Source organism: Roseateles sp. P1_C6, from assembly GCF_056406315.1.
In genome coordinates, this window is record NZ_JBFUAK010000011.1 from 57,672 (window position 1) to 284,732 (window position 227,061).

Consider the following 227,061-nt stretch of genomic DNA (forward strand, 5'->3'; position numbering starts at 1 on the left):
ACGCCGGAAGGCCAGGAGATCGCGGCCAAGAACTACTACCGCCCGCGTGACGCCAAGGTCGCGGCCAAGTACGCCAAGCAGTTCGCGCCAGTCAAGCTGTTCACCATCGACGAGCTGTTTGGCACCTGGCGCCAGGCGCAGAAGGCGCACTTCGACGACGGCGGCGTGTTCGACCAGATCTACTCGCCCGGAGCGAAGTAACCCGATGACTGACCGGAACCGCTAGATGTGAAGTCTTGTTGCTCCGGTCATCCCGGGCTCGACATCGGGCGTTGAGCGGCCTCATCATGAGGCCGCCATGAGAAGAAACCTCGCGCTCTGTACCGCTCTCGTCCTGGGCCTGCTGGGCTGCGCGACCGCGCCCACGACGGCACCCTCCGTGCACGGCACGGCCCAGGACACCCTCTGGTTGGACCGTCTCACCTGGGGCGCCAGCAGTACCGACCTGGCCGCGGTCCGTTCCCAGGGCCGCACCGCGTGGCTGGACGCTCAGCTCAGCCCGCGCAACCCAGCCCCGCTGCCCGAAGCCGCGCAGGCGCAGATCCAGGCCCTGGCCATCAGCCAGACCGAGCTGCTGCCGCTGGTGCAGCGCATGGAGGCCCAGCGCAAGGCCGCCGATGCGCTGACCGATGACACGGCCAAGGCGGCCGCCCAGAAGGACTACCAACAGGCCCTGACCAAGCTGGCCCGCGAGGCCTCGGCCCGGCAGCTGCTGCAGGCCCTGTACTCGCCCAACCAGGTGCAGGAGCAGCTGAGCTGGTTCTGGTTCAACCACTTCAACGTCCACCAGTTCAAGAACAACCTGCGCGTGATGGTGGGCGACTACGAGCAGGGGCTCCGGGAGCGGGCCCTGGGCAGGTTCCGTGACCTGCTGGGCTACACGGCCCACCACCCGGCCATGCTGCGCTACCTCGACAACGAGCAGAACGCCGCCAACCGCATCAACGAGAACTACGCGCGCGAGCTGCTGGAGCTGCACACGCTGGGCGTGGGCGGCGGCTACAGCCAGCGCGACGTGCAGGAGCTGGCCCGCGTGCTGACGGGCCTGGGGCTCAACCTGACCGACAACAAGCCCAAGCTCAAGCCCGCGCAGGAGACGCAGTACCGCCGCGCCGGTCTGATGGAGTTCAACCCCGCACGGCATGACTTCGGCGACAAGCAGCTGCTGGGCATCACCATCAAGGGCCAGGGCGAGGCCGAGCTGGACCAGGTGCTGGACCTGCTCGCCAAGCACCCCAGCACCGCGCGCTTCGTGTCGCGCAGGCTCGCGCAGTATTTCGTCGCCGACGAGCCGCCCCCCGCCCTCGTCGAACGCATGGCCGAGCGCTGGCAGCAGAGCGACGGCCGTATCGCCGAGGTGTTGCGCGCCATGGTCGGCTCGCCCGAGTTCGAGGCGTCGCTGGGCCGCAAGTTCAAGGACCCGACGCACTACGTCGTCTCCGCCGTGCGGCTCGCCTATGCCGACAAGGTTGTGCTGAACACCGCGCCGATGATCGGCTGGCTGTACCGCCTGGGCCAGGCGCCCTACAACCGCCAGACGCCGGACGGCTATCCGCTGGACGAGAGCGCCTGGGCCGGGCCGGGCCAGATGACGACGCGCTTCGAGATCGCCCGCGCCATCGGCAGCGGCAGCGCGGGCCTGTTCAAGGTCGAGGGCGAACCCAAGGACCGCCCCGCCTTCCCGCAGCTGGCTCACCCGCTGTACTACGACGGCATTGCGCCGCGCCTGGCCGCGGCGACCCAGCAGACGCTGAAGGACGCTAGCTCGCCGCAGGAATGGAACACCTACCTGCTCGCCTCCCCCGACTTCATGCACAGGTGACCCGATGAAACGCCGCAACCTGCTCCAACTCGGCCTGGCTGGCCTCGGTACGGCCGCCCTGCCGACCCGCCTCTGGGCCGCGTCGCCCGACGCGCCGCGCCTGCTCGTCGTCTTCCTGCGCGGCGCCTATGACGCGGCCAACCTGCTGGTGCCGACGACGTCGTCGTTCTACTACGAGGCGCGCCCCAACATCGCGATCGCGAAGGCCACGGCATTGCCGCTGGACGACAGCTGGGGCCTGGCGCCCGCCATGGCCGACAGCATCCACCCGCTGTGGCTCAAGGGCCAGGCGGCCTTCGTGCCGTTCGCGGGCACCAACGACGCGTCGCGCAGCCACTTCGAGACGCAGGACCACATCGAGCTGGGCCAGGCCGATGAAGGCAGCCGCGACTTCCGCAGCGGCTTCATGAATCGGCTGGCCGGCGTGCTGGGCGCCGCAGGCGTGACCAGTTCGCGCCTGGAGGCCATGGCCTTCACCGACCAGGTGCCGCTGATCCTGCGCGGCAACCTGCCGGTGGCCAACCAGGCGTTGCGCGACCTGGGCAAGCCCGCCATCAGCGGGGCCCAGGCGCAGGCGATTGCCGGCATGTATGCCGGCACGCGGCTGGCCGGCACGGTCAGTGGCGGCTTCGAGGTGCGCGACGAGATCTCACGCGAGATGGCCGGCGAGATGGAAGCAGCCAGCCGCGGCGCCATCGCCGCCAAGGGTTTTGCGCTGGAGGCACGCCGCATCGCCCGCCTGATGCGCGAGCGCGTCACGCTGGGCTTCATCGATGTGGGCGGCTGGGACACGCACGTGGGCGAAGGCGGTGCCACCGGCCAGCTGGCCACCAAGCTGGGCGAGCTGGGCCGCGGCCTGGCGCTGTTTGCCGACGAGATGGGGCCGCAGTGGAACAACACCGTGGTGGTGGTGGTCAGCGAGTTCGGCCGCACCTTCCGCGAGAACGGCAACCGCGGCACCGACCATGGCCACGGCAGCGCCTACTGGGTGCTGGGCGGCGGCGTGAAGGGCGGGCGCATCGCGGGCGAACAGGTGGAGGTCAAGGCCGCCACGCTGTTCCAGAACCGCGACTACCCGGTGCTGAACGAGTACCGCGCCCTGCTGGGCGGCCTGTTCAGGCGCATGTACGGCCTGAGCGACGCGCAACTGGCCACCGTCTTCCCCGGTGCCAGCGCGCGCGATCTGGGCCTGGCTTAGCGGGCCAGACGATTGGCGACTGCCTTGATGCGCTCGCCGAAGACCCGGGCCGTCGCGAAGTCCCCCGCCACCATCTCGGCGGGCGAGGCATCGCTGGGCGACGTCGTCATCAGGCCGCTGAACGACGCGACATAGTTGATGTCGTCACGCGTCGAGCTCTTCTTGTTCGACGGCATCACGCCGGTGCCAACCCACAGCATGGAGTGCTGCTGGCTCAGCGTGAACAGGTAGTGCAGCGTCGACAGCTTGTCGCCGTTCATCGACGCGCTGTTCGTGAAACCGGCGGCCAGCTTGTCCTTCCAGCCCTGCGTGAACCAGACCTTGCTGGACGCATCGGCGAACTTCTTGAACTGCCAGCTCACGGTGCCCATGTAGGTCGGGCTGCCGAAGATGATGGCGTCCGCGTCGGCCAGCGCCGCCCAGTCGGCGTCGCTGACGTTGCCCTCGGCGTCGATGGCGATGAGCTGCGCGCCCGCGCTCTCGGCGACGGTCTCGGCGACGCGCTTGGTGTGGCCGTAGCCGGAGTGGTAGACGACAACGATCTTGCTCATGGAGAACTTTCTCTGTGGTGGGGGTGGGAAGAAATCAGGCGGCCAGGTCGAAGACCAGCACCTCGGCATCATGACCGGCCGTCAACGCGAGGCGCGATGTTTCGCGAATCTGCAAGGCATCACCGGTTGTCAGGTCTTGTCCATTCACGCTAAGCGCGCCGCGCACGACGTGCACATACGCGAGGCGGCCCGGGGCCAGTTCCAGTTCCGCGCTCTCGTTGCCATCGAACAGCCCGGCATACAGGCGCGCGTCGGCGTGGATGGTCACCGATCCATCGGCGCCGTCATTGGCCGCGACGAGGCGCAGCTTGCCGCGCTTGGAGTCGGCGTCGAAGTGCTTCTGCTCATAGCTCGGCGCGATGCCGCGCGCATCCGGCTGGATCCAGATCTGCAGGAAATGCGTCGTCTGGTCCTTCGCGTGGTTGAACTCGCTGTGCATGACGCCCGTACCGGCGCTCATGCGCTGCACGTCACCGGGGCGGATGACGCCGGCGTTCGCGCCACCCACTTCGCCATTGCCCATGCTGTCCTTGTGCGCCAGCTCACCCGAGAGCACATAGCTGATGATCTCCATGTCGCGATGGCCGTGCGTGCCGAAGCCCTTGCCGGCGGCCACCTTGTCCTCGTTGATGACACGCAGCGCCCCGAAGCCCATGCGGGCCGGGTCGTAGTAGTCGGCGAAGGAGAAGCTGTGGAAGGACTTCAGCCAGCCATGGTCGGCGTAGCCGCGGTCGGAGGACTTGATCAGTTGCAGCATTTGGAACCCCTTTCGTTGTCAGTGAAGTCAATGTAGGAGCGGGGGCCATCGGCATCGGTGAGCGCTCTCCGAGGCACCGTTCAAATAGACTGAACGCATGTCGACCTCCCATGACAAGCGCCGCGCGCTGACCCCCGAAGCGCTGTCCATGATGGACACCATCGCCCGCACCGGCAGCTTTGCGGCCGCCGCCCGCGAGATGGGCCGCGTGCCGTCGGCGCTGACCTACTCCGTGCGCCAGCTCGAGGACGCACTGGACGTGCTGCTGTTCGACCGCAGCTCGCGTCAGGCGGTGCTGACGTCCGCCGGCCAGGAGCTGCTCGTCGAAGGCCGGCGGTTGCTGCAGGAGCTGGACGCCGTGGCCAACCGCGTGCGCCGCATCGCCACGGGCTGGGAGAGCGAACTGACCATCGCCGTCGACGACGCCATCGCCCGCCGGGCGCTGTTCGACCTGATGGAGGCCTTCTACGCCGAGAAGACCGACAACGGCGCCCCGCCGCCGACGCGGCTGAAGCTGCGCGTGGAGGTGCTGGCCGGCACCTGGGAGGCCTTGCTGCATGGCCAGGCCGACCTCGCCATCGGCGTGCCGGCGCAGATGCAGAGCAGCCACGTCCACTGCGAACTGGGGGGCGAGCTGGAGTTCGCCTTCTGCGTCGCGCCCCACCACCCGCTGGCGCAGGTGCCCGAGCCGCTGACCACCAGCCAGATCGCCGAACACCGCATCATTGCCGTCGCCGACAGCGCGAGGCTGCTCGCGCCGCTCACGGTCGGCGTGCTGCCCGGCCAGGACGTGCTGACTGTGCCGTCGCTGGCCACCAAGCTCGAAGCGCTGCTGCGCGGCCTGGGCTGCGGCTCGCTGCCGGTGCCCATGGTGCGCCGGCACATTGACGCCGGCCGCCTGGTGCGCAAGACCACTTACGAAGGCCGGCGTACCGGGCTGATGCACTACGCCTGGCGCGACACGGGCCAGGCGCCGGGCAAGGCGCTGGCCTGGTGGATCGCGAAGCTGCGCGGTCCAGCCACGCAGCAGGCGCTGCTCGAACAACACGAAGGCCTGCTGCTCTAGGAGAAGCTGTGAACAGGCCCTGCACGCCCGCTCATCCCGCCGCAGCGTCGCGCCTGTGCGTTGCAAATGCTCGCCATGGCTCAAGCCATGCCTGCGCTTTGCACCTTGATGCGCTTGGCCGCGACGGTCTGCTCGGACGCGCCGGATCTACCCGCAGCTGCTGATGTACCGCGGCCGCTTCGCCCCCTCGCCCACCGGCCCGCTGCACGCCGGGTCGCTGGTCGCGGCGCTGGCCAGCTGGCTGGACGCCCGCGCCCACGGCGGCCAGTGGCTGGGGCGCATCGAGGACGTTGACGGCCCGCGCTGCCCGCCGGGGACAGACCAGATCATCCTGGGCCAGCTGGCCGCGCTGGGCCTGCATACCGACGAGCCGCCTGTCTGGCAGTCGCGCCGCGGCGATCTCTACCAGGCGGCGCTGGACCGGCTCATCGCCTCGGGCCACGCCTACGGCTGCGCCTGCACGCGCGCCGAGATCGCGGCCGCCGCGGGGCCAAGACCCAAGCACGGCGAGCTGATCTACCCCGGCACCTGCCGCCACGGCACGCACGGCCGGCCGGTGCGCGCCTGGCGTTTTCGCGTCGAAGGCCGCATCGACTGGCAGGATCGGCGCCTGGGTGAGCAGACGCAGGACCTCGAAGCCGAGGTCGGCGACTTCGTGCTGAAACGCGCCGACGGCCTGTGGGCCTACCAGCTCGCGGTCGTCGTCGACGATGCCGAGCAAGGCATCACCGACATCGTGCGCGGTGAGGACTTGGCGGACAACACACCGCGCCAGATGGCCCTGCAACAAGCCCTGGGCCTGCCCACGCCACGCTACCTGCACACGCCCCTGGTGCTGGCGGCGGACGGGCACAAGCTGTCCAAGCAGAACGGGGCGGCGGCACTCGATCTGGGCGACCCGGTCGCCAGGTTACGTGAGGCGGCTTCACTGCTGGGGCTGCCGCCGGAGCAGGGCCAGCAGACAACCAGCGACGTGCTGGCCGCAGCGGTAGCGCGATGGATGCTTGCCCACCGGGAACATTCGACCGTCAGGGATTGAGTCGGGATCACAACCAGGCGCCCACGGCGCGGACGCCGTCTTCAGTCCATCGGTCTATTGCTTGGCGATGATCTTCACCGTCAGCCGTTCGAACTCCATCAGCGCCTCGTCGCTGATTGGGCGAGACATCACAGCGCGACGTTCGGCGCGAAGCGCCTGCAACGAGGCCAAACTGGTACCCGTGCCGGCGGGCGGCCTGCGGGCCAGCAACTCGGCGGCGTACGCACGACTCTCCCCCGAACCGGATGCATAGCGAGCAAGCGCCTCCCTGGCACCAGGCGTTGCAGCACACCAAAGCGCCAGAAGAATGCTGCGTTGCGAGTTCGGTGATGTTTCGGAGTCAAGCCGACCGATGAGGTCATCGACGAAAAGCGTTTCCTCCATCGGGAAAAGCATGTAAATCAGCGAATAGTTCTGACCGAGTTTCAACGCGTGTTGCGGGATGAAGGCTGTGAACTCGGGGTCAGCCAAGATTCGAAACGCGGCCGCTTTGGTGTTGTGCCCCTTGCTCGCAAGCCACTGCGTGGTTGTCAGGTAGTCGGTGGGCTGAATGCCGCGAAGATCAGCACGAGGAATCGAGCGCGCAGCCAGGGCCAAGTCCTCGGAAGCGGTGGACAGCGACAGCAAGAGCTTGCTCGCGTCGTAATAGAAGAAGGTGGACATCGAGGAATCAGTCAGCAATCGACGCAGCAGTGGCAGCGCAGTCTGCGGATCGGCTTTCGCTGCGGCCCAGAAACGGTCCAGCTCAGCGGACTTAGCTTCCATCTCCTGGCCTTTGAGCGTATGCGGCTCAAAGCTGTACAGCTGCACGACGTTTGCGAGGAGCGCTGCTTCTGGTTCGGAGGCCAATGCTGTCTGGCCGACGGCTGCGGCGCTGACCATCGCAAAGGTGACAAAGCGTTGCAGCAGCGGCTTCATTGCGCCGAGGTTAGCCGATCGCATCGAGACGCCACCTCGCCGCGCACGCCAGCCCGGCGACAATCCCGCGCTTTCCCACCTCAAGGATTCCCCATGAACACCACGCCCAGCGGCCTGCAATATGAAGACAGCGTCGCCGGCGACGGCAAGCAAGCCCAAGCCGGCCAGGACGTCACCGTGCACTACACCGGCTGGCTTTGGGTCGACAACGCCAAGACGACCAAGTTCGACTCCAGCCTGGACCGCGGCGATCCGTTCGAGTTCGAGCTGGGCGCAGGCATGGTCATCAAGGGCTGGGATGAAGGCGTGCAGGGCATGAAGATCGGCGGCAAGCGCACGCTGATCATCCCCGCGGGCCTGGGCTACGGTGCGCGAGGCGCGGGCGGCGTCATCCCGCCGAACGCGACGCTGTGCTTCGAGGTCGAGCTGCTGGGCGTGGCTGGCGGCCCGGAGCATGTCGAGCTGAACCTGCACACGACGTCCAGCGGCCTGCAGTACGAGGACCGCGTCGTGGGCGACGGCGCCGAGGCCGCCAAGGGCCAGCGCGTGTCGGTGCACTACACCGGCTGGCTCTACAAGGACGGCATGAAGGGCAAGAAGTTCGACTCCAGCAAGGACCGCGGCCAGCCGTTCAAGTTCCGATTGGGTGGCGGCGAAGTCATCCAGGGCTGGGATGAAGGCGTGCAAGGCATGAAGGTCGGCGGCACGCGCATGCTGGTGCTGCCGCCGGAGCTGGGCTATGGCGCTCACGGTGCGGGCGGCGTCATCCCGCCGAACGCGACGCTGCTGTTCGAGGTGGATCTGCTAGCCGTCTGAGGCTTTCGCCGAACCACTTTTGGGTGACGGCGGCGCTGCTGACAAGCGGCTGTCATTCGCCCATGCTGTGATCCAACGTGTCCACGCAGCCAGATCACACCATGTCGATTGACCAACGCCGCTTCCCCCGCGTCGAGTTCTTCCTCGTACCGGCCGAGCATGAGCAACTGCCGGTCTGGGTCATCAAGCCCGAGGGCCTGGCCGAAGCGCGTGGCGGCGTCGTCGTCAACCTCAGCGAGGCGGGGCTGCAAATCCTCGCCTCCGCCGAGCCGCCGCTGGACGCTCAACACTACGAGCTGCGCCTGCTGCTGGGCGAGGACGAGGGCGTGCCGCTGTTCAGTGCCTCGGTGCGCCGCGTCTGGACGCGACCGCTGAGCCGCATCGTGCAGCTGGGCGGCTTCGAGTTCGACACGGCCAACTCCGAGGCCGAGGAGTTCCTGCTCGCGCAGACCGCGCAGATCACGGCCCGCAAATGGGTACGCTGCGTGCTGGTGGAGCGGATGACGGCTCTGGCCTGAGGCCGAGGGGCGCCCAGGGGGCGTCAGTCGATGGCCGGGTACTCGCCCAGGCCGTCCGGCCACGGCGTCAGGATCTCGAAGCCGTCGGCCGTCACGGTCACCATGTGCTCCCACTGCGCCGACAGCGAGTGGTCGCGCGTGACGACCGTCCAGCCGTCGTTGAGCTCGCGAATGCCGGCGGCGCCCGCGTTGATCATGGGCTCGATCGTGAAGATCATGCCCTCCTGCAGCTTCAGGCCTTCGCCGGGGCGGCCGAAGTGGTTGACGTGCGGATCGTCGTGATAGACGTCGCCGATGCCATGGCCACCGTACTCGCGCACCACGGTGAAGCCGGCCGCATGCGCGACCTTCTGGATGGCATGGCCCACGTCGCCCAGCGTCGCGCCCGGGCGCACCTGGCGGATGCCGGCGCGCAAGGCCTCGTAGGTCGTCGTCACCAGCCGACGCGCCAGCACATTGGCCTCGCCGACGATGAACATGCGGCTGCTGTCGCCGAACCAGCCGTCCTTGGTCAGCGTCACGTCCACATTGACGATGTCGCCCTTCTTCAGCCGCTTGTCCTTGGACGGGATGCCGTGGCAGACGACGTGGTTGGGCGAAATGCAGGCCGTCTTCGGGTAACCGTGATAGCCGACGTTGGACGGAATGCACTTCAGCGTATTGACGATGTAGTCGTGGCAGAGATCGTCCAGCTCCTCGGTCGTCACACCGGGCACGACATGCGGCTTCAGCATGGCCAGCACCTCGGCGATGAGATGCCCGGCCTCACGGGCCTTGGCCACCTCGGCGGGCGTGCGCAGCTTGAGGCTCTTCATGCCCGCGCTCCCTTGGCTTTGACAGGTTGCTGAGCCCAGCCGGCCAGGCGCGCCAGGTCCAGCCCACCTTCCTGCTCGGCGCGGATCAGCAGCTGGCAGATCTCGCTGTGACTCAGCTGCGGGTGCAGCTCGGCCAGCATGCCGATGCGCATCCAGTGCTCGGCCTGGGCGTTGATGGAACGCGACAAGGCCTGGCTCGCAACGCGCAGGCTCTCGTGCATCGGGTCGGAGATTTTGACGATTCCCATGTCGCGACTATATACGATTCGTATACGAAACGTATATCACTCGGACTTGGGCACCACCACCGCTTCGTAGGCGCTGAGGAACTCGGGCGGCATGCGCTTGGGCTTGCCGCTGCTGATCTCGATGCAGACCAGCAGCCAGCGGCCGCGCACCAGCGTCACGCCGTCAATGGCGCGCCGCAGCTGGAAGCGCCGCTCCATCGTCAGCTTGCCATCGCTGGCCGTCAGCCAGGTGCCCAGCACCAGCGCTTCGCCCTCGAACGAGGGCAGCAGGTATTCGTAGTGCCCCTCGCGGATGGCCATCGCGCGGTCCAGGCGGCGATAGTCGTCCAGCGACAGGCCCAGCGCCTCGGAGTGCGCCCAGCCGGCCTGCTCGCACCACTGCACGTAGACGGCGTTGTTGGTGTGGGCCAGCCCGTCGATGTCGCTCGGCTGGGGCGTCAGCGCCAGCGTGAACGGTGACGGGTAGTCCCAGTCATTCATACACGGAGACTTCGGGCCGGCGGGCCAGCACCGCGATCGGCGGCGCCCAGCGCTCGCCGCGCGGCTTCTTGCTCGTCACCAGCGTGATCTCGCTGGGCTCGAACACCTCGACGTTGTGCGTGATCGGCGTCGTCAGCAGGTACTGAGCACGTGTCGAACGCAGAAAGTGGCCGACGAGCTGGATGTTGCGCACGTCCAGGTGGGCGAAGGGCTCGTCGATGAAGACGAAGCCGCCGGGCGTCTCGTCGTCCTTCATCAGGCCCACCAGCAGGATCAGGCTCTTCAGCACCTGCTGGCCCCCCGAGGCCTCGCCGTCGTTCAGCCCGACCTCGCCCTTGCCGTCGAAGTTGAACTTGACCTGCAGTCCCGCTTGGGCGAGCACGGTGTCGTCGTTGTCCAGGTGCGGCAGCACGGCCTCGGCGGTGACGCCGGCCAGCTCACCCAGCTCGGCGACGTTCTTCTTGTAGCGGCGCACGGTGGCGCGCATCACGTCGATGTAGCGCTCGCGGGCGTTGAAGGCGGCGATGCGGGCCAGCTCGTTGCTGGCGCGGCGGTCGCTGAGCTGGGTGTCCTGCTCGTGCACTTGCGCGGCCATGCGCGCATGGCGGTCGACGACGCTGGCGTCGACTTCCCAGTGGCCGCCTTGCAGTTCCTGGTCCACGTGATGGGCGCGGATCTCGGCTTGGCGGGCGTTTTCGAACTCGTCGCGCAGCGCGGCCAGCGCGATGGGCGTGACCCAGGACTTGGGGAACTGGCTTTTCTGCGTGCGGGACTGCCGCGATGCCGCACGCAGCGCGTCGCGCTTGGCCTCGTGCTCACGAAGGCGGCCCGAAGCCGAGCCCTCGCCGTCGCGCAGCGCGATCTGCGCGGCTTCATAAGCCTGCTCGCTGCGCGTGGAGTCGCGCACGACGCGGTCGTGCTCGGTGTCGAGCTGGCTCATGCGCGTGGATGCCTCGGCGCGCGCCTGGCGCAGCACGGGCAGGCGGGCGCGGGCTTCGGCGAACTCGTCCGACCTCTCCGAAAGCTCCTGCGCCGCCTTGTGGCCCACGGCCGCTCGCTGCACGTCCTTGAACTGGCGTTCGACCTCGGCCTGCGCCTTGGCGATGCGGCTCAGCTCGCCGTCCCAGCGGGACAGCTCGGCCTCCAGCGCGGCGCGGCGCGAGTCGACGGCCGAGGCGCCGAACTGGTGGTCACGCGGCTCGACGAAGACACTGCGGCCGCCGCGGCCGTCGCGGTAGTAGGCGTCGGTCGTGATCCATTCGCCGCCGGCCTTCGCGCCCTCTTCCGTCGACGTGACGCAGCGGATACCGCCCAGCTGGCGCACCAGCCAGGTCGGCAACGGCGCGCTGACGTTCAGCGCAGCCAGCAGCGAGCCGGCCGGCGCCTGGCCCGCGGCCTGCGTGTCGGCGACGACGTAATGGCGATAGCGCTGCTTGGCCGCAATGTCGAAGGCGCGGCCCTCGTCGCTGCGGTGCTTCAGCACGACGACCCAGCGCGACGGGCGCAATAAGCCTTCGGCGGCGGCACGCCAGGTCTCGTCGGCGATGTCGATGCTGTCGGCCACCAGGTGGTGGGCAATGCCGGCATCGTCCAGTGCGCGCTTCATCGGCGCGACCTCGGGCGGCGGCGGGGGCAGGCGCTTGCCACTCAGCTCCCCCAGGGCGGTCTGTGCACGGGCGGCCTTGTCGCTGGCGCGGGTGTAGTCGGCGCGCAGGCGCTCGCGTTCACCGGCCAGCTCCTGCATGCGCGCGGTCAGCGCGGCGGCGTCGGCCTCCACGTCGGCCAGCGCCTTCAGCTCGTCCTCACGCTTGACCAGCGCCTCGGCCGGCCGCTCGGCTTCGCGCGCCGAGTCGAACGCGGCGCGAGCTTCACGGCGTTCGCCGTCGAGTGCCTTCAATCGTTCTTTCGCAGCTTCCTGCGCCGTGAACAGGCCGTGCAGCGCCGCGCGCTTCTCGGTCAGCGCCTTCACGTCGCCCGACGCGAACAGGCGTTGGCGGTGCAGCTCGCGGGCGTCGCGGGTGATGCGCTCGCGCGCCTCGCTCCAGCGCAGCACGGGCAGCACCTCGGTGGCCAGGCGCTCGCGCTCCTGGATCTTCAGCTGGTACTGGCGGTGGCTGTTGACGCGGTTGGCCAGGTCACTGAGCTGCGCCTGCGTGTGCGCCAGCTCGGCACCGGCCTGCTCCACTTCCTTGCCCAGCTGCTGCTGGTGGCTGCGCGCCTGCTCGTAGCGGTCCAGCACCTCCTGGTCGCCGAACACCTCGAACACCAGGCGCAGCAGCTCCTTCGCACTCAGCTCGCAGAGCCGGTCGGTCTGGCCTTGTTCCAACGCCAGCACGCGGCCGATGGCGCGCGTGAGACCGGCGGCTTCCAGCCGCTTCTTCCACGCCTCGATGCCCAGCCAGTCGCGGTCACCGCGCTCGGCGAGCTGCTCGATCTCGTGCACACCGTCGAGGATCACGTAGCGGCGCACCCAGTCGCCGCCATGGCGCTCGATGCGGCAGGCCAGCGTCACCTGGTCGGCGTACAGCAGCGACGACGCGAACGGCCGGCTGCTGTTCTGGCGGCTGCGTGGCCGGTTATCGACGAGTGCGCGCAGCCAGGCCGTCTCGGCATTGGCGTGGCGAGCGTAGGTCTTGTACGTGCGGCCACCGGAGCACTCCAGGCCCAGCAGCGTGCGCATCGCGTCCAGCAGCGTGGTCTTGCCCGAGCCGTTGGGGCCGGCGATGGTGATGATGGCGCCGTCCAGCGGCAGCGTGACGCGCTGGCAGTAGTCCCAGTGCAGCAGTTCAAGCGATTGCAGGTGGAACATCAGTCGTCGATGTGTTGTTGTTCTTCTTCACGCGGCAGCGTGTGGCCGGCGCGCATGAGCACGTCGCCCAGCGCGCCGTCCAGGATGCGCGGCGCCAGCAGGTCGTAGTCGATCAGCAGGTCCAAGAGCGGCCCTTCGGCGATGTCCTCGCCACGGCGCGTGACGAAGCCGTGGCGCTCCAGCAGCTTTAGGTTGGTGTCCAACCGCAGCTTCTTGCCGAGCTGGTCGCCGAAGTCCGCCAGCAGGCTGCGGTAGCTGATCAGCGGCGCGACGCTGGCGGCCTGGGGCAGCGGCTTGTCGGCGGCGAACATCTCGCCCTGGCCCGCGTGGATGGCATCACTGCGGGCCACCTGCCGTTGCCGCTTGGGCAACACGATCAGCGACCACAGCACGACCAGCAACGCCACACCGTCGCGCGGCAGGTCCAGGTTGTTGTTCGCGGCCAGGCCCATCTCGCCGAACACGGCGCTCTCGGCCGGGCGCACCAGCGCCACGGCGATGTGGTCGGCATGCACGTTGTCCACCACCTTGAGCCCGACGGCCGCGAGGCGTTGGCCCAGCAGCGTCCACAGCTCGGTGTCGATCAGCGCGCGGCGCACCAGCGGGTGGCTGCGCGGCAGCCAGCGCCGGGCCAGCAGTTGCGCCGCCAGTTGGGCAGCGTCGTCGAGAGGTTGGCTCATGAATCGTTCGCTTCAGGAATCAGGGCGCCGCGGCTCATCCATTTGACGAACTCGTCGTCGACGGGACCTTGCTCGGCAGACCAGCGCACGCTCCACGGCTGGCGGGCCATGTCGCCGGTGGCGCCTTTCAGGTGGCGGGCCTGCGCATCGCCCAGCAGCGGCAGCAGCTGGGCGCGGTAGGCGGCGCGGGCGTAGCTGCCGCCCAGCACCGCGGGCGCCAGGTCGCGCTCACTGGCGCCAGCCGCAGCCCAGGCGGTCAGCAAGGCCTGCATCTGGTCCATGTCGGGCGGCAACTGCATGACGGCCAGTTCGCCGGTGGGCGCGGCCTGGCCTTGCGGCAGCGCGGCGACCTCGGCGGGCTTGGGTCGGTCACGCTCGAACTCGGCCTCGGCGGTGTCGACCAGGTCTTGCTGCGCGACCAGCACCGGGTGCACCGGCCGCTCCCAGGCGCCGTGAATCAGCGCAGCCAGGTCGCCCTGGCTCTGCAGCCAGCGGCGCACGTCGGTCGTCGTGATGCCGGTGGAGCCCAGCGTCACGCGCTGGCGGTCGGCCTGCTGCAGCGCACGGTTGAACTGGCTGGCCATCGCCAACAGCCGCGCCTGCGCCAGGCCCAGCTCGCGGGCCAGGCGCTCCAGGCGTGCGTCGCCGGCTGCTTCGGCCTGCGCAATGATGGCGCCCAGCGCCTCGCCGGCGCGGTCCACCAGCGTCAGCGCCTTCTCGAACCGCGTGCGCGCGCGGCGCAGCGCGAACTCGCTGCCGCTGGCAATGGCGTCGGCGAATTCGTCGTACAGCCTTGAGAGCTGCGCCAGCAAGTGCTGCAGCTGCGCCGGCTGCAGCGTGCCCAGTTGATGGGCACCGGCCACGCCGGCCAGCAGCGAGGCCAGGTCGCCGTCGGGCGCCTGCTCCTGCGTCAGCGGCTGCAGCAGGCCCACGACCTGCTGGGCCAGCGGCGTGACGGCATAGGTCTGCGCGGTCGCGTCCCAGGCCAGCAGATCGGCCTCGCGGAAGCGCTTGAGCACGCTGTCCAGCGCCTCGTCGCGCAGCACATGAAACGCCTGGTTCAGCGCCTCGCGCGTCAGCCGCGACTCGCGCAGCGCCATCAGCTCGAAGAACACCCAGAGGCGCAACCGCGTCAGCGCCGCCGAGCCCTGGAACAGCGCCCGCAGCGCCGCCTGCAGTGCATCCTGGCGCTCCAGCTGCCACCACAGCAGCGCATCGGCCGGCGCGGTGCCATCGCGGAAGTAGTCTTCCACGCGCAGGGCGTCGTCGCTCTCGGGCAGGGAAGTGGGCAGCGGTGTCGGTTGGGACATGGGGCGCGGATTATCGTCGGCGGCATTCAGCCGGTTTGAGCGATGCCGGCGGACCGCTTGAACCCCGGATCGGCGACGCCTGCCTAAGCTGTAGCCATCATGAGACAGCCCACCTTCTTCCTCTCCCACGGCGGCGGCCCCTGGCCGTTCATGGACGGCGACTACCGCCGGGCGCATGCCAAGCTGGAAGCGTCGTTGCAGGCGCTGCCGGCGACGTTGCCGGAAAAACCCAAGGCCATCCTGATGATTTCGGCGCACTGGGAGGAAGCCGCCTTCACGGTGATGACGTCGCCGGCCCCGGGCATGCTGTACGACTACGGCGGCTTCCCGGCGCACACCTACGAGGTGGTCTACCCGGCACCGGGCGACCCGGTGCTGGCCGAGCGCGTGGTGTCGCTGATCGAGGCTGCCGGCCTGCCCGCAGCGCGCGACGACAAGCGCGGCTACGACCACGGCGCGTTCTGCACGCTGGTGCCGATGTATCCGGACGCCGACGTACCGGTGGTGCAGCTGTCGCTCAAGCGCGGCTTGAGTCCGGCGGAGCACCTGGCGCTGGGCCGTGCACTCGCCCCCTTGCGGGATGAAGGCGTGTTGATCCTCGGCAGCGGCTTTAGCTTTCACAACCTGCGCCTGTACGGCGCCCAGGGCCGCGAACCGTCGGTGCAGTTTGACGGCTGGCTGCAGGCCGCCCTGCCCTCGGCCGACGGCCGCGCCGAGCGGCTGCAGGCCTGGTCGCGGGCACCGTCTGCCCGCCTGGCCCACCCCCGCGAGGAGCATCTGCTGCCGCTGATGGTCGCCGCCGGCGCCGCCGAGGGCGACGCCGCGAGCAGCAGCTATCACGAGACCGAGTTCATGGGTGGCGTCACCGCCTCCAGCTTCAGGTTCGGCTGAAGCGACGCCCTGCCGGCTGGCTCAGACCTGGTGGGCGGCGACGATGCGGCGCTCGCCAATCAGGAAGGCATCCGCCACCAGCTGGAAGGGCCGCCAGTCGACCTCGCTCCGGCCGGCCGCGCACAGATCGGCGAAACGCGCGTAGAGCCCCGGGTACTCGCCTTCCATCGCCGGACGGTCGACCACCAGTTGGCCGTCGATCTCCAGCGCGCTGCCACCGCGGGACAGGCGTGCACGGCCGGTCGTGCTGAACAGTTCGATGTCCCAGGCTTCCTCACCCTTGTGGCGGAAATCGAATTCGGCGTCGACGCTGACGCCAGCTTCGGTGCGCAGGTCCAGTCGGGCTGCGACGGGCGCCTGCTGGTTCTCGGGGAAGTCCAGCACGGCCTTGTGCACGCAAGCCTCCGCAGACATCACTTCGGTCAGGATCGACAGCGCGTTGATGCCAGGATCGAACACCCCCAGGCCACCTGCGTCCCAGAGCCATTGCTGGCCTGGGTGCCACTTGTGCACGTCTTCCTTCCAGCGGATGGTGCCGCCGGTCAGCATGGATTGGCGCGCCCAGTCGCGGGCTGCGGCCACGCCGCCGGCGAAGCGCGAATGCCAGGTCTGGAACAGCGTGCGGCCGTGCTTCGCGGCTTCGTCCTGCAGCAGCGCGATCTCGCGCGTCGTCGCTGCCGGCGGCTTCTCCAGCATGACGTGCTTGCCGGCGCGCAACCCCGCCAGCGCGGCCTTGAAATGGGCCTGCGGCGGCGTGCAGATGGAGATGGCATCCAGCTCGGGCACGGCGGCCAGCAGGGCCTCCACGCTGGTGAAGCTGGCCACGCCGTCCACGCTGGCATTGCGACTGGCCGTGGCCACCAGTTCGAAGCGCGGGTCGGCCGCGATGGCCGGAATGTGTTGGTCGCGGGCGATCTTGCCGATGCCCACCAGGCCCAATTTCAATGACATGCAGTTCTCGGGAATAGGTGCCGCGGGCGATGCACGCGGCCTTCATTGTCGGACGGGCCGGGGCCCGCCGAAGATTTCACCCGAGCGGGCCGCGGCAAAGACGCCCCGGCCCAACACACTCACGTTGATGATTGAAGTGGCGAAGCCACCCGAACGCGCTCAGCCCTGGCCAGGCCAGAGCAGCCAGTCCAGCTCCGCGGGCTTGGCCGCCGCCAGCGGCTTCAGCAGCGGCTGCTCGGCCTGCGTGACCCAGCGGGCCATCGTCAGCACGGGCAGCAGCTTGTCGACCTCCGGCCGCGGCTCGGTGGGCGTGGCGTAGGGCCAGGCGCCCAGGTTCAGCGCCGCCTTCTGGATGAAGGCGATGGACTGCCGCAGGTGCCGGTCGCGCCAGAGGTCGCTGCCTTGCGCGCGACCGTACTGGGCCAGCCGCGTGGCCGCTTCCAGGTTGAACGCGGTGTAGTGGAAGGGCCGCGTCCGCCCCAGCTCGTGCGGCATGCGGCCATCGGCCTCGATCTGCGGCGCAAAGCGCCGATCCACGACGCTGGCCAGCCGCTTGCGCGCGCCGTCCACGTCGCCGACGAACAGCAGGTAGTTCACCAACTGGGCGTCGAAGAACATGCCATGGTTGTTCTTGGCGGCGTCTTCCTCCAGCGCGATGGGGCTGGTCTGCATCCATTGCGTGAAATCGGTGAACCACTGGCGCAGTGCGGCCAGGTCGGTGTCGCTCAACGCGCCATGCGCGTTCAGCAGCAACGCAGCATCGATGACCATCCACAGGTTGCGCGTGTCGATCAGCCCCTCTGCCCGCCCTTCGACGATGCCGGGGATGCCCTGGGCGAAGCGCAGGTGCGGCTGCATGGCCGTGGCTGGCGCGAGGAACCAGTGCTTCAGCGCAGCCACGGCCTTCTCGGCATGGGCCTCCGACGCGCCGAAGTGGTGGGCCAGCGCCAGGTCCAGCACATCGCGGCCGAAGGCCTGCATGCGGTCGGCGTCCAGCGCGTCGCCGGCCACCTCGGGGTTGCGCTGGCCGTCACGGCGGATGTAGGGCAGGCCGTTAGGCGTGGCGGGGTTGGGCCACCAGTAGGGGCCCATGCTCATGTAGTCGTTGCGTGAGCCCGAGGGCGGCAGCAGCTTCTTGTCGACGACGCTGCGCAGCGGCGTCTGCAGGGCCTTGGCCGCGCGGGCGAGCAGCGCGGCATGAGCGGCGGAGAGCTGGGCATCGCCGGCAGCAAGGCGGCGACGCGTCTCGTCGAGCGCGGCGCGATGCAGCGTCAACAACGGCGCCTCAACGGGCATCGCGTGGACCTGACGGGCAAGCAAGCCGAGCAGCAGGGCGCGCCGCTTCATGCGGCCTCCTGGCGCAGGCCGCTGTGCGTGTCGAAGAAGTGCAGTCGGTCACGCTGGGCCGACACGCTGACGCGGTCGCCGCTGTGCAGCCCCGGCCGGTCAGCCACATTGATGACCAGCGGCCCGGTCGCGCTCTGCAGGTTGAGCTGCGACTGCGCACCCATGAACTCGACGGACTCCACCGTGCAGTCGAAGACGGCGGCGGCATCCGGTGCGCGGCCCAGTTGCAGATGCTCGGGGCGGACGCCCAGCTGCAGGCGCGTCGCGTCCAGAGACGGTGCCAGCCCCGCCGGCAGCGCGCAGAAGTTCATCGCCGGCGAGCCGATGAAGCCGGCCACGAAGCGGTTGGCCGGCCGGTCGTAGAGCTCGACCGGGCTGCCGGCCTGCTCGACGCGGCCATCGCGCAGCACGACGATGGTGTCGCCCATGGTCATCGCCTCGACCTGGTCGTGGGTCACGTAGACCGACGTCGTGCGCAGCCGCGCATGCAGCGCGCGGATCTCCTGGCGCACGGCGCTGCGCAGCGCGGCGTCGAGGTTGGACAGCGGTTCGTCGAACAGGAAGGCCGCCGGCTCACGCACCATGGCGCGCCCCATGGCCACGCGCTGGCGCTGGCCGCCCGACAGCGCTGCCGGCTTGCGCGCCATCAACGGCTCCAGGCTCAGCATGCGCGCGACCTCGTCGACGCGGCGGCGGATCTCGTCCGCCGGCCGCTTCATCAGCTTGAGACCGAAGCCCATGTTCTCGCGCACCGTCATCTGCGGGTACAGCGCGTAGCTCTGGAAGACCATGGCGATGTCGCGCGCTTTGGGCGGCTCGTGCGTCACGTCGCGGCCGGCGATGTGCAGCTGGCCGCTGGTGACCTCCTCCAGCCCCGCGATCATGCGCAGCAGCGTGGACTTGCCCGAGCCGCTGGGGCCGACGAGCACGCAGAACTCGCCGTCGGCGATGGACAGGGACACGTCACGGATGACGTCGGTCTGGGCGAAGCGTTTGCCGACGCCCTTCAATTCAATGGCAGCCACGTGACTCAGCCTTTCACGGCACCGGCCAGCAGGCCGCGGTTGAAGGATTTCTGCAGGCCCAGGTAGACGAGGATGCTGGGCAGCATGGCGATGACGCTGATGGCGATGAAGACGGCGGGCTTCATCGTCTCGTCGGCACGCACGGTGGCCAGCGCGACGGGCAGCGTGTAGAGGGCCTCGTCGTTGGTGACGAGCAGCGGCAGCAGGTACTGGTCCCAGATCATGATGAAACCGAACACCGCGGCGCTGCCGAGTGCTGGCTTGCACAGCGGCAGGATGACGTGCCAGAAGATCTGCCAGTCGCTGGCGCCGTCGACACGCGCGGCCTCCTCCAGGTCGGCCGGAATCGCGCGCATGAATTCACTCAGCATGAAGATGGAAAAGCCCCAGCCGACAACCGGCAGGATCATGCCCAGGTGGGTGTCGTGCAGGCTGGCGCCCACCAGCGGCAGCTTGCCCAGCACGATGAACAGCGGAATGGCGATGACCTCGTCGGGCAGCATCATGGTCGACAGGATCAGGAAGCTGACGGCCGCCAGGCCCCGAAAGCGCTTGCGCGCCAGCGCATAGGCCGCGAAGGCGCTGACCGACAGCTGCAACACGGTGCCGAACAGCACGACGACGAGGGAGTTCAGCAGATAGCGCCAGACCTTGGCCTCCACCCAGGCGTAGCGGAAGTTCTCCAGCGTAGGCTGCTCGGGCCACCACAACAGCCGGCCCGGCGCGATGGTGACGCCGGAGAAGGCCGTCATCAGGAAGGCCCAGAACGGCCCGGCGAAGACGACCAGCACGAGGCCGTAGAGCAGTACGCGCGGCGCGAGCGACAGCAGGGGATGTTTCATCGGCGGCGGCGCCAGGCGAGGTAGACGGCGGTGAGGGCCGCGGTGAAGAGGAAGAGCAGCGTCGACGCGGCGGCAGCGAAGCCGTAGTCCAGCTCCTGGAAGCCCTGCTTGTAGATCTGCGTCATGACGACCTCGGTGCTGCCGGCGGGGCCGCCGCCGGTCGTCGCATAGACCTCGGTGAAGACGCGAAAGCCGCGGATGAAGCCCAGCGTGCAGATGACGGTGATGGCCGGCGCGAGGCCCGGCAGCGTCACGGCCGTGAAGCGCTGCCAGGCGTTGGCGCCGTCGACGGCGGCCGCGTCGTACAACTCGCTGTTGATGCCGGCCAGGCCGGCCACGAAGATGACGGTGTCGTAAGGCACATGCTTCCAGACATGCATGCCCATCAGCGCGGCCAGCGCCTGCGACGGGTCGGCCCAGAAACCTTGCGGGCCTATGCCGACGAGGCCCAGCCCCGCGTTGATGAGGCCGTCCGGCGTGGGCGCGTAGAGGATGCGCCAGACCTCGGCGGCCACGGCGGCGCTGGTCACCGCGGGCAGGAACATCGCCGTGCGGATGAAGCGCATGTGCCGCGCCGTGCCCTGCAAGGCCTGGGCCAGCAGCAGCGCGATGGAGGCCGACAGCAGCACGGTGACGAAGACGTAGAGCAGCGTCCGGCCGGCGGCGTCGCGCAGCGCCGCATCGGTCAGCGCGCGCTCGAAGTTATGCCAGCCGACAAACGTGTCCGTGCCGCCGAAGCCGACTTTGTGAAAGCTCATCACCAGGCCCTTGGCCATGGGGATGAACTTGAACCAGGTGAAGACCAGCAGCGCCGGCGCCAAGAAGAGCCAGGGCGTGAAACGGGAGAAGTTGCGGCGCGGTGTCATTGCGCCTCCTGGCGGGCAAGTTCGGCATTGACGCGGACGTTCAACGCGCGCAGCTCCCCGGGGATGTCCTGGCTGCAGCGGGCCAGGATGGCATTGAAACCGTCGGCCGCCAGCTGCTGCAGCCGCGACCAGTTGCGCACCTGCGGCAACGGGTGGCCATGCTGCTGGTACTCCTGCGCGACCATGGCCCAGCGCGGGTCGCCATGGGCCTGGGCGGCGTCGACACGGCGGTTGACCGGCAGGCGCACGACGGGCAGGCCGCCGCTCGGCGGCTGCGTGCCGAGCGTCTGGCCCTCCGGCGAGATCAGGAACTCGATGAACTGCCTGGCCTGCCCGGGCTGGTGCGTGCTGCGCGCGATGAACGCCAGCTCGCCGCCGGCCAGGCTGGCGCGATGCCCCGTGGGGCCCGCGGGCACCGGCACGACCTCGTAGCGGTCCCGTCCCGGCTCCTTGTCGAACAGGGCGATGTGATACGGCCCCGACAGATAGATGCCGGCCTGGCCCGAGCTGAAGACCTTGTTGGTGTCCTGCGTCGTCGCGTTGATGGCATTGGGCTGCACGCTGCGGTCCTCGCAGACCAGGCGGCGGAACAGGCCCAGCGTGGCGACGGCAGCCGGCTCGTCCAGCGCGCCGCGCGGCCTGCCGTCAGGCCCGGAGCGCAGGAACTCGCCACCGGCCTGGAACAGGAAGGAACTCAGGTACCAGGCCGCATAGCCGCGCGCCGTGCCGCCAGGGAAGGCCAGGCCATAGGTGTCGCGGCGGCCGTTGCCGTCGGGGTCGCGCTCGGTGAAGGCGCGTGACAGCTGGGCCAGGTCCTCCCAGGTGCGCGGCACCGGCAGGCCGAGCTTCTCGCGCCAGTCGCGGCGGATGAAGAGCACATGCGTCTGCACCGAGATCGGCACGCCATAGGTCTTGCCGTCGGGCAGCGTGGCGGCGCGCCAGGCGCTGTCCAGCAGGTCTTGGGCACCGGCGACGCGGCTGCGGTCGATCTCGGCGGCCACGCCCATGTTGACGAGCTGACCCGCCGTGCCCAGCTCGTTGACGATGACATCGGGCATGCGCCCGCCCACGGCGGCGCGTGCCAGGCGCTGCTCGAAATCGTTCAGCGCATTGAAGTACTCGACGCGGATGCCGGTCTGCTTCGTGAAGGCGGCGGCGATGGCGTCATAGGTCTTGCGGCCGTCCTTGGAAGAGCGCGTCCACACACGCAAGGGCTCGTCGGGCGGCGCGCATTGCGCCGCCATCGGCAGCAAGGCCAATGACAACGCAATCAAAGTAAAGCGGTTAACCATTTCATCATTGTTGCCTCAGCCACCGGTCAAGTAAACAGCCAAATGTCTAGCGAAAACCCTGCCAACAAAGGCATAGGACCACCTTCCATTTTCAAAAGAGCTCACTATCATTGAGTTAAACGCTTCACTTAAATGATCAAACAACGACTCCCCACCCTCCGCGATGTGGCCGCCGCCGCCGGCGTCTCCGTGGCCACGGTCTCCAAGTTCTGCAGTGGTGGCCAGCGCTTCTCGCCAGCCGTCGAGGCCGGCATCCAGCAGGCCATCGACAGCCTCGGCTACCGCACCAACCACATGGCCCGCTCGATCGCGACGGGCCGCAGTGGCACGGTCGGTCTGGTCGTGCTGGATCTCGGCAACCCGCACTTCACCGGCATCGTCAAGGGTGCCAGCCGCGTCGCCCAGGCCAGCGACTACAGCCTGGCCTTCGTCGACACGGCCGAGAGCAAGGCGCCGGAGCGCCATCTCGTCGAGACGCTGTCGCGGCGCGTCGACGGCCTGGTCGTCAGCTCACGGCTGGCCGATGAATCCATCGAATGGCTGAACGCGCTGGGCAAGCCGGTCGTCTTCTTCGGTCGCTACGGGCACCCGGGCGTGCACAGCGTGGGCGCCGACGGTTACCTGGCCGGTCTGATGATCGGCCGCCACCTGATGACGCTGCAGCACAAGCGCGTGGCCTACGTGGGCTTCCCGTCGTCGCGCTGGAACGCGGAACGCATCCGCGGCCTCAGCGACGCGCTGGCCGAGGCCGGCCGGACGCTGCAGATGCTGGATGTGGATGCGCCCTCCCCCGAGGCCGGTGAGGCGGCGGCGTCCCGCCTGCTGCTGGGCGGCGAGCGGCCCGACGCCATCGTCACCTACAACGACCTGATCGCGCTGGGTCTGATGAACGAGGCGCGCGCGCTGGGGGTGGACCTCCCGCGCGACGTCTCCATCGCCAGCTTCGACGACATCGCCTACGGCCGCTACACCAGCCCGTCGCTGACCTCGGTGGCGATGAACAGCGAGCAGATGGGCGAGGTGGCCATGCAGCGGCTGCTGCAGCTCATCAATGACGAGCTGGAGCACCCCTTCGACGAAGTGCTCGCGCCGCGCCTGGTCGTGCGCGAGTCCACGTGCCGGCGAGCGCCATGACCGCTCGACACCAATCAGGCGGCGGCTTTGGTCGAGCCCCGCACGACGAGCCGCGGCGTCAAGTCGTGCGCCTTGGCCGGCGGCTCCTCGCCGTCGATGGTGGCCACGAGGTTGCGCATCGCCCACTCGCCCAGCAGGTCGGCATGCAGCTCGACGCTGGTCAGCGGCGGGCTCAGGAAGCGGCCGAACGGCATGTTCTCGATGCCGGCGACCGACACGTCCTGCGGCACGGCCAGGCCCAAATGGCGGGCTTCGGAAATCAGGCCCATGGCGATGAGGTCGTTGCACGTCGCGATCGCCTGCGGGCGCTTCTGGCCCAGCAGCAGGCTGGACGCCAGCCGCGCACCGTCCTCGGCGGTCGGGTTCACCACCTGGTGCACGGCCAGCTCGACGCCCGCCGCCTGCAGCGAACGCGTCATGCCCAGCAGCCGCTCGGCATTGCCGGGCTGGGCATCGCAGGCGATGTAGGCGATGTCGCGGTGGCCCAGGCTCAGCAAATAACGGCCCAGCATGGCCGCGGCCTGCTCGTCGCCGCTCGGCGCCTCGAACGGCTCGCTCGCGCGGCCCAGGTCCACGAAGGGCCGGCCGTAGCTGGCCAGCAGCTTGCGCGCGGCGGCCGGCAGCGCGGCCGCCAGCACGATGCCGTCCACCTGCATGCCGGTCACGCGGGCCAGCTCGCGCTCGGGCGACTCGCTCTGCAGCAGGTCGACGAACAGCAGGTCGTAGCCCAGCGCCGTGGCCGCGCGGCTCGCGCCCTTGATGACGGCCGCGGTGTAGGGGTTCTCCACGCCGTAGACGAGTGCCGCGATGGCGCCCGAGCGGCCCGTGACCATGCTGCGTGCCGCCAGGTTGGAGCGGTAGCCCACCTGCTCGACAGCCGCGGCGATGCGGCCTTCGACGGCGGCCGTGAAGCGCTGCTTGCCGTTGACGTACTTGGACACCGCCGCCGTCGACACCCCGGCCAGCTCGGCGACATCGCGCAGGGTGGCTGGGGACTTGGTGGAGGACACGATGGGCTTGTGGGCGGCGCTGGATTGGCGCGAATTCTCTACCAACGCCGGTGCGATCGGAGCCAGCATGCCAGCTGATCGCTACGAGCCGCCGCTCAAGGCCATGCCGCTGAACGCGTTGGTGCGCCAGCACCTGCTGCCGCAGCTGGCCCACTACTTCAAGCTGCTGGATGCCGACGGCGCGGACACGCGCTTCAACGGCGCGCCGGTGTTCGGCCAGGGCGATGTGTTCCTGCCCGGCAAGGTCGCCATCGGCCTGGCCCACCTGCTGACGCTGACGCCGCGCGACGACGCCGCCTTCGCGGGCTATCTCGCCGGCAGCCGGCGCCTGATGGCCCTCATCAGCCAGATGCCCGTCGAGAGCTGGGGCATCTACTACGCGCTGATGGCACTGAACCGGCTGCGCAAGGCCGGCCTGCTGGACTCGGCCATCGACGCCGACAGCGTGGCGCGACTGCGCGCGCGGCTGGACTGGCGCGTCTTCGTCGACGCCAAGACGCTGCGGCTGAAGGCGCTGCCCACCAACTACTACGGCGTCGCCTTCGGCATCGCGCGGCTGCGCATGCTGTTGGGGTGGGAGGACGCCAGCGCCAGCGAGGCGTTGCTGGCCAAGACGCTGGACCACTACGAGCGCTACTCCGGCGAGTTCGGCTTCTCCGACGAGACCGAGGGCGAGGGTCGCTTCGATCGCTACAGCATCCTGCTCGCCGCCGAGTTCTGCGAGCGCTTCATCGAGACCGAGCTGCCTGTCACGCCTCGGCTCAAGCGCCTGCTCGCGCAGTCCGCCAAGCTGGCGCTGCAATGCGCCAACACGGCGGGCGACGGCTTCGGCTTCGGCCGCAGCATCGGCCCCTACGGCGACACCGCCGTCGTCGAGATCCTGGCCACGGCCGCCTGCCTGGGCGTGCTGGGCGACGAGGAGCGCCGCTACGCCTACGCCCACTGCGTGCGCGCCGCAGCCAAGTACGTGGACTTCTGGTTCGACCCGGTGCTGCACTCGGTCAACCTGTGGAAGGGCGGCCGCAGCACCGACGGCTATCGCGGCCCGCATCGCATGCTGGGCGAAAACTTCTCCATCATTCACCAGCTGCTGTCCACCAGCGAGCTGTTGACCGAGGCCGGCCTGGCAGACCTGGCCCCGCCGCCGGACCTGGGCGACTGGCTGGCGCGCACGCAGCCCGGCTTCACGCTGAACTGGTTCGCCCGCGGCACCTACGACCGCGCACTGGCCGTGCGCCGCGACCGTGGCCTCGCCTTCACGCTGCCGCTCATCAACGGCGGCACGGGCCAGCACGACAACGCGCCCTACTACCCCATCCCGTTCTCGCCGCGCGTCATCGAGGGCCGGGCCGAGAGCGGCGCCGCCCACCCGCAGCTCTTGTTCAAGCTGGTGCTGGCCGACGGCAGCGTGCTGCTGCCCACGTCCTTCATCCAGGAGCTGCGCAGCTGGCAGGACGGCGACGAGCACGTGGTGAGCTATCGCCAGCCCGGCCTCAACCTCGTCGGCGCCAAGCAGCCCAGGCTGGACACGCGCGTCTCGCTGTTCACCGAGTACCGCTTCGGCCCCGGCCGCATCAGCCGCCGCGACGTGCTCACGCCCACCGCCACCGTGCAGGTCGCGTCGCTGAGCCTGGCGTTCGCCTGCTTCTCGTCGGGCGCGCGGCCCGAGGGCTCGGCCGTCGACTTCGACGCCGGCACCGTCACTCGCTTCGAGGCCGAAGGCTTCGAGCGCCTGGCCATCCAGGAGCCGGCCGCCGACGCGCTGCGCCCGCTGACCAGCGGCCCGGCCCGCACGCACCTTCAGTTCTCGGGCACGGCCACGCAGATGGCCGCCCCGCTTTCCCTCCGGTGGACGCTGAGCTACCGGTAGACCACCCACGCCAATCAATAAAACGGAGACAACAAATGCACAGGATCAAAGCCAGCCCCTTGACCCCCATCGCCGCCGCGCTGCTCGGCCTTCTGGCGCCGGCAGCGCAGGCGCAGGAGGCGGCCAAGAGCGAGAAGAACCAGCTGGAGCGCGTGGAGGTCACGGCCAACAAGCGCGTGGAGAAGCTGGAAGCCGTGCCGCTGGCCATCTCGGTGTTCACCGCCGAACGGCTGGAGCGCAGCAACGTGCGCTCGCTGGAGGACGTCATCGAGCTGACGCCGGCCCTGAGCGTCACCTACGGCACGACACCGGCCAACAACGGCCTGAACATGCGCGGCATCGGCACGTCGTCCATCGGCATCGGCGTCGAGTCCGACGTGTCGGTCATCATCGACGACATCCCCATGGGCGCCCAGTTCATGGCCTTCAAGGACCTGGCCGACGTGCAGCGCGTCGAGGTGCTGAAGGGCCCGCAAAGCACCTTGTTCGGCAAGAGCGCCATCGCCGGCGCCCTGCTGATCACGACCAAGCCCATCGGCAGCGCCATCCGCGGCGACGCCAGCACCCTCATCACCAACGACGGCGAGAAGCGGCTGCGCTTCTCGGTGGGCGGCGAGATCGCGCCCAAGCTCGGCATGCGCATCGCGGCTGCCGCCAGCGAGTTCGACGGCAACCTGAACAACCTGTCCACCGGCAAGAAGGTCAACGGCAGCAAGGACCGCACCTTGATGATGAAGCTGGCCTGGCACCCGACGGAGGACATCGACGTCGAGTTCACGCCCACCTACAACAAGACCCGCAACGACTGCTGCACCTTCGCGCTGACCAGCTTCGGCACCAACAACCAGCTGGCCGGCTATCAGAACGGCGTCGCCGCCCTGCCGGCCACGACGCTGCTGGCCGGCATCACGCCCGGCCCCACCAACCGGGACATCCGCATGGATTCGCCCACGGGCATCGAGTCCGAGATCAAGGGCGCGGCCCTGCGCATCAACTGGGCCATGCCCAATGGCATGACGCTGACGTCGATCACGTCCGCCCAGCGCTACACGGCCAACGACTACCGCGACCAGGACTTCACCGACGTCCACACGCTGCTGTACTACCCGATCACCGCGGGCAAGTCCACCCAGGGCCGCGACGCGGGTTACGTGCAGTACGGCACCTACCTGATCGACTCCAAGACGCAGGAGCTGCGCCTCACGTCGGCGGACGAAGGCAACTTCCGCTACGTGGCCGGCCTCTGGTGGGCCAGCAACGCCATCGACCGCACCTTCGTGCGCGGCTTCGACGGCATCGCGCTGTCCACGCCCATCGCCTACTTTGGCGACACCTCCAACCGCAACACCGCCCTGTTCGGCCAGGCCACGTGGGAGTTCACGCCCGGCTACACGCTCGTCGCCGGCCTGCGCCAGAACCGCCAGGTCTCGGGCTACTCGCTCACCCTCGGCAACCCGCCGCCCGCCACGTTTACGCCGACGGCCACCTACACCAGCCGCGGCAACAAGGAAGACTCCACGACCGGCAAGCTCAGCCTGCAGCACCAGTTCACGCCCGGGCTGATGGGCTACGTGATGACGTCGACCGGCTACAAGGGCAAGGCCTACGACATCACCAGCGGCCTGACCGCCGCAACGGCCGCCCAGCAGCCGGTGCCTTCCGAATCGGCCCGCCACTGGGAGCTGGGCGCCAAGGGCAACTTCTTCGGCAACCGCCTGACGGTCAACCTCGCCGTCTTCAACACCAAGTTCAGGGACTACCAGCAGAACTCCGGCGGCTACCTGCCCGGCACGACGACTTATGTGACGCGCCTGAGCAGCATCGGCGGCGTGCAGACGCGCGGCGTGGAGCTGGACGTGGCGGCCCTGGTCACGCCCAACTTCATCGTCAACGCCGACGTGGCCTACACCAAGGCCACCGTGTCCGACTGGCCCAACGCGCCCTGCTACAACGTGGCGGGCTCGCCCAACGGCGGCTTCAACCTCGAGTGCGTGCGCAACAACCCTGCCTACGGCGGCCAGAACACGCAGGACGTGACGGGCGGCACCATGCCCAACGCGCCGAAGTGGAAGCTGGGCATGTCCGGCCGCTACGACGTCGCGCTGCCGGACGGCCCCTTCAACCTGTTCTTCAGCGGCAACCTGCGCCGCCGCACCGGCGTGCTGACCAACATCAACCAGGATCCGACGCTGGCCGCGCCGGCCATCACCGTCGTCAACGTCGGCTTCGGCGTGAAGGACAAGGGCGGCAACTACCAGCTGGGCTTCTACGTCAACAACCTGTTCGACCGCCACTACGCCAACACCGGCTACAGCGGCCTGGGCACCTGGCGCGTGAACCCCGTCAACAGCGGCGCCTCGTACGCGCACACGACGTGGACGCCGGCCCGCGACGCCTTCAGCTACATGGCTGTCCGGCTGGACGTGAAGTTCTGACCATGAACGCCGGCGTCTCGGATCTCTTCGACCTCGGCGGCCGCACGGCCGTGGTCACCGGCTGCAACACCGGCCTGGGCCGCGCGATGGCCCTGGGCCTGGCCCAGGGCGGCGCCGACATCGTCGGCATCAACCGCTCCGACCCTGGTGGCCTGGGCGACGAGGTGGCGGCCCTGGGCCGGCGCTATGTCGACCTGCGCACCGACCTGGGCAAACGGCCCGACGCGCAGGGCCTGATCGAGGAAGCCACGGGCCTGAACGGCCGCATCGACATCCTCGTCAACAACGCCGGCGTCATCCGCCGCCGCGCCGCCATCGACTTCAGCGAAAGCGACTGGGACGACGTGATGGCGGTCAACCTCGGTGCCGTCTTCAAGCTCTCGCAGGCGGCGGCGCGGCGCTTCGTGGCCCAGGGAGGCGGCGGCAAGATCATCAACGTCGCGTCCATGCTGTCGTTCCAGGGCGGCATCCGCGTGCCGTCGTACACGGCCAGCAAGAGCGGCGTGCTGGGGCTCACGCGCGCGCTGGCCAACGAGTGGGCGGCACTGGGCATCAACGTCAACGCCATCGCGCCGGGCTACATGAGCACCAACAACACGGCCGAGCTGCGTGCCGACGCCGAGCGCAACGACGCCATCCTCGCGCGCATCCCCGCCGGCCGATGGGGTGCGCCGGCCGACCTGCGCGGTGCCATCGTCTTCCTGGCCTCGCACGCGTCCGACTACGTGCACGGCCACACGCTGGCCGTCGACGGTGGCTGGCTGGCGCGCTGACCGCGAACTGCCGGCGCCCGGCCCGCGCTGGCGCGGCCCGGCCGACAAGAACAGCATCGCGGCCGTCCACCACGTCTTCGCGCTGCTCAACGCCGTGGCCGACTGCCGCGGCGCCCTGACCTGGCAACTGGCCGCGCAGGCCGAGCTGTCGCCCCGGGTGGCCGAACGCGTGCTGCGCACGGCCGCCGGCCTGGGCTACCTGCACGCGGACGGCGATGCCTGGACGCTGACGGCACGCGTCTTCGAGCTCGGCGCCCGGGCGCTGCGCAGCCCGGACCTGCTCACCGTCGCCGAACCCGCCATGCGCGCACTGGCCGACGCGACGGGCGAGCTGGTGCAACTGGGCCTGCGCGACGGCGGCAACATCATCCACGTGCACCGCGCCGAGTCGCGCGACGCACTGGGGCTGTCAACGCCGTTCGGGTACCGCGAGCCGCTGCGGCAGTGCGCCCTCGGCCTGGCCGTGCTGGCCTGGGATGCGACGCCCGGCCCGGACGCCGAACTGCAAGCCATCCGCGCGCAGGGCTACAGCGTGTTGCGCCTGCCGCACCTGTGCAGCGTCGCCATGCCCCTCTTCGACCACCACGACGAGGCCATCGCCGGCCTGGCCCTGCACGTGCCGGCCAGCCGGCTGCGGGGCGACACTCTCGCCACACTGGCACCGCGCCTGCGCGCCGCCGTCAATGCGATCTCGCTGGGCCTGGGCTGCACCCACCTGCCCGCGAATCGTCAAGCGGCTGCGTGAAGCGGCGCGGCGGCGTCCGCGACACTGGTGCCCTGCCCCCCAGCCGTTGACCACGACATGACCCAAGCCCTCATCGAACGACTCACCGCCTGCCATCGCAGCGGCGCCAGGCTGAACGCCGCCGACTGGATCGACACCGTGCGCGACGAAGCCGATGCCTATGCCGTGCAGGAGGGCGTGGCCGCGGCGCTGGGCTGGCCGCTGGACCGCTGGAAGTCCGGCGGCGCGAGTGCGCAGGGGCCGTTCAGCCATTCGCCGGTGAACCCGGTCAACAGCACGGCGCCGCTGGGCGTCGAGGCCGAGGTGGCGCTGCGCATCGGCCCGGATGGCGCCGCCGACGCGATGTGCATCGCCGTCGAGCTGGTCGCCTCGCGCTGGGCGGAAGGCCTGGCGGCACCCGCGCTGCTGCGCATGGCCGATCACCAGTCCAACGCCGGGCTGCTGCTGGGCCCCTGGCAGCCGTTCAAGGCGCTGGACTGGGCCCAGCTCGAATGGCGCCTGGCCATCGCCGGCCAGCCGGACATCGTGCGGCGCGGCGGGCATTCGCTGGCCGACCCGGCGGGCGTGCTGCCGGCCTGGCTGAAGCACGCCACCCGCCACGGCCGCGCGCTGCCGGCCGGCACCGTCGTGACGACGGGTGCCTGGGGTGGGTTGCATCCCACAACCGGTGTCGCCCACGGCACGCTGAGCATCGACGGCCTGGGCGAGTTCGCGTTCTAGAAAAACCGCTGCATCGCCCACTCGCGCAGCGGCGTGAACAGCAGCGCAAAGCCCAGCACGTTCAGCACCACCATCAGCCAGAAGAGACGGCGAAAGGCCGGCTTGGCGCTCTTGTGGCGCAGCAGCTCCTGCGCGAGCAGCGCGCCCGGCCAGCCGCACAGCAGCGCCAGGCCGTGCAGCGTGTTCTCGGCCACGCGCCAGCCACCGCGCTGGGCGGCGCGCTTGTCCAGCGCGTAGGTGATGAAGGTCGCCATGCTCATCGCCGAATAGGCGCCCCAGGCCGCGTTCGGCAAACCCCACAGCAGGTGGCAGCCCAGCACGAAGACGGCGAAGGCCGGGATCAGCAGCACGACGCGACCGTGGTCGCGGGCCGTCGGGATGGGCGGCATCGGGCGCGGCGCCAGGCTCTGCACGTCCAGCGCCCGGCGTTTGCCCTGGTTGTCCTGGCCTTCGCGGTAACTCAGTCGCTCGCCGACGAAGGGCCTGTGGGGTCGCAAGCCGAATGCCTTGATGTGGACGAAGACCTTGGGCCCGCCGCCATCGGGCGTGATGAAGCCATAGCCCTTGGCGTCGTCCCACTGGGTCAGCACGCCCTTCATCGCACGGTGTCCGTCAGGTTGGCCTTCAACGCCGCGATGGCGTGGCGGACCTTGGCCGGCTGGGCGTCGCGCTGCGGCGTCAGCGCCCACACGGGCAGCTCGGGCAGCGCGAGTTCGGTGTCCAGCCGCAGCAGGCGGCCGGCGGCGACGGCGTCGAGCACGTCCTCGTCACCCAGCGCCGCCACGCCCAGCCCGGCCTCGCACAGCTGCTGCAGCGTCAGCTGGTTGTTGCTGGTGTAGCGCGGCTGCACGCTGAACTCGCTGCCGGGCAGTCGGCGGGCCTGGTCGGTGCCGTCCTGCAGCATCAGCCAGTCGGCCGCATGAAGCGCCTCCAGCGTAGCCGGCACGCCGCGCTGGGCCAGGTAGGCCGGCGCCGCATACAGGCTGGTGTGCAGCGTGCCGATGCGCTGGGCCACCCACTGGCTGTCCGGCAGGCGACCGAAGCGCACGGCCAGGTCGATGCGGTGCTCGACGAGATCGGTGAGGCCGTCTTCCACCTGCAGGTGCAAGCGCAGGCCCGGGTGGGCCGCCAGCAGCGACGCGAGCGCCGGGCCGATGCGGCGGCCAAAGCCCACCGTCATGGCGATGCGCAGCTCACCCTCGGGCGCATCGCGCAGCTGCAGCAGTTGCGCCTGCGCCGCTTCAGCCGCGGCCACCATGGCCGCGCAGCCGGCGTGGAAGCGCTCGCCGGCCGGCGTCAGGCTGAGCTTGCGCGTGGAGCGGTGCAGCAGCGTCACGCCCATGTCCTTTTCCAGCGCCCTGACCTGCTGGCTGACGGCCGAGGTGCTGGTGCGCAACTGCCGCGCGGCGGCGGCAAAGCTGCCGTGGCGCACGACGGCGGCCAGGACGGCCATGCGTTTGAGTTGGTCGAGCATGAAGTTTTTCTAAACAGTTCTGGCGATCAAGGCCGTCTTATCAAGGCATTGTGAAGCAAGAACAATGACTCAATCGCAACCTGACAGATGGAACAGACCATGAAGATCGCCCTGATCGGTGCCACCGGCTTTGTCGGCAAGGCCGTGCTGGAAGAACTGCTGAACCGTGACCACCAGGTCCGCGCGCTGCAACGCGACGTGGCCAAGCTGGCCGCCCGCCCCGGGCTGGACGTGCGCGCCGTGGACGTGCTGGCCGGTGGGGAGCTGGCGGCCGAGCTGGCCGGCGTGGACGCCGTCGTCAGCGCCTTCAACGCCGGCTGGGGCAACCCCAACCTGCACGACGACTTCCTGCTTGGCAGCGACGCCATCGCCGACGCGGCGCGCGCGGCCGGCGTACGCCTGCTCGTCGTCGGCGGCGCAGGCAGCCTGTTCATCGCGCCGGGCCAGCAGCTGGTCGATTCGCCAGCCTTCCCCGCCGAATGGAAGTCGGGCGCGCTGGCCGCCCGTGAGGTGCTGAACCGCCTGCGCGCCGACAAGACCGGCCTGGACTGGACCTTCGTGTCGCCCGCCATGCACCTGGCGCCGGGCGCGCGCACCGGCCAGTTCCGCCTCGGTGGCGAGGAGCCGGTGTTCGACGCCCAGGGCGAGAGCCACCTCAGCGTGGCCGACCTGGCCGTGGCCATCGTCAACGAGCTGGAAGCGCCGCAGCACCGCCGCGGCCGCTTCACCGCGGGTTACTGAACCGCCGGCGAGATTCGATACATCAGCACGCCATGCGGCGCCACGGTGCCGCCATGGCGCCCGCTGACGCCCTTGGCCTTCTTGCCGGACCACAGGTCATGCACATCGGCCTTGAGCTTGGCGGGCAGGTCCAGCTGCTCCCAGCCGACGGCCATGTCGGCCGGCTTGTCGCCGCGGTTGAACAGCACGGCGGCGCGGTCACCGCCCGCCAGCGTGCGCACCCAGATCTCCAGGTCGCCCTGGCGCCAGATGCGGCGGCCCTGGCGACCGAGCGGGTCCTGGTCGACCTTGATGACCTCCGCGTTGGTCAGGATGCGCCGCGTGTCGGCGTCCATCTTGGCCATGTCGTTGCCGGCGATCAGCGGCGCGGCCAGCATGGCCCAGATCGAGAAGTGGCTCTCGTACTCGGTCGTCGTCATGCCGCCGTTGCCGACTTCCAGCATGTCGGGGTCGTTCCAGCCGTTGGGCGCCGCGTCGGCCCACAGGTCGGCGTTCATGTCGATGATGTCCAGCAGGCCGTGCGACCACTCCTTCTTGCCCTTCCAGGCGTCCCAGATGTCGCCCGTCGTGCGCCACAGGTGACCGATGGGCGCGGCCCAGCGGCCGGGTTGGCTGGAGCCCCATTCGCAGATGGACAGCACGATGTCGCGGCCCGACTCGCGCAGCGCCTTGGCCATGATGGTGTAGGCCGCCTCGGGGTTGCGCGGGCCGGTGTAGCACCAGTCGTACTTCAGCCAGTCCACGCCCCATTTGGCGTACTGCCGCGCGTCCTGGAATTCATGGCCCGCGCTGCCGGGCCGGCCGCCGCAGGTCAGCGCGCCGGCGTCGGAGTAGAGGCCGAACTTCAGGCCCTTGCTATGCACGTAGTCGGCCAGCGCCTTGATGCCCGACGGGAAGCGCTCGGGGTCGGCCTGGATGTTGCCGTCGGCGTCGCGGCTCTTCTGCCAGCAGTCATCGATGACGATGTAGGTGTAGCCGGCGGCCTTCATGCCGGAGGCCACCATCGCGTCGGCCTGTTCGCGGATCAATTTCTCGCTGACGTTGCAGGCGAACTTGTTCCACGAGTTCCAGCCCATGGGCGGCGTGGGCGCGAGCTTTGGCTTGGCGGCGTCGAGCTTGAGCGTTTCATGGGGGGCTGCCTGGGCGTACAACGCCAGGCAGGTCGACAAGGCCAGCAGCGCGCGGCCCGGCCAGGTGGCAGTCATGGCGAACTCCTCAGACGGTGCCGCGGCGAGCTTCCAGCTCGGCGCGGATCTCATGCATGCGCTTCTCCGTCAGGAAGTAGCGCGAGACGATGTACAGCGCGACCAGCAGGCCGCAGATCGGGATGCCGGACAGGAAGATGCGGATCAGCAGCAGTGCATCCTCGCCCTGCACCGGCAGCTTGGCGTTGAAGCCGGTGAACATCAGCACCCAGCCCGACGCGCCGTTGCCCAGGGCCAGACCCACCTTGGAAATCCACGAGCCGCAGGCCGCGAACGAGCCCTCGCGGCGCTGGCCGCTGCCGAGTTCGTCGTGGTCGATGATGTCGGCCATGGCCGAGCCGTAGATGGTCCAGAAGCCCGCGCCGATGAAGGCCACGCCGCCGCTGGCGAACAGCTGCAGCCAGGGCAGCTGCGGGTTGTAGAAGAACCAGTCCCCGATGAAGGCCACGATGCCCAGCACCAGCACCGTCATCAGCGCGTTGCGCTTGCCCCAGTGCCTGGCCACCCAGCCGGCGAAGACGATGCCGACCAGGCCGCACACGAGGCCGGCCATGCCCATCAGGGAGTTCCACTTCGTGGCCTCCACGACGTTGCCGCCGCAGACGTAATAGACCGTCGCGTAGTAGCCCAGCAGGCCCACCATGGACGTCGCCATGTTGTAGGCCAGCATGGTGCCCAGCATCTGGCGGAAGGGCTTGTTCTTCAACGTGCGGTACAGCGTGTCCTTGAAGGGCACGCGCTGCCTGCCGCGCGCGACGACGCTCTCGTAGTAGCGCTCGCGCGTCAGCAGGAAGATGGCGACGGAGACGGCCACCATGATGCCGCCGAGGATGGCGGTGTAGACCTGGGCGCCCAGCAGGATGTCGGGCTTGCCGCTCGCGTCGTTGAAAAAGGCCAGCGTCGTGAACTGCGCGGCCACGAACATCGCCAGCTCGGGGAGCTTCTGGATCGCGTTCTTCCACGACATGACGCGCGTGCGCTCGTGGTAGTCGGGCGTCATCTCCGCGCCCAGGCTGTTCCAGGGCATGTTGAAGCAGCTCATGACCGGCACGTACAGGCAGGTCGACACCAGCATGAAGACGAAGTACTCGCTGTCCGTCCAGCCACGGCCCACCGCGAACATCAGCGGCAACCCGATGCCGGCCAGCACGCCGCCGACCAGGATGAAGGGCCGCCGGCGCCCCCAGCGCGTGCGGGTGTTGTCGGACAGCCAGCCGAACAGCGCGTCCGAGGCGGCATCGACCGCGATCTTCAGGAAGATGACCGTCGAGATCAGCCCCGGCGCCACGCCCAGGAAGACGTTGAAGACGTGGAAGGCCAGCGACTGGTAGAGCCAGTGGCCCCACATGTCCAGGAAGGAGCCCAGGCCGAAGCCGATCTTCTGCGGCACGGGCACACGGTCGCGCGCGGATGCCGGGGCCGGCGTGGCCGCGGGGGCGCTGGCAGCACCAGGCATCAAAGGCGCGGCGGCCCCTTCTGGATCGGCAATCACCACTGTCTCCTTCGCCGCCTGCAAGACGCGGCGGCGTTTTTAGTAAACAGCGAGATTTTCGTTCGACGAACGAACCAACGAGAAGCGGTGCAAACACCTAGGCGGCCGCGCCGCCGCGCGCAGCGGGTCAGCCCGCCGCGGTCGCCGGGCGCCGGGCGCGCGCCTTGACGGGCACCGCCTCGGCGGCGGGCAGCACCGAGCTTTCGCGCACGACCAGCTCTACCGGCAGCGAGGCCTCGGTCGGCGCGGTCTCGCCCTCGATCAGCGCGCGCGCGGCCAGATGGCCCAGCGCCTCCTTGTCCATCTTCACCGTCGACAGCGGCGGCTTGCTGCGCGCCGCGTCCTCGATGTCGTCGTAGCCGATGAAGCGGATGTCCTCGGGCACGCGCAGGCCCAGCTCGTGGCACAGGTCCATCGCGTGCAGCGCGGTCGAGTCGTTATAGGCAAAGATGGCGTCCGGCGGCTGCGGCAAAGCCAGCAGGCGGCGCAGCGCGTCGCGGCCGGCGTCGCGGTATTCCAGCGCCGGGTCCAGCGTGACCTCGTAGTCGGGGTCGAACAAGCGGCCGGCCTCGAACAGCGCGCGCCGAAAGCCCTTGGCCCGCAGCGACACCGAGTAGTGGATGAGCGGGCCGAAGATGGCCGCCACGCGCTGCGCGCCACCATCCAGCAGATGCTTGGTGGCCAGCCAAGCGCCCAGCAGGTTGTCGTCGTTGACGCAGCGCACGCCGGGGTAGAAATGGTCCACCAGCACCAGCGGCAGCTCGCAGCGGCGGATGGCCTCCATGGCCTCGGGGTCGAAGTAGCCCGCGCCCAGCAGCGCGTCGGACTCGTGCCGGCGCACCTGGCCGGCCACGTCATCGCCGGCCACCACGGACATGATGCTCAGCGGCACGCCGGCCTCGCGGCAGGCCGTCTCGGCGCCATGCAGCACATAGGAATAGAAGGGGTTGTTGGCCAGCGAGCCGATGCTGCGGCTGTACAGGAACAGGATGCGGCGCGGCTTGCCGGTGCGCAGCTTGGCCGTGTCATAGCCCAGCCGCTGCGCCACCGCCAGCACCTCGGCGCGGGTCTCTTCCGACAGCCCGGGCTGGCCCTTCAGCGCCCGCGACACCGTCCCGATGGACACCCCGGCGGCCTGGGCCAGCTCGCGAATCGTCACGCCACGCTTCTCGGCCATCACCCCAGCTCCCGCGTCTGTTTAGCACCGCTCATGAAAAGGATTGTGGCATTGGCGGGCAGACCTGCTGGAACACCCTGATAACCGCCATTGTTCACTAAACACGTTATGTTGCTTAGAATATTTTCATGTCCCCTGCCGTCATCGCCGTCCTCGGCGAAGCCCTGATCGACGAGTTCCACGACGGCCCGGTGGCCGGCGGTGCGCCGTTCAACGTCGCGCGTTCACTGGCGGCGCTGGGCGTGCCGGCGCTGTTCATCAGCCGCATCGGCGCCGACGACGACAACGGCCGCCTCGTGCTGCAGAGCGCCAGGCGCTACGAACTGGCGGACCAAGGCATCCAGCGCGACGCCGGCCATGCGACCGGCCGCGTCAGCGTGCATGAGTCGCCGGGCGGCGGCCACAGCTTCGAGATCCACGGCGACGCGGCCTGGGACCATCTGGATGCCGGGCTCGGCCGTGAGGCGCTGGCTGCCGTGCCGGCGTCGGTCATCTATTTCGGCAGCCTGGCGCAGCGCCATCCGGCGTCTCGCGCGGCGCTGCGCGCCCTCGTCAAGCCCTTCGCCGGCCTGCGCCTGCTGGACCTGAACCTGCGCCCCGGCACGGACACGCCGCAGCTGGCCGCCGAGTCGCTGATGCTGGCCGACTGGGTCAAGGTCAACGACGACGAACTGGCGCGGTTGGCCGGCTGGTTTGCCGACGCGACGGCCCATGAGGCGGCGCAGATCGCCGCGCTGATGGACCGTTTTGCACTGCAGCGCCTGGTGCTGACCCGTGGCGCGGAAGGCTGGCGCTTCTACGGCCCCGGCGGCGAGTTGCTGGCCCATGGCGCGGGCCTGCTGCAGCCGCGGCTGGTCGACACGGTCGGCGCGGGCGACGCCTTCACCGCGCTGCTGCTGGCCGGCCTGGCGCTGCAGCGCGAGCTGCCGGCCACGCTGGCGCTGGCCAACCGCTACGCGGCCTTCATCTGCGGCCTGCGCGGGCCGCTGCCCACCCATCCCCAAGCCCTCGCCGCCTGGCGCGACGCGCTGCAAGCGCTGCCGCCCTCCTCCCCCTGATCCCGCTCCGGACTGCCCGCCCCATGGACCTGACCCCACCGCCCACCCTCCGCCCCTCGCTGGCCGACCTCGTCGCCCCGCCGGCCGGCTCGCCCATGCACCGACGCGACTTCCTGTTCGGTGCCGGCACGTCGTCGTACCAGATCGAGGGCGCGGTGCACGAGGACGGCCGGCTCGAGTCCATCTGGGACCGCTTCAGCGCGACGCCCGGCAAGGTGCTGCGCGGCGAGAACGGCGACGTGGCCTGCGACCACTACCACCGCTTCGAGCAAGACCTGGACATCCTGAAGCGGCTGGGCGTCGACGCCTACCGCTTCTCCATCGCGTGGCCGCGCGTCATGAACGAGGCCGGCCAGCCCAACAGCCGCGGCATCGATTTCTACAAGCGCCTGCTGGATGGCTTGAGCGAGCGCGGCATCCGCGCCTTCGTGACGCTGTACCACTGGGACCTGCCCCAGCACCTGGAAGACAAGGGCGGCTGGCTGAACCGCGAGACGGCCTACCGCTTCGCGGATTACGCCGACCTGATGAGCCGCGAGCTGGGTGGCCGCGGCGTGGCCGCCTGGACCACGCACAACGAGCCCTGGTGCTCGGCCTACCTGGGCTATGGCGACGGCCACCACGCGCCGGGCCTCAAATCCAACCGCTGGGCCGCCCAGGCCATGCACCACCTGCTGCTGGGCCACGGCCTGGCCTTGCCGATCCTGCGCGCCAACGACCCGACGGCGCTGCACGGCATCGTCGCCAACTGTGCGCCGGGCTACGCCGACAGCGACACGGCCGCGGACCGCGACGCGGCGGCGCTCTTCGAGACCTACCAGAACCGCTGGGTGCTGGACCCGCTGCTCAAGGGCGAATACCCGGCCGACCTGTGGCGGCTGTGGAAGGGCTGCGAGCCGCTGGTGCTGCCCGGCGACATGGACCTCATCAAGCAGCCCATCGACTACCTGGGCATCAACTTCTACAGCCGTGCCGTGCTGCGCTCCAAGGGCCCGGACACCATCGACTGGGTGCGCCACCCCGACGTCGAGCGCACGACGATGGACTGGGAGGTCTACCCGCAGGGCCTCCAGGATCTCTTCGAGGCCTTCAAGCGCGACTACCCCAACCTGCCGCCGCTCTACATCACCGAAAACGGCATGTCGAGCGACGACAAGATCAGCGCCGGCGAGGTCGACGATCTGCAACGCCAGGCCTACATCAAGGCTCATTTCGCGGCCTGTTCGCGGGCCATGGAAAACGGCGTCGACGTGCGCGGCTACTTCATCTGGTCGCTGCTGGACAACTTCGAGTGGGCCTTCGGCTACGAGCGCCGCTTCGGCCTCGTGCATGTGGACTTCGACACCCAGCAGCGCACGCTCAAGCGCAGCGCGCTGGCCTATGCCGACTTCCTGCGCGAGCGCGCTGCGGGATAGCGCCCATGCGCCGGGCGGAGCGCGTCCCTAGACTCGCGCCAAAGACACGGGGACAGTGAATGGAGAACTCGGCGAAGCCGCTGCAGCGGGTCGTGATCGTGGGCGGCGGCGCCGCGGGCTGGATGTCAGCCGCGGCCTTGAGCGCGGTACTGAAGGCCCCCTACGAGATACGCCTCATCGAGTCCGACGAGATCGGCATCATCGGCGTCGGCGAGGCGACCATCCCGCCCATCCGCGTCTTCAACGGCCTGGCCAAGCTCGACGAGGCCGAGTTCCTGAAGGCCACGCAAGGCACCTTCAAGCTCGGCATCGAATTCGTCAACTGGGGCCGGCGCGGCGAGCGCTACATCCATGGCTTCGGCGGCATCGGCCGCGAGACCTTGTGGCCGGTGGACTTCTGGCAGTACTGGCTGCGCATGCGCGCCCTGGGCCGAGCGTTGCCGCTGGACGCGTACGCGTTGTCCAACATGGCCGCCAAGGCGAACCGCTTCATGCTGCCCCAGCCGGAGATGAAGAACTCGCCGCTGGCCAGCATCGGCTACGCCTACCACTTCGACGCGTCGCTGTACGCCAAGTTCCTGCGCCGCGTCAGCGAGTCACGCGGCGTGCGGCGCACGGAGGGCAAGGTCGTCGACGTGCTGCTGCACGCGGAGCCTGGGCCGACCCAGGGCCATGTGCGCGCCGTGCGCATGGAAGGCGGCGAGCTGGTCGAAGGCGACCTCTTCCTCGACTGCTCGGGCTTCCAGGCGCTGCTGATCGAGAAGGCCTTGCACACCGGCCACGAGGACTGGAGTCACTGGCTGCCCTGCGACCGCGCCGTCGCCGTGCCCAGCGAATCGACCGGGCCGCTGCTGCCCTACACACGTTCCACGGCGCACCGCGCCGGCTGGCAGTGGCGCATCCCGCTGCAGCACCGCGTCGGCAACGGCCATGTCTATGCCAGCCAGCACGTCAGCGACGACGAGGCCGCCGACACGCTGCTGAAGCACCTCGACGGCAAGCCGCTGGCCGACCCGCGCCTCATCAAGTTCCGCACCGGCATGCGCAAGCAGGCCTGGCAGCGCAACGTCGTCGCCATCGGCCTGGCGGCCGGCTTCGTCGAGCCGCTGGAGTCCACGGCGCTGCACCTGGTGCAGATGGGCGTGGCCAAGCTGATCGAGTACTTCCCGCACCGCGGCTTCAATGCGCTGGAGATCGCCGAGTACAACCGCCAGAGCCGCTTCCGCTACGAGTCGGTGCGCGACTTCATCATCCTGCACTACCACCTGAACCAGCGCGACGACTCGGCGTTCTGGCAGGTCTGCGCGGCCATGGACATTCCCGCGTCGCTGCGTCGCCGCATGGACCTCTACGCCGCCAGCGGCCGGCTGATCTACGAGGAGGGCGACCTCTTCCGCGAGCCCAGCTGGCTGGAGGTCATGGAAGGCCAGAACCTGCGCTCCAAGGGCTGGCTGGCGCTGACCGAGCTGCAGAACGCCGACGACACGGCGAACTACATGAAGGGCATCTCCGACACCATCGCGCAATGCGTGGCCGTCATGCCCGACCACGCGGAGTTCGTCAGGCGCTACTGCGCCAGCCCTGGCTTGGCCTAAACGCCCCGTCGGCACGCGCGCCGGCCACATTTTGAAACGATGTGGCAACCAGTTAGGGCTTACCCTGGCGGAGTGTCAGGAATTGTGTGCCCATGGAGTTTTCAGAGCTGTTCACGCAAAGCGCGCGCGACGTGCTGCCGCACGCCCGAAGGAAAGGTCTTGCCGTCCATTTCGACTGTCGCGGGCCGCGCCTGGAGCTTCATGATCCTGGGCCATACCTGAGGGCGGGCATCCACCGCATCATGCTCGGCATCGTCGACTGCTTCGAGTCCGGCGATGTCATGTTCAGCGCGGAAGTCGATGCGCCGGTCTTCGGACGCAGCAGCATCGTCATCCACGCCGCCGGCACCGGGTCGTACCGGCCGAGGGACGCCGTCGGCGTGCTGCAGCGTCTGCATCTGGTGTCAGAGGATGCCGATCCTGACCAAGGCCTTGTGCCGCATGCGCAAGGCCTGTGTCCGGCCACCAGCGGCTCGGTCCAGTTCGTCGACGCCGGGCAGAACGGCCTCGTGATTTCCCTGAGCGGCGACGTGGCGGCGGAAGAACCCCCGTTCGAACACACGCCCGACGCAGGCAGCACCATGGCATGGCTGGTCAGCGCGCTGCCGGGCGCATTGGACTCGGTCGAGATCAGTTTGCGCCAGCTGGGCTGGCAGGTCATGTCGTTCGAGCGGACGGAAGACGCAGCAGCGGCAATGTCAGCCGGCTCGGCGCCGCTGCTGATGATCGTTGCCGAGCACGACGGCGAGGAGCTGCCCCTGCTCGAACAGATCGCGCAGGCCTTTCCCAGCCTCCGGGCGGTACTGGCCGTGGTGTCCGGCTCCGACTCCTTGCGCCTGCGGCGCCGCTGCCCGGTCGACATCCGGGTGCTGCCGCTCAGCCCGCGGGAGTTGGCGCACTTCACCGCCCACGTCGACACCCGCACGTCGACAGCCCTGTCGCGGCTGACATCGCCCGCGCCCCTGTATGCGCAGGAAAGCCGGCGCGTCCTCGTCGTCGACGACAACGTTGTGAACCAGATCGTGGCGCGTGGTCAACTCGAAGCGCTGGGGTACCAGGTGGCGGTCGCCGGTGATGGCATCGAAGCGCTCGACTCGTGCTGCGACGCGCCACCGGACATGGTGCTGATGGACGTGGACATGCCGGTCATGGATGGGCTGGAAGCCAGCGAACACCTGAGGTCCTTGCAACGCGTGGGCACATTGCCCCCGTTCCCCATCGTGGCGGCCACCGCCGGCGATACCGTGCTGCGGCGCAACGCCTGCCTCAGTGCCGGCATGGATGGCTACCTCAGCAAGCCCATGAACCTGGAAACACTGGCCGACGAACTGCACCGGGTGCTGCCGGGGCGGCCCGTTTCCATGGAGGGCTGAGCCCCCGGGTCGCGACGTCGGAGCGACCGGCGCACTCGTTGGTGGCGCTGGCAGTCCTCGCCCGACGTCTGGTCGGGCGATGATCGTGACAGAACGTCACACGGCGAAGGGGTCGCCCCGGCGCACGGCATGGGCGGCGGGTCAGCAGGAGCACCGCTCGCGCACATGAAAAAGGCCCCGCGGTTGCGCCACGGGGCCTTGCGATCTGCGTGCGCGGGCAAGCCCGCCAGTCACTCAGAAGCTGTACTGCATGTTCACCGTGTAGCGGCGCCCCGACGTGAAGTAGTTGTGCCCCAGCATGCCGATGTGCTGCTGCATGAACTGCTTGTAGGTCTTGTTGGTGATGTTCTGCGCCTCGAAGCCCACCGACAGGCCGCTGTCGAACTTGTAGTGCAGGCCGGCATCAAGCTGGCCGTAGTTGTCGGCCCACAGCGGCAGGCCCAGCGGGATGCCCACGTCGTGCTGGTTGTAGGTGGCGCTCGCCGGGTTGGTGTCCAGCACATTGGTCTGGTTCGGGCCGGTGTTGTCGGAATTCAGCGCCACGCCGTACAGATACTTGCCGCGCCAGCTGTAAGCCAGCCGTGCCGAGATCGGGCCACGGTCATACAGCAGCGAGATGTTGAACGTGTTCTTCGACAGGTTGGGCAGCGGCACGTCGCCAAAGGCGCGGCCATCGGTGTCGCAGCCGTTGATGTACAGGTTCAGGTTGTCCTGCCCCGCACCCGCCGAGCAGTAGGCCGAGTACACCGAGTTGTAGCGCTTCATCTTGCTGTCGACGAAGGTGTAGTTCGCCTGCAGCCCCAGGCCTTGCAGCAAATCGGGCAGCCCGTCGAAGTACTGCTGGTAGGCGATCTCCAGGCCGCGGGCATGGCCCTTGGCGCCGTTGACCGGACCGTTCAGCACGAAGGTCACGTCCTTGCCGTTGTTGTCCTTGACGACGTAGTTGAAGGCCTGGTTGACGATGATGTCCTTCAGGCTCTTGTTGAACGCCGCCACCGTCAGCGAGCCGTTCTTGGCGAAGTACCACTCGGCCGTCAGGTCCTCCTGCGTCGACTTGATCGGCGTCAGCATCGGGTTGCCTGATGCGGTGCCGGTGTAGCTGACCTTCTTCACGTTGGGCGGCACGGCCTGCTGGTCCAGCTCGATGCTCTGCGTCATCGGCAGGTAGGCCTGCATCTGGTTGAACTGCGGCCGTGCGATGGCCTTGGCGATCGCGAAGCGGAACTGCAGGTCCGGCGCGGCCTTGTAGCGCATGTTCAGGCTGGGCAGCACATCGGTGAAGTTGTTGCTGAAGGTCTGCGCCTTCGCAAACGGCGTCAGCGGCGCAACGGGCACGCCGGTCGCGTTGGCGGGCACGGTCGCGGCCTGCAGCGTCGTGTAGCCGTCGGCCTCGTTCTTGGTGCGCACGACACGCAGGCCGACGTTGCCGTCCACCGGGAAGCCCACTTCCTCGAAGGAGAAGCGCAGCTGCGAGTACAGCGCCGTGGTCGTTTCCTTTTGCGTGTTGCGGCCCTGCGGGTCGGTGCCGAAGGAGGTGGGGTTCCACTCCAGGCCGCCCTGGATGCTGTGCCACTGGTCGCAGCCGGTCTGGCCCGCGCCCATCCAGTCAGGCTTGAAAGCCTTGCACTGGTCCAGGTAGAGCTGGTGCAGCTTGACGTAGCTGTTGGGCCAGTCCATCGCGACGGACTGCGCCGGGAAGTAGAGCCCCGGCATGTTGTACTTGCCACCAAAGAAGCCGGCGTAGTTGTTCTTGAACGTCGGGATGTCGGTCTTGTTGACCCAGGCCAGGTCGCCGATGTTCCAGCCCTGCTGCCAGGCGTGGGTGATGGACGCCCAGTTGTAGCTGGGGTTGCTGTTGATGGTCTCGGCATCGCGCTGGGCGATGCGCACGCCCACGCGCAGGTCGTTCAGGATGGGGTGGTCCTTGAAGACGTAGCGCGCGTCGCCCTTCCAGGCTTTCTGCGTGCCCTTGCCCTTGTCCAGGTGGTCCATCATCATGGACCAGTAGTACTTGGACGGGTCGTTCAGCGTCGCCAGGTCGCTCGCGTCGAAGGCCAGGCGCGGCAGCGTGCCGGTCAGGTCGACGGTCTCCTTGGGCAGTTGCACCGCGGCGCCCACGGTCGAGTCGAAGTTGTTGGTCCGGGACTTGATGTACTGGAAATCCGAGGTCAGCGTCAGCTGCTCGTTGACCTTGCCGGCAATCTTCCAGGACAGCTCGTCGGTCTTGGACGCGCGCTTGGAGAAGCGGGTCTGGTTCTCGACCTCGATGCCCTGGTAGGTGCCGTCGCCGTTCGCCTTGCCGGTCAGCACGCCCTTCTGCAGCACGCCCGCCGAGTCATAGGTGCCCGACAGCACGTTGACGTCATACGGGTTGGTCTGGGCGATGACGTTGAACTCGTTCCAGTCGAAGTTGTACTTGGAGCGGAAGAAGCTCAGCGAGCTTTCGACGTCGCCCTTCTTCCACTGCAGCGCGCCGTACAAGCCGTCGCGGGTGCGCTCGTAGGACTGCTGGCGCCAGCCCATGTCGCGCGGGTTCCACTGCTTGGACGTGGCGTTGGCGATGTAGTACGGGTCGACGACCATGCCGTCGGTGCGGGCCGAGCTCAGCGAATGCGCGATGTCGATCAGCGCGCCGATCTTGCCGATGGGCGTGTCCCAGGTGTTGGACAGCAGGCCCGACACGCTGGGCTTGTTCTTGCCGTTCAGCGAGTTGTGCGTGATGTTGCCGGACAGCGAGGCCTTGAAGCCATTGAAGTCGAACGGCATGGCCGTGCGCAGGTTCACCAGGCCGCCGATGGCGCCCTCGATCTGCTCGGCCGACGGGTTCTTGTAGACGTCCACGCCGGACATCAGCTCGGGCGGCACGTCCTCGAAGCCCAGCGTGCGGCCCTGGTTGGCGCTGAAGGTCTCGCGGCCGTTCAGCGTCGAGCTGACATAGGTCAGACCGCGGATGACGACGCCCGAGCCTTCGGCCGAGAAGTGCACCGGGTCGTTGGACGCCGACACGCGGTCCATGGCCACGCCCACGACGCGCTGCAGCACTTCGGTCACCGAGCGGTCCGGCAGCTTGCCGATCTCCTCCGCGACGACCGAGTCGACGATCTCGTCCGACTCCTGTTTGAGCTTCTGCGCATTCGCGAGCGCCGCGCGCCGCCCCGACACGACCACGGTCTCCAGGGCCTGGGGGGGTTTGGCCGCCGCAGGGGTGGCTGCCGGCGCGGGCGCAGGCGTGTTCTGTGCCATCACCGGTGCCGCCGCCCAGACCATGGCCTGGACTGCCGCCAGCGACAGCGTTGTCCGCTTGAAATGTCTCATCCTCTTTGCTCCTCTTTGGTGGGAAACATCCAGCCCTTGCGGGCCTCGTGTCGGTCCTGCTGGCTTCAGGCGCCGCAGGTATTTGGTAACGCTAACAATCTTTGCCCCGCCCAGCATTGGGACTATCAGGGATAGGGCATACACGCATGTTTAGTGGCATCAACCTCCTCTACTGGCCAGGTCGATCTGCCATGCCGGCAGGTCCAGCGCGACCGCTTGAATTTCGTTTGGTAGCGCTATCCTTGATTGAACGACGTACTCGGTACCAGGCATCAGGTCCATGAAGTTGTCCGCCAAAGCCACGCCCTGGTGCCGCAGCCACAAGCCCTTCACGGGCCGGTCGGAGCTCAGGCGCAACGCCTGGCCGTGTGGCTCGATGGCCACGCGCGCGCCGGCCAATGAATGGAACTTGAAAGGTTCCGTCCAGGCGCAGTCGCGCGCCAGCTCGCGGCCCTGTGCGTCGCGGGCGCAAACCTCGGCGACGACGGGCTCGTCAGTCGCCGGCAGCGGCAGCGTCGTCTCCACGCTGGACGATGCCGGCACCTGCTGGTCAGCCGAGCTGTCGGCCAGCGAGCGCCCGTCCATCGTGAACAGCCGCAATTGCAGGCGCACGGCACAGCCCGCGGCCGTACCGTTCATGACGGCCAGCCTCGCCTGGCCCGCTTCCAGCCGCACGGCCACGGCCATGGCGCTGAGCGCGCGGCGCACCGCGTGCCAGGCCGGCTTGACGGTGCCAGCCGAATCGATCAGCGCCCAGCTGGTCACGGGCCAGCAGTCGTTGAGCTGCCACACCAGCGCCCCGCCGACGGCGCGCGCACCCGGCTGCTGCCAACGGCGGCGGAAGTCCTGGTAGGCCACGCGCATGGCCTCGGCCTGCACGAACTGCGTCGCGTAGACATGCTCGGCCAGCGTCGGGCCCACGCGCAGGTTGTCGGCGAGGTACACGGCCAGGCGTCGGTGCCCGTCGGGGCCGCTGGCCGACCCGGCCTTGTTGTGCCATTGCACCGTGCGGCTCTCAGGGAAGCGCTCGGCCTCGGGCAGCACCGACTCGAACAGCACCAGCGACGGATGCGACTGCATGCCGAACTCGCTGACGAAACGCGCCTGCACGTCGCCGTAGCGCTGGTAGGGCAGCATCTGCTGGTGCCAGACCTCCCAGCTGTGGCGATCGCCGATGGTGGTGTCGGAGGACTTGGCGTCGCTGCCCGGCGTGAACGGGCTGCCGGGCCAGTAGACGCGGTCGGGGTCCAGCGCCGCGCAGACCTGGGGCAGCAGGCCCTCGTAGATGGCGCGCGCCTCGAAGCGCTCGGCCGGCACGCCGGGGCCGGCCAGGCCCACGGACTCCGCCAGCATGTAGTCCTCGTTGTTGCCGCACCAGAGCGCCAGGCACGCGTGGTGGCGCAGCCGCTTCACCTGGCCTTCAGCCTCGGCGCGAACGCTGGCGAGGAAGCCTTCATGCGCGGGGTACAGGCCGCAGGCGAACATGAAGTCCTGCCAGACCAGCAGGCCCAGTTCGTCGCAGGCCTCGTAGAAGGCCTCGTGCTCGTAGATGCCGCCGCCCCAGACGCGCAGCATGTTCATGTTCGCGTCGGCCGCCTGCGCGACGCGCTCGCGGTAGCGCGCCGGCGTGATGCGCTCCAGCAGGCTGTCGTCGGGGATCCAGTTCGCGCCGCCGGCAAACATCTCCTGGCCGTTGACCTCGAAATGAAAGCTGCTGCCCGCCTCGCCCTGCACCGGCGCCTGCAGCAGGCGCAGCGTGCGCAGGCCCGTGCGGCAGCGGTCTTCGGCCAGCACGCGGTCGCCGTCCAGCAGCCGCGCCACCAGCGTGTACAGCGGCTGCTCGCCCAGGCCGCGCGGCCACCACAGGCGGGCGTCGGCCACGTCGAGCACGGCCTGAGCCGAATCGGCCGGCACCGTGCGCCGGGCCACGCTGCGGCCCTCGGGGTCCAGCAGCTCGAAGACACAGTGCAGGCCCACCGCGGCGCCGTCGACCTGCGCCGCCACCCGCAGCGTCGCCCGCCGTCCGGCCACGTCCACGGCGCTGCGCACCTGCAGGCTGTCGATGCGCGCCGCCCAGCTGTGCCGGCGCACCGGCCGCCATGGGCCGCTGACGAGCAGCTCCGGGCCCCAGTCCCAACCAAAGTGGTACTGCGCCTTGCGGGCATGCAGCCGCGCGCTGTCGCCGTTCCACAGCTGGCGCTTGCCGTGCATCGCCTCGGCCTCGCGGGCGCGGGCCAGCGGCGGGTCGAAGCGCAGCAGCAGCTCGTTGCGACCCGGCCGCAGGTGCTGGCGCACGTCCACGCGCCGCGGCACGAACATGTTGTCGGCCGCGAGCAGCTGCACGCCGTTCAGCCAGACCGTGCAATAGGTGTCCAGGCCCTCGAAGACCAGGTCCTCGTGCGGTGCATGTTCGCCAGCCACGTCAAAGCCCAGCCGCCAGGCCCAGCTGCGCTCGCCGACCCAGCGCAGCTCGGCCTCGTTGCGGCCGTAGAACGGGTCGGGCACGCGCGCTGCGGCCAGCAGCGCGCCATGCGCGGAGCCCGGCACCGCGGCGGGCAGCCAGGCATCTGCGGCCAAGGCGGCCAGCGCGGCAGGGCCTGCGCCATGCGGCGCTTCGGCCAGCTGCCAGCCCTCATGAAGATCGATCAGGCGTTCGGAGATCACTGCGTTCCGGGTCCTCGCGGCTGCCGCCAAGGCAATCGCTAAACATTAACTTGTTGCGCATTCTGTTTCTCCACGCGAACGCCGGCGATCAGGGATAGCACCGATGAAAACAGACGGAATGTCGCTATTGCGCCCGTCTTCGATCCGCGGATAATCAGATCGTTTACTAAACATTGCATGCGTTCGACGCACCAGCCGACGCCGTGAGCCGCACGCCCTTCCCAGTCATCCTTTCGCTCTGCCTCGCCGCCGGCTGCGCACCGGCACTGGCCGCCAAGCTGGTCGTCTGGATGGTGGGCGACGACAAGACACCGCGCGTCATGCAGCCGGCCGTCGAGGCCTACCGCGCGGCGCATCCCGACGTGGCCATCGAGGTGCGCGACGTGCCCTGGGCCGACGCGATGACCAAGTACTCCGCCGCGCTGGCCAGCCAGCGCGGGCCGGACCTGATCACCGGCAGCACTTCCTACGCCATCGTGCTGGGCGCCAAGGGCGCGCTGGTGGACTTGAACCAGGCCGCGCCCGACCTCACCCGCCTGCTGGCGCAGCATGCCAACCCCGGCGCGCTGCGCGCCATTCGCCGCGCCGACGGTGCGCTGCACGGCGCGCCCTTCGACATGCATGTGCAGCTGCAGTACTACCGCAGCGATCTGGCTGCCGCGGCGCCCACAGACTGGGCCGGCTTCCTGGCCACCGCCCGCACGCTGCGCACCCAGGGCCACGGTTTTGCGCAGCAATGGGGCAACACCAGCTGGCTGGGCTTCTACCCCTACCTGCGCCAGTCCGGCGGCGCGGTCTACGACGACAGCTGCAAGCGCGCCGTCGTCGACAGCCCCGAGGCCGTGCGCGCGCTGACCTACTACGCCGCCCTCTACCGCGAGCTGAAGGCGCCCACCGACGGCTGGCCCGACGCCGACGGCGGGCTGGAGAGCGGCGCCTATGCGCTGATGCAGTCCGGCACCTGGCTGCTGTCGCGCATGGACATGACGCACAAGGGCCTGGTCGGCAAATGGGCCGCTGCGCCGCTGCCCGTGGGGCCGACAGGCAAGCGCACGGCCATCCTGGGCGGCACGGTGCTGGCCATCACGCGCTTCTCACCCAACCGCGCGCTCGCGCTGGACTTCATGCGCAGCCTCTACCAGCCCGACATCACGCGCCGCATGGCCGAGGCGGCGCTGGCCTACGGCGGCATGTGGCTGCCTTCGGGCCGGCAGGACGTCATCGCCACGCTGCCCTTGCCCTTTCGACAGGCCTTGCTGGACCAGCTTGCCGACGCCGAAGGCCCGCCACCCTGCCCCGCCTGGCTGCGCCAGGACTACCTGCTGACCCGCGCCGTGCAGCGCGTGGTGCTGGCCGGTGGCGACCCGCAGGCCGAGCTGAGCCGCGCGGCCGCCGTCATGAACCGAGCGCTGGCGGTGCAGCGATGAACTGGCGCCGCCATGGCCGCGACATGTTGCTGGTCGCGCCCTTCTTCGCGCTGTTCGCGCTGTTCGGCGTCTGGCCCGTGCTCCGCTCGGCGTGGCTGAGCTTCACCGACTATCACGCCACCGAGGAACCGGTATGGGTCGGCACGCGCAACTACGCCGAGCTGTTCGCCGACGAACGCTTCTGGCAGGCGCTCGCCAACACCGTCACCTACATGGCCTCGGTGTCCATCATCGCGGTGATGCTGGGCCTGCTGCTGGCGCTGAGCTTCGGCAGCAACTCACGGCTGCACCAATGGGTGCGCGTGGCCTTCTTCCTGCCCGCGGTGGCCGGCGGCGTCGGTGCCATCTCGGCGTGGAAATGGCTGGCCAACTCCGAGGCCTATGGCTTGTTCAACAGCCTGCGCGCGGCAATGGGCCTGGAGCCCGCGCGCTTCCTGGGCGACCCGGCGTGGACGATGCCGGTGCTGGTGCTGGTGGGCGTGTGGTCGGTGCTGGGCTACAACCTGGTCATCTTTGTGGCCGGCCTGCGCGCCATTCCGCGAGACCTCTACCAGGCCGCCGAACTGGACGGCGCGTCGCGCTGGCAGCAGCTGCTGCACATCACGCTGCCCAACCTGCGCCCCACGCTGGTCTACGTCAGCGTGACCGGCATGATCGCCAGCTTCCAGGTCTTCTACGAACCCTATCTGCTGTTCGGCGCCGTCGAGACGCTGGGCGGCCCGCTGGACTCGGCGCTGATGCTGGTCACCTATCTGTTCGACCGCGGCTTTCGCCATCTCGACCTGGGCCTGGCCTCCGCCGCGGCCTGGGTGCTGACCACCCTCCTGTTCGGCCTGACCTGGCTGAACCTGCGTCTGATCGGAGGCTCGCGGTGAGGCGCGCCAGCCGCTGGCTGCAACTCGCCCGCGCGCCGCTGTGGCTGCTGCTGCCAGCCATGCTGCTGCCCTACTACTGGATGGCCATCGGCGCGTTCAAGACCGTGGGCGAGCTGCTGCGCCAGCCGCCCACGCTGATGCCGCACGCGCCCACGGGACGCAACTTCTTCAACCCCGACTGGGCCGGCACGACGGCCGACCCCGAGCGGCTGGCCGGCATCCTGCAGATCCAGGTCGAGGGCCATGGCTTCCTGCGCTTCTACGCCAACAGCTTGGCTGTCACCGTGGTCGTCACGGTCGTCAGCCTGCTGGCCGCATCGCTGGTCGCCTTCGTGCTGACCAAGCGCCCCTTCCCGGGCAGCCGCTGGCTGTTCCGCGCGCTGCTGCTGTCCATGATGCTGCCGTGGGAGGTCACCATCGTGCCCAACTTCGTCACCGTGGCGCAGCTGGGCTGGATCAACAGCTACGCCGCGCTGCTGGTGCCAGGCCTGGCCAAGGCGTTTGTCGTCTTCTACTTCCGCCAGGCCATGCTGAGCGTGCCCGATGAGCTGGTGAATGCGGCGACGCTGGACGGCGCCGGCACGCTGCGCATCTGGTGGAGCGTGGTGCTGCCGATGCTGCGGCCGGCGCTGGCGGCCATCGCCATCCCGGTCGCGGTCAGCGAGTGGAACAACTTCCTGTGGCCGCTGCTGGTCGTGAACGACGCCGCCACGCTGACACTGCCCCTGCAGCTGGGCAAGATGGCCGGCGACCTGAGCTTCAACCCGCAGGCCGCGGCCGTGCTGATGGCGGGCTCGCTGCTCGCATCGCTGCCGGCCATCGTGCTGTTCCTGGTCTTCCAGCGCCAGTTCGTCGCGGGTCTGCAGGCGGGTGCCACCAAGGGTTGAGAGATGAATGGGTTGAAAGGATTTGCGTTGGCTCTGTCATTGATGCTGCCGGCGACCGGACATGCGGACGCGCGGCTGCAGGCCGTCATGCAGCGCATCGCCGCCGGCGAGGCGGTCACCGTCGCGACGATAGGCGGCTCCATCACGACCGGCTACGCCGCCCAGCCACCGCGCGAGAAAGGCTGGGCCGCGCTGCTGGCCCAGGCCCTGGGCCCGCGCGTGAAGCTGGTCAACGCCGGCGTCAGCGGCACGGACTCGGCCGCCGGCGTGCAGCGCCTGCAGGCGCAGGTGCTGGATGCACAACCCGACCTCGTCATCGTCGAGTTCGGCGTCAACGACCAGTGGCTGGACCCCGCCGTGCGTGCCAGCAGCTATGAGGCCATGCTGCGCCGCCTGCTGGCCGCGAAGAAGCCGCCCGCCGTCGTCGTGCTGGGCCTGACGCAGCAAGGCAACCAGGCGCGCGACGCGGTGGACGTCCAGCTGAAACTGGCCACGTACTACGGCCTGACGGCGCTGGACTTCGGCCGCTGGATGCAGGCGCGCGTGGACGCCGGCACGGACCGCTGGGCCGCGCTGTACGACGAGCCCGTGCATCCCAACGCCACCGGCCATCAGCGCATCGCGCAGGCGCTGCTCGAGACGCTGCGTGCCGCCACGCCGGGGCCGGCCACCGCCCTGCCCGCGCCGTTGTACGGCCGCGCACACGAGTTCACGCGGCTGCTGATGGGCGACACGCTCAAGCCCTACCAGCAGCGTGGCTTCGCGCGCGGCGGCGAAGTGCACCCCGAGTGGACCGGCCAGACGCCCGGTTGGGTGACCCAGGCCGATGACGCCGAGGCGCACTTCCTCGTCTGGGGCCGGGAGGTCGCCGTCTTCCATGCCGAAAGTGCGCTCTACCGCAACCTGGAAGCCTGGGTGGACGACGGCCCCGTCGTCACGCTGCGTGGCCAAGTGCCAGAGCGGCGCGGCTACCTCGGCTGGCACTACACGGTCGTGGGCCGGGATCTTGAGCCCGGCGCCCACCTGCTGCATGTGCGCGTGAAGCGCGACGAATGGGCCGGCAGCGGCCGCCCGGCCAGCCTGCTGGCCATCATGTCCGCCGGCATCTTCCCGCCCGAACTGCACCCCAGCGACTTCGTGCGCGAAGCCGCGACGGGCCCGCTGATCGCCGCCGACGATCCGCGGCTGCGGTGGGTCGGCCGCATCGCCGACCTGCCCGGTGCGGCCAAGCTGCTGGCCTGGAGCGGCAGCGAGCTGCGCGCGCGCTTCACCGGCGAGCAGATCTCGCTGCGCCTGGCGCCGTCACGCGGCGGCATCAACCATTTCACCGTCGAGGTGGATGGCCGCCGCCACGCGCTGACACTGCGCGGCGACGGGCCGGCGGACTGGCGGCTGGCGCTGCCGGCCGGCGAGCACGAGTTGCGCCTCGTCAAGCGCACGGAGGCGTCGCAAGCCGAGGCCATCTTCCTGGGCCTGCGCCTGGCCGACGGCGGCCGGCTGCTGGCCCCGCCGCCGCCGCGCCCGCTGAAGCTGGTGTTCTACGGCGACTCCATCACCGCCGGCGCCTGCAATGGTGACATCGCCGAGGACCAGTACGCCGACCTGTCCACGCACGACGGCACGCGGGCCTATGGCGCGCTGACGGCGCAGCGCCTGGGCGCGGACTACGTCGGCATCGCCGTCAGCGGCATCGGCATCACGGCCACCTGGGACCAGCTGCTGATGCCGCAGGTCTGGAACCGCTACGCGCCGCGGCTGGACGCGGCCGTCGCGCCGCCCGATGCCCGCGCGCCCGACGTGGTGTTCGTCAACCTCGGCCAGAACGACCACGGCTTCCCCGCGTCCACGGGGCGATCGATCGCGCCGGACTTCGGCCCGCGCTACCTCGCCTTCGTGCGCGAGCTGCGCGCGCGCTATCCCGACGCAAGGCTGGTGCTGCTGGCCGGCGGCATGACGGCGTGGAAGGAGCAACCGGCCATCCCGCGCGCCTTGAATGCGTCCGTCGCCACGCTGCGCGCCGAGGGCGACGCCAAGGTCTGGACCTACACCTTCCAGGCCTTCTCGTATGCCCACCCGCGCATTGATGTGCACGCGCAGATGGCCGACGAGCTGACGCGCCTCCTGAAAGACGAGGTACTGAAATGAAGTCGCTTCCCGACATGCGCACGCCCACAGCGCTGTGGGCCCACATGCGCCACACGCTGGCCTTCTACGCGCCGCGCGTCCGAGACCCCAGCGGTGGCTGCTTCCAGTTCTTCAAGGACGACGGCACGGTCTATGACCGCCGCAGCCGCCACCTGGTCAGCAGCACCCGCTTCGTCTTCAACCATGCGCTGGCCTGGCGCTGGTTCGGCGGACCGGTGAGCGATGTGGCCCATGCGCTGGCCTTTGTGCGCGACGTGCATGCGCAGCCGCAAGGCGGCTACGCGTGGCTGCTGGACTGGCACGACGGCCACGCGACGGTGCTGGACGGCACCAACCACTGCTACGGCCTGGCCTTCGTGCTGCTGGCCCATGCGCACGCGGCCGAGGCCGGCGTGGCGGGCGCGCGCGAAGGCATGGCCGCGACCTTCGCTCTGATGGAACAGCGATTCTGGGAAGCCGCCCACAGCCTGTATGCCGACGAGGCGACACCGGACTGGCAAACAGGCTCTTACCGCGGGCAGAACGCCAACATGCACGCCTGCGAAGCGATGCTGGCCGCACACGCGGCCAGCGGCGAGGCCCGCTACCTGGACCGCGCGTTGCAGCTGGCGACGTCCATCACGCAACGCCAGGCGGCCCTTGCCGGTGGCCTGGTCTGGGAACACTACAAGACCGACTGGACGCCCGACTGGGACTACAACCGCGACGACAAGACCAACATCTTCCGGCCCTGGGGCTTCCAGACCGGCCATCTGACCGAGTGGGCCAAGCTGCTGCTGATGCTGGAGCGGCGCCTGGGTGCGACCGCGCCAGATTGGCTCTACCCCACGGCGCGCCACTTCTTCGACACGGCCGTGCGCCACGGCTGGGACGAGGGCCACGGCGGCCTGGTCTACGGCTTCGCCCCCGGCGGCGAGGTCTGCGACGCGGACAAGTATTTCTGGGTGCAAGCCGAAAGCCTGGCCGCCGCCGCCTGGCTGGCCGTTCGTTCCGGCGATGAGGCGTACTGGGCCTGGTACGACCGCATCTGGGCCTACGCCTGGCAGCACTTCGTCGACCACGAGCACGGCGCCTGGTACCGCATCCTGGGCCCGGCCAACCAGAAGCTGACCGACGAGAAGAGCCCCGCCGGCAAGACGGATTACCACACCATGGGCGCCTGCCAGGACGTGCTCGCCGCGCTCGGCGCGCAGCCGCCCGCCAAGGACGCCGCATGAAGAAGCCCCTGCTCGCCGCCGCACTGCTGCTGGCCGCCACCGCCCACGCCGCCCCGCTCGAATGGCGCGGCATCAGCCTGTCCAGCGCCGAATGGGGCGAGAAGCTGCCCTTCCCCGGCATCTACGGCAAGGACTTCGTCTACCCCAGCGTCGCCAGCACGGCCTATTACCAGGCCAAGGGCATGAACCTGATGCGCATCGCGTTCCGTTGGGAGCGCCTGCAGCCCACGCTGAACGGCGAGTTCGACGCAACGGAGCTGGCCCGCCTGCGCGAGTTCGTCGACGGCACGACGGCGCACGGCCTGCACGTGCTGCTGGACCCGCACAACTACGCCGCCTACAAGGAGGTGCACGTCGGCAAGCCCGAGGTTCCCATCGCCGCGTTCGCCGACTTCTGGCGCCGCCTGGCACTGCAGTTCAAGGGCGACCCCAAGGTGCAGTTCGGCCTCGTCAACGAGCCACGCAACATGCCCACCGAGACCTGGGGCCAGGCCGCCCAGGCCGCCGTGGACGCCATCCGCGCCACCGGCGCGGCCAACCTCATCACCGTGCCCGGCAATGGCTACACGGGCGCCTGGAGCTGGTTCGAAAGCACTTGGTACGGCACGCCCAATGCGCAGGTCATGGGCAAGGTCCGCGACCCGCTGGACAACATGCTGTTCGAAGTGCACCAGTACTTCGACAAGGACGGCTCCGGCACGAATGCCGAATGCGTCAGCCCCGAGATCGGCGTCGAGCGCCTGCAGCGCTTCACCGCCTGGCTGAAGGCCAACAAGCGGCGTGCGCTGCTGGGTGAGATCGGCGGCGGCGCCAACGCCGTCTGCGAGCAGGCCGTGCGCGGCGCGCTGCTGCACCTGCAGGCCAACGCCGACGTCTGGGCGGGCTGGCTGTGGTGGGCCGGCGGGCCGACCTGGGGCGACTATTTCCTGTCGCTCGAGCCCGACGCCAGCGGCCGCGACAAGCCGCAGATGCGCTGGCTCCAGCCTTTCCTGCGCGAGGACCGCTGAGCGTCAGCCCAGCTGCAGTTCCAGCTCTCGGGGCGACAGCGCCTGCAGGAAGTCCCGGGCATCGAAGGCCTGGCCCAGCGCCAGCGCGCCGCTGCGCTGGAAGGTCGGCTGCAGCATGCGCTGCGCCGCCTCCACGACCAGCGGCGCCGACACCGCGTAGATATCCTGGCCGCGGGCAACGGCACGCCTGGCACCCGCGCCCTCGCCGGCCTGGACGACCACCTCGAAGCGCTGCGCGGACCGGCCTTGCGCATCGCTGGCCGCTGGCGGCGGCGTCGTCGTGTCACGGATCTCCTGCAGCGACGACAGCGTCAGCCAGGAGCGCAGGTTCTGCACGCCCAGGTGGCGGGCGATGGTGATGATTTCGCTGAAGGGCAGCTCGACCATGGTCTGCACGCCATGCCCGGCGCCGAAGGCCCAGTCGCGCTGGGCCGCGGGCATCGCCATGCGCACGATCTGGCCGTCCTGCAAGACGACACGCGGCACCTGGTTGCGCTCGCCGGTCTTGCGCGTGCCCTCGGTGGGCCACCAGTGGTCCAGCGCGATCGCGACGCTCAGGTCGGCCACCGGGCCGGTGCCGGCCAGGGCGGTCGCCAGCAGGTCGGCCAGTCCGCCGTAGAAGCCTGCGGCGGGAATCACCGCCACGCCGGCCTCACGGGCCGGCGCGTCGAAGCGCTCGAAGACGTCCTGCGCGCTGGCCTGTTCGGCCGTCACGTCGATGTAGCCGCAGCCGGCCCGCAGCGCCGCCTCGATGAGCGGTGCGGCGGTGTCCAGGAAGGGCCCGGCGCAATTGATGACCACGCCGCAGCCCGCCAGCGCTTCGGTCAGCGCGGCCGCGTCGTGCACCGCCGCCGCGCGACCCGGCACGCCGGCCGGCAGGCGCGACGCATCCCGCCCTAGGGCCACGACCTTCAAGCCGCGCCGCAACGCCTCGTTGACGACGAAGCGCCCGGTGTGCCCGCCCGCGCCGTACACGGTGACCGCCTTGTCCAAATCCTTGCCCATGATCATCCTTTTGAAACGAGACAGACCTGTCTGTTCTTTGAACGATACAGAATGGTCTGTATCGTGTCAACATCCGTTTCGACCCGAATGACCATGCCGACCACAACCGCCCCACCCGAAACCACCGATGTGCGCGAGCGCATCCTCAGCGTCGCCTCCGGGCTGTTCTACAAGAACGGCGTGCGCGCCGTGGGCGTCGATCTCATCATTGACCAGGCCGGCGTCGCCAAGAGCAGCCTGTACCGCCACTTCCGCACCAAGGACGACCTCATCGTCGCGTTCCTGGAGCGCGAGGACGTGGACTTCTGGGGAACCTGGGACCGGGTCGCCGCGGAGAACGCCGGCGATGGCCGCGCCGAGCTGGAAGCGCACATGCGCTGGATCGGTGAACGCCTGGGCCGCGCCAACTACCGCGGCTGCCCGCAGATCAACGTGGCCGCCGAGTTCGCCGAGCAGGACCACCCGGCACGGCAGGTGGCGCAGACCCACATGCTGGCACTGCGCGCCCGGCTGGCCGCCATCGCCGGCCGGCTTGGCGTGCGCGAACCGGATGTCCTCGCGGCCCAGCTGGCCTTGCTCGTCAACGGCGCTTTCGTCAGCGCCGGGCTGCTGGCACCAGAGGAGGCCACGGGCGTGCTGCTGGCGTCGCTGCGGGCGCTGGTCGAGGCCGCGCCAGCCACACGGGCATAAAAAAAGCGGGCCAGAGGCCCGCCTTCATCGGTTCAGCAGCTCAGCGACCGAAGCCGCCCTTGCGCGGGCCGGGGCCACCAGGGCCGCGGCGATCACCGCCGAAGGACGGGCGATCACCGCCACCAAAGCTGGGCTTGCCGCCGAACGCGGGCTTGGCGCCGGCGTTGAAGGGGCGGTCGCCACGCGGCGCGAAGCCACGGTCGTCACGCGGAGCAAAGCTGCGCTCCTCGCGCGGCTGGAAGCCACGGTCGGCGCGCGGCGCGAAACCACGATCGTCGCGGGGCTGGAAGCCGCGGTCTTCACGCGGCGCAAAGCCACGCTCGTCACCGCGGGGCTGGAAGCCTTCGGGACGCGGCTGGAAGCCACGGTCATCGCGCGGCGCAAAGCCACGGTCTTGCTGGCCGAAGGGCTTGCCGCCGCCATGCTGCGGACGGTCGTCACGGCGGAACGGCTTGTTGCCGAAGCCAGGGCGGCCGCCGAAGTTGCCACGCGGGCCACGGTCGTCGAACGAACAAGCCGGGCGCGGCGGGAAGATGCGCGGCTCTTGCGTCTTGGGCTCCAGGCCGGCGATCTGCTGCACAGGGATGGTCTGGGTCGTGAACTGCTGGATGCGGCGGATCATGGACACGTCGTCGCGCAGGCCCAGCGTGATCGCGAGGCCTTGGCGGCCGGCGCGGCCGGTACGGCCGATGCGGTGCACGTAGTCCTCGGCCTTCATCGGCAGGCCGTAGTTGATGACGTGGCTGATGGTCGGCACGTCGATGCCGCGGGCGGCGACGTCAGTGGCGACCAGCACCTTCAGGTCACCGCGACGCAGGCCCATCAGCACGCGGTTGCGCTTGCCTTGCGGCATGGCGCCGTGCAGCGGGGCGACGGCGTGGCCGATCTCGGCCAGACGCTCGGCCAGCCAGTCGGCGTCGCGCTGCGTGCTGGTGAAGACGACGGCCTGGTCCAGTTCCGGCTGGGCCAGGATGGCTTCCAGCAGCTGGTCCTTGTGGTGGGGGTTGTCGGCCCAGTGCAGGCGCTGCTCGATGTTCTCGTGCGTGTCGGTGTGCGACGCCACTTCGATGCGCTGCGGGTCCTTCAGCAGGTTCTGCGCCAGGCGGCCGACGTGGCCGGCGAACGTGGCGCTGAACATCACCGTCTGGCGCTCGGCCGGGGTGTTGCTGGCGATCATCGTGATGTCGTCGATGAAGCCCATGTCCAGCATGCGGTCGGCTTCGTCCAGCACCAGCATCTCGACATTGCTCAGCACGCACTTGCCGGACTGGATGTGGTCGATCAGGCGACCGGGGGTCGCGATCAGGATGTCCAGCGGGCCCATCAGCTGGCGGATCTGCAGCGGGTAGGGCATGCCGCCCAGCACCGTCGCGACCTTCAGGCCCGGGATGAAGCGACCATAGGTCTGCGCGGCCTTGGCGACCTGCATGGCCAGCTCACGGGTGGGCGCCAGCACCAGGATCTTGGGGCCGTAGATCTTGCCCTTCTCACGGCGGGTGTTGTCAGCACCGCGGGCGGCGAGGATCTTCTCCAGCGCGGGCAGGATGAAGGCGGCGGTCTTGCCGGAGCCGGTGCGCGCCGAGACCATCAGGTCCTTGTTGGCGATGGCGGCGGGGATGGCCAAGCCTTGCACGTCGGTGGCGTTCTCGTAGCCGGAATCTTTCACGGCCTTCAGCACCACTTCGCTCAGGCCCAGGGTATCGAAACTCATGTCGTTCTTTCAGTCAAAGCCCGTCCATGCCGCCCGAAATTCAATGAGGGCAGACACGCGGGCGCTGAACAGTTCATGCCGTTCAGCAGTCAAAGTCGCTGGGAGAAAGCTCGTGTCGGGCGGCTCGGGCTGCAGCTTGCAGTCGGGTGCGGCACGGGGGAACAGTCAAAGCGACGGCTTCATCGCCGCCGACCGATCCACGAGGGGTGTTCGAGAAGCCGTATGAACTACGGGCCGAACGAGGTCAGAGGAGACGTACGAAGCTCGGGGTCAACCGAGCGAAGCTGCGACTGTAGCATGGATCAGGGTTTTCACCAAATCCCCCGGCTCACGGGGCGCGCAGTTCGGCAAGCTGGGCGTTCCCGCGTCGGCAGACTGGCCCGCGCGGCCATCACGACGGATGCGCGCGCTGCGTCAGCTGGGCACCTAACCAGCCGCGCAGGCTGTTGACGAAGGCCAAGCCTTCGGCGCGGCCCAGATCTTCGCGAACGAGACGCGCCTCCCTGATGCGGCCTTGAGCCAGCAGCTCGGCGCGCAGCACGCCCGGCAGCAGGCCGGCGGCCAATGGCGGCGTCAACCACTGGCCGTCGATCTGCACGGCCAGGTTGCCAAAGCTGCACTCGGTCAGCTCGCCGGCCTCGTTCCACAGGATGACGTCGAAGGCCTCAGCCGGCTTCGCGAAGCCGGCGTACAGCTCGCGGCGGGTGGTCTTGTGGGCCAGGAACTCGGCGCCCGCGCCGCGCGTGGCGATGGGCCGGTCCGCCAGCGCCAGCAGCACCGGCTCGGGCGTGGCCGTGAAGGCGGTCAGCGTGTGCAGGAGGCGCCCTTCGGCGTCGCAGGTCAGGCGCAGGCGCCAGCTGCCGTCGGGCTGGGCAGCAGCCACGGCCTGCAGGTAGGCGCGCGCCTCGGTGAGCGAGAAGCGCAGGCCGAAGTGGCGAGCCGTGCGCTGCATGCGGGCCAGGTGGGCGTCGGCGCGCAGCGCGACGCCGTCCTGCAGCCGCAGCGTCTCCAGCGCCTCGACAGGCGCCTCGGCACGCGCCAGGAAGCGCGCCTTCGCCCGCCATTCGGCAATCTCGGCGGCCGGCTCGCTGTCCAGCGTGATGGCGCTGCCGATGCCGCAGGTCAGCGCGGCGTCATGGCGCTCGACGGTGCGGATGGGCACGTTGAACGTGGCGATGCCGCCCGGCTGGATCAGGCCCAGCGCGCCGCAGTACCAGCCGCGCGCCGCAGGCTCCAGCTCACGGATGATCTGCATCGCCCGGACCTTGGGCGCGCCGGTGACGGAGCCGCAGGGGAACAGCGCCGCGAAGGCGTCGGCCAGCGTCAGCCCTGGGCGGCTGACGGCCGTGACGGTGGACGTCATCTGCCAGACGGTGGGCAGCGCATGCAGTTCGAACAGGCGTGGCACCCGCACCGTGCCCAGTTGCGCGACGCGGCTCAGGTCGTTGCGCAGCAGGTCCACGATCATCAGGTTCTCGGCGCGCTCCTTCTCGCTGGTGCGCAGATGGGCTTGCGCCGCCTCGTCGTCGACCCGGTCGCGGCCGCGCGGCGCGGTGCCCTTCATCGGCTGGGCGGCCAGCAGCCAGCTGGCCTTGGCGCCGGGCACGGGGCGCCAGTCGAAGAACAGTTCCGGCGACACGCTGGCCGCGCCCGCCTCGCGCAGGAACAGGCTGAAGCCGCCGGGCTGGCTGGCATGCAGCGCGAGGAAGAGTTGTTCGGTATCCAGCGCGCCCACCGCGGCGCGCAGCCGCGTCGTCAGATTGACCTGGTAGCAGTCACCGTCGCGGATGTAGTCGCGGATGCGCTCGATGGCGGCTGTTGCGTCAGGCTCTGCGTCCTGCCAGCCCAGTGCGCCGGTGTGAGCGGGCTCGCCCTCCGGCCAGGGCTCGGGCGCCGTGTCGTAGACGGCGAACTCGGCCAGCGGCGCGGCGGCGGCATGCGTTGCCAGCGCGGCGTCGAAAGCGGCGGCAGCTTCGTAGCGCAGGCCGCCCAGCACCCAGGCGCCGGCCCGCGCGGCGGCTTCGGCGTCGGCGATGACGGCGCGGACGTCGGCCAGCCGCAGCGCCCGCAGCCAGCGCGCGGGCGGCACGGACCAGGCACCGCGCAGGCGCTCGCCGTCCTCGCGGGCCAGCGGGTGGCGGGGGAAGTCAAAGGCAGCGTGCAGCACGCGGCGTCGTCAGAGCGGCGTCAACGCATCCAGCGGCTCGCAGGCCTCGTCGCGGCCGACGTCGGGCTGCACGCAGAGGGCGAAAGCCTTGCCCTTGAGCGTGCGCATGGCCCACTCGCCGGTCTTCAGGCCCAGCCATTCGATCTGCAGCTCGGTCGCCGGCGCGTCCAGGCGCGGCGCATCGATGACGCGCACGCCGCAGCGGCCGGTGTCCGACTTCTGGCAGTGGATGCTGAGCTTGCTGCCCGACAACGTGTAGGCCACGGTCCAGTTGCGCCGGTAGTCGCCGCTGCGCAGCACCTTCTGGATCAGCCGGGGGGAAGCGCTGGGGCTGGCAGGCTCCTGGGCGGCCACCGCACCGAGCGCCACCAGCGCCGACAACAGGACAAGGCGCTTCATCATCAAGCCAGGTTCAGGAAGTTCGTCCGGTAATGGATCAACTCGTCGATGGACTCGTGGATGTCGGCCAGCGCCGTGTGAGCCTGGGCCTTCTTGAAGCCTTCCAGCGCCGACGGCTTCCAGCGCTTGGCCAGTTCCTTCAGCGTGGACACGTCCAGGTTGCGATAGTGGAAGAAGCTTTCCAGCTCCGGCATGTAATTGGCGAGGAAGCGGCGGTCCTGGCAGATGCTGTTGCCGGCCATGGGGCTCTTGCCCTTGGGCACGTACTGCTTCAGGAAGGCGATGGTCTGGGCGACGGCGTCGGCCTCGCTGATGGTGGAGGCCTTCACGCGGTCGATGAGGCCGCTGCGGCCATGGGTACCCTTGTTCCAGGCGTCCATCGCGTCCAGCGTCTCGTCGCTCTGGTGCACGGCGAAGACCGGGCCTTCGACACGCACGGTCAGCTGGGCGTCGGTGACGACGACGGCGATCTCGATGATGCGGTCGGTGTCCGGGTACAGGCCGGTCATCTCGAGGTCGATCCAGATCAGGTTGCTCTCGTGGAGCGCAAGGGTGTCGGCCATGGCAGGGCTTTCGGTTCTATGGGCAAAGGCGCGGAATTCTCGCAGCCTAAACTTGAGGCCTATGTCCCCCACGATGTTGTCCCTTGCTTTCGCGGTCGCGCTGGCCGCTTCGCTGCTCGTCAAATTCTGGCTGTCCACGCGCCAGATCCGCCATGTCGCCGCCCACCGCGGCCAGGTGCCGGCGGCGTTTGCCGGCAGCGTGACGCTGTCGGCGCACCAGAAGGCCGCCGACTACACAGTAGCCCGCAGCCGCTTCGGCCTGCTGGCCCTGGCCTTCAACGCCGCCGTGCTGCTGGGCTGGACGCTGCTGGGCGGTCTGAACGCGCTGAACGGCTGGGTGCTGGAGGCCAGCCGGTCGCTGCCGGAAGGCTGGCAGGGCATGGGTTACCAGTTGGGCCTGGTCGCCGTCTTCGTGCTGATCGGTTCGCTGCTGGACCTGCCCTGGGAGCTGTGGTCGACCTTCCGCATCGAGCAGGCCTTCGGCTTCAACCGCACGACGCTGAAGCTCTACGTGGCCGATGCGCTGAAGGCGCTGGGCGTCGGCGTGCTGCTGGGCCTGCCCATCGTCGCGCTGATCCTGTGGCTGATGGGCGCCGCCGGGCCACTGTGGTGGCTGTGGGCCTGGGGCGCGTGGATGGGCTTCCAGCTGCTGGTCATGGTGCTGTATCCCACCGTCATCGCGCCGCTGTTCAACAAGTTCGAGCCGCTGACCGATGCCGCGCTGAAGGAGCGCGTCGAGAAGCTGATGGCCCGCTGCGGCTTTGCGGCCAAGGGCTTGTTCGTCATGGATGGCAGCCGGCGCTCGGCGCATGGCAATGCCTACTTCAGCGGCTTCGGCCCGGCCAAGCGCGTGGTCTTCTTCGACACGCTGCTGACCAAGCTGGACGGCGGTGAGGTGGAGGCCGTGCTGGCGCATGAGCTGGGCCATTTCAAGCACAAGCACATCACCAAGCGCATCGCCTTGACGTTCGCGCTGAGCCTGGCCGGCTTTGCGCTGCTGGGCTGGCTGGCGCAGCAGCCGGCCTTCTATCTGGGCCTGGGCGTGCAGCCGTCGCTGGGCGCGCCCAACGACGCGTTGGCGCTGCTGCTGTTCCTGCTCGCCGGCCCGGTGTTCGGTTTCTTCGTCACGCCGCTGGCCAGCCACTTCTCGCGCCGCGACGAGTTCCAGGCCGACGCCTATGCCCGCGCGCAGGCCAGCGGTGCCGACCTGTCATCGGCGCTGCTGAAACTGCACGAAGACAACGCCGGCACGCTGACGCCCGACCCGGTCTACGCCCGCTTCTATTACTCACACCCACCCGCTGCCGAACGGCTCGCAGCGCTCGCCTCATGAACGACCTGCTGCTTGCCCAATGCGACCCCAAGGCGCCCTTGATGGACGCCGACACCCGCGCCCGCGTGCTGGCCGCCCTGCCCGGCTGGCTGCCCGACCCCGAGAACAAGCTGATCGGGCGGCGCTTCGGCTTCAAGAATTTCTACCAGACCATGGCCTTCGTCGACGCGGTCGCCGAGATCGCGCATGCGCAGGACCATCACCCCGAGATGCTGGTCAGCTATGACGCCTGCACCATCAGCTACTCGACGCACTCGCGCGGCGGGCTGACGCTCAACGACGCGATCTGCGCGGCACAGGTGAGCGCCTTGCCCGAAGCGACCGGCGAATGAAGCGGGCCGAGCGCTGGGCCGCTCCCAAGCCGGCACGCATCCCCTTGGGGGATCGGTCTATGTACTCATCGAGCGAGGGGCTCCAGTGAGCAAATTCCAGGCGCTGGACCTGGGACTTGTCGTGCGCGGCCATGGCCGGCACTACATCGTCGAAGACTCGGACGGCAAGCGCTTCGTGTGCCACCCGCGCGGCAAGAAGAGCGAGGCGGTCGTCGGAGACCAGGTGCGCTTTGCCGATTCGGGCGATGAGGGCGTCATCGAGGCGGTGGAGCCGCGGCGCAACCTGCTGTTCCGCCAGGACGAGTGGAAGACCAAGAGCTTCGCGGCCAATCTGGATCAGCTCCTCGTGCTGGTCGCTGTGGAGCCGGTGTTCAGCGAATCGCAGCTGACACGCTCGCTGATCGCCGCCGAGTCCGCCGGCATCCGAATGGCCATCGCGCTGAACAAGACCGACCTGCCCGGCACCGACACCGCCCGCGAGCGCTTGGCGCCCTACCGCGCGATGGGACTGAAGATGTTCGAGGTTGCGCTGAAGGCCGACCGCGAGGGCTCGCGCGCGACGCTGGACCCGTGGCTGGCCGGCCAGCGCACCTTCGTGCTGGGCCCCAGCGGCACGGGCAAGAGCACGCTGATCAACCTGCTCGTGAAGGATGCGCAGGCCCAGGTCGGCGAGATTTCGCAGGCGCTGAACTCGGGCCGGCACACGACCACCACCACGCAGTGGTACTGGACCGACGAGACGCGCACGACGGCGCTGATCGATTCGCCCGGTTTCCAGGAATTCGGCCTGCGCCAGATCGACGCGGCCGAGCTGTGGCGCTACATGCCCGACCTGCGCGAGCACGCCAACTGCCGCTTCCATAACTGTTCACATATTCACGAACCCGACTGCGGCGTGCGCAAAGCGGTCGAACAGGGCTTGATCAGCGCGGGCCGATACCGCATATATGGCGAGATTCTCGAAGAACTCCAACGCAAGACCTGGTGAAGACCGCCTGCCTGACCCTGTGCGCCGCAGCCCTGCTCGCGGCCTGTGCCACCCCCACGACCCCGCCGCCACCTTCCGCTGAGGGCTGGCAGCCGCTGGCCTTGCCGGGCAAGAAGCCCACCGTCTACCACTGGACCGAGAAGGACGGACGCCCCGCGCTGGAGGCCTCGTCCGAGCGTTCCGCCAGCATCTGGCGCAAGCGCGTGGCGCCCTCGCCGGACAGCGTCGGCGAGGTCAGCTTCTCGTGGTGGGCCCAGGGCCTCATCCCCAATGCCAGCGTGGCCGACATCGACCGCGAGGACGCGGTGGCCCGCGTCATCTTCGGCTTCGGCGGCGACATCGGCCAACTGCCGCTGCGCACCCGCATGAAGTTCGAGCTGGCCCAGGCACTGACCGGCGAGGTGCCGCCCTACGCGACGCTGATGTACGTCTGGGACAGCAAGCTGCCGATCGGCACCGTCGTCATCAACCCGCGCAGCGACCGCATCCGCAAGATCGTGGTCGACTCCGGTCCCAGCGAACTGCATCGCTGGCGCGACCACAGGCGCGACCTGGCGGCCGACTTTCGCCGTGCCTTCGGCGAAGAGCCCGGCCCGCTGATCTCCATGGCCGTCATGACCGACAGCGACAACAGCCGCGCGTCGGCGCGGACCTGGTACGGTCCGGTCGAGTTGAAGTAGTCAGCGCTGCGGCGGTGGCTGCAGCGGCAGGGGCGGCGCGTCCTTGATCTCACGCGCCTCGATGTCCACGACATCGTCGGCCGCCGGGGCCGGCGGGCGCCGGTGCGCCCAGGGGTTCTTGTTCATGCGGAACTGGACATTGGGCTTGCGGCCGGTCAACAGGCTGCCGATCAGGATGACGGCGAAGGCGAGCACGGCAAACAGGAACAGCCCCAGGCCGATGACGGCTCCGGCGACGAGGATCAGGACGCGGATCAGGAAACGGAACAGGCGCATGGCCTGAATTCTGAACCTGCTCAACCGCGCCCGACAAAAGGCATGTTCGTCGCCATCACCGTCATGGTCTGCACATTGGCCGACAGCGGCAGGCCGGCCATGTAGACGACGGCGCGGGCGACGTCTTCGACGTCCATGCGCGGCTCGACGGCGATCTGGCCGTTGGCCTGGGGCACGCCACGCAGCATCCTCTCCGTCATGTCGGTCGCCGCATTGCCGATGTCGATCTGGCCAGCCGCAATGTCGAAGGCACGGCCATCCAGGCTCAGCGCCTTGGTCAGGCCCGTGATCGCATGCTTGGTCGATGTGTAGGGCGCCGAGAACGGCCGCGGCGCGTGGGCCGAGATGGAGCCGTTGTTGATGATGCGGCCGCCACGCGGGTCTTGCACCTTCATCAGTGCAAAGGCCGCGCGGGCGCACAGGAAGCTGCCGGTCAGGTTGGTGTCGACCACCGCGCGCCATTGCGCCACCGTCAGCTCGTCGATAGGCACCGGCGGCGCACCGATGCCGGCGTTGTTGAACAGCAGGTCCAGCCGGCCGAAGCGCTCGCGCAACCGTGCGAAGGCAGCGTCGACCTGGCCCTCATCGGCGACGTCGGCGGGCAGGTGCAGCGCGTCGGCCAGGGTTTCGCGCAGTGCCGCCTCGCGGCGCCCCATCAACGCGAGTGTCCAGCCCTCGGCGGCCAGCGCCCTCGCCACGGCGCGGCCGATGCCGGAACCGGCGCCGGTGACGAGGGCAACCTTCATCAGTTGCCCACCGGGGTGACCAGCGTGCGTTGCACCCAGCCGCTGAAGTTGGCGGAGTCGACCTTGACGAAGCCGTCCTTGACCTCGCCGGTGGCAACCAGCTCGTCGCTGCGGTTCAGCGTCGCGAGGACCTTGCTGTCGCGCGACGGCGAGGCATAGGCCTTCACGTTGGAGATCTTGGGCGCCAGCATCTGGCCGGCATTGATGGGCGCGCCGGCCTGGGTCGACGCGGCCGCGTTGGCGTCGCCGGAGGCGCTGCCGCTGCGCACCAGGCTGGGCTGGTCACGGATGGTGATGACGATCTTGTTGTAGTTGTCCAGGAAGCTGGCAGCGATGAGCTTGCCCTCGGCCGTGCTGGTGTAGCCGCCCATGCCGCCCACCGCGCCGCCGCCAAAGCCCCAGCCGCCGATGGAGAAGTCGGTCTTGCTGGCCTTGCCCTCGGCGGCCGCGACCTGGATGCTGGAGCGCACGTCCGCGATGAGCAGGCTGGTGGAGGCGTCCTTGAACTTCAGGCCGCCGGCGATGGCGCCGATGACGCCCAGCTTGCCGCCCAGGAAACCGCCCAGGCCGCCGCTGGTGTTGGCACCGACCTGCACATTGGGCGTCATGACGAAGTCGGCCGCCTGCATCTGGCCCTTGCCGACGTTGGACTCCTGGCGCATCTCGCCGGCGGCGGCCAGCGAGCGCTCCTGCTGCAGGTTCTGCATGGCCTGGCCGCGCTCGACGACGTCGAAGCAGCCGGACTGCTGCACCATCATGCGCAGCAGCGCCGACGGCGAGCCCAGGCCGTACTGGGAGATGTGGTTCCAGCCGTGCTGCGGCTCGGCCACGGCCAGCACGCCCAGCTTCTTGGGGCATTTCTCGACGTTAGAGCCGGCGTCCTGCGCCTGCGCGCTCAGGGTGGTCGCCAGGCTGGCCAGCATCAGGGCGTAGTGGGTCTTGTTCATGGCAGCAGTCCTCCGGAGTTCTCGTGAACCGGCGATTGTGCCCAGCGCATGCGTCCGCACGCATCCTCAGACCACACGAGCGGTGTCGCCTGGATCAGGGTCGCAGCACGAGCCGGTGCGAGGTTTCGCCGGGCAGGAAGGGCACAGGTTCGCCGGCCAGCCAGGCGGCGTGGTCGGCACGGTAGAAGGGGGACAGCGGGTGGCCGCTCTGGCCGCCGGGGATGACCAGGATGCCGCGTTCCTCGTGGCCCGGCGAGACAACCATGCGCTCGCTCTGGCCGTGGCCGTGGTTGTGCACGCGCGGCATGTGGCTGTCACCGGCCATGCCCTGGGAGGCCTGGTCCAGCCAGGCGGCCAGCGGCGGCACGGCGGCGCTCAGCGGGTGGCGCATGCTGGTCGGGTTGTCGGCGCCCCAGGTTGCGGCGGCGAGGCTGCCGTGCTGCTCGACCAGTGCCTTGCGGCTGTCCAGCACGGCGCGCTGCAGCAGCTCGGGCCAGCTCTTGAAGGCTGCCGGCAGCGTGTCCGGCCGCGCGGTCTGGATCAGCGCCCAGCCGGGCGTCTCGGGCACCATCTTCAGGTCGCGCAGCTTCAGGCCGTTGGCCTCCAGCAGGCCGGCCAGCGGCGCAAAGATGGCTTTCAGCGTCTGCTCGCGGAAGGCGCGCACCAGCAGATAGCCGACGGCATCGGGTCGCGCGGCGTCGGCGCTCTTGTCGACCTCGGCGCGATAGTCGGCCAGGCCGTTGGCGGCGACGAAGTCGGGCGTCAGCACCTGCTCCAGCAACAGCTGGCGCCAGCGCTGCAGGAAGAGCGCGCGGTGATCGAGCTGGATGGCGTGCAGGCCGGCTTCATCGAACTTGTCCTGCGCGCGCAGGCCGTCGCGGATCTGCATGCCGCGCGCACCCAGGTCCCAGCCGCCGTTGCCGACGAGCTTCATCGCATCGCCGCCGATCATGCGTGCGTTGGCGGTCCACAGGCGCCCGTCGGGCGGGTCCACGACCCGGGGCTGCTCGGCCGCGCCCAGGTAGCCCTGCCAGCGCGAGCGGCCGTCGCTCCAGTCCTGCGGCCGGTCGATGTCCTCGCCGCCCACGCGTTTGGGCATGGCGCCGATGACGGTCCAGGCGATGCGGCCCGTCGCGTCGGTCAGCAGCAGGTTCTGCGCCGGCATGCCGGCGCCGGCGGCGAGCCTGACGCCCTCCTCCACGGTCGCGGCCGTCTCCATGTGCATCAGCCGCAAATTCATGCCCTCGTGGTCATGTGCCACCCAGCGCAACGCGTAGGCCTGGCCGGCGGGCGCCTTCTGCGGCATCACCGGCCCCCACTCGCTTTCCAGCACGACATGGTCGACCGCGGCCTCGCCGGCGATCTCTATGCGCTCGACAGCGCGCTGCAAGGGCTTCTCGGCGCCACCGGCCAGGTAATGCGTGCCGGCCGCGTTGAGCTTGAGCGTGACGACGTCGGCCCAGTCCGAGGTCGTGTTCGTGAAGCCCCAGGCCACTCGGCCATTGCTGCCGACGACCAGCAGCGGCGCACCGGGCAACGTGACGCCGGCCAGGTCGTGGTTGCCGGCGGCGTCCTTCCAGGTCATGCGGGTCTTGAACCAGGTGCCGGGCACGCGCAGGCCCAGGTGCATGTCGTCGGCCAGGATGGCCCGCCCGTCGGCGCCATGGGCGGCGGCGACGGCGAAGTTGTTGCTGCCGATGTCGCGGGCGTCCTGCAGGCTGCAGTCGCTGCAGGCCGTCTTGGTGGCGCGCAGCGCTTCGGGCAGCGGGCTCGCGGGCAGCGGCACGGCGCTCACCCGGCTGTCGTCCAGCGCTGCCTGCCAGTCGGCGCTGTGCTGGTTCAGGAAGGCATACCAGTCGGCCGGCACGGCGTCATGCAGCAGGCCCATCGCGATGTCGTCGCGGCCTTGCGCGCCCTGCAGGTCCAGGTACATGCCGTAGGCGACCAGCACCGTGTCGGCGGCGACCCAGGGCTTGGGCGCCTGTCGCAGCAGCAGGTACTCGGGCGGCCGCGTGCCCAGCGCCGCCAGGCCGGCGTTGACGCCAGCCACGTAGGCGTCCAGCAGCGCGCGCTCGTCGCCCGGCATGGCGGCAATGCCCGTTTCAGCGCGATGGCGGAAGCGGTGCACGCGGCGCGCCTTGTCCAGCGGCAGGGCTTTGGCGCCGACCAGCGCCGACAGCTCGCCCGCGGCATTGCGGCGCATCAGGTCCATCTGGAAGAAGCGCTCCTGCGCATGCGCAAAGCCCAGGCCGCGCGCGACATCCAGGCGGTTCTCGGCCGTGACGGTCAGATAGCCGCGCGCATCGCGCTGCAATTCGGCCGGCGCGCTCAGCGCGGCGACGGCGCGTTCGCCGTCCAGCTGGGCCCGGCTGCCGCGCAGCAGCAGCCAGATCACGAGGGCCAGCAGCAGGACGAGCAGCAGCAGGCCGGTGAGGATGCGCTTGAGCCACTTCATCAGAAGGTCCCCGGGTAGCTGCCGCCGTCCAGGAGGATGTTCTGCCCGGTCAGGTAGCCGGCCTGGGCGCTGCACAGCATTGCGCAGATGGCGCCGAACTCGGCCGCGTTGCCGAAGCGCTGGGCCGGGATGGCCGCACGCCGCTTGGCGGCCAGCTCTTCGGCGCTGACGCCGGCCTTGGCGGCACCGGCCGCGAAGCCCTTCTTCAGCCGGTCGGTGTCGAAGGCGCCGGGCAGCAGGTTGTTGATCGTCACGTTGGCGCCGGCCAGCTTGGCCTGGCGGGCCACGCCGGCGACGAAGCCGGTCAGGCCCGAGCGCGCGCCGTTGGACAGGCCCAGCACGTCGATGGGCGCCTTCACGGCACCGGACGTGATGTTGACGATGCGCCCGAAGCCGCGCGCGGCCATGCCGTCCACGGTGGCCTTGATCAGTTCGATGGGCGCCAGCATGTTGGCGTCCAGCGCCGCGATCCACTGTGCACGGTCCCAGTCGCGGAAGTCCCCGGGCGGCGGGCCGCCGGCGTTGTTGACGAGGATGTCGACCTGCGGACAGGCGGCCAGCGCGGCGGCGCGGCCCTCGGGCGTCGCGATGTCGCCGATGACGGCCAGCACCTCGACGGCCGGGTTCATCGCCTTCAGCGCGGCCGCCGTCGACAGCAGATCGCTCTCGCCGCGCGCCGTGATGACGACATTGACGCCCTCGCCCACCAGCGCCTCGGCGCAGCCGCGCCCCAAGCCCTTGCTCGCGGCGCAGACGAGCGCCCAGCGGCCTTTCAGTCCAAGATCCATTTCAATCCCCCGGCCGCTGGCTGCGGCCATGCAGGGTGCATCATCGCGCGGCCGCAGCCGGCGTTGCGCGCGGGCTTACCGCCAGAACTTGCCGTCAGGGCCGACGATGGACACGTCGGTGAACTCCAGCCCGCCGTGCTCCTTGTCGGTGTAGTGCACCTGCAGGCCGCCCAGGTCGATGCGCGGGCCCTCCAGGGCCTTGACGAAGCTGTCGCGGCTGGGGTCCTTGCCGGCGCGCTTGAGCGTCTCGACGACCAGCTTGGCCGCGGCAAAGCCCTCCAGTTGCGCCGGCGTCAGCTCGCTGCGACCGGCCGCCTTGCTCAGGCCCAGCGCCTCGCGCACCAGCGGGTTGGACGTGGAGCGCTCGTACGGGAACAGCTGCGTGACGACGACGCCGCGGGCGTTCTCGCCCAGCGCCTTCACGAACTCGGCGGACGCGTTGTTGGACAGCGTCGCGACGTGGGCCGTCGAGCCGGCTGCGCGCAGCGCGTTGACGCCCTCGACGACGGCATAGCCGGGGCCGATCAGCACGACGGCCTCGATGCCGGCCTTGGCGATGGCCTGCATGGTCGGCGCCAGGTCGGGCTTGTTGCGGTCGAAGCGCAGGTGCGACAGCGCGCGCAGCTTCATGTCGTCCAGGCCCTTGATGGCGCCCTTGCCGGCGTCGTTGCCGAACGCGTCGTTGACCTGCACGATGGTGATGCGCTTGACGCCGATGCCGGCCAGGTGGCGGACCGCACGCTCGGCCTCCTTCTGGTAGCTGGCGCGCAGGTGGTAGACCCAGGGCTGCACCGGCTCATGCAGGCTGATGGCGCCGGTGGCCGGCGCGATCAGCGGCAGGCGGTTCTCCTTGAGCACCGGCAAGAGGGCCTCGGTCGGGCCGGTGCCGCGGCTGAGCATCAGCGCGAGCACGCCCTGGCTCGCCAGCGACTTGGCCTGCGCCACGGCCGTGGCGGGGTCGTACTTGTCGTCCTGCGTGACGAGCTCGATGTTCTGGCCCTTGAGGCCGCCCTGCGCATTGAACGAGTCAAAGTACAGGCGCGCGCCGTCGGCGCTCTCCTGAACCAGCCCGGCGACCGGCCCCGAAAACCCGGCGACCATGCCGATGCGCAACGTGCTCTGCGCCAATGCGACATCCATGCCGATGCAAGCAGCGAACATTGCCGCCAGGCCAACCCAACGCTTCACTGTTTTTCTCCAGGCCATGCGCCGCGGGGCGCGATCAGGCGGCGGATTGTGGGGCCAGCCCCCCCGCCCACAGCAGCCCCTCAGCCCCAGGAAAAACCCGAGCACACCGGGGTCGGGATGCGCATTTCGACCGCTTTTGCCGGGCCTACACTCGTGCCGCCTTTGCGCCCACCCATGCCGGACAGCCCCGCCCCGCCGCCGCCCGCGATCACCGCACCCCAGACGCAGCGCCAATTCGGCCTGCGGCGCGACTCGCTGACCTTCGCCGTCGTGCTGGCCCTGCTGCTGGGCCTGCTGCTGCCGACCACGGCCGTGCTGGTCTACGACGGCCAGAAGACGCGCCAGACCGCGATGGACGACCTCAAGCGCGACCTCGCGCGGGCCACCGAGGTGATGGCGCTGTCACTGGCCGAGCCGGTGTGGCAGGTGTCGCCCGATCTGGCCGACCCGATGGTCAAGGCGCAGATGGACGACCCGCGCTTCGTGTCCGTGCAGGTCATCGAGCCAGCGTCGCCGGCGCCTTTCCTGTCGCAGCGCCGCCCCGGCGAGCAGGCCGATGCCGACCTGATGCTGACCGAGACCCGCGCCATCCAGCGCGACGGCCGCGAGATCGCCAAGCTGACCGTCAGCATGAGCGCAGCGCCGCTGCTGCAGGCCAAGCAGGCCGAGGTCTGGCGCACCGTCTGGCGCAGCGGCCTGACGCTGACGCTGTCGCTGGTGCTGATGCTGTGGGTGCTGCAACGCTACGTGCTGCGCCCGATGACGGAGCTGACCGGTTCGGCCGAGGCGCTGGCGGCCGGGCGGCTGGAGCAGCCGCTGCATGTCAGCGGGGCCGATGAGATCGCACGCGTGGGCATGGCCATGGAGCGCATGCGCCAGGCGCTGCTGTCGGCCTTCGAGGCGCTGCGCCAGCACAACCTGAACCTGGAGGAGACGGTCGCGCAGCGCACCGCCGAACTGCGCGCCAGCAACGCCGAACTGTCCGACGCGCTGGAGACGCTGCAGACGGCGCAGCGCGAGCTGGTCGAGTCGGAGAAGCTGGCGTCGCTGGGCCGCCTGGTGGCGGGCGTGGCCCACGAGCTGAACACGCCGCTGGGCAATGCGCTGACCGTGGTGTCGGCGCTGGACGACCGCTACAAGCAGCTGGAGGCCATGCTGGCCGGCAGCGTGCAGATGCGGCGCAGCACGCTGGAGGAGCTGGCGCGCGACACGCGGCGCGGCCAGGACATCCTGCAGCGCAATGTGCAGAAGGCGGCCGACCTGGTGCGCGACTTCAAGCAGGTGGCGATCGACCAGACGGCCGACCTGCGGCGCGACTTCGATCTCGGCAAGGTCGTCGAGGACGTGCTGGTGATGGTCGAGCCCAGCTTCAAGCACACGCGCTTCGCCATCGAGACCGATCTCTGCCACGGCCTCATCATGAACAGTTACCCCGGTGCGCTGGGCCAGGTGCTGACCAACCTGTTGATGAATGCGCAGGTGCACGGCTTCGAGGGCCGCGAGCAGGGCCGCGTGACCGTGCACTGCGCGCCGCTGAACGACACCGAGGCGGAACTCAGCGTCGTCGACGATGGCCGCGGCATGGACGAGTCGGTGCGCAGGCGCATCTTCGACCCCTTCTTCACGACCAAGCTGGGCACCGGCGGCTCGGGCCTGGGCATGCACATCGTGCACAGCATCGTGACGAATGTGCTGGGCGGCCAGATCGAGGTGCGCTCCACGCCCGGAGAGGGCACGCAGATGCTGATGCGCCTGCCGCTGATGGCGCCTCAGCGCGCCACCGGCGAGGCTTCAGAGGCTCACTGAAGCCTCATTGCGAGGCAGCGGAAGCCGGCAGCGCGGCCGATGCGGCGGCGGTCGCGGCCTCGACGGCGGCGGACGCCGCGGGCTCATGCGCCGCGGTCACGTCATGCTTCTCGCCACCCATGTCGATGTTGCCGCCGCTCTTCATCAGGACGAAGAGTGCAAGCGCCGCAAAGGCGGCAAAACCCAGGACCAGCTTCCACATGACCATCACTCCATTGCGTTGAACTGGGGCGCATTCTGCGCACCCAGGCTGACGCTCAACTGAAGGCGAAGGACTCGCGGCCACCACGCCCGCTGCTGCAGCTCAGCTCGTGGGACAGCGTGGTGAAGTTGACGCGCAGCGCCGCCCATTCGCCGTGCTGCTGCCAGCGCAGGTGCAACTCATCGTCGCCACTGGGCAGCACGCTGAATTCGCCGCAGAAGGCCGGGTGGCGGTTGCGCAGCCGGATCAGCTCGATGAGGCGGCGCACGACGGGGCGCTCGCAGTCGCGCGCGATCTCGGCCTCGCCGTAGAAGTGGCGGTTGATGTCGCGGCCGACCTGGCTGCGCGCCAGCAGGTCCATGTCGTTGTGGCCGGCCAGCAGGCCGACGTAGTAGACCTGCGGCACGCCGGGCAGGAAGAACTGGAGGGCACGGGCCAGCAGATAGGCCGTCTCGTCGCGGCCCATCGCATCGAAGAAGGTGCAGTTGACCTGGTACAGGTCCAGGTTGCTGGCTGCCGCACCGGTGGCCTGGCGGCTCTGGCCCTGGCTGGCCGCGTGGATGCGGTCCACCAGCGCGTCCAGTTCCTCCGGCGGCACCAGGCCGGGGTGGGCCGCGCGGTCGCCGGCATCGGCGCCAATGTCGATGATGCCGATGCCGTCATGCGTGTCGAGCACGGTCAGCGCATTCGTCGGCCGGATCGCAATCCAGCGCTTCAGCGCTGCGGCGGTGTGAAAGCTGAACGCGTGCAGCACCAGCGGCGGCAGCGCGAAGTCGTAGACCCAGTCGACGCGGGATGCGATCTCGATCTGGCGCTGGAAGTAGGCATGGATCTCGACGAGCACTTCGATGCCCAGCGCCCTGGCCTCCGCCGCGAACTCGGCGATGAAATCGAAGGTCTCCGGCATCATGAAGCAGCTCGCGCCGGCCTTCTTGATGGCGTAGCCCACGGCGTCCAGCCGCACCATGCGAATGCCGTTGGCGGCGAAGGTCTGCAGGATGCTGGCCAGGTAGGCGCGGCCCTGGGGATGGCGCACGGCGATGTCGATCTGCGCGGCCGTGAAGGTCGTCCACAGCGTGCGCCGCTCGCCGCACTGCAGCGTCATGTGGGTCAGCGGCAGGCCCGGGCGCGGCCGGTAGACGGCACGCAGGTCCTGCTCGCTGGCGCCGTTCGGGAACACCGCGTCCAGCGTCAGGAACAGGCCAGCATAGGCCGAGGCCTCCCCCTTGGCGGAATAGTCGAGGAACTGCGGCGACTCGCTGGACATGTGGTTGACGATCACGTCCGCCATCACGTCCAGGCGCTCGGTTAGGGCCTTGATGTCGGCCCAGCCGCCCAGGCGCGCATCCACCTGCGTGTGGTCGATGGGATCGAAGCCCGCGTCGGCGCCGTCGATGGCGTGGAAGAACGGCAGCAGGTGCACGCCACCGAACACGCCGGCCAGCGGCGCGCCGGGCCGGCACAGCAGGTCCGTCAACCGGCGCAAGTCGGCGCCGTCGCGCTGGCCGCCGAGGCGGTCGACATAGGTGATGAGCTGGACTTGGTTCTTCATGAGGACTTCTGTGGACTCACGCGCAGCACGCAGACGGCCGCGACGGCCAGCAGCACGCCGGCGAGGCGGATGACGTTCTCCGGGCGGCCGCCCAGCAGGCTGTCGTAGAACAAGGGCAAGGTCACGGCCTGGATCAGCATCGGGATGACGATGAACATGTTGAAGATGCCCATGTAGACCCCGGCGCGCTCCGGCGGGATGCTGCCGGCCAGCAGCACGTAGGGGTTGCCCATGACGGAACCCCAGGCCAGACCGATGCCGACCATGGGCAGCAAGAGCCAGGTCTTGTCGTGGATGCCGGGCAGCGCCCACATGCCGGCCGCCGCGCACGCGAGCGCGAAGGCATGCACCCATTTCGCGCCGAAGCGCTTCGTGAACGGCAGCATCGCGAAGGCGGCAACGAAGGCAACGGCGTTGTAGAAACCGCCCACCTGGCCGTTCAGCAGCGCCGCGTCGCGAAAGCCGCCGCTGTGCGGGTCGTCGGTGCCGAACATGGTCGCGGCCAGCGTCGGCACGATGTAGATCCAGTAGCACATCATTCCGTACCACTGGAACAGCGCCATCCACCACAGCCGCCGCATCGTCGCCGGCATGTCGCGCAGCGCGGCCCAGATCTCGCCCAGCGCCGCGCCAAAGCCATGCGGCAGCGCGCGCAACCGCGCCAGCTCGTCCGCCGGCAAGGGCAGCTCGGGCACCTTGCGGATGGACCACCACACGGTCGTGAACGACAGCAGCGCGCCGATGCCGAAGGCCAGCGTCGTGACGACCGGGATGCCGTTGCCCCCTAGCGCGTCCTTGTTCATGCCGAGGAAGACCAGCAGGCTGGGCGTCAGATAGGCCAGCGTCTGCGCCAGGCCCGTGAACGAGGCCTGAGTCAGGAAACCGCTGGCGTGCTGTTCCTCGCGCAGCCGGTCGCTGACGTAGGCGCGGTAGGGCTCCATCGTCACGTTGTTGGCCGCGTCCAGGATCCACAACAGGCCGGCCGCGAACCACAGCGCCGGGCTGAACGGCATCAGCAGCAGGCCCAGCGAACACAGCAGCGCGCCGACCAGGAAGTAAGGCGTGCGCCGACCCAGCCGGTGCGTCGTGCGGTCGCTCATCGCGCCGATGAAGGGCTGCACCAGCAGGCCGGTGATGGGCCCGGCCAGCCACAGATAAGGCAGGTCCTTGCCCTCGGCGCCCAGCATCTGGTAGATCGGGCTCATGTTGGCCTGCTGCAGGCCGAAGCTGAACTGGATGCCGAGGAAGCCGACATTCATGTTCACGATCTGCGTGACGGACAGGTGGGGCTTGTTCATCTCGTGTCCTCCGCCGGCAGCGCATGCAGGGCCTCGCGCCAAACCGCCAGCGCCGAAGGGTCCAACGGCAGCGGGCCGCGCACGCCGCAGATCATCGCGGCATAGCGGTTGGCCAGGCCCAGCGCCGCGCCCAACTCGCGGCCCAGCGACAAGCCAGCCAGCAGCATGGCCGTGAAGCCGTCACCCGCGCCCACGCTGTCGACAAAGGCCGGCTGTGCCACGCCCTCCCCGACCGCCAGCACCTGCCCCTGGTCGCCGTGCAGCGCATAGCCCGCCGCCCCACGCGTCAGCACCAGCCCCTGCAACGCGAAGCGCGCCATCAGCGCCGGCAGCGTCGGCTCGAACCAGGCGAGCAGGCAGCCGAGTTCGTCCTCGTTGAGCTTGACCCAGTCGGCCAGCATCAGCGCTTCAGCGGCCAGCTCCGGCGTGTCAGTGCCGGGGCGCAGGTTCAGGTCCAGCAGGCGTGGGCCCGGCGCGCGTTTGACGGCGGCGCGGATGGCCGCACGCGAGGCGCGGTGACGCTGCGCGAGGCTGCCGAAGTAGAGGATGCCAGCCTCCACGGCGGCGGGCGCTTCGAGATGATCCCAGGCCGCGTCGGCGTGGATCTCGAAATGGTGGCCGCCCGCATCTTCATGCACGCTGACGCGGCCGGTGGCGTGCGTCGCGTCGCGCTGGATGCCGTCCGCCGCGAGGCCGAAGCGCGCGGCGCTGTCCAGCACGAGGCGGCCGGCTGCATCGTCCGCGCCGATGCGGCTGACGAAGCGCACCGGCACGCCGAGTGCCGCCAGCGAGCGCGCCACGTTGAACGGCGCGCCGCCGGCGACGGGGCCGTCATGGAACTCGTCCACGAGGGCTTCGCCGAGCACGAGGATGGGCGTGGCGGCCATGGCTTCAGAAGCTGTAGCGCAGCGAGGCCTTGACCGTGCGGCCCGTGTAGGCCCGCGCGGCGCCGCGGCCATCATTGCTCTCGGTGTAGGCCAGCTCGTTGAAAAGGTTGTTGGCCGCCAGCGAGAGCGTCGCGCGGTCGGTCAGCGCATAACTGGCGAACGCGTTGACGACGGTGTACGCCGGCAGCGTGATGGTCAGCGGGCCCGTCGGGCCGTCGTCCAGGCTCTTGGTCGTGCCGACGATGCCGACACCGACCGTCAGCGCATCGCCGACGTTGACCGTCGGCGTGAGCTGGTAGACCACCTTGGCTTGGCGCTTGGGCGCCCGGCCGTCCGCCTGCTTGGCATCCGTGTAGGTCAAGCCGCCCAGCAGGGTGACGAGACCGAAGCGGGCCGAGCCCTCCAGCTCCAGGCCGTTGCTGCGATAGCGGTTGGCCTTGGCGACGATGGGGCTGGTGGTCACGTCGACGTTGACCTCGTCGGTCTTGGCATGGAACAGCGTCGCGAACAGGCTCATGCCGCCACCGCGGATCTTCACGCCCACTTCGGCCTGCTTGACCTGGTTGGTCGGGATGGTCGGGCTCTTGCCGTTGACGAGGTTGGGGTTGTTGAAGAAGGTGATGCGGTCGGCGTTGTAGGCGGCGCCGTCGGAGTAGCGGGCGAACACCGACAAGTCCTTGCTCAGCGCGTAGTTGCCGCCCAGCGAATAGGACGTGCGACCGAAGTCGTAGTCGATGGCGTTGGGCTTGGTCAGGTCATAGCTGACGCCGGCGGTGGATTGGTAGTAGGCGCCGCTGGCCTTCTGGTTGTCGCGACGCATGCCGATGTCGGCCGACAGCGCGCCGGACTCCAGGTTGAGCACGACATAGGGCGCAGTGGTCGTGTACTTGCTGTCCTGCGTGTTGCTGCAGCAGCCGCCGAAGCCGGGCGAGCCGTTGACGACGCCGGGCACGTTCAGCACGCGGGCGCCCTCGCCGTCGGCCGACAGCGAGTACTGGTTGAAGTTCCACGTCAGGTCCAGCTTCTGCACGGAGGCGTAGAGACCGGCCACCGCGCTGACCCTGGCGCCACCGCCGAGCTCGAAGTCACGCGAGAACTTCAGGTCGTTGGCCATCAGGCCGACGTTGTCGACCTTGGTGTTGAAGACGACGGCGGTGAACTTGTCGCCCGCGTAGGCCTTGCCCGCGTCGGGGCCGGTCGCGATGGTCGTGCCGGCCGGCGCGGCAGCCACGTCGTCGCCGGGGAAGATGCCGATGAAGCGGCCCGAGTTGCGGCTCCACGAGAACTTGTTCTGCAGGCGAAAGCCGCCGCCGGCGTCGAGGTCGACGTCGGCGCCGAAGGCATCGCTCTTGGCCGCCAGACCGTCGCGGATGTTGCTGGTGGCGCGGCCGTTGGTGTTGGTCAGCGTGTTGTCCAGCGGCCAGGCGGCGTCGTAGAAGGCCGTGCGGCGCGGGTCCAGGCCCGGGAGCTGCTGGATGCTGCCACCGACGTACTTGACCGGCGTGGGCATGAACGTCGGGCTGTGATCGTCCAGGTGCTTGAAGCTGAAGCGCACATGGCTCTTGCCCGCCAGCTCGAAGGTGACGTTGCCGCGCACCTGACCGCCTTTCTCGGTGCCGTCGGCGCCTTTGCGGCCGCCGTCGCCGACGCGGTAGAAGCCGCCGATGAAGAAGCGCGTCTTGGGCGCCAGACGGCCGCCGTAGCCGATGTCGACACGGGTCTGGTCGAAGTCCAGGCCCTGGGTCAGCTGGATGCTGCCGCCCGGCTCCAGGCCGGTCTTGCTGATGAAGTTGATGATGCCGCCCGGCGCGCCGGTGGCCAGCAGCGCGGCCGAGCCGCCGCGCACGACCTCCAGCCGCTCGAAGCCGGCATCGGCGCGCAGCCAGGTGTCGGGCGTCGCGAACGCAATGTCGCCGAACTGCAGCACCGGCAGGCCGTCTTCCTGGAACTGGATGTAGCGTGCGCCGCCGGCCGAGACGGGGATGCCGCGCACGGCGACGTTGGCGTTGGACTCGCCGCCGCTGGCCTCGGCGCGGATGCCGGGCACGGCGCGCAGCACGTCGGTGGCGCTGGCCGCCGTGACGGCCGTGACGCCCTCGTTTTCGATGGTCGAGATGGCGACGCTGGAGCGCATCTTGGACTTGGCCGACGAGCTGCCGGTGACGACGACCGCGTCGAGCTTGAGGCCGTCGCCTGTGTCGGCCGCAGCTTGCTGGGCCTGCGCATGGGCGGCCAGCAGCGCGAGCGCCACGGCGGCGGCGAGCGGATGCACGCAGGGGCTGCGGCGCGAACGCACGGCGTTCGGATGGGGGTTGAGGCGGGGCATGGTGTCTCCTGGTTGTCGGTGTGCAAACGCCTTCTGCGAGGCGGGTCGGCACCGGCGCCGCAAGGCGCTTCGGTCCGTGCCGTCATTCTGCGGGCATCCGACTTGTTTTGCAATCGATTGCAATGTAGTGGAAACACGTATTTTTCGGCGTCATTCGCGAAATCGTCTGACTAAATGGAAACGATAGGCACAACCGACTGAAAGCCAGCCCGGCCCGCCATCAGGCAGGCCAGCGCACGCTCAACGTGCCGCGTCGGGGGCGCTTTCGCGCAGCTTCAGGTAGACCGGCAGCGTGCGCGGGCCGCAGCGATCGCCGCGCAACTGGCCCAGCAGCGCCTCGACCAGCTCGGCGCCCGCCTCCGCCACCGGCTGGTGCACGGTCGTCAGCGGCGGGTCGCAGTAGGCCGCCAGCGGCATGTCGTCGTAGCCGATGACGGCCACGTCCTCCGGCACGCTGCGGCCGACCGCTCGCAAGGCCTGGATGGTCAGCAGGGCGAGCACGTCGCTGCAGCAGACGACCGCGTCGAAGTCGCGACGCGACGCGCAGAAGTCGCGCAGCACGCCGGTCGCCACGCCAGGCTCGAAGGGAGCGGCCAGCTCCAGCGCCGGGTCCACGGCCAGGCCTGCGTCGCGCAGCGCCTGCGCATAGCCCTGGCGGCGCAACCAAACCTCGGGCAGCTTGGCGTCCCCAACGAAGGCGATGCGTTGGCGGTCCAGCTGCTGCAGGTGGCGTGCGGCCAGCGTGCCGCCCAGCACGTTGTCGCCGCCGACGCTGCAGTAGAGCTGCTGCGGCATCTCGCCGCCCCAGACGACCAGCGGCAGCTTGCGTGCGGCCATCTCGTTGAGCTGGTCGTGATGGCGCCATTGGCCGATCAGCACGACGCCGATCGCCTTGCCGGAATCGAACCAGTGCGAGGCCAGGTCCAGACGCTCGGCATCCACGCGCGACAGCAGCATGTCGTAGCCACGGTCGGTCAGCGCGTCGGCGATGGAGCCGACGATGGACAGGAAGAAGGGGTCGGAGATGTGCTGGCGCGACTTGGCGTCGTAGGGCACGACGACGGCGACTGTCTTGTTCTCCTGAAGGCGCAGGCTGCGCGCGCCGAAGTTGATCGAGTAGTTCAGCGAACGGGCCAGCTCGGCGACGCGCTGACGGGTCTCGGCGTTGACGAGTTCACTGCCGTTCAGCGCCCGGGACACCGTGGACACGGACACGCCGGCCAGCCGCGCGATGTCCACCATCTGCAGCCGCCGCTGCTCGCTGGCATTGCCGGTCGCGGGATCGACGGATTCTTTGGGTTTGGACATTCGCGGCATCCTCGCAGGGCGGACCGCAATCGACAAGCAGAGGCAATCCCGGGCAAAGAAAAAGGCCGGCATGCGCCGGCCTTTTGTACTTCTCAGGCCATGCGGCTTGCAAGCCGCATGGCTCTCTCGGTCCGCGTTCAGTCCCGGGCGTAGATGTCCACGTCCTTGGTCTCGCGCACGAACAGCACGCCGATGACGAAGGTCGCCGCCGCGATGACGATGGGGTACCACAGGCCGTGATAGATGTTGCCGTTCTGCGCCACCATCGCGAAGGTGATCGAGGGCAGCATGCCGCCGAACCAGCCGTTGCCGATGTGGTACGGCAGGCTCATCGAGGTGTAGCGGATGCGGGTCGGGAACATCTCCACCAGCATGGCCGCGATCGGGCCGTAGACCATCGTCACGTACAGCACCAGGATGAACAGGATGCCGATGACCATGGGGACATTGGCCTTGGCCATGTCCGCCTTGGCCGGGTAGCCGGCGGCCTTCATCGCCTCGCCCAGTTCCTTCTTGAAGGCGGCGATGGCCTTGGTGCTGGCTTCGTCGAACTTGTGCTCGGTCAGCTTGGCCGCCGTGGGCACGGCGATTTCCTTCTCACCGACGCGCACGACGGTCGGCGCGCCCGCAGCGGCTTCGACGGTCTCGGAGCTGGCCGACGACTGGGCCAGTGCGCGCTTGGCGATGTCGCAGGCGCTGGTGAAGTCCACCTCACGTGCCAGCGGGCTGCCCTGGAAGGAGCAGGTGGCCATGTTCGTGGTCAGCGTGACCTTGGAGGTCTCCTGCGCCTTGGCCAGGTCGGGGTTGGCCGCCGCGGTCAGTGCCTTGAACAGCGGGAAGTAGGTGACCGCGGCGAGCAGCAGGCCGGCCATGATGATGGGCTTGCGGCCGATCTTGTCCGACAGCGTGCCGAAGATGACGAAGAACGGCGTGCCCAGCAGCAGCGAGATCGCGATCCAGATGTTGGCGCTGGCCTGATCGACCTTGAGCACCGACGTCAGGAAGAACAGCGCATAGAACTGACCCGAGTACCAGACCACGCCCTGACCGGCCACGAGGCCGAAGAGGGCCAGCAGCACGATCTTCAGGTTCTTCCACTGGCCGAAGGATTCGGACAGCGGCGCCTTGGAGGTCTTGCCCTCGGCCTTCATCTTCTGGAAGGCGGGCGATTCGTTCATGGACAGACGAATCCACACCGAGATGCCCAGCAGCAGGATGGAGACGATGAACGGAATGCGCCAGCCCCAGTCGCCGAAGTCCTTTTCACCCAGCGAGGTGCGGGTACCCAGGATGACCATCAGCGACAGGAACAGGCCCAGCGTCGCGGTCGTCTGGATCCACGACGTGTAGGCGCCGCGCTTGCCGTGCGGCGCGTGCTCGGCCACGTAGGTGGCTGCACCGCCGTACTCGCCGCCGAGTGCCAGGCCTTGCAGCAGGCGCAGGCCGATCAGGATCACCGGCGCCGCCGCGCCGATGGTCGCGTAGGTGGGCAGCACGCCGACGATGAACGTCGACAAGCCCATGATCAGGATGGTCACCAGGAAGGTGTACTTGCGGCCGATCATGTCGCCCAGGCGACCGAACACCAGCGCGCCGAAGGGGCGCACGATGAAGCCGGCGGCGAAGGCCATCAGCGACGCGATGAACGCGGCTTGCGGATCAAGGCCCGCGAAGAACTGCTTGGCGATGATGGGCGCCAGCGAGCCGTAGAGGTAGAAGTCGTACCACTCGAACACCGTGCCCAGCGAAGAGGCGAAGATGACCTTCTTCTCTTCGCGGGTCATCGGCGCCGAGGCCGTTTGAGTCGCAGTTGCCATAAAAGTCTCCGTCTGTGGTCGGGTCGCCCGAGCCGAGCTTCCCTTGCGCCGGACTATTGAGGCTGCCTCTGACCGTGTTCTGACGCGAGTCTGAATCGAGGCTGACAAACTCCGCAGGAACCCGGGGTCAGCATTTCTCAATGCGGGAATCCGGCGGCGTCGCGGGTAAGTCCCGAGTCCGGATGTCAGCGCGGGATTGACGTCAGGCGGCCTGTGCCGCCAGCACTGCGCCTAATGCTTGCGCGCGATGCCGGGCCGCGGCCGCGCAGCGCCTTCCCAGACGCCGCTGCGAAACCAGGGGTCACCGTCCAGCGCCGCGCGCACCATGGGCAGCGCGTCCTGGCCCCAGAACAGCCGCCCGTCCAGCTCGACGGTGGGCACGCCGAACACGCCCAGCGCCAGCGCGCCTTCAGTCTCGCTGCGCAAGCGCTGCTTGACGGCGTCGCCAGCCGGGTCGTGCACGGGCGCGAGGCGCTGGCTCAGCTCCGCCAGCCGCGCCGGGTCGCCCGCATCGGCCCCGGCACCGCGCCAGACATGGTGGAAAAGCTGCTCGACGACCCAGCGGCTGGGCGTGTCACCCGGCTGGCCCTCGGGCGCCGCGCAGGCCCAGCCCAGGCGCAGCAGCGGCAGCGGGTTGAAGGGGTGCTGGGCCGGTGGGTCCAGCACGACGCCCTGGCGATGCGCCAGCCACGCCACCTGGCGAAAGGTCCACTGCCGCTTGACCTCGATCTCGGCCGGCCCCTTCTGCCCCAGCGCCTGCAGCAGCGCAGCGAACAGGATGGGCTTGTAGACCACCTCGACGCTGTGCCCCGCCAAGGCCTCGGGCAGGGCCTCGAAGCCCAGCGCCGCATAAGGCGAGATCGGGTCGAAGTAGAAGGTCAGCTGCTTCATCGGTCCTGTTCCTCGCTGTGCGGCCAGGGGCCCAGCCAGAGGCCGTGGCGGTGCAACTCGACACGGCGCTCGGGCAGCTGGTCGAGGACATGGCGCTGCACGGTCTCGGGCGCCCCGCCCCAGCCCGCGATCTCGTTGATGCTGCGCCCGCAGCCACGGCACCAGCCGCTGGCCGCGTCCATCTGGCAGACATTGACGCAGGGTGAAATGACCGGCGTTCTCATGCCTGCACGACGTCAATGACCGGCGCACCCGTGAGCCGCTCCAGCTCGGCTGGGGTCAGCTTGAACACGCCGTTCGGATGCCCGGCCGCGGCCCAGATGATGTCGAAGCGGAACAGCTCGCGGTCGATGAAGAGCTGCGGCGGCGGCGCCCCGTCGCTGGGAGCGAAGCCGGCGGGCGACACGCCACCGATGGAGAAGCCGGTGCGGGCCTTGACGAAGTCGGCGTCCGCGCGGCCCATCGGCCCGGTGTGCGGCTTGAGCTTGCCCTCGTCGACACGCTTGTCGCCGGACGTGATGACCAGCACGGCCGCGTCGTCGGCCTTGCGGCGGAACACGACGGACTTGGCGATCTGCCCCAGCGTCACGCCCAGGGCGTCGGCCGCCTCCTGGGCCGTGCGGGCGGCAACGTCCAGCCACAGCGGCCGGTGCGGGTGGGCCAGGGCCGCCAGCGCGGCACTGACGCGCTGGAAGCCTTCGGGTCGGGAATCGGTGTCGAGAGCCATGACCGCAATTGTGTCGCGGTCACGGGCCCCAGCGCACTCAGTCGCGGTCCTTGCCCTTGCCGTGACCATGGCCCTTGCCATGCCCCTTGTCCTTGCCCTTGCCGCGGTCGTCGCCCTGGTCGTAGTTCTGCGGCTGCGGCCGCTCGTAGCGATCGTGATACCACTCCTCGCGCACGAAATAGACCGGCACGCCACAGGCGTTGTAGCGTGCGCAGTGCTTGCTCCAGTTCTTCTGGTGGCCGGGCGGCACGCGCATGTAGACGGGCTCCACGTGCACGGGCCGGCGCTGCACCCAGACGGGCTGGGCCAGCACGACCGGCGGCGGTGCGACGTTGCCAATGTCGATGCGACCGTAGAAGCCCGGCTGGCCGACCTGGACGGACACGCCCACGTCGGTGGCCTGCGCGGCCCCGGCGAGCAGCGTCGCCGTCAGGGCAAGGATGATCTTCTTCATGGTGTCTCCTTCGTGGTGATCAGGCATCGGCCAGTGTGAACTCAAAATCGTAGAAATGCTGATGGCCCTCGACACGAATGTTCATGCGGCCACTGAGGCCCGCCAGCGCGCCGGTACCCGAGTCCGGCACGACGGCAATGACCAGGCTGGGCTGGCCGCGGTTCATCTGGCCGTGGTGCACGAGGGCGAAGCTGCCGGCGCGGCCTTGCAGCGTGCCGGTCACCGTCTCCAGCGCCACATAGGCCGCCGAGCCGGCGACGCTGCCGTGCGTGGCCAGCATCTGGCCGGCACCGCGGGCTTCGAGGGTACCGTGGTACTGCTTGTCCAGCAGCATGCGGCCGATGGCGGGGCTGTCGCCCTGCGCGTCCTGGGCCGTCATGCCCACGCTGAATTCACCGCTGATCGTCGTCATCGCCGTTCTCCTTGGGGCCGCCGCGGCCCGTCAGCACCGATTCGACCATGGGCCGGGGCAGCGCGGCCAGCGGCGTGTACAGCGGGTTGGCCACGCGCACGGGCACCACGTCGACCAGGGCCTGCAGCACCGTGTAGGCCTCGCCGCCCGGCGTCGCGCTGCACCAGCCGACCAGACCCGGGCCACGGTGCAAAAGGAATTCGAAGCCGAGATCGGGTGCCGGGTCGGCGGAGCGCGGATTGGCACGGTAGGCCAGGCCGCGCACTTCGGGCACCGGGCCGTCCAGCAGTTGCGTCATCGCGCTGAGGATGCACCCGTCGCCGAGGATGTCGAGGAAATAGCGGTCGGACTGCAGACCCGGCTCGAAGCCGGGCGCGGCCGGGTCGATGCGCGGCTGGCGCAGCTTGCGCGCAGCGGGCGTCGTCACACCACTGGCGAGGTCGTGGCGGTCGCCGTGGTCCAGGTAGGACAGCCGCGCGCCGCGCAGGTTGAACGCAGGCAACGTGGCGTCGCTGCTCGCGTCGGCCAGGTCCACCAGCACGGCGCCGCTGCCGCCGATGACCTCCAGCCGCGGGCCCTGGATGACGACGGCCGCGTTCTCGTCCACGCCCAGGCCGAGCCGGTAGCCCAGCGCCTGCATGGCCGGCAGCATGCGGCCGATACGGCCGCGGCGCAGGAAATGCTGGTCGACGAGCAGCTCAGGCCCGACGAAGCCAAAGCCATGGTCGTACTCCTGGCCGGCGCGCCACAGGCCTTTGAGCACGGCCAGGCTGTCCATCGCGTCGCGGAACATCAGGCGGCTCATGACAGCCGCGCCGGCGCTGGTGCCGGCGATGACGCCGCCGGCGTCAAACACTGCGCGGATGGCGCCCAGCATGGCCGTCGGCCGCCCCGCAGGCTGCAAGGTGTCGACGATGAGTTCCTGGGCGCCGCCGGAGAAGAACACGGCGCGCGACGCGGCCACGCGGGCAATCAGCACCGGGTCGTTCAGCGTCGCCTGTAGGTCGACGCCCGTGAGGTGCGGCGCCACGGGGATGTGCTCGGCCTGGGCACCGCAGCGCGACAAGGCCCCCACGATCTGCGCCGCGCTGCGCTCGGGGTCGGCCGCCGCCGTCGCGAACACCGCGATGCGCGCACCAGGCCCACCGGCTTCGTCGACGATGCGCTGCCAGACGGCGTCGCTGTCGGCTTTCAGCGCGCCGCCGATGACGATGACGGTGCCGGCTTGGGATGGGCTGGGCAAGATGGGCGCAAGGGCCCGGCGCGGGCGCCGGACGGGCTGGGTTCACAAGCCTGACATCTTGGCAGGCCCGCAGGCAATCCGACAGCGGGTCAGGCCCGAGGAAAGGAAACGCTGGTGACCAAACGCTGCGAGCCGGCCGTTTTCATTGCCCGGACGGGGCCGACGCCGAGGGCGCGGCCGGCACCGGGCCGGGTGCCACCGGTCGGGTCGCGCCGTTCCAGCCGCCATACAGCGGCATCGGCAGCCGCACAGGGCTGATGTCCAGGTAGAGGTTGGTGACGGTGAACTGCTCGCCGCCGAACTCCTCGGTGCTCCAGCCCAGCGAGTCCGAGCCCTTGTAGAGCCGGAACAGGAAGCCCAGCTCGGCCAGCGGGTCGCTGGTGCGCGGCAGCACGTCGAAGGCCAGGCCCTTGACCTCCTTGTGCACGCTGTCGATCAGGCGGCTCATCGCGTTGGAGATGGTCGAGTCGCCCAGCATGTCGAGGTGAAAGACATCCTCGATGACGTTGGGCTTGAAGTTGGGCGATTCGGCGTCGTGCAGCTCGCCGCGCAGCTTCGGGGCCGACGGCGTCGCCGAACGGGCCCGCATGTGATAACGGTCGCCATGCTCCAGGTAGGACAGGCGCGCGCCCTGCACGTTGAAGGCGCCCAGCGAGGGGTCGTTCCTAGCCTCGGTCAGGTCGACGATCAGCGCGCCGCGGTCGCCGATGACCTCGATCTCGTCGCCACGGATGACGGCCGCCGTGTTCTCGTCCACGCCCAGGCCCAGCTTGTAGCCCTTGGCCATCATCAGCGGGATCATGCGGCCGAAGCGGCCCCGCTTCAGAAAGTGCTGGTCGACGAACAGGTGCGGGCCGACGAAGCCCAGGCCCCGGTCGATCTGCTTGCCGTCCGAAAAACGGCCCTTGAGGATGTTGATGTTGCTCGGCGGGTCACGGAACATCACCGTGCTCATGATCGCCGCGCCGGCCGAGGTGCCGGCGATGACGCCGCCCTTGCGGTAGACGTCCCAGATGGCTTCCAGCATGGGCGTGCTCTGGCCGCCGGGCTGCAGCACATCGACGATGCGCTCCTGCACGCCGCCGGTGAAGAAGATGCCCTTGGCGGCCTTGACCTTGGCGATCAGGGCGGGGTCGCGCACGACCTTGCTCAGATCCACCCACAGGAACTTGGGCGCCACCGGCAGCGCCTCGGCCACGGCACCGCGGCGCTGCAGCAGGTCCACGATCTGCTTGGCGCTGGCTTCGGGATCCTCGCTGGCCGTGCCGAAGACGACGAAGCGTGCGCCCTTGCCGCCGGCGAGCTGCACGATGCGCTGCCAGACCTCGTCGTTGTCGGCCTTCAGCGCGCCACCGATGGGCACGGCATAGCCGCGGATGGCGGGTTCGGTGTCGATGACGGGGGCCAGCGCGGCGGTTGGCGCCGGTTTGGCGGTTGCGGGCGCGGCAGTACGGGGCGCGGAGGCCGGCGCAGACGGGCGCAGCAGCCTGAAGCCCTGCGGCGCGCTCGCAGCCGGCGCCGCCGTCGGGGGGGCCGCTTGCACGCCCATGGCCACGGCCATTGCCGCCACACCCGCCCAGATCCATGCCCTCATGCCCACAACCCTCCTTGGTCAGACCGCGCATGATGACAGAGCCCCGATGACGGATTCGCCCCTAATTCGAACGACGCGCGGCGTGGCGTGCGCGAGACGATCCTCCCGAGGTAGGACGGGCGCCTACCGAGACCGTGCCTAGACTGCGCTGAACCACTCCGGGAGATCCGTTGATGCATGCCCCCCGCCCTTCCCGCATCGCCGTCGCCGCGGCCTTGCTCGCGCTGGCGCACGCCGCCCAGGCCCAATCGACGCTGGAGAGAGTCGAGGTCACCGGCACGGCGATCAAGCGCATCGACGGTGAAACAGCATTGCCGGTGCAGGTCATCACCCGCGCCGAGATCGACAAGGCAGGCGTGACGACGGCGGCCGAGCTGATCGCGCGCATCAGCGCCAGCGCCAACAACCTGACCGACGGCGGCAGCGTCGCCTACGGTGGCTTTCGCGATCAGATGGGTTTCAACGCGGCCAACCTGCGCGGCCTGGGCGTGTCGTCCACGCTGGTGTTGCTGAACGGCCGCCGCATGGCCAACTTCGCGTCGCCCGGCGACGCGGCCGGCGTGGACCTCAACAGCATCCCGGCCTCCGCCATCCAGCGCGTCGAGATCCTGCTGGATGGTGCCTCGTCGCTGTACGGCTCGGACGCCATCGGCGGCGTCATCAACTTCATCACGCGCAAGGATTTCTCCGGCGTCGAGATCAACGCGCTGGCCGGCACCACCACCGAGGGCGGCGGCGCCAGCAAGCGTTCGGCGACGCTGGCAGGCGGCATCGGCGACTACGGCCGCCAGGGTTTCAACGTGATGGCCGTGCTGGATGTGCAGAAGACCACCAGCCTCAACGCGTCGCGCCGCAAGTTCATCAAGGAACTGGACATCCCGGGCCGCCTGCCCGACCTGCTGTCCAGCGCCAGCTTCCCCGGCAACATCCTGCTGGACCAGAACCTGCCGGATTCGGACCAGCGCGACACGCTGATCGCCGACGGCTACAAGGCCAACGGCAAGGACGTCATCAGCACCTACCGCATCAACCCCTCCGCCGCCACGGGCTGCGCCCCCGCCAACGGCAGCCTCTACCTGCCCACCGGCATCGGCGGCGTCGACGGCTGCACCTTCGACTACATGCGCGACATCGAGCTGTACCCGAAGTCCAACAAGAGCAGCCTGTTCAGCCGCGGCGTCTTCAACCTGGGCGGCGGCCACCAGCTGTTCGTCGAGGCCTCGCTGGCGCGCGCACGCACCTTCTACACGGGCACGCCCAACCGCGTGGACGCCGAGATGGACGTGTCGCTGGTGCCGGCCCTGAAGAACAGCAGCCTGGCCAACTTCGACGCGGATGACGAGCGACGCATCCTCGTCGTCCGCACCCGCCTGACCGAAGCCGGCCTGCGCGTCAGCGAGCTGGTGTCGTCGGCCAACCGCTTCCTGGTGGGCACCAACGGCCTGCTGGGCGGCTGGGACTATGAGTGGGCGCTGAACCACAGCACCAGCAAGGTCTCCGACCGCGACTACCAGGGCTATCTGAACGAGCAGATGGTCATGGACGGCTTTGCCGCCGGCACGCTGAACGCGTTCGGCCCCTCAAGCGCGGCCGGCCTGGCGCTGTACGAGAAGGCGCAGATCCGCGGCGAGGTGCGCCGCGCCACCGGCACGATGGACGCGCTGGACTTCAAGGCCTCCAAGGCGCTCATGCCGCTGGCCGGCGGCGACCTGGCCGTCGCCTTCGGCGGCGAACTGCGCCGCGAGAAGCAGAACTACCACCAGTCCGACGCGCTGAAGCAGGATCTGATCCTGGGTGAATCCTCGCAAGGCCCGGACTCCGATTTCGGCAAGTCGCGCAAGGTCAGCGCCGCCTTCGCCGAGATCAGCGCCCCGGTCACCAAGCAGCTGGAGCTGCAAGCCGCGCTGCGCTACGAGCGCTACCAGGTCAGCGGCGGTGCGGCCAGCCCCAAGGTCGGCCTGAAGTACGTGCCCATGCCGGAGCTGCTGCTGCGCGCCTCCGTCGGCCGGGGCTTCCGGGCGCCCAGCATGTCGGACCTCTACCGCCCGCTCACGCAAGGCAATTCCGCCACGCTGGTCGACCCGGTCTGCCTGGCGGCCGACCCGGAAAACACGCCCACCGACTGCTCCGACATCTGGACCACGCTGAACTACAGCAATGCCAAGCTCAAGCCGGAGAAGTCGCGCCAGTTCTCTCTTGGCGCCGTGTTCGAGCCGCGGCGCGGCGTCAGCCTCAACGTCGACTACTGGAACATCGAGAAGACCAACCTGATCAGCACGCTGGGCGTGGACGTGATCCTGGGCAACCTCGCCAAGTACGGCAACCTCGTGCACCGCGACGAAGACAACGACATCGAGGCCATCGACCTCATCAAGGAGAACCGCGGCAAGCAGCGCATCTCCGGCCTGGACCTGGGTGTGTCGCTGAGCAACCTGAAGACCGGCTTCGGCCAGTTCGGCCTGCGCCTGAACGGCACGCTGACGCTGAAGTCGCAGCAGCAGACCGGCGACGGCGACCCCTTCGTCAGCAACCTGGGCGTCTTCATCAACGACGGCGTCGTGCAGCGCTGGCGGCACACGCTGAGCCTGGACTGGGAGCAAGGCCCCTTCTCGGCGACGGTGTCCAACAGCTACCTGCAGGGCTACGACGACCAGCACATCATCGGCAAGCCCGACATCAAGGTGGGCGCCTATTCGCTGTGGAACCTGTCTGGCGGCTGGGACGTGACCAAGTCGCTGACGCTGCGCGCCGGTGTGCAGAACCTGTTCGACAAGTCGCCGCCGTTCTCGCAGCAGGCCTACTTCTTCCTGTCCGGCTACGACCCGAGCTACACCGACACGCGCGGCCGCTACGTCTACGCCAGCCTGAAGTACGCGTTCAGGTAACCAGTTCGCGCACCCAATCCGGCAAGGCGATGGCCTTGTCGGTCGCCGCGTCGAACCACAGCGTCGTCGCGCCGCCTTCGGCGTAGATGACGCCCGGCTCATCCACGCGCTCCAGCGTGATCCAGGTCTCGAAGCTGGTGCGGCCGGGGGCGCTGACGTAGTGCTTCGCCAGCACTTCGCCCGGGCATTTGAGCTGGCGATAGAAGTTGCAGAAGGCGTTGACGATGACCGGCCCCTGCCCGCCCGGGTTGGGCGGCGCGCCGATGGCGGCCAGCCAGTCGACACGCGCGATTTCCAGGTAGCGGAAATACAGCGTGTTGTTGATGTGGCCCATCGCGTCCATGTCGCCCCAGCGCATGGGGATGCGGATCTCGAAGGTCAGCTTCTTCTCGGCCGGGACGAGATACCTCATGGCGCGTCTTTGGGGGTCATGCCCAGCTCGGCCGCGATGCGGTTGACGAGACTGCGCAGCGAGGCAACTTCTGCGCGCAGCAGCGCGACCTCCTCGTCACGCGGCTGCGCCGCCGCGACGGCATGCTCGACGGACGCGACCGGCCCGCACAGCAGATGCGCCCAGCGGGCCTCGCGCGCACCGGGCGCCTTGGCCAGCTTGACGGCAAAAGGCACTTCGCGCTCGGCAAGCTCTTCGAGGAAGCCTTCCACCGATGACACGTCCGCAAAGCGGTGCAGCCGCTCGGTGTTCTGGCGCAGCTCGGCCGCCGTCTGCGGGCCGCGCAGCATCAGCTGCGTCAGCAGCGCCATCGCCGCGCCGGGCACGCCCAGGCCGCGCGCCGCGTTGTGCTCGTAGCGCACCACACGGCTGCCGCTCACGGTGGTGACCAGGTGCAGCGCCTTCAGCTCCTCCACCGTGGCCAGCACCTCGGCCTCGCTGACGTCCATCACCGGGTCGCGCGCCGTCTTCTGGTTGCAGCCGGCGGTCAATGCATTGGCCGACAGCGGGTAGCTGTCCGGCACCGTGCTTTCCTTCTCGACAAGCACCGCGAGCACGCGGGCCTCCAACGGGGTCAGGTCACGCCGGCTCATCAAACACCGAATCCGTCGTCAGCCTGAATCACCGCGCCATTGATGAAATGGCTCTCGTTGGCGCACAGCATCAGCAGCGCCGTGTCCAGGTCCTTGGGCTGGCCCACGCGCTTCCTGGGCAGCAGCTCGACGAGCTTCCTGCCCTGCTCGGTGCCCCAGTGGTGGTGGTTGATCTCGGTGTCGATGTAGCCCGGGCAGATCGCATTCACATTGATGCCGTACTTGCCCCACTCCAGGGCCATCGCGCGCGTCATGTGGATGACGGCGGCCTTGCTCATCGCATACACGCCAATCTGGCCCAGCACGCGCAGGCCGGCCATGGAAGCCACGTTGACGATGCGCCCGCCGATGAAGGTGCCTGGCGCCGAGCCGCGCGCGCGGGCCAGCATGCGCTTGCCCACCTCCTGCGCGACGAAGAATGCGCCGCGCGTGTTGGTGTCCATCACGTGGTCGTAGTCGTTCTCCGTCACGTCGGTGAGCCGCTGCGTCCTGCTGACGCCCGAGTTGTTGATCAGGATGTCCAGCGTGCCGACCTCGGTCTCCGCGTGAGCCACCGCCGACTTGATGCTGGCCACGTCCGTCACGTCCAGTTCCACGACGTGGGCGTCGCCGCCACCGCCCTCGATCTCGGCTCGCAGGTCTTTCAGCCGCTCGACGCGCCGGCCTGCCAACACGACGCAGGCGCCGGCCTGGGACAAGGTCTTCGCGAACTGCGCGCCGAGGCCGCTGGACGCGCCGGTGACCAGGGCCACGCGGCCTTCGAGGTTGATCGAGTAACTCATGAGACTGCTTTCTGAGTGGGTTGCACCGATCCTACCGGCCTAGGCTTGCCATACTAAAAAAGCACGACCGTTCGATTTGCGATCCAGCCTCTCTAGAATCGCGCGCAATTCAAAGTTACCGGAGACCTGCATGACATCCGAAGAAATCCTGGCCCAGTTCGGCCCCCGTGAGTCCATGGAGTACGACGTGGTCGTCGTCGGCGGCGGCCCCGCGGGCCTGGCAACGGCCATTCGCCTCAAGCAGATCAAGCCCGACGCCAACATCGTCGTGCTCGAGAAGGGCTCGGAGCCCGGCGCGCACATCCTGTCGGGCGCCGTGATGGACCCCCGCGCGATCACCGAGCTGTTCCCGAACTGGAAGGAACTCGGCGCCCCGCTGAACCAGGCCGTCGCCAGCGATGACGTGCTGTTCCTGTCGGAGACTGGCAGCCAGCGCACGCCCGATTGGCTGGTGCCGCGCAACTTCCACAACCACGGCTGCTACGTCATCAGCCTGTCCGACGTCGTCAAGTGGATGGCGCAGCAGGCCGAGAACCTGGGCATCGAGATCTTCCCGGGTTTTGCCGCGGCCGAGGTGCTGTATGACGAGCAAGGCCGCGTGAAGGGCGTGGCCACCGGCAACATGGGCCTGGGCAAGGACGGCGAGCCGACCGACCACTTCCAGCTCGGCATGGAGTTGCTCGGCAAGTACACGGTCTTTGCCGAAGGCGCGCGCGGCCACCTGGGCAAGCAGTTGCTGGAGAAGTTCAAGCTGACCGAAGGCAAGGACACGCAGACCTATGCCATCGGCATCAAGGAGCTGTGGGAGATCCCGGCCGACAAGGCCCAGCCCGGCAAAGTGGTGCACACCGCCGGCTGGCCGATGGAGGGCGACACTTTTGGCGGTGGCTTCCTGTACCACCTGGAGGGCAACAAGGTCACGCTGGGCTTCGTCATCGGCCTGGACTACGACAACCCCTACCTCAGCCCGTTCGAGGAGATGCAGCGCTGGAAGGCCCACCCCGCCATCCGCGCTCACATCGAGGGCGGCAAGCGCATCGGTTATGGCGCCCGGGCCATCAACAACGGCACGCCGCAGGCGCTGCCCAAGACGGTGTTCCCCGGTGGCTGCCTGATCGGCTGCGACGCCGGCTACCTGAACGCTGCCCGCATCAAGGGCAGCCACGCGGCCATCAAGAGCGGCATGCTGGCCGCCGAGGCGCTGGCGCCCGCGCTGGACGCTGGCCGCGCCCAGGACGAGCTGACGGCCTACCCCGAGGCCTTCGAGAAGAGCTGGCTGAACGAGGAGCTGCAGCAGACGCGCAACTTCAAGCTGTGGTTCAAGAAGGGCAAGACCACGGGCCAGTTGATGACCGGCATCGAGCAATGGCTGCTGCCCAAGCTGGGTGTCACCAACCCGCCGTGGACGCTGCACAACCACAAGGGCGACCACCAGTCGCTGCGCCCGGCCGCCGAGTGCAAGCCCATCGCCTACCCCAAGCCGGATGGCAAGCTGACCTTCGACCGCCTGTCGTCGGTGTTCATCTCCAACACCAACCACGAAGAGAACCAGCCGGCCCACCTGACGCTGAAGAACAACTCGGTGCCGGTGCAGGTCAACCTCGCCAAGTACGCCGGCCCCGAGAGCCGCTACTGCCCGGCGGGCGTGTACGAGTTCGTGCCCAACGAGGGCGGTAGCGGCGAGCGCCTGCAGATCAACGCGCAGAACTGCGTGCACTGCAAGACCTGCGACATCAAGGACCCGACGCAGAACATCGTCTGGGTCACGCCCGAGGGCGGCGGTGGCCCTAACTACGCCGGCATGTAGACTCCTGGCACGCAAGCCGCAAGCCAGCACTCCCCCAGGGGGTGCTGGCTTTTTTGTTTGCCAACCGACCGCCGAGCCGGCGGTCCCCCGTCGCCGTTATCACCCCATGCGTTCGACCTTCCTCGCCCCGCTGGTGCTGCTGGCCGCCGCGCTTTGCGCTCGGCACGCCGCAGGCCAAGTGCCTGACACCCCGCCCCTGCTGAAGCCGCTGACGGCCAGCGAAGCCTTCGGCGGCGCCAGCCTCACGGAACCTCAGCTCTCGCCGGACGGCCGCTATCTGGCGTTGCTGGCCGATCACCAGGGCCGCATGGTGCTGAACGTCTACGACCTGGAACGAGGCCGCTATGAATCGCACATCGGCTACAGCGACGCCGACATCGCCCAGCCCCGATGGCTGGGCAGCGGGCACCTGTTGTTCACGCTGGCCCAGCATGGCCAGAGCCGCGAGACGCTGACGGTGAAGGGTGGCCTGTTCGTCACCACCCGCGATGGGCGGCAACAGCGCAAGCTGCACGCCAGCCTGAACGCTTTCAGGAATCGCAACCTGCACCACTACACGCAGATGTGGCCGCTGCAGACGATACCGGGCAGCGACGAAGAGTTCATCGCCGCTTGCAACGACGTCGACGAGCACAGCACGGACGTTTACCGCGTCAACGCCGTGACGGGCAAGCGCGTGCTGCTGACGGACCAGCGCCCGCCCCGCACTCAGGACTGGGTGCTAGACGCCCGCCATCAGCCCCGCGTCGCGATCAGCGGCGTGGCCGACACGCCCGAACGGGTCGTCCACTACCGTGACCCCGACGGCAAATGGCGCGAACTGTGGCGCTACCACCTGATGCGCGGCGACGTCCGCCGCCCGCTGAGCGTCGAGGCAGACGGCAAGCTGCTGGTGGCCACGAACGAGGGCCGCGACACCACGGCGCTGCGTGAGTACGACCCCGCCACAGGCCAATGGGGCGAGGTGCTCATCGAGCATCCGCAGTTCGACGTGGCCATCGACGCCACGGGTGACGAGGTCGGTGCGCTGCTGCGCGATGAAGTCAGCGGCGAGCTGCTGGGCGTGCGCATCGATGCGGCCCGCCCGGTCTTCGCGTGGATGGACGCGCGCCGCCGCAAGCTGCAAGACCTCGTCGACCAGACGCTGCCTGGTCGCATCAACGTGCTGCAGTTCTCCAGCTCGCCGCTGGTGTTCGTTAGCTCGCGCTCCGACACCGAGCAGGCCCGCTGGTATTTTCTGGACAGCCGCAGCGGCGAGCTGCGCAGCGTGCTGAGTGTGCAGCCCGGCCTAGACCCCAGGCGCGTGCCCGCCACCGAAACCCTCGCGCTGCGCAGCCGCGACGGCCTGACGCTGTTCAGCCTGCTGCTGCGCCCACCGCTGACCGCCGCGGGCACGCCACTGCCTGCCATCGTGCTGGTGCATGGCGGGCCTTGGGTGCGCGGCGCCGTCTGGGGTGACGCCTTCGGCGACATAGCCACGGCCCGCTGGCTGGCCTCGCGGGGTTACGTCGTGCTGCTGCCCAGCTTCCGCGGTAGCACGGGGTTCGGCAAGCACTTCGTGCACGTGGCGCGCCGGCAGTTCGGCAAGGCGATGCAGGACGATCTCGACGACGCCATCGATGCCATCGTCCAGCGTGGCGACGCCGACCCGGCGCGGCTGTGCATCATGGGCGGCAGCTACGGCGGCTACGCCAGCCTGATGGCCGTTGCGCGCAGCCCCGACCGCTACCGCTGCGCCGTCGCGGGCTTTCCGGTCTCGGACCTGGCGCTGCAGCTCAGTTCGAGCTGGAGCGACCTGTCACGCCACCAAGAGGCCCGCGAGTTCTGGATCGACATGGTGGGCGACCCGGACAAGGACCGCGCGGCGCTGGACGCGGTGTCACCGCGCCACTTGGCCGCGCGCATCAAGGCCAAGGTGATGATCCATGCCGGCATGCAGGACGCCCGCACGCCGCTGGAGCAGTCCAAGGTCATGCGCGACGCGCTCAGGAAAGCCGGCAATCCGCCGTTGTGGCTGGCCAAATATGGCGAAGGGCATGGCTACAGCCTCACGGTGAACCACGGCGAGATGCTGCAGATGCTGGAACCCTTTCTGGCCGAACACCTTGCGCCAGCCCAGGCCCACCGATAGACTGTTTTTTCATACAGCTTGAGCCCGGAGGGCAGCGTGAGCGAAGGAAAGATCAGGGTCGGCATCGGCGGCTGGAACTTCGAGCCGTGGCGCGACAACTTCTACCCCAAGGGCTGGCCGCAGGCCCGCGAGCTGCAGTACGCCAGCGGCCGGCTGACGGCCATCGAGATCAACAGCACCTACTACGGCGCGCAGAAGCCGGCCACTTTTGCCAAGTGGCGCAGCGAGACACCCGACGGCTTCATGTTCTCGCTGAAGGCCATCCGCTTCGCGACGCAGCGTCGCGTGCTGGCCGACGGCGCCGACTCCATCAAGCGCTTCATCGACAGCGGCATCGCCGAGCTGGGCGACAAGCTGGGCCCTGTCGTGTGGCAACTGGCACCGACCCACAAGTTCGATGCCGCTGACCTCACCGCCTTCCTGGAACTGCTGCCTGCCAGCGTCGACGGCCTGAAGCTGCGCCACGTGCTGGATGTGCGGCATGCGAGCTTCCAGTGCCCGGAGTACCTGGCCCTCGCCCGCCAGTACAAGGCTGCGACGGTGTTCACCGAGTCCGACGACTATCCCGCCATCGCCGAGCCGACGGGCGAGTTCGTCTACACACGCATCATGCGCACGCACTCGGACGAGCCGCTGGGCTGCAAGCCGGAGGTGTTCCCGGCGCTGGCCAGCGCGGCGCAGGCCTGGGCCCAAGGCGGCGAACCGGATGGCGTGCCGCGCATCGAGCCGGCGCCGGCGGAAGCGTCCGCGCCGCGCGACGTGTTCATGTTCTTCATCAGCGGCGCCAAGGAGCGCGCGCCGCATGCCGCGATGGCGCTGCGTCGCGCGCTGGGCGAGACGGTCCCGGCCTGAACCCTAGTTCGCCCCCGCCACCGGCTCCGCCGCGCGCGCGACCACCTCGACGGGCGGGCGCGGCGCGATGTGGTCACGGAAATAGGCCTGCACGCCCTCCGCCGTCACGGCCTGCAACCCGGCGACTTCGGCCCGCATGGCGTCCTTCATGCGCGGGTCCGCCTGGATGCGCGCCAGCCAGCTGACCCAGTACGACGGGCTCTCGGGCTCCTTCAGCACACTCTCCACGCGGGGTTGCCGGGCACGCTGCAGTTCGTCGGCGCTGACGGGCCGCTCGGCCAGCTCGCGCAGCTGCGCGTGCAGCAACTCGCGGACCGCGTCGAACTTCTGCGGTGGCATTTCGACGTTCACGACAAAGCGCCCCGAACCCGGAATATCCAGCGAGGCGGAGGCGCCTGCCAGCGGCGAGTAGGTGATGCCCAGCTTCGCACGCACGGTGTCCACCAGGCGGGCCCGCAGCACCGCACCGGCCACACGGCCGGTGTACGACAGCGCCGGATCCGTCCAGTGGTCGGGCATGGCCCAGTACCAGCCCAGCACCGCCTGGTCCGCCCGACCGCGGTGGTAGACCACGTAGGGCGCACCGCCGCCCGCCACGGGCTCGGCCTTCAGCGCGGCACGCGGCTGACGTGGCCGCTCGTCACCCGCCCCGAAAGTGGCCTGCACCGCGGCGATGGCAGCTTCTTCCGTCACGTCGCCGACGATGACGATGTCGGGGGCGCTGGCCAGCGCGGGCTTCAGGATGGCGGGCAGTTCACCGGCCCGCGTGGCCCTCACGTCGGCCGCGCTGGGCTGCAGCCCCAAGCGCGCATCGCCGCGGTTCATGACGCGCGCGACCTCGCGCTCGTGGATTGCGGCGGGCCGCGCCTCCAGCGAGGCCACCTGAGATCCGCCCAGCGCGGCCAGCTTTTCGCCGAACTCGGGGCGAAAGCCGGGATCGCGCGCATGGGCCGCCAGCAACTGCAGCTGCGCCAGCAGGTCGGCGGGGCGGGTCATGCCGGACAGCGTGAAAGCATGCTGGCCCACGCCGAAGCCGACCGCGAGGCGCTTGCCACTGCGCTGCTGCCACTGCTGGATTTCCGCCGCCGACCGCTGGCCGGTGCCGCCCAAGCTCACGGCCGGGCCCAGAGCCCAGATGGCATGCCAATGCCTGGCCGCGATGCCGGCACGCCCCTGGCCCAGTTGAACCCGTACGCTCACCCAGTCCTTCTGCTGCGAGGTGCTCTTGATGACCAGCCGCGCGCCGTTGGCGAACTGGACATTCGTCGTGCCCAGCTCGACGTCCTGCGTGCGGGCGACGATGGCGCTGGGCTGGCCGAAGTCCGTGTAAGGCCAGTCCGCCACCGCGACGGCCGCCGGCTCAGCGATCGGCCGCGTCATCGCATGGACCAGCTGCTGGGTCACCTTCTCCACGCCGAAGGCGCCGGACTGGGTGCTGCGGAACAGCAGCGGCTGCGTGCCGCCGAAACAGTCGCGCAGCGCGGCGGTCAGCTCTTCGGGCTGCAGGCTGGCCAGCAGCGGCTCCGTCTCGGTCATCGCCTGCTGCGCGCTCAGATAGGGCGCGTGCGGCTGGACGGCATTGATGAGCCGGTCCGCAATGGCCGCGTGCGGACGCGTGGGTTCCTGGGCCAGTCGGGCCTGCATCTGGCTGCGCACGCCCGGCAGCAGGCGCTGCATGTCAGCCTCGGTCAAGCCATGGACCAGCAGTTGCCGCAGCTCTGTGACCACCGCGTCGAGCGCGTCGGTCCATCGCCCCGGTTGCGCCTGCACTGCCAACTGGGCCACCCCGGCCACCCGGTAGACGGAGGCTTGCACGCTGGCCGCGGCACCGATCAAGGGGCTGCCCGGCTGTTGCGCCCGATCGCGCAAACGCTGGTTGAGCGCGCTGACGGCCAGGCCCTGGACGAGGAACTCACGCGACACCGCCGGCGTGTGCGGGCGGATGTCCACCGGCCGCAGCCAGGTCAGCGCGAGCGTGCCCGGAGCGTCGGCGGCCACGAACTCGACGACCGGCCGTGTCGGCTTGGCCACGCCCAGGTCGGGCGTGTCAGGCGGCGTGGCGTTGCGCCAATCGGAAAACCGCTCGCGGATCTGCCGCTCCACGGCGTCCACGTCGATGTTGCCCACGACGATCAGCGTCGCGTTGTCGGGCCGGTAGTTGGCCGTGTAGTAGCGGCGCAGGCGCTCGGCCGTGGCGGCCTGGACGGTCTCGATGCGGCCGATGGGCGGGCGCTGCGCCACCCGCGTCCCCTCCAGCTGCTGCTGCACCTGCGCGACGGCGACCCGCCGCGCCGGCACGTCGCGCACGCGTTCCTCGGACAGGATGACACCCTTCTCCTGCTCGATGAGCTGCGGGTTCAGCTTCAGCCGCTCGCCGATCTCGCGGAACAGCAGCAACCCCGTGTCCAGCGCGGCTGCGTCGGCCCTGGGGAAGTTGAAGTGGTAGATCGTCTGGTCCAGACTCGTGGAGGCGTTGGTGTCGGCACCGAAACGCAGCCCCTGGCGCTCCAGCATGCGAACGACCTCGCCGTCCGGCACGTTGGCGCTGCCACGGAAGGCCATGTGCTCCAGGAAGTGGGACAACCCCAGCTCCTCGTCGCGCTCCTGCAGCGAGCCTGAACCGATGCGCATGCGCATGGCCACGCCGTCCTTGGGTGTCTCGTTGTGCTGGAGGGCGTAGCGCAGCCCGTTGGGCAGGCGCCCGAAGCGCACGGCCGGGTCCGGCGTGCGCTGCGACATCTCGAAACCCCATGGAGGACCGGCCGTGGCCAGCGCGCGGACTGGAGGTGCCGTGACGGGCTCGTCGGCCAGCGCCTGCGACGCCGGCAGCGGCAGCGCCAGCGCAAGCCACGCAGCAAGGCGGAGCATGGTCTTCGTGCGGCTTGTCTCGTTCATGCGGTGTTCTTGTCGGGCCTGATGTCGGCCGGACGGTAGCGCCGCGGCGCTGCAAAGCCGGATCAAGCGCTTGCGCGTTTGATGGGTGATATTCACGCGCCGACACCGCGAGGCCGTCGCGCCGGCCTGCCCCCCCGGTGGGCTCCCTCGCGCCGCAGCGGTTCGGCCGCTCAACCCTCCAGCCGCGCCATCCACGCGGCTGTCGCGCGGTCCTCGCCGCGCTCCGACGCCGCCAGTGCGTCGCGGATGCGCCGGCGCTCCGTGGCCGCGCGGTTCTGGCTCATCTTCAGCTTCAGCTCCCAGCGCGTCACGCGGATGCGAAAGCCGACGATGGCGCCCAGCAGCTTGTGCTGGTAGTCCTCCTTCAGCCCGCGCCACTGCTCGGCGTACTCGGGCTCGAAGCGGCCGATGAGGCGCTTCAGCAGCGCATCCTTGTCGGCCTGGCCGTCGATCAGTTCGACGTCGCCATAGGCGTGCAGCGCCGCGTAGTTCCAGGTCGGCACGTTCTGCACGCTGTCGTAATGGCTCGGGCTCACGTAGGCGCTCGGCCCGCTGAAGACGGCCAGCAGCTGCTTCTGGCTGGACAGCCAGCCCCAATGCGGATTGGCCCGTGCCATGTGGCCTTCCAGCGTCAGCGCCTCGCCGTCCGCCTTGGCGATCAGCGGCAGATGGCTGCCAAAGCTCTGGCCCTGCGCATCCGGCCCCAGCACCAGCGCCAGCGGATGGTCATCGATCAGCTTCAGCGCCAGCGCGAAATCGTCGGACTTGAAATGAGTGGGCAGGTACACAGCGGCTCCAGGCAAGACAAGGGGTGCCGATCAAGCGGCGCGCCCCATAAACGGGCATTCACGGGTGTTCGGGCCGGTGGCAGCGCCTGGCCCGCAAGGCCGCATTCTCACTTTGCGTGACGGCTTTGGCCTGATCGCGCAGTCCAGCCTCGCAAACGCCGCAATCCCATGCATGCTGCTGCCCGCGAGGCCTGGCTGCGATGGACAGCGCCCGCAGGAACACATCCCCGGAGGACTGCAGCGCGATGAACAAGGTCTGGCACAAAGGCTTGCCCTTCAGCCCTGAGGTGGCGCCGTATCTGCGCCGCATGACGCTGGTCGACGAGCACCGCGAGGCGCTGCAGCGGCTGCAAGGCGTCTGGGACAGCCTGGCGCTGCTGGGCCAGATGAGCGGCACGGCCACCGACATCGCGCAGACGCGCACCGCCTTCCAGGACCTCACCACCACGCTGCTGGACAGCCTGGCGCGGCGGCTGCGGGCGCATGCGCTGGCGCGCATGGACAGCCGGGCCCGCGTGAGCATCGACATCCTCGTGCGCAACCTGTTCGAGCGCACGGCCGATGTGGGCTTCCTGGCGTCGGACGGCCCGCTGTGCGCCCACGCCGCGCTGGACCCCGCCGCCCCCGGCCACGCGGCCAGCCGCGCGGCGCTGCAGTCACGCTTTGCGGCCTACACCGCCAAGTACTCGGTCTACGACGACGTCATCGTGCTGTCTCCCCGCGGCGAGGTGCTGGCGCGGCAGGACGAAGGCATCGACGCGCCCGTCTGCAACGAGGCCTGGGTCGCCGAGGCGCTGGTGTCGGACGCGCCCTATGTCGAACGCTACGGCCCGACGGCATTGCTGGGCGGCCGCGCGGGCCTGGTCTACGCCCGCGCGCTGCGCACGCCGGCCGGCGTCGTGGGACTGCTGTGCCTGTCCTTCCGCCTGGCGGACGAGATGTCGGCCGTGTTCCGCCAGTTGCTGGCCGGGCAGGACGAGCACGCAGTCATCTGCCTGCTGGACGCCGACCAGCGCGTGCTGCAGAGCTCGGACGCCTGGCAGGTCCCGCCCGGCGCGCGGCTGCAAGCCAAGGGTGAGCGCGTGCTGTTCGCCGGCCGCGACTACCTCTGCGCCACCGCCCGCGCCAGCGGCTACGAAGGCTATATGGGCCCGCCGGGCTGGACCGCCTGCGTGCTGACGCCGCTGGAGTGGGCTTTCGACGTCGAGGACGACCTGGCCCTCAGCGACGAGTTGCGCCGGCTGGGCGAAGCCATAGACACCCGCCAGCTGTTCGACGCCGAGCTGCAAGACATCCCGCTGGAGGCGCGCCGCATCCAGCGCAACCTGTCGCGCACGCTGTGGAACGGCAAGCTGCGCAGCCATGCCCGCCCGGGAGCCGGCACGGGCAACGGCCAGAACGGCAACGGCTTCGCGACGACGCTGCTCAACGAGGTGCAGCGCACCGGCGGGCAGCTGCGCCAGGTGTTCGAGCAGGCCATCGCCAAGCTGCAGAACTCGACGCTGGCAGCGGTCTTCGACGGCGCGCTGTTCCAGGCGCGGCTGGCCATCGACATCATGGACCGCAACCTCTACGAGCGCGCCAACGACTGCCGCTGGTGGGCGCTGGACGTGCGCCTGCAGCGCGCGCTCGCCGCCCAGGGCACGCCGCAGGCCGCCGCCGCCGCGGCCGAGGCGCAGCAGGTGCTGCAACACATCAACGGCCTGTACACCGTCTACTCGCTGCTGCTGGTGTTCGACGCACAAGGCCAGGTCGTCGCCGTGTCTGACCCGGCCCGCAGCCGGCTCGTGGGCCAGAGGCTGGACGCACCGTGGGTGCGCGCCGCGCTGGCGCTGCGCGACCCGGAGCGCCATGTCGTCTCGCGCCACGAGGCCACCGCGCTGTACGAGGCGCCCGGCGCGGCCAGCCAGCCCACCTACGTCTACGCCACGACGCTGCAGCACGGCGGCCAGGTGGTGGGCGGCATCGCCATCGTCTTCGATGGCGCACCACAGTTCGCGGCCATGCTGCGCGACGCGCTGCCGGCATCGACGGCCGAGACTGCAGCGCTGCAGCCCGCCGGCCTGTTCGTCACGCGGGACGGCCGCATCGTCGCCAGCTCGGACGCGCGCTGGCCGGCCGGCACGCAGGCGCCGCTGTCCCCCACCGCGCTGGCCGACCTGGCCGGCATGGGCGCGGGCCAGACGCTGCGCTGCGAGCTGGACATCGGCGGCATGGTCCACGCGGCCGGCATCGCCATGTCCCAGGGCTACCGCGAATACAAGCAGGGCCAAGCACCATCCAGCGAAGACGTGGCCGCCGTGCTGTTGCAGCCGCTGGGCCCGCGCGTGCCGACGCAGTCCGGCGCGGTCGATGCCGGCTTCGTGCCGCCAGCGGCGCAGGCCGGCGATCAAAGCCTGGACATCGCCGCCTTCAGCGTGGCCGGCGAATGGCTGGGCCTGCCCGCGGCACTGCTGGTCGAGGCGCTGGAGCAGCCGCGCCTGACGGCCCTGCCCAATGCGCCGCGTGCGCTGGTGGGCATGCTGCAGCATGGCGGCCGCATGCTGCCGGTCCTGGACCTGAGCCTGGCCATGTACGGCCGCACCGCCGACGCGCGCGAGGCGCCGGTCGTCATCTGCCGCAACGAGGCCGGGCAGAGCCTGGCGCTGCGCGTGGAGGAACTGGGACCCGTGTTCAGCATCGCGGCCGGCCAGGCCCTGCCCAGCCCGGGCAACCGCGCCCGGCTCGTGCGCGGCGCCGACGCATCGCCTCACCGCATGCTGACGCTGCTGACTGCCCAGGACTTGTGGGCCCACATCGGCATGCACATCGAGCCCGAGCCCGGCCAGGCTGCATTGCCGGCACCCTGAGCCACCCCTGGCAGCCACCGCCTTCTATGATTTCGCCATGCCCCTGTCCGACGCCGTCGTCACGCCACCGCCCGCCGCCGAAGCCCTGCTGACGCTGCGCCCCCCCAGCGCCTCGCGCGACGAGCAGGTGGCCGTCGAGATGCCCGTCGCACTGACGGTCAACGGCGTCTCCCAGGCCGTCATGCTGGCCACACCGGCCGACCTGGAGGACTTCGCGCTCGGCTTTGCGCTCAGCGAGGGCTGGATCACGTCGCGCCACGAGCTGCTGGACATTGACGTGCTGACCCTGCCCGACGGCATGGAGCTGGCACTGCGCGTGACAGCCGCGCGCGAGCAGCACCTGAAGGCGCGCCGCCGCCTGCTGGCCGGCCGCACCGGCTGCGGCCTGTGCGGGCTGGAGAGCCTGGCCCAGGTCGGGGCCGTGCAGCCCGCGCCGGTGCAGGCGCCGGTGCTGAGCGACGGTGCGCTGGACCGCGCGCTGGCCGGGCTGCATGCGGCCCAGGTGTTGAACGCACGCTGCGGCGGCCTGCACGGCGCCGCCTGGTGCCGGCCCAGCGGCGAGCTGCTGCTGGCGCGCGAGGACATCGGCCGCCACAACGCGCTGGACAAGCTGGCAGGCGCCCTCGCCCGCCAAGATGCGGACCCGCGCGACGGCTTCGTGCTGATGTCCAGCCGCGCCAGCTTCGAGCTCGTGCACAAGACCGCCATGGCCGGCGCCGGCCTGCTGGCCTGCATGTCGGCCCCCAGCAGCCTGGCCGTGGAGACGGCACGCACGCTCGGCGTGCAGCTCTGGGCCTTCGTGCGCGAAGGCCGCGCGACACGCTACACCTGAGGCGGCCCTACCGCGCCAACGCCGGCTGCGCCTCGCCCTCGCCCGCCTGGAAGCAGCGCATGACGATCTGGTCGCGCCCGGCATGCTTGGCGTCGTACAGGGCCGCGTCCGCCGCGGCATACATGGCCTCGGGCGTCAGCCGCGACGTGGGCGCGGCCCACCACGCCAGGCCGAAGCTGGCCGTGACGACGCGGAACGGGCTTTGCGCGTGCGGCAGCGCCAGCGCGTGCAACGCGGCACAGAGCTGGCCAACGAAGCTCTGCGCGGCCTCGGCCGAGGTGGCCGAGAAGATGACGCCGAATTCCTCGCCTCCCAGGCGGAACAGAGCGTCGGTGGAGCGCTTGAGGCTGTCCTTGAGCTGTTGGGCGAGCGCCTTCAGCACGGCGTCTCCGGCCTGGTGGCCGTAGTGGTCGTTGTAGGCCTTGAAGTGGTCCACGTCGAGCATGCACAGCGCCACGGCCTGGCCGCGCTGGGCGCCGGCCAGCGCGGCCAGGCAGACGTCATTGAAATGCCGCCGGTTGAAGGCACCGGTCAGCGCGTCCTGGATGGCCAGGTCGCGCAGCTGCCGGTTCGCGGCTTCGAGCGCGCGGGCGTCGTCCTGCAGGCGCTGCTCATCGGCCTTGCGGCGCGAGATGTCCATGTGCGTGCCGGCCAGGCGCAGTGGGCGACCGTCGGCGGCGCGTTCGAAGATGCTGCCGTTGCTCTGCACCCAGACCCAGTGCCCATCGGCATGGCGCATGCGGAACTCGGCCGTGTAGCGCTCCTCCTCGCCATCGAAATGGCGCTTCATCGCCGTGTGGGCCTCGATGAGGTCGCCGACATGGCACAGCCGCTCCCAGGTCGTGCCGGTGATGGGCTCCAGTTCGGCGCGGCTGCGCCCCAGCATCTGCGCCCAGCGCTCGTTGACGATCAGCCGGCCGCTGTCGATGTGCCAGTCCCAGGTGCCGGCGGCCGTGCCGTCCAGCACATTGGCCATGCGCTGGCGGTCCTCGGCCAGCACGGCCTCGGTGCGCTCCAGCCGGCGGCGGATGACGAGGCTGCGTGCCACGGCCAGCCCCACCAGCAGCGTCGCGATGGCACCGGCGGCCAGGGCCAGCAGCGGCAGTTCATCGTGCCCTGCGCCGACGAAGCTCGCGCGCGGCCGCATCACCAGTTGCCAGGCCCGGCCACCCACGTCGACGCTGAGCGCCGTGTCGTGCTCGTCCGAATGGAAGGGCTCGCTGCCGGCGGAGGAGTAGATGAGGCGGTGGCGCTCGTCCTGGTCGAAGACGAACAAGTCCAGCCCGTTCGCGTCGGCCCGCAGCGCCGCCTCGCGCATCAGCCCTGACACCTCGACGACACCGGCCAGGAAGCCCAGCAGCTCGGCCCGCCTGGCCTCCACGCCGGCCGGCTGGGCCGAGCGATAGACCGGTGCCGACACGGCAAAGCCCGTCAGCGCCGGGCCCGACTGGCCGCGCCGGATCAGCCCGAAAGTCTCGGAGGCCACCGGCGAGCCGGCATCGCGGGCCAGCTGCTTGGAGCGCATGCGGCGCGGGTCGAAGGCCATGTCCACGCCCAGCGCCGCCGCGGACTCGGGCCAGGAATACAGCACCGGCACATGCACCTCGCGCGACCGCGCGGGAACGAAGCCATCGCTCTCGTACTCCGTCGCGGGCTCGACGACGCGGTAGCCCGGCTGCTCCAGCGCCGCGCGGCGCTCGAACTCGGCCAGCGCCGTGTCGGGCACCAGGGGCTGCCACTCCAGCAGCGTCAACGCCGATGACTCGCTGAGCAGGCTGGCGCCGAAGCGGGTGAACTGCGCACGCGTCGGCAGGCCCTGGGCCGACATCATCTGGCCGCTGACGTGCAGCGCCTCGACGGCGCGCACCAGTTGCAGGTCGAACGCGCCGACGACGCTCTGGCCCATCGCGTTCAGCAACTCGCGCTGCTGGCTGGCCGCCTTCTGCGACAGCGACCGGTAGGCCGTCACACTGCCGACCAGGCCCACCGCCACCAGCACCGCCACGAGGGCGCAATCCAGCAGCAGCGGCAACAGCCGGCCCGGCGCATGCTTCATGGCTTGGCTCCGAGCAGCGTCACGAGGCGCTCATAGAACAAGGCCTGCTGGCGCAGGTACTGGGCGGGATCGGGAATCGCACGGATGCGCGGCGCGGCGCCCAAGGCTTCAGTGCCGGCTTGCCACTCGGGGTCGTCGACGACATGGTCCAGCACGGCGCGCCAACGCGCGACCACCTCGGCCGGCATGCCCGGCGGGCCCAGCAGCGCCGACCAGCCCTGCAGCTGCTGCATGTCGCGCAGGCCCAGCTCGGCCGCGTTCTGCAGGCGCGGCAAAGCCCTGAGCCGGCCATGCGCCGTCGTCATCAGCCCCCGCAGCACGCCGGACTGCACCAGCGGCACGACGCTGCGCGCGTTGTTGCAGCTGAAGTCCGCCTCCCCGTCGAGCAGCGCCTGCGTCACCTGCGAGCCCTGGCTGAAATGCACCGGCCGCGCCGCATCAGGCGGCAGCCCGCTGAGGGCCAGCAGGTAGCGCACGGCCAGGTTCTGCAGCGTGCCGGCGCCGGCCGCGCTGTAGCGCATGCGGCCCGGCGCCGCGGCGATCGCGGCCTGCAGCTCGCGCACGGAGGTGATCGGCGACCCGGCGCGAACGGCGCAAACGAGCGGCGCCTGGTCCAGCACCGCCAGCACCGTGAAGTCGGTCGATGGCAACGCCGTCTGCGGCGCCAAGGCCGGCAGGATGGCGACATTGCCGACGCGCGCCAGCAGCAGCGTGCGGCCATCAGGCGGCGCCGCCTTCACCGCGCGGCTGGCAGCGCCACCAGACTCGGCGGTCAGGTAGATGGTCTCGATGGCCAGTCCGCCGCCCGGCATGCGCGCGGCACTGCGCAGGAAGTTCCGTGCCGAACCGTCGGCCTCACCGCCGGCGTTGAACGGCACATAAAGGCGCACCGCACTCGCGGTGGAGGCGGCTGCCGGCGCGGGAGGCGCGGCCTGCGGCGCCGTCGCTTGCGCACGCGCAGCCACCGCGCCACCGGCCAGCAGCAGGCCAGCCAGTGTCAGCTCCAAGACGCGACATCGCCCCAATCGATTTATTCTCATGAACGCCTCAGGCGCATCATAAATAATCGAATCAGCCCTTGAATTGGCAAATTTGATCGCAAATCGATCAATTCGTCACGGCTCGGGCAAAAGAAAAGCCCGCTGGCGCGGGCTTCAATGGGTTGTGCTTGGCGGAGTCGGAGGGATTCGAACCCTCGATGCAGGTTTTGCCCACATACTCCCTTAGCAGGGGAGCACCTTCGGCCACTCGGTCACGACTCCAGCACAGCCGCGCATTCTATACCAGCACAGCGGGCTCTCAGAGAGAAATCAGTCGATCATCGGCATCTCGGCACGCTGTGGGCCGAGACGGGCCGCTCCCCCGAGCCGGCCAGCGCTGGCGATGGGCTTGCCGGTCGATCCGGCGAGCATCGCCTTCCCTCGCACAGCGACCAAAGTACAACTTGGTCGAGGCGCCGGCTTCAGGCCGCCGCGACTTCCTGGTCGAGGTCGAAGGCCTTGTGCAGCGCGCGCACGGCCAGCTCCATGTACTTCTCGTCGATGACGACGCTGGTCTTGATCTCGCTCGTGGAGATCATCTGGATGTTGATGCCCTCCTCGCTCAGCGCGCGGAACATCTTGCTGGCCACGCCCACGTGCGAGCGCATGCCGATGCCGACGATGGAGACCTTGCAGATCTTCGGGTCACCGACGACCTTGCTGGCGTTGGTGGCCGGGCCGACGGTGTTCTGCAGCAGCTCCATCGTGCGCGCGTAGTCGTTGCGGTGCACGGTGAAGGAGAAGTCGGTCTTGCCGTCGTGCGAGACGTTCTGGATGATGACGTCGATGTCGATGTTGGCCTCGGCCACCGGGCCCAGGATCTGGAAGGCGATGCCCGGCTTGTCGGGCACGCCCAGCAGCGTCACCTTGGCCTCGTCACGGTTGAAGGCAATGCCCGAAACGACGGCTTGTTCCATTTTTTCGTCCTCTTCAAAACTGATCAGGGTGCCGGACTTGGCTTCCTCGTTGATGTCGATGTCCCACGCCGTGAAGCTTGACAGCACGCGCAGCGGCACGCGGTACTTGCCGGCAAACTCCACCGAGCGGATCTGCAGGATCTTGGAGCCCAGCGACGCCATCTCCAGCATCTCTTCGAAGCTGATGGTGTGCAGGCGGCGCGCCTCAGGCACGATGCGCGGGTCGGTCGTGTAGACGCCGTCCACGTCGGTGTAGATCAGGCACTCGTCGGCCTTCATTGCGGCGGCGATGGCCACGGCCGAGGTGTCCGAACCACCGCGGCCCAGCGTCGTGATGTTGTTGTCGGCGTCTATGCCCTGGAAGCCGGCGATGACGACGACCTTGCCGGCGGCCAGGTCCTCGCGCACGCGCTTGTCGTCGATGCTCTCGATGCGGGCCTTGGTGTATGACGAGTCCGTCGACACCGGCACCTGCCAACCCGTGTAGCTGACCGACTGCACGCCCTCGGCCTGCAGCGCGATGGCCAGCAACCCCACCGACACCTGCTCGCCAGTGGCCGCGATCATGTCCAGCTCGCGGTTGACCTCGGGCGTCACGCTGCTAGGTGCCAACTCCTTGGCCAGGCCCAGCAGGCGGTTGGTCTCGCCGCTCATCGCCGAAGGCACGACCACCATCTGATGGCCGGCCCGCGCCCATTTGGCGACGCGCTTCGCCACGTTGCGAATGCGATCGGTGGACCCCATCGAGGTGCCGCCGTACTTGTGGACGATCAGAGCCATGTGTTTGAGCGAAGGCTGAAGACGGAGCCGCCAGGACGGCATGCTCGCAAACCCCAGATTTTATGCGCCATACCCACTGACGCCTTCGCTCTGCGGCAAGGCTGCGTCCTCCAGCCAACGCAAGGCCAGTTGCGGCTCATCTTGACCGGCGAAGGCACGGGCGTCCATGCCCAGCCCGGCGACGGCGATCAGCCGTTGTTCGGCATCGAACAGCAGCGGCCCGCTGCGGCGCCAGGGTGGCAGGCCAGCCTCCTGGCAGGCCTTCTTGAGGCTGCGCGGCACCGACGCAGGCGCGCGCTGGAACTGTTCGGCACCGCTGCGGTCGCGCTGCGTGAGCCCCGCGAGTCGCACCGACCGCACGCCGGGGCGTGCGTTCTCGACGATCCAGGTGCCTCGCCAGGCCGGCTGGGGATAGTGGCCGGGCCGGCTCAGGTCAATCTGGAGCGGCGTCGCGGCCTGCCGCGGCAACGCCGCCCAGAAAAGGCCGTCACGCCAGGCATGGACTTCCCCGCCCGGCGCGGGCCAGGACAAGGTGGCGCCGGGCCGCCATTCGCTCAACAGCCGCTCGATCAGGCTGGCCGGCGCGGCAGTGCGCGTGGACAGCCACGCGCGCAGCGCATTGCTCGCCCGCGCGGGCGACAGACGCGACAACGCGGCCAGGTCCAGGCGCCTGGACGCATCCAGCACGGCCAGGTCCGCCGCTGCGACTTCCGCAGCCAGCGCGTCGGCCTGCTGCGCCCAACGCGCGGCTTGCGCCAACCCAACCTCGGCCGAAGGGAACGCCGGCCACAGCACCTGGCGCAGCCTGTTGCGCGCGAACCTCACGTCCGCGTTGCTCGGGTCTTCGATCCAGCGCAGGCCGTGCTGCTCTGCATAGGCCAGGATGGCGGCACGGGGCTGATCCAGCCACGGACGCGCCCAGCAGACGCCGCTGCGCCACTGCACGCGCGGCATGCCGGACAAGCCAGCCGTGCCCGCGCCACGCAGCGCCTGCAGCAGAAAAGTCTCGGCCTGGTCGCGGCGGTGGTGGGCGAGCAGCAGCAGGTCCGCACCGGCTGACCTGGCCATCGCATGCAGCGCCCGGTGACGCCCTGCGCGCGCCCAGGCCTCGACGCTGTCGCCCGCCGCGGGCTGGCCGCTCAGGCGGGTGCAGACGAAAGCCGCACCGAGCTCGATGGCCACACGTTCGCAGTGCGCCGCCCAGTCGTCGGCCTGCGGCTGCAGCCCGTGATGGACGTGGAAGGCATGCACCCGGTGGCCCCGGGCCGCGCGGGTGGCGGCATACAAAAGCGCCGTGGAATCCAGGCCGCCACTGAAGGCGACCGCGACAACCTCACCGGAGGGATCAGCGGTTCTTGGTGTCGCCGAATCGGCCATAGGCCTGCAGGCGCTCGTAGCGGCGGTCCAGCAGTTCGCGGGTCTTCAGGTCGCTGACCTGGCGCAGCGCATCGGACAGCGCGCGCTTCAGGTTGGACGCCATCTGCTTGGCATCGCGATGCGCGCCACCGACGGGCTCGTTGACGATCTTGTCGATCAAGCCCATGGCCTTCAGGCGATGCGCCGTGATGCCCAGTGCCTCGGCCGCGTCGGACGCGCGCTCGCTGCTCTTCCACAGGATGGATGCGCAGCCTTCGGGCGAGATCACGGAATAGGCTGCGAACTGCAGCATCAGCACCTGGTCGGCCACGCCGATGGCCAGCGCGCCGCCCGAGCCGCCCTCGCCGATGACGGTGGCGATGATGGGCACTTCCAGCTGCGCCATCTCGAAGATGTTGCGGCCGATGGCCTCGCTCTGGCTGCGCTCCTCGGCACCGATGCCGGGATAGGCACCCATGGTGTCGATGAAGGTGAAGACCGGCAGGCCAAACTTCTCGGCCAGCTTCATCAGGCGCAGCGCCTTGCGATAACCCTCGGGGCGCGGCATGCCGAAGTTGCGCAGCGTGCGCTCCTTGGCGTCGCTACCACGCTGGTGGCCGATGACCATGCAGGCCTGGCCGTTGAAGCGCGCGATGCCGCCGACGATGGCCGCGTCGTCCGCGAAATGGCGGTCGCCGTGCAACTCCTGGAATTCGGTGAAGACTTCCGCGCAGTAGTCCAGCGTCTGCGGGCGCTGCGGGTGGCGGGCGATCTGGTAGACCTGCCACGGCGCCACGCTCGCGTAGACCTCTTTGGTCAGCTGCTGGCTTTTCTTGGAGAGGCGGTCGATCTCTTCCGAGATGTCGACGGCCGACTCGCTCTGCACGTAGCGCAGTTCTTCGATCTTGGTCTCGAGTTCAGCGATCGGCTGCTCGAATTCGAGAAAGTGTTTTTTGCTCATCAGTAGTCCACGGGTAGCGGATCGAGGCTGCGCCAAATGTACCAAACGGCCACCGAACGGTAAGGCGCCCACGCGTCGCCGACTTCGCGCGCTTCGGCGCGGGAGACGGGCTCGCCGGAGAAGTAGTTGAGGCTGATGCCCTTCAAGAGGCCGATGTCATCCAACGGCATCACATTGGGGCGCATCAGGTGAAAAATCAAGAACATCTCGGCGGTCCAGCGGCCGATGCCGCGGATCGCGACCAGTTCTTCGATGATGGCTTCGTCGTCCATCTGCGCCCATTGGCGCACATGCACGCTGCCGGCGTGGAAATGCTCGGCCAGGTCGCGCAGGTATTCGACCTTGCGCGCGGACAGGCCGGCAGCACGCTGCTCTTCCACGCCCAGCGCCAGCACGGCCGAGGGCTGGAATTTGGGGCTGAGGGCGACCCAGCGGTTCCAGACCGACTGCGCGGCCTTGACCGAGATCTGCTGGCCGACGATGGAGCGGGCCAGCGTGGCAAAGGCGTCGCCACGGCTTTGCAGACGCGCCTCGCCAAACTGCGGGATGAGTTTGCGCAAGACGCGGTCGCGCTTGACCAGGTGCTTGCAGGCCTCGTCCCAGTAGGGCGGGACCACTTCGGGCACGACGTCGCGCACCGTCTCGACGGGGGCCTTGGGGACCATCAGCTCTTCACCCAGGTCGTGCCGCCGGCACCGTCCTTCAGCGTGATGCCCCTGGCCGACAGCTCGGCGCGGATCGCGTCGGCGCCGGCAAAGTCCTTGGCCGCCTTGGCCGCCGCGCGGGCCGCGATGCGCTCCGCGATCCAGGCGCTGTCGTCACCGGCCCCGCCTTGCAGGTAGGCACGCGGCTCCTGCTGCAGCACGCCCAGCACACCGGCCAGCGCCTTCAGCAGACCAGCGCGCTGCGGCGAGCGGTCGCGGTTGACCTCGTTGACCAGGTCGAACAACACGGCCACCGCACCGGGCGTGCCGAAGTCCTCGTCCATCGCGGTCTTGAACGCGGCAGCACTGGGCTCGGCCCAGTCGATGGTGACGTCAGCAGGCGGCACGGCATCCAGCGCGGTGTAGAGCCGCGTCAGCGCGGTGCGCGCGTCTTCCAGGTGCGAGTCGCTGAAGTTGAACGGCCGGCGGTAGTGCGTGCGCAGCATGAAGAAGCGCAGCGTCTCGCCGTCGAACTTCTGCAGCACGTCGCGGATGGTGAAGAAGTTGCCCAGGCTCTTGGACATCTTCTCGCCGTCGACGTTCAGGAAGCCGTTATGCAGCCAGTAGCGGGCGAAGCCATAGCCGGCGCCCTCGCTCTGCGCGATCTCGTTCTCGTGGTGCGGGAACTGCAGGTCCGCGCCGCCGCCATGGATGTCGAAGCTCTCGCCCAGCAGCGCGCAGCTCATCGCCGAGCACTCGATGTGCCAGCCTGGGCGGCCTTCGCCGAAGGGCGCGTTCCATTTGGCATCGGCGGGTTCGTCGGCCTTGGCGGCCTTCCAGAGCACGAAGTCCAGCGGGTCCCGCTTGCCGTCGTCCACCGCGACGCGCTCGCCGGCGCGCAGGTCGTCCAGATCCTTGCCGCTGAGCTTGCCGTAGCCGTCAAACTTGCGCACCGCGTAGTTCACGTCGCCACCTTCGGCGCGATAGGCCAGGCCGCGCTCTTCCAGCCGCGCGATCAGCGACAGCATCTGCGGCACGTACTCGGTCGCCCGCGGCTCGTGGTCGGGGCGCAGCAGCCCCACGGCGGCGAAGTCCTCATGCATCGCGGCCGTCATCTCCTCGGTGAGCTGACGGATGGTGATGCCGCGCTCCACGGCGCGCTTGATGATCTTGTCGTCGATGTCCGTCACGTTGCGCACATAGGTGACGCCGTAGCCGCTGGCGCGCAGCCAGCGGTAGATGACGTCGAACGCCATGTTCATGCGCAGGTGCCCCATGTGGCACAGGTCGTAGACCGTGATGCCGCACACGTACATGCGCACCTGGCCCGGCACGAGCGGCTGAAAGTCTTCGAGGGTGCGGCTGAGGGAGTTGTGGACGCGCAGGGACATGTGAAACGGAAACGGGGGGCAGCAGCCACCAACAAGAAGCCCCGCACCGGGGGCGGCCAGGCGGGGCTCATAGAATGATTTCAGTATAGCGGCCGACCCTGACGCCGCCCCCCGCTACAACCCTCATGCGCCTTCCCCTCACCTCCCTTGTGCTGCTCGTCGCGCTGGCCTCCTTGCCCGCGCGCGCCGACGACCTCGCCAGTGCGCAACGCCTGTGGCTGGCCGGGCAGAAAGCCCAGGCCGTCGAGCAGGTCGAGACGGCCCTCGTGCGCATGCCCGACGACCTGCAGCTGCGCTTTGCGCTGGGGGTCATGCGCATGGAGCTTGGCGAACGCGCAAAGGCCAAGACCATCTTCATCCGCCTGACGCAGGACTTCCCCGACCTGGCCGACCCGTACAACAACCTCGCCGTGCTGCACGCTGCCGCGGGCGAGCTGGACGAGGCCAAGGCCGCGCTGGAGCAAGCCTTGCGCCTGCAGCCCGAGCATGCCCAGGCCCAGGAAAACCTTGGCGATGTGCTGCTGCGCCTGGCGCTGCGCGCCTACCAGCGCGCGCAGAAAGCCGTCACCGTACCCAGTGATGCGCTGACCGGCAAGATCAACGGCACGCTGGCCCTGACCCGCGAACTTCGCGCCGCCCGCTAACTCTCCATCCGCCATGACGAAGACCATTCCTCTCCTCCTTGCCGCACTGCTGACCGCGGGCGCTGCCGTCGCCCAGACCGTGAAACTGCAGACCACCGAGGGCGACATCCGCATCGAGCTGAACGCCGAGAAGGCGCCCAAGTCGGTCGCCAACTTCCTGCAGTACGTGAAGGCCGGCCACTACAACGGCGTGCTGTTCCACCGCGTCATCGACGGCTTCATGATCCAGACCGGCGGCTACGACGCCAAGCTCAACCAGCGCCCGACCAAGCCGCCCATTCCGCTGGAATCTCACAACGGCCTGAGCAACGTGCGCGGCAGCCTGGCGATGGCACGCACCGGCGATCCCAACTCGGCCACGTCGCAGTTCTTCATCAACGTGGCCGACAACGTGCGCCTGGACGGCGAGCCGGACAATCGCGCCAGCGGCTATGCCGTGTTCGGCCAGGTCGTCGACGGCATGGACGTCGTCGACAAGATCCGCGCCGTGGCCGTGGCGCCCAAGAGCGTGCACGAACACTTCCCGGTCAAGCCCATCTTCATCACCAAGGCTCTCGTCGAGCCTGTCAAAAAATGAGCCAAGTCAAACTCACCACCAACCACGGCGACATCCTCATCGAGCTGGACGCCGAGAAGGCGCCGCTGTCGGTCGCCAACTTCCTGAGCTACGTCCGCAAGGGCCACTACGACGGCACGGTCTTTCACCGCGTCATCAAGGGCTTCATGATCCAGGGCGGCGGCTTCGAAGTCGGCATGCAGCAAAAGCCCACCGACGGGCAGATCCAGAACGAGGCCAACAACGGCCTGAAGAACGCCCACTACACGCTGGCGATGGCGCGCACCAACGCGCCGCACTCGGCCACGGCGCAGTTCTTCATCAACACGACCAACAACGGCTTCCTGGACTTCAAGTCCGAGAGCCCGTCGGGCTGGGGCTACGCCGTGTTCGGCAAGGTCATCGAGGGCAAGGACGTCGTCGACAAGATCGAGAAGTCCAAGACCGCCACGCGCGCCGGCCACGGCGACGTGCCGGTCGAAGACGTCATCATCGAAAAAGCCGTCGAAGTTTGATCCACACGCTGACGGCTCCGGTGCAGTGGCAGCAGGTCGACCTGCTGTCCGACCTGCACCTCGGGCCGGACACGCCGGCGACGACCGCCCGGCTTGAGCGGCACCTGGCCGAGACTCCTGCGCAAGCGGTGCTGCTGCTGGGCGACATCTTTGAAGTCTGGGTCGGCGACGACGCGCGGCACGAGCCCTTCGAAGCGGGCGTCGTGCGCTTGCTCCGCGAGGCCTCGCAGCGGCTGGCGCTGTTCTTCATGCCCGGCAACCGCGACTTTCTCGTCGGCCCCGACCTGCTGGCCGATGCTGGCATGACCGCCCTGCCCGACCCCACCGTGTTGGCCGCCTTCGGCCAGCGCTGGCTGCTGGTGCACGGCGACGCGCAATGCCTGGACGACCAGGCCTACCAGGCTTTTCGTCGCCAGGTGCGTTCGCCCGCGTGGCAGGTGCAGGTGCTGGCACAACCGCTGGCCGCCCGCCAGGCGCTGGGCCGGCAGATGCGCGAGGGCAGCCGCGCGGCTCAGGCGGCGCAGCTGATGACGACCGACCTCGATGCCGACGCCTGCCGCACGCTGCTCGCCGAGGCCGGTGCGACCACGATGATCCATGGCCACACGCATCGCCCAGCGGAGCATGACCTCGGCGCAGGCCTGAAGCGCGTGGTGCTGTCCGACTGGGATCTGGAGGCCAGCCCACCGCGCGGCGACGTGATCCGCCTGTCGGCCGCGGGCCTGCAGCGCCTCCCGCTGTGATCCTGAAAGCCCTGCAGAACTGGCGCGAACAGCGCGCCGTCGAGCGCCACGCGATTCCCGACGCGCTGTGGCAGCTGACGCTGCTGCGCTACCCCTTCCTGGCCCAGCGCAGCGCGGACGATTTGGCGGAACTTCGCCGGCTGTCCAGCCTCTTCCTGGCGACCAAGGAATTCCATGGCGTGGGCGGCTTCGACGTGACCGACGAGGTCGCCGTCGCCGTCGCGGCCCAGGCCTGCCTGCCGGTGCTGCGCCTGGGTCTGGCTTGGTACGACGGTTTTGTCGGCATCGTCATGCACGAGGGCGAGGTGGTCGCGCAGCGCACGGTCCAGGACGCGGACGGCGTCGTGCACGAGTACGACGAGGAACTGGCCGGCGAGGCGATGGAAGGCGGCCCGCTGATGCTGGCCTGGAATGCGATCGCGGTCAGCAACGACCCGGCGCAGTTCGGCGTCGACGAGGTGTTCAACGTCGTCATCCATGAGTTCGCCCATGTCATCGACATGCGCGACGGCCTGGCCGATGGCGTGCCGCCGCTGGACGGTGGCGAGGCGCGCGAGCGCTGGATCGCCGTCATCGATGCCGAGTGGGAGCGCTTCTGCGAGCGCGCGGACGCCGGCGAGGCCACGCTGATCGACCCTTACGGCGCGGAAGCCGTGGAGGAGTTCTTCGCGGTGGCCGTCGAGGCCTTCTTCGTTGCCCCGGCCGCCATGCGTGCCGAGGAGCCGGCGATGTACGCGCTGCTCGCCGGGTTCTTCAAGCAGAACCCGGCCGGCTGAACGAAAAAAGGGACGCCGAAGCGTCCCTTTCCGTCGCGCGTCTGCTCAGGCCGTCGCCGGCTCCGCCTTGGGCTTGCCGTCCTTGGTCGGCTTCACGATGGGCTGGATGTCCAGCACCGTCTCGCCCTTGTCGTCCACGTCCACGCTCAGGCGCCCACCGTCGACCAGCTTGCCGAAAAGCAACTCGTCGGCCAGCGCGCGGCGGATGGTGTCCTGGATGAGGCGCTGCATCGGCCGCGCACCCATCAGCGGGTCGAAGCCCTTCTTGGCGAGCTGCTTGCGCAGCGCGTCGGAGAAGCTGACCTCCACCTTCTTCTCCTGCAGCTGGCTTTCCAGTTGCAGCAGGAACTTGTCGACCACACGCAGGATGATCTCCTCGTCCAGCGCGCGGAAAGACACGATGGCGTCCAGGCGATTGCGGAACTCCGGCGTGAACAGGCGCTTGATGTCGGCCATCTCGTCGCCCTGCTGGCGCGACGTCGTGAAGCCGATGGTGGCCTTGTTCAACGCCTCGGCGCCCGCGTTGGTCGTCATGATGATGATGACGTTGCGGAAGTCGGCCTTGCGCCCGTTGTTGTCGGTCAGCGTGCCATGGTCCATGACCTGCAGCAGCACGTTGAAGACGTCAGGGTGCGCCTTCTCGATCTCGTCGAGCAGCAGCACCGCATGCGGCTTCTTCGTGACCGCCTCGGTCAGCAGGCCGCCCTGGTCGAAGCCCACGTAGCCCGGCGGCGCGCCGATCAGGCGGCTGACGGCGTGGCGTTCCATGTACTCCGACATGTCGAAGCGGATCAGCTCGATGCCCAGGATGTAGGCCAGCTGCTTGGCCACTTCCGTCTTGCCGACGCCCGTGGGGCCGCTGAACAGGAAGGAGCCGACCGGCTTCTCGGGCCGGCCCAGGCCTGAGCGCGCCATCTTGATGGCGGCGGCCAGCGCATCGACGGCCGGGTCCTGGCCGAAGACGACGCTCTTCAGGTCGCGGTCCAGCGTCTTGAGCTTGCTGCGGTCGTCGCTGTTGACCGACGCGGGCGGGATGCGCGCGATCTTGGCGACGATGTCTTCCACCTCCACGCGCGTGATGGTCTTCTTCTGCTTGCTCTTGGGCAGGATGCGTTGGGCAGCGCCGGCCTCGTCGATGACGTCGATGGCCTTGTCCGGCAGGTGGCGGTCGTTGATGTACTTGGCCGACAGCTCGGCCGCGGCCTGCAGTGCGCCCAGCGCGTATTTGACCGAATGGTGCTCCTCGAAGCGGCTCTTCAGCCCCTTCAGGATCTCGATGGTCTGCTCGACCGACGGTTCGGGCACGTCGATCTTCTGGAAGCGGCGGGACAGCGCGGCGTCTTTTTCGAAGATGCCGCGGTACTCGGTGAAGGTCGTCGCACCGATGCACTTCATCTGCCCGGACGACAGCGCCGGCTTGAGCAGGTTGCTCGCGTCAAGCGTGCCGCCCGACGCCGCGCCAGCGCCGATCAGCGTGTGGATCTCGTCGATGAACAAGATGGCGTTGGGCTGGTCCTTCAGCGACTTGAGCACGCCCTTCAGGCGCTGCTCGAAGTCGCCCCGGTACTTGGTACCCGCCAGCAGCGCGCCCATGTCCAGCGAGTAGACGACGGAGTCGGCGAGGACCTCAGGGACTTCGCCTTCGGTGATCCTCCAGGCCAGGCCTTCGGCGATGGCCGTCTTGCCGACGCCAGCCTCGCCGACCAGCAGCGGGTTGTTCTTGCGCCGGCGGCACAGCACCTGCACGACGCGCTCGACCTCGGCCTCGCGGCCGATCAGCGGGTCGATCTTGCCGTCCTTGGCATGCTGGTTCAGGTTCTGCGTGAACTGCTCCAGCGGCGACGCCTTGGCGCTGCCGCCCTCGCCTTCCTCGCGTTCACCTTCCTGGCCCTGACTCTGGCCTTCCGGTGCCTTGGGCGGCTCCGGGTCGGTCTTCTTGATGCCGTGGGCGATGAAGTTGACGACGTCCAGGCGCGTCACGCCCTGCTGGTGCAGGTAGTAGACGGCGTGCGAATCCTTCTCGCCGAAGATCGCGACCAGCACGTTGGCGCCGGTCACTTCCTTCTTGCCGCTGCCCGTGCTTTGCACGTGCATGATGGCGCGCTGGATGACGCGCTGGAAGCCCAGCGTGGGCTGGGTGTCCACCTCGTCACTGCCGCCCACCATGGGCGTGTTTTCCTTGATGAACTGCGTCAGGCTCTTGCGCAGGTCATCCAGGTTGGCCGCACAGGCGCGCAGCACCTCCGCGGCGCTGGGGTTGTCGAGCAGCGCGAGCAGCAGGTGCTCGACGGTGATGAATTCGTGCCGCTGCTGGCGGGCTTCGACGAACGCCATGTGCAAACTGACTTCAAGCTCTTGCGCAATCATGCGGCCTCCATAATGCACTGCAGGGGGTGGCCGGCACGCCGGGAGGCGGCCAGAACCAACTCCACCTTGGTCGCGGCGACGTCCTTGGTGAAGACACCGCAAACCCCGCGACCCTCGTGGTGGATTTTGAGCATGATCTGCGTCGCCGTATCGAGGTCATGCCGGAAAAATTCCTGCAGAACCATGACAACAAACTCCATCGGCGTGAAATCGTCGTTCAGCAGCAGCACCTGATAGAGCCGCGGGGGCTCGGTTTTCTGGGTCTGCCGCTCGACGACGACCGCCCCTTCGCCTTCGTCCTTGCCGGGCTTCACGGGAGGCGCGGGCGGGGGCGGAGGCGACTGGTTTCGCGGTGGAATGACGGGGAGCACAGGCATGTCGGGATTCTATCGACGGGGGTTATCCCCCGCCGACCGCGGGCAGTTGGCGACGCGCGGCGAAATTGCAAGCTTCTCCGGGTCAACCCGGCCGGGAAGGTCCCGAATTGACGCTTTTGTTCACGTCACCAGAATCTGCGTCCGCCTCCCCGGGAGGTGCCACAAAGAATGGAGACAACATGATGGCGCTGGGCAAAGTCAAGTGGTTCAACGATGCCAAGGGCTTTGGTTTCATCGAGCCCGAAGCGGGTGGCGATGATGTCTTCGCTCATTTCTCGGCGATCCAGATGGAGGGGTTCCGGACGCTGAAACAGGGCAGCCAGGTGCAGTTCGACCTGGTGCAGGGGCCCAAGGGCCAACTGGCCCAGAACATCACGCCGATGGAAGCCGCCGCGCGCGCGGCCGAGCAGCAGCAACAGCAGCCGCTGGCATCCTGAGCTGAGCCTGGAAACAAAAGCCCCGTGGCCTTGCGCCACGGGGCTTTTGCATTGGCGCCCGCCAACACGGCGCCGCCCCCTGACCTGGCTTGCTAGAGTTACGTGTTGCGCGCAACCGCCTGGCGCGCCGCGCCGCACGCATTTCCTATTTACCGGACCACGCCCATGACCGCCGAAAAGACCCAGATTGTTTACACGTTGACCGACGAAGCACCCCGCCTGGCCACTGCCTCGCTGTTGCCGGTCGTCAAGCTCTTCGCGGCGTCGGCGGGCATCGATGTCGTTTCCAGCGACATCTCGGTGGCCGGCCGCGTGCTGGGCCAGTTCCCTGAACTGCTGACCGAAGAGCAGCGCGTGCCCGACAACCTGGCCGCTCTGGGCAAGCTGACGCTCAAGCCCGAGGCCAACATCATCAAGCTACCCAACATCAGCGCCTCGGTGTCGCAACTGAAGGCCGCCATCAAGGAGTTGCAGGACAAGGGCTACAAAATCCCGGACTACCCCGAGAAGCCAGAGACGGATGAACAGAAGGACATCCGCGCCCGCTACAACAAGTGCATCGGCTCGGCCGTGAACCCGGTGCTGCGCGAAGGCAACTCCGACCGCCGCGCGCCCAAGGCTGTCAAGGAATACGCCCGCAAGAACCCGCACCGCATGGACGAGTGGAGCCAGGCTTCGCGCTCGCACGTCTCGCACATGCACGACGGCGACTTCTATCACGGTGAAAAGTCCATGACGCTGGACCGCGCCCGCGACGTGAAGATGGAGCTCATCACCAAGAGCGGCAAGACCATCGTGCTGAAGCAGAAGGTCTCGCTGCTGGACCGCGAAGTGGTGGACTCCATGTTCATGAGCAAGAAGGCGCTGCTGGCCTTCTATGAAAAGGAGATCGAAGACGCGCGCAAGACCGGCGTGATGTTCTCGCTGCACGTGAAGGCGACCATGATGAAGGTGTCCCACCCCATCGTGTTCGGCCACTGCGTGCGCATCTTCTACCGCGAGGCGTTCGAGAAGCATGGCAAGCTGTTTGAAGAGCTGGGCATCAACGTCAACAACGGCATGGTGGACCTGTACACCAAGATCGCCACGCTGCCGCAGAGCAAGCAGGACGAGATCAAGCGCGACCTGCACGCGTGCCACGAGCACCGCCCCGAGCTGGCGATGGTGGACTCGGCCAAGGGCATCACCAACTTCCACTCGCCCAACGACGTCATCGTCGACGCGTCCATGCCCGCCATGATCCGCAGCGGCGGCAAGATGTACGGTGCCGACGGCCGCCTGAAGGACGTGAAGGCCGTGATGCCCGAGTCGACCTTCGCCCGCATCTACCAGGAGATCATCAACTTCTGCAAGTGGCACGGCGCCTTCGACCCCAAGACCATGGGCACCGTGCCCAACGTGGGCCTGATGGCCCAGCAGGCCGAGGAATACGGCTCGCACGACAAGACCTTCGAGATCCCGGAAGACGGCGTCGCCAACATCACCGACATCGCCACGGGCGAAGTGCTGATGAGCGAGGACGTCGAGCAGGGCGACATCTGGCGCATGTGCCAGTGCAAGGACGCCGCCATCCGCGACTGGGTGAAGCTGGCCGTCACGCGCGCCCGCAACTCCGGCATGCCGGTGGTGTTCTGGCTGGACCAGTACCGCCCGCACGAAGCGCAGCTGATCACCAAGGTCAAGATGTACCTGCATGAGCACAACACGACCGGCCTGGACATCCAGATCATGAGCCAGGTCCGTGCGATGCGCTACACGCTGGAGCGCGTCATCCGCGGTCTGGACACCATCAGCGCCACCGGCAACATCCTGCGCGACTACCTGACCGACCTCTTCCCCATCATGGAGCTGGGCACCTCGGCCAAGATGCTGTCCATCGTGCCGCTCATGGCCGGCGGCGGCATGTACGAGACGGGTGCCGGCGGCTCCGCGCCGAAGCACGTGCAACAGCTGGTGGAAGAGAACCACCTGCGCTGGGATTCGCTGGGCGAGTTCCTGGCTCTGGCCGTGAGCCTGGAAGATGTCGGGCTGAAGACCGGCAACGCCAAGGCCAAGGTGCTGGCCAAGGCGCTGGACGCGGCCACCGGCAAGTTGCTGGACAACGGCAAGGGCCCCAGCTCCAAGACCGGCGAAATCGACAACCGCGGCAGCCACTTCTACCTGACGCTGTACTGGGCGCAGGCTCTGGCCGAGCAGACCGAGGACGCCGAGCTGGCCTCGCGCTTCAAGCCGGTGGCAGAGACGCTGACCGCCAACGAGGCCAAGATCGCCGCGGAGCTGAAGGATGTGCAGGGCCAGCCGGCCGACATCGGCGGCTATTTCCTGCCGGATGTGGCCAAGCTGGACAAGGTCATGCGCCCGAGCGCCACGTTCAACGCGGCGCTGCAGGCGCTGGCCAGCTGATTCCCTGCAGATGAGAAAAGCAACGGGGCGCCATGGCGCCCCGTTTCGCGACCGCTGCGCGTCACGCCCTCGCCTAGTCGCCGCTCGAACTCCGTTGCGTTTTCACGCCTGGGCAGGCTCTCGCAATCAAATAGCAAGCCAATTGCCAGATTCTTTTCATACAGTCTGTCACTTGGCGTTTGCCTCCTGCAACTGCTCTTGTCGGACGGCTCGTGAAGCACCACGAGTCGCCCCGAAGCCCCGGCCCCACGCCGGGGTTTCCTTTTGCGGGGACGAAAAAAAGCCGCGCTCGTTGGAAGGCGGCTTTCGATTCGATACCGGCGCAATGCCCGGCGCCATCTCACATCTGGTCGATCATGACCTGACCAAAGCCGGAGCACGACACCTGCGTCGCGCCGTCCATCAGCCGCGCGAAGTCGTAGGTGACCCTCTTGCTGAGGATCGCCTTTTCCATCGAACTGATGATCAAGTCGGCGGCCGCCGTCCAGCCCATGTGGCGCAGCATCATCTCCGCTGACAGGATCTCGGAGCCGGGGTTCACGTAGTCCTTGCCGGCGTATTTGGGCGCCGTGCCATGCGTGGCCTCGAACATGGCGATGGAGTCGCTCATGTTGGCGCCCGGCGCGATGCCTATGCCGCCGACCTGCGCGGCCAGCGCGTCGGAGATGTAGTCGCCGTTCAGGTTCAGCGTCGCGATGACGCTGTACTCGGCCGGGCGCAGGATGATCTGCTGCAGGAAGGCGTCGGCGATGACGTCCTTGATGGTGATGTCCTTGCCCGTCTTCGGGTTCTTGAACTTGCACCACGGGCCGCCGTCGATGGGCTCGGCGCCGAACTCCTTCTGCGCCAGCGCGTAGGCCCAGTCACGGAAGCCACCTTCCGTGAACTTCATGATGTTGCCCTTGTGCACGATGGTCACGCTGGGCTTGTTGTTGTCGATCGCGTACTGGATGGCCTTGCGCACCAGGCGCTCGGTGCCTTCACGGCTGACCGGCTTGACACCGATGCCGGACGTGTTGGGGAAGCGGATCTTCTTGACGCCCAGTTCCTCCTGCAGGAACTTGATGAGCTTCTTGGCCTTGTCGCTCTCGGCCTCGTATTCGATGCCGGCATAGATGTCTTCCGAGTTCTCGCGGAAGATGACCATGTCGACCTTGTGTGGCTCCTTCACGGGGCTGGGCACGCCGTCGAAATATTGCACGGGGCGCAGGCAGACATACAGGTCCAGCTCCTGGCGCAGCGCGACGTTCAGCGAGCGGATGCCACCACCCACGGGCGTCGTCAGCGGGCCTTTGATGGAGACGATGTACTCCTTCACGGCGTGCAGCGTCTCCTCGGGCAGCCACACGTCAGGGCCGTAGACCTTGGTGCTTTTCTCGCCGGCGTAGATCTCCATCCAGTGGATCTTCTTCGCGCCGCCATAGGCCTTGGCCACGGCCGCGTCCACCACCTTCAGCATGACCGGCGTGATGTCGAGACCGGTGCCGTCGCCTTCGATGTAGGGAATGATGGGCTGATCGGGCACGTTCAGCGAGAAGTCGGCATTGACCGTGATCTTCTGGCCGCCTTCCGGCACTTGGATGTGTTGGTACATGGCTGGGGGGCTTTCGCAATGGGCGAGAGAAACGAAACCCCGCGAGTTTAGGGTGGGTGTCAGCAGGCCAACGCCAGGCGTTGCCAAACCCCGTGGGCAAGCGCCCAGCCCGATGCGGCGACCAGTCCCAGGCCCGCGAGCCGAAGCGCCGGAGACGCGTCACCGACGCGGCGCGGCAGGCGCGCCAGCCAGACCGGTGCGACCGTGAGGCCCAAGGTGCTCGTGACGGCAAACGCCGCCATCGCCAGCCCACCGTCCAGCGGCGAGTTGGACAGCGCAGCCAGCAGCAGCGCGGCATGCAGCAGCCCGCACGGCATGGCCACCCAGGCCAGGCCTGTCGCGAAACTGCGCCCCGGCGTCGGGCGCCAGCGTGCGTTCGCCAGCCACACCGGCACGCGGCCGCGCAAGACGAGGCTCAGGCCCAGCACGAGCAAGGCAGCCTGCAGCAACGCCCACAGCGGCTGCAGCACCGCGGCGCCCTGGGACATCTGGGCCAGCACCTGGGCTGCTGCCGCAGCGACCACGCCCGCCACGCTGTAGCCGACGAGCCGGCCTGCCAGCAGCCGCGACTGCTGGCGCCAGCCTCGTGCGACAAGCGCGCAGGGCGTGCTGCACATCAGCGCGCAATGCGGCGCCGCCGCCAGGCCCATCAACGCGGCCGAGCCGATCAGCGCGGCATGCAGCCCCATCAGATGATCTTCGAGAAGCGCTCGCGGCTCGCGTCGGCCTGCAGGTAGCGGTCGAACACCAGCGCCACGGCGCGCACGAAGTACCAACCCAACGGCGTGACCTGAATGGCACCCGGCTCCAGCACGATGAGGCCTTGCTCGGCGAGTGGCACCAAGCGCTCGAGCTCGGTGGCGAAATAGCTCGGCACGTCGACGAGGTAGGACGCTGCGATGGATTCGAACTCCACGCGGCCCTGGCACATCAAGGCCATGATGACGGCGCGGCGCAGCAGGTCATCGCGCGTCAGCGCCAGGCCGCGCTGCACGGGCAGTTGACGCTGGGCGAGCGCGTCCTGGTACTCCTCGGTCGTCTTCGCGTTCTGCGCATAGGTGGCGCCCACGCGACTGATGGCGGACACGCCCAGGCCGACGAGGTCGCAGTCCGGCTGCGTCGAATAGCCTTGGAAGCCGCGGTGCAGCAAGCCCTGGCGCTTGGCGACGGCGAGCGGGTCGTCGGGCAGCGCGAAGTGGTCCATGCCAATGTAGGTGTAGCCCTCGCCCAGCAGCGCGCTGATGGCGCCCGACAGCATGGCCAGCTTGTCGCCGGCCGGCGGCAGCAGCTCGGCCGCGATGCGCCGCTGCGGCTTGAAGCGCTGCGGCAGGTGGGCGTAGGCATACATCGCGATGCGGTCCGGCCGCAGCTCGGCGACCTGCGCGATGGTGCGGGCAAAGGAGGCAGGCGTCTGCAACGGCAGCCCGTAGATCAGGTCGACGCTGGTCGATCCAAAGCCCAGCTCGCGGGCCTGCGCCATCAGCGCAGCCACCTGCGCAAAGGGCTGCACGCGGTGCACGGCCTTTTGCACGGCGACGTCGAAGTCCTGCACACCGAAGGACAAGCGGTTGAAGCCCAACAGGCGCAGATGCGACAGGCGCTGCAGGTCCACCGTGCGCGGGTCCACCTCGATGGACAACTCGGCGCCCGGCAGCAGCCTGAAGCGCCGGCGCAGCTCGGTCATCAGCGTGCCCAGTTCCGCGTCGGACAGGAAGGTGGGCGAGCCGCCACCCAGGTGCAGTTGCGACACCGGCGCGGTGCCGCCCAGGGCGTACGCCACCAGGTCCATCTCCACCGTCAACGCGGCCAGGTAGGGTGCGGCGCGCTCGTGGTGCTTGGTGATGATCTTGTTGCAGGCGCAGTAGTAGCAGAGCTGCTCGCAGAACGGGATGTGCACGTACACGGATAGCGGCTGCGCCGTGCCGCGCTGGCGCAGCGCCTGCAGGTGCTGGGCACCCTGGTGCGCCTCGACCAAGCGGTCAGCCGTCGGGTAGGACGTGTAGCGCGGCCCGGCCACGTCGTGGCGGCGGAGCAGGTCGGCGTCGAGGAAGCGGTCGGATACGGCAGCCATGGCGCCACTGTGCCGACGCCGGCGCCGGACAGCCTTGATCCAGGTCAAGGCCGCCGCGGGTCGCCTGGCCAAGAATGCAATTCATGCTCACCCCCCTGCCCCGCGCGATGCACCTGCCGACAACGCCCGACATGCCCGCGTCACCCGCTCCCAAGGCGATCGAACCGCTCAAGGTCGCCTGCGCGAGCTGCAACCTGCGCGAGCTGTGCCTGCCGGTGGGTCTGAACGCCAGCGAACTGGGCCAGCTCGACGGCTTGGTGAACAAGCGCCGCAGCGTGCCGCGTGGCGACCACCTGTTCCGCAACGGCGAACGCTTCGAGGCGCTGTACGCGGTGCGGACCGGCTTCTTCAAGACCTGCGTCGGCAGCGAGGACGGGCGCGACCAGGTCACGGGCTTCCAGATGGCCGGCGAGCTGCTGGGCCTGGACGGCATCAGCAGCGACCACCACCACTGCGACGCGGTCGCGCTGGAAGACTCGTCGGTCTGCGTCATCCCCTACACGCAGCTGGAGCAGCTGTCGCGCGAGTTCACCGGCCTGCAGCACCAGTTCCACAAGATCATGAGCCGCGAGATCGTGCGCGACCACGGCGTCATGCTGCTGCTCGGCAACATGCGCGCCGAGGAACGACTGGCCGCCTTCCTGCTGAACCTCACGCAACGTCTGCAGGCCCGCGGCTTCTCGGCGTCCAGCCTGGTGCTGCGCATGACGCGCGAGGAGATCGGCAGCTACCTGGGCCTGAAGCTGGAGACCGTCAGCCGCACCTTCTCCAGGTTCCAGGAGGACGGTCTGATGGAGGTCAAGCAGCGCCAGCTGCGCATCCTCGACCAGCCCGGGCTGCAGGCCATCGTCAACAACAGCCGCTGCTAGCGGCCCGTCGGCACTGCCGAAGCGCCGCCAGATGCAACAAGGCCTCGCGGGGGCACGCGAGGCCTTGGTGCGAGGCCCGTCAGGTAGGCCTCAGTACTGCAACGAGGGTCAGCCGACCTTGATCTCGTTGCGCACTTCCTTCACGCCCGGCACGGCTTGCACGAGCTTGATGGCTTTCTGGGCCAGTTCGGCGCTGGGCGCTGCACCCTTGACAACGATGACGCCGGCGCTGGTGCTGCTGACGGTCAACGGCAGGGCTTGCAGATCCTTGTCCTGCTGCAGCACCGCGGCGGCCTGGCTGGCCACGGCGGCATCGCCGGTCTGCGCCTGGGCGACCTGCTCGGCAGGTGCCGTCGCGGGGGTGGCGGCCGGGTCGGCAGCGAACGAGGCAGAGGCGGCGGTCGCCATCAGGGCAGCGGACAGCAGTCGGACGAGGGTAGATGTTTGCATGCAGATCTCCTGAAAGTGCTTGAATCAACGCGATGCCGGGTGGCACCACAACCAGGCTTAGCGCAAGGGCTGTGCCAGTTCGTGATTTGCCAGTTGGATCAAGCACTTAGCCATCACCACGTGGTCTAACTGGCGAGTGACACCCACAGACAAGCGGGTTTTTGTCGCCAGCCGGCGACAACCTCAGGCGCCATCCGCCTAAGTGCTTGATTCACCTGACACTTTTTTGTCGCCAGGATCGGACGCCGAAGCTAGGGGGTCGCCCTCGGCACGGAACAGTTGCGGGTCCAGCCCGTGCTTTTGCATCAGGCGATAGAACTCCGTGCGGTTGCGGTCGGCCAGCCGCGCGGCTTCGGCGACATGGCCCGACGTGAGCTTGAGCAGTTGGTTCAGGTAGTCGCGCTCGAAGCGCTGCTTGGCGTGCTGGTAGTTCAGCACTTCGGCCGACGGCATCTGCAGCGCGCGCTGCACCTGCGCGAGTGGCACCAGCGGCGCGGTGGCCAGCACGCAGACCTGCTCGACGACGTTGTAGAGCTGGCGTGCGTTGCCGGGCCAGGGCGCCGTGACCAGTGCCTCCAGCGCGTCGGGCGCAAAGCCTTTGACCGATTTGCGATGCCGCTCGGCCAGCGTCTGCAGGAAGTGCTGGGCCAGCAGCGCGATGTCCTCGCGCCGCTCGGACAGCGGCGGCAGTTGCAGCTTGACGACGTTGAGCCGGTAGTAGAGGTCGGGGCGGAACTGGCCCTCGGCCATCGCCAGTTCCAGGTCGCGGTGCGTGGCCGACAGTACGCGCACGTCCACCGCCAGCGCCTCGTTGCTGCCCACCGGCCGCACCACCCGCTCCTGCAGCACGCGCAGCAGCTTGACCTGCAGCGCCAGCGGCATGTCGCCGATCTCGTCCAGGAACACCGTGCCGCCCTGCGCCGCAGGGATCAGGCCCTGGCGCTGCGCCTGCGCGCCGGTGAAGGCGCCCTTCACGTGACCGAAGAGTTCCGACTCCAGCAGCGCCTCCGGGATGGCCGCGCAGTTCACCGCGATGAACGGCTTGGCCGCGCGCGGGCTGGCCTTGTGGAGGGCGCGTGCCAGCAACTCCTTGCCCGTGCCGCTGTCGCCGCAGATCAGCACGCTCGCATCGGTGGCGGCCACCAGCCGCGCCTCGGCCAGCACCTCGGCCATGCGCGGGCTTCGGCTGATGATCTCGCTGCGCCAGCTGCCGTCGCCGTCGAACGGCGCGGGCCCGGGCGCATTGACCAGCAGCGCCTGGTTGATCTTCTCCATCAGCTCCTTGCCGTCGAAGGGCTTGGTCAGGTAGGCGTAGGCACCGCGCGTGGTGGCTTCGACGGCGTCGGGGATGTTGCCGTGCGCGGTCAGCAGGATGACGGGCAGCGACGGGTGGCGCCGGCGCACCTCGTCGAACAGCGCCAGGCCGTCCAGGCCCGGCAGCCGAACGTCGGTGATGACCAGCGCCGGCAGCTTGACGGCCAGGTGGGCCAGCGCGGCCTCGGCGCTGGACACGGCCTGCACCGCATGGCCGGCGGCGCTCAGGCGCATCGTCATCAGGCGCAGCAGGTCGGCGTCGTCGTCCACCAGCAGGATTGCGGCTTGCGTCTTCATCGGTGCCTCCTTCAACGCGGCGCGTTGATCGGTTTGGCCGGCAGCGTCTGCTCGATGGCCTTGAGCGCTTCCAGCTTCTCGTTGAGCTGGTCGTTGCGACGCTGGCTGTCGCGCAGCTGCTGGCTCAGCTTGTCGACGCTGTCCTGCAGCCGCCGCTGCTCGGCCAGGCGGGCCGCCAGCAGCCCGGCCAGCGGCTTGAGCTGCTCGGCCTGCGGATCGGTGCCGGCGTTGACGATGTCCAGCTGCGCCGCGGCCTGCAGCAGCTCGGCGCTGCTGCGGCCCTGGCTCAGCGCCAAGGCCTTGCGCATGGCCTGCACGGCGGCGCCGCTGGAGGCCTCGGCGATGGGCGTCAGCTCGGGCGTGGTGCGCGTGCGCAGCTCGGTCGCGTAGGCCAGCGCGGCCTTCAGCTCGTCGGTCTGCGGTGGTGGCGGCGCGGGCGGCTCGGGGCAGACCGGCGCGGGCGGCGGCGGCGCCGGTTCGGGCGCCGGGGTCGGTGTCTGGCAGGCCGTCAGCGTGGCCGCCAGCCACAGCAGCAGGCCCATCTCAAGCAGTCTTCGATGACGTTTCATGGGGAATCTCGATGCGGAAATGGGCGCCGCGTTCGCTGGGCAGCAGCCGGCAGTTGCCGCCATGCGCCTGCACGATCTCGCGCACGATGGACAGGCCGATGCCGCTGCCGCGGCGTGCGCCGGGCGCCTGGTTACGGCCTTGATAGAAGGGGTCGAAGATGCGCTCCACATCCTCGGCCGCGACGCCCGGACCGGCGTCGATGCAGTCAACCCGGACGCTGGCCGCGTCGCGTCGCAGCGCCAGCGTGACGACACCGCCAGGCGGGCTGAAGCGCACCGCGTTGGCCAGCAGGTTGGCCAGCACGATGGCCAGCTTGTCGCCGTCGACCACCGCGGTGCACTCGGCGGCATCGAGCTGCACCTGCAGCCCGCGCGTCTGCCACAGCAGGCGCTGGTCGTCCACGACGCGCGCCAGCAGCGCCTTCAGGTCGACGGCGCGACGCTGCAGCTGCTGCGAGTCGGACGCCAGCGTCTGGTAGCGCAGCAAGTCCTCGATCTGGCCCTGCAGCGCGGCGCTGTTGTCGCCCAGGATGCGCACGATCTCGCCCTGGTCCGGCGTCAGCGGCCCGGCGACGCCGTCGCGCAGCAGCGCCGCACCTTCGCGGATGGAGGCCATGGGCGTCTTCAGCTCGTGCGAGATGTGGCGCACGAAGCGCGTCTTGTCGGACTCCAGCGTCGCCAAGCGCTGGCGCAACCACTCCAGCTGCCGCCCGAGCCGGCGCAGGTCGGCCGGGCCGCGCACCTCCACGGGCTCGTCAAAGCGGTTGTCGCCCAGCCGGCCGATGGCCGCCTCCACATGGGCCAGCGGCCGCAGCAGCCAGTGGCCGAAGCCCAGCGCCAGCAGGACCGCCAGCGCGATCGCGCCCAGCACCTGCGCGCTGATGAGGCGGCGCTGCTGCTCCAGCTCGGCCAGCACCGCGTCGCTGCGCCGGTCCATGGCCTGCTGGCTTTGCACCGTCAGCGTCTCGTTGAGGCTGTGCAGGCGCGCGAACACCGGCGTCAGCCGCCGCAGCGCCGCCTGGCGGAAGCGTGCCGGGCCTGGGTTCTGCAGCACCTCCCAGGCGGCCTGCGCCTGCGCGGCCCACTCGGCAAAGACCGGCGGCGACGCAGGCTCCGTGAGCAGGCCGGTCAGCGCCGCCTGCGTCGCCTGAGCATCCAGCCAGGCGGCCTGGAAGCGCTCGCGCAGGCTGGCGTCGTCCAGCACCAGGAACTGCCGCGCGCTGCGCTCCATCGCCACCGTGCGCTCCGCCAGCCGCTGCACCTGCGCCGTCAGCGCGGCCGCGGCCTGCGAGGCCTCGCGCCCCTGCAGCGCCACATGCTCCAGCGCCAGCATGGCCTGCGCCGCCGCGCCGCCCAGCAAGGCGGTGATCAGCAGGAAGGCCGCCAGCAGGCACTGGTGGAAGGACAGGCCGCGCAGCCCGCCGGCACGCGAGCGCTGCCAGGCCGAGTTGGTGGCAGGCGCAGGCGTCGAGGCAATGGCAAGGGCGGTGGGGGGCATCTTGGGCGCCGCATCCTAGGTGCGTCGTCCGCGCGCTTCGCAGCCACAGGATTCGCCTTTGCATCACGATGCAACAGCGCCACCACCATCCGAAAACCACGTCATGCTGCGGCGCAGCAAAGCAGGCGTAGCATGGCGCCATGCGTCCCCAAGTTCTCATCGTCGGCTGCGGTTTCGGCGGCCTGGAGGCGGCGCGGGCCCTGCGCTCAGCCGATGTCGACATCACCGTCGTCGACAAGACCAACCACCACCTGTTCCAGCCCCTGCTCTACCAGGTGGCCACGGCCGGCCTGTCGGCACCGTCCATCGCGGCGCCGATACGCCACCTGTTCCGGCGACAGCGCAACGTGACGACGCTGCTGGGCGAGGTCGTCGCCCTCGACGACGCCGCGCAGACGGTCACGCTGAAGGATGGCGCGACGCTGCGCTGGGACCACCTCATCGTCGCTGCCGGCGCCACGCACAGCTACTTCGGCCGCGACGACTGGGCCGTTCACGCGCCGGGGCTGAAGACGCTGGACGACGCGTTCGAGATCCGCCGCCGTGTGCTGATGGCCTTCGAGGCCGCCGAGCGCGATGACGACCCGGCCCGGCGCGCGGCGCTGATGCAGTTCGTCGTCGTGGGCGGCGGGCCCACCGGCGTGGAGCTGGCCGGCACGCTGGCCGAGATCGCGCGGCACACGCTGCCGGGCGAGTTCCGCCGCATCGACCCGCGCCAGGCCAAGGTGCTGCTGGTGGAAGGCAGCCCGCGCGTGCTGCAGGCCATGCCGGAGCCCTTGAGCGAACGGGCGCGCGAGCAACTCACCGAACTCGGTGTGGACGTGCGCCTGAACGCGCGCGTGACCGGCATCGACGGCCAGGGGCTGGACATCACGACGGCCGCCGGCCCCGAGCGCCTGCACAGCCGCTGCGTCGTCTGGGCCGCCGGCGTGGCCGCGTCACCGCTGGGCCGCGCGCTGGCCGACGCGACCGGCTGCACGCTGGACCGCGCCGGCCGCGTGGTCGTCGAACCCGACCTGAGCGTGAAGGGCCACCCGCGCATCCAGGTCATCGGCGACCTGGCAGCCGCGCAGAGCCATGTGCGCGGCCGTGACCCGAGGCCCGTGCCCGGCGTGTCGCCCGGCGCCAAGCAAATGGGCCGCTGCGCGGCGGCCAACATCCAGCGCCACCTGCGCGGCGAGCACACCCTGCCCTTCCGCTACAGCGACTACGGCAACCTCGCCACCATCGGCCGCCACAGCGCGGTCGTGGACCTGGGCACGCCAGCGGGTGCGCTGCGCTTCTCGGGCTATGCGGCCTGGCTGTTCTGGCTGTTCGCCCACGTCTACTTCCTGATCGGTTTCCGCAACCGCTTCGTCGTGCTGCTGGACTGGGCCTGGGCCTACTGGACGCACGATCGCAACGCGCGCGTCGTGGCCAGCGGCGCCCCTGGCGTCAGCGAGGCCAGCCCGGTGATCGCCGCTGCGGCGTCGGCTCGTCCGCCGGCAGGTTGACCAGCAGCAGCGCCAGGCTCGCGGCCAGCGCAATGACGCCCCAGAAGATCAGGAAGCTGACGGTGTAGATCGCCTGCGCGGACAGGTCCACCGGCGCCGCGCCGAACCAGCGCAGCTCGTGCGGGTCGACGACCGCGAACACCAGCGCCTCCAGCACACCCGCCGACAGAAACGACGACCAGGCCACTGCCATCGCAGAACGGGCGATGCGCGAGGGGCCGGGCTGGCCGGTCACTGCTTGGCTCCGGCGGTGCTGGGGGCGCCGGTCGCCGCGTGGTTGCGCGCGGTCAGCGCCGGCACGTCGTCGGCCGCCTGCGTGCTGCCCTGGCGCAGCACCAGCGGCGGGTCGGGGTGGCGCAGCGTCAGCGTCACCGTGACGATGCTGGCCAGCATCACGGAGACCGGGCCGGCGATGACGAGCCAGACCATGGGCTCGCGCCAGGGAGAAGCGGTCTTTTCGGGTGTGGGCATCGTGAATCTCCCGCCGCTCAGCGCGGCACGACGAAGGTGGATTTCTCGGCGACGCTGTCGCCGGCATCGCTGCGGATCAGCCAGCGCACCGGCTGGGCGCCGGCCTTCAGCTGCGGCAGGGCTTCGGGCGGCAGGCGCAGCGCGACGGTGACCCAGCGCGCCTCCGCCGGCCCCAGCGTGACGCTGGTGGCGCGGCTGAGCTTGAGGCCGGGCAGGCCGTCGGCCTCGATGGTGAGCTGCTGCTGCGCCTCGGTCGCGTTCATCAGCTGCAGCCGGTAGAGGTTCTCGATCCAGCCGTCCTCGACCTGGCGGGCCAGCGTCGCGCGGTCGCGCACGACGTCGACGCGGAAGGCATGCCGCGTCATCAGGCTGTAGAGCACGCCGGTGCTCAGCGCCAGCAGCAGGCTGCCGTAGATCAGCACGCGCGGCCGGAAGATGCGGCGCCAGCGCTGCGCACGCGTGACCTGGCGGGCCATGCCGTTCTCGGTGTCGTAGCGGATCAGGCCGCGCGGCGTGCCCATCTTGTCCATCACGCCGTCGCAGACGTCGATGCAGGCGGCGCAGCTGATGCACTCGTACTGCAGGCCGTTGCGGATGTCGATGCCGGTCGGGCAGACCTGCACGCACAGGTGGCAGTCGATGCAGTCGCCCACGGTGGCGCTGCGCTCGCTCCTGTCACCGCCCTTCTTGCCGCGCTCGGCGTTGCGGCCGCGCGGCTCGCCGCGGATGGGGTCGTAGCTGACGATCAGCGTGTCGTGGTCGAACATCGCGCTCTGGAAGCGCGCATAGGGGCACATGTACTTGCAGACCTGCTCGCGCATGAAGCCCGCGTTGCCGTAGGTGGCGAAGCCGTAGAACAGCACCCAAAAGGCTTCCCACGGGCCCAGCGCGAACGTCATCAGCTCGCGGATGGGCGTGAAGTAGCCGACGAAGCTGAAGCCCGTGAACAGCGCCAACGCCACCCAGCTGAGCTGCTTGCCGCCCTTGCGCCACAGCTTGTCCCAGGACCAGGGCGACTTGTCCAGCCGCAGCCGCGCATTGCGGTCACCCTCGAACCAGCGCTCGATGAGCACGAACAGCTCGGTGTAGACGGTCTGCGGGCAGGCGTAGCCGCACCAGACGCGGCCCGCCACGGCCGTGAACAGGAACAGGCCGTAGGCCGAGACCAGCAGCAGCGCCGTCAGGTAGACGAAGTCCTGCGGGTACAGCACCAGCCCGAACACGTAGAAGCGCCGTGCGGCGAGGTCGAACAGCACGGCGGGGCGGTCGCCCCAGCTCAGCCAGGGCAGGCCGTAGAACACCGCCTGGGTCAGCGCGACGAAGACCCAGCGCAGCCGTGCGTAGAAGCCGTCCACCGAGCGCGGGTGGATCTTGTCTTCGGACTTGTAGAGCCGGATGACGGCTTCGGAATCGGCCATGGGTGCTTAGTTCGAGAGTCCCCACACGTAGGCGGCCAGCACGCGGATCTGTTCGGGGGTGAGGCGCTCGCCGTGGGCGGGCATCTGGTTGTGCTTGCCGCCGTTGATCATGGCGACCACCGCCGCCTCGCCCCAACCGTGCAGCCAGACCTTGTCGGACAGGTTGGGCGCGCCCAGTGCCGGGTTGCCCTTGCCGCCCACGCCGTGGCAGGCCGCGCAGGCGCTGAACTTGGGCTTGCCCAGCTGGGCGTAGAGCGGGTTGTGCGGGCTGTCCGACAGCGACAGCACGTAGTGCGCGACGTTGCGCACGTCCTCGCTGCTGCCCACCGCCGCGGCCATCACCGGCATGTTGCCTTCGCGGCCCAGCGTGATGGTCTCAGAGATGGTCTCGAAGCTGCCGCCCCACAGCCAGTCCTTGTCGGTCAGGTTGGGGAAGCCCTTGGAGCCCTTGGCGTCCGAGCCGTGGCATTGCGCACAGTTGTTGGCGAACAGCCGCTCGCCGATGGCGTGCGCCTTGGGGTCGCGCGCCAGTTGCTCGGGGGCCTGCGCGCTGAAGCCGGCGTAGACCGGCGCCATCGCCGCACGGGCCTGCGCCACGTCCTGCGCGTGCTCGCCCAGGCTGGTCCAGCCCAGCTTGCCGGCCACGCTGCCCAGGCCCGGGTACAGGGCCAGGTACAGGCCAGAGAACACGACCGTCAGCACGAACAGGCCCATCCACCACAGCGGCAGCGGGTTGTTCAGCTCGCGCAAGTCCTCGTCCCAGACGTGGCCGGTGGTGTTGTCGGCCGCCGAGGGCTGGCGGCGGCTGGCGATCAGCAGCAACACGATGCAGGCTGCGAGGCCCAGCACGGTGGCCGCGGCGACGAAGATGGACCAGCCGTCGTTGAAGAAGTCGCTCATTGCTCGTCCCCCAGCAGCGGCAGCTGGGCTGCGGCGTCGAAGTGGCCGCGCCAGGCCCACACGACGATGCCGATGAAGACCGCCAGCGACAGCAGCGTCACGGCGATGCGAAGTTCATTGATTCCCACGGGAAGCCTCCTTGGCCGATGCCGCCGCGGTGCCCAGCACCTGCAGGTAGGCGATGAGCGCGTCCAGCTCAGTCTTGCCGGCGGCGGCCTGGGACGCGCCCTGGACCTCGGCGTCGCTGTAAGGCGCGCCCAATGTGCGCAGTGCGCTCATCTTGGCGGGCAGCACGGCGGCGTTCACGGCCGACTCCGCCAGCCAGGGGTAGGCCGGCATGTTGGACTCCGGCACCAGGTCGCGCGGGTTGTTCAGGTGCAGGCGGTGCCAGTCGTCGCTGTACTTGCCGCCCACGCGATGCAGGTCGGGCCCGGTACGCTTGCTGCCCCACTGGAAGGGGCGGTCGTAGACGAATTCGCCGGCCTTGGAGTACTCGCCGTAGCGCAGCGTCTCGGCCAGCAGCGGGCGGATCATCTGCGAGTGGCAGTTGTAGCAGCCCTCACGCACATAGATGTCGCGGCCGGCGATCTGCAGCGCCGTGTAGGGCTTGAGGCCCGGTGCGGCCTGCGTCGTGGAGCGCTGGAAGAACAGCGGCACGATCTCGACGAAGCCGCCGACGAAGACCGTCAGCAGCACCAGCACGATCATCAGCAGGTTGCTGGTCTCGATGCGCTGGTGGCCGGTGTAGCGTTCAGTTTGTTGGCTCATGTCGGCTCCTTCAAGCGTGCGCCAGGACTTGGGGGATGCGCACGCGCTCGGGCTGCCCGGCCTGCATGGTCTTGACGACGTTCCAGGCCATCACCAGCATGCCGCTCAGGTACAGCAGGCCGCCGACCAGGCGGATCACGTAGAACGGCCAGGTCGCCTTCACGCTTTCCACGAAGGTGTAGACCAGCGTGCCGTCCGGGTTGACCGCGCGCCACATCAGGCCCTGCATGACGCCGGCAATCCACATCGCGGCGATGTAGAGCACGATGCCAATCGTCGCGATCCAGAAGTGCAGCTCGATGGCGCTCTTGGAGTACATCTCGGTGCGGCCGAACATGCGCGGGATCAGGTGGTACAGCGAGCCCATCGAGATCAGCCCCACCCAGCCCAGCGCGCCAGCGTGCACGTGGCCCACCGTCCAGTCGGTGTAGTGCGACAGCGCGTTGACCGTCTTGATCGACATCAGCGGCCCCTCGAAGGTGGCCATGCCGTAGAACGACAACGCGACGATGAGGAACTTCAGGATGGGGTCGTCGCGCAGCTTGTGCCAGGCGCCCGACAGCGTCATCACGCCGTTGATCATGCCGCCCCAGCTGGGCGCCAGCAGCACCAGGCTGAAGACCATGCCCACGCTCTGCGCCCAGTCCGGCAGTGCCGTGTAGTGCAGGTGGTGCGGGCCCGCCCACATGTAGGTGAAGATCAGCGCCCAGAAGTGGACGATGGACAGGCGGTAGCTGTAGACCGGCCGCTCGGCCTGCTTGGGGATGTAGTAGTACATCATCCCCAGGAAGCCCGCGGTCAGGAAGAAGCCCACCGCGTTATGCCCGTACCACCACTGCACCATCGCGTCCTGCACGCCGGCATAGGCGGAATAACTCTTCCAGAAGCTGACCGGCAGCACGGCGCCGTTGACGATGTGCAGCAGCGCGACGGCCAGGATGAAGCCGCCAAAGAACCAGTTGGCGACGTAGATGTGGCGGATCTTGCGGCGCCCCACGGTGCCGAAGAAGACGATGGCATAGGACACCCAGGCAATCGTGATCAGCACGCCGATGGGCCACTCCAGCTCGGCATATTCCTTGCCGCGCGTGATGCCCAGCGGCAGCGTGATGGCCGCCGCCACGATGACCGCCTGCCACGCCCAGAAGTGGAACCAGGCCAGCATCGGTGCGAACAGGCGCGTCTGCCCGGTGCGCTGCACGACGTGGTAGCTGGTCGCCATCAGCGTGCAGCCGCCGAACGCGAAGATGACCGCGTTGGTGTGCAACGGGCGCAGTCGCCCGTAGCTGAGCCAGGGAATGCCGAAGTTCAGATCGGGCCAGGCCAGCTGGGCCGCGATCAACACCCCCACGGCCATGCCCACCACGCCCCAGAGCACGGCGGCCAGCGCAAATGCGCGCACCGGCCCGTCCTCGTACACCGCCGCCGGAGCTACCGGGGCCTTTTCGTTCGCCATCGCGACTCCTTGGTCTGATGCGAACGATTCTTCGCGGGAGCGCCCTCAGCCGTCTTGATCCTCGTCAAGCAGGATGCGTTCGGCCTCAAGTTCGAAGCCTTCGAGCTGGCCGTTGTTCACGGCCCAGCCGAACACGGCCACGATCAGCAGCACCAGCACGACCGAGAACGGGATGAGCAGGTAGAGGATGTCCATCAGCGGTTCAGCCGTTGCGCGTTCAGGACCACGAAGAGGGAGCTGCTGGCCATGCCGATGCCCGCCGCCAGCGGGGGCAGCCAGCCGGCGAGCGCCAGCGGCACGCAGGCCAGGTTGTAGACCGCCGCCCAGCCGAGGTTCTGGCGCAGCACGCGGCGGGTCCGGTGCGCCAGGGCCAGCGCCTGCGGCAGCGCCATCAGCCGGTTGGACACCAGCAGCGCATCGGCCGCGCTGCGCGCCAGCATCGCGCCCTGCCCCATCGCGACGCGCACGTCGGCGGCCGCCAGCACCGGCGCATCATTGATGCCGTCGCCCACCATCAGCACGCGCTCGCCGCCGGCCTGCCAGCCGCGCAGCGCGGCCAGCTTGGACTCCGGTGTGGCGCCGGCCTGCCAGTGCACGATGCCCAGCGTCTGGGCCATGCGCTGGACGGCCGCGGGCTGGTCGCCCGACAGCAGCCGCACGCGCAGGCCGGCCGCGTGCAGCGCCGCGACGGCATCGGCCGCATCGGGGCGCGCGGCCTCGGTAAGGTCCAGCCACAGCACGCAGTCGCCACAGCCGAAGGCCAGCCGCGCGGCCGGGTCGGGCTGCTCGCTGACCCAGGCCGGCGCGCCCAGGCGCCACAGCCGGCCCGTCGCGTCGCGGGCCTCGATGCCGCGGCCCGCCAGCTCGCGCACCTGCGTCCAGACGCCCGCCTCGCCGCCATCGGCCAGCGCGCGGGCATGGGGGTGGCGCGACAAGGCCGCGAGGCTGCGTGCGACGGCCAGCAAGGCGTCGGCCTCGGCGCCTCGGGCCGCGTCGGTCCACCAGCGGCTCAGCTGCAGGCGGTCTTCGCTGAGCGTGCCGGTCTTGTCGAAGACGACGGTGTCGACCGCGCACAGCCGCTCCAACGCCGACAGGTCGGCCAGCAGCAGGCCGCGCCGCGCCAGCGCGCCGCTGGCCGTCAGCCAGGCGGCGGGCGCAGCCAGCGTCAGCGCGCAGGGGCAGGTGACGATGAGCACGGCCACCGCCACGGCGACGGCACGCGAGGGGTCCAGCCACCACCAGGCCAGGCCTGCGGCCAGCGCCAGCAGCAGCACGCCGGCCGTGAAGCCGGCGGCGACGCGGTCCACCAGCCCGGAGGCCGGCGGCCGCTGGCTCTGTGCCTGCTGCATCAGGCGGACGATGCCCTGGGCCGTCGTGTCCGCGCCCACGCGTTGCACGCCGATGACCAGCGGGGCGTCGACATTGATGCTGCCGGCGACGACCGCATCGCCCACCGCCTTGGCCACCGGCGCGGATTCGCCGGTCAGCAAGGCCTCGTTGACCCAGCCCTGCCCCGCCAGCACGCAGCCGTCCGCCGCAAAAGCCTCGCCGGCGGCGACGCGGATGCGGTCGCCCACGCCCAGGCTCTCGGGCGCCACGCGCTCGCTGCTGCCGTCGTCGCGCAGCCGCTCGGCCACCGAGGGCAGCGCGCCGGCCACGGCCTCCAGCGCCTCGGCCGCGCGGTGACGCGCGCCCAGCTCGAACCAACGCGCCAGCAGCAGCAGCGCGATGAACATCGTCAGAGAATCGAAGTAGACGTCGCCGCCCAGCGGCCCGCCGGGGTCGAACAGCGCGCCGGTGCTGGCCACGAACGTGACCGCGATGCCCAGCGCCACCGGCACGTCCATGCCCAGCCGATGGGCGCGCAGCTGGCGCCAGGCGCCGCTGAAGAACGGCCCCGCGGCGAAGGCCATCACCGGCAGCGTCAGCACCCAGCTGCCCCAGCGCAGCAGGCGGTCCAGGTCGGGCGCCAGCTCGCCGGCGTCCGCCACATAGGCGGGCGTCGCGAGCATCATGACCTGCATCATCAGGAAGCCGGCGACGAACAGCCGCCACAAGGCCTGGCGGCGCTCCTGCCGGCGCAACTCGCGCGCGGGTGCGGCCACGTCGGGTGTCGCGCGGTAGCCGGCCGCCTGCAGCGCACCGAACACGTCGGCCAGCGCGACCTGCGCGGGTTGCCAGTGCAGCGCCAGGCGCGCCGAGGCGGCATTCACGCGGGCGGCCGCCACGCCGGGCAGCTTCAGCAAGGCCTGCTCGATGAGCCCCGCGCAGGCGCCGCAGTGCATGCCGGCCACCTGGAACTGCGACAGCGCCACGCCGCCCGGGCCGTCGGGCCAGGTCGTGAAAGGGGCGAGAAGGCGCGCATCGGCATCGGCCGTGCGCAAGCCAGGGGGTGCAGCGCTCACGCCGCGAATCTAGGGTGCGAGCCGCTCTGCGGCCATGATCTGCGTCAAGCGGCGCGCGGCTCGTGGGCAAGAGTCGGCCGGGTCGGGAATACGTCTTGCATGCGCCCAGGGCCTCCGTTCAGCTTTTCTGGAGGCCTCGCCATGTCGGATCTGTCAGAGCCCATCGGCACGTCGCCCACGACGTTCTCTCACGTGAAGCCGGGCGACACGCCCTGGCGCAGCGACGGCTTGCGGGACTTCTTCCTGTACCGGGACCTGGGCATCGCCGAGGCGACGGGCGGGCGCGTCATTGCGCACCTTGTGAAGGCGAACATGGCCCCTGAAAAGGGCACGGGATGGCACCGCCATGAGGCGGACTTCCAGATCGTGCTGATGACCAAGGGCTGGGCCAAGTTCATGTACGGCGACCAGGAGACGCTGGTCCAGGCCGGTGACTGCGTGCACCAGCGTCCGGGCATCGTGCATTACCTGTTCGACTACTCGCCGGACATGGAGTACCTGGAGATCGTGTCGCCGGCGGACTTCAAGTCCATCGACATGCCGGCCCCCTGCGATGTCCCTGTCCCGGCGCCCTGGGTGTAACGGCTTGGGCGTGGCTCGGCGTTCGGCTTGCGGGCGACTGAGGTGATGGCGACTTAGAAATCCATGTCGAGGAGCTCGATCTCCTCAGGTTCCAGCTGGGCATCGGCGATCCATGCCTTCATCTCCGGCATCGCCAGGATGGTGTCGCAGAAGGCTGCGCAGGCGGGAGGCAGCGCCACGTCGTAGGTCTTGAAGCGGGTCGTCACCGGTGCGAAGAAGGCTTCGGCAGCGCAGCGCTTCTTGCCGAACAGGAAGGGCCCGCCATAGGTGTCCAGGCAGTCGCTCCAGATTTCGACGATGCGCTCGATGTCGGGCTTGGCGCCGTTCCAGATCTTGTGCTTGGGGAAGCGTCCCTTCAGGTTCATCGGCAGCGCCGCGCGCAGGTTGGCGAAGCCGGAGTTCATCTCGCCGCAGATGGCGCGGGCGTGGGCGCGCGCGACACGGTCCGCGGGCCACAGGCCGGCCTTGGGAAACAGCTCGTTCAGATACTCGGCAATGGCCATGTTGTTCCAGACCGTGACCCCCTCGTGGCGCAGGCAGGGCACGCGGATGGACGGCGCCAGCAGCAGCAGCTCCTTGCGGGCGTCTTCGTCGTCGGGCGACACCATGACCTCCTCGAAGGCCAGGCCGGCAAAGCGCGCCAGCAGCCAGCCGCGCAGCGACCAGGAGGAGTAGTTCTTGCTGCTCAGCGTCAGCGTGGCCGCGGGAACGACGGCGGCCCTGCTGGACTTGCGGACCGCAGTTCGGGTCGGCGTGGCGACTGGCATGGACGTCTCCTGGCGGTGTATGCCCCAGGACGACGCAAGCCCCATGCCATGCTGGCGCGCTCCTTGCGTCATCAAGTTCACCCCGGCCTTGCAGGAGCAGCCATGTACCCCGCCTACCAGGCCCACGCCGACCTGCTGTGGCCGCTGCGTGCGGCGATGCGCCTGTCCCTGCCCTTCCTGCAAGACCCCAGCATCGCCGACAGCGGCTGGCTGCCGGCGCGCCAGATGGCGGCGGCCGGCCAGGTGTTCGAGCTGGCCCAGGTCACGCACACGCGCCCGCCGTGGCGCATCACCGAGGCCAGCAACGGCAGCGAACACTGGCCCGTGACCGAGGAGGCCGTGCTGACCACGCCCTTCGCGACGCTGCTGCGCTTTCGCCGTGAAGGCGCGCCGGCCTCGCCCAAGGTGCTGGTCGTGGCGCCGATGTCCGGGCACTTCGCGACGCTGCTGCGCGACACGGCACGCACGCTGCTGCAAGACCACGACGTCTACATCACCGATTGGCACAACGTGCGCGACGTGCCGCTGTCCGCCGGCCGCTTCGGGCTGGACGAGTACACCCAGCACCTGATCGACTTCCTGGCCGCCATGGGCCCCGGCGCCAACGTCGTGGCCGTCTGCCAACCCTGCGTCAGCGCGCTGGCGGCCGTCGCGCTGATGGCCGAGGACGACCACCCGGCCACGCCGGCCAGCCTGACGCTGATGGCCGGCCCCATCGACTGCCGCGTCAGTCCCACAGAGGTCAACAAGCTGGCCACCGGCAAGCCCATCGAATGGTTCCGCAAAAACCTGATCAGCCACGTGCCCTGGCGCCACAAAGGGGCCGGGCGGCGCGTCTACCCGGGCTTCGTGCAGTTGTCGGCCTTCATGAGCATGAACCAGGACCGGCACGCCAACGCCTTCAAGGACTACTACAAGCACCTCGTCAACGACGAGTTCGACAAGGCCGAGGTGACGCGGCTGTTCTACGAGGAATACATGGCCGTGGCCGACCTGGCGGCGGACTTCTACCTGGAGACCGTGGAACGCGTCTTTCAGACCTTCGACCTGCCGCGCGGCGAGCTGATGTTCAAGGGCCGCCGCGTGAACCCGGCGGCCATCCGCCGCACCGCGCTGCTGACCGTGGAGGGCGAGCGCGACGACATCTGCGCCGTGGGTCAGACGCTGGCCGCGCAGGACCTGGCCAGCAGCCTGAAGCTGTACCTGCGCACGCACTACATCCAGCCCAACGTGGGCCACTACGGCGTGTTCAGCGGGCGGCGCTGGCAGCACCAGGTCTATCCGCTGGTGCGGCATGTCATCGCGGTGTCGCAGTAAGCCGCTCGTCCCCTCGCACGCCGCTGAACGCGGGCGCAGGCCGGCTTGGCAGCGGCCCGGCGCTAGGCCCTAAGGGTTCAGGGTTGACCATGAAAAAGGCCGGCATCGGCCGGCCTTTGCCTACGGGAGGAACCGATCAGGCGAAGTTGGCTTCCGCGAACGACCAGTTGACCAAGTTCGACAGGAAGGTCTCGACGAACTTGGGGCGCAGGTTGCGGTAGTCGATGTAGTAAGCGTGTTCCCACACGTCGACGGTCAGCAGCGCCTTGTCGGCGGTCGTCAGCGGCGTGCCGGCGGCACCGGTGTTGACGATGTCGACGGAGCCGTCCGGCTTCTTGACCAGCCAGGTCCAGCCCGAACCGAAGTTGCCGACGGCGCTCTTGACGAAGGCTTCCTTGAAGGCGGCATAGCTGCCCCACTTGGCGTTGATGGCATCAGCCAGCGCGCCGCTGGGCTCGCCACCGCCCTGCGGCTTCATGCAGTTCCAGAAGAAGGTGTGGTTCCAGATCTGGGCCGAGTTGTTGTAGATGCCGCCGGAGCTCTTCTTGATGATCTCTTCGAGCGTCAGGCTTTCGAACTCGGTGCCCTTTTGCAGGTTGTTCAGGTTCACCACATAGGCGTTGTGATGCTTGCCGTGGTGGAACTCGAGGGTCTCCTTGCTGTAGTGCGGGGCCAGCGAGTCGATCGGGTAAGGCAGCGGGGGCAGCGTGTGTTCCATCGTGGAGTCCTCAAGTGTTGGGGGGAAGGGAAACCGAAAGATTGTAGGGAGCGGGGATCACCCTTGCGGCAAAGGCCGTACCCGCAGGATTTGCAGGTCGGCGCTGCCGTCGGCCAGCACGGCGCGTACCTCGTGGCCAGGCTGCAGCGCCTGCACCGAGGTGATCGCGCCGCCCWGGCCGTCGTCCAGCCAGGCATAGCCGCGCGCCAGCACATGCTGAGGGTCCAGCGCCAGCAGCCGGGCCTGCAAGCCGTCCAGCCGCACCGACTGGCGGCGCAGGACATCCTGGCCCGCTCGCTCGCGGCGCTCGGCCAGGTGGGCGAGTCGCTGGCGCTGCAACTCGACACGCCGGCCCGGCGCCACGGCGGCGCGCTGGGCCAGCAGCTCCAGCACGCGGCGCTGGCGGGCCAGTGCATCACTGGGCCGCGACAGGCGCAGTGCGATGCGGTCCAGCCGCTGGCCCAGCGACTGCAGGCGCTGCTCTGTGCGCAGTGTCAGGCCCCGCTCCAGGCTGGCAAGCATCTGCAGCAGCGCCGCGCGCGCCGGTGCCGCCAGTTCGGCCGCGGCCGTGGGCGTGGGTGCGCGCAGGTCGGCGGCCAGGTCGCACAGCGTCACATCGGTCTCGTGCCCGACGCCGCAGACGATGGGCAGCCCCGACGACGCCACCGCGCGCACGACGCGCTCGTCGTTGAAGGCCCACAAGTCCTCCAGCGAGCCACCGCCGCGCACCAGCAGCAGCAAGTCCACCTCGGCCCGCTCGTTGGCGATGCGCAATGCGTTGACCAGCGCCGCTGGCGCCTCGGCACCCTGCACCAGGCTGGGGTAGACGACCACCTCGACCTGCGGCGCGCGGCGGGCCAGTGCCGTCAGCACGTCGTGCAGCGCGGCGCCGGCCGTGGACGTGACGACGCCGATACGCCGCGGCAATGTCGGCAGCGGCCGCTTGGCGTCCTCGTCGAACAGCCCCTCGGCCGCCAGCCGGGCCCGCAGCTTCAGGAACTGCTCGTACAGCGTGCCGGCGCCGGCACGGCGCATGGCCTCGACGACGAACTGCAGCTCGCCACGCGGCTCGTAGACGGCCACGCGGCCACGCAGCTCGACCAGCGCGCCGTCGGCCGGCGTGAAGTCCAGCATTGCCGCCGCGCGCCGGAACATCGCGCAGCGCAGGCTGGCGGCCTGACCGTCGGCGTCCTTCAGCCCGAAGTAGCAGTGGCCGCTGGCCGCCCGCGTGAAGCCGGCGATCTCGCCGCCGACGACGACCACCGAGAAGCGTTCGGCCAGGCTCTGGCTGACCGCCTCCAGCAGACCGGCCACGCCCCAGACACGACGGCCGGATGCGGCTTCGCGGCCATCAATCACGCGCAAACCCAATGCCGGCGCGGGCCGGGAAGTCCACAGCCGCGCCAATACTGGGCTGGCGGGCCATTTCGGCTCATTTCACCTGTCACGGTGCCGTCATGAGCACATAAGACGTTGTTTTTCAATTCGAATTCCGCTGCTCAAACTTGAGGCAATTTGTCCAAGGCCTTGATTTGACGGCCTCTGCCGGCCAGCGCACCCGGCTTGCCCACAAAGTTATCCACAGCAACGGTGGATTGTGAGAACGCTTTCGCGCCGTGGAGTTGCCGGTGGCGCCGTGCAAGGCCGGGCCATAATCCCGCGCACTTTCCCGGCCGCCCGCGGCCGCTTTTTTCGACGGGGACGCCCTTGTTTTCGATCATACAAGCCGCCGGCTGGCCGATCTGGCCCTTGCTCCTGTGCTCCGTGGTGGCCCTGGCGCTGATCATCGAACGCTTGTCCAGCCTGCGCGCCAGCCGCATCCTGCCGCCGCGGCTGCTGGAAGACGTGCTCAACGTCAGCGCCCAGCAACTGCCCGCGCCCGACATGGTCGACCGTCTGGCCGAGAACTCGCTGCTGGGTGAGGTGCTGGCCTCCGGCCTGCGGGCCGTCACCGCCGAGCCGCAGATGCCCGAAGGCAAGCTGCGCCTGGTGTTCGAGTTCGCCGGACGCCGCGCTGTGCACCAGCTCGAGCGCTACATGAACACGCTGGGCACCATCGCCACGGCCGCGCCGCTGCTGGGCCTGATGGGCACGGTGGTGGGCATGATCGAGATCTTCGGCAGCCAGACGCCCGGCGGCGGCAATCCCGCCCAGCTGGCACACGGCATCTCCATCGCGCTCTACAACACGGCCTTCGGCCTGATGATCGCCATCCCCTCGCTGATGTTCTACCGCTACTTCCGCGGCCGCATCGAGGAGTACGTGCTCGAGCTCGAAGCCGCCGCCGACCGCCTGCTGGGCCAGCTGCGCCGCTACACGGCCTGAGCCCGGGGAGGATCACGCGATGCGCTTCCGCCCCCCGCACCGAGAGCCACCGGAGATCAACCTGATCCCCTTCATCGACGTGCTGCTGGTGATCCTGATCTTCCTGATGCTGTCGACGACGTATTCCAAGTTCACCGAGCTGCAGATCACGCTGCCGTCGGCTGACGCGGAGAAGTTGAAGGACCGGCCGCAGGAGGTCATCGTCGGCATCGCCGCCGACGGCCGCTTCGTCATCAACCGCCAGCCGGTGGAAGGCCGCTCGGTGGACATCCTGATCGGCGCGCTGCGCCAGGCGTCCGGCGGCAACGCCGAGGCGTCGCTGATCATCTCGGCCGATGCGGCCACGCCGCACCAGGCCGTGATCAACGTGATGGACGCCGCGCGCCGCGTGGGCCTGACGCGTGTCACCTTCGCCGCGCAGACCGACGCTCGCTGATCTCCTGCAGCAGCAGTGGCTGACCGGCGGGCCGCTGTCGGTCGCGTTGCTGCCGCTGAGCTGGGTCTACCGCGCGCTGCTGGCGTTGCGCAGCCTGGCCTACCGCAGCGGCCTGAAGCGCGTGCAAGCGCTGCCCGTACCGGTCATCGTCGTCGGCAACTGGATCGTCGGCGGCGCCGGCAAGACACCCACGACGCTGGCGCTGCTGGAACTGCTGCGTGAACGTGGCTTGCGCGCCGGTGTCGTCTCGCGCGGCTATGGGCGCGAGGGTGACGGCGTTCGCCTGGTCACGCGCGTGTCGACGGCGGGCGAGGTCGGTGACGAGCCGCTGCTGATCCACCTGCGCGGCCAGGTGCCTGTGGCCGTCGGCCGTGACCGCGTCGCGGCGGCGCGCGCGCTGCTGGCGGCCGAGCCGGGACTGCAATTGCTGGTCAGCGACGACGGGCTGCAGCACTGGCGGCTGCCACGGCGCCTGAGCCTGCTGGTGTTCGACGAGCGCGGCCTGGGCAACGGCCGGCTGCTGCCGGCCGGGCCGCTGCGCCAGCCGCCGAGCATGCCAACGGCCGACCAACTGGTCATCTACAACGCGGCTGCGCCCAGCACCGCCCTGCCCGGCTTTGTCGCCGCGCGCCGCCTGGCCGGTGCCGTTTCGCTGGCCGAGTGGTGGGCCGGTCGGCCCGCCCGCATGGCCACGCTGCTGGCACTGCGCGACCGGCCGGGGCTGCTGGCCGTCGCCGGCGTCGCACGGCCGCGGCGCTTCTTCGACATGCTGGCCGACCTGGGGCTGCGCGTGGACACGCTGGCACTGCCCGACCATGCCGACTTCGCGGCGCTGCCCTGGGGGCCCGACGTGGCCGGCGTCGTGCTGACCGAAAAGGACGCCGTGAAGCTGCCGCCCGGGCGCGTCGGCACCCTGCCCGTCTGGGTCGTGGCGCTAGACTTCTCGCCCGGTGCCGGCTTCGAGGCGGCGCTGGACGCCCAACTGCAAAAACTCCCCCTGCCCGCCCGATGGACCAACGCCTGATCGAAATGCTCGTCTGCCCGCTGTGCAAGGGGCCGCTGACGCTGCTGCGCGACGGTGAACTGCCGGCGCTGGCCTGCCGCGCAGACCGCCTGGCCTTCCCCATCCGTGACGGCATTCCGCTGATGCTGGAGAGCGAGGCCAAGCCCTGGGACCCGGACGCCGTCAGCGCCCCGGTCCCGCTGGCACCGTGAGCTTCACGGTCATCATTCCGGCGCGCCTGGCGTCGACCCGGCTGCCGAACAAGCCGCTGGCGGACATCGCCGGCCTGCCGATGATCGTGCGCGTGGCGCGCCGCGCGGCCGAGTCGGCTGCCAGCCAGGTTGTCGTGGCGACCGACGCGCCCGAGGTCGCTGCCGCCTGCGCCGCGCACGGCGTGCGCGCGCTGATGACGCGCGCCGACCATCCCTCCGGCAGCGATCGCCTGGCCGAGGCCGTCGAGCAGCTTGGGTTGGCGGACGATGCCGCCGTGGTCAACGTGCAAGGCGACGAGCCACTGATCGCCCCGAGCATGATCGACGCCTGCGCCGCGACGCTGGCAGCGCAGCCCGATTGCGTGATGGCCACCGTCGCCCACGCGCTGACCGACCCTTCCGAGTTCGCGAACCCGAATGTCGTCAAGCTGGTCACCGACAAGGCCGGCCGGGCGCTGTATTTCTCGCGCGCACCCATCGCCTGGTGGCGCGACGGCGCCGGCCAGCCCAACCAGGCGCTGCGCCATGTGGGCCTGTACGCCTACCGCGCCGGCTTCCTGCGCCGCTTCCCGACGCTGTCGGTCAGCCCGCTGGAGCAGATCGAGTCGCTGGAGCAGCTGCGTGTCCTGTGGCACGGTGAGCGCATCGCCGTGCACATCAGCATGGAGCGCCCAGGCCCCGGCGTTGACACACCCGAGGATCTGGAACGCGTGCGGCGCTTGCTGGGCGGCTGAACGGGCCGCGGGCGTCAGGCCTGCGAAAGTCCGCATGCGATACTCGACCGCTGACCTGAAGCGGGACTTTTTTAACGTCCCCTTCATGCACGAATAGGACGAGGAGACCCATGCGACTGATCCTTCTGGGCGCGCCCGGCGCCGGCAAAGGCACCCAAGCTGCCTTCATCTGCAAGCAATTCGGCATTCCGCAGATCTCCACCGGCGACATGCTGCGTGCCGCCGTCAAGGCCGGCACGCCGCTGGGCCTGAAGGCCGACGCGGTGATGAAGTCCGGTGCCCTCGTCAGCGACGACCTGATCATTGCGCTCGTCAAGGAACGCATCGCCCAGCCGGACTGCGCCACCGGCTTCCTGTTCGACGGCTTCCCCCGCACCATTCCGCAGGCCGACGCGATGAAGGCGGCCGGCGTGAAGCTGGACTACGTGCTGGAGATCGACGTGCCCTTCGAGGCCATCATCGAGCGCATGAGCGGCCGCCGCTCCCACCCCGCGTCGGGTCGCACCTATCACGTCAAGTTCAACCCGCCCAAGGTGGAAGGCAAGGACGACGAGACCGGCGAAGACCTCGTGCAGCGCCCCGACGACGAGGAAACCACCGTCAAGAAGCGCCTGGACGTCTACTCCGCCCAGACCCGCCCGCTGGTCGACTACTACTCGCAATGGGCCGCCACCGGCGACGCCAATGCGCCCAAGTACCGCCGCATCGAAGGCATGGGCTCGGTCGACGACATCACGCGCAGGGCGCTGGCCGCGCTGGCCTGAGTCGTTTCACTCCCGGACAAAGCCGCGGCGCCTCAGGCCCCGCGGCTTTTTTGTCGCTGCACCGTCCCAAGACAATGGCATCGCCTCGTGGGTGGGACTGCCGCGCCGCGGCGGGCTGAAGGGCTGGCTTTGTCGGCCACAATTGACGTTTACGTCAATCAACCCAGGAGCTCCTCATCATGGAAATCGCAGGCAAGGTGTTCATCGTCACCGGCGGCGCCTCGGGCCTCGGCGAAGGCACGGCGCGCATGCTGGCCGGCCATGGCGCCAAGGTCGTCATCGCCGACTTGCAGGCCGAGCGCGGCCAGGCTGTCGCGGCCGAAATCGGCGGCGTCTTCGTCAAGTGCGATGTCAGCCAGGAGGCCGATGGCCAGGCCGCCGTCGCGGCAGCCACGGCGCTCGGCAAGCTGGTCGGCCTGGTGAACTGCGCCGGCATCGCGCCCGCCATCAAGACGGTCGGCAAGGACGGCGCCCACCCGCTGGCTGCCTTCAGCAAGACCGTCACGGTCAACCTGATCGGCACATTCAACATGATCCGCCTTGCGGCCGAGGCGATGGCCAAGAACGAACCCGAGTCGACCGGCGAACGCGGCGTGCTGATCTCCACCGCCTCGGTCGCCGCCTACGACGGCCAGATGGGCCAGGCGGCCTACTCGGCATCCAAGGGCGGCGTGGTCGGCATGACGCTGCCCATCGCCCGCGACCTGGCCCGCAACGGCATCCGCAACATGACCATCGCACCGGGCATCTTCGGCACGCCCATGCTGTTCGGCATGCCGCAGGAAGTGCAGGACGCGCTGGCCGCCAGCGTGCCCTTCCCGAGCCGCCTGGGCACGCCGCAGGACTACGCCAAGCTGGTGCACCAGATCGTCACCAACGACATGCTGAACGGTGAGGTCATCCGTCTGGACGGCGCGATCCGTCTGGCGCCGAAATGAACGCGCGAGCGCCACAATGAAAAACGGGCCTGGTTCACACCAGGCCCGTTTTGCTTTGGCTCAAGCCTCGATCAGCGCTTGGCGGAACGCGACTGGATGATCCACAGGCGCGCCAGATCGGCAGCGCCTTCCGTGCCCTTGACGGACTTCCAGGCGGCCTGCGCCTTGGCGGACTCGCCGCCCAGCTGGTGGGCCAGGCCCAGATACAGCTTGGCGTCTTCGGGTCGCTTCAGGTTGCCCTTGGAGATGCCCTGCTCGATCTGCTCGACGCCCTTCTTGGCGTTGCCGCCGAAGGCATTGGCCAGGCCCAGCGTCACGAAGGCATTGCCGTCCTTGGCATCCTGGGCGGCCTTTTCGTTGGCTGCGGCAGCGGCCTTGGCTTCGCCGATCTTCTTGACCATCAGGTCGGCCAGGCGCTTGTGGCGGGCACCCTCGGCACCCTGACCCAGCACGCCGGCAGCCAGGCCCTTGTCGACGACCTGCTTGCCCTCTTCCGGATAACCGGCCTGAGCGGCCAGTTGGGCCATCTCCATGTAGTCCTCGGCGCCACGCGACATGTTGCCGGTGGCCAAGCGCAGGCGGTAGAGATCCAGCGCGTAGCGGCTGCTGTCAAAGCTCTTCTTCTGCGGCAGACCGCCGAGAATCTGCGCCCACAGCTTGGGATCGGGGTAGAAGTTCAGCAGCTTCTCGGTCGCCACGCTTTCGGCGTGGGCGTCGCCCTTCTTCTGCGCCGCGAACAGCAGCAGGTTGAGCTTGTCCTTGGACGGTGCACGGCCGGCGCGCTCGTCGGCCGCGATCTCGTCCAGCGTGTCCTTGATGGTGCCGGTCATGTCGCCCGACAGGAACTGCGCGTTCTGCAGCACCTGCTTCATCGTCGGGCTGTTGCCGCCGTCCTTGAAGTAGCGCTGCGCCCAGGTCAAGGCCTTGCCGTTGTCCTTGTTGCGCAGATAGGTGCCGGCGATGGCTTCCATGTACTGCAGCTGCTGGGCCTGCGACAGCTTGCCCGCACCCTTGAGCGCCTCGAAGGAACGCGCCATCGTGTCCGGCTCGTTGGCGCCCATGGCTGCGGAGAAGCGGATGCCTTCGATGGCATTGTTCTCGCCAGCCGTGCGGCCGCCGACGGCTTCGGCATCACGCAGCTTGGCCAGCGCTTCCTTGTACTTGTTGGCCTTGACCAGCTTGCTGGCCTCGGTCAGCGGCGTGCCGACTTCCTTGCGCACGCTGTCCTGAGCGGCAGCCTGGCTGAAGCCGAACTCGGCGCCAGGGGCACCATTCAGGGTCAGGGCCAGGGCGCCGACGGCGATTGCCACCACGGTTTTCAAAGTCTTCAACTTGCTCTCCTGCAAAGCAAAAACGCGCCGCCCTCTCGGGCAGCGCGCATCAAAGTATCGGTGTCAGCGGTCCCGAGAGCACGTCACTTGACGTATTGCTCGTTACCAACCATGCCCATCTTCTTGACGCTGTTGCGCTGGGCCGAGGCCATCACGGCAGCAACGACACCGTAGTCCACGAGCTTGTTCGGCTTGATGTGGATTTCGGGCTGATCGGTGACCGACATCGCGCCGATTTCCTGCATCTTGGCGTTCACGGCGTCGATGTTCGGCAGCGCGGCTTCGTCCCAATAGACGGTGCCATCGAAGTCGATCATGACCGTGTGCACGACCGGGTCTTGCTGCGGCGGCTGCGAGCTCGGCGGTGGCATGTCCAGGTTCACCGTGTGCAGCTGGATAGGGATGGTGATGATGAGCATCACCAGCAGCACCAGCATCACGTCAATCAGCGGCGTCGTGTTGACGTCCATCATGACTTCGGGATCACCGCTGCCCGACGAGCTTCCGACATTCATTCCCATGTCTTACTCCTGGGGTCAGTTGCGAGCCGGCGGCTCAGTGACGAAGTTGATCTTCATGATGCCGGCACGCTGGCAGGCAAAGATCACACGACCGACCGACTCGTAGCGGGATTTGTCGTCGCCGCGGATGTGTACCTCGGGCTGCGGGTTCTTGACCGATTCCTTGCCGAGGCGCTTGACCAGCTCCTCCATGTCGGGAATGGCTTTCGTACCCCAATAGACTTCGCCGTCCTTGGCGACCGAGATTTCGATGTTTTCCGGCTTGGTGATGCGGACCTGGTTGGTCTCCTTGGGGAGATTCACCGCGATCGATTGCGTCACCACCGGCACAGTGATGAGGAAGATGATCAAGAGCACCAACATCACGTCCACGAGGGGCGTGGTGTTGATGGTCGAGACCACTTCTTCTTCGCTGGAAGAGGATCCGACGTTCATGCCCATGGCATTGGCTCCTGGATGAGCTGCTGCTCAGGGATTAGCGCTTGGCGACCGAACGGTTACCCATCAGCACGCCATGCAGATCACCCGCGAAGGAACGGACTTGGCTCATGACGCTCTTGTTGCGATTGACCAGCCAGTTGTAGCCCAGCACGGCCGGAACGGCGACGACCAGGCCGATGGCGGTCATGATCAGCGCGGCGCCCACGGGGCCGGCGACCTTGTCGATGGAAGCCTGGCCGGCCACACCGATGGCGGTCAGCGCGTTCAGGATGCCCCACACCGTACCGAACAGGCCGACGAAAGGAGCGGTCGAACCGACGGTTGCCAGGAAGCCCAGGCCGGCGGAGATCTTGGTGTTGACGTCGGCGACAGCGCGGTCGACGTTCATCGTCACCCAGCTGCTGTGGTCGATGTTCTCGGTCAGGGCGCCTTCATGGTGCTCCGACGCGTCGATGGCGGTGGCGGCGATGTAGCGGAAGGCGCTTTCTTCCTTCAGGCTCTTGATGCCATCGGCCAGGCTGGCCTTCTTGAAGAAGGTGGCGCGGACTTCCTTGGCTTCGGAGGCCAGCTTGCTCGTGTCCCACAGGCGCACGACCAGGATGTACCAGGAACCCATGGACATGATGGCCAGGATGAACAGAACCACCTGGTCGACCACGTTGCCGTGAGCAACGATGTTGGCCAGGCTGTAGGGGTTTTCGGTCTTGGCGGGGGCGGCAGCGGCGGCAGGCGCAGCGGCGGCATCGACCACGGCGGCCGAGGCAGCGTCGGCCGGCTTCTGGTCTTGCGCGTGGACGGGCGAAACAGCCAGGGTCGCGGCCATGGCGATGGCGGCAAGGAAGCCGGTGATGCGAGAAATCATGGAGTCAACTCCTAGGAAAGATTCTGGTTTGTGAGGTTCTGGAGGCGCCGTGCCGGCGCCGGGTTCGAAGCGGGTTCTTCTCTACTCGATCTTGAACTGGAACTCCTGCTCGAACACGTGATCGCCCGGGCATTCGTAGGTGTCACGCAGCGTCGCTTCGATGGCTTGGGTCAGGGCGCGCTGCGCCTTGCGATCCACGCCACCACGCAGCGAAGTGATTTCAACGGCCGTGACGCGGCCCGCCTTGACGGTTGCGACAGCCTTGTACAGGGCTTCACCGCTCCAGTTGACGGACGGCATGTCGGGCTTGCCCATCTTGGTGCAGACCATGCCGGCCGTGACCTTGGCCGGACGCGGCGCGGCCGGAGGTGCTGCCGGTGCCGGCGCCGGCGCCGGACGGATCTCGGCAACGGCGGGCGGTGCGACCTGGGTCGACTGGATGGCCGGTGCCGGCGGTGCCGGTGCGGTCACCTGGAATTCAGGCGGCGGAACGAACGGCGGCGGCGGCGCCTTGAGATCCGGCGGAGGCGGCACCACCTTCTCAGGCGGCGGCGGCGGCTTGACCTTCTCCTCGATCACCTTGACGTCGATCGGGCCCGTGACCTTCTTGACGAGATCCTTGGCAAGCCCACTGGCCAACGCCCAGATCGCCACGATGTGGATCAGGACCACGACGCCGAAGCCCGTGAACCGGGACGCGCCCTGCTTCTCCTGCGCAAAATTCATGCGCGCTCCTTCTTGCAACTACAAATCACAGTCAATGACTTCTTTTCAGGAAAGCGGCCACTGGAACGACGGAAGTTGCACCCCCGCCATCGACTAGCTCCCGAAGGGCGTGCATTCTAGATCGCGGAGAGAACGATTCCGCCTCGTCGAAAACACGCAGGCCGGCCGGGGCTTGTAAGTCCGCTTACACCTGGCCGGACCAAAAAAAACGCCCGGTGGCCAGAAGCCGTCGGGCATGCATTTATCGCCACGAACCAGGCGCAGCAAAAACCAGCGCCTCCGGCCAAACCCGGCCATGGCGGCATCTTAGCCCCGCGTTTCGGGCACTTTTCCTGGGGCTAACCCGTGCAGGCGCAACAGCCTGATTACAAGCATCCAGACACAAAAAAGCCGCGCCATGCGGCGCGGCTGGTCTCAGAGCGTCAACTCAGGTTCAGAAGAACTTGTAGTTGATGCGACCGTAGAACTGACGGCCCACCGGGTTGGCGTAGGTGGCGTCGTAACCCGTCTGGAAGTTCAGCGAGTTACGCGACGACGGCGGATCCTGGTCCAGCAGGTTCTTGATGCCGGCGGTCAGCGTCAGCGACTTGGTGGGCTTGATGCCGAACTGTGCGTCCCAGGTCACGTAGGCCTTGACGGTACGCTGGGCCGGGTAGTCGGTGGTGTTCACCGCCGCCGGGTCCGTGTAGTCGTCATAGCTGTGCGTGTAGTTGTTGGTCAGCACGGCGTCGAACATGCCGGTGGACCAGCTGCCGCTGAGCGAGTGCCTCCAGCGCGGCGTGGCACCGAAGTCCTTGAACTTGCCCAGATCGCTCGTCTTGGCACCGCCCACGTACTGGTAACCGTGCGTCACGACCAGCGCGCCGTCGAAGTTCACGCCAAAGGTACCCAGCGACGACTTGAAGCGGTACTGCGAGCTGAAGTCGACACCGGAAGCGTAGAACTTGCCGTTGTTCTCATACGGCAGGTAGACGTAGGCGATCGGGAAACGGTTGTCCTGGCTGCCCTGGATGGGGTTGGCCTGGTTCGGGTCGTTCAGCGGGTCGAAGCGATAGATGAAGTCCTTGTAGGTGCCAGGATTGCTCAGCACTTGGATTTCAGACTTCGGCTGGATGGGGTCCTTGATTTCCACATTCCAGTAGTCGATGCCGAAGGTCATGTCCTTGACCGGCGAGAACACCATGCCGGTCGAGAACTGGCGCGACTTCTCGGGCTTGACGTTCTTGTTGCCTTCCAGCCCGGTGGTCAGTTGGACGTTGCACTCGTTGACCACTTCTTCCAGGTAGTACGCCTGGTTGGTGAACGTGGAATTCGGCAGGGGGACGCCGCCCGGGCAGCGGATCGGGTCGCTCCAGTTTGCACCGGTGTTGTTGCCGACGGTCTTGGGGCGCAGGTTCTCATACAGCGTCGGGGCGCGGTAGCCCTTGGCGATGGAGGCACGCAGCACGAGATCGCGCATCGGCTGGAAGCGCACGCTGGCCTTCGGGCTGAAGCTGTTGAAGCTGGTGCCGAAGCTGTTCTTGTAGTTGTCGTAGCGGGCCGAGAAGTTGGCTTCGAGGTCCTTGATGACCGGGATGTTGATTTCGCCGAACACGCCGTAGACCTTGCGGCTGCCGGTCACGCCCGGAATCGGGCCGCTGCCGCCGACTTCGTCACCGGTTTCCAGCACAGGCTCGGAAATCTGCTTGAGCTTCTCTTCGCGATAGTTGGCACCGAGCGCCAGTGCCAGCGGGCCGGCAGCCAGTTCGACCAGGTCGCGCGACACACGGAAGTCCAGTTCGGTGGACTTGGAGTCGGCAGCCTGCTGGCGGCCGGTCAGCAGCGAGCTGTCCAGTGCAGCCTTGCTGACGGCATCCTGGGCGCCGAAGACGTTGATCTGGCCGGAGGCAACCAGCGGCGTCAGCTTCGCGTAGCTGTACTTGCCGGGGCCGAAGAAGATCTCGCCCTTGTTGCGCGAGTAGACGACGGCCGTGTCGTAGTCCCAGCCCGCCAGCGTGCCGCGGGCGCCGATCAGCAAGCGGTCCGTGTTCGTTTCGGTGATGTCCGAACGGCCACCGCCGGCCACCGTGCGCCAGGTGCCACCGATGGCGCCGGTCGGGGTGACGGGCATGTCGGCAGCGAGCACCGTCGCGGCGGCAAGCGTCGTGCCATTGGGCATCACGTAGCCGGCCGGCAGCGTCATGCCCTTGGGCAGCGTGATCGATTGCGGATAGAAACGACCGTTGGCCGGGTAAGTCATCGCCACCGTGTAGGGTGCCGGCGAGTAGAAGGACTGCGTGCGATCGCGGTTGTGCATCGCTTCCGCGACGATCTGGTTATCAGCGTTCAGCTGGAACACAGCGCGCGCGGCGACGTTGGCGCGCCACTGCTCGGGCACCAGGTCGATGAACTTGACGTAGTCGGTACCGCACTGCGTCGGGCTGGCGGGCGAGCCGAAGGTGGCCAGGCCGAACTCGGGCGCATTGCAACCGAGGTAGCGCAGCGGGTTGATACCGGTGTAGCGGTTGCCGCGCGTGTCGGTGAAGTTCAGGTTGGGAATGCCGTTGCGCGGCGAGGACTTGTTGACGCCCAGGTCAGGACGGACGGCCGAATTGGCGAAGTCGCGGTCCTTGGCCTTGACCGGCTGGACCTCTTCCTTGCCTGCCGTGATCATCACGTTGAAGCGGTCGCGATTCAGGTCGCCGAAACCAGCGGCGGTGCTGACATTGGTGACGTTGCCGCCCACGGCGTCGGACTTGTATTCGCTCCAGGACACTTCGGCGCCCTGGTAGTCCTTGCGCAGGATGAAGTTGATGACGCCGGCCACGGCGTCGGCGCCGTAGATGGACGAAGCGCCGTCACGGACGACTTCAACGCGCTCGACAGCAGCCAGCGGGATGGAGTTCAGGTCAACCGGGTTGTTGCCGAAGGCGAAGTTGGCGACACGGCGGCCGTTCAACAGCACCAGCGTGTACTTGGCGCCCAGGCCGCGCAGATTGGCGGTGGCGGCGCCGCCGGTAGCACCCACGTTGTTCGCAACGACGTTGCCGCCGAAGCTGGAAGGAATCAGTTGCACGAGGTCTTGCACCGTCGTGGCACCGCTGCGGGCGATGTCTTCCTTGGTGACGACCGAGATCGGCAGCGAGGTTTCGGCGGAGACGCGCTTGATGCTCGAGCCGGTGACTTCGATGCGCTCCAGCTTTTGGGCTTCCTGGGCCAGCGCACTCGTCGCGGCAAGCGCCAGGATCGCGCTCGTGATGGTGGTTGTTTTGAACATGGAGACTCCTAAAAAGAGTGGGACCCGCCTTGATACGTGGCGGTGCTGGCCCGGATGGGGCCAATCCTTGACCCGAGCGATAGGCTCAGATTTGGGGGTGCCAGAAGTTTGTGCGGGCGCAGCATGCGCACTGCCCCGTAGATGCCCCTACGCCAAGCAGGGCACACCGTAAACCATTGATTTCAAAGGATTTCTTGCGGTTACTGCGCCTAGAGTGAAACCCCTAGGCGTTGTCCGCACGCGACGAGATCAAGCTCTGGAGACGAGCAATCGCGGCACCGCAGCCAATAGGTCCTGTGTATAGGCTTCGCGCGGGCGGCTCAGAACATCGCCGCAAGCGCCTTGCTCGACGATGCGCCCGGCCCGCATGACGGCGATTTCATCGGCGATGTACTCGACGACGGCGATGTTGTGCGTGATGAAGAGATAGGCCAGGCCTTGCTCGCGCTGCAGGTCGCGCAGCAGATTGAGGATCTGGGCCTGCACGGACACGTCCAGCGCGGACGTCGGCTCGTCGCAGACGATCAGCTTGGGCTCCACGGCCAAGGCGCGCGCGATGGCGATGCGCTGGCGCTGGCCGCCGGAGAACTCGTGCGGCCAGCGCTGCAAGGCGTCGCGGCGCAGGCCGACCTGGTCGACCAGCAGGTGCAAGCGTTGCAGGCGCTGGCCGGCATCCAGTTCGGGGCGCAACGCGATCAAGCCCTCCTCCAGCACCTCGGACACGCGCATGCGCGGGTTCAGCGACGCGAAGGGGTCCTGGAAGATGATCTGGATGCCGCGGCGCGCCTGCACGAGCGCCGAACCACCGAGCTGGAACAGGTCCTGGCCATTGAACAACGCCTGGCCGCTGATCTGGGCCTGACGGCGCAGCAGCTGGACGATGGCCTTGCCGGACGTCGTCTTGCCGCAGCCGGATTCACCGACCAGCGCCAGCGTGCGCCCGGCGTGCAGCTGGTAGCTGACGCCGTCGACCGCGTCGAAATGGCGCGGGCCGCGCCAGAACAGCGGCACCTTCAGCGCAAAGCGCACGCGCAGGTCGCGCACGTCCAGCAGCGGCTCGCCCTGCCCTGTCGGCACGGGCGGCAGCACCTTCGGCACGACGGCCTGGCGTGGCAGCGCGTCGCCGGGCTGGCTGTAGAGCAGGCAGCGCACCTGGTGCTGTGGGCCTTCCTCGGTCAGGTCGGGCACGGTGCCGGCGCAGTGCCCCATGGCCTTGTCGCAGCGCGGCCAGAAGCGGCAGCCCGCGAACTCCAGCCACAGCGGCGGCACGGTGCCGGCGATGGCGGCCAGCGGCTGTCCACGCCGCGCGGCGTCGGGCAGCGCCTGCAGCAGAAGGCGGGCGTAGGGATGCTTGGGGTTGGCGAAAAACTCTGCCGCCGGCGCGACTTCGATGATCTGGCCGGCATACATCAGCGCCACGCGGTGGGCCATGCCGCTGACCACCGCCAGGTCGTGCGTGATCAGCAGCACGCCCAGTTGGCGCTCGCGCTGCAGGTCGCGGATCAGGTCCAGTATCTGCGCCTGGATGGTCACGTCCAGCGCCGTGGTCGGCTCGTCAGCGATCAGGTAGTCGGGCTCGGCGGCCAGCGCGATGGCGATCATCACGCGCTGCTTCTGCCCGCCGGACAGCCGGAAGGGGTAGTCGTCGAAGCGGCGCCGCGGCTCGGGAATGCCGACGCGGGCCAGCCAGTCGATGGCCTTGGCGCGTGCGGCCGCGCCGCGCAGCGGCGTGTGCGCCTGGATCGCCTCGACGATCTGGTCGCCGACGCGCATGACGGGGTTCAGGCTGGTCGACGGCTCCTGGAAGATCATCGAGATGCGGCCACCGCGCACCTCGCGCATCTGACCTTCCGGCAGCGCCAGCAGATCCCGCCCGTCCAGGCGCACGGCGCCGCCGGTGATGCGTCCGCTCTCGGGCAACAGGCGCATCAACGCCAGCGCCGTCATGCTCTTGCCACAGCCGCTCTCGCCGACCAGCGCGAAGGTCTCGCCGCGCGACAGGCTCAGGCGCATGCCGTCGATGGCGCGCACCAGGCCCGCGTCGGCGTCCAGCTGCACGCGCAGGTCGTCGATCTCAAGCATGGTCGGCCACCTTCTTGCGCAGGAACACGCGCGGCCGGGCCGAGCGCGCCTTGGGATCGAACGCGTCCCGCACGCCATCGGCAAACAGGTTGGCCGCCAGCACCAGACCCACCATGAAACCGAAGGCCGCCGCAAAGCTCCACCAGACGACCGGGTCGCGCGACATCTCGGAGCGGGCCAGGTTGATCATGCTGCCGAAGCTGTTCATGACCGGGTCCACGCCCACGCCGACATAGGTCAGCACGGCCTCGTAGAGGATGAGCTCGGAGAAGCTCAGCACCACGGTGATCAACACCAGGTGCATCACGTTGGGCACGATGTGGCGGGCCATGATGCGCAAGTCGCCGACGCCGAAGGCGGTGGCGGCCTGCACGTAGTCCAGCTCGCGCAGCTTCAGCGTCTCGGCGCGCACCAGCCGGCACAGGCCGGCCCAGCCGGTCAGGCCCAGGATGAGGCACAGCATCAGCATCTTCAGGTCCGACCGCTCGGCGGCCGTCTCGAAGAGCTCGGGGTTCTTGTCGAAGAAGACCTGCACCATCAGCACGCAGGCGGCGATCAGCAGCACGTTGGGCACCGAGCTGAGCGTCGTGTAGACGTACTGGATGGCTTCGTCGACCCAGCCCTTGTAGTAGCCGGCCAGCACGCCGAGAAACAGCGCCAGCGGCAGCGTCGCCAGCGTCGACAGCGCACCGATGACGAAGGCCGTGCGCACGCTCTTCAGCGCCTGCACCAGCACGTCGTTGCCGGTGCGGTCGGTGCCGAACACGTGGTAGTGCGGCATCAGCGCGATGACCGGGCCGGCCAGCAGCAGCACAAGGGTCAGCGTCAGCAGGATGGCGCGCAGCGGGTAGAAGGTGCGATCGGCCGCGAGGTCGGCCAGCGCGCCGCGCCAGCCGCCGTGATGGCGGGCCAGCGCCATGGCGGTCAGCGCGACCAGCAGCAGCGCGGCGACCAGGCCGCCGGCCACGCCGAGCGCCGTGCGGCGAGCGACGTCACCCGCCCACTGCGTGGCCGGATCGGCCAGATGCGCACCGCCGAACTGCAGGCGCGGCAGCTCGCGGCTGACCCGGCCCTGCGGGTCGACGACGCTTTCCTTGTTGAAGCCATGCGTGCCCAGCGGCAGCGAATAGCTGACCTCGCGCATGCCGAGCTGGCGCTCCAGCGCCAGGTCCAGCAACGACAGCGTGCGCGTGTCGTAGACAACGGCCTCGCCGGCCGCCGTGGCCAGCGCGTGGCGCAGATGGATGCTGTCCACCAGCGTCACAACGAGGAACAACGCCATCACGACGCCCGCGCATGCCGCCACCGGGTCGCGCAACACGCGGCGCCAGGTGGCCCGCAGGTTGGCCTGTGCCCGCACGCGCAGCGCGTAGGCGATGACGGCGGCCACCATCAGCCACAGCGCCAGGTCGGTCCAGAGCAGCACGAACTTCATGACGACCTCAACCCAGCCTGACCCGGGGATCGACCCAGGTGTAGGCGATGTCGATCAGCGCATTGCTGGCGATGTAGAGCAGCGCGCCGAGGAAGACCATGGTGCGCACGATGGCGAAGTCCTGGCCCGTGATGGCCTCGATGACGAAGGCGCCCAGCCCCGGGATGCCGAAGAAGCTCTCGAACACCAGGCTGCCGAGGAAGACATAGGGCAGATAGCTGCCGGCGCTGGTGATGATGGGAATGAGCGCGTTGCGCAGTACATGGCGCGTCAGCACGCGGCCTTCGCTGAGGCCCTTGGCGCGCGCCGTGCGCACATAGTCCTTGCCCATCTCCTCCAGGAACATCGCCCGGTACAGCCGCGCCTCGCCGCCCAGCCTGGAGAGCAGCGACAGCAGGATGGGCAGGGCCAGGAACTTGACCGCGTCCAGCCCCGGCGCAAAGCCGTTCATGGGCACCAGCCGCAGCACGCGCGCGAACAGGAACTGGCCCACGATGATGTAGAACAGGCTGCTGATGGACAGCATCAGCACGCACAGCACCACGCCCCAGAAGTCGATCTTGGTGTGCCGGAAGAACACCAGCAGCAGCGCGAACGCGATGCTGACGATGACCTGCAGGATGAACAGCGGCAACGCCAGCTGCAGGCTGACGCCCATGCGCACCTTGACCTCGTGGCCGATGTTGACGGCCTGGCGCGCATCACTCTTGCCGAAGTCCAGCGCGAACAGGCTGATCGAGCGCTCCCAAAGGATGGTGTGCGTCACGCGCTCGCCGCCCTCCTTGCTGGCGTCGTAGTACAGCGGCTTGTCATAGCCGCGCTCGGTCTTCCATTTCTCGATCTGCTCCTGCGTGACGCGCTTGCCGCCGATGTTCAGGCGCGCCATGTCGTCCGGCGTGTTGACCGAGAAGAACAGGAAGAAGGTGAACAGGTTGACGCCGACCAGGATGGCCAGGCCGTAGCCCAGGCGGCGCAAGACGAAGCCCAGCATCAGCGTGCACCACCCAAGGCCGTGGCGGTCTCGCGCTTGCGCCAGGCGCGGCGCGTGGCGACGAAGACGGCGAGCCCACCGGCGGCCAGCGCCAGCAGCGGCCACCAGACCGGGTGGTTCCACTCGGCAATCCTGCGCGTGCGCATCTCGGCGTCCACGCGCAGATAGCGCGTCCGGTCGCGCACGACCACGCCGGACTTGCCGTTGTGCACCCAGCTCTGGAAGGCCACGCCCGAGTAGCTCCAGTAGCCCCAGGCCCAGGGCGAGTCCTGGCGGGCGATGTCGTTCATCTGCGCCATCACCTGGACCTTCTCGGGCCCGTCTTCCAGCGACTGGAGCTTGCGGTACAGCCGGTCGAACTCGGGGTTGGCGTAGTTGGACGTGTTCTCGCCCTCGTGCAGGCTCTTGCTGTTGGGGCCGTAGAGCAGGAACAGGAAGTTCTCGGCGTCCGGGTAGTCGGCGAACCAGCCCCACCAGAAGATCTGATGCTTGCCCTTCAGGATCTTTTCCTGGAACTGGTTGAAGTCGGTCGCGCGGATGTCCAGCTGGATGCCCAGCTTGGCGAACTGACGCACCAGCCAGTCGTTCTCGGCCTTCAGCTCGGGCGTCACGACGCGCTGGAAGTCGTAGTTCAGCACCAGCGGTTTGCCGCTGTTCACGTCACGGCCGCCGGGGTAGCCGGCCTCTTCCATCAGCTTGAGCGCATCCGCGATGGAGCGGCGCACCGGCTTGCCGTCCACCAGCCGGTGCGTGACCGGGTTGTACTCGCCCGGCTGGCCCTCCCTGGCGCCAAACACGCCCGGCGGGATGGGCCCGTGGGCCGCGTCGCCGCCCTTGTCGCGGAAGATGCGGCCGTAGCCCTCCTCCCAGTCGATGGCGATGGAGATGGCCTGGCGCAGCGCGCGGTTGCGCTTCTGCTGCTCCGGCGTGTCGCCCTTGCCGACGACGGGGTCCAGCCAGTTAAAGCCCAGGTACCAGTTCGTGATGTCCACATCCATCGGCAGCTTGAAGCCGCGCTGCTCGAAGAATGCCTTCACCTCGTCGGAGTCGTCGCGGTCCACGGCCAGCGTCACCCCCCAGTCCGCGCGGTCCATCTCGGGCAGGTCCAGGTAGCCCTGCTTGAACAGCTCCTTGATCGGCACCCGCTCCTTCACGTTGATCGCGACGACCTTGTCGACGAAGGGGATGCGCTTGCCGCAGTCCGCCAGCAGCCCCGCCTCGGCGTCGCCGGGGCTGCCGTCGCAGGGGTAGGTGTCGGGCCGGTAGTTGGGGTTGCGGCTCATCACGTGCCGGCGGTCCTGCACGTACTCCGTCATCATGAACGGCCCGCTGCCCACCGGCCACTGGTTCCACGTCAGCGAGTTGGCGGCCATGCCGGGCTGGGCATAGAAGGCGTCCACCTCCCAGGGGATGGCCGACGTGAACGCCGTGGCCAGCCAGTACTGCCATTGCGGGTAGCGGCCCTTCAGCCGGATGCGCAGCAGGTGGTCGTTCACGGCCTCAGCGCCCGCCAGCGGCCAGCGGCGCAGGTCCAGGAAGGGCTTGTCACCCTGGCCCGGGGGCAGGCCGGCGAGCTGCTTCGCGCTCTCCTGCTTGAGCAAGGCCATGTAGTCCTTCAGCCCGATGACATGCTCGGAGAACACCGCCGCCACGGGCGCCTCGACGCGCGGGCTGGCGTGGCGCTTGATGGCGTAGACGAAGTCCTCCGCCACGACCTCGCGCGTGCCCTGGTGCGCGAACTCGAAGGGGCTGCGCTTGTCGCCCAGCTCACCCGGCTTCAGGTGGTGATAGCGGTACTGGCCATGCGCGTCCTTGGCGAAAGCCGGGTGCGGCGACCACTTCAGGCCCGGCCGGATGGGCACGTCATAGACGGCCTGCGCGATCTGCGCGTCCGGCGCGTCGTCCGGCAGGCGCTTGCCCTGGGCGTCCAGGTAGTACGGCTTGGCCAGAACCGACGCCGCGCGCGGGATCAGCGTGTACGGCCGCTTCAGCGGGTGGTAGCCGTAGGGCGGCTCGGTGATCTCGTAGGTGTAGGTGCTCTCGGGCGCCGTGTACGACGAGGTCGGGTCCAGGTAGCGCGGCGAGCGCTCCGAGAAGGCCATGTAGAGCGTGTTCTCGCGCTCGGCACCTAGCGGGTGCGGACTGTTGTTGCAGCCGGCCAGCCCCAGGAGCGCCAACGCGCCCAAGGCCCACCTGGTCCAACCGCCGACTCCACCCAACACGACACCTCAAAAAACAAGCGCCCCGGCGCAGGCCGAGGCGATGGTCGAGATCATAGTCGGCGCACTCGTCTATACAACGTCACATCCCGGGGCAAGGCGGCGTGGAAAACCCGGGGTGTCTTCAGTGATGGTCGTGATCGTGGCCATGTGCGCCATGAGCCAGGCGAGCGTCCGACTGCCAGCCCAGGATGGCCTCGCGGCCCTGCACATACAGCTCCACCGTCGCGCCCACCGGCAGGCAGACCTTGGTGCGCACGTGGCCAAAGGGCAGCCCCGTCAGCACCGGCGTCTGGGTGCGGCTGCGCAGCTGCGCCACCGCGTCCCTGATGCCATAGCCCCGGTCCAGCGGCGACTTGGCCGCGCCGCTGAAGTCGCCCAGCAGCACGGCCGCCTGCGCATCGATGACACCGGCCTGCTGCAATTGCAGCAGCATGCGCTCGACCCGGTAGGGGTGCTCGTTGACGTCTTCCAGGAACAGGATGCCGCCCTTGACCTTGGGCCAGTGCGGCGTGCCCAGCAGCGAGCACAGCACGGTCAGGTTGCCGCCCCAGAGCCGGCCGCGGGCCTCCAGGCCGTCGAAGCCGCCGGTGGGTTCGCGAAAGCCCACAGCCTCCAGCGCACCGCTCATGGCCTCCAGGAAGCAGTCACGCGTGACCTCGTCGACACCGCCGTCGGCCTCGCTGCGGCCGAAGTCGTCGCAAGCCAGCGGGCCGGCCCACATGGACAAGCCCTTGTGACGGGCGATGAGGCCGTTCTGCAGCGCCGTCAGGTCGCTGTAGCCGACCCAGCGCGTGCCGTGCTCGATGCTGTGGGCGATGCGCCCCCAGTCGATCTGGTCCAGCAAGCGGGTCAGCCCGTAGCCGCCGCGGGTGGCCAGCGCCACCGAGGGCGCGGCGTCGGCGATGCGGTGCAACGCGTCCAGCCGCGCGGCGTCCTCGCCGGCAAAGCGCTGGTGTTTGGCCAGCGCGTTCGCGTCGATGCCGACCTCGAAGCCCAGCTGGCCCAGGCGCTTGGCGGCGCGCTGCAAGGGTTGGGCCTTGGCAAGCACCCCCGACGGCGTGAACAGGGTCAGTGAGGTCATATCAGGATTCGTCCAGTTCGGTGGCTTCGCCGGTGGGGATCAAGCCGGCGCGTTCCGCGCGGCGCGCGCGCGCCGCCTCGCGCCGCTCGTTGAAGAAGTCGCGCAGCAGCTGCGCCGACGCGTCGGCCATCAGCCCGCCTTCGATGGCGGTGTGGTGGTTGAGCTGGGCCTGACCGAACAGGTCGATGACCGAACCGGCCACGCCCGTCTTGGGGTCGCGCGCGGCGAACACCACGCGCTTGAAGCGGGCATGCATCAGCGCCATCGCGCACATCGCGCAGGGCTCCAGCGTGACGAACAGCTCGCACTCCGGCAGCCGGTAGTTCTCCATCAGCGTGGCCGCGTGGCGCAGCGCGACGATCTCCGCATGCGCCGTCGGGTCGTGCGTCGTGATGGGGCGGTTGTAGCCGGTCGCGATGACCTGGCCGCCGCGCGTGATGACGGCGCCCACCGGCACCTCGCCCACCAGCCAGGCGTTGTGGGCCTGGTCCAGCGCGAGCCGCATCGCGTACTCGTCGGCGGGCGTGAAGAGGGGCTCGGTCATCAGGGGCGGCAGTTTACCCATGGCATGCTTTCACCATGGCCAGCTTGTCCATCCATCCCCTCGGCGAAGCGGCGCTGTGCTGCGCGCTGCCGGCGCCGCAGTCGCTGGCGCAGCAGCAGCGCATCTGGCAGCTGGCCGCCGGCCTGGCCAAGGTCGACGGCGTGCAGCAGCTGATCCCAGGCATGAACAACCTGACGCTGCTGTTCGATCCGCTGCAGACGCAGCCCGCGGCGCTGGAACAGGCCGTGCGGGACCTGTGGGAACAGCCCGCATCCGACCGTGCGCTGGGCCAGCTGGTCGACATCCCCGTGACCTACGACGGCCCCGACCTGGCCGACGTCGCCGCCCACTGCGGCCTGTCCAGCGACGAAGTCGTGCGTCGGCACACTGCGGCCGAGTACTGCGTGTACTTCATCGGCTTCCAGCCCGGCTTTGCCTACCTGGGCGGGCTGGACCCACTGCTGGCCATGCCCCGCCGCGCCGAGCCGCGCGTGGCCGTGCCGGCCGGCAGCGTCGGCATCGGTGGCGCGCAGACCGGCATCTACCCGCTGGCCACGCCGGGCGGCTGGCAGCTGATCGGCCGCACGCGGCTGCCCCTGTTCAACCCGCTGGCCGAGCCACCCACGCTGCTGGCACCGGGCGACCGCGTGCGCTTCGTCGCCGAGACCTTATGAGCCTGCAGATCCTGCGCGCCGGCCCGCTGACGACGGTGCAAGACCTCGGTCGCAACGCCTGGCGTGACCGCGGCATCAGCCGCTGCGGCGCGCTGGATGAGCTGGCGCTGGCCTGGGGCAACCTGCTGGTCGGCAACACGGTGGATGCGGCCGGCCTGGAGTTCACGCTCGGTGCCGCCAGCCTGCGCCTGGACGCCGACTGCTGCATCGCCGTGACCGGCACCGATGCCGACGCGACGCTGGACGGCCGCCCGCTGCGGCCCTGGTGGCGGCAACACGTGCGTGCCGGCCAGACGCTCAAGCTCGCCGCGCCGCGCGAGCGCATGCGCAGCTATCTGGCGGTCTCGGGCGGCATCGCCGTGGCGGCGGCGCTGGGCTCGCGCAGCACCGACCTGAAGGCGGGCTTTGGCGGCCTGGCCGGCCGCGCGCTGCACGACGGTGACCGCTTGCCGCTGCAGCCACCCACCACCCTGCCGTCGCGGGCGATTGGCATTCGCCCACCGGACTGGGATGCGACAGTGCGCGTGCTGCCCGGTCCTGAGCACGAGGACTTCTCGCCCGCCGCCCGCGCCGCCTTCTGGGACAGCGACTGGCAGGTCACGCCGCAAAGCAACCGCATGGGGTATCGCCTCGCCGGGCCCGAACTCCAGCGCGAGCGCGGCGAGGAACTGCCTTCACATGGCGTGCTGCCCGGCGTCATCCAGGTGCCGCCATCGGGCCAGCCCATCGTGCTGCTGGCCGACGCGCAGACCACCGGCGGCTATCCCAAGATCGGCGTCGTCATCCGCGCCGACCTGTGGAAGCTCGCGCAGCTGCGCCTGGGCGGCACACTGCGCTTCCTGCCCTGCACGCTGGACGAAGCACAGGCCGCGCTGCGGGCCCAACGAACCCTGCTGGACCAACTGAGGAGCGCGCTGTGAACGATGCGCTGCATGTCGACCTGAACGCCGACCTCGGCGAAGGCGCGCCTGACGACGCCGAGTTGCTGGCCCTGGTCAGCTCCGCCAACATCGCCTGCGGCTGGCATGCCGGCGACGCACGGCTGATGCAGGCCACCGTCACCGCGGCGCTGGCGCGCGGCGTGGCCATCGGCGCCCACCCCAGCTACCCCGACCGCGACAACTTCGGCCGCAGCGAGATGCAACTCGCGCCCGCCGACGTACGGGCCGACCTGATCTACCAGATCGGTGCGTTGCAGGCGCTGCTGCGCGCCCAGGGCGGCCAACTGCACCACGTGAAGCCGCACGGCGCCCTCTACAACCAGGCCGCGCGCGATCCGGCGCTGGCGGACGCCATCGCAGCGGCCGTGCGCGCCGTCGACCCTGGCCTGGCGCTGTACGGCCTGGCCGGCAGCGAGCTGCTGCGCGCCGCCGAGCGCGCCGGCCTGCGCGCCGTGGCCGAGGTGTTTGCCGACCGTGGCTACCGCGCCGATGGCAGCCTGGTGCCGCGCAGCCAGCCCGGTGCCTTCGTCGACGACGTGGACGAGGCCGTGGCGCGCACGCTGCGCATGGTGCGCGAAGGCGTCGTCGTCGCGGTGACGGCCGAGACCGTGCCGCTTCAGGCCCAGACCATCTGCCTGCACGGCGACGGCCCGCACGCCCTCGCCTTCGCCCGCGCGATCCACGCCGCGCTCGCCGCCACGGGTGTGCAGCTTCACCCGTGACGTTGCAAGACGATCTGTTCGGCGCCGACGCCCCCGCCAGGCGCCCACGCGGCGTGCAGGCGGCACCGCCTCAGCCCGACGACGAAGCGCTGGCCGCCGCGCTGTCATCGCACATCCATCTCGGCACGTCGACCTGGAGCTACCCCGGCTGGCAAGGCCTGGTCTGGGCCGGCAAGCACAGCGAGGCGACGCTGTCCAAGACGGGATTGAGCGCTTATGCGGCCCACCCGTTGCTGCGTGCCGTCGGCATCGACCGCGGCTTCTACCGGCCGCTGGCGGCCAGCGAGTACGAGCGCCATGCACAGCAGGTGCCGCCCGGCTTTCGCTTCACCGTGAAGGCGCCCAGCCTGGTGACCGATGCCCTCGTGCGCAGCGAGGACGGCCGCGGCCAGCAGCCCAACCCGCTGTTCCTGGACCCGGCCGCGGCGCTGCAGGACTTCATCGAGCCGGTCTTCGAAGGCCTGGGGCCGCGCACCGGCGCGCTGGTCTTCCAGCTCAGCCCGCTGCCCGCGCCGCGGCTGGCACACATGAACGAACAGTTCGACCGCCTGCACGCGCTGCTGCTGGCCCTGCCCAAGCCGCCGGCCGGCGTCATCGCCGTCGAGGTGCGCGACGCGCAATGGCTGGGCACCGACCTCGTCGCGCTGCTGCGCGATGCCGGCGCCTGCTATTGCCTGGGCCTGCATCCCAAGTTGCCGCCGCTGCGGGAGCAGTTGCCGCTGCTGCGCGCGCTGTGGCCGGGGCCGCTGGTCGCGCGCTGGAACCTGAACCGCCTGCATGGCCCCTTTGGCTATGAGGACGCCGAGAAGCGCTACGGCGAGTTCAACGAGATGCTGGACCCGGACCCGGACACGCGCGCCGAACTGGCCCGCGTCATTCGTGGCACGGCCGGCGCGGGGCAGGACGTCTTCGTCACCATCTCCAACAAGGCCGAAGGCTGTGCGCCCTTGAGCGTGCGCGCGCTGGCGCGGGCCATCGTCGACGGCTGAGCGCGCGTCCACGCGCGCCACGCCAGAAGCCGCCCCTCGGGGCGGCTTTCTCTGCAGCGCGGCAGCCTCAGTGGGCCGGTGGCGGCTTGACCTCGGGCAGGTTGCCGCCCTCGTCTTCCCAGCGGCTGACGTCTTCCCGGTGCTGCCGGTGTTCGTCTCGCGAGCGGCGCACTTGCCGCTTCTGACTCAGGTGGTGAACCAGCTTCGCGGCCAAGCCGGAGGCGGCCACAAGGGCAATGACATGTTTGATCATGGCGGTCTCTCCTTGCATGGGGACGGCTCATGGTCACCGCTGCGCGGCGCGGTGGCGGTCGGCGGGCAGCCACGCCGCCTGTAGGACGTCAGGCCTGCAGCGGCCAGCGCCCGATGACGTCGTGCCGCGTCAGCCCCTGCGGGCTCTTCACCAGCACGAATTCGCTGGCGACCCAGCCCGGCAGCTCAACAGGCCAGGCGGGCGCCCTGCGCTTGTCGTAACGCAGCGTCAGATGGGGCTCGTAGCCACGTTGCGGCGCGGGCAGGCCATGGGCGACGAGGCGGTCCACCAGCGCGTCGCGCAGCTCGCGCACCGACTCCAGGCCCTGGCCGCCCGTCAGCACGAAGGGGTGCTTGCCCGCCTGCTCCTCGCCCCAGCTCTTGAAGGTGTCGAAGCTCAGGTCGAACGCGGGCCGCACCACCTCGGCGGCCGCGCGGCAGGCCAGCGCGACAAGCTGCGCGTCCGGCTCGCCGTCGCTGTAGCCAAAGTAATGCAGCGTGATGTGGAAGATGGTGCTGGGCCGCAGGCGCGCCTGCAGACCGCACGCCTCGTGCTCGGCGGTCACGCCCCGCGCGATGTGCGTGGCCGTCTCTTCATCCGGCCGCAGCGCGAAGAAGAGCTTGTGGCCGGTCACCGCTCAGTTCGTCGCCGCGGAGGCCGCCTCGACGGCGCGCTTGGCCGCGTCGTCGATGGAGCTTTGCACCTGCTGGCCGACGGCCTTGGGTTGAGGCAAGGCCCCGCTGGCAGCCGAGGCGCCGGCCGCTGGCGGCTTCAGCGCCGTGGCCTGCTTCTTGACCAGCGACAGCACGATGGCCGCAACGATGACGAGGGCGAGAAGGCTCAGGGCAGCGCGCATGGCAGACAAGGCGTGGTGAGGGTGTGGGCAAGCATAGCCGCGCCATCGGCGCGTGCTGCCGGCTTGATCCAGCGCAAACCACGCAGGAGGTCGGCTGCCTAGCATGGCTTCGCTCCGGCCGGCCGGCTTGAGGCACCACCCACCAGGGAGACACGCCATGCTGCTGCGCCTGCTTCTGCTCGCCGCGATCACCACGTCCACGCTGCTGGCGATGCCCGCCCACGGCGCGCCCGGCAAAGACCTGCCGGTGATCCGCGCCCAGCTGACCAGCCCCCCGCTGGTGCCGCCGGCCACGGGGCGCAAGACACCCGCCAAGGTCATCGTCGAACTGGAAGTGATCGAGAAGGACATGCCCATCTCCGAGGGCGTCAGCTACACCTTCTGGACCTTCGGCGGCACCGTGCCGGGCAGCTTCATCCGGGTGCGCCAGGGCGACACGGTGGAGTTCCACCTGAAGAACCATCCCAGCAGCAAGATGCCGCACAACATCGACCTGCACGGCGTCACCGGCCCGGGCGGCGGCGCGGCGTCCAGCTTCACGGCGCCGGGCCACGAATCGCAGTTCAGCTTCAAGGCGCTGAACGAGGGCATCTACGTCTACCACTGCGCGACCGCGCCCGTGGGCATGCACGTGGCCAATGGCATGTACGGCCTCATCCTCGTCGAGCCGCCGCAGGGCCTGCCCAAGGTGGACCACGAGTACTACGTGATGCAGGGCGACTTCTACACGACCGGCAAGTACCGCGAGAAGGGCTTGCAGCCCTTCGACATGGAGAAGGCCATCGCCGAGCAACCCACCTACGTGCTGTTCAACGGCGCCGAGGGAGCACTGACCGGCGACAAGGCGATCACCGCCAAGGTCGGCGAAACGGTGCGCATGTACGTCGGCAACGGCGGCCCCAACCTGGTGTCCAGCTTCCACGTCATCGGCGCCATCTTCGACAACGTGCGCTTCGAGGGCGGCACGCTGGCGCAGAAGAACGTGCAGACGACGCTGATCCCGGCCGGCGGCGCCGCCATCGTGGACTTCAACGCCAAGGTGCCGGGCAGCTATGTGATGGTGGACCACTCCATCTTCCGCGCCTTCAACAAGGGCGCGCTGGCCATCCTGAAGATCGACGGCCCCGAGGACAAGAGCATCTACTCCGGCAAGGAGGTCGACTCCGTCTACCTGGGCGACCGCGCCGCGCCCAACCTGAATGCGGTGGCCAGCGCCACGAAGGCAGCGGCCGGGGGCACGCTGACGCCGCAGGACCAGATCGCCGCCGGCAAGGCGCTGTTCGCGGGCACCTGTTCGGTCTGCCACCAGGCCAATGGCGCCGGCCTGGCCGGCGTGTTCCCGCCGCTGGCCAAGTCGGACTGGTTGGGCCAGGACCCCAAGCGCGCCATCGGCGCCGTGCTGCACGGCCTGTCGGGCAAGGTCAAGGTCAACGGCAAGGACTACGACTCCGTGATGCCGCCGATGAACCAGCTCAATGACGACGAGGTCGCCAACATCCTGACCTATGTGCTGAACAGCTGGGGCAACCCGGGCGGCAGCATCTCGGCCGACGAGGTCAAGAAGCAGCGCGCGGCCAAGCCGGCCACGACCAACCAGGCGGGTCACTGATGGGCCTGGCCACCGCGGTCCTGGCCTTGAGCGGCGCGATCTACGTGCCGCTGCCGGCGGGCGTGCTGAACAGCGTGCTGGCGCGCGACACCGACCGCGAGCCGACGCGCATCGCCGCCTTCGCGCTGCGCGAGACGCCGGTCACGCGCGCCGAGTTCCGCCGCTTCCTGGCCACGCACGCCGATTGGCGTCCCGACCGCGCGCCGGTCGTGTTTGCCGGCGCGGGCTATCTGCGCCAAGTTGCCGAAGGCGGCAGCGACGACGCGCCGGTCACCGAGGTCAGCTGGTTTGCCGCCCAGGCCTACTGCGAGGCCGAGGGCGGCCGGCTGCCGAGCTGGTACGAGTGGGAGTACGCCGCCGCGGCGGACGCCACGCGCACCGACGCCCGCGGCGACCCGGCCTGGCTGGCGCGCATCCTCGGCTGGTACGCGCGGCCGGCCAGCCAGTCGCTGCCGGCCGTCGGCGGCGCGGCCAACGTCTACGGCGTGCGCGACCTGCACGGCCTGGTCTGGGAATGGGTGGACGACTTCAACGCGCTGCTGGTCAACGGCGACAGCCGCAGCGCCGCCGACCCCGACAAGCTCAAGTTCTGCGGTGCCGGCGCGATCGACCTGCAGGACCGGCAGAACTACGCGGTGCTGATGCGTGTCGCCCTGCTCTCCTCGCTCAACGCCGCCGACAGCACCGGCAGCCTGGGCTTTCGATGTGTACGCGAGGTGACGCGATGAAGCGATGGTTGATGTGCGGCTGGCTGTGGCTGGCCGGTCTTGCGCTGGCCCTGCCCGGCGACTCCGTCTACCAGCTCGACGCGACGCTGACCAACCAGCGCGGCCAGACCGTCAAGCTGGATGGCGCGCGCGGCCAGCCGGTGCTGGTCAGCATGTTCTACACCAGCTGCCAGTTCATCTGCCCGATGCTGATCGACGCCGCGCGCGACACGCAGGCGGCGCTCAGCGACGCCGAACGCCCGCGCGTGAAGGTGCTGCTGATCAGCTTCGACCCGGCCCGCGACACCCAGGCCAAGCTGGACGGCATGGCCAAGGAGCGCGGCCTGGATGCCTCGCAATGGACGCTGGCCCGCACCGACCCGGCGACGGTGCGCAAGATCGCCGCGTTGCTGAAGTTCCAGTACCGCGCGCTGCCCGACGGCGAGTTCAACCACAGCGCCGAGCTGATCCTGCTGGACGGCGAGGGCCGCATCGCGGCGCGCACGTCCATGCTGGCCGGCGCGGACGCGCGCATGGTGGGGGCGATCCGCAAGCAGCTGGCGGCGCGCTGAGCGACCGGCCGAGCGCCCAGGCCATGCACGCCGATCGTGGGAGGGCGCACCGCGTAGACCGCCCCTACCATCGGTTGCATGGGAGGACCTGACCACACTGGCGAGATCACCTCGCTGATCCACGCCGCCCGCACCGGCAGCACGGCGGCGGTGGACCGGCTGTACGAGCTGCTCTACGCCGACCTGCGCCGCGTCGCCCACGCCAAGCTGCGCCACATCGATGACGGTGCCGGCGTGCTGAACACGACCGCGCTGGTCCACGAAAGCTATCTGCGCCTGGTCAAGCTGGAGCAGCTGCAGGTGCGCGACCGCGCCCACTTCCTGACCTACGCGGCCCGCGTGATGCGCTCGGTCGTCGTCGACCTGGTGCGCGAGCTGCGCGCGCAAAAGCGCAGCGACGGTCAACCGCTGCTGACGCTGGACACCGCCGCTGGCGACACGGCGCCGGCAGGCGACGCCCAGATCCTGGCCGTGCACGAGGCGTTGGCGGAGCTGGCGGCCGTCGACGCGCGGCTGGTGCGCGTGGTGGAGATGCGCTATTTCGTCGGCCTGGAGATGGACGAGATCGCCCAGGCGCTGGGCCTGGGCAAGCGCACCGTCGAACGCGACTGGGAGAAGGCACGCAGCTTTCTGTACAGCGCGCTGAAAACCGGCTGAGCCCTGGCGAACAACGCGCCCGGATGCCGCGACTGCCGACAGCAACTCCCGCCGTTTTGCCATGCAGCTGACCCCCGAAGACTGGCGCCGTACGCTGGCGCTGCTGGACGAGGCGCTGGCGCTCGCCCCGTCGGCGCGACCGGCCTGGCTGGAAGGACTGGACGCCGGCCCACCTCAGGTGCGCGCCGCGCTGCGACAGCTGTTGCAGGACCGCGGCGCGATCGAGACGGCCGATTTCCTGCACGCGCTGCCGCCGCTGCACGCGGCCGACGGGCTGGTGGCCGGCCAGCGCGTCGGCCCGTGGGACCTGCTGCGCGAATTGGGTCGCGGCGGCATGGCCAGCGTCTGGTTGGCGCGCCGCAGCGACGGCGCGCACCGCCGCGAGGTGGCGCTCAAGCTGCCGCACAGGCTGCAGTCCACGCGCGGCTTCCTGAAGCGGTTCGCGTTCGAACGCGCCATCCTGTCCACGCTAGATCACCCCTGCATCGCGCAGGTGCTGGACGCCGGCAGCGACGCCGGACAGCCCTGGCTGGCGCTGGAGTTCGTCGACGGCGTGCCCATCACCGAGCACGCGGCGCAACTGCCGCTGAATGCGCGGCTGATGCTGTTCATCAGCGTGTTGCGCGCGGTGCAACACGCCCACGAGCGACTCGTCATCCACCGCGACCTCAAGCCCGCCAACGTGCTGGTGACGGCCCAAGGCACGCCCAAGCTGCTGGACTTCGGCGTCGCCAAGCTGCTGGCCCCGGAGGGCGAGACCGTGGACACGGCGCTCACGCAGGCCGGCGGGCGGGCGATGACACCGCTTTATGCCAGCCCGGAGCAAATGGCCGGCCGGCCGCTGGGCGTGGCCAGCGACGTGTACTCGCTGGGCGTGCTGCTGTACGAAGTGCTGACCGGCAAGCGCCCCTACCTGCTGGCGCGCGACACGCCGGCGGCGCTGGAGGAGGCCATCCTGGGCGCCGACGTGCTGCCGCCGAGCCGCATGGCCAGCCAGCGCGCGCTGCGCGGCGACATCGACACGTTGGTGATGAAGGCCTTGGCGAAGGCGCCGGCCGCACGCTATACGGCGGCCGCCGCGTTCGCCGACGACATCGAACGCCACTTGCGCTTGCAGCCCATCCTGGCGCGACCGGCGACCTTGCCGTACCGGCTGGGTCGGTGGCTGCGCCGGCACGGTTGGGCCGCAGGCACTGCCGCGGCCGTGGGGGTGGCGCTGACGGCAGGCCTGGTGAGCACCGCGTGGCAGGCCGAGCGCGCCGACCGCGAGGCGCGCCGGGCGCAGGCCACCAGCGACTTCCTGGCACGGCTGTTCACCGCCACCGATGCGCGCGAGAACACGCCCGAGGCCGCCGCACGCATCACCGCCCGCGACCTGCTCGAACGCGGCGAGAAGCGCCTGGCCACCGAACTGCGCGATGCGCCCGAGGCGCGCGCACGCCTGCTGGGTGTGCTGGCCGACATGCAGGCCGGCATCGGCCAGGCCGAGCGCGCCGCGGCACTGCGCGCGCAGGGCGTCGCCGTCTGGAAGCAGCTGGGCGGCCACGAGATCGAGCTTGCCGAAGCGCTGTCTCAGCTGTCCACCGCGGAGCTGGCCATGGACCGCGACGCCGCCGCGGAGCAGCACGCCCGCGAAGGGACTGCCGTGTTGCAGGGCCTGCACGGCGAGGCCGCCGACCGGGCCCGCGGCAACCTGCAAGTGCGCCTGGGTGATGCGCTGTTCCGCAAGCAGGCGGACAAGACCGATGCCGAGAACGCCTACCGCGAGGCCGTGCGGCTGCTGTCGAAGAAGCCGGTCAAGGAGGACGAATATCCGGGCGCGCTGAACGGCCTGGCGTGGATCCTGGCAAGCCGTGGCGACATGCCCGAGGCCCTCGCGCTGATGCAGACCATGCGCCGCGAGCGCGTTGCCCGCTGGGGTTCGGACTCGCTGATGGTCAGCGCGGTGGACCGCGATCTGGCGCATTTCTACAAGCTCTCCGGCCGCCTGGTCGATGCCGAACGGGCGAGCGACCAGGTGATGAAGGCGATGCGCGCCAACGCCGGTCCGGGCAGCGAGGAATTTCTCACCGCGCAGTTCGGGCATGCGGTGATCCTGCAGGACCGCGGGCAGTGGGCCCAGGCGCTGGCGCTGTTCCAGGCGACGGAGCAGGCCTACCGGTTGCGCGGGGATGGCGGTTTCCTGTACCGCGCCGGTTCGGCCGCCGCAGCGGGCGAATGCCTGCTCGAACTCGGGCGCTTCGACGAAGCACGGCCGCTGATCATCCAGGCCGCCGGGGAACTCGCCGACAAGGCCCCCGGCCAGGGCATGTCGACCTACGCGCTGGGGGTATTGGCGCGGCTGCAGGTCGCGGACGGCCACTTCCACGACGCGGCCGCGACGTATGCCAGGCTGGACAAGGCCGCCGCCGCCGAGCCGCCTTTTCGCAGTCACCGACGCACCAGGCTCTACCTGCGCCAGGTGGACATGGCGCTGAAGCAAGGCGACGTCGTGGCGGCGCAGGCCTTGCTAGCTCGGGCCACAGCGGCCATTCACCCATCCTCGCCCTGGCAGCCACTGATGCTGGACATGATCGAAGCCCGGCAAGCGCAGATCGAGCTGGCGCAAGGTCGTGTCCAAGCGGCACTGGCACGCCTGGACGCCGTGCGGCGGAGGCAGCCACTGGCCGCAGAGCCCAATGCCAGCCCGGCATTGCAGGCCGACGTGGCGCGCCTGATGGCGCAGGCGCAGCAGACGCGTTGAAGCCACCACCTTAGGGGGTGCGGCGCAGAAGGTGGCGGGTTCGAGGCCCGCATTCCGTGTTCCCGGGTATGCCGCTGCTGCGCTTTCGAGCCTGGCGGGGCACGACGCCATCAATTCCCCACTGTGAGAGACACGCCATGAACCCCTACCTGCGCCTGTGCCGCCATGCGGCCAGCCTCCTGATCCTGGTGACCGCGCCGCTCGCGCTGCCGCCCCTGGCCAATGCGACGGTGCTGTCCACCTGGGGCGGCCGGGTCATGCTGCGCTGCGTGCCGACGCGCGACGACCTGCCTTGCCTGGCCGAGGCGGTGAACCGCCCGCTGACGGGCGTGAACCGTGGCGGCGCCGTGATCACCGGCAGCGACACCGCGCAAAGCCTGTACGAGACCGTCGGCAACGGGCTGCCGGTTCAACACTTGTTGCAGGCCAACTGGCAGTCGACTGCTGCGGTGGGTCTGCTCCAGGCCGGGGCGTTTTCAAGCTATGCCCTGGGGGCGCCGCCCTCCAACTTCGGCGCGCCGCTGGTGCGCGCCGAAGCGCATGCCGAGTACATGGACGAACTCGCCATCCACGGCGGCGCCGGCGCGTCCGCATTGACCATGCACTTCAGCTTCAACGGCCTGTTGGGCAGCCAGAAGGACCTGCCCCAGCCGCCCGGGATGTTCAATTACCCGGACGGCATCGCCACGGCGGCGTTCAGGCTGGCGATCAGCCACGGCCGCGGCTCACCGGTGACCGTGGTGCAGACGGCGCCGGGCAGCCTGGAGTCGCCCGGCCTCGTGACGCTGAACCGCGGGCGGCAGCTCGGTGACCGGACACCCGATGTGCAAGGTCTGGAGTTTCACTTCATCGTGCAGGACGGCAGCATCCTGGATCTGCGGGCCCAGCTGGACATTGCCGCGGAGCTCAACGCCTTCGCCGATTTCCGTCACACGGCCACACTGGACTACATCCTTGCGCCTGCGGACATCAGCATCAGCTCGGGCTCGGGAACCCTGGTGCGCCAGGGCGACCGCTTCGTCTTCACCGCCGTCACCTCCGCCGTGCCCGAGCCTGCGGCGGCAATCCTGTGGCTGGCGGGGCTGTGCGGCCTGGCCTGGCAGCGCAGGCGAGCCTAGCGCGCCAGCCAGTCCCTGAAGGCCGCGGCGCGCTCCTGGCTGACGAAGAACTCGCCCGCCAGGGCCGGCCGCAGTTGCAGCCGCAGCCGCCCCTTGCCCGCGGGCACGAAGCCCGCCACCGCGCGCGCGGCCAGCAGCGTCTGCCGGTTGGCGCGAAAGAACTGCGCCGGGTCCAGCTGGGTTTCCAGTTCCGCCAGCGGCGTCTCCAGCAGCAGCCGGCTGCCGTCGTGCAGCACCGCGTGGCTGAGCTTGTCCAGCGACACGACATACGCCAGCTCGGCCACGTCGAAGGCCTGGAAGGCGCTGGCCTTGCGGCCCAGCAGGCGCTGGCGCCAGCGCGGGCGCTGCAGCTCGGACAGCACGGCCATCACGTCGCTGCCAAAGCCGCGCCTGAGCTTCTCGGCCTTGGCCAGCGCCCGGGCCAGCGCGGCCTCGCCCACGGGCTTGAGCAGATAGTCCACCGCCAGCGCGCGGAAGGCGGCGATGGCGAACTGGTCATAGGCCGTCGTGAAGATGACCGGCACGGCCAGCTCGCGGCCGTCAAACAGCTCCAGCGACAGGCCGTCGCTGAGCTGGATGTCCAGCAGCAACAGGTCGGGCGGCGGCTGCGTGGCCAGCCAGTGCGCGGTCGCGCCGACGCTGTCGGCGTGGCCGACGACGACCACCTGCGGCGCGACGCGGGCCAGCGCCTCGACGAGGCGCTCACGGGCCGGCGGCTCATCCTCGGCGATGAAGACTTTCATGCGGCGGACTGTAGGGGGACCTCGACCTCGAAGCGGCCATCGGCGTCCCGCACCACCAAGGCCCGGCCGTTCAGCAGCCGGCAGCGCTCGTCGAGGTTGGCCAGACCCACGCCGGCCGACGGCAGCGCCGTGCGGCGCGGGCGCAGGTCGTTGCCGACGGTCACGGCCGCGTCGCCCAGCGACAGGCTCACCGGCAGCGGCTCGGAGGCGCTGGCCTGGTTGTGCTTGACGGCGTTCTCCAGCAAGGTCTGCAGCGCCATCGGCGCGATGCGCCAGCCGGTCGCTGACGCCAGACTGGCGTCGACCTGCAGCGGCATGGCCGCACCGAAGCGCAGCTCCAGCAGTCGGTGGTAGCGGCGCAGGAAGGCCAGCTCCTCGGCCAGCGGCACGAGGTCTCGCTGGCGGCTGTCCAGCACATAGCGGTAGACCTCGGCGAGCGTGTCGCAGAACTCGCGGCCGCGCGCGGGCTCGGCCTGGATCAGGTGGCCCAGCGTGTTCAGGCTGTTGAACAGGAAATGCGGGTCGAGCTGGGCCTTCAGCGCGCCGAGCTCGGCCTGGGCGCGCAGCCGCTCCAGCCGCTCGACGCGCACCAGGTCGGACTCGCGCTCGCGGATCAGGAACATGGTCTCGTAGCCATGCGTCACGAACAGCACGCAGATGACATTGGTCAGCGTCACGATCTGCAGCGTGCTGCGGTCAACGGCCAGGCCGGCGGCCAGGTACCAGCCCAGCAAGCCGAGCACGGTGATGGGCGCCGTGTAGAGCACGTTGGCGACGACCAGCATCAGCAGCTTGCGCAGCGGGCGCTGGAACCAGTCGAAGTGCTCTCGCTGCTTGAACAGCAGCCAGCGGTTGCCGCCCCAGATGGCCGCGGCCAGCGCGATGAAGCCGAACAAGCCCAGCCAGAAGAGGCCGTCGCGCGGGCCGAGGCCGCCGTACAGGCCCGTCAGCCACGGGATGGCGAGGCCGAAGCCCAGGCTGCCGACGGCCATCACGAGCCGGTCATCGAAGCGCACCGGGTTCAGCGTCTGCAGATCGGCGTTCGGCAAGCGGATGTCCTGTTTCGGCGCGCGGGCCCTGGCGGCAGCCAGGGCGCACGGCCAGCATCCGCCGCCATCACCCCTTCAGCTGGAGCCCTGCATGGAAGACATCCACTTTAACTACCTGGCCATCGCCGCCGCCGCCCTCGTGAGCTTCGCCATCGGCGGGCTCTGGTACTCGCCCATCCTGTTTGCGAGGGCGTGGATGCGCGAGGCCGGCATCACCGAGGAGCAGACCCGCCAGGCGCCTCTGGGCCGCACCTTCGGCCTGTCGCTGCTGGCAGCCCTCGTCATGGCGTTCAACCTTGCGGCGTTCCTGGGCGCCAAGGCGAGCTTCGGCTTCGGCCTGTTCGCCGGCGCGGCCACCGGCATCGGCTGGGTGGCGATGTCGCTGGGCGTGATCTACCTGTTCGAGCAGCGCTCGCTGAAGCTGTGGCTCATCAACAGCGGCTACCAGGTGGTGGCGTACACGGCCATGGGCGGCATCCTCGGCGCGTGGCGCTGAGTCAGCGGCGCCGCTTCAGCACTCCACCCAGCAGGGCCAGGCCGGCCAAGGCATAGGCCAGCGTGCTGCCTTCCGGCACGGCGCTGGTGACGACGAAGGACAGGTTGTCGGCATAGCCGTCGTTGTCGCCGCCGCCCACGCGCTCCATGGACAGCGAGAACATCAGCGAGGCCGTCTGTGCGGGCAGCAGGCCGGACGTGGTCTGCCGGAACAGGCCGGTCTGGTTGCCGCGGTCTGCCGGGCCGACCGGGCCAATGACCGCATGACCGATCTCGTTGGCCTGGGTGTCGAGGAAGGACACGTAGAGCAGCGCGTTGTCGCCCTGCTCAGCCCAGCCGCCGAGCCAGCCGCTCAGGTCGTAGTGCAGCGGCTGGCCGACCAGTGCGCCCAGCTCGATGGTCTGGAAGCCGGCGGCCTGCGCGCCGACGCCGGCGAACATCTTGCTGCCGCGGTCGATCGGGCCGGGCTGCGTGGGCAGCACCCAGTTGCTGCCGTAGTCGACGGACTGGAACAGGCTGTAGCCGTCGAAGCCGGTCCAGCCGGCGGCACCGCGCTCGGCATCGCCGTTGACGATGAGGTTGCTGCCCAGCGTGGCTTGCGCCTGGGCGCTCAGGCTCAGGGCCAGCAGGCCGAGGGCGAAGGTGTGCTTGATCATGAAAGGTCTGCCTTTGAAGCGGGTGTTCAGGGGTGCGTCTGGTCGAGCACGGCGGCGCCGGACATCGCCGGGTCGCTGATCGACGGTTGGCCGTTCTCCAGGTGGCCGGCCAGGCGGCGGCCGAAGCCAGCGAGCCCGGCAATCTTGATGCTGTAGTCGTACCAGCGGTGTGACGCGTCCACGGCGATGCGTACCGTCGTCACGCTGTTGGCCAGCACCGGCCAGCTGCGATCGACCTCGTTGGCATAGCGGTTGGTGTGCAGCACGAAGGTGCAGGGCTTGGGGCCGTCGTTGCGCAGCTCGACGTTGAGCTCCAGGTAGACCCGGTCGGCCTGCACGCGGATCTCGGGCTGGGCTTGCGCGACACCGGCCTTGGGGAGGTTGCCGGTGAAGTGGCGGTGAAAGCCGTTGGGGCCCAGCACCCACAGGTCGTAGGCGGCGCCGGCCTGGCCGGGCCAGCTGCCGCTGAGCTGCTTGCCGGCCTCGACCGTGTAGCGGCGCGGCAGCTGGGCCAGCGCGAGGCGGTCGTAGACGTGGAAGACGGCGCCGGCATCGCCCTTGTTCTCGAAGCGCAGCGTGGCACCGGACGCGGCGGCGCTGCACTGCACCTGCAGCTCGTACGGCAGCGCACGCGCCATGCGGATGCCGGCCTCCTGCACCGGCGCGGCCAGGCCGGTAGGCGCTGCGGGCGTCTTGGTGCCTTGCAGTGCCAGCGCACGGGTGCGCAGCGCGGCGGTGGCCGGCAGGTTCTGCACGAAGGCGCTGTCCTCGGGGCGGGCGAAATCGAAACAGCCGGTCAGGTTGCCACTGACCGCGCGTCGCCACGGCGTGATCAGCGGTTCCTGCACGCCGAAGCGCGCCTCGATGAAACGGATCACCGACGTGTGATCGTGCACCTGCGAGTTGACCCAGCCGCCCTTGCTCCAAGGCGACACGATGTACATGGGCACGCGCGGGCCCATGCCGTAGTTGCGGTGCTGGTAGGCCGGGTTGCTGCCGTTGAGCACATGGTGGTACTCGCCGGTGGTGTCCACGGTCGACGCGCCGGCCAGCTGGGCCTTGGCGGGATCGGTGTCGTAAGTCTGGTACGACGGCGCCGCGGGCGGCGGCAGGTGGTCGAAGAAGCCGTCGTTCTCGTCGAAGTTGATGAACAGCACGGTCTTGGACCAGACCTCGGGGTTGGCGGTCAGCGCGTCAAGCACGCGGGCCGTGTAGTCCGCGCCCGACGCGGGGCTGGACGGGCCGGGGTGCTCGGAGCCTTCGGCCGTCGCGACGATCCACGACACCTGCGGCAGCTTGTTGGCCAGCACGTCGGCCTTGAGCTGGCCCAGGTCGCGCGTGCTGACACCGCGGTCACGCAGCTGCGCGGAAAAGCCCGGGCGGCCGTACCAGGCGTCGCGGAACGGCCGAAAGCCGGCCAGCGAGTTGTCGGTGAAGTTGTCGTCCATGTTCTGGTAGACCTGCCACGTGATGCCGGCGGACTGCAGGCGCTCGGGGTAGGTCGTCCAGGTGTAGTCGGTCAGCGGGTTGGGGTCGAACCAGTCGTGGCTGTTGTCGGTGGACGGGCCGCCGGCCTTGGCCAGCGGGTCGTTGCCGCCGCTCCACAGGAACAGCCGGTTGGTGTTGGTGCCCGTCTGCGTGGCGCAGTGGTAGTGGTCGCACAGCGTGAAGGCACGCGCCAGCGCGAACTGGAAGGGGATGTCCGCCTCCTTGTAGTAGCCCAGCGAATGCGCCTGCTTGGCGGCCGGCCAGTTGTTCATGCGGCCGTGGTCCCAGGCGGCCTGGGCGTCGCTCCAGGAATGCGGCGTGCCGCTGACGCGCATCACCGAGAAGTCCTGCTGCGTGTTCAGGTGAAACGGCGCGATGGCCGTGCGCTGGCCGCCCCAGTCGGGCCGGCCGGGCACCTTGGCGCCGCCGCCGTTGGGCTGCACGAACACGGTCTTGCCGGTGAAGGTGCCGGGGCGGTCCAGCGTCGGCACGGGGAAGGGATCGGCGAAGCCGCGCACGCCGGCCAGCGTGCCGAAGTAGTGGTCGAAGGAGCGGTTCTCCTGGGTCAGCACGACGATGTGCTCGACGTCGTGCAGCGTGCCGGTGCGCGTGTTGGCGGGGATGGCCAGCGCGCGCTGGATGGCGGGTGGGAAGCTGGCCAGCGCGGCGCTGGCGCCGACGGCCTGGCCAACGGCACGCAGGAAGCCGCGGCGATCTTGTTGGGACATGGGAAGCACTCCGGGGAGAAGAGTCGGGGGGTGGCCGGACTCTAGGAATGCGATGTGCAGCGCGCGTGACGGTGGCCGTGCCGGGTGGCCCAGGAGTGAAGCCTCAATCGGTGACGGGTCTGTCATCAAACCGAAAAAAACCCGCCGGCGGCTGCGTGCCATCGGCGGGTTAGGTCGGCGTCGTGAGGGGCGGCTCAGCGCCTCGGGCTCACTCCCACTCGATTGTCAAGTTGGCGGACGTCCTCCATGGGCAACGCATCAAATGCGTTCCGCCGCCTTCAACCAATACCGTCAGAGATGCCGATACCTCTGCGCGGCTTGCGACGCCACCAAACGAGCACTACGCGAGCCTGGCATCTATAACCTGTGCGCTACTCGATCTAAGCAACTCAAATGCTACCGTTTGACGGTATCGGATCGGGGGAAAAATCTGCCTGGAACGGTATCAGCAGCGGCACCGCGGCGAACGACGGCGTGACATCAAGCGCAGCGCTTGGCGTGACGGTCGAGCCGCTGGAACACGTCGCGGCATTAGCGGCCCGACTCCGGGCATGGCGGGTGTTCGGGGTGGCGATCTGGCTAGCCAGTCGCGAAGCGCAATTGATCAATGCCAGCACTTGCGCTCGGGCATCAAGCTACGGAAAAGGCGCCATGCCAACGTAATCCACTGCAGCTCCGGAACACCTTGCAGCGAAGTCGAGCTGTCCACACATCTCCATCTTCATCTACGGCTTGAACCACCGCACGGCGCAACACTTTCCGGCCAGCATGCTTGGCAGCGTCGCTGCAGAAAATCCTGCTGCATCATGCGCGGATGAACGTTTCAACTCGCTCAGGTTTTAGCGCCCGACTCAAAGAGGAAACACGTCATCTGCACATCTTGGCCGAACGCAGTGGCGTGATGGCAGATCTGCTGAACGGCCGCCTCAGTTTGCAGGGCTACTGCGAGCTACTGCGTAATCTGCAGGCCATCTATTCAGCGTTGGAGGTGGGGCTGGACCAGCATCCGCCGGACCCGCGTCTGTGGCGGCCGGAGCTGCGCCGGCTTGCAGCGCTTGAGCGAGACCTCGACGAGCTCAGCCCCTCCCTCGGACTGAGTTGCGAAGCAACGTTGACGGGGGCCGCCACCGCCTACGTGACCAGACTACGAGCGCTGGCGGCGATCAATCCCACGCAGCTTGTGGCGCACGCCTATTTACGCTACCTGGGCGACCTCCATGGCGGGCAAATGCTGGCCCACCTGATCCGTCGGCAATTTGGACTGAAGGGACGCCAGGGCACGGCCTTCTATGCGTTCGGCGAGCCAGATCAAGTGGAGAAGCTGAAGCGCGATTTCCGTGCCGGCCTCGATGCCCTAGCCCTGACGGAACAGCAGGCTGATGACTTGGTGGCCGAGGCATGCGAGGCCTTTCGCCTTCACGTGCAACTCTTCGAGGAACTGCAGGCCTAGCCGGAAAAGCTGCGGATCTGTGAATACAACCCGGCCGCACGGCGGGTTGAAGTTTCCAGCTCCTGCAACAGAGGTGCCAGGGGTGGGCCGCCGCGGGCGTCGGCGATGTCCATCGCGGCCAGGCTGGCATTGGTCAGGATGGCCGAAATGACCTCGTCGGCCTCGGCGGAGCCGCCCTGCGCCGCATTCCTCAGTGTGCTTTCGAGGTTCAGTCGCGCGGTGTCGGCGCGGCGGGCCTCGCGGAGGTCGATCAGCGTCAGCACGAAGCCGAGCAGGCTGCCATCGCGCCCCCTTACGGGTTCAGCATGCACGGTCATGGGCACGGCGTCGCCGTCACGGGTCAGCAAGTCCAGTTCACGCCGCCAACCATGACCGGAAGTGCGCATCTGCTCGAGCGACTGGCGGACCGACGGCGCCGCCGCGAACAGCGCCTCAACGGGGCTGCCCTTTTCCACCGCCCTGCCGCGCATGGCCTGCAAGGCGTCGTTGGCGAAGACGGACTGCCCCTGCGCATTGGCCACCAGCACCGGCTCGCGCGAGCCGGCCACGGCACCGCGGATCTGCACCAGCTGGTGCTCGGCGATCAGCAGGCGCACCGCATGCACCTGCACGATGATGTCCACCAGGGCCACGCCGATGCCGCGTGCCAGGGCCACCTCAGTGGTGGACCAGGGCACGGCGGTGCCGCGCACGATCTCCGACCAGGCCGCGAAAGAGCGCCGCGGCGACAGCTCCAGCGGGTTGTTGGCCACCATCGGCTTGGAGGGGTCGCCTGCCCAGGTGACGCTTTGCAGTTGCTCCTTGCGAAACCAGATCAGCCAGTCCGGGCTGTTGGTGGACAGGCGCACTGCCAGCACGCCACTGGCCGTCGGCGTGAGACTGGCCAGGGACGCGTTGGCCTGGCCGACCGAGGCGCAGAAGAAGGGTTCATCGCCACGCTGCGGCTGGTGCTGCACCCAGGCCAGCAGCGCGCGCAGCTCGGGTGTGGACGGTGCCTCGCCGGTGGTCAGCACTTCGCCCTCGCAGAACAGCGCGGCGCCGGTGGCGTCCAGCGGCTGCAGTAGCGTGCGAGGGTTGCGGAACAGTGCGTAACGCCAGTCGCCCTCGGTCGACGTCGCCTCCACAAGGCGCTGTTCCAGCCGGCGCACCATCAGAGCGACCTGGGCATGGGCATAGTTCTCAATGGCCGAGATGCGCGTGGAGGCCACCTCGGCCAGCAGGTCGGCGGCCGCCCGCACCGTGCAGCGCAGGTAGCGCGGCGAGTAGTGGTGGCAGGCGATCAGGCCCCAGAGCTGGCCTTCGCGCACCAGCGAGGCGGTCAGCGTGGCGGTCACGCCCATGTTGCGCAGGTACTGCAGATGGATGGGCGACATGCTGCGCAGCTGGCACAGCGACATGTCCAGCGGCACCTCGGTGTCTGGTATCAATGGCGACTGGACCGCGTCGACATCCACCAGCATGCGCACGCGATTGAGCAGGTACAGCGCCCGGGCACGCTGCGGGATGTCGCTGGCCGGGTAGTGGTGGCCAAGCAGCGACTCCAGGCGCGGGTGGCGCGCCTCGGCGATGACCTTGCCGTGGCCGTCGGGGTCGAACTTGTACACCACCACGCGGTCGTAGCCGGTCAGGTGACGCAGCACCTCCACCACCGCATCGGCCAGCACGCCCACCGAGGGCGCGGCACCAAAGCGCTGCAGCGCGCCGGACAGCGTCGCGGCCATCACCTCGGGCGTCAGGTCCTGCAGCTCGATGCCATCGGGCGCTGTCGCGGCCGGCTCCAGCTCCAGCACCAGCCGGTCATCGGCAAGCCGGTGTAGCGCGCCATCGAAGCGTCGCTGGGCCGCGCCGAGGCGGCATTGCAGGGCGACGGCCTCGTGCAAGTCTGCCGCTTGCTGCAGCTGGGCCACGCGCTCCGCGACGTCGCCGCCCAGCACGGCCAGCGGCCGCTGCAGCAGCGCGTCGGGCTCCACGCCCAGCAGGCGTGCCGCGTTGCCGCTGAGCTGTTGCACGCGCAGGTCGGCGGCGGACAGCACCAGCAGCGCACCGTGGGGCTGCACCGATCCCGCGAGGTGGATCAGTTCGCGCTCGCAATTGCTGAGGTCGGCCTGGCCGAAGGCGGGTGCCGCTTGCATCGCTGCCTTGTCCCTCTCGTTCTTCTATCGGTCGTTCAATTGATCAACGGGGTCGTGCCAGCAGCATCGGGCGGGTAGCGCAGACCGGACAGGCCATGCCGCTGGATGCGCAACTCCAGCGCCTCGGGCGTCATGCCCAGCGCGTCGGCGGTCGCGGCGCGCTGGCCGCCAGTGCGCAGCAGCGCGCTCTCGATCAACTGGCGCTCAGCCCGGTGGGCCACCTCCACCAGCAGGTCGGCCAATGGCACCCGCCCGACCTGGTCCAGCAAGCCCGTCAGCACATCGTCGCCCGCCAGGTGCGCCGGCAACCGGTGGCCCGGGCGCAGGATGAAGCCCAGGCAGGCCTGTTCGCCCTCGGCCATCAAGGCCGCCGACACGCGCACGCTTTGCGGGGTGCCGTCCAGGGAGCCGACCTCTAAGGGCAGGTTGGACACCATGCCGGAACCGCGCACCCGAGCGACCAGCCGCGACCAGCCGCCGCCGGCATCCAGCAGCAGGGCGGACAAGGCCTGGCCACGCAGCCGCGTCTCGTCGCCTTGGCGGGTCAGGCGCAGAAAGGCCGGATTGGCCATCAGAATGCCTCCTGAGGCGTCGGTGATGACGACTGCATCCGGCGTGGTCTCGACGAATTCGGCCATGCGCGACAGCGTCAGGCTGTCGCTCGCCCCGACGGTCGCCTCGTCACGCCGCGCACGCAGCAGGATCTGCTGGTGGTCATCCACGCGGAAAGGCGTGGCCGAGATGTCCAGCACGCCGGCCATGGCCGCGGAACGCACGCGAATCTCGCCGGCACGGCCGGTGCTGCGGGCGTTGGCCAGCAATTCGCTTACCGCGGCGCGCGCCGACGGCGGCAGGCTGTCAGTCAGCGGACGGCCCTGGATCAGGTTCAACTCATGCCCCAGCAGCAGCGCGCTGGCCACGTTGGCCTCCAGCACGCGCAGGCTGTCCGCATCCAGCACCAGCACGGCATCGTTGGCGACCTGGAAGAGCAACTGGTAGCGGTTCTCGGCCTGGCGGCGGCTCCAGTAATGGCGCTCCATGTCCTGCTGCGCCTCGACAAAGCGCTGCTGGATTGCCGCCACGGCACGCAGGTCGCGACCTACGGCCAGCACTGGGCCGTCAGCGCCCAGCCGGATCGCCGACCAAGTCACGGGCAGCTCGTCGCCGCCGTGCGCTGGATCTGCCGGGTGGCTCACCTCGCGCCGGCGTGAGACCACGCCGCTGCTGGACACTTCGTCCAGCAGGGACTGGATCTTGGGGCGTGTGTTGGGACTGACGGTGTCAATCCAGCGTCGACCTACCCACTGATCGCAGCCATGCGCGTGCACGGACGCACCTTCGGCAACGGAAGAGATCACCCCGTCTTTGTCGATGACTAGCGCAATGTCGCTTGCGACGCGCGCGATGGTCGTCGCAAGCTCTGTAGCCAGCGGCGACAGTGCGCTGAGGTCTGGGTCGGGAGGCTGGGACACCGGCGGTGGTCTCGATCAGGTGATGACAGGACCCAGGCGGCAACCTGAGGCCGCATGGTGACGACATCGATTATCACAAACACACTGATCGTAGGCGCCTCCAGCGCCGCCCTACCCTCCATAAACCCTCGGGCTAGCAGGTATCCCTCAGCCCGGCGCCACGCCCACCTTGGCCTCGGTTGCCGGCAGCGCCTGCAGCGCCTTCATGTCCTCGGCCGTCAGCGCCGAGACCCCCGAGGCGGCCGTGGTGGCGGGCATGGATTTCACAAGCAGTTCCGGGTGGTATTTGGCCATCTCGGCCCCATACAGCGGCTTGTGTGCGCCTTGGTGACAGGTCGCACAGTTGACCTTGGCGACATCACCGCCGGGCCCCAGGCGGTTGATGGGGAACGTGGTCGTCAGCGGCACCATGAATTCCAGGTTGAGCTCACGCGCCATGCGGATACCGTGCCAGGCCGTGATCCGCGGCGGCGAGCTGTTCTCCCAGGATCCCAGCGAGCGCGTGTTGTGGCATTGCGTGCAATTGACGCCCAGTGACTTGGACATGTGCATCATCAGGCCATAGGTCCACTCCGCCTGCTTGATGGACTGGCGGTTGTCCGCGGGCAGCGCCTGGGTGCCGGCCACGCGGATGTTGTCCGCGCCAAGCAGGAAGGGCGTGAACGGGTCATTGGGCAGTGAGGCCAGCCCGACGCTCGCAGCCGGGGCGTTCTGCCCCGCCTTGTTGCCGGCGAAGTCGTTGCTGCCCTTGGGCAACAGCGGCTGGAACCAGACCTCCTTGGGCACGTTCTCTCCTCGGTGGCAGGTGAAGCAAGTGACTCCGGTCTTGGCGACGTGGGATTTCCAGTCACTGTTGATCGTCTGCGTCATGACCAGCATGCGCCGCGCCACCACCTTGGTGTACAGCGAGTCGTCAGCAAAATTGGCGGCGTTGTGGCAATGCACGCAGCCCTGCTTGGGCGAGACCCAATTGGTCATGGCAAGCATGGTGCGGTTGAACTCGCCGACGCTGAGGTTGTTCAACACCTTGACGTTCTGGTAGACCTGCCCGGCCTTGGGGCCATCTGGCGATGCGGCCTCCAGCGGCGCCGGCGCCTGGTTGTCGGGCGCCTGCTCGGCGAGCGTGCGCGGGTTGTAGACCTGCTCCATGCCGGTGCCGCGGTAACCGCGCTGCACGGTCTCGACTGGTGGCCGTTCGCAACCGGCCAGCAGGCCGCAGGTCAGGGTGAAGGCCAGCAGGCCGAGGTTGAGGCGGCTCATGCTTGCACTCCTGGCTGCAGTGACGGCGGGCGATGGGCAGGCAGATGGGCCTGGATGCCGAGTCCCAACGCCGGTCCACTCATGGCTTGACTCAGGCTGACCCACAGTGGCGCAACCCAGCGCTTCAGTTGTTGACGGCTCATCACTTGACTCCCAGCAGTTGCAGGGCTGGGTCGATGACGGGCGGGAACACGGCCGGGTACATCGGCGCCAGGCCATGCTTGACGCCCCACAGATACCAGTTGTCCACCACCGTGCCGGTAAGCAGGATGCCGATGCCGCCGGTCAGCGGGCACAGCACGGCGAACCACCAGGCCCAGCGGTGGATGGACTCCATCGTCGCGTTGAAGCCCATGGTCCAGCGCCAGAACAGGGCCGCGCGTTCGCTGGCTGTGCCCCGGTCGGTGATCTGCTCGATCTCGCGCTCGCCGCCGAAGCGGCTGACCGCCAGGATGGTGGCGCCGTGCATCGCGAACAGCAACGTCGACCCATACAGGAAGGCGATGCTTAGCATGTGAAAGGGGTTGTAGAACAGGTTGCCATAGCGCAGCGAGAAGGCCGCCGTCCAGTCCAGATGCGGAAAGATGCCGAATGGCACCGCCTCGCCCCAGGCGCCCATCAGCAGCGGTCGGATGAAGCCGAGCACCAGGTAGAGCCAGATCGCCGCCGCGAAGGCCCAAGCCACGTGCGTGCCCATGCCCAGCTTGCGGGCCCGCCGGTACATGCGGGCCCACCACAGCAGGATGGCCATGGTCAGGAAAAAGCCGGCCAACAGCCACCAGCCGCCCTGGTTGAGCGGCGGCAGCTTCAGGCCATAGCCTGGGGGTGGCGGTTCCAGCGCCAGCCAGGGCAGCTGACGCAGGAACTGCACAGGGTCCCAGCCGACCGAGGCCCACATGTTGAGCCCGATGATCTCGAAGGCGATGAAGCCGCAGATCAGCGAGCACACGCCCAGCCAGCCCAGGTAGATAGGGCCGAGCTGCGCGTCGCCGATGCGGCCCAGCCAGTGCCAGTGCAGGCCCTTGCCCTCGCGCTGGTACTCGTCGCGGCCCAGCGGCACACCCGGATAGGACGGCGCCGCGACCTGGACGCTGGTGAAGAGATTCTGATATTCAGCCATGGTGGGTGCTCCTCACTTCCAGACCGGGAGGTTGAGCCACCAGCTCCACCATTCAGGCCAGCCCCGCGTCCAGAAGGGCCCGCTGATGACGATGCAAACTGCGCTCCAGAATCCGGCCGACAGCGCCAGGAAGAGCCCCAGCCGATGGATGCCCAGGGTGCCGATCGAGTAGCCGATGGTGTCGCGGAAGAAGGTGTTCTCGTGCTCGGCCGTCTTCACCGCCTGGCCTTTGCCCGGATTCGTGGCCGACAAGATCAGCGAACCGTGCAGCGACAGCGCAAAGGTGGTGGCGAAGAAGAAGCTCACCGCCAGCATGTGCGCCGGGTTGTAGTGGAAGTGCAGGTACTGGTAGCCGGTGTTGGACACCCAGTCCAGATGGCTCATGATCCCGTACGGGAAGCCATGCCCCCAGGCACCCATCAGCAGCGGCCGGATCACCGTCAGCGTGACATAGGCCAGGATGGCGACCGAGAATGCGAAAGGCACGTGATAGCCGATGCCAAGCTTGCGGCAGATCTCGACTTCACGCAGCGCCCAGGAGATGAAGGAGCCGGTGGCGCAGACAGTGATCAGCTGCCACAACCCTCCCTCCATCATCGGCGCCATGCCCAGCCCGTACTTAAGGTCGGGCGGCGCAATGCTGATCTGCCAGAGGTTCCAGGTGCCGCCCTGTGACGCGCCCCAGACGATCAGCAGGATGCCGACCAGCGAGAAGAACGCCGTCGTCACACCGAAAAAGCCGACGTAGAAGGGGCCGACCCAGAAGTCGAACAGGTCGCCTCCCAACAGGGTCCCACCGCGCACGCGGTACTTTCTCTCGAAGTTCAGCATAGACATGCTTGCCACCCCTGACAGCCGCAGCAAGGCAACGCCTCTGCGACTAAGTTCATTCGAGTGGGCACGCAGGCCGCGAGGCCGGCGCACCGCGAGTTGGGCCTCTCGGCCCGGCCAGGCCTACTTGGGAGCAGGCGCCGGCATAGCCGAGTTCTGGCTCACCGCCTGCGTGCGCGGTCCATCGAGCCAATTGAACTTGTTGGTACTGAGCAGCACGAAGTGAATTACCAGCGCCAGTACGAACAGGAAGGCAAACAACGCGACCAGCGCTCTGCGCGGGTCGAAAAGCAGCCAGATCTTCCACATGGTCATCTCTCCTAGTTAAGGTGCGACAGGAAGGTGTAGACACCCACCCGAACACCCTTGATCAGCGATCGCTCGCTCTCTGCGCCGGGGAACCACCTGCGCCATTTGAAGAACAGCAATTGCGCCGTCAGGGCCACACAGAACACGACGGCAAAGCTCAACAGAAACAGCGTCCCGTTGGCCATGCCGTCGTGCACAGAGGCGTGTACGTTGGCGGGCAAGGTGGTGGTCTGGGCCATGGTGGCTCCTTGATGCGCAGGTTCAACTCAAAGCCAGGGACGCCACATCCACACCAGCACATGGGCCACCACGGCTATTGCCGTGAAGCCGATGAAGCTGGACATGAAAATGCCGTGGAATTCCCGGGCTTCGTTCTCGGTCAGCCCGGATAACGAGCCTTTCCTTTCCTCAGCCATATCGTTAGCTCCTCGAACAGTGGCCTTTCGGCCGCACCGCGCAGCTCCCGCGCGGCAAGGACTTCCATGGCAGCAGGCCCACGGCAAGACTGAAATTCATGTGAGGACCTCGATGGCTACGGCGGCGAGTTGCCGCGTGTGGCCTTCGATGTCTTCGATGGCGACCGCCGGCGCTTCGCGCGCACGCGCAGCAAGCTCGGCCCGGTCACGCAAGCGCTTGGCCGCGGAGATGCGCACCAGCACGGGCTGCGCCTCCAGCAGCTCGTCCAGCAGCTCCTTGGCATCGACGCTCCAGTCCATCTCCGGCAGGGCGCGGGCCGGTGTGGCCTCCACGCGGTCGAGCTCGGTGCCCAGCGGCAGGATGTGGAAGAGCGCGTCGAAAAGCGCATTGCAGAACTCCTGCACCAGGTAGGTGGCGCCGGCGTACCCCATGAAAGGCGTGCCGGTGGCGCGGCGGATCAGCGCGCCGGGGAAGGAGGCGGGAATGAAGACGGGCTTCATCGGGCCCTTGGCGACAGCCTCGGCCAGATACATGCGCTCGTTGAAGCTGCCGTACATGACCAGCGGCGCCTTCTCATGGATGAGGGTGCGGATGGCGGCGTTGTCGGTCTTCTCGCCGGGCTTGCGGGCGACGGCGAAGTGGCAGGGCAGGCCCAGCTCGTCTTCGAAGAAGTGGCGCAGGCCGCGCGAGTAGGTTTCACTGGCCACGACGGCAAAGCTGGCCGTGGCGAAGAAGTCCTGCGTGACCGAGCGCCACAGGTCCCAGATCGGCTTGATCGTGGTGTGCTTCTCGCGCTCGATGAAGGGCTCGGGGTCCAGGTGCAGCAGCTCCCCGAGCTGGCGCAGGAAAGCGGTGGTGCTGTGCAGGCCGATGGGCGCCTGCAGGTACGGCCGGTCCAGTGCCTCGCACAGCAGGCGGCCGAACTCGCGGTACATGCAGACATTGGCGTCCGCGTCGGCCAGCTTGGCCACGTCCATCAGATGGCTGCCCAAGGGGAAGGCCATGTTGACTTCGGCGCCTATGCCCTCGATGAGGCGGCGGATCTCGTGCAGGTCGCTGGCGCTGTTGAACTGGCCGTAGCAGGGGCCGATGATGTTGACCCGGGGCTTTTCGCCTGCCGGCCGGTCGGCAAAGGGTTTGCGGGCCGGCACCTTCTTGACGCCGTATTCCGTCCACAGCCAGAACATCGCGCGGTTGGCACATTGCCACTGATCCTCGTCGATGGTGCGCGGCAGAAAGCGCTGGATGGTCGTGCCCTCCGGTGTCACGCCGCCGCCGATCATCTCGGCGATGGAGCCGGTGACGACGACGCTCGGCAGGTCGGGGTCCAGCGCGGCGTGGGCGCGCTTCATGGCGCCCTCGGTGCCTTCGCGGCCCAGCTGTTCCTCGGCCAGACCTGTGACGACGATGGGCAGCTCGTGCGGAGGCAGCGCGTCGGTGTAGTGCAGGACCGAGGTCACCGGCAGGTTCTCGCAGCCTACCGGGCCGTCGATGACGACCTGCAGGCCCTTGATGGCGGTGAACACGTAGACGGCGCCCCAGTAGCCGCCGGCCCGGTCGTGGTCGAGGACAAAGCTCACTAGATCATCTCCTCGGCCTTGCGGCGCTTCATGATCTTGATGACTTGGCGCCGCGTATCGGCGCGGAACTCGGGACGCAGCGCCGGCACCTCGGTCCAGACGCCGGCTCGGTCGCCCTGCCCTGTTTCGCCGAAGAACTCGCGCATGGTGTTGAAGCGCGCCTGGTTGGCAATGGCGCCATTGATGACCTGAGCCAGCGACCCCGCACCGGCCGGGCCCATCAGCGGCCGCGCCGAAATGAGGTTGGTGAAGTACAGCGATGGGATCGCCAGCTCTTTGCAGGCTTGCACAAGCGGCGTGGTGCCGATGGCGAGCTGCGGGCGGTGGCGGTGCACGGCGGCGAGGTCCTGCTCCAACGAGGCGCGGTACTGCACCTCGACGCCACGCGCTTCCAGCCATGTGCAATCCGGTTCGGACCACGGCGTGCGCGGGCAGGCTGTGCCGACGTAGGGAACGGTCGCACCGCTCTCGACGAGCAGACGCGCCACCAGCAGCTCGGAACCTTCATAGCCGCTGACCGTCACCTTGGCGTCGATGGGCGACTTGGCGAGCGCGCCGCGGATGGCGGGCAGGATGGCTGCAATCGCCGCTTCGACCTGGGCACTGGGCACCTCGGCGGCGTCGCCGATGGCGCGCAGCCACGCGGCTGTGCCGTCCGCACCCACTGGTGCCGAACCGACGACCGGCCGGCCAGCGGCCTGCAGCTCGCGCACGCTGGCCGTGTAGAAAGGATGGATTGCCGCAGCCACCGTGCAGTCCAGCGCGGCATACAGCTCGCGCCATTCGCGGGTGGGCACCGTGGGTCCGACCTTTAGGTCCAGCGGCGCCAGCAGCATGCCGATGACCATGGGGTCGGCCGGGAACAGCTCGCCCAGCAGGCTGACCGTTTTTGCTGCATCCATGCCCTGCTCGCGCCAGCCCTTGGGCGCTGTGACCGGGCCGGCCTCGGCCTCGCTGCGGGCGCGCTGCAGCATGGCGCCGGCCAGCACGTCCTTGGCCTCGGCATGCGTTGGAACGCCAAAGCCCGGCACGTCGATGCCGATGATTCGAACGCCGTTGATGACCTTGGGCAGCAGTTGCAGTGGCACGCCACTGGCGGTGGGCACGCACAGGTTGATGACCACCAGCGTGTCGAGCTTCTCGGGGTCTGCTTGGGCATGCACCGTGTCGCGGATGTCCTCGAACAGCTTGCCGGTCACCAGGCTCTCGCTGTTGAAGGGCACGTAGCCCACGCTGCGCTTGGCGCCGTAGAAGTGGGAGGTAAAGGTCAGGCCATAGACGCAGCAGGCCGAGCCGCTGAGGATGGTGGCCGTGCGACGCATGCGCAGGCCCACGCGCAGCGCGCCGAAGGCGGGGCACATGCTCTGCGGCTGATCGTGCGGGCCCTTGGGGTAGTCAGCCGCGTAGCGATCCAGCGTCTCGCGCGTGACAGCGCTGGTCGCCTGGGCGAGTTCGACGGTGGCGTGGCAGTTCGACATGATCAGGCAGCGTCGTAGACCACTTCAAGGGTCGGCTTGACCAGCTCGGTTTTGCCCACCATGTCGAAAAGGGTCGCTGGCTCCATCTGGAAGTCGCGCCCGGTCACCTCGGCAGAGAACAGGCCCAGCAGCTGGTCCTGGGTCTGCGGCTTGGGTCGCACCGGTAGCGCTTCGCCGACGTTGGTTGCCAGGGTCTCAAACAGCGAGGCCCATTGCGTACCGGGTCGACCGATGATTTCGTAGCTGGCGCTTTTGCGGCGGATGTCCTCGTTGGCTGGAATGGCGGCCAGCACGGGGATGCCCACTGCTTGGGCGAACGCGGTCGCCTCGCCGGTGCCGTCGTCCTTGTTGATCACCATCCCGGCCACACCAACATTGCCGCCCAGCTTGCGGAAATACTCCACCGCGCTGCAGACGTTGTTGGCGACGTACAGGCTCTGCAGGTCGTTGCTGGCCACGACGATGACCTTCTGGCACATGTCGCGAGCGATGGGCAGTCCGAAGCCGCCGCAGACCACGTCGCCGAGGAAGTCGAGCAAGACGTAGTCGAAGCCCCAGTCGTGAAAGCCCAGCTTCTCCAGCGTCTCGAAGCCATGGATGATCCCGCGCCCGCCGCAGCCGCGGCCGACCTCGGGGCCGCCTAGTTCCATTGCATAGACACCGTCGCGCTTGAAGCAGACATCGCCGATGGCAACGGCCTCGCCAGCCAGCTTCTTTTTGCTGCTGGTCTCGATGATGGTTGGGCAGGCCTTGCCGCCAAACAGCAGGCTGGTGGTGTCGCTCTTGGGGTCGCAGCCGATCAACAGCACCTTCTTGCCCTGCTGGGCCATCATGTAGCTGAGGTTGGCGAGCGTGAAGCTCTTGCCGATGCCGCCCTTGCCGTAGATCGCAATGATCTGCGTGGTCTTGGTGACCGGGCCGGAGGCGACCGCATCGGGCTCGATGGCGGCCTCGGCGCGCAAGGCGTCGGTGCGCGGCTGGAAGCGCACGGTGGCCTCAGCCGGGATCGTTGAGGTGCTCATGCGTGGTGTCTCCAGTCCAGAACCATCTTGAGACAGCCGGCGTCGTTGAACGCCTGGCTGTAGGCATTGCCGGCGTTCTCCGCCGGCTCGCTGTGGGTGAGCAGGCCGTCCAGCGACAGGCGTCCGGCATGCAGCAGCGCGTTGACGGCCAGCATGTCGGGCCTCTTCCACTCGGCTGCCACGCGGATGCGGGCCTCGCGCATGAAGGCAGGCGCAAAGTTCAGTGACAGCGGCTTGGCGTAGAAGCCCGCGAGCACCACCTCGCCGCCGAAGGCCAATCGGCTGATCAGGCTGTCGAGCAGGGCCGAGTCGCCGCTGACGTCGTAGATGGCCTTGTAGTCCCGACGCTTGTCGTCGTCCGGGTGCACGACGGCGTAGCCGACGGCGCCAGCGGCGCGGGCCGGGTTGGTTTCCCAGACGCTGAAGTCGGTGATGCCGGCCGCCACGTTCATGCGCGCCAGCAGGCGACCCAGCACGCCGTGGCCGACGATCAGGTCCGGCGGCGTGTGCGAGGCGCCCTGCCCGCCGCCGGCCACGCTGTGGTACGCGGTCGCGGCCAGGGCCAGCAGCACGGCCTGCTCGCCAAGCTTCTCCTCGACCGGCACGACCTTGTGGCCAGGCACCACCAGCCGCGACGCCGAGCCGCCGAACAAGCCCTTGACCTCGCCGAAGCAGCGCGCGCCAGGCACGAAGACCCGCTGGCCCACCCAGTTCGAACTGGCCGGGCCGACCGCCATGACGCGTCCGACCGCCTCGTAGCCCGGCACCAGCGGGTAGCCCATGCCCGGGAACATCGGCATCGTGCCAGTCCAGATGAGGCGCTCGGTGCCTGTGCTGATGCCGCTCCACTCCACCTCGATGACGACGTCCTCGTCCTCCATCGCCGGCAGGCGCAACTGGGCGAGGCTCAGGTGCTCGGGGCGGTCAATCACCACGGCCAGGGTGTTCATGCGAGCACCCTCCAGCAAGTTGCTCCGGCGGAGCGAGGAGCGGTGGTAGTGCTTGAAGACATGCGAGTCATCCTACGCTTACATAGCAAGACGTCAACTCAGATTTACACACGACCGGCACGCACCTCGGCCACCAGCACGCTGGCCTGCAAAGGCTGGTGGGTGCCGAGGCGGTGCACACCCCTAAAGCCGGCCTGGGTCAGCAGATCGCGCAGGCGCGCTTCGCTGCGCGGCTGCCCTCGCCCCATGGCCAGCAGGTAGAAGCCGAAATAAGCGTGGCCCATAGCCGCAGCCCCCGGCGTCTCGGCCAGCGGCTCGGCGAGCAGCAGTCGCCCTCCCGCAGGCAGCGCACGGCGCACCGCGCGCAACAGCTTCATGACCCGATCGTCGTCATGGTCATGAACGACGCGCACGAGCGAAATCAGGTCGGCGCCCGCCGGCAGTTCGTCGCGCAGGAAATCGCCGCCCTGAGCGCTGCAGCGCGAGGCCAGGCCCGCCTGTTCAAAGCGCTGCACCGCACGCGCCGCCACGCCCGGCAGGTCGAAGACCTGCACCCGCAGGCCCGGTGCAGCGCGCGCCGCCGCGCAGGCGAAGGCCCCATCGCCGCCGCCGACGTCGAGCAGGCAGCGGTGGCGTTGCAGCGGATAGGCCGTCAGCACCTGTTCAGCCACCAGCGGCTGGGAGACCGACATCAGCGCCGAATAGGTCGCGACCTCGCTCGGCGGCAAGGCGTCTGGCGCCTCGGCGCCCGCATAGGGCCAGTACCGTGCAAGTCGCCCCACGCTAGCGTCGCCGCGCAGCAACGCCAAGGGGTCTGCCAGGTCGCTGTACAGGGCCCCATGGTGCTCGACCATGGCCGCCAGCGCCGCATTGCCGGCCAGTGGCGCCCCCAGCGGTCCGAGGCCGAAGCGCCCCCTGGGACGAGGCTCCAGCAGGCGCAGCGACGCGGCGGCCAGCACCAGCCGCTCGGTAGCGGCCAAGGGCAGGTTCAGGCGCAGCGCGAGCGCCGCCAGGCTTTGCGGCCCCTCGGCCAGGAGCATGTCGAAGAGCCGCAGCTGCACGCAAGCCAGCAGCACCTGCGAATAGACGAAGCCGGCCACGAGGTCGAACACCTGGGCCGCACGCCTCTGGGCGAGCCATCGCGTCGGCAAGAAGGCCTCGGCCCAGCGGCGAAAGCGCGCGCTGCCCAGCAGCCGGTCACGCCAGGCCAGCGGGGCGTCGCTCCAGTGCGCGGCGGCCAAGGGCGTCATGCAATCGCAGCGACCCGCTCCACCAGCTGCTGCGGCACCAGGCGGTTGGCCTCCTGGCGGATCAGCTGGCGGAACTGCGAAGCGCCCGGGCAGACGGGCACGGTCAGCAGCGTGGCCTGCACCAGGCGATGGAACTCGGCCAGCGCGCCTTCCAGCCCCAGTTCACGCGCGGTGCTGGGCCGGTCCAGGGCGACGTCCTGGCCGCCGGGCTTTCCCAAAGCGTGGGCATCCAGCATCACGTCGCGGATGTCGTCCGCCACCTGGTAGGTCTGGCCCAGTTGCTCTCCCAACGCGCGCCAGGGTGCGCCGTCGGCCCCGGCGGCCTGGGCGCCAGCCATCGTGGCGGCAGCAAACAGCGCACCAGTCTTGGCCTGCTGGTAGTCGCACAAACTGATCTGAGGCTCGCATTCCCAGGCCTGGCCTGCAACGATGCCCATGGGCATGCCGACCCCCTGGGCGACGGTGCGCAACAACACCGGCAGCCGCGACAGATGCCGCCGCGCGCTGCCGCCCAGCACATCAAAGGCGGCCACGATCAGCGCGTCACCGGCCAGCACGGCCAGGCGCTCGCCGAAGGCCCGGTGGACCGACGGCAGGCCGCGCCGCGTTTCCGCTGCGTCGAAGCAAGGCAGGTCGTCATGGACGAGGGATGCACAGTGCAACAGCTCGATGGCGGCCGCCACACCGTCACTCAAGCCGGGGTCGTCTTCGCCACACGCCATCGCCACCGCCAGCGTCAACTTGGGGCGGATACGTGCGCCCCCCGGGAACACGGCGTGGCGCATCGCTGCTCCCAGCCTCGGCGGGTGCCCGGCCCCCAAACCGGGCGCCAGGCTGGCTCGAAGAGCTTGCTCGATTCGGTCGACTTGCGGCATACGGGCCTTTGCTTGACGGAATCCGAGGCCCTGTCGCCATCGAATTACATTAATATGTGTCAATCAGAATAGACACAAGCAGAAATCGCGTCAATGAGCTTGAATGCCCAGCCCCCACCTCTGCGGTCACGACGTGTGGTGGTGATCGGCGCGGGCGTGGGAGGACTCACGGCGGCGGCGCTGCTGGGGCACCAGGGCTTCGACGTAGAGGTCATCGAGCGGGCGGCGACGCCGGGCGGCAAGATGCGCCAGGTCGAGCTCGGGCCGCGGCGGCTGGACGGCGGCCCCACGGTGCTAACGATGCGCTGGGTGTTCGATGCGCTGTTCGAGCGCCTGGGCCAGTCGCTGGATCGGCATCTGCACCTGCGCCGCTGCGAGGTGCTCGCGCGACACAGCTGGAGCCCCGGAGAAACGCTTGACCTGTCGGCCGACCTGGAGCAGACCGTGGCCGCTATCGCGAACTTCAGCGGCGCGGCCGAGGCGGCACGCTACCGCGGGTTCTGCCGGCGGGCCGAAGCCGTCTACAAGACGCTGGACCGCCCTTTCATGCAAAGCAGCCGGCCCACGCCTGGCTCGCTGGCCTGGCGGGTGATGCGCCAGCAGGGCTTGAGCGGCCTGCGCCAGTTGCTGCGCATCTCCCCGTTCACCACGCTGTGGCGCGAGCTGGGTCGCTACTTCCACGACCCGCGCCTGCGGCAGCTGTTCGGCCGCTATGCCACCTACTGCGGCTCCTCGCCCTTGGAGGCGCCGGCCACGCTGATGCTGGTGGCGCATGTGGAGCGCGAGGCCGTCTGGCAGGTCGAGGGCGGCATGTTCCGGCTGGCCCAGGTGCTGGCGGCCTGCGCCCAGCAGCAGGGTGTGCGCTTCAGCTATGGCAGCGAGGCGCACCGGCTGTTGATGAACCAGGGCCGCATCAGCGGCGTGGAGCTCATGGATGGCCGGCACCTATGCGCGGACGCCGTGCTGTTCAATGGCGACGCCCAAGCCCTCAGTCGCGGGCTGCTCGGCGAGCCGGTGCTGCAGACCCTCCGCGACAACCGGCACAGGCCACCCTCCTTGTCCGCTCTGACCTGGCACTTCGAGGCGGAGGCCAGCGGCACCGAGCTGACCCACCACAACGTGTTCTTCGGACCGCCAGCAAGCTACCAGGCCGAGTTCGAGAGCATCGCCTGCGGCCGGCTGCCCGAGGCGCCGACCGTCTACGTCTGCGCCCAGGATCGCACTGGTGATGCACGACCCTCACGCCACGGCGCGCACCAAGCCGAGCGGCTGATGGCCCTCGTCAATGCCCCCGCCGCCCATGGGCGCCACCTCACCGAACCGGAGATCGCGCGATGCGAAGAGCAAATGTGGACCCAGTTGAGCCGCGCGGGCTTGCGCTTGAAGCCCGGCTCGCAGGCGCCGGTGCTGACCCGCCCGCGGGACTTCGCGCAGATGTTCCCGGGCAGCGACGGGGCGCTGTATGGCCCGGCAGCCCAAGGCTGGCGGGCGAGCTTCTCGCGCCCGGATGGCCGCACGCCGGTGCCCGGGCTGTTTCTAGCGGGGGGCTCCGTGCATCCGGGGCCGGGTGTGCCGATGGCGGCCCTGTCGGGCCAGTTGGCCGCCGGGCAGATCTGCGCGGCCCTGCGTTCGACGTCGCGCTCACCGGCGGTGCTTATGCCTGGTGGTACGTCGATGCGTTGAGCGACACGCAGCCCGACGGCAGCGCCTATGCACTGACGCTGATCGCCTTCATCGGCAGCGTGTTCTCGCCCTATTACGCCAGGGCGCGGCGGCGTCTGGGCGATGCCGGCGTGCGGCCGCAGGGGCATTGCGCGCTCAATCTGTCGCTCTACCGCCGGCCACCAGGCCGCAGGCACTACGAGCGGCTGTGGGCCATGACCGAGCGCGGCGAGCAGCAGCTGCAGCGCAGCGAGCGCCTGTTGCAGATCGGCACCAGCCGCCTGGCGTGGGGCGCCGATGGCGACCTGCACATCGACGTCAACGAATGGACGGCGCCCTGGCCGCAACGCCTGCGCGGCCACATCCATCTGCAGCCGCAGCAGTTGCCAAGCAAGGCTTTCACGCTGGACGCCGCCGGCCGCCATCAATGGCAACCGATCAGTCCGCGCGCCCGCGTCGAGTTGGACTTCAACGTCCCGCGGCTGCGCTGGCAGGGCGATGCCTACCTCGACGCCAACCGGGGCACACGGCCGCTGGAGCGCGACTTCGACAGCTGGCAGTGGTCGCGCTGCACAAGGGGCGACGCGGGCAGCCATGTGCTCTACGAGTTGCAGGGCACCGACGGCGCCGAGCGGGCGCTGGCGCTGGACTTCACGGCCCGCGGCGGCATCCAGGCCCTGCCCCTGCCGCCGCGGCAGGTTCTGCCCGCCACGGCCTGGGGACTGAACCGCAGCAGCCGCGCAGGTCGCCCCCCCGAACTGATCACCACCCTGGAGAGCGGCCCGTTCTACAGCCGCTCGCTGCTGCGCGCCCCGGAGGACGGGTCGCTGGCCGTGCACGAGAGCCTGTCGCTGCGGCGCTTCAGCCAGCCCTGGGTGCAGGTCCTGCTGCCTTTCCGCATGCCGCGCCGGGCCTGCTGATGCCAAAACGCGTCTTCATGCTAGGCGCCACGGGCACCATCGGTCAGGCGACGGTGCGCGCGCTGCTGCGCCGCGGCCACGAGGTCGTCTGCTTCGTGCGACCGCGCGCCGGCGTCGGCGGGCGCCTGCACGAGCACGACACGCGGCAGTTGCTGGCCGGCGCAACGGTGCGCTTCGGCGACGTGGGCGACCCGGTGTCCCTGGCCCAAGCCGGCATGCGCGACGAAGGCTTCGACGCCCTCGTCTCCTGTCTGGCCTCACGCACCGGCGTACCGCGCGACGCCTGGGCCATAGACCACCGGGCTCATCTGCACGCGCTGGCGGCGGCCCAGCAGGCCGGAGTGACGCAAATGGTGCTGCTGTCGGCCATCTGCGTCCAGAAGCCCCTGCTCGCCTTCCAGCAGGCCAAGCTTGCCTTCGAACGCGCACTGGTCGACTCGGGCCTGGCCTACTCCATCGTGCGGCCCACGGCCTTTTTCAAATCGCTCTCCGGCCAGATCGAGCGTGTGAAGCGAGGCAAGCCCTTCCTCGTTTTCGGGGACGGCCGGATGACGGCCTGCAAGCCCATCAGCGACGGCGACCTGGCCGACTATCTGGCCGACTGCCTGGAAGTGCCCGAACGCCGCAACCGCGTGCTGCCAATCGGCGGCCCCGGCCCGGCGATCACGCCGCGCGAGCAGGGCGAGTTGCTGTTCGCGGCAATGGGGCTGTCGCCGCGTTTCAAGTCGGTCCCGGTGGGCCTGCTCGACGTCATCATCGGCACGCTGGCGGTACTGGGCCTCGTGGCGCCGAGGCTGGCAGAGAAGGCTGAGCTGGCGCGCATCGGGAGGTACTACGCGACCGAGTCGATGCTGATACGGAACCCTTTGACGGGGCACTACGACGCGGCAGCAACGCCATCGACGGGCCGCCAAACCCTGTCGGGCTTCTATGCCGGGCTGGCAAGCGGTGCCCAGGGGCAGCCCGAGCGGGGAGATCACGCCGTGTTCTGACGAGGGTTTAACACGCGGGGCGCGGGCCAACGTCCATCAAGACGTGCAAGATGCAATTCAAGACCTGAAGCGCTTTTTGACGGTCCAGACGCATGGTCTCCAAGGTCTCGGGGAGTTCGGCTCGCGCGCCCAGGCCCGCCCACTGCGCCACCTGCGCCGAGGTGGCGCTGACATAGGCCATCCGCCAGTCAGCGAACACCGCCATGGCAACGGCCTGGGACTGAAGGACGGTGACGGTTTCGTGGCGGAGATCGGCGCAGATTCTTTGCATCAGGCTTTGCACCGCCTCTGCTTCGCCCTCAAGCGCTTGCACAAACGACCCGTCCACGTATACCAACGCGCCTGTGATGCCCGAGCCGGCATTGTTGAGTTGCGCCCGCTCGAGGATGTCTTCCAGGTCCTCTTGCTGCATGGGCGTCGAGGACATTGACGAATAGATCACCTGATAGGGCATGGAGGTCCCAAGGTGTTGCACTTCATCCCTGGTCCAGCGCTGCAGCTACTCATCCTGATCACCTCGTTCAAGCAGCGCCCGCTTTTGCGCCTTGCGCCATTTCCACCAGCCCCACCACTGCCATCCGGCCAGGCCCAGGATCACGCCGAACACCAGCAGCAACTCGATCAGGCCGAACCAGCGCGACGGCACCGTCTCAGTCCCGCGCCGCCGTCGGCCTGAGGAAGAGCCGCTGCACAGATTCCATCCACTGCTGGTGTGCAGGGCCGGCGCTGCCATGCAACTCGCTCAGCGCGCCGTGCAGCATCTTGCGAGTCAGTGCCGCGGACAGGGTCTCCATCACAGCGTCGACGTCCGTGCCCTTGGCAAGCGCACGCCGCGCCTTGGCGAGTTCCGCCTGGCGCCAGTCCTCGGTCTGGCGCTGCAGGGCCTGGATCAACGGCACGCTGGCGCGCTGTTCCAGCCATTGCGCAAAGCTGTCCACGCCCGCACTGACGATGGCCTCGGCCTGCTGGACGGCAGCCTGGCGGCGCTCGCCGCCGGTCTGCACCTGGCGGGCCAGGTCATCCACGGTGTACAGGAAGACATCATCCAGACGCGCCACCTCGGGCTCGATGTCGCGCGGCACGGCCAGGTCAAGCATCAGCATGGGCCGGCGCTTGCGGGCCTTGAGCGCACGCTCGACGGCCCCCAGGCCGATCAGCGGCAAGCTGCTGGCGGTGCAGCTGATGACCACGTCGAACTCGTGCAGGCGCTGCCCCAGCTCGGCCAAGGGCATTTGGTGGGCAGCCAGTCTCCTTGCCAGGCGCTGGCCGCGCTCAAGACTGCGGTTGGCGACCGTCATCTGCAGCGGGCCCTGCGAGGCAAAGTGGGTGGCGACCAGGTCGATCATTTCGCCGGCACCGACGAAGAGCACGCGGGTGCCGTGCAGTTCTTCGAACAGCTGCAGCGCCAGGCGCACCGCTGCCGCCGCCATGCTGACTGCGTGGGTGCCGATCTCGGTGCTGCTGCGTACCTCCTTGGCCACTGCAAAGCTGCGCTGGAACATCTGGTGCAGGGTGGTGCCCAGAGCACCGGCGCTGCCGGCCTCGCGCACGGCGACCTTCATCTGGCCCAGGATCTGTGGCTCGCCCAGCACCATCGAATCCAATCCCGCCGCCACTCGGAAGGCATGCCGCGCGGCGTCGGTGCCTTGCAGGTAATAGCTGTGGCCACGCAGATCGTCTGGGCTGGTGGCGCCCTGCGTGGCCAGCCACTCGATGGCCGGCTCGGCCAGCTCCAGCGCGTGGCGAGGGCAGGCGCTCGGCGGCAGGCCGATGTAGAGCTCGGTGCGATTGCAGGTGGACAGGATGGCCACCTCGGGCTCGGCGCGCGCGAGGTGGCTGCGCAGCCCCTGCACGCTGCGGCCCAGCGCCTCCAGCGGAATGGCGAAGCGCTCGCGCAGGTCAAGCGGTGCGCTGCCGTGGTTGAGCCCCAGCGCAAGCACGCTCATGCCGCGCTCCGACCCCAGTGGGTCTCGCGATCCTGGCGACCCAGACGGTCGAACAGGTTGATGACGAAATCGATCTTGCGGCCCGGCGCGGGACTCGGCGTCGCCGCCACGGCGGCAAGCAGCGGCCGGCTGGCAGCCAGCGGCGGCTCCATCAACCGACCCTGCCCAGGCCACAAGCTCACGGCCGCCCGCAGCAGCAGGCGCTGCTTGCGCCGCCTCGGCACCACGGCCCGGCGGTTGACCGAATCGCAACCGGCGCGCGCCACCTCGTGGCCGACGGCGGCATACATCAGACGGGCGGCGTTGATGCCGGGGCGGCAGGTCAGCGGCAGGCTGGCGACACCTGCAGCGGCTCGGGCGTACAGCCCGTCAGCCGCGTCCAGCAGGCGTTGCACCACGCTGGCCAGTGCGGGCTCGAAGCGCGGTTCGGCCAGCCAGGCGACAGGGTCCAGGCCCGCCTCACGCAGCCACTGCCGCGGCAAGTAGAGGCGCCCCATGGCAGCATCTTCGCCAACGTCCCTCGCGATGTTGGACAGCTGCATGGCCACGCCCAGGTCGCAGGCGCGCGCCAAGGCCTGCGCGTCGCGCACGCCCATCAGCAGGCTCATCATGGCGCCCACCGTGCCGGCTACGCGGGCGGCGTAGTCCTGCAGTTCGTCGAGCGTCTCGTACTCACGGTCTTCGAGGTCCCAGGACAGCCCTTCCAGCAGCAGGTCCAGCAGGTCGCGCGGGATGGCATAACGGGCCACGACGGCGGACAGGGCGCGGTCAGCAGCCACTGGCTGAGGGCGCCCCTCGAAGACGCGATCAAGCCGACGGCGCAGTTGGTTCAGCGCCAGGCGGTGGCCACCGCCGACATCGACCGTGTCATCGGCCAGACGGCAAAAGCCATAAAGCACGGTGGCCGGTGCGCGCACGCTCGGCGGCAACAGCAGCGAGGCGGCATGGAAGGTCTTGGAATTGCTGGCCAGGCTGGCGCGGCAAGCGGCGAGGTCGGCCTCCAGCAGCGGCGGGCAGGTGTCATGCGGATCGGACATGGGCAAAGCCCTCCTCGGCCAGGGATGGATTGGGGCACGGCAGATCGCGGGCATGCGGCACGATGGCGTCCAGCACGCGGGCAGACGACAACACGCCGGGCAGGCCGGCGCCGGGATGGGTGCCGGCACCGACGAGGTAGAGGCGGTCAACCTCTTCGCTGCGGTTGTGCGGGCGGAACCAGGCGCTCTGCGTCAGCACTGGCTCCAGCGCGAAGGCCGCGCCCTTGTAGGAGCTGAGCTGGTCCTGGAAGTCCTTCGGCGTCAGCATCAGCGAGCTGACCACCTCGTCCTCCAGCCCCGGCAAAAGCGTCTCGGAAAGCCGCCTGGCAATCGCCGCGCGATACGGCTCGGCGCGCTCGCGCCAGTCGACGCCGGCGTCCAGGTGCGGCACCGGGGCCAGCACGTAGAAGGTGTCGCAGCCGGGCGGGGCGAGGCTGGGATCGGTAGCCGTGGGTCGGTGCAGGTAGAGGCTGAAGTCGTCGGCGAGATGCTTCTTCGTGAAGATGTCATCCAGCAGGCCCTCGTAGCGCGGGCCGAGCGAGATGGTGTGGTGGGCCACATCGGGGTACTGGCGTCGGGTGCCGAAGTACCAGACGAAGAGACTCATCGAATAGCGAGCCTTGGCGATGCGCTTGTCGGTCCAGCGGCGCCGGTAGCGGGCCGGCAGCAGGTGCTTGTAGGTCCAAGCAGAGTCAGCATTGCAGACCACTACATCGGCGTCCAGACGCTGGCCGGTGCGCAGGCGGACGCCGCAGGCGGCACCGCGCTCGACAAGGATCTCGTCGACCGCATGGTTGCACAGTACGCGACCGCCCTGCCCTTCGATCAGGCCGACCAGGCCACGCACCAGAGCCCCCGTGCCGCCCATCGCGAAATGCACGCCGAAGCGGCGCTCCAGGAAGGCGATCAGGCAGTACACCGAGGTGGTGGAGAAGGGGTTGCCGCCCACCAGCAGGGACTGGAAGGTCAGCACCACGCGCAGCTTCTCGTCCTTGACGTGCCTGCAAGCCAGGCCGTAGACGGTGCGGTAGCCCTCCAGCTTGAGCAGATCGGGCAGCACGCGGGCCATGTCAGTCCAACGCTCGAAGGACACATGGCCCAACTGCTCGAAGCCGACCTTGTAGATCGCCTCGCTGGCGGCCAGGAAGCGCTCGTAGCCTGCCACGTCGCTGGGGGCCAGCCGGGCGACTTCGGCGCGCATCGCGTCGGCGTCCCCGCTGTAGTCGAACACCGTGCCATCGTCGAAGCGCACGCGATAGAAGGGGCTCACTGGTCGCAGGTCGACATCGTCGGCCAGACGCCGGCCGCACAGGGCCCAAAGCTCTTCGAACAGGAACGGCGCCGTGATGACCGTCGGACCCGCATCAAAGGTGAAGCCGTCCTGGCGGTGCACCCGTGCCCGCCCCCCGGGCGTCGGCAGTTGCTCCAGCACCGTGATCCGATAGCCGCGTGCGCCCAGCCGCACTGCTGCGGCCAAGCCTCCAAAGCCGCTGCCGATGACGAGCGCGTGCACCCGCCGTTCGGGTGCAGAGGGGCTCGCAAGTGACGCGCTTTGTGTCAACATGGCTTGATACTATGCCTGTCTAGTTTAGTTGACAATCGGATTTGACATGCCCGTCGACACGCCCACGGCTGCCCATGCGGCCGGCCTGAGCTGGCGTCTTCGCCGTCGTGGCCGTGCGGGCGCGACGCGACTGCTGCTGTTGCATGGCACGGGGTCATCGGGGCGCTCGTGGGAGGCATGCGCGCCGGGCCTCGAGGCCGATTTCGACATGCTGATTCCCGATTTGCCGGGTCACGGCGGCACCGAGCCCTTTGCCGATCGGCAGGCCAGCCTGCCCCGCATGGCGCAAGCCCTGGGCGAACTACTGGAAAGCCTGGCCTGGCCACCGACTCTCGCAGCTGGCCACTCTGCGGGGGCGGCCCTGATGGTGCAGCTGGCGCTGGACGGCGGCCTGCCGCAGGCACGCGGCCTGCTGGCCGTCAATGGTGCGCTGCAGCCCCTCCCTGGCGTGCTCGGGGCCGTCGCGCCGGCTGTAGCGCGCTGGGCGGCGGGCCGCCGCTGGCTACCCGCCTGGGTGTCCCGTCACGCCGCCGAGCCGCGCGCCTTCCAGCGCCTGATGGCCTCCACCGGTTCGCACCTGGACGAGGCCGGTCTCGCCCACTACCGCGCCCTGCTGGCGCAGCCTGGCCACGTACAAGGCGTGCTGGACATGCTCGCCGGTTGGCGCGTAGATCAATTGCAGCATCGGCTGCACGAACTCCAGCTGCCGCTGTGGCTGGTGGCGGGGCTGGCCGATCGCACCGTAGCGCCCGTGCAGTCGCTGGAACTGGCGCGGCGGCTGAAAGGCGCACGCTTCGTGCCGCTGGCGCGGCTGGGACATCTGGCCCACGAAGAAGCGCCGGCCGCCATCGCCGCGGTGCTGCAGGAATTGCGCGTTGGCACCGCGCCACCAGAGACCTGAGAGCCCTGCTCCGAGCGGTGCAGCGCTGTGGCGGCGCGGGAACCCCGCTTGCCACATCGAACTCCCGCTTTTGAAGGAGCTGACATGACTGCCGCATTGATTCCGACATGGATTCTTGGCGCCCCGCTGGTGCTTGCCATCCTCGACTACTTGCGCACGCCCAAGCCGAACTGAGCTCGGCGCTCCACGGTCAATCTCGTTCCGGGTGAGTGTGCAGGGGAATCACAGCGCCCGCGCCACCGCCGCGTGCACCTGGCTGGCCTGGCCGTGCGGTAGCGGCACGTAGCGCGCACCCAGGGCCTGGGCGAGCGCCATGGCGGCGGGTTCCGGCCGGGACGAGGTGTCCAGCAGCAAACTGGCCAGGCCGTCGGCGCGCAAGCGCTGGGCGGCGGCCAGTGCGTCCTGCATGGCGGCGCCACGGCCGGGGCTGCCGTCGCGGGCGATGTTGGCGCGCGCGTCGGTCAGGAAGACAAGCACCGCGCGGCTACCTTCGCGCGATCGCAGGCGGCTGCCCAGCAGCCAGGCGGCGTCAATGCCGGCCGCCAGTGGCGTGCCGCCACCGCCGGGCAAGCCCGACAGCGAGCGGCGCGCGCGCACCAGGGAGCGGGTGGGGGCGAGCAGGGTCTCGGCGCCGCTGCCGCGGAATGCAATCAGCGCCACGCGGTCGCGTCGCACATAGCAGTCAGCCAAGAGCAGCTCGACCGCACCCTTGGCCTCGGCCAATCGATTGAGCGCTTGCGAGCCGGAAGCGTCGACGACGAAGACGGTGGTCGTCTCGTTGGGGCGCTGGTAGCGCTTGATGTGGAAATCGTCGCGCCTCAGCAGCAGGCGGGCGACTGCCGGGCCCAGGCCTTGCTGCTCGCGCTCCAGCAGCCGCAGCCGTTGCCAGGGGATGGCGGCGCGCATCGTGGCGAGCAGGTCAAGCCGGCTGCCGGCGCGCAGGCTGCCGCGCCGTGAGGCGAGCGGCCGGCCGCTTTGGGCCGGGCGCGTGGCGGCACCACGACGGCCGGCGCCTGCACCGCCCTTCGTCGGCGCGCCGGCCAGGCTGGCTAGCAGGCCCGGTGGAATCGCAGCTTGGGTGGCGGCGATCATCTGCTCCTGCAGCTTCTTGGCTTGCTGCTCACCGTCAATGGGATCGGGAGACGCAGCATTGCCGGCTTCGCATTCAGTCGGATTCGGCTCTGACAGCGATGCTGACTCGGGCTCTGGCGCCGACTCACCATCGGCCTGCGACTGCGGCAAGGCCCGCGCGCGTGGCGCCAGCACCAGCCGTGCGGCCAGTTCGGCATCGGCCTGGGTCACTCCACCGCGCCCCGCGATGGCCGCCGCCGCACATGCCGCGCGCCAAGCCTGCCAGGAGGAACGCAGCGACGTGAGGCCTATGGCAGCTGCCGTACCGCACAAAGCTTGCACGGTCGCATCGTCATAGGGAATGCGACCCAGGCGTTGCCGAGCTCCAGCCAGGTCAAACGGCAAGTCCCGACCCTCGTCCAAACCGTCCAAACCCGCCGCCAGGTCCGGACCGGCCGGGCTCGCGATCAGCGCCAGGCGCTCCAGCAGGCTGGCGGCCATTGGCTCTTCGGCCTGCTCGCCCTCGTCCAGGGCCACGACGCAAAAGCGCGAAGCGCCCTGCTCCAGCGCGGAAGCCAGTTTGGCCGCCAGCCCGGCGTCGACCCGCTCGGCCATGGGCAACAGCAGCACGCCGCCATCGGTTTCAGCGAGCAAGCCGGCCTGTGTCACCGGCCGCCCGGCGGCCAAGCTCAGGCCTAGGTCCAGCCCGCCAAGCAGGCGCTCATCGTCGATCTGCAGCGTCATGCGTCGCCAGGGCGCGCCTTCAGGCAAGGCGCGGCGCAAGGTGGCCAGCAACGCATCACGAGCCGGACCGGCCGGGCCTCGCAGACACAGGCCGCCCAGGCCGTGCGGGTCCACCGCCAGCAGGCAGACAGCCTGCAGCCCTGCATCGAGCGCGGTCAGGTCCACAGTTCTGCCACCGCGCGCTCGATGCGTTCGCCCGAGCCGGTGTCGTCCAGCGGGTTGCGGCGCAGCCGATGGCGCAGGGCCGGCACCGCAATCTCGCGCAGATGCTCCTGCGTGACCTCGGGGGCGGCCTGCAACGCAGCCAGCGCACGAGCGGCACGCATCAGCGTCAGCTCGCCGCGCAGACCGTCGCTGCCGACGGCAATGCACAACTCAGCGGCACGCTGCAAGACCGCATCGCTGACGGCCAGATCCGAAAGGCGTTCTCGAGCCTGCAGGATCTGCCGGCGCACCTTCAAGTCCTGCTTGGTCCACAGCGTGGCGAAGGCGACCGGGTCGCGCTCGAAGGCATCACGGCGGCGCACGACCTCAACACGCTCGGTGATCGCTGTCGGTGTCTTTACCTCGACCGACAGACCGAAGCGGTCCAGCAGCTGCGGCCTCAGCTCGCCCTCCTCGGGATTGCCACTGCCCACCAGCACGAAGCGCGCCGGGTGGCGCACGCTCAGGCCCTCGCGCTCGATGACGTTCTCGCCCGACGCGGCCACATCAATGAGCAGGTCGACAAGGTGGTCCTCCAACAGGTTGACCTCGTCGATATAGAGAAAGCCCCGGTGCGCCTTGGCCAGCAGACCGGGCTCGAAGACCTTGATGCCTTGCGAAAGCGCGCGCTCCAGGTCCAGGGCACCGAGCACGCGGTCCTCGGTGGCGCCCAGGGGCAGGTCGACCACCGGTACCGGCAACTCCTCGGTCTTGAGCCGCGCGCCGGCCTTCAGCCGGGTGCAGTCCTCGCAGGCGGACGACGCAGCGGGGTCGCAGTGGTAGCGACAGCCCTGCACGGCGCGCATCCGGGGCAGCAGCGCGGCCAGGCCGCGAACTGCCGTGGACTTGCCGGTCCCGCGGTCGCCCAGCACCAGCAGGCCCCCGATGGCAGGCTCGACGGCCGCGATCAGGATGGCGCGCTTCATCTCATCCTGGCCGACGATGGCCGAAAAGGGAAACGGTGTACTCATCGCGTTTCAGTTCGCCTCGGATTCCTGGGCATGCTTGCGCGCCCGGTGAACTGCCGTAAAGGCCAGCAACGCCAGAACCGGGACGCTCAAGCCCACGAACAGATCTGTGTCGAGCGGCAGACCCAGCGATCGCCCACCCTTGGCGAGATAGCCGACCACGCCGGCCATGTAGTAGACGATGGCGGCGATGGACAGGCCCTCCACCGTCTGCTGCAGGCGCAGCTGCAACCTGGCACGCCGGTCCATGGAGGCCAGCAGCGCATGGTTCTGGTGCTCGCGGGCGATGTCGACTCGGGTGGACAACAGATAGCTGGCCTGCGCCACGCGCTCGGACAGGTCGTGCATGCGCTGCGACACGGTGGCGCAGGTGGCCACGGCAGGCGTGAAGCGACGCGACATGAATTCGTCAATGGTCTGTAGGCCGCTGAGGCGCCGCTCGCGCAGCTCGGCGATGCGGGTGCGCACCAGGTCCGCATAGGCCCGGCAGGCGCCGAAGCGGAACTGGCTCGCCGACAGGCCGCTCTCCACCTCGGCGGCCAGCCGCGTGAGCTCCTGCAGCAGCTTCTCGTCGCGGCCGCCGTCACTGGCGATGTCGTCAGTGAGGCCGGCCAGGGAGCGCTCGATGGCCAGGATGCGCGGCGAAAGGCGGCGCGCGACCGGGAAGGCCAGCAGGGCCATCATGCGGTAGGCCTCGATCTCGAACAGGCGCTGCAGCATGCGGCCGGCCATCAACGGCGTGAAGCCCTGGTCCACCAGCAGCAGGCGGCCGAAGCCGTCGGGATGGATCAGGAAATCGGAGTAGGCCAGGCCGGCGCCATCGCCCACGGCGCTGCCCACGATGGGGCTGTTGGCGAAGAACCGCTGCTGCAGGTCGGGCAGGGCCGGGGTGTCCTCGGCCTGCAGCAGCTCGGCGTGGCCGGCATAGACCGTCATGCCCGGCACGCCGGCTAGCCAGCCGGCCGGTAGCTGCGCCGCCGCTGGATGGGTAAAGCCCGGCGCGTCGAGCGCGGCCATCAGCACCGTGTAGCTGGAGAACTCGCCGTGACGCTCCCACTTGAGCCGCAGGCCGCCGATCAGGCCGCTCCAATGCACCGCATCGGCCGCGGGCGCCGCTTGGCTTTGCGTGCGGCACAGCTTGGCCAGATGAGCCAGCTCCCGCTCGCGGTCATCGGCATCCACCAGCACTGCCACATAGCTGGCGCGACCCGGCGCCGCAAGCGGCTCCGAAGGGCGCGCGTGCACCTCCAGCGACAGCGATGCGCGCTCAGGCAGGTCTGCCGGTAGCAGCCTCATGCGGAACTGGTCTCAGCCATCAAGGCTTTTTGACGTACGCGCTGCACCAGCCTTTGGCGGCTACCTGCTTGCCAGCAAAGATCGGGCAGGGGCCGGAGGGAGCCCCTGCCTTGCCCTGGAACAATGCGCAATTCCCGCAGGCAGAACCGGCCACATACTTGGGCTGCTTGACCTTGTCGATCTTGGAGGCGTCGGCGTGGTAGCCGAGCGAAACCGCGGTCGGATCCTTCTCGTCGACCATGGCCTGGGACCAGGCCTGTCCGGCCAGCAGGCCTGCCCCGGCCAAAGGGACCAGGCGGAAGAAACTTCTACGTGTGCTCATGGTGAATGCCTTCCTTGCCCGACGGGCTGGGTGGGTGTGAAGAGTTCAGGGCGACGGTGGCGCGCCAGCAGGTCCATCAAGTGGGACAAGCCAGCGGCGGCCAGGCAGAGAACGATCCAGGCGAGGTCTGCGCCGACAAGGCTCAGGCGCAACGCCAGGGTCAGGCTCAAGCCGGCCAATAGATTGGGCGCCAGATTCGCAAACCCCGCGGGCCGACGCAGCAAGAGCCATAGCAATTCGATCAGGCTCACCGCCAGCACCAGATCCACCAGGTGCAGCAGCAGCGCGGCTTGGGTCGGCTGGTCCATCAAACGCGCGCCAACCCGAGCAGGTGGGCCATGTCCTTGAAGAAGATGCGCGCATGCGCCATCGGCTTGGCGCGCACCAGGCGCTTGTGCATATAGGCGTCGAAGGTCAGCTGCTGCACATCGCGGTCGCGACAGATGCTCACAAAACGCTCGCGGCGCTTGTCGCTGGAGTACCAGAAGCGCTGCATCATGCCGAGGATCCAGAACACCCGGCCATGCTCACGCATGAAGCGCTTGCGCGCGCCGGCGAGCGCGCGTGCGTCGCCGCTATGCAGCAGTTGCCGCACGGCTTCGGCAGCCAGGCGACCACCCAGCATCGCGTAGTAGATGCCCTCCCCCGAGGCGGGCGCGACCACGCCGGCGGCGTCGCCGGCCAGTACCACGTCGCGACCGTTGTCCCAGCGCGGCAGCGGCTTCATGGGGATGGGCGCGCCCTCGCGGCGCAGGGTGCGAGCATGGGCCAGGCCGGCCGACGCCCGCAGCTGGATGACGCCGCGGCGCAGCGAGAAGCCCTTGTCAGCACTGCCGGTGCCAATGCTGACGCTTGCACCGTGAGGGAAGACCCAGCCGTAGAAGTCGGGCGACAGGGCGCCGCGGTAGTGCACCTCGCAGCGGCTGCCGAGGTAGCCCGGGGGCGGCTCGTCGGGCACTGCGACGATCTCGTGATACGCGAACACGAAGCGCCCCTTGTCGGCGCCGGGGATGGCCTGCTGGGCCACCTGGGAGCGGGCGCCGTCGGCGCCGATGACGGCACGGGTGCGCACGCTCAGGGGCCCGCCGTCGACGCTGTAGTGCACGACGCTGATGCCGTCCGGGTCGCGGTCCAGGCGTTCGAAGCAGCCCTCGCGGCGCTCGGCACCGTGCGAGGCGGCGCGCTCGCGCAGCCATTCGTCGAAATGCTCGCGGTCCACCATGCCGACGAAGCCTCCCTCGATGGGGATGTCCACTTCGACCGCCTGAGGCGAAATCATCCGCGCAGCAGTGGCGCGGGCGACCAGCATGCTCTCGGGGATGGCGAAGTCCGCGATCAGACGCGGTGGAATGGCGCCACCGCAGGGCTTGATTCGACCGGCGCGGTCCAGCAGCAGCACGCGTAAGCCCTGGCTGGCCAGGTCGTCGGCTGCCGTTGCGCCGGCGGGGCCGCCGCCGACCACCACCACATCGCAGTCCACCGACGGGTTGTTGCTCATAACGCCCTCTCGAGTTGACCGACAAAGGCCGGCCGCGCTACGGCACGGGGCTCGACACGGGACGCGAGCCGGGCAGCCCAGAAGAAGAGCCCGGCATCGAGGAGGAAGACCAGCGAATAGGCCAGGCCAGCGTCGGCCAGCAGCCAGCGCGTCAGGTCGCTGGCGGCCGTGCCCAGCACACCGCCGAGCGCGAAGGCCATCGCCTGCGCCGCACCCCAGAGTCCCATGCGCACGCCCTCTTGCCCAGCCCTGCCTGCGCCGGCCAGGCCCATCATGGAACCTATTGCAGCGATGGAGAAGGCACCGGTCGCCAGGCCCAGCGCGAACACATTGGCACGCAGCGGCCAGGTGGGACCGACCAGGCCCGCGCACACCAGCCCGCCCAGGGCCAGCGCCGAGGCCACGCAGCCCCAAACGGTCCAGGCGCGCAGCGAGCCCCATTGCCGGCCGGCCCAACGGCTGCCGGCTGCGGCAGCCAGCAGCATGCCAACCAGGGCGCCGCCATGCTGTGTGCCCGAGAGCTGGGTGGTGGCGCCGGGTGTGAGCCCGAACACCAGGCCGGCGAAGGGCTCGAGGATCAGGTCCTGCATGCTGAAGGCCAACATGGAGACAAACACGAAAACGGTGAAGCGGCGCGCGCGCGGCTCTTCCCAGGCGTCGGCCAGGGCTTGCTTGAACGCAACCGGCGCCTGCGCCTCAGCGGCAGGCTGCGCGGGCCCTTCCAGCCCAATCAGTGCCAGGACGGTCAGCACCACGGCCGATACCGCCACGCCACCGGCCACCCACAGCAGGCGGCCGGGCGAGAACGGGTCGAGCAGGCTGCCGGCCACGCCCGCCGTGACGACGAAGCCGGCAATCATCATGATCCAGACCGTGGTAGCGGCAGCGGCGCGGCGCTCCGGCATCACGCGCTTGGCCAGCAGCACCAACAGCGAGGTGCCGCTGGCGGCCACGCCGAGGCCGATCAAGGTGTAGGACAGCAAGGCCAGCGCGATGCCCGCTGCCGGGCTGCTGCCCATCCATACCGTGGCCAGCGCGGCAAGCCAGCCGCCGGCGGCCAGAGTGACCATGCCGCCAATGATCCACGGCGTGCGGCGCCCGCCAAGATCCGAGCCATGGCCCATGCGCGGGCGGCTGATCTGCACGACATAGTGCAGCGCCAGCAGCAGGCCGGGCAGCAGCGCCGGTAGCGCCATCTCCACCACCATCACGCGGTTCAGCGTCGACGTGGTGAGCACGACGATGGCGCCCAGGCTGGCTTGCACGAGGCCAAGGCGTAGCACGCTGAGCCCACCGAACGCCTTGCTCATACCACCACTCCTCGCAGCGCGAACGCGCTGACCAGCATGCCCGAGACATAGAGCGGCACGCCCGCGCCGCTATACCAGACGGCACGCTCCAGCGGCTGGGCCACGAAGCGCTTCATCATCAACAGTTGCACCGCCAACAGGCCCGCCACGGCCAGGCCATGCCAGCCCTGGCCCCAGTGCCACAGCAGCAGGGCCACGACGACCTGCGGCACCGCCATGACGATGGAGGCGACATAGGCTGCACCCGGCGCGCCAAGCGTGACGGGTAGCGAGTCGATGCCCATCTGGCGGTCGCCCTTGATGGACTTGAAGTCGTTCAAGGTCATGATGCCGTGCGCCCCGAGGCTGTACAGCAAAGCCAGCCCCAGGGAGCGCGCATCGGGCCACTGCCCCACGGCCATCACGGCAGCGCCGGTCATCCAGGCCAGGCCTTCATAGCACAGGCCACATGCGGCATTACCCCACCAGCCATTGCGCTTGAGGCGCAATGGCGGCGCGCTGTAGGCCCAGGCCAGCAGCAGGCCGAAGACGGCAGCCAGGAAGCCGGCCTGGCCCAGCTGCCAAGCCAGCAGCAGCGACAGCAACGTCCAGATGACGGCGATGTACAGGCCCCAGTGACCCGGTATGCGGCCGGAGGGGATGGGGCGCTGCGGCTCGTTGATGGCGTCGACATGGCGGTCGAACCAGTCGTTGACGGCCTGGCTGGTCGCGCAGACGAATGGACCTGCCAGCAGCACTCCGGCCACGATCAGCGGCCAGCGCCCGTCGGCGGGCAGTCCAGAGGCCACCACACCGCAGCCAAAAGCCCACATCGGCGGGAACCAGGTGATGGGTTTGAGCAGTTCGGCGACGGCCGAAAGAGCGGGGCGCTGCATGCAGCCTATTCTGAGCTGACACCACTCAATGTCAAGCCAGATTTACACTTCCTGCTCGCCCACTCGGGCGTGGCCGCTACTCGCCGCTGGCGGGGGCGGCTGAGTCCTGCATGCCGTAGCGTCGCAGCTTCATGTATAGGCCCTGACGCGACAGGCCCAGCATCTCAGCGGCTGACGCCCGGTTGTCCCGGGTCAGGCCAAGCGCCGCCTCGATGCACAGGCGCTCGATCAGATCGGTGGTCTCGCCGACGATGTCCTTGAGCGGCAACCGGCCCACCAGCCCGGTGAGCTGCTCTACCGAGCGGGGCAGTTGGCGGTTCGAGCGACCCTCGGCGGGCAGGCGCCTGGCCACGTCGCGGATCGAGAAGCCGAGACAGGCCTGGGGGCCGTCAGGCACCGCCACGGCCGAGATCTCAACCGCCGCCGGCTCGCCGTAAGCGCCGCGCACCGTCGTCGGGAACAGGCGCAGCACGCCATGCTGGCGCAGGTTGGTGATCAGCACGTTCAGGTCCACCGACGAGCGGCCCAGCCAGCGGTCCAGGGATTGGCCCTGCACCGACTCCCCCGCGGCCAGCTGCAACATGTCGCTGAAAGCCTGGTTGGCGCTGAGGATGCGGCCCTGCATGTCGGTCAGGACAAAGGCATCGGGCATCGCATTGACAACGTCCATCAACGAGGGGCCATCCGCCGCGCGCGTGACGGCACGTTCGGGACCACCGACACGTGCGGGCGACAATCGGACCAGCAGCGAGGTGCTGCTGTCCTGCTTGAACAGGCTGGCGGACAGCTTCAGTTCTGTGTTGCCATGGGCCAGACGCACCAGCGTGTCCTCGCTGCGACCGGCGCTGCGCGCCTGCGAGAAGCTTGCATAGGACTCGGCTTGGCTCTCCACTGCCAGCAGTTCGGCGAAGCTGCGGCCGACGATGCGCTTGCTTGAATCCCCCAGCACGCGCGCCGCGGCCGCGTTGTGTTCGAACACGACCAGCGATGCCGCGTCGAGCACCAGCACGGCCTCGTCAACCGCTTCGAATAGCAGCCGGTAGCGGGCCTCGGTATGGCGAAGGCGGAGATAGTCCCTCTCCATGGACTGCTGGGCATCAACAAGGCGCTGCTGCACCGCCGCGACCTCGCGCAGGTCCCGTCCCACGGCCAGCAGGCGGCCCTGTACCCCCATGGGCACGATGTTGTAGCTGACAGGCAGGTCGACGCCGCCAGACAAGGCATGGGTGACCTGGCGCGCCGGGCGCTCGCCCCGGTTCTCGGCGCCGGATCCCGCCGCCGCTGCCGCCGCGGCCAGCATGGAGTTGACCTTGCCGCGGTTCTCGATGGTGACCGTCTCGACCCAGCGTCGGCCGACCCACTGGCGCAGTTCACCCAGTTCCTGGCTGCGGCCGGTGCTCAGCGAAATGTCGCGAATCACCCCTTGACTGTCCAGCACCAGCGCCAGATCAGCAGCGGCAGCAACTACCGCAGCGAGGACGTCGGCATTCAGGTCAGCGAAATAAAGCTGAGGAGCTTCAAACAGCTGATCGGTGGCCGATGTGCCAAGGTTGTGCATCGAGCTCCCTGAATTGCTAGGGGCGGCATGGTGATGCCACCGAAAGACATGAAGGCTGGCTGGTGTTGCGGGCGGGGAGCTGGGAGGCACTGAGTGTCAATCTCGCTTGACGCGTTGTTCGACACCGCTTTTCGCAGCCTCCACCGCGCTGCAAGCCTCGCAAGCCATGGAATCCGCCCCGCAAAGTTGAGCCAATTCCGGCATCTGCGCCGCCATCGGCCCGCCAACCATCACAAAAATATCGCGATTGGCTGACGCCTCTCGCATGTCAAGAATAGCAGACGCCACATGGGGAATGCTGTCGCCAGTTGCGATTGACAGTCCGAACATGTCGAACCAGTTGCGGCTCAATCGGATCTGCAAATCAATCCAGGTGGCTTTGGGTTCACATTCCACATCCCAGCCAGCCCGGCTGAAGAACTCGGCCGCCATCACCACACCAAAGGTATGTTGCGCGCCCGGCACGGCGGCCAGCAGGGCGCGATGGCTGTCAGCGTCGGGGCGGGTCACCTGGGTGAAGCGGCTTCCCTGCTCATGCAGGACCCGCTGCAGCCGCCACAGGCCAATCGTGACCTGTGAGAAGTCGTAGCGGTCGTCCTCCCACAGCTCGCCCATCCAGCGCGCGCAGGGTGCAAGGAGGTCCAGGAAGACCTGCTCCTGCGACGCACCGGCATCCAGCAGTGCGCGTACATAGCTGCTGGCGCTGTCGGCGTCGCCTTCAGCTGCCAGGCGGGCCAGCGTGTGCACATGCTCCGTCGTCATCGCCAGCGGCGGCAGCGGCGGGGAGTCCTGCAGCGGCTGGGTGCTGTGCATCAGCATCAGGCGCGGAATGATCTCCAGCTCGACGATGCGCGAGAGTTGCATGTCCTGTGGGGTGTTGCTGGAAACGAGATGCGGCGAGGTCAGCCGCGGTCGCTCGTCTTCACCCAAAGGCGCGAGCTTGGCGGAAAGCTCGGCACTCTTCATGGCCAGCATCTCGGCCAGGGTCAAAGGGTCGGCCTGGAACAGCACCTCCCCCTTCGCCACGCCTCGGGAAGCCGCGGCCATCGCGCGCGGCGCCTGCTGGCGCTTGGCCAGCCGATTGATCGTCCATCCAGCCACCACGTGTCTCCTCGTGGGCGGATTGGCAGCAAGGGTTCCATTTGAGCGCCGGAGTCATCGGCTCCGGTCCTCGGCGCTGGGCAGCGTCAGAAATCGCTACTGCTAACCGTTTTGTTTCGCTTGATCTGCGTTCTTGTTGAGGACTGCGACATGCTCAGTCAGCTTGCGTTGACAGACTGCCGGAGCAATGTCGGCGGCGTCTCCGCTCGAGTCAAGCTGATTTTCCCGATCCGGACGGAAATGTCTAGTTTTGTTTACGTCAATTCCAATTGACAGTCGGAAACGGCGGGCCTAGATTCGCCCCATGCCGAATCAGCACGCCTCGTCCGCCGCCCCGAGGCAGGGCTTGCGCGGCATTCGCCGCCCTCTCTACACCCCGCAGCAACGCGCCCGCCGCGACGCCAGCGTCTGGACCCTGATCCAGGGCGTGCTGGCCCCCGTGCAGTTCCTGGTGTTCCTGGTCAGCCTCGCCCTGGTGCTGCGCTTCCTCGCCACGGGCCATGGTGAGCAGGTCGCTGCCGTCTCGGTACTGATCAAGACCCTGACGCTCTACACCATCATGGTCACGGGCTGCATTTGGGAGAAGGTGGTCTTCGACCGCTGGTTGTTCGCTCCCGCCTTCTACTGGGAAGACATGTTCAGCATGTTGGTGCTGGCCCTGCACACGGCCTATGTAGTGGCCTGGTTCACCGGCTGGCTCAGCACGCCGCAACAGATGGGGCTGGCGCTGGCTGCCTATGCCACCTACGCCATCAACGCGACGCAGTTCATCCTGAAGCTGCGGGCCGCACGGCTTGATCACGCAGCCACTCTCGCCGCCGGAGCAACTGCATGAGCGCCGTCATCCCTATCCACGCCGATGCTGGCTGCACCGACGCCCCCGTGCTGATGGAGCGCGGCCAGCGCGAAGTCTTCTGCGGCCTGACCGGCATCATCTGGCTGCACCGCAAAATGCAGGACGCCTTCTTCCTGGTGGTGGGCTCGCGCACCTGCGCCCACCTGATCCAGTCTGCTGCGGGCGTGATGATCTTTGCCGAACCGCGTTTCGCCACAGCCATTCTGGACGAGCGCGACCTTGCCGGCCTTGCGGATGCACAGGACGAGCTGGACCGCGTGGTCAAGCGCCTGCTGGAGCGCCGCCCCGACATCCGCCTGCTTTTCCTGGTTGGGTCCTGCCCGTCAGAGGTCATCAAGCTGGACCTGTCCCGCGCCGCCGCCCGCTTGAGCCAGGAATTCATGCCGCAGGTGCGGGTACTGAACTACTCGGGCAGTGGCATCGAGACTACTTTCACCCAGGGCGAGGACGCCTGTCTGGCCGCACTGGTGCCCGTACTGCCCATCTCGACCCAGTTGTACGAGCCCGAGTTGCTGATCGTCGGCGCGCTGGCCGATGTGGTGGAGGATCAGTTCAGCCGCCTGTTCGCTGCCATGGGCGTCAAGCGCTTCGCCTTCTTCCCGTCGCGCAGCTCGACCGCCCTGCCCGCTGTAGGCCCGCAGACACGTTTTCTGCTGGCCCAAGCCTTCCTCGGCGACACCGCCAAGGCGCTGGAGTCGCGCGGCGCGACCCGAGTGGCCAGCCCCTTTCCGCTCGGCGCCGAGGGCAGCGCGGCCTGGATGCAAGCGGCCGGCGACGCAATGGGTGCGCCCGCTGGCGTGGTCGAGCAAGCCATCGCTCCCGCCCGCCAGCGGGCCGAACACGCCCTGGCTGCGCACCGCGTGTCGCTGGCCGGCAAGAGCGTCTTCTTCTTCCCCGACTCGCAACTGGAAGTGCCGTTGGCGCGCTTCCTGTCACGCGAGCTGGGCATGCAGTTGACCGAAGTCGGCTCCCCCTATCTGCACCGTCAGCACCTGGCCGAGGAGCTGGCTTGGCTGCCGGCCGGCACGCAACTGTCCGAAGGCCAGGACGTGGAGAAGCAGCTGGACCGCTGCCGCGCCGCAAAGCCCGACATGGTCGTCTGCGGCCTGGGCCTGGCCAACCCGCTGGAGGCCGAGGGCTTTACGACCAAATGGTCCATCGAGCTGGTGTTCACGCCCATCCAGGGCTTTGAGCAGGCTGGCGATCTCGCGGGGCTGTTCACCCGCCCCTTGATGCGGCGCACGCTGCTGGCCGCCTGACATGCAACTCACCCTCTGGACCTACGAAGGCCCGCCGCACGTCGGCGCGATGCGCATCGCAACGGCCATGCGCGACGTGCACTACGTGCTACACGCGCCACAGGGTGACACCTATGCCGACCTGCTGTTCACGATGATCGAGCGCTCGTCCAGGCGCCCGCCGGTCACCTACACCACCTTCCAGGCGCGCGACCTGGGAGGCGACACGGCGCAGCTTTTCAAGGATGCCACACGCGACGCCTACGAACGCTTCAAGCCGCAGGCCTTGCTGGTGGGCGCGTCGTGCACCGCCGAGCTAATCCAGGACGACCCGGGCGGCCTGACCCAAGCCCTCAACCTGCCGGTACCGGTGATCCCGCTAGAGCTGCCGGCCTACCAGAAGAAGGAAAACTGGGGCGCGGCCGAGACCTTTTACCAATTGGTTCGCAATCTGGCCGTCAAGCCGACCCTGCCGCGCCCGAAGTGCGACAGGCCGCGATGCAACCTCCTCGGCCCCACCGCCCTGGGCTTTCGCCACCGCGACGACGTGCGCGAGATCCGCCAGCTGCTCGAGCTGATCGGCGTGGCAGTCAACGTAACTGCGCCGCTGGACGCCTCACCCGCCGACTTGGCCCGCCTGGCCGAGGCCGACTTCAACGTCGTGCTCTACCCCGAGGTCGCCCACCAGGCCGCCAGCTGGATGACGCGCAACCTCGGCCTGCCCGCCACCAAGACCATTCCCATCGGCGCGACGGCTACCCACGAGTTCATCCGGGAAGTCGCTGCGCTGGCCGGCATCGATGCCAGCCTCGCTGCGGCCTCGGCCCACTCCCGCTCCCCCTGGTATGCCAAGTCGGTGGACTCCAATTACCTGACGGGCAAACGCGTCTTCGTTTTCGGCGACGCCACTCACGCCATCGCCGCTGCCCGCGTGGCGGCGACCGAGTTCGGCTTCAAGGTGGTAGGCCTCGGGACCTACAGCCGCGAGTTCGCACGCGACGTGCGCGAGGCCGCAGCGAAGTACGGCGTCGAGCCACTGATCAGCGACGACTACCTGGAGGTGGAAGCCGCAATCAGCGCCGCTGCGCCTGAGCTGGTGCTCGGCACGCAAATGGAGCGCCACATCGCCAAGCGCCTGGGCCTCCCCTGCGCGGTGATCTCGGCCCCGGTGCATGTGCAGGACTTTCCGGCGCGCTACTCGCCCCAGATGGGTTACGAGGGCGCCAATGTGTTGTTCGACACCTGGGTCCACCCGCTGATGATGGGCCTGGAGGAACACCTGATCGGCATGTTCCGCGGCGATTTCGAGTTCCACGAGGACGCAGCACCCTCGCACCTCGGTGGCCAAGCGATCCAGGCGCCGACAGCCGCCGGGCTGGTCGAGACGCCTACCCAACACAACGAAGAAAGCCCGCCAGCCGCGATCCCGGCAGCGTGGGCGCCAGATGCAGAGAAGGAGCTTCGCAAGATCCCCTTCTTCGTGCGCGCCAAGGCCCGCCGCAACACCGAAGCGTATGCGCTGAGCATGAGCGTGCCGGTGATCACCGTAGAGACCCTCTATGACGCCAAAGCCCATTTCAGTCGTTAAGCGGGCTGCCATGAACGTGGTCATCGTGACCATGGACAGCCACCTCGCCAGCGCCACCGAACGCGCAAACGTGACGCTGTCCAAAGCCCTGCCCGGCCTGCGCCTCACGGTCCACGCCGCCGCCGAGTGGGGCGACAACCCCGCCGCGCTGGCCCGCTGCAAGGCCGACATCGCCACGGGCGACATCGTCATCGCGTCGATGCTCTTCCTCGAAGACCACTTCATGCCCATCCTGGCGGACCTGAAGGCGCGCCGCGAGCACTGCGATGCGATGGTCTGCGCGATGTCCGCCGCCGAGGTGACCAAGCTGACCCGCATGGGCCGTTTCGACATGTCCACGCCCGCCACCGGCGCGATGGCCTTCCTGAAGCGCCTGCGTGGCAAGCCGCCGGGCAAGGACGACGGCAACAAGGGCACCGCCGGCGCACAGCAGATGAAGACGCTGCGCATGCTGCCCAAGATCCTGCGCTTCATCCCCGGCACGGCCCAGGACGTGCGCGCCTATTTCCTGACCCTGCAGTACTGGCTGGCTGGCTCGCAGGGCAACATCGACAACATGGTGCGCCTGTTGGTGGAGCGCTATGCCGACGGACCGCGCAAGACGATGCGCACCGCCGCCAAGCCACAGCAACCCATCGAGTACCCCGAGGTGGGCCTCTACCACCCGCGCATGAGCCACCCCAGCGCCGTAGGCCTCATGGCCACCTCGCTGGAGGCTCTGCCCAAGGTGGCCACCACCGGCACCCGTGGCACGGTGGGCCTGCTGCTCATGCGCTCCTATGTACTGGCCGGCAACGCCGACCATTACAACGGCGTCATCACCGCGCTTGAGGCACGCGGCCTGCGCGTGATCCCCGCGTTCGCGACCGGGCTGGACCAGCGCCCGGCCATCACCGCCTACTTCCACACGCCAGACGGCCGCACGCAGATCGACGCGCTGGTGTCGCTGACCGGCTTTTCGCTGGTGGGCGGCCCGGCCTACAACGATGCCAAGGCGGCCGAGGACATCCTCGCCGCGCTGGACGTGCCATACCTCGCCGTGCATCCCATCGAGTTTCAGACGCTGGACCAGTGGGGCGGCTCGCAGCGAGGCCTGCTGCCGGTGGAGTCCACCATCATGGTGGCCATCCCCGAGCTGGACGGCGCCACCGGCGCGATGGTGTTCGGCGGCCGCGCCAACGCCACCCACATCGCCTGCACCGGCTGCAGCCACGCCTGCCGCTTCGAGAACGAGATAGACGCGCACGACATGCACAGCTGCATCGAGCGTGCCGACGCATTGGCCGCACGCGTGGGCAAGCTGGTGGACCTGCGCCGTAGCGAGCGCGCCGAGCGTCGCGTCGCTGCCGTCGTCTTCAACTTCCCGCCCAACGCGGGCGCCACCGGCACGGCCGCCTTCCTGTCGGTGTTTGAGTCGCTGTTCAACACGCTGGCCGCCATGGCGCGCGAGGGCTACACGGTCAACATGCCGGCCTCTGTCGACGCGCTGCGCGAAAGCATCATCACCGGCAACGCCGCGCACTTCGGTGCGATGGCCAATGTGCACCACCGCATCCCCGCCAACGAGCATCTGCGTCGCGAGAAGCACCTGAAGGAAATCGAGGCCCAGTGGGGCCCGTCGCCCGGCAAGCAGCAAAGCGACGGCAGCCACATCTTTGTGCTGGGCGAGCGCTTCGGCAATGTCTTCGTCGGCATCCAGCCCGCCTTCGGATACGAGGGCGACCCGATGCGCCTGCTTTTCGAGCAGGGGTTTGCGCCCACGCATGCCTTCTCGGCCTTCTACCGTTGGCTTCGCGAGGACTTTGCCGCCCACGCCGTGCTGCATTTCGGCACCCACGGGGCCTTGGAGTTCATGCCCGGCAAGCAGGCCGGCATGTCGGCCCGCTGCTGGCCGGACCGCCTCATCGGCGACCTGCCCAATCTGTATCTCTACGCCTCCAACAACCCGTCGGAAGGCACGATTGCCAAACGCCGCGCCGCCGCCACGCTAATCAGTTACCTGACCCCGCCAGTGGCCGAAGCCGGCCTCTACAAGGGCCTGGTCGAGCTGAAGGAAACGCTGGCGCGCCACCGCAGCCTGGAGCCCGAAGCCCAAGCCGAACGCGATGCGCTGAGCCTGATGATCCAGTCCCAGGCCGCCGAGTTCGACCTCACCGCCGCCGAGCCGCCATGGGGCGCTGCCGCCGAAGACCGCATCGCGCGGCTCTGCGAGGCGGTGCTGGAGGTCGAGTACACGTTGATTCCCTACGGCCTGCATGTGGTGGGCCAGGCGCCCAGCCCGGCCGAGCGGGTGGAGCTGCTGATGTCCTGCGCTGAGGCCTCGCACGGCGTGAGGCCGGAGCGCGCCGTCATCGAGGCGCTGGTGGCCAACGGCTTGCCCACCGCGGACGACGACCTGGAAGACCTGGCCCTGCTGCAACAGCTCAGCGAGATGGACGACCTGCTGGCCGAGGACCGCGAGATCGACGGCATCCTGCGTGCGCTGGACGGCCGCTTCCTGCGCCCTGCCCCCGGCGGCGACGTTCTGCGCACGCCCGCCGTGCTGCCCACGGGCCGCAACCTGCACGGCTTCGATCCCTTCCGCATCCCCAGCGCCTACGCGGTGAAGGACGGCTTCGCCCAGGCGCAGCGCCTGCTGGACAAGCACATGGGCGCAGGCAACCCGCTACCGGAATCCATCGCGATGGTGCTGTGGGGCACGGACAACCTGAAGAGCGAAGGCGGCCCAATCGCCCAGGTGCTGGCGCTGATGGGCGCGCGCCCGCGCTTCGACAGCTACGGCCGCCTGGCGGGTGCGGATCTCATTCCGCTGGCTGAGCTGGGCCGGCCGCGCATCGACGTGGTCATCACGCTGTCGGGCATCTTCCGCGACCTGTTGCCGCTGCAGATCAAGCTGCTGGCTGAGGCGGCCTTTCTGGCCGCTCAGGCCGACGAGACACCGGCGCAGAACTTCATCCGCAAGCACGCGCAGGCCTTCCAGGCCGAGCACGGCGGCGACCTGGAGACCGCCGCACTGCGCGTGTTCGGCAATGCCGAGGGGGCCTACGGCGCCAACATCAACAGCCTGATCGACAACAGCCGCTGGGAAGACGGCGACGAGCTGGCCGAGACCTACAGTCGCCGCAAGGGCTTTGCCTATGGCCGCGCAGGCCGCCCGGTGCAAAGCGCCAAGCTGCTACAGAGCGTGTTGGCGGACGTGCAGCTGGCCTACCAGAACCTGGACTCGGTGGAGCTGGGCGTCACGACGGTGGACACCTACTTCGACACGCTGGGCGGCGTCAGCCGCGCGATCAGGCGGGCCAAAGTGCGCAAGGGCGGCGACGGTGCGCAGATGGCGCCGGTCTACATCGGCGACCAGACGCGCGACAGCTTCGGCGGCGGCACCGTGCGCACGCTCAACGAACAGGTCGCGCTGGAGACCCGTACCCGCATGCTCAACCCCAAGTGGTACGAAGGCATGCTCAAGCACGGCTACGAGGGCGTGCGACAGATCGAAGTGCATGTGACCAACACCATGGGCTGGTCGGCCACGACCGGCCAGGTGGCGCCCTGGGTCTACGAGCAGCTCAGCGCCACGTTCATGCTCGACCCGGCCATGCGTGAACGGCTGGCCCAGTTGAACCCGACCGCTTCCGCACGCGTGGCCAACCGACTGCTGGAAGCCTATGAACGCGACTACTGGCAGCCCGATGACGACACCCTTCAAGCCCTGCGCCAGGCCGGCGACGAACTGGAAGACCGCCTCGAAGGCGTGACCCCCGCGAAAGAGAAAGCAGCCGCATGATGACCACCACC

General features: G+C 68.9%; 206 protein-coding genes, 1 tRNA gene and 1 pseudogene (2 of these 208 running past the window's edge). 78 read left to right on the forward strand and 130 right to left on the reverse strand.

Going from position 1 to position 227,061, the window contains the following annotated elements; genetic code table 11:
* The 3 genes from AC1D29_RS22960 to AC1D29_RS22970 all read left to right on the forward strand — a co-directional run.
* Positions 1-201 carry the final stretch of a sulfate ABC transporter substrate-binding protein gene (locus tag AC1D29_RS22960; RefSeq protein WP_477901803.1) on the forward strand. Its footprint begins 792 nt before the window's first position, so 201 of the gene's 993 nt are visible here — the last part of the coding sequence; the start codon falls outside the window, past its left edge; the stop codon is at positions 199-201.
* 97 nt (positions 202-298) lie between these two features.
* A complete protein-coding gene (locus AC1D29_RS22965) occupies positions 299-1,822 on the forward strand; it encodes a DUF1800 domain-containing protein (RefSeq protein WP_477901805.1) in 1,524 nt (507 codons plus the stop codon).
* Between the two features lie 4 nt (positions 1,823-1,826).
* A complete protein-coding gene (locus AC1D29_RS22970) occupies positions 1,827-3,020 on the forward strand; it encodes a DUF1501 domain-containing protein (protein ID WP_477901807.1) in 1,194 nt (397 codons plus the stop codon).
* On the opposite strand, the gene AC1D29_RS22975 is transcribed toward AC1D29_RS22970, so the two are convergent.
* Together AC1D29_RS22975 and AC1D29_RS22980 are read right to left on the reverse strand one after the other, a co-directional pair.
* Positions 3,017-3,571 (reverse strand): flavodoxin family protein, encoded by a 555-nt coding sequence (locus tag AC1D29_RS22975; RefSeq protein ID WP_477901809.1) that lies wholly within the window; start codon positions 3,569-3,571, stop codon positions 3,017-3,019. The genes AC1D29_RS22970 and AC1D29_RS22975 overlap by 4 nt on opposite strands.
* A gap of 34 nt (positions 3,572-3,605) precedes the next feature.
* The gene (locus tag AC1D29_RS22980; protein WP_477901811.1) at positions 3,606-4,328 is read right to left on the reverse strand and encodes a pirin family protein; all 723 of its coding nucleotides are present in this window, start codon (positions 4,326-4,328) and stop codon (positions 3,606-3,608) included.
* A gap of 97 nt (positions 4,329-4,425) precedes the next feature.
* Here AC1D29_RS22980 and AC1D29_RS22985 point away from each other — a divergent pair, with 97 nt between their 5' ends.
* Both AC1D29_RS22985 and gluQRS read left to right on the forward strand, forming a co-directional pair.
* Positions 4,426-5,394 (forward strand): LysR family transcriptional regulator, encoded by a 969-nt coding sequence (locus tag AC1D29_RS22985; protein ID WP_477901813.1) that lies wholly within the window; start codon positions 4,426-4,428, stop codon positions 5,392-5,394.
* Positions 5,395-5,557: 163 nt separating this feature from the next.
* The gene (gluQRS, locus tag AC1D29_RS22990) at positions 5,558-6,433 is read left to right on the forward strand and encodes a tRNA glutamyl-Q(34) synthetase GluQRS (protein WP_477901815.1); all 876 of its coding nucleotides are present in this window, start codon (positions 5,558-5,560) and stop codon (positions 6,431-6,433) included.
* Positions 6,434-6,487: 54 nt separating this feature from the next.
* Here gluQRS and AC1D29_RS22995 read toward each other — a convergent pair whose 3' ends face one another.
* Positions 6,488-7,351 carry a hypothetical protein gene (locus tag AC1D29_RS22995; protein WP_477901817.1) on the reverse strand — a complete coding sequence of 288 codons (864 nt, stop codon included), beginning with the start codon at positions 7,349-7,351 and terminating at the stop codon, positions 6,488-6,490.
* Positions 7,352-7,444: 93 nt separating this feature from the next.
* On the opposite strand from AC1D29_RS22995, the pseudogene AC1D29_RS23000 reads away from it, so the two are divergent.
* The 3 genes and pseudogenes from AC1D29_RS23000 to AC1D29_RS23010 all read left to right on the forward strand — a co-directional run.
* Positions 7,445-7,789, forward strand: a pseudogene (locus AC1D29_RS23000) (FKBP-type peptidyl-prolyl cis-trans isomerase); the annotation flags it as partial.
* A 30-nt stretch (positions 7,790-7,819) separates the two neighbouring features.
* Positions 7,820-8,167: an FKBP-type peptidyl-prolyl cis-trans isomerase gene (locus tag AC1D29_RS23005; RefSeq protein WP_477902255.1), complete on the forward strand. Its 348-nt coding sequence runs from the start codon at positions 7,820-7,822 to the stop codon at positions 8,165-8,167.
* 101 nt (positions 8,168-8,268) lie between these two features.
* Positions 8,269-8,685 carry a PilZ domain-containing protein gene (locus AC1D29_RS23010; protein WP_477901819.1) on the forward strand — a complete coding sequence of 139 codons (417 nt, stop codon included), beginning with the start codon at positions 8,269-8,271 and terminating at the stop codon, positions 8,683-8,685.
* Between the two features lie 23 nt (positions 8,686-8,708).
* Here AC1D29_RS23010 and map read toward each other — a convergent pair whose 3' ends face one another.
* Genes map through AC1D29_RS23040 form a run of 6 tightly spaced genes read right to left on the reverse strand, consistent with a single transcriptional unit; the run spans position 8,709 to position 15,027 of the window.
* The gene (gene map, locus AC1D29_RS23015; RefSeq protein WP_477901821.1) at positions 8,709-9,500 is read right to left on the reverse strand and encodes a type I methionyl aminopeptidase; all 792 of its coding nucleotides are present in this window, start codon (positions 9,498-9,500) and stop codon (positions 8,709-8,711) included.
* A complete protein-coding gene (locus AC1D29_RS23020) occupies positions 9,497-9,748 on the reverse strand; it encodes a ParD-like family protein (protein ID WP_477901823.1) in 252 nt (83 codons plus the stop codon). Before AC1D29_RS23020 ends, map begins: the two co-directional genes overlap by 4 nt.
* A 36-nt stretch (positions 9,749-9,784) precedes the next feature.
* Positions 9,785-10,228, reverse strand: a complete 444-nt coding sequence (locus AC1D29_RS23025) for an acyl-CoA thioesterase (RefSeq protein ID WP_477901825.1) — start codon at positions 10,226-10,228, stop codon at positions 9,785-9,787.
* On the reverse strand, positions 10,221-13,037 hold the full coding sequence (locus AC1D29_RS23030) for an ATP-binding protein (RefSeq protein WP_477901827.1): 2,817 nt from the start codon (positions 13,035-13,037) through the stop codon (positions 10,221-10,223). The genes AC1D29_RS23025 and AC1D29_RS23030 overlap by 8 nt, the downstream gene beginning before the upstream one ends.
* Complete coding sequence (locus tag AC1D29_RS23035) at positions 13,037-13,717, reverse strand: hypothetical protein (RefSeq protein ID WP_477901829.1); 681 nt, start codon at positions 13,715-13,717, stop codon at positions 13,037-13,039. Before AC1D29_RS23035 ends, AC1D29_RS23030 begins: the two co-directional genes overlap by 1 nt.
* Complete coding sequence (locus tag AC1D29_RS23040) at positions 13,714-15,027, reverse strand: hypothetical protein (RefSeq protein ID WP_477901831.1); 1,314 nt, start codon at positions 15,025-15,027, stop codon at positions 13,714-13,716. The genes AC1D29_RS23035 and AC1D29_RS23040 overlap by 4 nt, the downstream gene beginning before the upstream one ends.
* 99 nt (positions 15,028-15,126) lie before the next feature.
* Here AC1D29_RS23040 and AC1D29_RS23045 point away from each other — a divergent pair, with 99 nt between their 5' ends.
* A complete protein-coding gene (locus AC1D29_RS23045) occupies positions 15,127-15,918 on the forward strand; it encodes a DODA-type extradiol aromatic ring-opening family dioxygenase (protein WP_477901833.1) in 792 nt (263 codons plus the stop codon).
* Between the two features lie 21 nt (positions 15,919-15,939).
* On the opposite strand, the gene AC1D29_RS23050 is transcribed toward AC1D29_RS23045, so the two are convergent.
* The 6 genes from AC1D29_RS23050 to AC1D29_RS23075 all read right to left on the reverse strand — a co-directional run bounded on the left by AC1D29_RS23050 (position 15,940) and on the right by AC1D29_RS23075 (position 22,241).
* Positions 15,940-16,869, reverse strand: a complete 930-nt coding sequence (locus tag AC1D29_RS23050) for a Gfo/Idh/MocA family protein (RefSeq protein ID WP_477901835.1) — start codon at positions 16,867-16,869, stop codon at positions 15,940-15,942.
* Between the two features lie 159 nt (positions 16,870-17,028).
* On the reverse strand, positions 17,029-18,216 hold the full coding sequence (locus AC1D29_RS23055) for an alginate lyase family protein (protein WP_477901837.1): 1,188 nt from the start codon (positions 18,214-18,216) through the stop codon (positions 17,029-17,031).
* Positions 18,213-19,241 carry an ABC transporter ATP-binding protein gene (locus AC1D29_RS23060; protein WP_477901839.1) on the reverse strand — a complete coding sequence of 343 codons (1,029 nt, stop codon included), beginning with the start codon at positions 19,239-19,241 and terminating at the stop codon, positions 18,213-18,215. Before AC1D29_RS23060 ends, AC1D29_RS23055 begins: the two co-directional genes overlap by 4 nt.
* A 5-nt stretch (positions 19,242-19,246) precedes the next feature.
* Positions 19,247-20,083 (reverse strand): carbohydrate ABC transporter permease, encoded by an 837-nt coding sequence (locus tag AC1D29_RS23065; protein ID WP_477901841.1) that lies wholly within the window; start codon positions 20,081-20,083, stop codon positions 19,247-19,249.
* The gene (locus AC1D29_RS23070) at positions 20,080-20,949 is read right to left on the reverse strand and encodes a carbohydrate ABC transporter permease (RefSeq protein ID WP_477901843.1); all 870 of its coding nucleotides are present in this window, start codon (positions 20,947-20,949) and stop codon (positions 20,080-20,082) included. The genes AC1D29_RS23065 and AC1D29_RS23070 overlap by 4 nt, the downstream gene beginning before the upstream one ends.
* A complete protein-coding gene (locus AC1D29_RS23075) occupies positions 20,946-22,241 on the reverse strand; it encodes an ABC transporter substrate-binding protein (RefSeq protein ID WP_477901845.1) in 1,296 nt (431 codons plus the stop codon). The genes AC1D29_RS23070 and AC1D29_RS23075 overlap by 4 nt, the downstream gene beginning before the upstream one ends.
* Positions 22,242-22,373: 132 nt before the next feature.
* Between AC1D29_RS23075 and AC1D29_RS23080 the strand changes: the two genes are divergently transcribed.
* The gene (locus AC1D29_RS23080) at positions 22,374-23,375 is read left to right on the forward strand and encodes a LacI family DNA-binding transcriptional regulator (protein ID WP_477901847.1); all 1,002 of its coding nucleotides are present in this window, start codon (positions 22,374-22,376) and stop codon (positions 23,373-23,375) included.
* Between the two features lie 14 nt (positions 23,376-23,389).
* Here the strand turns inward: AC1D29_RS23080 and AC1D29_RS23085 are convergent, their stop codons facing one another.
* The gene (locus AC1D29_RS23085; RefSeq protein WP_477901849.1) at positions 23,390-24,454 is read right to left on the reverse strand and encodes a LacI family DNA-binding transcriptional regulator; all 1,065 of its coding nucleotides are present in this window, start codon (positions 24,452-24,454) and stop codon (positions 23,390-23,392) included.
* On the opposite strand from AC1D29_RS23085, the gene AC1D29_RS23090 reads away from it, so the two are divergent.
* Genes AC1D29_RS23090 through AC1D29_RS23110 form a run of 5 tightly spaced genes read left to right on the forward strand, consistent with a single transcriptional unit; the run spans position 24,453 to position 30,928 of the window.
* Positions 24,453-26,255, forward strand: coding sequence for a hypothetical protein (locus AC1D29_RS23090; RefSeq protein WP_477901851.1), 1,803 nt, complete (start codon positions 24,453-24,455; stop codon positions 26,253-26,255). The genes AC1D29_RS23085 and AC1D29_RS23090 overlap by 2 nt on opposite strands.
* Before the next feature lie 35 nt (positions 26,256-26,290).
* Positions 26,291-28,690 carry a TonB-dependent receptor gene (locus AC1D29_RS23095; RefSeq protein WP_477901853.1) on the forward strand — a complete coding sequence of 800 codons (2,400 nt, stop codon included), beginning with the start codon at positions 26,291-26,293 and terminating at the stop codon, positions 28,688-28,690.
* A 2-nt stretch (positions 28,691-28,692) separates the two neighbouring features.
* The gene (kduD, locus tag AC1D29_RS23100; RefSeq protein WP_477901854.1) at positions 28,693-29,463 is read left to right on the forward strand and encodes a 2-dehydro-3-deoxy-D-gluconate 5-dehydrogenase KduD; all 771 of its coding nucleotides are present in this window, start codon (positions 28,693-28,695) and stop codon (positions 29,461-29,463) included.
* On the forward strand, positions 29,444-30,208 hold the full coding sequence (locus tag AC1D29_RS23105) for an IclR family transcriptional regulator (protein WP_477901855.1): 765 nt from the start codon (positions 29,444-29,446) through the stop codon (positions 30,206-30,208). The genes kduD and AC1D29_RS23105 overlap by 20 nt, the downstream gene beginning before the upstream one ends.
* A 57-nt stretch (positions 30,209-30,265) precedes the next feature.
* Complete coding sequence (locus tag AC1D29_RS23110) at positions 30,266-30,928, forward strand: 2-keto-4-pentenoate hydratase (protein ID WP_477901857.1); 663 nt, start codon at positions 30,266-30,268, stop codon at positions 30,926-30,928.
* On the opposite strand, the gene AC1D29_RS23115 is transcribed toward AC1D29_RS23110, so the two are convergent.
* Positions 30,925-31,527 carry a DUF1294 domain-containing protein gene (locus tag AC1D29_RS23115; RefSeq protein ID WP_477901859.1) on the reverse strand — a complete coding sequence of 201 codons (603 nt, stop codon included), beginning with the start codon at positions 31,525-31,527 and terminating at the stop codon, positions 30,925-30,927. The two genes, AC1D29_RS23110 and AC1D29_RS23115, sit on opposite strands and share 4 nt — an antisense overlap.
* A complete protein-coding gene (locus tag AC1D29_RS23120; protein ID WP_477901861.1) occupies positions 31,524-32,402 on the reverse strand; it encodes a LysR family transcriptional regulator in 879 nt (292 codons plus the stop codon). Before AC1D29_RS23120 ends, AC1D29_RS23115 begins: the two co-directional genes overlap by 4 nt.
* A 99-nt stretch (positions 32,403-32,501) precedes the next feature.
* Here AC1D29_RS23120 and AC1D29_RS23125 point away from each other — a divergent pair, with 99 nt between their 5' ends.
* The gene (locus AC1D29_RS23125; RefSeq protein ID WP_477901863.1) at positions 32,502-33,143 is read left to right on the forward strand and encodes an NAD(P)-dependent oxidoreductase; all 642 of its coding nucleotides are present in this window, start codon (positions 32,502-32,504) and stop codon (positions 33,141-33,143) included.
* Here AC1D29_RS23125 and AC1D29_RS23130 read toward each other — a convergent pair.
* The 3 genes from AC1D29_RS23130 to AC1D29_RS23140 all read right to left on the reverse strand — a co-directional run bounded on the left by AC1D29_RS23130 (position 33,137) and on the right by AC1D29_RS23140 (position 37,017).
* Entirely contained in the window at positions 33,137-34,348 is a 1,212-nt protein-coding gene (locus AC1D29_RS23130; protein WP_477901865.1) for a glycoside hydrolase family 27 protein, read from the reverse strand. The two genes, AC1D29_RS23125 and AC1D29_RS23130, sit on opposite strands and share 7 nt — an antisense overlap.
* A gap of 10 nt (positions 34,349-34,358) precedes the next feature.
* A complete protein-coding gene (locus AC1D29_RS23135; protein WP_477901867.1) occupies positions 34,359-35,840 on the reverse strand; it encodes an MFS transporter in 1,482 nt (493 codons plus the stop codon).
* A 127-nt stretch (positions 35,841-35,967) separates the two neighbouring features.
* Entirely contained in the window at positions 35,968-37,017 is a 1,050-nt protein-coding gene (locus tag AC1D29_RS23140; protein WP_477901869.1) for a LacI family DNA-binding transcriptional regulator, read from the reverse strand.
* Positions 37,018-37,145: 128 nt separating this feature from the next.
* On the opposite strand from AC1D29_RS23140, the gene AC1D29_RS23145 reads away from it, so the two are divergent.
* The 4 genes from AC1D29_RS23145 to AC1D29_RS23160 all read left to right on the forward strand — a co-directional run bounded on the left by AC1D29_RS23145 (position 37,146) and on the right by AC1D29_RS23160 (position 42,458).
* Positions 37,146-38,075 (forward strand): PfkB family carbohydrate kinase, encoded by a 930-nt coding sequence (locus tag AC1D29_RS23145; RefSeq protein ID WP_477901871.1) that lies wholly within the window; start codon positions 37,146-37,148, stop codon positions 38,073-38,075.
* Positions 38,076-38,098: 23 nt separating this feature from the next.
* Positions 38,099-39,490, forward strand: coding sequence for a GH1 family beta-glucosidase (locus AC1D29_RS23150; RefSeq protein ID WP_477901873.1), 1,392 nt, complete (start codon positions 38,099-38,101; stop codon positions 39,488-39,490).
* A gap of 59 nt (positions 39,491-39,549) precedes the next feature.
* Positions 39,550-41,085 (forward strand): tryptophan halogenase family protein, encoded by a 1,536-nt coding sequence (locus AC1D29_RS23155; RefSeq protein WP_477901875.1) that lies wholly within the window; start codon positions 39,550-39,552, stop codon positions 41,083-41,085.
* A 92-nt stretch (positions 41,086-41,177) separates the two neighbouring features.
* Positions 41,178-42,458, forward strand: a complete 1,281-nt coding sequence (locus AC1D29_RS23160) for a response regulator (RefSeq protein ID WP_477901877.1) — start codon at positions 41,178-41,180, stop codon at positions 42,456-42,458.
* 234 nt (positions 42,459-42,692) lie between these two features.
* On the opposite strand, the gene AC1D29_RS23165 is transcribed toward AC1D29_RS23160, so the two are convergent.
* Complete coding sequence (locus tag AC1D29_RS23165; protein WP_477901879.1) at positions 42,693-45,773, reverse strand: TonB-dependent receptor; 3,081 nt, start codon at positions 45,771-45,773, stop codon at positions 42,693-42,695.
* A gap of 159 nt (positions 45,774-45,932) precedes the next feature.
* Positions 45,933-48,437: a glycoside hydrolase family 2 protein gene (locus AC1D29_RS23170; protein ID WP_477901881.1), complete on the reverse strand. Its 2,505-nt coding sequence runs from the start codon at positions 48,435-48,437 to the stop codon at positions 45,933-45,935.
* A 203-nt stretch (positions 48,438-48,640) separates the two neighbouring features.
* Between AC1D29_RS23170 and AC1D29_RS23175 the strand changes: the two genes are divergently transcribed.
* Genes AC1D29_RS23175 through AC1D29_RS23200 form a run of 6 tightly spaced genes read left to right on the forward strand, consistent with a single transcriptional unit; the run spans position 48,641 to position 55,995 of the window.
* Complete coding sequence (locus AC1D29_RS23175; RefSeq protein ID WP_477901883.1) at positions 48,641-49,864, forward strand: extracellular solute-binding protein; 1,224 nt, start codon at positions 48,641-48,643, stop codon at positions 49,862-49,864.
* A complete protein-coding gene (locus tag AC1D29_RS23180; protein ID WP_477901885.1) occupies positions 49,861-50,739 on the forward strand; it encodes a carbohydrate ABC transporter permease in 879 nt (292 codons plus the stop codon). The genes AC1D29_RS23175 and AC1D29_RS23180 overlap by 4 nt, the downstream gene beginning before the upstream one ends.
* Entirely contained in the window at positions 50,736-51,626 is an 891-nt protein-coding gene (locus AC1D29_RS23185) for a carbohydrate ABC transporter permease (protein WP_477901887.1), read from the forward strand. The genes AC1D29_RS23180 and AC1D29_RS23185 overlap by 4 nt, the downstream gene beginning before the upstream one ends.
* A gap of 27 nt (positions 51,627-51,653) precedes the next feature.
* Positions 51,654-53,771: a GDSL-type esterase/lipase family protein gene (locus tag AC1D29_RS23190; RefSeq protein WP_477901889.1), complete on the forward strand. Its 2,118-nt coding sequence runs from the start codon at positions 51,654-51,656 to the stop codon at positions 53,769-53,771.
* Entirely contained in the window at positions 53,768-54,988 is a 1,221-nt protein-coding gene (locus AC1D29_RS23195; protein ID WP_477901891.1) for an AGE family epimerase/isomerase, read from the forward strand. Before AC1D29_RS23190 ends, AC1D29_RS23195 begins: the two co-directional genes overlap by 4 nt.
* Positions 54,985-55,995 (forward strand): glycoside hydrolase family 5 protein, encoded by a 1,011-nt coding sequence (locus tag AC1D29_RS23200; protein ID WP_477901893.1) that lies wholly within the window; start codon positions 54,985-54,987, stop codon positions 55,993-55,995. Before AC1D29_RS23195 ends, AC1D29_RS23200 begins: the two co-directional genes overlap by 4 nt.
* Before the next feature lie 3 nt (positions 55,996-55,998).
* Here AC1D29_RS23200 and AC1D29_RS23205 read toward each other — a convergent pair whose 3' ends face one another.
* On the reverse strand, positions 55,999-57,000 hold the full coding sequence (locus tag AC1D29_RS23205) for an NAD(P)H-binding protein (RefSeq protein ID WP_477901895.1): 1,002 nt from the start codon (positions 56,998-57,000) through the stop codon (positions 55,999-56,001).
* Positions 57,001-57,093: 93 nt separating this feature from the next.
* On the opposite strand from AC1D29_RS23205, the gene AC1D29_RS23210 reads away from it, so the two are divergent.
* A complete protein-coding gene (locus tag AC1D29_RS23210) occupies positions 57,094-57,690 on the forward strand; it encodes a TetR/AcrR family transcriptional regulator (protein WP_477901897.1) in 597 nt (198 codons plus the stop codon).
* A gap of 40 nt (positions 57,691-57,730) precedes the next feature.
* Here the strand turns inward: AC1D29_RS23210 and AC1D29_RS23215 are convergent, their stop codons facing one another.
* From AC1D29_RS23215 to orn, 4 genes are all read right to left on the reverse strand, one after another.
* On the reverse strand, positions 57,731-59,401 hold the full coding sequence (locus AC1D29_RS23215) for a DEAD/DEAH box helicase (RefSeq protein ID WP_477901899.1): 1,671 nt from the start codon (positions 59,399-59,401) through the stop codon (positions 57,731-57,733).
* 391 nt (positions 59,402-59,792) lie between these two features.
* The gene (locus AC1D29_RS23220; RefSeq protein WP_477901901.1) at positions 59,793-61,568 is read right to left on the reverse strand and encodes a bifunctional chorismate-binding protein/class IV aminotransferase; all 1,776 of its coding nucleotides are present in this window, start codon (positions 61,566-61,568) and stop codon (positions 59,793-59,795) included.
* Between the two features lie 9 nt (positions 61,569-61,577).
* Positions 61,578-61,967: a hypothetical protein gene (locus tag AC1D29_RS23225; protein WP_477901903.1), complete on the reverse strand. Its 390-nt coding sequence runs from the start codon at positions 61,965-61,967 to the stop codon at positions 61,578-61,580.
* 2 nt (positions 61,968-61,969) lie between these two features.
* Positions 61,970-62,530 carry an oligoribonuclease gene (orn, locus tag AC1D29_RS23230; protein WP_477901905.1) on the reverse strand — a complete coding sequence of 187 codons (561 nt, stop codon included), beginning with the start codon at positions 62,528-62,530 and terminating at the stop codon, positions 61,970-61,972.
* A 73-nt stretch (positions 62,531-62,603) separates the two neighbouring features.
* On the opposite strand from orn, the gene AC1D29_RS23235 reads away from it, so the two are divergent.
* The 4 genes from AC1D29_RS23235 to AC1D29_RS23250 all read left to right on the forward strand — a co-directional run bounded on the left by AC1D29_RS23235 (position 62,604) and on the right by AC1D29_RS23250 (position 65,863).
* Entirely contained in the window at positions 62,604-63,863 is a 1,260-nt protein-coding gene (locus tag AC1D29_RS23235) for a M48 family metallopeptidase (RefSeq protein ID WP_477901907.1), read from the forward strand.
* A complete protein-coding gene (locus tag AC1D29_RS23240) occupies positions 63,860-64,195 on the forward strand; it encodes a 4a-hydroxytetrahydrobiopterin dehydratase (RefSeq protein ID WP_477901909.1) in 336 nt (111 codons plus the stop codon). Before AC1D29_RS23235 ends, AC1D29_RS23240 begins: the two co-directional genes overlap by 4 nt.
* An 85-nt stretch (positions 64,196-64,280) precedes the next feature.
* The gene (gene rsgA, locus AC1D29_RS23245) at positions 64,281-65,183 is read left to right on the forward strand and encodes a ribosome small subunit-dependent GTPase A (RefSeq protein WP_477901911.1); all 903 of its coding nucleotides are present in this window, start codon (positions 64,281-64,283) and stop codon (positions 65,181-65,183) included.
* On the forward strand, positions 65,180-65,863 hold the full coding sequence (locus AC1D29_RS23250) for a DUF3047 domain-containing protein (protein ID WP_477901913.1): 684 nt from the start codon (positions 65,180-65,182) through the stop codon (positions 65,861-65,863). The genes rsgA and AC1D29_RS23250 overlap by 4 nt, the downstream gene beginning before the upstream one ends.
* Here AC1D29_RS23250 and AC1D29_RS23255 read toward each other — a convergent pair whose 3' ends face one another.
* The 6 genes from AC1D29_RS23255 to AC1D29_RS23280 all read right to left on the reverse strand — a co-directional run bounded on the left by AC1D29_RS23255 (position 65,864) and on the right by AC1D29_RS23280 (position 72,263).
* On the reverse strand, positions 65,864-66,139 hold the full coding sequence (locus tag AC1D29_RS23255) for a hypothetical protein (RefSeq protein ID WP_477901915.1): 276 nt from the start codon (positions 66,137-66,139) through the stop codon (positions 65,864-65,866).
* 20 nt (positions 66,140-66,159) lie between these two features.
* On the reverse strand, positions 66,160-66,885 hold the full coding sequence (locus AC1D29_RS23260) for an SDR family oxidoreductase (protein ID WP_477901917.1): 726 nt from the start codon (positions 66,883-66,885) through the stop codon (positions 66,160-66,162).
* Complete coding sequence (locus tag AC1D29_RS23265) at positions 66,885-67,832, reverse strand: CsgG/HfaB family protein (RefSeq protein WP_477901919.1); 948 nt, start codon at positions 67,830-67,832, stop codon at positions 66,885-66,887. The genes AC1D29_RS23260 and AC1D29_RS23265 overlap by 1 nt, the downstream gene beginning before the upstream one ends.
* A gap of 94 nt (positions 67,833-67,926) precedes the next feature.
* The gene (locus AC1D29_RS23270) at positions 67,927-70,287 is read right to left on the reverse strand and encodes a penicillin acylase family protein (protein ID WP_477901921.1); all 2,361 of its coding nucleotides are present in this window, start codon (positions 70,285-70,287) and stop codon (positions 67,927-67,929) included.
* Positions 70,287-71,075, reverse strand: coding sequence for an SDR family NAD(P)-dependent oxidoreductase (locus tag AC1D29_RS23275; protein WP_477901923.1), 789 nt, complete (start codon positions 71,073-71,075; stop codon positions 70,287-70,289). Before AC1D29_RS23275 ends, AC1D29_RS23270 begins: the two co-directional genes overlap by 1 nt.
* Positions 71,076-71,150: 75 nt before the next feature.
* A complete protein-coding gene (locus AC1D29_RS23280; protein WP_477901925.1) occupies positions 71,151-72,263 on the reverse strand; it encodes an ABC transporter substrate-binding protein in 1,113 nt (370 codons plus the stop codon).
* Positions 72,264-72,437: 174 nt separating this feature from the next.
* Between AC1D29_RS23280 and AC1D29_RS23285 the strand changes: the two genes are divergently transcribed.
* A complete protein-coding gene (locus AC1D29_RS23285) occupies positions 72,438-74,069 on the forward strand; it encodes a sensor histidine kinase (protein ID WP_477901927.1) in 1,632 nt (543 codons plus the stop codon).
* Between the two features lie 4 nt (positions 74,070-74,073).
* Here the strand turns inward: AC1D29_RS23285 and AC1D29_RS23290 are convergent, their stop codons facing one another.
* The 14 genes from AC1D29_RS23290 to AC1D29_RS23355 all read right to left on the reverse strand — a co-directional run bounded on the left by AC1D29_RS23290 (position 74,074) and on the right by AC1D29_RS23355 (position 88,780).
* On the reverse strand, positions 74,074-74,271 hold the full coding sequence (locus tag AC1D29_RS23290) for a hypothetical protein (protein ID WP_477901929.1): 198 nt from the start codon (positions 74,269-74,271) through the stop codon (positions 74,074-74,076).
* Between the two features lie 55 nt (positions 74,272-74,326).
* Positions 74,327-75,823 (reverse strand): sucrose phosphorylase, encoded by a 1,497-nt coding sequence (gene gtfA / locus AC1D29_RS23295; protein ID WP_477901930.1) that lies wholly within the window; start codon positions 75,821-75,823, stop codon positions 74,327-74,329.
* Positions 75,820-77,121 (reverse strand): MFS transporter, encoded by a 1,302-nt coding sequence (locus AC1D29_RS23300; protein ID WP_477901931.1) that lies wholly within the window; start codon positions 77,119-77,121, stop codon positions 75,820-75,822. Before AC1D29_RS23300 ends, gtfA begins: the two co-directional genes overlap by 4 nt.
* A complete protein-coding gene (locus tag AC1D29_RS23305) occupies positions 77,118-78,008 on the reverse strand; it encodes a PfkB family carbohydrate kinase (protein ID WP_477901932.1) in 891 nt (296 codons plus the stop codon). Before AC1D29_RS23305 ends, AC1D29_RS23300 begins: the two co-directional genes overlap by 4 nt.
* 4 nt (positions 78,009-78,012) lie before the next feature.
* Positions 78,013-80,334, reverse strand: a complete 2,322-nt coding sequence (locus tag AC1D29_RS23310) for a TonB-dependent receptor (protein WP_477901933.1) — start codon at positions 80,332-80,334, stop codon at positions 78,013-78,015.
* A 240-nt stretch (positions 80,335-80,574) separates the two neighbouring features.
* Entirely contained in the window at positions 80,575-81,642 is a 1,068-nt protein-coding gene (locus tag AC1D29_RS23315) for a LacI family DNA-binding transcriptional regulator (RefSeq protein ID WP_477901934.1), read from the reverse strand.
* A gap of 137 nt (positions 81,643-81,779) precedes the next feature.
* Positions 81,780-83,459 (reverse strand): MFS transporter, encoded by a 1,680-nt coding sequence (locus AC1D29_RS23320; protein WP_477901935.1) that lies wholly within the window; start codon positions 83,457-83,459, stop codon positions 81,780-81,782.
* Positions 83,460-83,690: 231 nt separating this feature from the next.
* A complete protein-coding gene (locus tag AC1D29_RS23325) occupies positions 83,691-84,350 on the reverse strand; it encodes a DsbA family protein (protein ID WP_477901936.1) in 660 nt (219 codons plus the stop codon).
* The gene (locus tag AC1D29_RS23330) at positions 84,347-84,574 is read right to left on the reverse strand and encodes a DUF1289 domain-containing protein (RefSeq protein WP_477901938.1); all 228 of its coding nucleotides are present in this window, start codon (positions 84,572-84,574) and stop codon (positions 84,347-84,349) included. The genes AC1D29_RS23325 and AC1D29_RS23330 overlap by 4 nt, the downstream gene beginning before the upstream one ends.
* Positions 84,571-85,077 carry a YbaK/EbsC family protein gene (locus AC1D29_RS23335; protein ID WP_477901940.1) on the reverse strand — a complete coding sequence of 169 codons (507 nt, stop codon included), beginning with the start codon at positions 85,075-85,077 and terminating at the stop codon, positions 84,571-84,573. The genes AC1D29_RS23330 and AC1D29_RS23335 overlap by 4 nt, the downstream gene beginning before the upstream one ends.
* 37 nt (positions 85,078-85,114) lie before the next feature.
* A complete protein-coding gene (locus AC1D29_RS23340) occupies positions 85,115-85,531 on the reverse strand; it encodes a hypothetical protein (protein ID WP_477901942.1) in 417 nt (138 codons plus the stop codon).
* A gap of 19 nt (positions 85,532-85,550) precedes the next feature.
* On the reverse strand, positions 85,551-85,943 hold the full coding sequence (locus AC1D29_RS23345) for a DUF3224 domain-containing protein (RefSeq protein ID WP_477901944.1): 393 nt from the start codon (positions 85,941-85,943) through the stop codon (positions 85,551-85,553).
* A complete protein-coding gene (locus AC1D29_RS23350) occupies positions 85,924-87,186 on the reverse strand; it encodes a cyanophycinase (protein WP_477901946.1) in 1,263 nt (420 codons plus the stop codon). Before AC1D29_RS23350 ends, AC1D29_RS23345 begins: the two co-directional genes overlap by 20 nt.
* Before the next feature lie 142 nt (positions 87,187-87,328).
* Entirely contained in the window at positions 87,329-88,780 is a 1,452-nt protein-coding gene (locus AC1D29_RS23355) for a cyanophycinase (RefSeq protein WP_477901948.1), read from the reverse strand.
* A 173-nt stretch (positions 88,781-88,953) separates the two neighbouring features.
* Between AC1D29_RS23355 and AC1D29_RS23360 the strand changes: the two genes are divergently transcribed.
* Positions 88,954-91,665 (forward strand): TonB-dependent receptor, encoded by a 2,712-nt coding sequence (locus tag AC1D29_RS23360; RefSeq protein ID WP_477901950.1) that lies wholly within the window; start codon positions 88,954-88,956, stop codon positions 91,663-91,665.
* On the opposite strand, the gene AC1D29_RS23365 is transcribed toward AC1D29_RS23360, so the two are convergent.
* Genes AC1D29_RS23365 through AC1D29_RS23375 form a run of 3 tightly spaced genes read right to left on the reverse strand, consistent with a single transcriptional unit; the run spans position 91,658 to position 93,491 of the window.
* Entirely contained in the window at positions 91,658-92,077 is a 420-nt protein-coding gene (locus tag AC1D29_RS23365) for an acyl-CoA thioesterase (RefSeq protein WP_477901952.1), read from the reverse strand. The genes AC1D29_RS23360 and AC1D29_RS23365 overlap by 8 nt on opposite strands.
* Entirely contained in the window at positions 92,074-92,709 is a 636-nt protein-coding gene (locus AC1D29_RS23370) for a YceH family protein (protein WP_477901954.1), read from the reverse strand. Before AC1D29_RS23370 ends, AC1D29_RS23365 begins: the two co-directional genes overlap by 4 nt.
* The gene (locus AC1D29_RS23375) at positions 92,709-93,491 is read right to left on the reverse strand and encodes an SDR family oxidoreductase (RefSeq protein ID WP_477901956.1); all 783 of its coding nucleotides are present in this window, start codon (positions 93,489-93,491) and stop codon (positions 92,709-92,711) included. Before AC1D29_RS23375 ends, AC1D29_RS23370 begins: the two co-directional genes overlap by 1 nt.
* A 130-nt stretch (positions 93,492-93,621) precedes the next feature.
* Here AC1D29_RS23375 and AC1D29_RS23380 point away from each other — a divergent pair, with 130 nt between their 5' ends.
* The 3 genes from AC1D29_RS23380 to AC1D29_RS23390 all read left to right on the forward strand — a co-directional run bounded on the left by AC1D29_RS23380 (position 93,622) and on the right by AC1D29_RS23390 (position 98,281).
* Positions 93,622-95,298 carry an electron transfer flavoprotein-ubiquinone oxidoreductase gene (locus tag AC1D29_RS23380; RefSeq protein ID WP_477901958.1) on the forward strand — a complete coding sequence of 559 codons (1,677 nt, stop codon included), beginning with the start codon at positions 93,622-93,624 and terminating at the stop codon, positions 95,296-95,298.
* Positions 95,299-95,404: 106 nt separating this feature from the next.
* Complete coding sequence (locus tag AC1D29_RS23385) at positions 95,405-97,429, forward strand: S9 family peptidase (RefSeq protein ID WP_477901960.1); 2,025 nt, start codon at positions 95,405-95,407, stop codon at positions 97,427-97,429.
* A gap of 36 nt (positions 97,430-97,465) precedes the next feature.
* Positions 97,466-98,281: a DUF72 domain-containing protein gene (locus AC1D29_RS23390; protein WP_477901962.1), complete on the forward strand. Its 816-nt coding sequence runs from the start codon at positions 97,466-97,468 to the stop codon at positions 98,279-98,281.
* A 3-nt stretch (positions 98,282-98,284) separates the two neighbouring features.
* Here the strand turns inward: AC1D29_RS23390 and AC1D29_RS23395 are convergent, their stop codons facing one another.
* Together AC1D29_RS23395 and AC1D29_RS23400 are read right to left on the reverse strand one after the other, a co-directional pair.
* Positions 98,285-101,176, reverse strand: a complete 2,892-nt coding sequence (locus tag AC1D29_RS23395) for a M16 family metallopeptidase (RefSeq protein ID WP_477901964.1) — start codon at positions 101,174-101,176, stop codon at positions 98,285-98,287.
* Between the two features lie 170 nt (positions 101,177-101,346).
* Positions 101,347-101,964 carry an FMN-binding negative transcriptional regulator gene (locus AC1D29_RS23400; protein WP_477901966.1) on the reverse strand — a complete coding sequence of 206 codons (618 nt, stop codon included), beginning with the start codon at positions 101,962-101,964 and terminating at the stop codon, positions 101,347-101,349.
* A 245-nt stretch (positions 101,965-102,209) separates the two neighbouring features.
* Between AC1D29_RS23400 and AC1D29_RS23405 the strand changes: the two genes are divergently transcribed.
* Both AC1D29_RS23405 and fdhD read left to right on the forward strand, forming a co-directional pair.
* Positions 102,210-104,813: a chemotaxis protein CheW gene (locus tag AC1D29_RS23405; RefSeq protein WP_477901968.1), complete on the forward strand. Its 2,604-nt coding sequence runs from the start codon at positions 102,210-102,212 to the stop codon at positions 104,811-104,813.
* A 37-nt stretch (positions 104,814-104,850) separates the two neighbouring features.
* Entirely contained in the window at positions 104,851-105,645 is a 795-nt protein-coding gene (gene fdhD, locus AC1D29_RS23410) for a formate dehydrogenase accessory sulfurtransferase FdhD (protein WP_477901970.1), read from the forward strand.
* Positions 105,646-105,652: 7 nt separating this feature from the next.
* Here fdhD and AC1D29_RS23415 read toward each other — a convergent pair whose 3' ends face one another.
* The 8 genes from AC1D29_RS23415 to cysS form a co-directional block, all read right to left on the reverse strand.
* Entirely contained in the window at positions 105,653-107,701 is a 2,049-nt protein-coding gene (locus tag AC1D29_RS23415; RefSeq protein ID WP_477901972.1) for a sensor domain-containing diguanylate cyclase, read from the reverse strand.
* Positions 107,698-108,708 carry a tripartite tricarboxylate transporter substrate binding protein gene (locus tag AC1D29_RS23420; protein WP_477901974.1) on the reverse strand — a complete coding sequence of 337 codons (1,011 nt, stop codon included), beginning with the start codon at positions 108,706-108,708 and terminating at the stop codon, positions 107,698-107,700. Before AC1D29_RS23420 ends, AC1D29_RS23415 begins: the two co-directional genes overlap by 4 nt.
* A 162-nt stretch (positions 108,709-108,870) precedes the next feature.
* Positions 108,871-108,963, reverse strand: a tRNA-Ser gene (locus AC1D29_RS23425).
* Positions 108,964-109,163: 200 nt separating this feature from the next.
* A complete protein-coding gene (locus AC1D29_RS23430; protein ID WP_477901976.1) occupies positions 109,164-110,438 on the reverse strand; it encodes an aspartate kinase in 1,275 nt (424 codons plus the stop codon).
* 60 nt (positions 110,439-110,498) lie between these two features.
* Positions 110,499-111,815: a tRNA lysidine(34) synthetase TilS gene (tilS, locus tag AC1D29_RS23435; protein WP_477901978.1), complete on the reverse strand. Its 1,317-nt coding sequence runs from the start codon at positions 111,813-111,815 to the stop codon at positions 110,499-110,501.
* A complete protein-coding gene (locus AC1D29_RS23440) occupies positions 111,784-112,755 on the reverse strand; it encodes an acetyl-CoA carboxylase carboxyltransferase subunit alpha (RefSeq protein WP_477901980.1) in 972 nt (323 codons plus the stop codon). Before AC1D29_RS23440 ends, tilS begins: the two co-directional genes overlap by 32 nt.
* Positions 112,755-113,420, reverse strand: a complete 666-nt coding sequence (locus tag AC1D29_RS23445) for a DNA-3-methyladenine glycosylase family protein (RefSeq protein ID WP_477901982.1) — start codon at positions 113,418-113,420, stop codon at positions 112,755-112,757. The genes AC1D29_RS23440 and AC1D29_RS23445 overlap by 1 nt, the downstream gene beginning before the upstream one ends.
* Positions 113,420-114,790: a cysteine--tRNA ligase gene (gene cysS, locus AC1D29_RS23450; protein WP_477901984.1), complete on the reverse strand. Its 1,371-nt coding sequence runs from the start codon at positions 114,788-114,790 to the stop codon at positions 113,420-113,422. The genes AC1D29_RS23445 and cysS overlap by 1 nt, the downstream gene beginning before the upstream one ends.
* 125 nt (positions 114,791-114,915) lie before the next feature.
* Between cysS and AC1D29_RS23455 the strand changes: the two genes are divergently transcribed.
* Genes AC1D29_RS23455 through AC1D29_RS23475 form a run of 5 tightly spaced genes read left to right on the forward strand, consistent with a single transcriptional unit; the run spans position 114,916 to position 118,024 of the window.
* Positions 114,916-115,434, forward strand: coding sequence for a tetratricopeptide repeat protein (locus tag AC1D29_RS23455; RefSeq protein WP_477901986.1), 519 nt, complete (start codon positions 114,916-114,918; stop codon positions 115,432-115,434).
* A gap of 13 nt (positions 115,435-115,447) precedes the next feature.
* Complete coding sequence (locus AC1D29_RS23460; protein WP_477901988.1) at positions 115,448-116,011, forward strand: peptidylprolyl isomerase; 564 nt, start codon at positions 115,448-115,450, stop codon at positions 116,009-116,011.
* A complete protein-coding gene (locus AC1D29_RS23465) occupies positions 116,008-116,505 on the forward strand; it encodes a peptidylprolyl isomerase (RefSeq protein WP_477901990.1) in 498 nt (165 codons plus the stop codon). Before AC1D29_RS23460 ends, AC1D29_RS23465 begins: the two co-directional genes overlap by 4 nt.
* Entirely contained in the window at positions 116,502-117,248 is a 747-nt protein-coding gene (locus tag AC1D29_RS23470; protein WP_477901992.1) for a UDP-2,3-diacylglucosamine diphosphatase, read from the forward strand. Before AC1D29_RS23465 ends, AC1D29_RS23470 begins: the two co-directional genes overlap by 4 nt.
* Complete coding sequence (locus tag AC1D29_RS23475; protein WP_477901994.1) at positions 117,245-118,024, forward strand: M90 family metallopeptidase; 780 nt, start codon at positions 117,245-117,247, stop codon at positions 118,022-118,024. The genes AC1D29_RS23470 and AC1D29_RS23475 overlap by 4 nt, the downstream gene beginning before the upstream one ends.
* Before the next feature lie 45 nt (positions 118,025-118,069).
* Here the strand turns inward: AC1D29_RS23475 and clpA are convergent, their stop codons facing one another.
* Both clpA and clpS read right to left on the reverse strand, forming a co-directional pair.
* Positions 118,070-120,391: an ATP-dependent Clp protease ATP-binding subunit ClpA gene (gene clpA / locus AC1D29_RS23480; RefSeq protein ID WP_477901996.1), complete on the reverse strand. Its 2,322-nt coding sequence runs from the start codon at positions 120,389-120,391 to the stop codon at positions 118,070-118,072.
* On the reverse strand, positions 120,388-120,768 hold the full coding sequence (clpS, locus tag AC1D29_RS23485; protein ID WP_477901998.1) for an ATP-dependent Clp protease adapter ClpS: 381 nt from the start codon (positions 120,766-120,768) through the stop codon (positions 120,388-120,390). Before clpS ends, clpA begins: the two co-directional genes overlap by 4 nt.
* Positions 120,769-120,950: 182 nt before the next feature.
* On the opposite strand from clpS, the gene AC1D29_RS23490 reads away from it, so the two are divergent.
* Complete coding sequence (locus tag AC1D29_RS23490; RefSeq protein ID WP_477902257.1) at positions 120,951-121,205, forward strand: cold shock domain-containing protein; 255 nt, start codon at positions 120,951-120,953, stop codon at positions 121,203-121,205.
* 165 nt (positions 121,206-121,370) lie between these two features.
* Complete coding sequence (locus tag AC1D29_RS23495; protein ID WP_477902000.1) at positions 121,371-123,608, forward strand: NADP-dependent isocitrate dehydrogenase; 2,238 nt, start codon at positions 121,371-121,373, stop codon at positions 123,606-123,608.
* Between the two features lie 340 nt (positions 123,609-123,948).
* Here the strand turns inward: AC1D29_RS23495 and icd are convergent, their stop codons facing one another.
* From icd to hemN, 3 genes are read right to left on the reverse strand one after another with little or no spacing between them, the layout of a single operon-like run.
* Positions 123,949-125,202, reverse strand: a complete 1,254-nt coding sequence (icd, locus tag AC1D29_RS23500) for an NADP-dependent isocitrate dehydrogenase (protein ID WP_477902002.1) — start codon at positions 125,200-125,202, stop codon at positions 123,949-123,951.
* Positions 125,203-125,261: 59 nt separating this feature from the next.
* Entirely contained in the window at positions 125,262-125,891 is a 630-nt protein-coding gene (locus tag AC1D29_RS23505) for an urease accessory protein UreH domain-containing protein (RefSeq protein ID WP_477902004.1), read from the reverse strand.
* Positions 125,891-127,273, reverse strand: coding sequence for an oxygen-independent coproporphyrinogen III oxidase (gene hemN, locus AC1D29_RS23510; RefSeq protein ID WP_477902006.1), 1,383 nt, complete (start codon positions 127,271-127,273; stop codon positions 125,891-125,893). The genes AC1D29_RS23505 and hemN overlap by 1 nt, the downstream gene beginning before the upstream one ends.
* 131 nt (positions 127,274-127,404) lie before the next feature.
* Here hemN and fnr point away from each other — a divergent pair, with 131 nt between their 5' ends.
* Complete coding sequence (fnr, locus tag AC1D29_RS23515; protein ID WP_477902259.1) at positions 127,405-128,142, forward strand: fumarate/nitrate reduction transcriptional regulator Fnr; 738 nt, start codon at positions 127,405-127,407, stop codon at positions 128,140-128,142.
* Positions 128,143-128,250: 108 nt separating this feature from the next.
* On the opposite strand, the gene AC1D29_RS23520 is transcribed toward fnr, so the two are convergent.
* The 4 genes from AC1D29_RS23520 to AC1D29_RS23535 all read right to left on the reverse strand — a co-directional run bounded on the left by AC1D29_RS23520 (position 128,251) and on the right by AC1D29_RS23535 (position 132,270).
* On the reverse strand, positions 128,251-128,592 hold the full coding sequence (locus AC1D29_RS23520; protein ID WP_477902008.1) for a BON domain-containing protein: 342 nt from the start codon (positions 128,590-128,592) through the stop codon (positions 128,251-128,253).
* A gap of 198 nt (positions 128,593-128,790) precedes the next feature.
* The gene (locus AC1D29_RS23525) at positions 128,791-130,203 is read right to left on the reverse strand and encodes a sigma 54-interacting transcriptional regulator (protein WP_477902010.1); all 1,413 of its coding nucleotides are present in this window, start codon (positions 130,201-130,203) and stop codon (positions 128,791-128,793) included.
* An 11-nt stretch (positions 130,204-130,214) separates the two neighbouring features.
* Complete coding sequence (locus tag AC1D29_RS23530) at positions 130,215-130,772, reverse strand: hypothetical protein (RefSeq protein ID WP_477902012.1); 558 nt, start codon at positions 130,770-130,772, stop codon at positions 130,215-130,217.
* The gene (locus AC1D29_RS23535) at positions 130,747-132,270 is read right to left on the reverse strand and encodes a sensor histidine kinase (RefSeq protein WP_477902014.1); all 1,524 of its coding nucleotides are present in this window, start codon (positions 132,268-132,270) and stop codon (positions 130,747-130,749) included. Before AC1D29_RS23535 ends, AC1D29_RS23530 begins: the two co-directional genes overlap by 26 nt.
* Before the next feature lie 140 nt (positions 132,271-132,410).
* Between AC1D29_RS23535 and AC1D29_RS23540 the strand changes: the two genes are divergently transcribed.
* Positions 132,411-133,763: an NAD(P)/FAD-dependent oxidoreductase gene (locus tag AC1D29_RS23540; RefSeq protein ID WP_477902016.1), complete on the forward strand. Its 1,353-nt coding sequence runs from the start codon at positions 132,411-132,413 to the stop codon at positions 133,761-133,763.
* On the opposite strand, the gene AC1D29_RS23545 is transcribed toward AC1D29_RS23540, so the two are convergent.
* Genes AC1D29_RS23545 through AC1D29_RS23585 form a run of 9 tightly spaced genes read right to left on the reverse strand, consistent with a single transcriptional unit; the run spans position 133,705 to position 141,181 of the window.
* Positions 133,705-133,998, reverse strand: coding sequence for a hypothetical protein (locus tag AC1D29_RS23545; protein ID WP_477902018.1), 294 nt, complete (start codon positions 133,996-133,998; stop codon positions 133,705-133,707). The genes AC1D29_RS23540 and AC1D29_RS23545 overlap by 59 nt on opposite strands.
* Positions 133,995-134,234: a hypothetical protein gene (locus AC1D29_RS23550; RefSeq protein ID WP_477902020.1), complete on the reverse strand. Its 240-nt coding sequence runs from the start codon at positions 134,232-134,234 to the stop codon at positions 133,995-133,997. Before AC1D29_RS23550 ends, AC1D29_RS23545 begins: the two co-directional genes overlap by 4 nt.
* A 17-nt stretch (positions 134,235-134,251) precedes the next feature.
* Positions 134,252-135,652 (reverse strand): cytochrome c oxidase accessory protein CcoG, encoded by a 1,401-nt coding sequence (ccoG, locus tag AC1D29_RS23555; RefSeq protein ID WP_477902022.1) that lies wholly within the window; start codon positions 135,650-135,652, stop codon positions 134,252-134,254.
* Positions 135,653-135,658: 6 nt separating this feature from the next.
* Positions 135,659-136,552: a cytochrome-c oxidase, cbb3-type subunit III gene (ccoP, locus tag AC1D29_RS23560; RefSeq protein WP_477902024.1), complete on the reverse strand. Its 894-nt coding sequence runs from the start codon at positions 136,550-136,552 to the stop codon at positions 135,659-135,661.
* Positions 136,549-136,680, reverse strand: coding sequence for a cbb3-type cytochrome oxidase subunit 3 (locus AC1D29_RS23565; RefSeq protein ID WP_477902026.1), 132 nt, complete (start codon positions 136,678-136,680; stop codon positions 136,549-136,551). Before AC1D29_RS23565 ends, ccoP begins: the two co-directional genes overlap by 4 nt.
* Positions 136,667-137,320, reverse strand: coding sequence for a cytochrome-c oxidase, cbb3-type subunit II (ccoO, locus tag AC1D29_RS23570; protein ID WP_477902028.1), 654 nt, complete (start codon positions 137,318-137,320; stop codon positions 136,667-136,669). Before ccoO ends, AC1D29_RS23565 begins: the two co-directional genes overlap by 14 nt.
* 10 nt (positions 137,321-137,330) lie before the next feature.
* On the reverse strand, positions 137,331-138,776 hold the full coding sequence (gene ccoN, locus AC1D29_RS23575; protein ID WP_477902030.1) for a cytochrome-c oxidase, cbb3-type subunit I: 1,446 nt from the start codon (positions 138,774-138,776) through the stop codon (positions 137,331-137,333).
* 45 nt (positions 138,777-138,821) lie between these two features.
* Positions 138,822-138,971 (reverse strand): cbb3-type cytochrome oxidase assembly protein CcoS, encoded by a 150-nt coding sequence (ccoS, locus tag AC1D29_RS23580; RefSeq protein ID WP_477902032.1) that lies wholly within the window; start codon positions 138,969-138,971, stop codon positions 138,822-138,824.
* A complete protein-coding gene (locus AC1D29_RS23585) occupies positions 138,971-141,181 on the reverse strand; it encodes a heavy metal translocating P-type ATPase (RefSeq protein ID WP_477902034.1) in 2,211 nt (736 codons plus the stop codon). Before AC1D29_RS23585 ends, ccoS begins: the two co-directional genes overlap by 1 nt.
* A gap of 141 nt (positions 141,182-141,322) precedes the next feature.
* Between AC1D29_RS23585 and AC1D29_RS23590 the strand changes: the two genes are divergently transcribed.
* A complete protein-coding gene (locus tag AC1D29_RS23590) occupies positions 141,323-141,763 on the forward strand; it encodes a cupin domain-containing protein (protein WP_477902036.1) in 441 nt (146 codons plus the stop codon).
* A gap of 53 nt (positions 141,764-141,816) precedes the next feature.
* Here the strand turns inward: AC1D29_RS23590 and AC1D29_RS23595 are convergent, their stop codons facing one another.
* Complete coding sequence (locus tag AC1D29_RS23595) at positions 141,817-142,530, reverse strand: glutathione S-transferase family protein (protein ID WP_477902038.1); 714 nt, start codon at positions 142,528-142,530, stop codon at positions 141,817-141,819.
* Between the two features lie 102 nt (positions 142,531-142,632).
* On the opposite strand from AC1D29_RS23595, the gene AC1D29_RS23600 reads away from it, so the two are divergent.
* Positions 142,633-143,847 carry a polyhydroxyalkanoate depolymerase gene (locus AC1D29_RS23600; RefSeq protein WP_477902040.1) on the forward strand — a complete coding sequence of 405 codons (1,215 nt, stop codon included), beginning with the start codon at positions 142,633-142,635 and terminating at the stop codon, positions 143,845-143,847.
* A 136-nt stretch (positions 143,848-143,983) separates the two neighbouring features.
* On the opposite strand, the gene AC1D29_RS23605 is transcribed toward AC1D29_RS23600, so the two are convergent.
* Both AC1D29_RS23605 and xseA read right to left on the reverse strand, forming a co-directional pair.
* A complete protein-coding gene (locus AC1D29_RS23605; RefSeq protein ID WP_477902042.1) occupies positions 143,984-144,565 on the reverse strand; it encodes a superoxide dismutase in 582 nt (193 codons plus the stop codon).
* A 57-nt stretch (positions 144,566-144,622) separates the two neighbouring features.
* Entirely contained in the window at positions 144,623-145,924 is a 1,302-nt protein-coding gene (xseA, locus tag AC1D29_RS23610) for an exodeoxyribonuclease VII large subunit (RefSeq protein ID WP_477902044.1), read from the reverse strand.
* Between the two features lie 348 nt (positions 145,925-146,272).
* Between xseA and AC1D29_RS23615 the strand changes: the two genes are divergently transcribed.
* The 7 genes from AC1D29_RS23615 to AC1D29_RS23645 all read left to right on the forward strand — a co-directional run bounded on the left by AC1D29_RS23615 (position 146,273) and on the right by AC1D29_RS23645 (position 150,977).
* On the forward strand, positions 146,273-146,890 hold the full coding sequence (locus AC1D29_RS23615; protein WP_477902046.1) for a MotA/TolQ/ExbB proton channel family protein: 618 nt from the start codon (positions 146,273-146,275) through the stop codon (positions 146,888-146,890).
* A gap of 19 nt (positions 146,891-146,909) precedes the next feature.
* Entirely contained in the window at positions 146,910-147,326 is a 417-nt protein-coding gene (locus tag AC1D29_RS23620) for an ExbD/TolR family protein (RefSeq protein ID WP_477902048.1), read from the forward strand.
* Positions 147,292-148,350 carry a tetraacyldisaccharide 4'-kinase gene (lpxK, locus tag AC1D29_RS23625; RefSeq protein WP_477902050.1) on the forward strand — a complete coding sequence of 353 codons (1,059 nt, stop codon included), beginning with the start codon at positions 147,292-147,294 and terminating at the stop codon, positions 148,348-148,350. The genes AC1D29_RS23620 and lpxK overlap by 35 nt, the downstream gene beginning before the upstream one ends.
* Entirely contained in the window at positions 148,335-148,541 is a 207-nt protein-coding gene (locus AC1D29_RS23630; protein ID WP_477902052.1) for a Trm112 family protein, read from the forward strand. The genes lpxK and AC1D29_RS23630 overlap by 16 nt, the downstream gene beginning before the upstream one ends.
* Positions 148,538-149,275: a 3-deoxy-manno-octulosonate cytidylyltransferase gene (gene kdsB, locus AC1D29_RS23635; protein WP_477902054.1), complete on the forward strand. Its 738-nt coding sequence runs from the start codon at positions 148,538-148,540 to the stop codon at positions 149,273-149,275. The genes AC1D29_RS23630 and kdsB overlap by 4 nt, the downstream gene beginning before the upstream one ends.
* A gap of 110 nt (positions 149,276-149,385) precedes the next feature.
* Positions 149,386-150,039, forward strand: a complete 654-nt coding sequence (adk, locus tag AC1D29_RS23640) for an adenylate kinase (RefSeq protein ID WP_477902056.1) — start codon at positions 149,386-149,388, stop codon at positions 150,037-150,039.
* A 179-nt stretch (positions 150,040-150,218) separates the two neighbouring features.
* A complete protein-coding gene (locus tag AC1D29_RS23645; RefSeq protein WP_477902058.1) occupies positions 150,219-150,977 on the forward strand; it encodes a 3-hydroxyacyl-CoA dehydrogenase in 759 nt (252 codons plus the stop codon).
* 71 nt (positions 150,978-151,048) lie between these two features.
* On the opposite strand, the gene AC1D29_RS23650 is transcribed toward AC1D29_RS23645, so the two are convergent.
* From AC1D29_RS23650 to tadA, 12 genes are all read right to left on the reverse strand, one after another.
* Positions 151,049-152,308: a hypothetical protein gene (locus AC1D29_RS23650; protein WP_477902060.1), complete on the reverse strand. Its 1,260-nt coding sequence runs from the start codon at positions 152,306-152,308 to the stop codon at positions 151,049-151,051.
* An 83-nt stretch (positions 152,309-152,391) separates the two neighbouring features.
* Positions 152,392-152,829 carry an ExbD/TolR family protein gene (locus AC1D29_RS23655; protein ID WP_477902062.1) on the reverse strand — a complete coding sequence of 146 codons (438 nt, stop codon included), beginning with the start codon at positions 152,827-152,829 and terminating at the stop codon, positions 152,392-152,394.
* Positions 152,830-152,844: 15 nt separating this feature from the next.
* Complete coding sequence (locus tag AC1D29_RS23660; protein ID WP_477902064.1) at positions 152,845-153,270, reverse strand: ExbD/TolR family protein; 426 nt, start codon at positions 153,268-153,270, stop codon at positions 152,845-152,847.
* A 34-nt stretch (positions 153,271-153,304) separates the two neighbouring features.
* On the reverse strand, positions 153,305-154,132 hold the full coding sequence (locus AC1D29_RS23665; protein ID WP_477902066.1) for a MotA/TolQ/ExbB proton channel family protein: 828 nt from the start codon (positions 154,130-154,132) through the stop codon (positions 153,305-153,307).
* A gap of 81 nt (positions 154,133-154,213) precedes the next feature.
* Positions 154,214-154,804 carry a hypothetical protein gene (locus tag AC1D29_RS23670; RefSeq protein WP_477902068.1) on the reverse strand — a complete coding sequence of 197 codons (591 nt, stop codon included), beginning with the start codon at positions 154,802-154,804 and terminating at the stop codon, positions 154,214-154,216.
* Positions 154,805-155,291: 487 nt separating this feature from the next.
* Positions 155,292-158,114, reverse strand: a complete 2,823-nt coding sequence (locus tag AC1D29_RS23675) for a TonB-dependent receptor plug domain-containing protein (RefSeq protein WP_477902070.1) — start codon at positions 158,112-158,114, stop codon at positions 155,292-155,294.
* 249 nt (positions 158,115-158,363) lie between these two features.
* A complete protein-coding gene (locus AC1D29_RS23680) occupies positions 158,364-160,196 on the reverse strand; it encodes an ABC transporter ATP-binding protein (RefSeq protein WP_477902072.1) in 1,833 nt (610 codons plus the stop codon).
* On the reverse strand, positions 160,189-161,631 hold the full coding sequence (locus AC1D29_RS23685) for an ABC transporter permease (protein WP_477902074.1): 1,443 nt from the start codon (positions 161,629-161,631) through the stop codon (positions 160,189-160,191). Before AC1D29_RS23685 ends, AC1D29_RS23680 begins: the two co-directional genes overlap by 8 nt.
* A gap of 7 nt (positions 161,632-161,638) precedes the next feature.
* Positions 161,639-162,622 (reverse strand): ABC transporter permease, encoded by a 984-nt coding sequence (locus tag AC1D29_RS23690; RefSeq protein WP_477902076.1) that lies wholly within the window; start codon positions 162,620-162,622, stop codon positions 161,639-161,641.
* Entirely contained in the window at positions 162,622-164,808 is a 2,187-nt protein-coding gene (locus AC1D29_RS23695) for an ABC transporter substrate-binding protein (protein ID WP_477902078.1), read from the reverse strand. The genes AC1D29_RS23690 and AC1D29_RS23695 overlap by 1 nt, the downstream gene beginning before the upstream one ends.
* A 157-nt stretch (positions 164,809-164,965) precedes the next feature.
* Positions 164,966-165,925: an LD-carboxypeptidase gene (locus tag AC1D29_RS23700; protein ID WP_477902080.1), complete on the reverse strand. Its 960-nt coding sequence runs from the start codon at positions 165,923-165,925 to the stop codon at positions 164,966-164,968.
* A 1-nt stretch (position 165,926) separates the two neighbouring features.
* The gene (gene tadA, locus AC1D29_RS23705) at positions 165,927-166,469 is read right to left on the reverse strand and encodes a tRNA adenosine(34) deaminase TadA (RefSeq protein ID WP_477902082.1); all 543 of its coding nucleotides are present in this window, start codon (positions 166,467-166,469) and stop codon (positions 165,927-165,929) included.
* A gap of 35 nt (positions 166,470-166,504) precedes the next feature.
* Between tadA and pxpB the strand changes: the two genes are divergently transcribed.
* From pxpB to AC1D29_RS23725, 4 genes are read left to right on the forward strand one after another with little or no spacing between them, the layout of a single operon-like run.
* A complete protein-coding gene (pxpB, locus tag AC1D29_RS23710; RefSeq protein ID WP_477902084.1) occupies positions 166,505-167,143 on the forward strand; it encodes a 5-oxoprolinase subunit PxpB in 639 nt (212 codons plus the stop codon).
* Positions 167,140-168,063, forward strand: coding sequence for a 5-oxoprolinase subunit C family protein (locus AC1D29_RS23715; RefSeq protein WP_477902086.1), 924 nt, complete (start codon positions 167,140-167,142; stop codon positions 168,061-168,063). Before pxpB ends, AC1D29_RS23715 begins: the two co-directional genes overlap by 4 nt.
* An 8-nt stretch (positions 168,064-168,071) precedes the next feature.
* Entirely contained in the window at positions 168,072-168,806 is a 735-nt protein-coding gene (pxpA, locus tag AC1D29_RS23720; protein ID WP_477902261.1) for a 5-oxoprolinase subunit PxpA, read from the forward strand.
* 2 nt (positions 168,807-168,808) lie between these two features.
* Positions 168,809-169,795: a DUF72 domain-containing protein gene (locus AC1D29_RS23725; RefSeq protein WP_477902263.1), complete on the forward strand. Its 987-nt coding sequence runs from the start codon at positions 168,809-168,811 to the stop codon at positions 169,793-169,795.
* A 67-nt stretch (positions 169,796-169,862) separates the two neighbouring features.
* Here AC1D29_RS23725 and AC1D29_RS23730 read toward each other — a convergent pair whose 3' ends face one another.
* From AC1D29_RS23730 to AC1D29_RS23740, 3 genes are all read right to left on the reverse strand, one after another.
* Positions 169,863-170,048, reverse strand: coding sequence for a hypothetical protein (locus AC1D29_RS23730; RefSeq protein ID WP_477902088.1), 186 nt, complete (start codon positions 170,046-170,048; stop codon positions 169,863-169,865).
* Positions 170,049-170,136: 88 nt separating this feature from the next.
* Entirely contained in the window at positions 170,137-170,682 is a 546-nt protein-coding gene (locus AC1D29_RS23735; RefSeq protein WP_477902090.1) for a 2'-5' RNA ligase family protein, read from the reverse strand.
* Between the two features lie 3 nt (positions 170,683-170,685).
* Positions 170,686-170,904 carry a hypothetical protein gene (locus AC1D29_RS23740; protein WP_477902092.1) on the reverse strand — a complete coding sequence of 73 codons (219 nt, stop codon included), beginning with the start codon at positions 170,902-170,904 and terminating at the stop codon, positions 170,686-170,688.
* Between the two features lie 157 nt (positions 170,905-171,061).
* Between AC1D29_RS23740 and nirK the strand changes: the two genes are divergently transcribed.
* The 6 genes from nirK to AC1D29_RS23770 all read left to right on the forward strand — a co-directional run bounded on the left by nirK (position 171,062) and on the right by AC1D29_RS23770 (position 178,310).
* Entirely contained in the window at positions 171,062-172,513 is a 1,452-nt protein-coding gene (gene nirK / locus AC1D29_RS23745) for a copper-containing nitrite reductase (RefSeq protein WP_477902094.1), read from the forward strand.
* Positions 172,513-173,241, forward strand: coding sequence for a formylglycine-generating enzyme family protein (locus tag AC1D29_RS23750; RefSeq protein ID WP_477902096.1), 729 nt, complete (start codon positions 172,513-172,515; stop codon positions 173,239-173,241). The genes nirK and AC1D29_RS23750 overlap by 1 nt, the downstream gene beginning before the upstream one ends.
* Positions 173,238-173,792 carry an SCO family protein gene (locus tag AC1D29_RS23755; protein WP_477902098.1) on the forward strand — a complete coding sequence of 185 codons (555 nt, stop codon included), beginning with the start codon at positions 173,238-173,240 and terminating at the stop codon, positions 173,790-173,792. The genes AC1D29_RS23750 and AC1D29_RS23755 overlap by 4 nt, the downstream gene beginning before the upstream one ends.
* A gap of 78 nt (positions 173,793-173,870) precedes the next feature.
* Positions 173,871-174,449: an ECF-type sigma factor gene (locus tag AC1D29_RS23760; RefSeq protein WP_477902100.1), complete on the forward strand. Its 579-nt coding sequence runs from the start codon at positions 173,871-173,873 to the stop codon at positions 174,447-174,449.
* 61 nt (positions 174,450-174,510) lie between these two features.
* The gene (locus AC1D29_RS23765; RefSeq protein ID WP_477902102.1) at positions 174,511-177,192 is read left to right on the forward strand and encodes a protein kinase domain-containing protein; all 2,682 of its coding nucleotides are present in this window, start codon (positions 174,511-174,513) and stop codon (positions 177,190-177,192) included.
* Between the two features lie 137 nt (positions 177,193-177,329).
* The gene (locus AC1D29_RS23770) at positions 177,330-178,310 is read left to right on the forward strand and encodes a PEP-CTERM sorting domain-containing protein (RefSeq protein ID WP_477902104.1); all 981 of its coding nucleotides are present in this window, start codon (positions 177,330-177,332) and stop codon (positions 178,308-178,310) included.
* Here AC1D29_RS23770 and AC1D29_RS23775 read toward each other — a convergent pair.
* Entirely contained in the window at positions 178,307-179,053 is a 747-nt protein-coding gene (locus AC1D29_RS23775; protein ID WP_477902106.1) for a LytR/AlgR family response regulator transcription factor, read from the reverse strand. The two genes, AC1D29_RS23770 and AC1D29_RS23775, sit on opposite strands and share 4 nt — an antisense overlap.
* On the reverse strand, positions 179,050-180,102 hold the full coding sequence (locus AC1D29_RS23780) for a sensor histidine kinase (RefSeq protein ID WP_477902108.1): 1,053 nt from the start codon (positions 180,100-180,102) through the stop codon (positions 179,050-179,052). The genes AC1D29_RS23775 and AC1D29_RS23780 overlap by 4 nt, the downstream gene beginning before the upstream one ends.
* 91 nt (positions 180,103-180,193) lie before the next feature.
* Between AC1D29_RS23780 and AC1D29_RS23785 the strand changes: the two genes are divergently transcribed.
* Complete coding sequence (locus AC1D29_RS23785; RefSeq protein ID WP_477902110.1) at positions 180,194-180,598, forward strand: DUF1761 domain-containing protein; 405 nt, start codon at positions 180,194-180,196, stop codon at positions 180,596-180,598.
* Position 180,599: 1 nt separating this feature from the next.
* On the opposite strand, the gene AC1D29_RS23790 is transcribed toward AC1D29_RS23785, so the two are convergent.
* On the reverse strand, positions 180,600-181,253 hold the full coding sequence (locus AC1D29_RS23790) for a PEP-CTERM sorting domain-containing protein (protein WP_477902112.1): 654 nt from the start codon (positions 181,251-181,253) through the stop codon (positions 180,600-180,602).
* A gap of 26 nt (positions 181,254-181,279) precedes the next feature.
* Positions 181,280-183,469: a phosphocholine-specific phospholipase C gene (locus AC1D29_RS23795; protein WP_477902114.1), complete on the reverse strand. Its 2,190-nt coding sequence runs from the start codon at positions 183,467-183,469 to the stop codon at positions 181,280-181,282.
* Between the two features lie 393 nt (positions 183,470-183,862).
* Between AC1D29_RS23795 and AC1D29_RS23800 the strand changes: the two genes are divergently transcribed.
* Together AC1D29_RS23800 and AC1D29_RS23805 are read left to right on the forward strand one after the other, a co-directional pair.
* On the forward strand, positions 183,863-184,132 hold the full coding sequence (locus AC1D29_RS23800; RefSeq protein WP_477902116.1) for a hypothetical protein: 270 nt from the start codon (positions 183,863-183,865) through the stop codon (positions 184,130-184,132).
* 109 nt (positions 184,133-184,241) lie between these two features.
* Entirely contained in the window at positions 184,242-184,919 is a 678-nt protein-coding gene (locus tag AC1D29_RS23805; RefSeq protein ID WP_477902118.1) for a biliverdin-producing heme oxygenase, read from the forward strand.
* Here AC1D29_RS23805 and AC1D29_RS23810 read toward each other — a convergent pair.
* The 14 genes from AC1D29_RS23810 to AC1D29_RS23875 all read right to left on the reverse strand — a co-directional run bounded on the left by AC1D29_RS23810 (position 184,916) and on the right by AC1D29_RS23875 (position 199,615).
* Positions 184,916-187,051 carry a GAF domain-containing protein gene (locus tag AC1D29_RS23810; protein ID WP_477902120.1) on the reverse strand — a complete coding sequence of 712 codons (2,136 nt, stop codon included), beginning with the start codon at positions 187,049-187,051 and terminating at the stop codon, positions 184,916-184,918. The genes AC1D29_RS23805 and AC1D29_RS23810 overlap by 4 nt on opposite strands.
* A 35-nt stretch (positions 187,052-187,086) precedes the next feature.
* Positions 187,087-188,523, reverse strand: a complete 1,437-nt coding sequence (ppsR, locus tag AC1D29_RS23815) for a transcriptional regulator PpsR (protein ID WP_477902122.1) — start codon at positions 188,521-188,523, stop codon at positions 187,087-187,089.
* A gap of 147 nt (positions 188,524-188,670) precedes the next feature.
* Entirely contained in the window at positions 188,671-189,783 is a 1,113-nt protein-coding gene (gene pufC, locus AC1D29_RS23820; protein WP_477902124.1) for a photosynthetic reaction center cytochrome PufC, read from the reverse strand.
* Positions 189,784-189,925: 142 nt separating this feature from the next.
* Positions 189,926-190,903 carry a photosynthetic reaction center subunit M gene (gene pufM, locus AC1D29_RS23825; RefSeq protein ID WP_477902126.1) on the reverse strand — a complete coding sequence of 326 codons (978 nt, stop codon included), beginning with the start codon at positions 190,901-190,903 and terminating at the stop codon, positions 189,926-189,928.
* Between the two features lie 12 nt (positions 190,904-190,915).
* The gene (pufL, locus tag AC1D29_RS23830) at positions 190,916-191,740 is read right to left on the reverse strand and encodes a photosynthetic reaction center subunit L (RefSeq protein WP_477902128.1); all 825 of its coding nucleotides are present in this window, start codon (positions 191,738-191,740) and stop codon (positions 190,916-190,918) included.
* Between the two features lie 117 nt (positions 191,741-191,857).
* Complete coding sequence (pufA, locus tag AC1D29_RS23835; protein WP_394481591.1) at positions 191,858-192,043, reverse strand: light-harvesting antenna LH1, alpha subunit; 186 nt, start codon at positions 192,041-192,043, stop codon at positions 191,858-191,860.
* Between the two features lie 11 nt (positions 192,044-192,054).
* Positions 192,055-192,282: a hypothetical protein gene (locus AC1D29_RS23840; protein ID WP_477902131.1), complete on the reverse strand. Its 228-nt coding sequence runs from the start codon at positions 192,280-192,282 to the stop codon at positions 192,055-192,057.
* Between the two features lie 27 nt (positions 192,283-192,309).
* Positions 192,310-192,459: a light-harvesting antenna LH1, beta subunit gene (gene pufB / locus AC1D29_RS23845; RefSeq protein WP_130480664.1), complete on the reverse strand. Its 150-nt coding sequence runs from the start codon at positions 192,457-192,459 to the stop codon at positions 192,310-192,312.
* Between the two features lie 96 nt (positions 192,460-192,555).
* Positions 192,556-194,040: a chlorophyllide a reductase subunit Z gene (bchZ, locus tag AC1D29_RS23850; protein WP_477902134.1), complete on the reverse strand. Its 1,485-nt coding sequence runs from the start codon at positions 194,038-194,040 to the stop codon at positions 192,556-192,558.
* Complete coding sequence (gene bchY / locus AC1D29_RS23855) at positions 194,040-195,518, reverse strand: chlorophyllide a reductase subunit Y (protein WP_477902136.1); 1,479 nt, start codon at positions 195,516-195,518, stop codon at positions 194,040-194,042. Before bchY ends, bchZ begins: the two co-directional genes overlap by 1 nt.
* A 2-nt stretch (positions 195,519-195,520) precedes the next feature.
* A complete protein-coding gene (locus AC1D29_RS23860; protein WP_477902138.1) occupies positions 195,521-196,540 on the reverse strand; it encodes a chlorophyllide a reductase iron protein subunit X in 1,020 nt (339 codons plus the stop codon).
* Entirely contained in the window at positions 196,537-197,490 is a 954-nt protein-coding gene (gene bchC / locus AC1D29_RS23865; RefSeq protein WP_477902140.1) for a chlorophyll synthesis pathway protein BchC, read from the reverse strand. Before bchC ends, AC1D29_RS23860 begins: the two co-directional genes overlap by 4 nt.
* 104 nt (positions 197,491-197,594) lie before the next feature.
* A complete protein-coding gene (locus AC1D29_RS23870; RefSeq protein WP_477902142.1) occupies positions 197,595-198,740 on the reverse strand; it encodes a methyltransferase in 1,146 nt (381 codons plus the stop codon).
* Complete coding sequence (locus AC1D29_RS23875) at positions 198,737-199,615, reverse strand: polyprenyl synthetase family protein (RefSeq protein WP_477902144.1); 879 nt, start codon at positions 199,613-199,615, stop codon at positions 198,737-198,739. Before AC1D29_RS23875 ends, AC1D29_RS23870 begins: the two co-directional genes overlap by 4 nt.
* Positions 199,616-199,708: 93 nt before the next feature.
* On the opposite strand from AC1D29_RS23875, the gene crtD reads away from it, so the two are divergent.
* The 3 genes from crtD to AC1D29_RS23890 are packed head-to-tail and all read left to right on the forward strand — an operon-like array spanning position 199,709 to position 203,189.
* On the forward strand, positions 199,709-201,298 hold the full coding sequence (gene crtD / locus AC1D29_RS23880) for a 1-hydroxycarotenoid 3,4-desaturase CrtD (RefSeq protein ID WP_477902146.1): 1,590 nt from the start codon (positions 199,709-199,711) through the stop codon (positions 201,296-201,298).
* Positions 201,295-202,197, forward strand: coding sequence for a carotenoid 1,2-hydratase (locus AC1D29_RS23885; protein WP_477902148.1), 903 nt, complete (start codon positions 201,295-201,297; stop codon positions 202,195-202,197). The genes crtD and AC1D29_RS23885 overlap by 4 nt, the downstream gene beginning before the upstream one ends.
* Before the next feature lie 17 nt (positions 202,198-202,214).
* Positions 202,215-203,189, forward strand: a complete 975-nt coding sequence (locus AC1D29_RS23890; RefSeq protein WP_477902265.1) for an NAD(P)H-binding protein — start codon at positions 202,215-202,217, stop codon at positions 203,187-203,189.
* A 7-nt stretch (positions 203,190-203,196) separates the two neighbouring features.
* Here the strand turns inward: AC1D29_RS23890 and AC1D29_RS23895 are convergent, their stop codons facing one another.
* From AC1D29_RS23895 to AC1D29_RS23915, 5 genes are read right to left on the reverse strand one after another with little or no spacing between them, the layout of a single operon-like run.
* Positions 203,197-203,643: a BLUF domain-containing protein gene (locus AC1D29_RS23895; RefSeq protein WP_477902150.1), complete on the reverse strand. Its 447-nt coding sequence runs from the start codon at positions 203,641-203,643 to the stop codon at positions 203,197-203,199.
* Between the two features lie 45 nt (positions 203,644-203,688).
* Positions 203,689-203,835 carry a hypothetical protein gene (locus AC1D29_RS23900; protein WP_477902152.1) on the reverse strand — a complete coding sequence of 49 codons (147 nt, stop codon included), beginning with the start codon at positions 203,833-203,835 and terminating at the stop codon, positions 203,689-203,691.
* Between the two features lie 4 nt (positions 203,836-203,839).
* Complete coding sequence (gene hemA / locus AC1D29_RS23905) at positions 203,840-205,135, reverse strand: glutamyl-tRNA reductase (RefSeq protein ID WP_477902154.1); 1,296 nt, start codon at positions 205,133-205,135, stop codon at positions 203,840-203,842.
* Complete coding sequence (locus tag AC1D29_RS23910) at positions 205,132-206,172, reverse strand: phytoene/squalene synthase family protein (RefSeq protein WP_477902156.1); 1,041 nt, start codon at positions 206,170-206,172, stop codon at positions 205,132-205,134. Before AC1D29_RS23910 ends, hemA begins: the two co-directional genes overlap by 4 nt.
* A complete protein-coding gene (locus tag AC1D29_RS23915) occupies positions 206,156-207,685 on the reverse strand; it encodes a phytoene desaturase (protein ID WP_477902158.1) in 1,530 nt (509 codons plus the stop codon). The genes AC1D29_RS23910 and AC1D29_RS23915 overlap by 17 nt, the downstream gene beginning before the upstream one ends.
* Positions 207,686-207,782: 97 nt before the next feature.
* On the opposite strand from AC1D29_RS23915, the gene bchO reads away from it, so the two are divergent.
* Positions 207,783-208,637, forward strand: a complete 855-nt coding sequence (bchO, locus tag AC1D29_RS23920) for an alpha/beta fold hydrolase BchO (RefSeq protein ID WP_477902160.1) — start codon at positions 207,783-207,785, stop codon at positions 208,635-208,637.
* Between the two features lie 222 nt (positions 208,638-208,859).
* Here bchO and AC1D29_RS23925 read toward each other — a convergent pair whose 3' ends face one another.
* The 10 genes from AC1D29_RS23925 to AC1D29_RS23970 form a co-directional block, all read right to left on the reverse strand.
* On the reverse strand, positions 208,860-210,617 hold the full coding sequence (locus AC1D29_RS23925; protein ID WP_477902162.1) for a magnesium chelatase subunit D: 1,758 nt from the start codon (positions 210,615-210,617) through the stop codon (positions 208,860-208,862).
* Positions 210,608-211,627, reverse strand: a complete 1,020-nt coding sequence (gene bchI, locus AC1D29_RS23930) for a magnesium chelatase ATPase subunit I (RefSeq protein WP_477902164.1) — start codon at positions 211,625-211,627, stop codon at positions 210,608-210,610. The genes AC1D29_RS23925 and bchI overlap by 10 nt, the downstream gene beginning before the upstream one ends.
* 6 nt (positions 211,628-211,633) lie before the next feature.
* Positions 211,634-212,920: a DUF3422 family protein gene (locus tag AC1D29_RS23935; RefSeq protein ID WP_477902166.1), complete on the reverse strand. Its 1,287-nt coding sequence runs from the start codon at positions 212,918-212,920 to the stop codon at positions 211,634-211,636.
* Positions 212,921-212,939: 19 nt separating this feature from the next.
* Positions 212,940-213,242, reverse strand: a complete 303-nt coding sequence (locus AC1D29_RS23940) for a high-potential iron-sulfur protein (RefSeq protein ID WP_477902168.1) — start codon at positions 213,240-213,242, stop codon at positions 212,940-212,942.
* Positions 213,239-213,550 (reverse strand): hypothetical protein, encoded by a 312-nt coding sequence (locus tag AC1D29_RS23945; RefSeq protein WP_477902170.1) that lies wholly within the window; start codon positions 213,548-213,550, stop codon positions 213,239-213,241. Before AC1D29_RS23945 ends, AC1D29_RS23940 begins: the two co-directional genes overlap by 4 nt.
* A complete protein-coding gene (locus AC1D29_RS23950; RefSeq protein ID WP_477902172.1) occupies positions 213,550-214,740 on the reverse strand; it encodes a geranylgeranyl diphosphate reductase in 1,191 nt (396 codons plus the stop codon). The genes AC1D29_RS23945 and AC1D29_RS23950 overlap by 1 nt, the downstream gene beginning before the upstream one ends.
* Positions 214,737-216,050, reverse strand: a complete 1,314-nt coding sequence (locus AC1D29_RS23955; protein WP_477902174.1) for a BCD family MFS transporter — start codon at positions 216,048-216,050, stop codon at positions 214,737-214,739. The genes AC1D29_RS23950 and AC1D29_RS23955 overlap by 4 nt, the downstream gene beginning before the upstream one ends.
* A complete protein-coding gene (chlG, locus tag AC1D29_RS23960) occupies positions 216,047-216,925 on the reverse strand; it encodes a chlorophyll synthase ChlG (protein ID WP_477902176.1) in 879 nt (292 codons plus the stop codon). Before chlG ends, AC1D29_RS23955 begins: the two co-directional genes overlap by 4 nt.
* Before the next feature lie 76 nt (positions 216,926-217,001).
* Positions 217,002-218,483, reverse strand: coding sequence for a transcriptional regulator PpsR (gene ppsR, locus AC1D29_RS23965; RefSeq protein WP_477902178.1), 1,482 nt, complete (start codon positions 218,481-218,483; stop codon positions 217,002-217,004).
* A 96-nt stretch (positions 218,484-218,579) separates the two neighbouring features.
* Entirely contained in the window at positions 218,580-219,584 is a 1,005-nt protein-coding gene (locus tag AC1D29_RS23970) for a cobalamin B12-binding domain-containing protein (RefSeq protein ID WP_477902180.1), read from the reverse strand.
* A gap of 346 nt (positions 219,585-219,930) precedes the next feature.
* Here AC1D29_RS23970 and bchF point away from each other — a divergent pair, with 346 nt between their 5' ends.
* The 5 genes in view from bchF to bchL are tightly spaced (at most 10 nt apart) and all read left to right on the forward strand, a layout consistent with a single transcriptional unit that may run on beyond the window.
* The gene (gene bchF, locus AC1D29_RS23975; RefSeq protein WP_477902182.1) at positions 219,931-220,419 is read left to right on the forward strand and encodes a 2-vinyl bacteriochlorophyllide hydratase; all 489 of its coding nucleotides are present in this window, start codon (positions 219,931-219,933) and stop codon (positions 220,417-220,419) included.
* The gene (locus tag AC1D29_RS23980; RefSeq protein WP_477902184.1) at positions 220,416-221,699 is read left to right on the forward strand and encodes a ferredoxin:protochlorophyllide reductase (ATP-dependent) subunit N; all 1,284 of its coding nucleotides are present in this window, start codon (positions 220,416-220,418) and stop codon (positions 221,697-221,699) included. Before bchF ends, AC1D29_RS23980 begins: the two co-directional genes overlap by 4 nt.
* A 1-nt stretch (position 221,700) precedes the next feature.
* A complete protein-coding gene (bchB, locus tag AC1D29_RS23985) occupies positions 221,701-223,266 on the forward strand; it encodes a ferredoxin:protochlorophyllide reductase (ATP-dependent) subunit B (RefSeq protein ID WP_477902186.1) in 1,566 nt (521 codons plus the stop codon).
* A 10-nt stretch (positions 223,267-223,276) separates the two neighbouring features.
* Positions 223,277-227,050, forward strand: coding sequence for a magnesium chelatase subunit H (locus AC1D29_RS23990; protein WP_477902188.1), 3,774 nt, complete (start codon positions 223,277-223,279; stop codon positions 227,048-227,050).
* A protein-coding gene (gene bchL / locus AC1D29_RS23995) for a ferredoxin:protochlorophyllide reductase (ATP-dependent) iron-sulfur ATP-binding protein (protein WP_477902190.1) crosses the window boundary here: on the forward strand, positions 227,050-227,061 show its 5' end (the start). It continues 897 nt past the right edge of the window; only the first 12 of its 909 coding nucleotides appear in the window; it begins with the start codon at positions 227,050-227,052; its stop codon lies beyond the right edge, outside the window. Before AC1D29_RS23990 ends, bchL begins: the two co-directional genes overlap by 1 nt.

Coding starts and splice junctions, on each gene's coding strand:
- AC1D29_RS22965 (WP_477901805.1), top strand. CDS start 299: ATGAGAAGAAACCTCGCGCTCTGTACCGCTCTCGTCCTGGGCCTGCTG.
- AC1D29_RS22970 (WP_477901807.1), top strand. CDS start 1,827: ATGAAACGCCGCAACCTGCTCCAACTCGGCCTGGCTGGCCTCGGTACG.
- AC1D29_RS22975 (WP_477901809.1), bottom strand. CDS start 3,571: ATGAGCAAGATCGTTGTCGTCTACCACTCCGGCTACGGCCACACCAAG.
- AC1D29_RS22980 (WP_477901811.1), bottom strand. CDS start 4,328: ATGCTGCAACTGATCAAGTCCTCCGACCGCGGCTACGCCGACCATGGC.
- AC1D29_RS22985 (WP_477901813.1), top strand. CDS start 4,426: ATGTCGACCTCCCATGACAAGCGCCGCGCGCTGACCCCCGAAGCGCTG.
- gluQRS (WP_477901815.1), top strand. CDS start 5,558: ATGTACCGCGGCCGCTTCGCCCCCTCGCCCACCGGCCCGCTGCACGCC.
- AC1D29_RS22995 (WP_477901817.1), bottom strand. CDS start 7,351: ATGAAGCCGCTGCTGCAACGCTTTGTCACCTTTGCGATGGTCAGCGCC.
- AC1D29_RS23010 (WP_477901819.1), top strand. CDS start 8,269: ATGTCGATTGACCAACGCCGCTTCCCCCGCGTCGAGTTCTTCCTCGTA.
- map (WP_477901821.1), bottom strand. CDS start 9,500: ATGAAGAGCCTCAAGCTGCGCACGCCCGCCGAGGTGGCCAAGGCCCGT.
- AC1D29_RS23020 (WP_477901823.1), bottom strand. CDS start 9,748: ATGGGAATCGTCAAAATCTCCGACCCGATGCACGAGAGCCTGCGCGTT.
- AC1D29_RS23025 (WP_477901825.1), bottom strand. CDS start 10,228: ATGAATGACTGGGACTACCCGTCACCGTTCACGCTGGCGCTGACGCCC.
- AC1D29_RS23030 (WP_477901827.1), bottom strand. CDS start 13,037: ATGTTCCACCTGCAATCGCTTGAACTGCTGCACTGGGACTACTGCCAG.
- AC1D29_RS23035 (WP_477901829.1), bottom strand. CDS start 13,717: ATGAGCCAACCTCTCGACGACGCTGCCCAACTGGCGGCGCAACTGCTG.
- AC1D29_RS23040 (WP_477901831.1), bottom strand. CDS start 15,027: ATGTCCCAACCGACACCGCTGCCCACTTCCCTGCCCGAGAGCGACGAC.
- AC1D29_RS23045 (WP_477901833.1), top strand. CDS start 15,127: ATGAGACAGCCCACCTTCTTCCTCTCCCACGGCGGCGGCCCCTGGCCG.
- AC1D29_RS23050 (WP_477901835.1), bottom strand. CDS start 16,869: ATGTCATTGAAATTGGGCCTGGTGGGCATCGGCAAGATCGCCCGCGAC.
- AC1D29_RS23055 (WP_477901837.1), bottom strand. CDS start 18,216: ATGAAGCGGCGCGCCCTGCTGCTCGGCTTGCTTGCCCGTCAGGTCCAC.
- AC1D29_RS23065 (WP_477901841.1), bottom strand. CDS start 20,083: ATGAAACATCCCCTGCTGTCGCTCGCGCCGCGCGTACTGCTCTACGGC.
- AC1D29_RS23070 (WP_477901843.1), bottom strand. CDS start 20,949: ATGACACCGCGCCGCAACTTCTCCCGTTTCACGCCCTGGCTCTTCTTG.
- AC1D29_RS23075 (WP_477901845.1), bottom strand. CDS start 22,241: ATGGTTAACCGCTTTACTTTGATTGCGTTGTCATTGGCCTTGCTGCCG.
- AC1D29_RS23080 (WP_477901847.1), top strand. CDS start 22,374: ATGATCAAACAACGACTCCCCACCCTCCGCGATGTGGCCGCCGCCGCC.
- AC1D29_RS23090 (WP_477901851.1), top strand. CDS start 24,453: ATGCCAGCTGATCGCTACGAGCCGCCGCTCAAGGCCATGCCGCTGAAC.
- AC1D29_RS23085 (WP_477901849.1), bottom strand. CDS start 24,454: ATGCTGGCTCCGATCGCACCGGCGTTGGTAGAGAATTCGCGCCAATCC.
- AC1D29_RS23095 (WP_477901853.1), top strand. CDS start 26,291: ATGCACAGGATCAAAGCCAGCCCCTTGACCCCCATCGCCGCCGCGCTG.
- kduD (WP_477901854.1), top strand. CDS start 28,693: ATGAACGCCGGCGTCTCGGATCTCTTCGACCTCGGCGGCCGCACGGCC.
- AC1D29_RS23110 (WP_477901857.1), top strand. CDS start 30,266: ATGACCCAAGCCCTCATCGAACGACTCACCGCCTGCCATCGCAGCGGC.
- AC1D29_RS23115 (WP_477901859.1), bottom strand. CDS start 31,527: ATGAAGGGCGTGCTGACCCAGTGGGACGACGCCAAGGGCTATGGCTTC.
- AC1D29_RS23120 (WP_477901861.1), bottom strand. CDS start 32,402: ATGCTCGACCAACTCAAACGCATGGCCGTCCTGGCCGCCGTCGTGCGC.
- AC1D29_RS23125 (WP_477901863.1), top strand. CDS start 32,502: ATGAAGATCGCCCTGATCGGTGCCACCGGCTTTGTCGGCAAGGCCGTG.
- AC1D29_RS23130 (WP_477901865.1), bottom strand. CDS start 34,348: ATGACTGCCACCTGGCCGGGCCGCGCGCTGCTGGCCTTGTCGACCTGC.
- AC1D29_RS23140 (WP_477901869.1), bottom strand. CDS start 37,017: ATGGCCGAGAAGCGTGGCGTGACGATTCGCGAGCTGGCCCAGGCCGCC.
- AC1D29_RS23145 (WP_477901871.1), top strand. CDS start 37,146: ATGTCCCCTGCCGTCATCGCCGTCCTCGGCGAAGCCCTGATCGACGAG.
- AC1D29_RS23150 (WP_477901873.1), top strand. CDS start 38,099: ATGGACCTGACCCCACCGCCCACCCTCCGCCCCTCGCTGGCCGACCTC.
- AC1D29_RS23155 (WP_477901875.1), top strand. CDS start 39,550: ATGGAGAACTCGGCGAAGCCGCTGCAGCGGGTCGTGATCGTGGGCGGC.
- AC1D29_RS23160 (WP_477901877.1), top strand. CDS start 41,178: ATGGAGTTTTCAGAGCTGTTCACGCAAAGCGCGCGCGACGTGCTGCCG.
- AC1D29_RS23165 (WP_477901879.1), bottom strand. CDS start 45,773: ATGAGACATTTCAAGCGGACAACGCTGTCGCTGGCGGCAGTCCAGGCC.
- AC1D29_RS23180 (WP_477901885.1), top strand. CDS start 49,861: ATGAACTGGCGCCGCCATGGCCGCGACATGTTGCTGGTCGCGCCCTTC.
- AC1D29_RS23195 (WP_477901891.1), top strand. CDS start 53,768: ATGAAGTCGCTTCCCGACATGCGCACGCCCACAGCGCTGTGGGCCCAC.
- AC1D29_RS23200 (WP_477901893.1), top strand. CDS start 54,985: ATGAAGAAGCCCCTGCTCGCCGCCGCACTGCTGCTGGCCGCCACCGCC.
- AC1D29_RS23205 (WP_477901895.1), bottom strand. CDS start 57,000: ATGGGCAAGGATTTGGACAAGGCGGTCACCGTGTACGGCGCGGGCGGG.
- AC1D29_RS23210 (WP_477901897.1), top strand. CDS start 57,094: ATGCCGACCACAACCGCCCCACCCGAAACCACCGATGTGCGCGAGCGC.
- AC1D29_RS23215 (WP_477901899.1), bottom strand. CDS start 59,401: ATGAGTTTCGATACCCTGGGCCTGAGCGAAGTGGTGCTGAAGGCCGTG.
- AC1D29_RS23225 (WP_477901903.1), bottom strand. CDS start 61,967: ATGAAGCGCCTTGTCCTGTTGTCGGCGCTGGTGGCGCTCGGTGCGGTG.
- orn (WP_477901905.1), bottom strand. CDS start 62,530: ATGGCCGACACCCTTGCGCTCCACGAGAGCAACCTGATCTGGATCGAC.
- AC1D29_RS23235 (WP_477901907.1), top strand. CDS start 62,604: ATGTTGTCCCTTGCTTTCGCGGTCGCGCTGGCCGCTTCGCTGCTCGTC.
- AC1D29_RS23240 (WP_477901909.1), top strand. CDS start 63,860: ATGAACGACCTGCTGCTTGCCCAATGCGACCCCAAGGCGCCCTTGATG.
- AC1D29_RS23255 (WP_477901915.1), bottom strand. CDS start 66,139: ATGCGCCTGTTCCGTTTCCTGATCCGCGTCCTGATCCTCGTCGCCGGA.
- AC1D29_RS23260 (WP_477901917.1), bottom strand. CDS start 66,885: ATGAAGGTTGCCCTCGTCACCGGCGCCGGTTCCGGCATCGGCCGCGCC.
- AC1D29_RS23265 (WP_477901919.1), bottom strand. CDS start 67,832: ATGAACAAGACCCACTACGCCCTGATGCTGGCCAGCCTGGCGACCACC.
- AC1D29_RS23270 (WP_477901921.1), bottom strand. CDS start 70,287: ATGAAGTGGCTCAAGCGCATCCTCACCGGCCTGCTGCTGCTCGTCCTG.
- AC1D29_RS23275 (WP_477901923.1), bottom strand. CDS start 71,075: ATGGATCTTGGACTGAAAGGCCGCTGGGCGCTCGTCTGCGCCGCGAGC.
- AC1D29_RS23285 (WP_477901927.1), top strand. CDS start 72,438: ATGCCGGACAGCCCCGCCCCGCCGCCGCCCGCGATCACCGCACCCCAG.
- AC1D29_RS23290 (WP_477901929.1), bottom strand. CDS start 74,271: ATGTGGAAGCTGGTCCTGGGTTTTGCCGCCTTTGCGGCGCTTGCACTC.
- gtfA (WP_477901930.1), bottom strand. CDS start 75,823: ATGAAGAACCAAGTCCAGCTCATCACCTATGTCGACCGCCTCGGCGGC.
- AC1D29_RS23300 (WP_477901931.1), bottom strand. CDS start 77,121: ATGAACAAGCCCCACCTGTCCGTCACGCAGATCGTGAACATGAATGTC.
- AC1D29_RS23305 (WP_477901932.1), bottom strand. CDS start 78,008: ATGGCCGCCACGCCCATCCTCGTGCTCGGCGAAGCCCTCGTGGACGAG.
- AC1D29_RS23310 (WP_477901933.1), bottom strand. CDS start 80,334: ATGCCCCGCCTCAACCCCCATCCGAACGCCGTGCGTTCGCGCCGCAGC.
- AC1D29_RS23315 (WP_477901934.1), bottom strand. CDS start 81,642: ATGTCCAAACCCAAAGAATCCGTCGATCCCGCGACCGGCAATGCCAGC.
- AC1D29_RS23320 (WP_477901935.1), bottom strand. CDS start 83,459: ATGGCAACTGCGACTCAAACGGCCTCGGCGCCGATGACCCGCGAAGAG.
- AC1D29_RS23325 (WP_477901936.1), bottom strand. CDS start 84,350: ATGAAGCAGCTGACCTTCTACTTCGACCCGATCTCGCCTTATGCGGCG.
- AC1D29_RS23330 (WP_477901938.1), bottom strand. CDS start 84,574: ATGAGAACGCCGGTCATTTCACCCTGCGTCAATGTCTGCCAGATGGAC.
- AC1D29_RS23335 (WP_477901940.1), bottom strand. CDS start 85,077: ATGGCTCTCGACACCGATTCCCGACCCGAAGGCTTCCAGCGCGTCAGT.
- AC1D29_RS23340 (WP_477901942.1), bottom strand. CDS start 85,531: ATGAAGAAGATCATCCTTGCCCTGACGGCGACGCTGCTCGCCGGGGCC.
- AC1D29_RS23345 (WP_477901944.1), bottom strand. CDS start 85,943: ATGACGACGATCAGCGGTGAATTCAGCGTGGGCATGACGGCCCAGGAC.
- AC1D29_RS23355 (WP_477901948.1), bottom strand. CDS start 88,780: ATGAGGGCATGGATCTGGGCGGGTGTGGCGGCAATGGCCGTGGCCATG.
- AC1D29_RS23360 (WP_477901950.1), top strand. CDS start 88,954: ATGCATGCCCCCCGCCCTTCCCGCATCGCCGTCGCCGCGGCCTTGCTC.
- AC1D29_RS23365 (WP_477901952.1), bottom strand. CDS start 92,077: ATGAGGTATCTCGTCCCGGCCGAGAAGAAGCTGACCTTCGAGATCCGC.
- AC1D29_RS23370 (WP_477901954.1), bottom strand. CDS start 92,709: ATGAGCCGGCGTGACCTGACCCCGTTGGAGGCCCGCGTGCTCGCGGTG.
- AC1D29_RS23375 (WP_477901956.1), bottom strand. CDS start 93,491: ATGAGTTACTCGATCAACCTCGAAGGCCGCGTGGCCCTGGTCACCGGC.
- AC1D29_RS23380 (WP_477901958.1), top strand. CDS start 93,622: ATGACATCCGAAGAAATCCTGGCCCAGTTCGGCCCCCGTGAGTCCATG.
- AC1D29_RS23385 (WP_477901960.1), top strand. CDS start 95,405: ATGCGTTCGACCTTCCTCGCCCCGCTGGTGCTGCTGGCCGCCGCGCTT.
- AC1D29_RS23395 (WP_477901964.1), bottom strand. CDS start 101,176: ATGAACGAGACAAGCCGCACGAAGACCATGCTCCGCCTTGCTGCGTGG.
- AC1D29_RS23405 (WP_477901968.1), top strand. CDS start 102,210: ATGAACAAGGTCTGGCACAAAGGCTTGCCCTTCAGCCCTGAGGTGGCG.
- fdhD (WP_477901970.1), top strand. CDS start 104,851: ATGCCCCTGTCCGACGCCGTCGTCACGCCACCGCCCGCCGCCGAAGCC.
- AC1D29_RS23415 (WP_477901972.1), bottom strand. CDS start 107,701: ATGAAGCATGCGCCGGGCCGGCTGTTGCCGCTGCTGCTGGATTGCGCC.
- AC1D29_RS23430 (WP_477901976.1), bottom strand. CDS start 110,438: ATGGCTCTGATCGTCCACAAGTACGGCGGCACCTCGATGGGGTCCACC.
- tilS (WP_477901978.1), bottom strand. CDS start 111,815: ATGGCCGATTCGGCGACACCAAGAACCGCTGATCCCTCCGGTGAGGTT.
- AC1D29_RS23440 (WP_477901980.1), bottom strand. CDS start 112,755: ATGAGCAAAAAACACTTTCTCGAATTCGAGCAGCCGATCGCTGAACTC.
- AC1D29_RS23445 (WP_477901982.1), bottom strand. CDS start 113,420: ATGGTCCCCAAGGCCCCCGTCGAGACGGTGCGCGACGTCGTGCCCGAA.
- cysS (WP_477901984.1), bottom strand. CDS start 114,790: ATGTCCCTGCGCGTCCACAACTCCCTCAGCCGCACCCTCGAAGACTTT.
- AC1D29_RS23455 (WP_477901986.1), top strand. CDS start 114,916: ATGCGCCTTCCCCTCACCTCCCTTGTGCTGCTCGTCGCGCTGGCCTCC.
- AC1D29_RS23460 (WP_477901988.1), top strand. CDS start 115,448: ATGACGAAGACCATTCCTCTCCTCCTTGCCGCACTGCTGACCGCGGGC.
- AC1D29_RS23465 (WP_477901990.1), top strand. CDS start 116,008: ATGAGCCAAGTCAAACTCACCACCAACCACGGCGACATCCTCATCGAG.
- clpA (WP_477901996.1), bottom strand. CDS start 120,391: ATGATTGCGCAAGAGCTTGAAGTCAGTTTGCACATGGCGTTCGTCGAA.
- clpS (WP_477901998.1), bottom strand. CDS start 120,768: ATGCCTGTGCTCCCCGTCATTCCACCGCGAAACCAGTCGCCTCCGCCC.
- AC1D29_RS23490 (WP_477902257.1), top strand. CDS start 120,951: ATGGCGCTGGGCAAAGTCAAGTGGTTCAACGATGCCAAGGGCTTTGGT.
- AC1D29_RS23495 (WP_477902000.1), top strand. CDS start 121,371: ATGACCGCCGAAAAGACCCAGATTGTTTACACGTTGACCGACGAAGCA.
- icd (WP_477902002.1), bottom strand. CDS start 125,202: ATGTACCAACACATCCAAGTGCCGGAAGGCGGCCAGAAGATCACGGTC.
- AC1D29_RS23505 (WP_477902004.1), bottom strand. CDS start 125,891: ATGGGGCTGCATGCCGCGCTGATCGGCTCGGCCGCGTTGATGGGCCTG.
- hemN (WP_477902006.1), bottom strand. CDS start 127,273: ATGGCTGCCGTATCCGACCGCTTCCTCGACGCCGACCTGCTCCGCCGC.
- fnr (WP_477902259.1), top strand. CDS start 127,405: ATGCCCGCGTCACCCGCTCCCAAGGCGATCGAACCGCTCAAGGTCGCC.
- AC1D29_RS23520 (WP_477902008.1), bottom strand. CDS start 128,592: ATGCAAACATCTACCCTCGTCCGACTGCTGTCCGCTGCCCTGATGGCG.
- AC1D29_RS23525 (WP_477902010.1), bottom strand. CDS start 130,203: ATGAAGACGCAAGCCGCAATCCTGCTGGTGGACGACGACGCCGACCTG.
- AC1D29_RS23530 (WP_477902012.1), bottom strand. CDS start 130,772: ATGAAACGTCATCGAAGACTGCTTGAGATGGGCCTGCTGCTGTGGCTG.
- AC1D29_RS23535 (WP_477902014.1), bottom strand. CDS start 132,270: ATGCCCCCCACCGCCCTTGCCATTGCCTCGACGCCTGCGCCTGCCACC.
- AC1D29_RS23540 (WP_477902016.1), top strand. CDS start 132,411: ATGCGTCCCCAAGTTCTCATCGTCGGCTGCGGTTTCGGCGGCCTGGAG.
- AC1D29_RS23550 (WP_477902020.1), bottom strand. CDS start 134,234: ATGCCCACACCCGAAAAGACCGCTTCTCCCTGGCGCGAGCCCATGGTC.
- ccoG (WP_477902022.1), bottom strand. CDS start 135,652: ATGGCCGATTCCGAAGCCGTCATCCGGCTCTACAAGTCCGAAGACAAG.
- ccoP (WP_477902024.1), bottom strand. CDS start 136,552: ATGAGCGACTTCTTCAACGACGGCTGGTCCATCTTCGTCGCCGCGGCC.
- ccoO (WP_477902028.1), bottom strand. CDS start 137,320: ATGAGCCAACAAACTGAACGCTACACCGGCCACCAGCGCATCGAGACC.
- ccoN (WP_477902030.1), bottom strand. CDS start 138,776: ATGGCGAACGAAAAGGCCCCGGTAGCTCCGGCGGCGGTGTACGAGGAC.
- ccoS (WP_477902032.1), bottom strand. CDS start 138,971: ATGGACATCCTCTACCTGCTCATCCCGTTCTCGGTCGTGCTGGTGCTG.
- AC1D29_RS23590 (WP_477902036.1), top strand. CDS start 141,323: ATGTCGGATCTGTCAGAGCCCATCGGCACGTCGCCCACGACGTTCTCT.
- AC1D29_RS23595 (WP_477902038.1), bottom strand. CDS start 142,530: ATGCCAGTCGCCACGCCGACCCGAACTGCGGTCCGCAAGTCCAGCAGG.
- AC1D29_RS23600 (WP_477902040.1), top strand. CDS start 142,633: ATGTACCCCGCCTACCAGGCCCACGCCGACCTGCTGTGGCCGCTGCGT.
- AC1D29_RS23605 (WP_477902042.1), bottom strand. CDS start 144,565: ATGGAACACACGCTGCCCCCGCTGCCTTACCCGATCGACTCGCTGGCC.
- AC1D29_RS23620 (WP_477902048.1), top strand. CDS start 146,910: ATGCGCTTCCGCCCCCCGCACCGAGAGCCACCGGAGATCAACCTGATC.
- AC1D29_RS23630 (WP_477902052.1), top strand. CDS start 148,335: ATGGACCAACGCCTGATCGAAATGCTCGTCTGCCCGCTGTGCAAGGGG.
- adk (WP_477902056.1), top strand. CDS start 149,386: ATGCGACTGATCCTTCTGGGCGCGCCCGGCGCCGGCAAAGGCACCCAA.
- AC1D29_RS23645 (WP_477902058.1), top strand. CDS start 150,219: ATGGAAATCGCAGGCAAGGTGTTCATCGTCACCGGCGGCGCCTCGGGC.
- AC1D29_RS23655 (WP_477902062.1), bottom strand. CDS start 152,829: ATGGGAATGAATGTCGGAAGCTCGTCGGGCAGCGGTGATCCCGAAGTC.
- AC1D29_RS23660 (WP_477902064.1), bottom strand. CDS start 153,270: ATGGGCATGAACGTCGGATCCTCTTCCAGCGAAGAAGAAGTGGTCTCG.
- AC1D29_RS23665 (WP_477902066.1), bottom strand. CDS start 154,132: ATGATTTCTCGCATCACCGGCTTCCTTGCCGCCATCGCCATGGCCGCG.
- AC1D29_RS23675 (WP_477902070.1), bottom strand. CDS start 158,114: ATGTTCAAAACAACCACCATCACGAGCGCGATCCTGGCGCTTGCCGCG.
- AC1D29_RS23680 (WP_477902072.1), bottom strand. CDS start 160,196: ATGCTTGAGATCGACGACCTGCGCGTGCAGCTGGACGCCGACGCGGGC.
- AC1D29_RS23685 (WP_477902074.1), bottom strand. CDS start 161,631: ATGAAGTTCGTGCTGCTCTGGACCGACCTGGCGCTGTGGCTGATGGTG.
- AC1D29_RS23690 (WP_477902076.1), bottom strand. CDS start 162,622: ATGCTGGGCTTCGTCTTGCGCCGCCTGGGCTACGGCCTGGCCATCCTG.
- AC1D29_RS23700 (WP_477902080.1), bottom strand. CDS start 165,925: ATGACCTCACTGACCCTGTTCACGCCGTCGGGGGTGCTTGCCAAGGCC.
- tadA (WP_477902082.1), bottom strand. CDS start 166,469: ATGACCGAGCCCCTCTTCACGCCCGCCGACGAGTACGCGATGCGGCTC.
- pxpB (WP_477902084.1), top strand. CDS start 166,505: ATGGCCAGCTTGTCCATCCATCCCCTCGGCGAAGCGGCGCTGTGCTGC.
- AC1D29_RS23715 (WP_477902086.1), top strand. CDS start 167,140: ATGAGCCTGCAGATCCTGCGCGCCGGCCCGCTGACGACGGTGCAAGAC.
- AC1D29_RS23730 (WP_477902088.1), bottom strand. CDS start 170,048: ATGATCAAACATGTCATTGCCCTTGTGGCCGCCTCCGGCTTGGCCGCG.
- AC1D29_RS23740 (WP_477902092.1), bottom strand. CDS start 170,904: ATGCGCGCTGCCCTGAGCCTTCTCGCCCTCGTCATCGTTGCGGCCATC.
- nirK (WP_477902094.1), top strand. CDS start 171,062: ATGCTGCTGCGCCTGCTTCTGCTCGCCGCGATCACCACGTCCACGCTG.
- AC1D29_RS23750 (WP_477902096.1), top strand. CDS start 172,513: ATGGGCCTGGCCACCGCGGTCCTGGCCTTGAGCGGCGCGATCTACGTG.
- AC1D29_RS23755 (WP_477902098.1), top strand. CDS start 173,238: ATGAAGCGATGGTTGATGTGCGGCTGGCTGTGGCTGGCCGGTCTTGCG.
- AC1D29_RS23760 (WP_477902100.1), top strand. CDS start 173,871: ATGGGAGGACCTGACCACACTGGCGAGATCACCTCGCTGATCCACGCC.
- AC1D29_RS23765 (WP_477902102.1), top strand. CDS start 174,511: ATGCAGCTGACCCCCGAAGACTGGCGCCGTACGCTGGCGCTGCTGGAC.
- AC1D29_RS23770 (WP_477902104.1), top strand. CDS start 177,330: ATGAACCCCTACCTGCGCCTGTGCCGCCATGCGGCCAGCCTCCTGATC.
- AC1D29_RS23775 (WP_477902106.1), bottom strand. CDS start 179,053: ATGAAAGTCTTCATCGCCGAGGATGAGCCGCCGGCCCGTGAGCGCCTC.
- AC1D29_RS23785 (WP_477902110.1), top strand. CDS start 180,194: ATGGAAGACATCCACTTTAACTACCTGGCCATCGCCGCCGCCGCCCTC.
- AC1D29_RS23790 (WP_477902112.1), bottom strand. CDS start 181,253: ATGATCAAGCACACCTTCGCCCTCGGCCTGCTGGCCCTGAGCCTGAGC.
- AC1D29_RS23795 (WP_477902114.1), bottom strand. CDS start 183,469: ATGTCCCAACAAGATCGCCGCGGCTTCCTGCGTGCCGTTGGCCAGGCC.
- AC1D29_RS23800 (WP_477902116.1), top strand. CDS start 183,863: ATGCTACCGTTTGACGGTATCGGATCGGGGGAAAAATCTGCCTGGAAC.
- AC1D29_RS23810 (WP_477902120.1), bottom strand. CDS start 187,051: ATGCAAGCGGCACCCGCCTTCGGCCAGGCCGACCTCAGCAATTGCGAG.
- pufC (WP_477902124.1), bottom strand. CDS start 189,783: ATGAGCCGCCTCAACCTCGGCCTGCTGGCCTTCACCCTGACCTGCGGC.
- pufM (WP_477902126.1), bottom strand. CDS start 190,903: ATGGCTGAATATCAGAATCTCTTCACCAGCGTCCAGGTCGCGGCGCCG.
- pufL (WP_477902128.1), bottom strand. CDS start 191,740: ATGTCTATGCTGAACTTCGAGAGAAAGTACCGCGTGCGCGGTGGGACC.
- pufA (WP_394481591.1), bottom strand. CDS start 192,043: ATGTGGAAGATCTGGCTGCTTTTCGACCCGCGCAGAGCGCTGGTCGCG.
- AC1D29_RS23840 (WP_477902131.1), bottom strand. CDS start 192,282: ATGGCCCAGACCACCACCTTGCCCGCCAACGTACACGCCTCTGTGCAC.
- pufB (WP_130480664.1), bottom strand. CDS start 192,459: ATGGCTGAGGAAAGGAAAGGCTCGTTATCCGGGCTGACCGAGAACGAA.
- bchY (WP_477902136.1), bottom strand. CDS start 195,518: ATGTCGAACTGCCACGCCACCGTCGAACTCGCCCAGGCGACCAGCGCT.
- AC1D29_RS23860 (WP_477902138.1), bottom strand. CDS start 196,540: ATGAGCACCTCAACGATCCCGGCTGAGGCCACCGTGCGCTTCCAGCCG.
- bchC (WP_477902140.1), bottom strand. CDS start 197,490: ATGAACACCCTGGCCGTGGTGATTGACCGCCCCGAGCACCTGAGCCTC.
- AC1D29_RS23870 (WP_477902142.1), bottom strand. CDS start 198,740: ATGACGCCCTTGGCCGCCGCGCACTGGAGCGACGCCCCGCTGGCCTGG.
- AC1D29_RS23875 (WP_477902144.1), bottom strand. CDS start 199,615: ATGCCGCAAGTCGACCGAATCGAGCAAGCTCTTCGAGCCAGCCTGGCG.
- crtD (WP_477902146.1), top strand. CDS start 199,709: ATGAGCTTGAATGCCCAGCCCCCACCTCTGCGGTCACGACGTGTGGTG.
- AC1D29_RS23890 (WP_477902265.1), top strand. CDS start 202,215: ATGCTAGGCGCCACGGGCACCATCGGTCAGGCGACGGTGCGCGCGCTG.
- AC1D29_RS23895 (WP_477902150.1), bottom strand. CDS start 203,643: ATGCCCTATCAGGTGATCTATTCGTCAATGTCCTCGACGCCCATGCAG.
- hemA (WP_477902154.1), bottom strand. CDS start 205,135: ATGAGCGTGCTTGCGCTGGGGCTCAACCACGGCAGCGCACCGCTTGAC.
- AC1D29_RS23910 (WP_477902156.1), bottom strand. CDS start 206,172: ATGTCCGATCCGCATGACACCTGCCCGCCGCTGCTGGAGGCCGACCTC.
- bchO (WP_477902160.1), top strand. CDS start 207,783: ATGCCCGTCGACACGCCCACGGCTGCCCATGCGGCCGGCCTGAGCTGG.
- bchI (WP_477902164.1), bottom strand. CDS start 211,627: ATGAGTACACCGTTTCCCTTTTCGGCCATCGTCGGCCAGGATGAGATG.
- AC1D29_RS23935 (WP_477902166.1), bottom strand. CDS start 212,920: ATGAGGCTGCTACCGGCAGACCTGCCTGAGCGCGCATCGCTGTCGCTG.
- AC1D29_RS23940 (WP_477902168.1), bottom strand. CDS start 213,242: ATGAGCACACGTAGAAGTTTCTTCCGCCTGGTCCCTTTGGCCGGGGCA.
- AC1D29_RS23945 (WP_477902170.1), bottom strand. CDS start 213,550: ATGGACCAGCCGACCCAAGCCGCGCTGCTGCTGCACCTGGTGGATCTG.
- AC1D29_RS23950 (WP_477902172.1), bottom strand. CDS start 214,740: ATGAGCAACAACCCGTCGGTGGACTGCGATGTGGTGGTGGTCGGCGGC.
- AC1D29_RS23955 (WP_477902174.1), bottom strand. CDS start 216,050: ATGAGCAAGGCGTTCGGTGGGCTCAGCGTGCTACGCCTTGGCCTCGTG.
- chlG (WP_477902176.1), bottom strand. CDS start 216,925: ATGCAGCGCCCCGCTCTTTCGGCCGTCGCCGAACTGCTCAAACCCATC.
- ppsR (WP_477902178.1), bottom strand. CDS start 218,483: ATGCACAACCTTGGCACATCGGCCACCGATCAGCTGTTTGAAGCTCCT.
- AC1D29_RS23980 (WP_477902184.1), top strand. CDS start 220,416: ATGAGCGCCGTCATCCCTATCCACGCCGATGCTGGCTGCACCGACGCC.
- bchB (WP_477902186.1), top strand. CDS start 221,701: ATGCAACTCACCCTCTGGACCTACGAAGGCCCGCCGCACGTCGGCGCG.
- AC1D29_RS23990 (WP_477902188.1), top strand. CDS start 223,277: ATGAACGTGGTCATCGTGACCATGGACAGCCACCTCGCCAGCGCCACC.